At 69.5% G+C, this 208,165-nt stretch carries 206 protein-coding genes, 3 tRNA genes and 1 pseudogene (1 of these 210 running past the window's edge); 80 read left to right on the top strand and 130 right to left on the bottom strand.

Translation table 11 applies throughout. The features are described 5' to 3' along the window. The 7 genes from AAHG09_RS13450 to AAHG09_RS13420 all read left to right on the top strand — a co-directional run. On the top strand, positions 1-278 hold a 278-nt coding region (locus AAHG09_RS13450; RefSeq protein WP_342107788.1), incomplete at its 5' end, for a transposase. 90 nt (positions 279-368) lie between these two features. Beyond that, a protein-coding gene (locus AAHG09_RS13445; protein WP_342107786.1) for an IS630 family transposase occupies positions 369-1,273 on the top strand; the annotation gives its coding sequence in 2 pieces (ribosomal slippage) (positions 369-720 and positions 720-1,273; 906 coding nt in all). 348 nt (positions 1,274-1,621) lie between these two features. Beyond that, the gene (locus tag AAHG09_RS13440) at positions 1,622-3,010 is read left to right on the top strand and encodes a flagellar hook protein FlgE (RefSeq protein ID WP_342107785.1); all 1,389 of its coding nucleotides are present in this window, start codon (positions 1,622-1,624) and stop codon (positions 3,008-3,010) included. 34 nt (positions 3,011-3,044) lie between these two features. After that, positions 3,045-4,892, top strand: a complete 1,848-nt coding sequence (flgK, locus tag AAHG09_RS13435) for a flagellar hook-associated protein FlgK (RefSeq protein WP_342107784.1) — start codon at positions 3,045-3,047, stop codon at positions 4,890-4,892. A 62-nt stretch (positions 4,893-4,954) separates the two neighbouring features. Further along, complete coding sequence (locus AAHG09_RS13430; protein WP_342107783.1) at positions 4,955-6,496, top strand: flagellin; 1,542 nt, start codon at positions 4,955-4,957, stop codon at positions 6,494-6,496. Next, positions 6,496-6,816, top strand: coding sequence for a hypothetical protein (locus AAHG09_RS13425; RefSeq protein WP_342107781.1), 321 nt, complete (start codon positions 6,496-6,498; stop codon positions 6,814-6,816). The genes AAHG09_RS13430 and AAHG09_RS13425 overlap by 1 nt, the downstream gene beginning before the upstream one ends. Before the next feature lie 300 nt (positions 6,817-7,116). Next, positions 7,117-7,362, top strand: a complete 246-nt coding sequence (locus AAHG09_RS13420) for a hypothetical protein (RefSeq protein ID WP_342107780.1) — start codon at positions 7,117-7,119, stop codon at positions 7,360-7,362. 428 nt (positions 7,363-7,790) lie between these two features. Here the strand turns inward: AAHG09_RS13420 and AAHG09_RS13415 are convergent, their stop codons facing one another. Then, positions 7,791-8,195 carry a flagellar biosynthesis repressor FlbT gene (locus AAHG09_RS13415; RefSeq protein ID WP_342107779.1) on the bottom strand — a complete coding sequence of 135 codons (405 nt, stop codon included), beginning with the start codon at positions 8,193-8,195 and terminating at the stop codon, positions 7,791-7,793. Positions 8,196-8,390: 195 nt separating this feature from the next. On the opposite strand from AAHG09_RS13415, the gene AAHG09_RS13410 reads away from it, so the two are divergent. Together AAHG09_RS13410 and AAHG09_RS13405 are read left to right on the top strand one after the other, a co-directional pair. After that, positions 8,391-9,926 carry a flagellin N-terminal helical domain-containing protein gene (locus tag AAHG09_RS13410; RefSeq protein ID WP_342107778.1) on the top strand — a complete coding sequence of 512 codons (1,536 nt, stop codon included), beginning with the start codon at positions 8,391-8,393 and terminating at the stop codon, positions 9,924-9,926. A 252-nt stretch (positions 9,927-10,178) separates the two neighbouring features. Further along, positions 10,179-10,376: a hypothetical protein gene (locus AAHG09_RS13405; protein WP_342107777.1), complete on the top strand. Its 198-nt coding sequence runs from the start codon at positions 10,179-10,181 to the stop codon at positions 10,374-10,376. A gap of 435 nt (positions 10,377-10,811) precedes the next feature. On the opposite strand, the gene AAHG09_RS13400 is transcribed toward AAHG09_RS13405, so the two are convergent. The 5 genes from AAHG09_RS13400 to AAHG09_RS13380 form a co-directional block, all read right to left on the bottom strand. Next, positions 10,812-11,984, bottom strand: coding sequence for a PDDEXK-like family protein (locus tag AAHG09_RS13400; RefSeq protein ID WP_342107776.1), 1,173 nt, complete (start codon positions 11,982-11,984; stop codon positions 10,812-10,814). Positions 11,985-12,078: 94 nt separating this feature from the next. Beyond that, on the bottom strand, positions 12,079-12,627 hold the full coding sequence (locus AAHG09_RS13395) for a recombinase family protein (RefSeq protein ID WP_342107775.1): 549 nt from the start codon (positions 12,625-12,627) through the stop codon (positions 12,079-12,081). A 133-nt stretch (positions 12,628-12,760) separates the two neighbouring features. After that, positions 12,761-13,936 (bottom strand): hypothetical protein, encoded by a 1,176-nt coding sequence (locus AAHG09_RS13390; protein WP_342107774.1) that lies wholly within the window; start codon positions 13,934-13,936, stop codon positions 12,761-12,763. A 654-nt stretch (positions 13,937-14,590) separates the two neighbouring features. Next, positions 14,591-15,325 (bottom strand): ImmA/IrrE family metallo-endopeptidase, encoded by a 735-nt coding sequence (locus tag AAHG09_RS13385; RefSeq protein WP_342107773.1) that lies wholly within the window; start codon positions 15,323-15,325, stop codon positions 14,591-14,593. 344 nt (positions 15,326-15,669) lie between these two features. Beyond that, a complete protein-coding gene (locus tag AAHG09_RS13380; protein WP_342107772.1) occupies positions 15,670-15,771 on the bottom strand; it encodes a DUF3606 domain-containing protein in 102 nt (33 codons plus the stop codon). Between the two features lie 304 nt (positions 15,772-16,075). Here AAHG09_RS13380 and AAHG09_RS13375 point away from each other — a divergent pair, with 304 nt between their 5' ends. Further along, complete coding sequence (locus tag AAHG09_RS13375; RefSeq protein ID WP_342107771.1) at positions 16,076-16,744, top strand: hypothetical protein; 669 nt, start codon at positions 16,076-16,078, stop codon at positions 16,742-16,744. Next, positions 16,725-17,633, top strand: coding sequence for a Kiwa anti-phage protein KwaB-like domain-containing protein (locus tag AAHG09_RS13370; RefSeq protein ID WP_342107770.1), 909 nt, complete (start codon positions 16,725-16,727; stop codon positions 17,631-17,633). The genes AAHG09_RS13375 and AAHG09_RS13370 overlap by 20 nt, the downstream gene beginning before the upstream one ends. Here the strand turns inward: AAHG09_RS13370 and AAHG09_RS13365 are convergent. Then, a complete protein-coding gene (locus AAHG09_RS13365) occupies positions 17,630-17,875 on the bottom strand; it encodes a DUF6471 domain-containing protein (RefSeq protein WP_342107769.1) in 246 nt (81 codons plus the stop codon). The two genes, AAHG09_RS13370 and AAHG09_RS13365, sit on opposite strands and share 4 nt — an antisense overlap. Positions 17,876-17,977: 102 nt before the next feature. On the opposite strand from AAHG09_RS13365, the pseudogene AAHG09_RS13360 reads away from it, so the two are divergent. The 3 genes and pseudogenes from AAHG09_RS13360 to rhuM all read left to right on the top strand — a co-directional run bounded on the left by AAHG09_RS13360 (position 17,978) and on the right by rhuM (position 20,661). Further along, positions 17,978-18,907, top strand: a pseudogene (locus tag AAHG09_RS13360) (IS1595 family transposase). Further along, on the top strand, positions 18,907-19,425 hold the full coding sequence (locus AAHG09_RS13355) for a transposase (RefSeq protein WP_342107768.1): 519 nt from the start codon (positions 18,907-18,909) through the stop codon (positions 19,423-19,425). The pseudogene AAHG09_RS13360 and the gene AAHG09_RS13355 overlap by 1 nt, the downstream one beginning before the upstream one ends. Before the next feature lie 183 nt (positions 19,426-19,608). Then, complete coding sequence (gene rhuM, locus AAHG09_RS13350; protein WP_342107767.1) at positions 19,609-20,661, top strand: RhuM family protein; 1,053 nt, start codon at positions 19,609-19,611, stop codon at positions 20,659-20,661. Between the two features lie 710 nt (positions 20,662-21,371). Here rhuM and AAHG09_RS13345 read toward each other — a convergent pair. The 7 genes from AAHG09_RS13345 to AAHG09_RS13315 all read right to left on the bottom strand — a co-directional run bounded on the left by AAHG09_RS13345 (position 21,372) and on the right by AAHG09_RS13315 (position 26,016). After that, a tRNA-Ser gene (locus AAHG09_RS13345) sits at positions 21,372-21,463 on the bottom strand. Between the two features lie 12 nt (positions 21,464-21,475). Further along, positions 21,476-22,324 (bottom strand): glycosyltransferase family 2 protein, encoded by an 849-nt coding sequence (locus AAHG09_RS13340; RefSeq protein WP_342107766.1) that lies wholly within the window; start codon positions 22,322-22,324, stop codon positions 21,476-21,478. Continuing rightward, positions 22,321-23,589 carry a diaminopimelate decarboxylase gene (gene lysA / locus AAHG09_RS13335; protein ID WP_342107764.1) on the bottom strand — a complete coding sequence of 423 codons (1,269 nt, stop codon included), beginning with the start codon at positions 23,587-23,589 and terminating at the stop codon, positions 22,321-22,323. Before lysA ends, AAHG09_RS13340 begins: the two co-directional genes overlap by 4 nt. A 92-nt stretch (positions 23,590-23,681) precedes the next feature. Beyond that, positions 23,682-24,032 (bottom strand): LPS translocon maturation chaperone LptM, encoded by a 351-nt coding sequence (lptM, locus tag AAHG09_RS13330; protein WP_342107762.1) that lies wholly within the window; start codon positions 24,030-24,032, stop codon positions 23,682-23,684. Positions 24,033-24,148: 116 nt separating this feature from the next. Beyond that, positions 24,149-24,451: a 3',5'-cyclic-nucleotide phosphodiesterase gene (locus AAHG09_RS13325; protein ID WP_342107761.1), complete on the bottom strand. Its 303-nt coding sequence runs from the start codon at positions 24,449-24,451 to the stop codon at positions 24,149-24,151. A 133-nt stretch (positions 24,452-24,584) separates the two neighbouring features. Further along, complete coding sequence (locus tag AAHG09_RS13320) at positions 24,585-25,280, bottom strand: hypothetical protein (RefSeq protein WP_342107760.1); 696 nt, start codon at positions 25,278-25,280, stop codon at positions 24,585-24,587. A 112-nt stretch (positions 25,281-25,392) separates the two neighbouring features. Then, positions 25,393-26,016, bottom strand: a complete 624-nt coding sequence (locus tag AAHG09_RS13315) for a DUF1134 domain-containing protein (protein WP_342107759.1) — start codon at positions 26,014-26,016, stop codon at positions 25,393-25,395. Between the two features lie 129 nt (positions 26,017-26,145). On the opposite strand from AAHG09_RS13315, the gene AAHG09_RS13310 reads away from it, so the two are divergent. Continuing rightward, complete coding sequence (locus AAHG09_RS13310; protein ID WP_342107757.1) at positions 26,146-26,670, top strand: YHS domain-containing (seleno)protein; 525 nt, start codon at positions 26,146-26,148, stop codon at positions 26,668-26,670. Here the strand turns inward: AAHG09_RS13310 and AAHG09_RS13305 are convergent. Together AAHG09_RS13305 and AAHG09_RS13300 are read right to left on the bottom strand one after the other, a co-directional pair. Continuing rightward, the gene (locus AAHG09_RS13305) at positions 26,654-27,535 is read right to left on the bottom strand and encodes a 3'(2'),5'-bisphosphate nucleotidase CysQ family protein (RefSeq protein ID WP_342107755.1); all 882 of its coding nucleotides are present in this window, start codon (positions 27,533-27,535) and stop codon (positions 26,654-26,656) included. The two genes, AAHG09_RS13310 and AAHG09_RS13305, sit on opposite strands and share 17 nt — an antisense overlap. Before the next feature lie 168 nt (positions 27,536-27,703). Next, complete coding sequence (locus tag AAHG09_RS13300; RefSeq protein WP_342107753.1) at positions 27,704-30,634, bottom strand: bifunctional [glutamine synthetase] adenylyltransferase/[glutamine synthetase]-adenylyl-L-tyrosine phosphorylase; 2,931 nt, start codon at positions 30,632-30,634, stop codon at positions 27,704-27,706. A gap of 346 nt (positions 30,635-30,980) precedes the next feature. Here AAHG09_RS13300 and chpT point away from each other — a divergent pair, with 346 nt between their 5' ends. From chpT to AAHG09_RS13255, 9 genes are all read left to right on the top strand, one after another. Further along, the gene (gene chpT, locus AAHG09_RS13295) at positions 30,981-31,691 is read left to right on the top strand and encodes a histidine phosphotransferase ChpT (RefSeq protein WP_342107751.1); all 711 of its coding nucleotides are present in this window, start codon (positions 30,981-30,983) and stop codon (positions 31,689-31,691) included. Between the two features lie 103 nt (positions 31,692-31,794). Then, positions 31,795-34,521 (top strand): hybrid sensor histidine kinase/response regulator, encoded by a 2,727-nt coding sequence (locus tag AAHG09_RS13290; protein ID WP_342107750.1) that lies wholly within the window; start codon positions 31,795-31,797, stop codon positions 34,519-34,521. Between the two features lie 79 nt (positions 34,522-34,600). Further along, the gene (locus tag AAHG09_RS13285; RefSeq protein WP_342107749.1) at positions 34,601-35,134 is read left to right on the top strand and encodes a chemotaxis protein CheW; all 534 of its coding nucleotides are present in this window, start codon (positions 34,601-34,603) and stop codon (positions 35,132-35,134) included. Between the two features lie 11 nt (positions 35,135-35,145). Continuing rightward, positions 35,146-35,538 carry a response regulator gene (locus AAHG09_RS13280; RefSeq protein ID WP_244042511.1) on the top strand — a complete coding sequence of 131 codons (393 nt, stop codon included), beginning with the start codon at positions 35,146-35,148 and terminating at the stop codon, positions 35,536-35,538. A gap of 58 nt (positions 35,539-35,596) precedes the next feature. Beyond that, positions 35,597-36,796, top strand: coding sequence for a protein-glutamate methylesterase/protein-glutamine glutaminase (locus tag AAHG09_RS13275; RefSeq protein ID WP_342107746.1), 1,200 nt, complete (start codon positions 35,597-35,599; stop codon positions 36,794-36,796). Then, positions 36,793-37,659, top strand: coding sequence for a CheR family methyltransferase (locus AAHG09_RS13270; protein WP_342107744.1), 867 nt, complete (start codon positions 36,793-36,795; stop codon positions 37,657-37,659). The genes AAHG09_RS13275 and AAHG09_RS13270 overlap by 4 nt, the downstream gene beginning before the upstream one ends. A 193-nt stretch (positions 37,660-37,852) precedes the next feature. After that, positions 37,853-38,455, top strand: coding sequence for a hypothetical protein (locus tag AAHG09_RS13265; RefSeq protein ID WP_342107743.1), 603 nt, complete (start codon positions 37,853-37,855; stop codon positions 38,453-38,455). A gap of 129 nt (positions 38,456-38,584) precedes the next feature. Beyond that, on the top strand, positions 38,585-39,604 hold the full coding sequence (locus AAHG09_RS13260) for an asparaginase (RefSeq protein WP_342107742.1): 1,020 nt from the start codon (positions 38,585-38,587) through the stop codon (positions 39,602-39,604). 16 nt (positions 39,605-39,620) lie between these two features. Continuing rightward, on the top strand, positions 39,621-40,154 hold the full coding sequence (locus AAHG09_RS13255; RefSeq protein ID WP_342107741.1) for an isochorismatase family protein: 534 nt from the start codon (positions 39,621-39,623) through the stop codon (positions 40,152-40,154). Positions 40,155-40,326: 172 nt separating this feature from the next. Here AAHG09_RS13255 and AAHG09_RS13250 read toward each other — a convergent pair whose 3' ends face one another. The 11 genes from AAHG09_RS13250 to AAHG09_RS13200 form a co-directional block, all read right to left on the bottom strand. Next, positions 40,327-40,923, bottom strand: a complete 597-nt coding sequence (locus AAHG09_RS13250; RefSeq protein WP_342107740.1) for a sigma-70 family RNA polymerase sigma factor — start codon at positions 40,921-40,923, stop codon at positions 40,327-40,329. Beyond that, positions 40,920-41,162 carry a NepR family anti-sigma factor gene (locus tag AAHG09_RS13245; RefSeq protein WP_342107739.1) on the bottom strand — a complete coding sequence of 81 codons (243 nt, stop codon included), beginning with the start codon at positions 41,160-41,162 and terminating at the stop codon, positions 40,920-40,922. The genes AAHG09_RS13250 and AAHG09_RS13245 overlap by 4 nt, the downstream gene beginning before the upstream one ends. A 385-nt stretch (positions 41,163-41,547) precedes the next feature. Beyond that, on the bottom strand, positions 41,548-42,087 hold the full coding sequence (locus tag AAHG09_RS13240; protein ID WP_342107738.1) for a c-type cytochrome: 540 nt from the start codon (positions 42,085-42,087) through the stop codon (positions 41,548-41,550). Beyond that, positions 42,074-43,327: a sulfite dehydrogenase gene (soxC, locus tag AAHG09_RS13235; RefSeq protein ID WP_342107737.1), complete on the bottom strand. Its 1,254-nt coding sequence runs from the start codon at positions 43,325-43,327 to the stop codon at positions 42,074-42,076. Before soxC ends, AAHG09_RS13240 begins: the two co-directional genes overlap by 14 nt. Before the next feature lie 60 nt (positions 43,328-43,387). Beyond that, positions 43,388-44,485, bottom strand: coding sequence for a YeiH family protein (locus AAHG09_RS13230; RefSeq protein WP_342107736.1), 1,098 nt, complete (start codon positions 44,483-44,485; stop codon positions 43,388-43,390). Between the two features lie 60 nt (positions 44,486-44,545). Further along, positions 44,546-45,283, bottom strand: a complete 738-nt coding sequence (locus AAHG09_RS13225) for a GntR family transcriptional regulator (RefSeq protein WP_342107735.1) — start codon at positions 45,281-45,283, stop codon at positions 44,546-44,548. A gap of 147 nt (positions 45,284-45,430) precedes the next feature. Then, complete coding sequence (locus AAHG09_RS13220) at positions 45,431-46,420, bottom strand: Ldh family oxidoreductase (protein WP_342107734.1); 990 nt, start codon at positions 46,418-46,420, stop codon at positions 45,431-45,433. A gap of 4 nt (positions 46,421-46,424) precedes the next feature. Then, entirely contained in the window at positions 46,425-47,366 is a 942-nt protein-coding gene (locus tag AAHG09_RS13215; RefSeq protein ID WP_342107733.1) for an NAD(P)-dependent oxidoreductase, read from the bottom strand. A gap of 12 nt (positions 47,367-47,378) precedes the next feature. Further along, on the bottom strand, positions 47,379-48,740 hold the full coding sequence (locus AAHG09_RS13210; RefSeq protein WP_342107731.1) for a cation:dicarboxylate symporter family transporter: 1,362 nt from the start codon (positions 48,738-48,740) through the stop codon (positions 47,379-47,381). Positions 48,741-48,885: 145 nt separating this feature from the next. Next, positions 48,886-50,166: a UxaA family hydrolase gene (locus tag AAHG09_RS13205; RefSeq protein ID WP_342107730.1), complete on the bottom strand. Its 1,281-nt coding sequence runs from the start codon at positions 50,164-50,166 to the stop codon at positions 48,886-48,888. A gap of 7 nt (positions 50,167-50,173) precedes the next feature. Continuing rightward, the gene (locus AAHG09_RS13200) at positions 50,174-50,491 is read right to left on the bottom strand and encodes a UxaA family hydrolase (RefSeq protein ID WP_243905841.1); all 318 of its coding nucleotides are present in this window, start codon (positions 50,489-50,491) and stop codon (positions 50,174-50,176) included. A gap of 473 nt (positions 50,492-50,964) precedes the next feature. On the opposite strand from AAHG09_RS13200, the gene AAHG09_RS13195 reads away from it, so the two are divergent. Next, complete coding sequence (locus AAHG09_RS13195; RefSeq protein ID WP_342107729.1) at positions 50,965-51,711, top strand: sulfite exporter TauE/SafE family protein; 747 nt, start codon at positions 50,965-50,967, stop codon at positions 51,709-51,711. Between the two features lie 18 nt (positions 51,712-51,729). On the opposite strand, the gene AAHG09_RS13190 is transcribed toward AAHG09_RS13195, so the two are convergent. The 16 genes from AAHG09_RS13190 to AAHG09_RS13115 all read right to left on the bottom strand — a co-directional run bounded on the left by AAHG09_RS13190 (position 51,730) and on the right by AAHG09_RS13115 (position 65,358). Next, positions 51,730-52,734 carry an ABC transporter substrate-binding protein gene (locus AAHG09_RS13190; protein WP_342107728.1) on the bottom strand — a complete coding sequence of 335 codons (1,005 nt, stop codon included), beginning with the start codon at positions 52,732-52,734 and terminating at the stop codon, positions 51,730-51,732. A 27-nt stretch (positions 52,735-52,761) separates the two neighbouring features. After that, positions 52,762-54,387 (bottom strand): thiamine pyrophosphate-binding protein, encoded by a 1,626-nt coding sequence (locus AAHG09_RS13185; RefSeq protein WP_342107727.1) that lies wholly within the window; start codon positions 54,385-54,387, stop codon positions 52,762-52,764. A gap of 13 nt (positions 54,388-54,400) precedes the next feature. After that, positions 54,401-56,125 (bottom strand): L-aspartate oxidase, encoded by a 1,725-nt coding sequence (locus AAHG09_RS13180; RefSeq protein ID WP_342107726.1) that lies wholly within the window; start codon positions 56,123-56,125, stop codon positions 54,401-54,403. Continuing rightward, on the bottom strand, positions 56,122-56,733 hold the full coding sequence (locus AAHG09_RS13175; protein WP_342107725.1) for a fumarate hydratase C-terminal domain-containing protein: 612 nt from the start codon (positions 56,731-56,733) through the stop codon (positions 56,122-56,124). The genes AAHG09_RS13180 and AAHG09_RS13175 overlap by 4 nt, the downstream gene beginning before the upstream one ends. Before the next feature lie 10 nt (positions 56,734-56,743). Next, positions 56,744-57,616, bottom strand: coding sequence for a fumarate hydratase (locus tag AAHG09_RS13170; RefSeq protein WP_342107723.1), 873 nt, complete (start codon positions 57,614-57,616; stop codon positions 56,744-56,746). Between the two features lie 30 nt (positions 57,617-57,646). Continuing rightward, positions 57,647-58,036 carry a succinate dehydrogenase, cytochrome b556 subunit gene (locus AAHG09_RS13165; protein ID WP_342107722.1) on the bottom strand — a complete coding sequence of 130 codons (390 nt, stop codon included), beginning with the start codon at positions 58,034-58,036 and terminating at the stop codon, positions 57,647-57,649. After that, positions 58,033-58,362 (bottom strand): succinate dehydrogenase/fumarate reductase transmembrane subunit, encoded by a 330-nt coding sequence (locus tag AAHG09_RS13160; RefSeq protein ID WP_342107720.1) that lies wholly within the window; start codon positions 58,360-58,362, stop codon positions 58,033-58,035. Before AAHG09_RS13160 ends, AAHG09_RS13165 begins: the two co-directional genes overlap by 4 nt. Further along, a complete protein-coding gene (locus AAHG09_RS13155; RefSeq protein WP_342107718.1) occupies positions 58,359-59,114 on the bottom strand; it encodes a succinate dehydrogenase/fumarate reductase iron-sulfur subunit in 756 nt (251 codons plus the stop codon). Before AAHG09_RS13155 ends, AAHG09_RS13160 begins: the two co-directional genes overlap by 4 nt. After that, positions 59,111-60,130, bottom strand: a complete 1,020-nt coding sequence (locus AAHG09_RS13150; protein ID WP_342107717.1) for an ABC transporter substrate-binding protein — start codon at positions 60,128-60,130, stop codon at positions 59,111-59,113. The genes AAHG09_RS13155 and AAHG09_RS13150 overlap by 4 nt, the downstream gene beginning before the upstream one ends. A 408-nt stretch (positions 60,131-60,538) precedes the next feature. Next, positions 60,539-60,613: transfer RNA gene (locus AAHG09_RS13145), tRNA-Thr, on the bottom strand. Positions 60,614-61,776: 1,163 nt separating this feature from the next. Further along, entirely contained in the window at positions 61,777-62,031 is a 255-nt protein-coding gene (locus AAHG09_RS13140) for a PilZ domain-containing protein (protein ID WP_342107716.1), read from the bottom strand. 182 nt (positions 62,032-62,213) lie between these two features. Then, a complete protein-coding gene (locus tag AAHG09_RS13135; protein WP_342107715.1) occupies positions 62,214-62,456 on the bottom strand; it encodes a hypothetical protein in 243 nt (80 codons plus the stop codon). A 136-nt stretch (positions 62,457-62,592) separates the two neighbouring features. Then, positions 62,593-63,750 (bottom strand): helix-turn-helix transcriptional regulator, encoded by a 1,158-nt coding sequence (locus AAHG09_RS13130; RefSeq protein ID WP_342107714.1) that lies wholly within the window; start codon positions 63,748-63,750, stop codon positions 62,593-62,595. Positions 63,751-63,982: 232 nt separating this feature from the next. After that, positions 63,983-64,348: a response regulator gene (locus AAHG09_RS13125; protein WP_010687322.1), complete on the bottom strand. Its 366-nt coding sequence runs from the start codon at positions 64,346-64,348 to the stop codon at positions 63,983-63,985. A 164-nt stretch (positions 64,349-64,512) separates the two neighbouring features. Beyond that, positions 64,513-65,079 carry a hypoxanthine phosphoribosyltransferase gene (hpt, locus tag AAHG09_RS13120; RefSeq protein ID WP_342107712.1) on the bottom strand — a complete coding sequence of 189 codons (567 nt, stop codon included), beginning with the start codon at positions 65,077-65,079 and terminating at the stop codon, positions 64,513-64,515. Positions 65,080-65,281: 202 nt separating this feature from the next. Next, positions 65,282-65,358: transfer RNA gene (locus AAHG09_RS13115), tRNA-His, on the bottom strand. Positions 65,359-65,835: 477 nt separating this feature from the next. Between AAHG09_RS13115 and AAHG09_RS13110 the strand changes: the two genes are divergently transcribed. Both AAHG09_RS13110 and AAHG09_RS13105 read left to right on the top strand, forming a co-directional pair. Further along, on the top strand, positions 65,836-67,530 hold the full coding sequence (locus tag AAHG09_RS13110) for a chloride channel protein (protein WP_342107803.1): 1,695 nt from the start codon (positions 65,836-65,838) through the stop codon (positions 67,528-67,530). 104 nt (positions 67,531-67,634) lie between these two features. Continuing rightward, positions 67,635-68,726, top strand: a complete 1,092-nt coding sequence (locus tag AAHG09_RS13105) for a tartrate dehydrogenase (RefSeq protein WP_342107711.1) — start codon at positions 67,635-67,637, stop codon at positions 68,724-68,726. A gap of 176 nt (positions 68,727-68,902) precedes the next feature. On the opposite strand, the gene dxs is transcribed toward AAHG09_RS13105, so the two are convergent. From dxs to AAHG09_RS13050, 11 genes are all read right to left on the bottom strand, one after another. Continuing rightward, positions 68,903-70,897, bottom strand: coding sequence for a 1-deoxy-D-xylulose-5-phosphate synthase (dxs, locus tag AAHG09_RS13100; protein ID WP_342107710.1), 1,995 nt, complete (start codon positions 70,895-70,897; stop codon positions 68,903-68,905). A gap of 43 nt (positions 70,898-70,940) precedes the next feature. Further along, positions 70,941-71,201 (bottom strand): exodeoxyribonuclease VII small subunit, encoded by a 261-nt coding sequence (locus AAHG09_RS13095; RefSeq protein ID WP_012320922.1) that lies wholly within the window; start codon positions 71,199-71,201, stop codon positions 70,941-70,943. 130 nt (positions 71,202-71,331) lie between these two features. After that, on the bottom strand, positions 71,332-71,844 hold the full coding sequence (locus AAHG09_RS13090) for a tyrosine phosphatase family protein (RefSeq protein ID WP_342107707.1): 513 nt from the start codon (positions 71,842-71,844) through the stop codon (positions 71,332-71,334). A gap of 47 nt (positions 71,845-71,891) precedes the next feature. After that, entirely contained in the window at positions 71,892-72,452 is a 561-nt protein-coding gene (locus AAHG09_RS13085; protein WP_342107802.1) for an HD domain-containing protein, read from the bottom strand. Between the two features lie 29 nt (positions 72,453-72,481). Then, positions 72,482-73,096: a DNA-3-methyladenine glycosylase I gene (locus AAHG09_RS13080; protein WP_342107706.1), complete on the bottom strand. Its 615-nt coding sequence runs from the start codon at positions 73,094-73,096 to the stop codon at positions 72,482-72,484. A 234-nt stretch (positions 73,097-73,330) separates the two neighbouring features. Continuing rightward, positions 73,331-74,182 carry a CAF17-like 4Fe-4S cluster assembly/insertion protein YgfZ gene (gene ygfZ, locus AAHG09_RS13075; protein WP_342107705.1) on the bottom strand — a complete coding sequence of 284 codons (852 nt, stop codon included), beginning with the start codon at positions 74,180-74,182 and terminating at the stop codon, positions 73,331-73,333. Positions 74,183-74,374: 192 nt separating this feature from the next. Then, complete coding sequence (locus AAHG09_RS13070; protein ID WP_091720156.1) at positions 74,375-74,629, bottom strand: hypothetical protein; 255 nt, start codon at positions 74,627-74,629, stop codon at positions 74,375-74,377. Positions 74,630-74,800: 171 nt separating this feature from the next. Continuing rightward, the gene (locus AAHG09_RS13065) at positions 74,801-75,259 is read right to left on the bottom strand and encodes a TIGR02301 family protein (protein ID WP_342107704.1); all 459 of its coding nucleotides are present in this window, start codon (positions 75,257-75,259) and stop codon (positions 74,801-74,803) included. Continuing rightward, positions 75,256-75,723, bottom strand: a complete 468-nt coding sequence (locus AAHG09_RS13060) for an NUDIX hydrolase (protein ID WP_342107703.1) — start codon at positions 75,721-75,723, stop codon at positions 75,256-75,258. The genes AAHG09_RS13065 and AAHG09_RS13060 overlap by 4 nt, the downstream gene beginning before the upstream one ends. Further along, complete coding sequence (locus AAHG09_RS13055; RefSeq protein WP_342107702.1) at positions 75,720-76,844, bottom strand: hypothetical protein; 1,125 nt, start codon at positions 76,842-76,844, stop codon at positions 75,720-75,722. The genes AAHG09_RS13060 and AAHG09_RS13055 overlap by 4 nt, the downstream gene beginning before the upstream one ends. A gap of 17 nt (positions 76,845-76,861) precedes the next feature. Further along, positions 76,862-77,662 (bottom strand): SDR family NAD(P)-dependent oxidoreductase, encoded by an 801-nt coding sequence (locus AAHG09_RS13050; protein WP_342107801.1) that lies wholly within the window; start codon positions 77,660-77,662, stop codon positions 76,862-76,864. A gap of 83 nt (positions 77,663-77,745) precedes the next feature. On the opposite strand from AAHG09_RS13050, the gene AAHG09_RS13045 reads away from it, so the two are divergent. Continuing rightward, positions 77,746-78,327, top strand: a complete 582-nt coding sequence (locus AAHG09_RS13045) for a carboxymuconolactone decarboxylase family protein (protein ID WP_342107701.1) — start codon at positions 77,746-77,748, stop codon at positions 78,325-78,327. A 304-nt stretch (positions 78,328-78,631) separates the two neighbouring features. On the opposite strand, the gene AAHG09_RS13040 is transcribed toward AAHG09_RS13045, so the two are convergent. The 5 genes from AAHG09_RS13040 to AAHG09_RS13020 form a co-directional block, all read right to left on the bottom strand. Beyond that, positions 78,632-78,955 (bottom strand): integration host factor subunit alpha, encoded by a 324-nt coding sequence (locus AAHG09_RS13040; RefSeq protein WP_244003550.1) that lies wholly within the window; start codon positions 78,953-78,955, stop codon positions 78,632-78,634. A 156-nt stretch (positions 78,956-79,111) separates the two neighbouring features. Continuing rightward, positions 79,112-80,119, bottom strand: coding sequence for a beta-ketoacyl-ACP synthase III (locus tag AAHG09_RS13035; protein ID WP_342107700.1), 1,008 nt, complete (start codon positions 80,117-80,119; stop codon positions 79,112-79,114). Positions 80,120-80,200: 81 nt separating this feature from the next. Beyond that, a complete protein-coding gene (plsX, locus tag AAHG09_RS13030) occupies positions 80,201-81,235 on the bottom strand; it encodes a phosphate acyltransferase PlsX (protein ID WP_342107699.1) in 1,035 nt (344 codons plus the stop codon). 123 nt (positions 81,236-81,358) lie between these two features. Continuing rightward, positions 81,359-81,886: a YceD family protein gene (locus AAHG09_RS13025; protein WP_342107698.1), complete on the bottom strand. Its 528-nt coding sequence runs from the start codon at positions 81,884-81,886 to the stop codon at positions 81,359-81,361. Next, positions 81,883-82,446, bottom strand: coding sequence for a ubiquinol-cytochrome C chaperone family protein (locus tag AAHG09_RS13020; protein ID WP_342107800.1), 564 nt, complete (start codon positions 82,444-82,446; stop codon positions 81,883-81,885). The genes AAHG09_RS13025 and AAHG09_RS13020 overlap by 4 nt, the downstream gene beginning before the upstream one ends. 185 nt (positions 82,447-82,631) lie before the next feature. Here AAHG09_RS13020 and AAHG09_RS13015 point away from each other — a divergent pair, with 185 nt between their 5' ends. Further along, positions 82,632-83,129, top strand: coding sequence for an outer membrane protein assembly factor BamE (locus AAHG09_RS13015; RefSeq protein ID WP_342107697.1), 498 nt, complete (start codon positions 82,632-82,634; stop codon positions 83,127-83,129). Here AAHG09_RS13015 and AAHG09_RS13010 read toward each other — a convergent pair. From AAHG09_RS13010 to AAHG09_RS13000, 3 genes are all read right to left on the bottom strand, one after another. After that, a complete protein-coding gene (locus AAHG09_RS13010; protein WP_342107696.1) occupies positions 83,066-83,785 on the bottom strand; it encodes an HAD hydrolase-like protein in 720 nt (239 codons plus the stop codon). The genes AAHG09_RS13015 and AAHG09_RS13010 overlap by 64 nt on opposite strands. Position 83,786: 1 nt before the next feature. Next, positions 83,787-85,700, bottom strand: a complete 1,914-nt coding sequence (locus tag AAHG09_RS13005; RefSeq protein WP_342107695.1) for a PAS domain S-box protein — start codon at positions 85,698-85,700, stop codon at positions 83,787-83,789. A 187-nt stretch (positions 85,701-85,887) separates the two neighbouring features. Next, positions 85,888-86,979 (bottom strand): alkene reductase, encoded by a 1,092-nt coding sequence (locus AAHG09_RS13000; RefSeq protein WP_342107694.1) that lies wholly within the window; start codon positions 86,977-86,979, stop codon positions 85,888-85,890. Positions 86,980-87,207: 228 nt separating this feature from the next. Here AAHG09_RS13000 and AAHG09_RS12995 point away from each other — a divergent pair, with 228 nt between their 5' ends. Beyond that, positions 87,208-87,477: a type II toxin-antitoxin system ParD family antitoxin gene (locus AAHG09_RS12995; protein WP_342107693.1), complete on the top strand. Its 270-nt coding sequence runs from the start codon at positions 87,208-87,210 to the stop codon at positions 87,475-87,477. Further along, positions 87,467-87,859: a type II toxin-antitoxin system RelE/ParE family toxin gene (locus AAHG09_RS12990; RefSeq protein ID WP_342107692.1), complete on the top strand. Its 393-nt coding sequence runs from the start codon at positions 87,467-87,469 to the stop codon at positions 87,857-87,859. The genes AAHG09_RS12995 and AAHG09_RS12990 overlap by 11 nt, the downstream gene beginning before the upstream one ends. A 54-nt stretch (positions 87,860-87,913) precedes the next feature. On the opposite strand, the gene AAHG09_RS12985 is transcribed toward AAHG09_RS12990, so the two are convergent. The 4 genes from AAHG09_RS12985 to ribH form a co-directional block, all read right to left on the bottom strand. Next, positions 87,914-90,058, bottom strand: a complete 2,145-nt coding sequence (locus AAHG09_RS12985) for a sodium-translocating pyrophosphatase (RefSeq protein WP_342107691.1) — start codon at positions 90,056-90,058, stop codon at positions 87,914-87,916. A 282-nt stretch (positions 90,059-90,340) separates the two neighbouring features. Further along, the gene (gene thiL / locus AAHG09_RS12980; RefSeq protein WP_342107690.1) at positions 90,341-91,336 is read right to left on the bottom strand and encodes a thiamine-phosphate kinase; all 996 of its coding nucleotides are present in this window, start codon (positions 91,334-91,336) and stop codon (positions 90,341-90,343) included. A 3-nt stretch (positions 91,337-91,339) separates the two neighbouring features. Then, complete coding sequence (gene nusB / locus AAHG09_RS12975) at positions 91,340-91,900, bottom strand: transcription antitermination factor NusB (protein ID WP_342107689.1); 561 nt, start codon at positions 91,898-91,900, stop codon at positions 91,340-91,342. 11 nt (positions 91,901-91,911) lie between these two features. Beyond that, positions 91,912-92,421, bottom strand: coding sequence for a 6,7-dimethyl-8-ribityllumazine synthase (gene ribH, locus AAHG09_RS12970; RefSeq protein WP_342107688.1), 510 nt, complete (start codon positions 92,419-92,421; stop codon positions 91,912-91,914). Positions 92,422-92,605: 184 nt separating this feature from the next. Here ribH and AAHG09_RS12965 point away from each other — a divergent pair, with 184 nt between their 5' ends. The 7 genes from AAHG09_RS12965 to AAHG09_RS12935 all read left to right on the top strand — a co-directional run bounded on the left by AAHG09_RS12965 (position 92,606) and on the right by AAHG09_RS12935 (position 100,236). After that, a complete protein-coding gene (locus AAHG09_RS12965; RefSeq protein WP_342107687.1) occupies positions 92,606-93,067 on the top strand; it encodes a MerR family transcriptional regulator in 462 nt (153 codons plus the stop codon). Between the two features lie 89 nt (positions 93,068-93,156). Next, positions 93,157-93,576: a hypothetical protein gene (locus AAHG09_RS12960; protein WP_342107685.1), complete on the top strand. Its 420-nt coding sequence runs from the start codon at positions 93,157-93,159 to the stop codon at positions 93,574-93,576. 130 nt (positions 93,577-93,706) lie between these two features. Beyond that, on the top strand, positions 93,707-94,150 hold the full coding sequence (locus AAHG09_RS12955; RefSeq protein ID WP_342107684.1) for an Ig-like domain-containing protein: 444 nt from the start codon (positions 93,707-93,709) through the stop codon (positions 94,148-94,150). A 219-nt stretch (positions 94,151-94,369) separates the two neighbouring features. Beyond that, positions 94,370-96,322, top strand: a complete 1,953-nt coding sequence (locus AAHG09_RS12950; protein WP_342107682.1) for a PrkA family serine protein kinase — start codon at positions 94,370-94,372, stop codon at positions 96,320-96,322. A gap of 182 nt (positions 96,323-96,504) precedes the next feature. Continuing rightward, positions 96,505-97,806, top strand: a complete 1,302-nt coding sequence (locus AAHG09_RS12945; protein WP_342107681.1) for a YeaH/YhbH family protein — start codon at positions 96,505-96,507, stop codon at positions 97,804-97,806. Between the two features lie 238 nt (positions 97,807-98,044). Then, positions 98,045-99,616, top strand: a complete 1,572-nt coding sequence (locus AAHG09_RS12940; RefSeq protein WP_342107679.1) for a SpoVR family protein — start codon at positions 98,045-98,047, stop codon at positions 99,614-99,616. A gap of 191 nt (positions 99,617-99,807) precedes the next feature. Beyond that, positions 99,808-100,236, top strand: coding sequence for a PaaI family thioesterase (locus AAHG09_RS12935; RefSeq protein WP_342107678.1), 429 nt, complete (start codon positions 99,808-99,810; stop codon positions 100,234-100,236). A gap of 84 nt (positions 100,237-100,320) precedes the next feature. Here the strand turns inward: AAHG09_RS12935 and AAHG09_RS12930 are convergent, their stop codons facing one another. From AAHG09_RS12930 to AAHG09_RS12890, 9 genes are all read right to left on the bottom strand, one after another. Further along, positions 100,321-100,941 carry a riboflavin synthase gene (locus tag AAHG09_RS12930; protein ID WP_342107677.1) on the bottom strand — a complete coding sequence of 207 codons (621 nt, stop codon included), beginning with the start codon at positions 100,939-100,941 and terminating at the stop codon, positions 100,321-100,323. Between the two features lie 3 nt (positions 100,942-100,944). Further along, complete coding sequence (gene ribD / locus AAHG09_RS12925; RefSeq protein ID WP_342107676.1) at positions 100,945-102,054, bottom strand: bifunctional diaminohydroxyphosphoribosylaminopyrimidine deaminase/5-amino-6-(5-phosphoribosylamino)uracil reductase RibD; 1,110 nt, start codon at positions 102,052-102,054, stop codon at positions 100,945-100,947. Beyond that, complete coding sequence (gene nrdR / locus AAHG09_RS12920) at positions 102,051-102,587, bottom strand: transcriptional regulator NrdR (RefSeq protein ID WP_342107675.1); 537 nt, start codon at positions 102,585-102,587, stop codon at positions 102,051-102,053. Before nrdR ends, ribD begins: the two co-directional genes overlap by 4 nt. Before the next feature lie 97 nt (positions 102,588-102,684). Beyond that, complete coding sequence (gene glyA, locus AAHG09_RS12915; protein WP_342107673.1) at positions 102,685-103,989, bottom strand: serine hydroxymethyltransferase; 1,305 nt, start codon at positions 103,987-103,989, stop codon at positions 102,685-102,687. A 299-nt stretch (positions 103,990-104,288) separates the two neighbouring features. Then, on the bottom strand, positions 104,289-104,600 hold the full coding sequence (locus AAHG09_RS12910; protein ID WP_342107672.1) for a cupin domain-containing protein: 312 nt from the start codon (positions 104,598-104,600) through the stop codon (positions 104,289-104,291). Positions 104,601-104,700: 100 nt separating this feature from the next. Then, positions 104,701-105,450 (bottom strand): DUF937 domain-containing protein, encoded by a 750-nt coding sequence (locus tag AAHG09_RS12905; protein WP_342107671.1) that lies wholly within the window; start codon positions 105,448-105,450, stop codon positions 104,701-104,703. A gap of 116 nt (positions 105,451-105,566) precedes the next feature. Beyond that, positions 105,567-107,003: an MATE family efflux transporter gene (locus AAHG09_RS12900; protein ID WP_342107670.1), complete on the bottom strand. Its 1,437-nt coding sequence runs from the start codon at positions 107,001-107,003 to the stop codon at positions 105,567-105,569. A 24-nt stretch (positions 107,004-107,027) separates the two neighbouring features. Further along, positions 107,028-109,004 carry a monovalent cation:proton antiporter-2 (CPA2) family protein gene (locus AAHG09_RS12895; RefSeq protein WP_342107669.1) on the bottom strand — a complete coding sequence of 659 codons (1,977 nt, stop codon included), beginning with the start codon at positions 109,002-109,004 and terminating at the stop codon, positions 107,028-107,030. Between the two features lie 122 nt (positions 109,005-109,126). Then, positions 109,127-110,749 carry a glucosamine inositolphosphorylceramide transferase family protein gene (locus tag AAHG09_RS12890; RefSeq protein WP_342107668.1) on the bottom strand — a complete coding sequence of 541 codons (1,623 nt, stop codon included), beginning with the start codon at positions 110,747-110,749 and terminating at the stop codon, positions 109,127-109,129. 339 nt (positions 110,750-111,088) lie between these two features. Here AAHG09_RS12890 and AAHG09_RS12885 point away from each other — a divergent pair, with 339 nt between their 5' ends. Further along, complete coding sequence (locus tag AAHG09_RS12885) at positions 111,089-111,385, top strand: hypothetical protein (RefSeq protein WP_342107667.1); 297 nt, start codon at positions 111,089-111,091, stop codon at positions 111,383-111,385. Here the strand turns inward: AAHG09_RS12885 and AAHG09_RS12880 are convergent. Continuing rightward, positions 111,379-111,915 (bottom strand): RT0821/Lpp0805 family surface protein, encoded by a 537-nt coding sequence (locus AAHG09_RS12880; protein ID WP_342107666.1) that lies wholly within the window; start codon positions 111,913-111,915, stop codon positions 111,379-111,381. The genes AAHG09_RS12885 and AAHG09_RS12880 overlap by 7 nt on opposite strands. A 93-nt stretch (positions 111,916-112,008) precedes the next feature. Between AAHG09_RS12880 and pdxH the strand changes: the two genes are divergently transcribed. Further along, complete coding sequence (gene pdxH, locus AAHG09_RS12875; RefSeq protein WP_342107665.1) at positions 112,009-112,632, top strand: pyridoxamine 5'-phosphate oxidase; 624 nt, start codon at positions 112,009-112,011, stop codon at positions 112,630-112,632. A 73-nt stretch (positions 112,633-112,705) separates the two neighbouring features. On the opposite strand, the gene AAHG09_RS12870 is transcribed toward pdxH, so the two are convergent. From AAHG09_RS12870 to AAHG09_RS12860, 3 genes are all read right to left on the bottom strand, one after another. Beyond that, positions 112,706-113,398, bottom strand: coding sequence for a 50S ribosomal protein L25/general stress protein Ctc (locus AAHG09_RS12870; RefSeq protein WP_342107664.1), 693 nt, complete (start codon positions 113,396-113,398; stop codon positions 112,706-112,708). 159 nt (positions 113,399-113,557) lie between these two features. Further along, positions 113,558-113,839 (bottom strand): hypothetical protein, encoded by a 282-nt coding sequence (locus AAHG09_RS12865; protein ID WP_342107663.1) that lies wholly within the window; start codon positions 113,837-113,839, stop codon positions 113,558-113,560. A gap of 58 nt (positions 113,840-113,897) precedes the next feature. Next, entirely contained in the window at positions 113,898-114,218 is a 321-nt protein-coding gene (locus tag AAHG09_RS12860; protein ID WP_342107662.1) for a hypothetical protein, read from the bottom strand. A gap of 103 nt (positions 114,219-114,321) precedes the next feature. On the opposite strand from AAHG09_RS12860, the gene AAHG09_RS12855 reads away from it, so the two are divergent. Further along, positions 114,322-114,525, top strand: a complete 204-nt coding sequence (locus AAHG09_RS12855; protein ID WP_342107660.1) for an antitoxin PaaA2 family protein — start codon at positions 114,322-114,324, stop codon at positions 114,523-114,525. A 26-nt stretch (positions 114,526-114,551) separates the two neighbouring features. Here the strand turns inward: AAHG09_RS12855 and AAHG09_RS12850 are convergent, their stop codons facing one another. The 7 genes from AAHG09_RS12850 to AAHG09_RS12820 all read right to left on the bottom strand — a co-directional run bounded on the left by AAHG09_RS12850 (position 114,552) and on the right by AAHG09_RS12820 (position 122,442). Continuing rightward, positions 114,552-115,439 carry an ABC transporter permease gene (locus tag AAHG09_RS12850; RefSeq protein ID WP_342107659.1) on the bottom strand — a complete coding sequence of 296 codons (888 nt, stop codon included), beginning with the start codon at positions 115,437-115,439 and terminating at the stop codon, positions 114,552-114,554. Between the two features lie 2 nt (positions 115,440-115,441). Next, positions 115,442-116,377 carry an ABC transporter permease gene (locus AAHG09_RS12845; protein WP_342107658.1) on the bottom strand — a complete coding sequence of 312 codons (936 nt, stop codon included), beginning with the start codon at positions 116,375-116,377 and terminating at the stop codon, positions 115,442-115,444. Between the two features lie 274 nt (positions 116,378-116,651). After that, positions 116,652-117,908: an ABC transporter substrate-binding protein gene (locus tag AAHG09_RS12840; protein WP_342107656.1), complete on the bottom strand. Its 1,257-nt coding sequence runs from the start codon at positions 117,906-117,908 to the stop codon at positions 116,652-116,654. Between the two features lie 16 nt (positions 117,909-117,924). After that, positions 117,925-118,920: an ABC transporter ATP-binding protein gene (locus tag AAHG09_RS12835; RefSeq protein ID WP_342107654.1), complete on the bottom strand. Its 996-nt coding sequence runs from the start codon at positions 118,918-118,920 to the stop codon at positions 117,925-117,927. A 310-nt stretch (positions 118,921-119,230) separates the two neighbouring features. Then, a complete protein-coding gene (hydA, locus tag AAHG09_RS12830) occupies positions 119,231-120,658 on the bottom strand; it encodes a dihydropyrimidinase (RefSeq protein WP_342107653.1) in 1,428 nt (475 codons plus the stop codon). Positions 120,659-120,826: 168 nt separating this feature from the next. Continuing rightward, positions 120,827-121,885 (bottom strand): GlxA family transcriptional regulator, encoded by a 1,059-nt coding sequence (locus tag AAHG09_RS12825; RefSeq protein WP_342107651.1) that lies wholly within the window; start codon positions 121,883-121,885, stop codon positions 120,827-120,829. Then, positions 121,882-122,442 carry an isochorismatase family protein gene (locus tag AAHG09_RS12820; protein WP_342107649.1) on the bottom strand — a complete coding sequence of 187 codons (561 nt, stop codon included), beginning with the start codon at positions 122,440-122,442 and terminating at the stop codon, positions 121,882-121,884. The genes AAHG09_RS12825 and AAHG09_RS12820 overlap by 4 nt, the downstream gene beginning before the upstream one ends. A gap of 123 nt (positions 122,443-122,565) precedes the next feature. On the opposite strand from AAHG09_RS12820, the gene AAHG09_RS12815 reads away from it, so the two are divergent. From AAHG09_RS12815 to AAHG09_RS12805, 3 genes are all read left to right on the top strand, one after another. Further along, positions 122,566-123,279, top strand: coding sequence for an SIR2 family NAD-dependent protein deacylase (locus tag AAHG09_RS12815; protein WP_342107646.1), 714 nt, complete (start codon positions 122,566-122,568; stop codon positions 123,277-123,279). 217 nt (positions 123,280-123,496) lie between these two features. Next, positions 123,497-123,721 (top strand): hypothetical protein, encoded by a 225-nt coding sequence (locus AAHG09_RS12810; RefSeq protein ID WP_091720005.1) that lies wholly within the window; start codon positions 123,497-123,499, stop codon positions 123,719-123,721. A gap of 235 nt (positions 123,722-123,956) precedes the next feature. Beyond that, complete coding sequence (locus AAHG09_RS12805; protein WP_342107799.1) at positions 123,957-124,730, top strand: DUF1194 domain-containing protein; 774 nt, start codon at positions 123,957-123,959, stop codon at positions 124,728-124,730. A gap of 131 nt (positions 124,731-124,861) precedes the next feature. Here AAHG09_RS12805 and AAHG09_RS12800 read toward each other — a convergent pair whose 3' ends face one another. The 3 genes from AAHG09_RS12800 to AAHG09_RS12790 all read right to left on the bottom strand — a co-directional run bounded on the left by AAHG09_RS12800 (position 124,862) and on the right by AAHG09_RS12790 (position 128,121). Then, a complete protein-coding gene (locus tag AAHG09_RS12800) occupies positions 124,862-125,239 on the bottom strand; it encodes a hypothetical protein (protein ID WP_342107644.1) in 378 nt (125 codons plus the stop codon). 75 nt (positions 125,240-125,314) lie between these two features. Continuing rightward, positions 125,315-127,645 (bottom strand): xanthine dehydrogenase family protein molybdopterin-binding subunit, encoded by a 2,331-nt coding sequence (locus AAHG09_RS12795; protein WP_342107642.1) that lies wholly within the window; start codon positions 127,643-127,645, stop codon positions 125,315-125,317. Continuing rightward, positions 127,642-128,121 (bottom strand): (2Fe-2S)-binding protein, encoded by a 480-nt coding sequence (locus AAHG09_RS12790; protein WP_342107641.1) that lies wholly within the window; start codon positions 128,119-128,121, stop codon positions 127,642-127,644. The genes AAHG09_RS12795 and AAHG09_RS12790 overlap by 4 nt, the downstream gene beginning before the upstream one ends. 364 nt (positions 128,122-128,485) lie before the next feature. On the opposite strand from AAHG09_RS12790, the gene AAHG09_RS12785 reads away from it, so the two are divergent. After that, positions 128,486-128,719 (top strand): type II toxin-antitoxin system Phd/YefM family antitoxin, encoded by a 234-nt coding sequence (locus AAHG09_RS12785; protein WP_342107798.1) that lies wholly within the window; start codon positions 128,486-128,488, stop codon positions 128,717-128,719. A 217-nt stretch (positions 128,720-128,936) separates the two neighbouring features. Here AAHG09_RS12785 and AAHG09_RS12780 read toward each other — a convergent pair whose 3' ends face one another. The 3 genes from AAHG09_RS12780 to ispG all read right to left on the bottom strand — a co-directional run bounded on the left by AAHG09_RS12780 (position 128,937) and on the right by ispG (position 132,919). After that, positions 128,937-129,272, bottom strand: coding sequence for a DUF6968 family protein (locus AAHG09_RS12780; RefSeq protein WP_342107639.1), 336 nt, complete (start codon positions 129,270-129,272; stop codon positions 128,937-128,939). Positions 129,273-129,285: 13 nt separating this feature from the next. After that, the gene (locus AAHG09_RS12775; protein WP_342107636.1) at positions 129,286-131,295 is read right to left on the bottom strand and encodes a potassium transporter Kup; all 2,010 of its coding nucleotides are present in this window, start codon (positions 131,293-131,295) and stop codon (positions 129,286-129,288) included. A gap of 295 nt (positions 131,296-131,590) precedes the next feature. Further along, the gene (gene ispG, locus AAHG09_RS12770; protein ID WP_342107634.1) at positions 131,591-132,919 is read right to left on the bottom strand and encodes a flavodoxin-dependent (E)-4-hydroxy-3-methylbut-2-enyl-diphosphate synthase; all 1,329 of its coding nucleotides are present in this window, start codon (positions 132,917-132,919) and stop codon (positions 131,591-131,593) included. A 355-nt stretch (positions 132,920-133,274) separates the two neighbouring features. On the opposite strand from ispG, the gene AAHG09_RS12765 reads away from it, so the two are divergent. The 5 genes from AAHG09_RS12765 (at position 133,275) to AAHG09_RS12745 (ending at position 138,673) form a co-directional block, all read left to right on the top strand. After that, positions 133,275-134,402 (top strand): patatin-like phospholipase family protein, encoded by a 1,128-nt coding sequence (locus tag AAHG09_RS12765; RefSeq protein ID WP_342107632.1) that lies wholly within the window; start codon positions 133,275-133,277, stop codon positions 134,400-134,402. Between the two features lie 230 nt (positions 134,403-134,632). Next, the gene (locus AAHG09_RS12760) at positions 134,633-136,324 is read left to right on the top strand and encodes a methyl-accepting chemotaxis protein (protein ID WP_342107631.1); all 1,692 of its coding nucleotides are present in this window, start codon (positions 134,633-134,635) and stop codon (positions 136,322-136,324) included. 136 nt (positions 136,325-136,460) lie between these two features. After that, complete coding sequence (locus tag AAHG09_RS12755) at positions 136,461-137,015, top strand: glutathione peroxidase (RefSeq protein ID WP_342107630.1); 555 nt, start codon at positions 136,461-136,463, stop codon at positions 137,013-137,015. A 55-nt stretch (positions 137,016-137,070) separates the two neighbouring features. Continuing rightward, on the top strand, positions 137,071-137,715 hold the full coding sequence (locus AAHG09_RS12750) for a sigma-70 family RNA polymerase sigma factor (protein WP_342107629.1): 645 nt from the start codon (positions 137,071-137,073) through the stop codon (positions 137,713-137,715). A gap of 193 nt (positions 137,716-137,908) precedes the next feature. After that, positions 137,909-138,673 carry an anti-sigma factor family protein gene (locus AAHG09_RS12745; protein ID WP_342107628.1) on the top strand — a complete coding sequence of 255 codons (765 nt, stop codon included), beginning with the start codon at positions 137,909-137,911 and terminating at the stop codon, positions 138,671-138,673. A 10-nt stretch (positions 138,674-138,683) separates the two neighbouring features. On the opposite strand, the gene AAHG09_RS12740 is transcribed toward AAHG09_RS12745, so the two are convergent. Beyond that, on the bottom strand, positions 138,684-139,034 hold the full coding sequence (locus AAHG09_RS12740; protein WP_412760032.1) for a Txe/YoeB family addiction module toxin: 351 nt from the start codon (positions 139,032-139,034) through the stop codon (positions 138,684-138,686). Between the two features lie 54 nt (positions 139,035-139,088). Here AAHG09_RS12740 and cdd point away from each other — a divergent pair, with 54 nt between their 5' ends. The 5 genes from cdd to AAHG09_RS12715 all read left to right on the top strand — a co-directional run bounded on the left by cdd (position 139,089) and on the right by AAHG09_RS12715 (position 143,575). Further along, positions 139,089-139,514, top strand: a complete 426-nt coding sequence (gene cdd, locus AAHG09_RS12735) for a cytidine deaminase (RefSeq protein WP_342107626.1) — start codon at positions 139,089-139,091, stop codon at positions 139,512-139,514. Then, the gene (locus AAHG09_RS12730; RefSeq protein WP_342107624.1) at positions 139,507-140,325 is read left to right on the top strand and encodes a purine-nucleoside phosphorylase; all 819 of its coding nucleotides are present in this window, start codon (positions 139,507-139,509) and stop codon (positions 140,323-140,325) included. Before cdd ends, AAHG09_RS12730 begins: the two co-directional genes overlap by 8 nt. Further along, the gene (deoC, locus tag AAHG09_RS12725; protein ID WP_342107623.1) at positions 140,322-141,053 is read left to right on the top strand and encodes a deoxyribose-phosphate aldolase; all 732 of its coding nucleotides are present in this window, start codon (positions 140,322-140,324) and stop codon (positions 141,051-141,053) included. The genes AAHG09_RS12730 and deoC overlap by 4 nt, the downstream gene beginning before the upstream one ends. Positions 141,054-141,055: 2 nt before the next feature. Continuing rightward, positions 141,056-142,369: a thymidine phosphorylase gene (gene deoA / locus AAHG09_RS12720; RefSeq protein WP_342107622.1), complete on the top strand. Its 1,314-nt coding sequence runs from the start codon at positions 141,056-141,058 to the stop codon at positions 142,367-142,369. 138 nt (positions 142,370-142,507) lie between these two features. Further along, entirely contained in the window at positions 142,508-143,575 is a 1,068-nt protein-coding gene (locus AAHG09_RS12715; RefSeq protein ID WP_342107620.1) for a phytanoyl-CoA dioxygenase family protein, read from the top strand. A 55-nt stretch (positions 143,576-143,630) separates the two neighbouring features. Here the strand turns inward: AAHG09_RS12715 and AAHG09_RS12710 are convergent, their stop codons facing one another. The 4 genes from AAHG09_RS12710 to dnaK form a co-directional block, all read right to left on the bottom strand. Then, entirely contained in the window at positions 143,631-143,948 is a 318-nt protein-coding gene (locus AAHG09_RS12710) for a hypothetical protein (RefSeq protein WP_342107619.1), read from the bottom strand. Positions 143,949-144,057: 109 nt separating this feature from the next. Continuing rightward, positions 144,058-144,696, bottom strand: a complete 639-nt coding sequence (locus AAHG09_RS12705) for a class I SAM-dependent methyltransferase (RefSeq protein ID WP_342107616.1) — start codon at positions 144,694-144,696, stop codon at positions 144,058-144,060. Between the two features lie 237 nt (positions 144,697-144,933). After that, positions 144,934-146,082, bottom strand: coding sequence for a molecular chaperone DnaJ (gene dnaJ, locus AAHG09_RS12700; protein ID WP_342107614.1), 1,149 nt, complete (start codon positions 146,080-146,082; stop codon positions 144,934-144,936). Between the two features lie 224 nt (positions 146,083-146,306). Continuing rightward, positions 146,307-148,223 (bottom strand): molecular chaperone DnaK, encoded by a 1,917-nt coding sequence (dnaK, locus tag AAHG09_RS12695; RefSeq protein WP_342107613.1) that lies wholly within the window; start codon positions 148,221-148,223, stop codon positions 146,307-146,309. Between the two features lie 393 nt (positions 148,224-148,616). Between dnaK and AAHG09_RS12690 the strand changes: the two genes are divergently transcribed. Continuing rightward, positions 148,617-149,609, top strand: a complete 993-nt coding sequence (locus tag AAHG09_RS12690; protein ID WP_342107610.1) for a hypothetical protein — start codon at positions 148,617-148,619, stop codon at positions 149,607-149,609. 18 nt (positions 149,610-149,627) lie between these two features. On the opposite strand, the gene AAHG09_RS12685 is transcribed toward AAHG09_RS12690, so the two are convergent. Next, a complete protein-coding gene (locus AAHG09_RS12685; protein WP_342107609.1) occupies positions 149,628-150,320 on the bottom strand; it encodes a YqgE/AlgH family protein in 693 nt (230 codons plus the stop codon). Positions 150,321-150,593: 273 nt separating this feature from the next. Here AAHG09_RS12685 and AAHG09_RS12680 point away from each other — a divergent pair, with 273 nt between their 5' ends. Beyond that, positions 150,594-151,073: a peroxiredoxin gene (locus AAHG09_RS12680; RefSeq protein WP_342107608.1), complete on the top strand. Its 480-nt coding sequence runs from the start codon at positions 150,594-150,596 to the stop codon at positions 151,071-151,073. Positions 151,074-151,121: 48 nt separating this feature from the next. Here the strand turns inward: AAHG09_RS12680 and AAHG09_RS12675 are convergent, their stop codons facing one another. Beyond that, positions 151,122-151,871: a restriction endonuclease gene (locus AAHG09_RS12675; RefSeq protein ID WP_342107607.1), complete on the bottom strand. Its 750-nt coding sequence runs from the start codon at positions 151,869-151,871 to the stop codon at positions 151,122-151,124. A 96-nt stretch (positions 151,872-151,967) separates the two neighbouring features. Beyond that, entirely contained in the window at positions 151,968-152,381 is a 414-nt protein-coding gene (locus AAHG09_RS12670) for a Ros/MucR family transcriptional regulator (RefSeq protein ID WP_342107606.1), read from the bottom strand. A gap of 444 nt (positions 152,382-152,825) precedes the next feature. Between AAHG09_RS12670 and AAHG09_RS12665 the strand changes: the two genes are divergently transcribed. Further along, positions 152,826-155,516, top strand: coding sequence for a bifunctional acetate--CoA ligase family protein/GNAT family N-acetyltransferase (locus AAHG09_RS12665; protein WP_342107604.1), 2,691 nt, complete (start codon positions 152,826-152,828; stop codon positions 155,514-155,516). A gap of 28 nt (positions 155,517-155,544) precedes the next feature. Here the strand turns inward: AAHG09_RS12665 and AAHG09_RS12660 are convergent, their stop codons facing one another. Beyond that, positions 155,545-156,006 carry a hypothetical protein gene (locus AAHG09_RS12660; RefSeq protein ID WP_342107602.1) on the bottom strand — a complete coding sequence of 154 codons (462 nt, stop codon included), beginning with the start codon at positions 156,004-156,006 and terminating at the stop codon, positions 155,545-155,547. Continuing rightward, the gene (locus AAHG09_RS12655; RefSeq protein ID WP_342107601.1) at positions 156,007-156,849 is read right to left on the bottom strand and encodes an SDR family NAD(P)-dependent oxidoreductase; all 843 of its coding nucleotides are present in this window, start codon (positions 156,847-156,849) and stop codon (positions 156,007-156,009) included. It lies immediately after the preceding gene. A gap of 160 nt (positions 156,850-157,009) precedes the next feature. On the opposite strand from AAHG09_RS12655, the gene AAHG09_RS12650 reads away from it, so the two are divergent. Then, complete coding sequence (locus tag AAHG09_RS12650; protein WP_342107600.1) at positions 157,010-158,191, top strand: endo-1,4-beta-xylanase; 1,182 nt, start codon at positions 157,010-157,012, stop codon at positions 158,189-158,191. Here the strand turns inward: AAHG09_RS12650 and AAHG09_RS12645 are convergent. Beyond that, positions 158,178-159,296, bottom strand: coding sequence for an acyltransferase family protein (locus tag AAHG09_RS12645; protein ID WP_342107599.1), 1,119 nt, complete (start codon positions 159,294-159,296; stop codon positions 158,178-158,180). The genes AAHG09_RS12650 and AAHG09_RS12645 overlap by 14 nt on opposite strands. 223 nt (positions 159,297-159,519) lie before the next feature. Between AAHG09_RS12645 and AAHG09_RS12640 the strand changes: the two genes are divergently transcribed. Further along, a complete protein-coding gene (locus AAHG09_RS12640) occupies positions 159,520-161,199 on the top strand; it encodes a L,D-transpeptidase family protein (RefSeq protein WP_342107598.1) in 1,680 nt (559 codons plus the stop codon). Positions 161,200-161,286: 87 nt separating this feature from the next. Then, complete coding sequence (locus AAHG09_RS12635) at positions 161,287-161,607, top strand: cupin domain-containing protein (protein ID WP_342107596.1); 321 nt, start codon at positions 161,287-161,289, stop codon at positions 161,605-161,607. Between the two features lie 54 nt (positions 161,608-161,661). Here AAHG09_RS12635 and AAHG09_RS12630 read toward each other — a convergent pair whose 3' ends face one another. Together AAHG09_RS12630 and mdoH are read right to left on the bottom strand one after the other, a co-directional pair. Next, the gene (locus AAHG09_RS12630; RefSeq protein WP_342107594.1) at positions 161,662-162,327 is read right to left on the bottom strand and encodes a L,D-transpeptidase; all 666 of its coding nucleotides are present in this window, start codon (positions 162,325-162,327) and stop codon (positions 161,662-161,664) included. 210 nt (positions 162,328-162,537) lie between these two features. Further along, positions 162,538-164,517, bottom strand: a complete 1,980-nt coding sequence (gene mdoH / locus AAHG09_RS12625; protein WP_342107592.1) for a glucans biosynthesis glucosyltransferase MdoH — start codon at positions 164,515-164,517, stop codon at positions 162,538-162,540. A gap of 283 nt (positions 164,518-164,800) precedes the next feature. On the opposite strand from mdoH, the gene AAHG09_RS12620 reads away from it, so the two are divergent. Further along, positions 164,801-166,315 (top strand): OpgD/OpgG family glucan biosynthesis protein, encoded by a 1,515-nt coding sequence (locus AAHG09_RS12620; RefSeq protein ID WP_342107590.1) that lies wholly within the window; start codon positions 164,801-164,803, stop codon positions 166,313-166,315. A gap of 116 nt (positions 166,316-166,431) precedes the next feature. Here the strand turns inward: AAHG09_RS12620 and AAHG09_RS12615 are convergent, their stop codons facing one another. From AAHG09_RS12615 to moaA, 3 genes are all read right to left on the bottom strand, one after another. Next, positions 166,432-166,632, bottom strand: coding sequence for a hypothetical protein (locus AAHG09_RS12615; RefSeq protein ID WP_342107589.1), 201 nt, complete (start codon positions 166,630-166,632; stop codon positions 166,432-166,434). A 123-nt stretch (positions 166,633-166,755) separates the two neighbouring features. Beyond that, entirely contained in the window at positions 166,756-168,228 is a 1,473-nt protein-coding gene (gene zwf, locus AAHG09_RS12610; protein ID WP_342107588.1) for a glucose-6-phosphate dehydrogenase, read from the bottom strand. A gap of 359 nt (positions 168,229-168,587) precedes the next feature. Then, positions 168,588-169,640, bottom strand: coding sequence for a GTP 3',8-cyclase MoaA (gene moaA / locus AAHG09_RS12605; RefSeq protein WP_342107587.1), 1,053 nt, complete (start codon positions 169,638-169,640; stop codon positions 168,588-168,590). An 82-nt stretch (positions 169,641-169,722) separates the two neighbouring features. Here moaA and AAHG09_RS12600 point away from each other — a divergent pair, with 82 nt between their 5' ends. After that, the gene (locus AAHG09_RS12600; RefSeq protein ID WP_342107586.1) at positions 169,723-170,154 is read left to right on the top strand and encodes a gamma-butyrobetaine hydroxylase family protein; all 432 of its coding nucleotides are present in this window, start codon (positions 169,723-169,725) and stop codon (positions 170,152-170,154) included. 21 nt (positions 170,155-170,175) lie between these two features. On the opposite strand, the gene radA is transcribed toward AAHG09_RS12600, so the two are convergent. After that, positions 170,176-171,612 carry a DNA repair protein RadA gene (gene radA / locus AAHG09_RS12595; protein WP_342107585.1) on the bottom strand — a complete coding sequence of 479 codons (1,437 nt, stop codon included), beginning with the start codon at positions 171,610-171,612 and terminating at the stop codon, positions 170,176-170,178. A gap of 40 nt (positions 171,613-171,652) precedes the next feature. After that, the gene (gene alr / locus AAHG09_RS12590; protein ID WP_342107583.1) at positions 171,653-172,747 is read right to left on the bottom strand and encodes an alanine racemase; all 1,095 of its coding nucleotides are present in this window, start codon (positions 172,745-172,747) and stop codon (positions 171,653-171,655) included. Positions 172,748-173,025: 278 nt separating this feature from the next. Between alr and AAHG09_RS12585 the strand changes: the two genes are divergently transcribed. From AAHG09_RS12585 to AAHG09_RS12565, 5 genes are all read left to right on the top strand, one after another. Continuing rightward, a complete protein-coding gene (locus AAHG09_RS12585) occupies positions 173,026-173,634 on the top strand; it encodes a CvpA family protein (RefSeq protein WP_342107582.1) in 609 nt (202 codons plus the stop codon). Positions 173,635-173,765: 131 nt separating this feature from the next. Further along, complete coding sequence (purF, locus tag AAHG09_RS12580; protein ID WP_342107581.1) at positions 173,766-175,235, top strand: amidophosphoribosyltransferase; 1,470 nt, start codon at positions 173,766-173,768, stop codon at positions 175,233-175,235. A gap of 155 nt (positions 175,236-175,390) precedes the next feature. Next, positions 175,391-176,140, top strand: coding sequence for an SDR family NAD(P)-dependent oxidoreductase (locus tag AAHG09_RS12575; protein ID WP_342107580.1), 750 nt, complete (start codon positions 175,391-175,393; stop codon positions 176,138-176,140). A 204-nt stretch (positions 176,141-176,344) separates the two neighbouring features. Beyond that, positions 176,345-176,755, top strand: a complete 411-nt coding sequence (locus tag AAHG09_RS12570) for a dihydrofolate reductase (protein ID WP_342107578.1) — start codon at positions 176,345-176,347, stop codon at positions 176,753-176,755. Between the two features lie 57 nt (positions 176,756-176,812). Further along, complete coding sequence (locus tag AAHG09_RS12565) at positions 176,813-177,931, top strand: carboxylate-amine ligase (RefSeq protein WP_342107577.1); 1,119 nt, start codon at positions 176,813-176,815, stop codon at positions 177,929-177,931. A gap of 92 nt (positions 177,932-178,023) precedes the next feature. Here AAHG09_RS12565 and der read toward each other — a convergent pair whose 3' ends face one another. The 3 genes from der to AAHG09_RS12550 all read right to left on the bottom strand — a co-directional run bounded on the left by der (position 178,024) and on the right by AAHG09_RS12550 (position 180,812). Then, entirely contained in the window at positions 178,024-179,373 is a 1,350-nt protein-coding gene (der, locus tag AAHG09_RS12560) for a ribosome biogenesis GTPase Der (RefSeq protein WP_342107576.1), read from the bottom strand. A 30-nt stretch (positions 179,374-179,403) separates the two neighbouring features. Beyond that, positions 179,404-180,114, bottom strand: a complete 711-nt coding sequence (locus tag AAHG09_RS12555; RefSeq protein ID WP_342107575.1) for a tetratricopeptide repeat protein — start codon at positions 180,112-180,114, stop codon at positions 179,404-179,406. Between the two features lie 86 nt (positions 180,115-180,200). Then, on the bottom strand, positions 180,201-180,812 hold the full coding sequence (locus AAHG09_RS12550; protein ID WP_342107574.1) for an NnrU family protein: 612 nt from the start codon (positions 180,810-180,812) through the stop codon (positions 180,201-180,203). 392 nt (positions 180,813-181,204) lie between these two features. On the opposite strand from AAHG09_RS12550, the gene AAHG09_RS12545 reads away from it, so the two are divergent. Next, positions 181,205-182,353 (top strand): hypothetical protein, encoded by a 1,149-nt coding sequence (locus tag AAHG09_RS12545; RefSeq protein WP_342107573.1) that lies wholly within the window; start codon positions 181,205-181,207, stop codon positions 182,351-182,353. A gap of 50 nt (positions 182,354-182,403) precedes the next feature. After that, the gene (locus AAHG09_RS12540) at positions 182,404-183,036 is read left to right on the top strand and encodes a pyridoxamine 5'-phosphate oxidase family protein (RefSeq protein WP_342107572.1); all 633 of its coding nucleotides are present in this window, start codon (positions 182,404-182,406) and stop codon (positions 183,034-183,036) included. Here the strand turns inward: AAHG09_RS12540 and AAHG09_RS12535 are convergent. After that, on the bottom strand, positions 183,030-183,191 hold the full coding sequence (locus AAHG09_RS12535; RefSeq protein WP_342107571.1) for a hypothetical protein: 162 nt from the start codon (positions 183,189-183,191) through the stop codon (positions 183,030-183,032). The two genes, AAHG09_RS12540 and AAHG09_RS12535, sit on opposite strands and share 7 nt — an antisense overlap. 124 nt (positions 183,192-183,315) lie before the next feature. On the opposite strand from AAHG09_RS12535, the gene AAHG09_RS12530 reads away from it, so the two are divergent. Both AAHG09_RS12530 and AAHG09_RS12525 read left to right on the top strand, forming a co-directional pair. Next, complete coding sequence (locus AAHG09_RS12530; protein ID WP_342107570.1) at positions 183,316-183,639, top strand: hypothetical protein; 324 nt, start codon at positions 183,316-183,318, stop codon at positions 183,637-183,639. Then, positions 183,639-183,899, top strand: coding sequence for a hypothetical protein (locus tag AAHG09_RS12525; protein WP_342107569.1), 261 nt, complete (start codon positions 183,639-183,641; stop codon positions 183,897-183,899). The genes AAHG09_RS12530 and AAHG09_RS12525 overlap by 1 nt, the downstream gene beginning before the upstream one ends. 22 nt (positions 183,900-183,921) lie before the next feature. Here the strand turns inward: AAHG09_RS12525 and AAHG09_RS12520 are convergent, their stop codons facing one another. The 3 genes from AAHG09_RS12520 to AAHG09_RS12510 form a co-directional block, all read right to left on the bottom strand. After that, the gene (locus AAHG09_RS12520; protein ID WP_342107796.1) at positions 183,922-184,590 is read right to left on the bottom strand and encodes an SOS response-associated peptidase; all 669 of its coding nucleotides are present in this window, start codon (positions 184,588-184,590) and stop codon (positions 183,922-183,924) included. Between the two features lie 97 nt (positions 184,591-184,687). Continuing rightward, positions 184,688-186,142: a methyl-accepting chemotaxis protein gene (locus AAHG09_RS12515; protein WP_342107568.1), complete on the bottom strand. Its 1,455-nt coding sequence runs from the start codon at positions 186,140-186,142 to the stop codon at positions 184,688-184,690. Positions 186,143-186,733: 591 nt separating this feature from the next. Beyond that, on the bottom strand, positions 186,734-187,906 hold the full coding sequence (locus AAHG09_RS12510; RefSeq protein ID WP_342107567.1) for a zinc-dependent alcohol dehydrogenase: 1,173 nt from the start codon (positions 187,904-187,906) through the stop codon (positions 186,734-186,736). 251 nt (positions 187,907-188,157) lie between these two features. On the opposite strand from AAHG09_RS12510, the gene AAHG09_RS12505 reads away from it, so the two are divergent. Further along, on the top strand, positions 188,158-189,270 hold the full coding sequence (locus AAHG09_RS12505) for an alkene reductase (RefSeq protein ID WP_342107566.1): 1,113 nt from the start codon (positions 188,158-188,160) through the stop codon (positions 189,268-189,270). A 288-nt stretch (positions 189,271-189,558) separates the two neighbouring features. Here AAHG09_RS12505 and AAHG09_RS12500 read toward each other — a convergent pair whose 3' ends face one another. From AAHG09_RS12500 to AAHG09_RS12490, 3 genes are all read right to left on the bottom strand, one after another. Next, entirely contained in the window at positions 189,559-189,858 is a 300-nt protein-coding gene (locus tag AAHG09_RS12500; protein WP_342107565.1) for a hypothetical protein, read from the bottom strand. Next, a complete protein-coding gene (locus tag AAHG09_RS12495; protein ID WP_342107564.1) occupies positions 189,855-190,166 on the bottom strand; it encodes an EthD family reductase in 312 nt (103 codons plus the stop codon). The genes AAHG09_RS12500 and AAHG09_RS12495 overlap by 4 nt, the downstream gene beginning before the upstream one ends. Positions 190,167-190,461: 295 nt before the next feature. Beyond that, positions 190,462-191,577: an NHL repeat-containing protein gene (locus AAHG09_RS12490; RefSeq protein WP_342107563.1), complete on the bottom strand. Its 1,116-nt coding sequence runs from the start codon at positions 191,575-191,577 to the stop codon at positions 190,462-190,464. A gap of 539 nt (positions 191,578-192,116) precedes the next feature. Between AAHG09_RS12490 and AAHG09_RS12485 the strand changes: the two genes are divergently transcribed. The 4 genes from AAHG09_RS12485 (at position 192,117) to AAHG09_RS12470 (ending at position 196,231) form a co-directional block, all read left to right on the top strand. Further along, a complete protein-coding gene (locus tag AAHG09_RS12485; RefSeq protein ID WP_342107561.1) occupies positions 192,117-193,505 on the top strand; it encodes a deoxyribodipyrimidine photo-lyase in 1,389 nt (462 codons plus the stop codon). Between the two features lie 190 nt (positions 193,506-193,695). Beyond that, entirely contained in the window at positions 193,696-195,075 is a 1,380-nt protein-coding gene (locus AAHG09_RS12480; RefSeq protein WP_342107559.1) for a chloride channel protein, read from the top strand. Positions 195,076-195,186: 111 nt separating this feature from the next. After that, a complete protein-coding gene (locus AAHG09_RS12475; protein WP_010685332.1) occupies positions 195,187-195,366 on the top strand; it encodes a DUF1328 domain-containing protein in 180 nt (59 codons plus the stop codon). Between the two features lie 10 nt (positions 195,367-195,376). After that, positions 195,377-196,231: an SDR family oxidoreductase gene (locus AAHG09_RS12470; RefSeq protein ID WP_342107558.1), complete on the top strand. Its 855-nt coding sequence runs from the start codon at positions 195,377-195,379 to the stop codon at positions 196,229-196,231. A gap of 12 nt (positions 196,232-196,243) precedes the next feature. Here the strand turns inward: AAHG09_RS12470 and AAHG09_RS12465 are convergent, their stop codons facing one another. The 3 genes from AAHG09_RS12465 to AAHG09_RS12455 form a co-directional block, all read right to left on the bottom strand. Then, complete coding sequence (locus AAHG09_RS12465; protein ID WP_342107557.1) at positions 196,244-196,648, bottom strand: type II toxin-antitoxin system VapC family toxin; 405 nt, start codon at positions 196,646-196,648, stop codon at positions 196,244-196,246. After that, a complete protein-coding gene (locus tag AAHG09_RS12460) occupies positions 196,648-196,890 on the bottom strand; it encodes a type II toxin-antitoxin system VapB family antitoxin (protein ID WP_342107556.1) in 243 nt (80 codons plus the stop codon). Before AAHG09_RS12460 ends, AAHG09_RS12465 begins: the two co-directional genes overlap by 1 nt. 102 nt (positions 196,891-196,992) lie before the next feature. After that, complete coding sequence (locus AAHG09_RS12455) at positions 196,993-197,952, bottom strand: cation diffusion facilitator family transporter (RefSeq protein ID WP_342107555.1); 960 nt, start codon at positions 197,950-197,952, stop codon at positions 196,993-196,995. A 148-nt stretch (positions 197,953-198,100) separates the two neighbouring features. Between AAHG09_RS12455 and AAHG09_RS12450 the strand changes: the two genes are divergently transcribed. Next, positions 198,101-198,538 (top strand): HIT family protein, encoded by a 438-nt coding sequence (locus AAHG09_RS12450; RefSeq protein ID WP_342107554.1) that lies wholly within the window; start codon positions 198,101-198,103, stop codon positions 198,536-198,538. Positions 198,539-198,541: 3 nt separating this feature from the next. On the opposite strand, the gene AAHG09_RS12445 is transcribed toward AAHG09_RS12450, so the two are convergent. The 6 genes from AAHG09_RS12445 to AAHG09_RS12420 form a co-directional block, all read right to left on the bottom strand. Next, positions 198,542-198,949 carry a PilZ domain-containing protein gene (locus AAHG09_RS12445; RefSeq protein ID WP_342107553.1) on the bottom strand — a complete coding sequence of 136 codons (408 nt, stop codon included), beginning with the start codon at positions 198,947-198,949 and terminating at the stop codon, positions 198,542-198,544. 256 nt (positions 198,950-199,205) lie between these two features. Then, positions 199,206-199,436 (bottom strand): hypothetical protein, encoded by a 231-nt coding sequence (locus AAHG09_RS12440; RefSeq protein ID WP_342107551.1) that lies wholly within the window; start codon positions 199,434-199,436, stop codon positions 199,206-199,208. A 116-nt stretch (positions 199,437-199,552) separates the two neighbouring features. Next, a complete protein-coding gene (locus AAHG09_RS12435; RefSeq protein ID WP_342107550.1) occupies positions 199,553-201,640 on the bottom strand; it encodes an NAD(+) synthase in 2,088 nt (695 codons plus the stop codon). 148 nt (positions 201,641-201,788) lie between these two features. Then, a complete protein-coding gene (locus AAHG09_RS12430) occupies positions 201,789-202,034 on the bottom strand; it encodes a hypothetical protein (RefSeq protein WP_342107548.1) in 246 nt (81 codons plus the stop codon). Between the two features lie 101 nt (positions 202,035-202,135). Continuing rightward, entirely contained in the window at positions 202,136-202,543 is a 408-nt protein-coding gene (locus AAHG09_RS12425) for an HVO_A0114 family putative DNA-binding protein (protein ID WP_342107547.1), read from the bottom strand. Continuing rightward, complete coding sequence (locus AAHG09_RS12420) at positions 202,540-202,833, bottom strand: toxin-antitoxin system TumE family protein (RefSeq protein ID WP_342107545.1); 294 nt, start codon at positions 202,831-202,833, stop codon at positions 202,540-202,542. The genes AAHG09_RS12425 and AAHG09_RS12420 overlap by 4 nt, the downstream gene beginning before the upstream one ends. Positions 202,834-203,193: 360 nt before the next feature. Here AAHG09_RS12420 and AAHG09_RS12415 point away from each other — a divergent pair, with 360 nt between their 5' ends. Continuing rightward, positions 203,194-206,508 (top strand): DNA translocase FtsK, encoded by a 3,315-nt coding sequence (locus tag AAHG09_RS12415; protein WP_342107795.1) that lies wholly within the window; start codon positions 203,194-203,196, stop codon positions 206,506-206,508. A 131-nt stretch (positions 206,509-206,639) separates the two neighbouring features. Beyond that, positions 206,640-207,527 (top strand): LolA family protein, encoded by an 888-nt coding sequence (locus tag AAHG09_RS12410; RefSeq protein WP_342107544.1) that lies wholly within the window; start codon positions 206,640-206,642, stop codon positions 207,525-207,527. A 10-nt stretch (positions 207,528-207,537) separates the two neighbouring features. On the opposite strand, the gene AAHG09_RS12405 is transcribed toward AAHG09_RS12410, so the two are convergent. Beyond that, positions 207,538-208,165, bottom strand: partial view of a lysophospholipid acyltransferase family protein gene (locus AAHG09_RS12405; RefSeq protein ID WP_342107543.1) — the 3' portion only. It continues 104 nt past the right edge of the window; the window shows 628 of its 732 coding nt (coding positions 105-732); its start codon lies off the right edge, out of view; its stop codon occupies positions 207,538-207,540.

The raw sequence follows: 208,165 nt of genomic DNA, 5'->3' as shown, positions 1-208,165 counted from the left end.
CGGGGCAGATCCTGCTGGGGGATCGAGCCTACGACAGCGACGCGCTTCGCACCCGGATGGCGGAGCAGGGGGCGTGGGCGAACGTGAAGCCGATGCCCAACCGCAAGCAGGTACTGGCCTTCAGCCCGTTCCTGTACAAGTACCGCAATCTGGTCGAGCGCTTCTTCAGCAAGATCAAGCACTTCCGCGCCGTCGCCACCCGCTACGACAAGGATCCCGACAACTTCCTGGCCAGCGTTAAGCTCGCAGCCCTGCGTGTCTGGTTGCGAGCTTTATGAGTCCACGACCTAAAGTCGTACCTTAGAGCTGTTCCCGCGGGCGTTGCGACGGAGCAGCGTTTGCCGCGTTGACGGATGAAGGAGCCGGCGATGCCATCACCTTTGTCTGTCGATCTGCGCGAGCGGGTCGTCGCGGCCGTGACCGAGGGCGCCTCCTTCGGTCGGGCGGCGGCCCGGTTCGGTGTGAGCGTATCGAGCGCCAGCCGCTGGTCGGCCCGGTTCGCGCAGGAAGGCCACGTCGCGCCCGACCCGACGCACAGGGATGATCGCCTCCCAGCCATCGAGGCGCAGGCCGATCTGATCCTGTCCGCCTACGAGGCCCGGCCCGAGATCTTCCTGCGCGAGTTGCGCGACGTCCTGGCCGTGCGGGGCGTGCAGACCAGCACGAGCGGGCTTTCGCGGTTCTTCGCCCGCCACGGCATCACCCGTAAAAAGGGGCTCTGTACGCGGCTGAGCAGGAGCGCGCGGATGTGACAGCTGAGCGCCAAGCCTGGTTCGACGCCATGCCTGACCTCGACCCCGACACGCTGGTGTTCCTCGACGAGACTGCGGCCGCCACCAACATGGCCCGCCGCTACGGACGCGCCCCGCGTGGGTCCCGCTGCCGGCTGCTCGTGCCGCAGGGCCACTACAAGACCACGACTATCACCGCCGCCCTGCGCACCACCGGCCTGTGCGCGCTCAGCCTCATGGATGGCGCCACGAACGGCGCCCGCTTCCGCAGCTACGTCGCCGACAGCCTCGTCCCGGTGCTGCAAGCCGGCGACACCGTGATCCTCGACAACCTGCAGGCCCACAAGGTCGCCGGCGTGCGTGAGGCGATCGAGGCGGCGGGCGCGCGGATTCTCTACTTTCCGCCCTACAGCCCCGAGTTCAATCCGATCGAGCAGATCTTTTCCAAGCTGAAGCACCTGCTCCGAACTGCAGCCGCCCGCACCATCCCCGACCTCTGGGCCGCCATCCGCGATGCCTTCACCGGCTTCACCCCAGACTAATGCCGCAACTGCCTCACAGCTGCCGGTTACGAAGATGACTTGGCCGTCGCTACGTAGGCGGGAACAGCTCTAGGAAGGGCCATTTTTTATGGTGTAGGCCGACGGCATGATGGTTTGAGCTGATTTCGACCACTGTCGTCAGATGCCTGGGTTCTGGCGAACCGTACAGCGCTGAGCCAAAGCTTTCGGCCAAATCGATACAAGGCAGGAATTGCCGACACCGGCAAGAATTGCCGACAGACAGGTGGGTGTATCGAATGCCCGCGGTGCTAACTCGCTGGCGCAAAATGAGATTTGTTTGGACCCGGATTTGCGAGAGCCTCGATCGCTTATGCGTCGAGGTTGATCATGGATCTGTTCTCTGCCCTTCAAACTTCGGTATCTGGGCTGCAAGCACAGTCCTATGCCATCAGCAACATCTCCGGTAACATCGCAAACTCGCAGACGACCGGTTTCAAGCGCGTCGATACGAGCTTCGTTGACCTGATGTCTGACGCTCCTCCAAAGCGGGAGGTTGCGGGATCGGTCCTGGCACAGGCGCAACTCACCAATACCCTAGCGGGTAACGTCATCTCGACAAGCGTGCCGACCAACATGGCCATCAGCGGCTCCGGTTTCTTCACTGTGGTACAGAAGACCGGCGATGCCAACGGCGCGACGACCTTCAGTGGCGCGAATCTCTATACGCGCCGTGGCGATTTCTCTCAGGACAAAGATGGGTACCTAGTCAACGGTGCGGGCGGGTATCTCACCGGCACCAATTTAGACCCGATCACAGGGCAGACGACTAACACTGGTTTGATCAAGGTGGGAAACGCGTCGCTGCCGGCCAATGCTAGCACGAGTATCTCCTATGCCGCCAACTTACCGGCGACGCCAACTACCACAGCATCGGCCACGTCGAAGAAGGACGTTTACAACCAGAACTCGGCCGCGGTCGTGATCGACGGCGCCAACCAGACAGGTGTCAAGGTCGACTCGACAGTCGCGGGCGCCGCATCGACGTTCGTCGATAACAGCATCGCGGGTCCATCGATTACAGCTTATACGACAACTGGCGCACCGCTGACATTGAGCACCCGTTGGGCGAAAGTTCAGGATGCCGGGACGAACCCGAAACAGGATGCGCAGTGGAACCTGTACTACGCATCAGATCCCACTGCTGCACCCAGCGCCACGGACTGGAATAACGTCGGCACATCCTTCGTTTTCGACTCGACCGGAAAGATGACCGCGCCGACGGACAATCCGATCAAGCTCGGGGATGTGAAGATCGGTGACTACACCTTCCCGGGTATGACGATGAGTGTCGGGTCCAGTGGCCTGACGCAGTACGCCGACGCGTCTGGGGCGGTGACGACCAACACGCTTAGCATCAATGGCAACAGCGCCGGCACGCTGACGAGTGTGTCCGTCGGAACGGACGGAAAGATCAACGGCACGTTCTCGAACGGCACCGTGAAACCATTGGCGACCGTCGGCATCGCGCAATTCGCCAATCCGGACGGATTGAAGGCCGATACGAACGGAAACTATCAGCAGAGTGCCGACTCCGGCCCGCCCTTAGTCGGCCTGAACGGTAGCACTCTCGCCGGATCGAGTATCGAGCAGTCGAATACGGATATAGCCACAGAATTTTCGAAGATGATTGTGACGCAACAAGCCTACTCGGCGAACACACGTGTCATGTCGACGGCCCAGACGATGATGTCTGATCTTCTCAACGTGATCCGCTAGTCCGAAAGACGGTTTGTAAACGGGAGGTCGCTCCATGTCGCTCAACGCGCTCACGAACGCGACGGCCGGCCTCGCCGCGACGCAGGCAGCCATCGGTATCGTCTCGCAGAACGTCGCCAACGCCGGTGTGGCAGGTTACGTCAAGCGGACGATCTCCTCAGTCGCCACGGGAACGAACAACCTAGGTGTCTTGTCGGGTGCCGTCACGCGCAACTTCGATGCCGCAGCGCTTAAGCAACTGCGGCTCGAAACCTCGGGGGCGGCTTATACGGCGACGAAGGCCGATGTCGTCGGGCAGTTGGACAAGCTGTATGGTACACCTGGGAGTTCGACCGCGCTCGACGGGACGCTAAACACGTTCACGGAGGCCCTACAGGAGCTGTCTGCCAATCCGACGTCGGCGGCGGCGCGAACCACGGTTCTCGGCAACGCCTCGGCTCTGGCCGGCCAGATCAATAGCGCAGCCTCGACGGTGCAGCAGTTGCGGACCGGCGTCGAGGCTCAGCTCGGCGCCGATACCAAAACCGCCTCCGGCCTGCTCGCTAGCATCGGGACGCTCAACGCGAAGATCCAGAACACCTCTGATAGCGCGTCCCTAGCCGGCCTCCAAGACCAGCGCGACCAAGCCGTCAATAGCCTCTCGAACTACATGGATGTCCAGACCGTTGCGCAGAGCGATGGGACGGTCTCGATATTGACCCAGTCCGGCGTCACTTTGGTGGATCGCAGCAACGCCGCCTCCCTGAGTTTCGATGGGCAAGGCTCGTTGGGTGTGAACTCGATATACACGTCCGACCCTAAGACCAGAACCGTGGGCACGATCACGGCCACGCTTGCGGGAGGTGGCAAGATCGACCTGGGCGCGCCGGGCGCAATCCGCTCCGGAAGCCTAGCTGCGGGATTTGAGTTGCGGGATCAGATCCTGCCTCAAGCCCAGCGTCAGCTCGACGACCTCGCCGGTGGTCTCGCCAGTGCTCTGACCGATAAGACGATGACCGGAACGGTGACTGGCGGATCGGCTGCGATAGACCTGTCGGGAATCCAGGCTGGCAACACCCTGACGATCTCCGTCAAATCGGGAGCTACTACCCAGAACGTGATCCTGATCGCATCTGCAAACGCATCCACCTCCGTACCCGCGAGCCAGACGAACGACGCCACCGCGCTGGTCCAGACGTTCCAGATTCCCATTGATCCGACCAAATATGCCGATGCAGTTGCGGCGGCGTTGAGCGCCATCGCGCCGAACCTGACCGCCACGGGCTCGAGTTCGAACATCACGATCGGACCGAAGATGGGCAGTACCGACGCGGTGGTGTCCGCCACGGCTGGGATCACGGTACCGAGTTCGCCGGACCCTAAAACGGCGTGGCCGCAGATTGCACTCTTCACCGATGGTTCGAAGAATGCGCTGTTCACCGGGTCCTTCGACGGCGGGTCTCAGCTAACGGGCTTTGCCCAACGCATACAGGTCAATACGGCACTATCCGGGAATACCGCGAGCTTGACCGCCGCGGGTGCGAACGACAATACCGCGTCCGGTGCGCGCGCGCAGGCGATCTTCACAGCGCTGACGTCGACGCAACAAACGTTCTCGTCGTCTAGCGGTATCGGCGGCATCGCCGCGCCATTCAGCGCGACCGTCGCCGGCTTTGCGCAAAACGTAATCGCCTCCCAGGGCGCGGCCTCGGCGAACGCTGCGACGCTCAACGACACGCAGCAGACCGCGCTGTCCACCGCACAAGCGCGGTTCTCGTCGGGAGCCGGGGTTAACATCGATGAGGAGATGTCGAACTTGATTGCGCTCCAGAACGCCTACGGTGCCAACGCGCGGGTGCTGACGGCGGCCCGCGACATGCTCAATCAGTTGCTGCAGATCTGACCATGACAACAATTTCGCCCTACGCGGCCGGCTCCTATACGGCGACGCGGAACACGTCTCAGTTGCTGGCGCTGAAGAATCAGCTCAACGGACTCACAGGCCAACTCTCGACGGGTCAGGTCGCGCAGACCTACGGTGGGCTCGGTACCGGTCGATCGACGGCGCTCGGCGCGCAGGCGACGTTGAGCGCACTGACGGGCTACGCGGCCGGCATCACTGCCGCCAAGACCCGAACCGATCTCGCCGTGACGAGCCTCACACAGGTCGCATCACTGGGCACCAGCACCAGGACAGTCCTAGACAACGGCTTGCAGAGTACGCCGATCAACACGACCGCGAGCACGTCCACGGCCGTCGCAAACCTTTCCGCCGCGCTCGACGCCCTGACCCAATCGGCCGCGGGCAACTATCTGTTTGGTGGGAAAAATGTCGCCACTCAGCCGGTCTTGGGCTCGGACGCTATTCTGAACGGCACAACGGACGGCACGGGGCAAGCCCTGGCCGGTCTAAAGACCCTAATCGGCGAACAAGTTCAGGCCGACGTCGGTAGCAAAGGGCTCGGGCGTCTGACCCAGACGTCGCCCGGTCAGACGACCCCCGCCGCAGCCAAGCTCGGCACGAATCAGATTTCGCTGACAGACGACACCTACGCAGGGTCGACTGCTCAGTTCGGCTATGCCCTGACGGGCGCCGCTACGGGAACGGGCTCGTTCCTGACACCGGCCTACGTATCGGCCACCGCGAACACACCATCGTCTACGACCCTGTCGTTGACGTCTCAGCCGAATGTTGGCGACAGCGTGACGCTCAATCTCCGGCTTCCCGATGGAACGTCGACGACCTTGACGTTGACGGCGGCGACTAGCGCGGATGCCGCGTCGACGACGAGCTTCACGATAGGTTCGGATCTTCCGACGACGACGAACAACCTCTCCCAGGCCCTGACGCGCGCGCTGACCACTTCTGCCGGCAGCACACTAACCGCGAACGCGACCGCTCGGGCATCTCAAAACTTCTTCGCCGCCTCCGCCTCTGCGGGCACGACGCCGAACCGTATCACCACAGATCCGACGACTGGTCGTCCGACGGGTTATGTCACCGGCGCGGCGAGCAAAACCATAGTCTGGTATCAGGGCGAGAGCGACCCGAGCGGCACCAGTGACCCACGCGCCACGCAATCCGTTCAAGTCAGCGCGACGAGCACGATCAAGGTCGGCGCGCGTGCGAACGAACTCCCGATCCAGAATGTTCTCGCCGGTCTCGCCACCGCGGCATTCGGCATGTCTTCGACGTCGAACGTCAACGCAGGGACGACGTATCAAGCGGTTGCGAGCAAGTCTAACAGCCTGCTCGCGTCCGCTGATACGTCTCCGAGCGTCCAAGACATCGTGACCACACTCAGCCTTGCATCCGCGGGGCTGGCAAATGCCGCAACGACCAACACTGCCACACAGAATACGATACAGAATACGTTGGACGGTATAGAGCAAGCGCCCACGGAAGAGGTCGCTGCAAAACTTCTCGAATTGCAGACGCGCCTCCAGGCGAGCTATCAAATTACTTCGTCCCTGTCGAAGCTGTCCCTTGTGAATTATATCTCGTAATGGCTATTCTCGTTTTGAGCATAGACATCGGCCCAGGAGACCATCGCCCGGTACGCTCTATTTATTCCGAGTTCGTCAAAGAGGCGCGCCGAGGACGTCGTCCAGATCAGATCAGCCTAAACGGATCGCTGATCGTGCTTCAGACACCGGAAACCTCACACGCGGTGGCCAGCCGAATCGTCGGTTCCGTTCGGCTGGATCCGAAATTCGATCGCTTGTCTGTGATCGATCTCGCTACCAAGACGGTGTTGCTTTGGGGCCTCTCGGATGATGCGGCATCCGACAAATTCCCGCTCCTGATCCGGCGTTTCATCCCTTGATTCCGAATTTTATGGGACTTCTAGGGGCGAGCGACAGTTTGAGGCGTGGTCCGCATCTCGCTGTATGACTACAAGTTCATCAGATCTGAGACCACCAAGGCGTCGGCGATTGGATAACAAATAGCCCTGCCCAAACATAACACCATCTTAGGAAAATTTTAATATATCGCGCGGGCGCTGAAGCGTAAATTAATTTTATTCAGACTACGATTCGTTGTGACGGCCTACTAGGGGCGCTTGTCGAAGCCTCGAGACTCGCCAATAGGGTCGATCGATGAAAGCGGGCCGGAAAGAGATGTTATGATGAATAAGGAAACGCTCAGCCGCGATCAGCAAAATGCGGAGCCTATCAAGTATGAACTCATGGTCGGCTTAATCGCATCAATGCTCGTCGGGGCCCTCGTTTCGATCAAAACGTCGCTATTTGGCGTGTTGAACCGGAACGTTGCTGCGATCGGCCACTCGGCCGGCTCATCTGCAGCCTCCGATGCGCCGACGATCGCGAACGCGTCGACGGCGGATGGGCAGCTGGGTGGCCCAGCTTGATTATGCGAGCAAAGGCTTGTGCGTAAGGGAGATCGTCTATTCGAGCTGCGATTTGGGCCATTGCGGCATGCCCAACACGACGTAATATCGCCTCGCCGTTAGCTTAACCATCACTTACCAGCCGACTGGCAGGGGCACCGTCGCAAATTACGCTTTCGTGGACACGACGGGATCGACGACGAAGGCTTACTATTTTCCAGCTTGAACTAGAACGGCGCGATTAGCGATGCCCTGACGGTCGATAGTGTCATCGCGGGAGCGAATTATGACAATGCATTGAATTTTAAAGGCGGATGGATCCATTACTGTAAGTCGCGACGACGCCGTCAACAGCAGGGATAAGACCTTACCCGCACCGACGACCCAACGATCGGATTACGACAACCTGTATGCAGCTGCAGCGTTCGCACGAATGCTGCGGTGATTAATTAAGCCACGTCGGAGGCTGGCGCGCGCTGCTGAAGCACGTCCGCTTCATGCGCGATCAGGATGCGGGTAGCTTTGATCGCCTTGTATGTATCACCGCTTGCCAACAATTTGTTGATGGCGATCAAATGCTTTGCCGATCCCGGAAGCGTATCCATGATGTCGCTTGCCTGGGTGCAAAACAGGATCCTCGCGGCGGCAGTATCCTCAGTGAGGTGAATGACCTGAAGCGTGAAGCAGAGTCGCTTGCAGGGCGTATCCGCCTCTTCTTCGAAAATGCTCTCACTTTCCCGAAGGAAGCGGCACTGCGTCTCAATGATGAAGCTCGAACGGCGATCGCCGTTACGGATCGCCGCCCCATTGATGATCAAGCGCTCGAATGGTTTGAGATCGATCCGCAGCGGCATGTCAGGCCCTCTTTTTGAGTTACCTTGTCCTATCAATGAAATCTTAACGGAAGCTTTAAAGCAAGGCGTCGTTCACCATACGGACACTAGAGAAAATTTAACGGCATATTTTTAACATTTTGCAACAAGTCCAATGCCTAGATGGCCTCGCCGCAAAACAGTGCGAGCTGATGATCTAAAATAAGGATCACCCCGATGTCGACGATCAATCTTTCCGCAAACGTCCGCCAGGGCCTGCTGTCGCTGCAGGACACGTCGTCGCTTCAGGCGACCACGACGCAGCACCTCTCAACGGGCAAGAAGGTTTCGAGCGCGCTCGACAACCCGGTCAACTTTTTCACCGCCGCTGGCCTCGACAGCCGCTCGTCGCAGCTTTCGAGCCTCCTGGACGGCATGTCTAATGGCATTCAGGTCATCCAAGCGGCGAACAAGGGGCTCACCTCCATCACCAGCGTCCTGCAGCAGTTGCAGTCGACCGTGAAATCGGCGCGCCAGGACTCATCATCGGCGATCGCCGGAGCTGCCCTGACCATCCCCGCGGCCACCACACCCGTCACTAGCGGTCAGCTAACGTTCAAGCTTGGCAATGGCACTGGTGTCGGTGTCAATGTTGCCGCTGCGAGCGCGAAGGCGACCACTGGCGCGAACGATTTGACCACGACGGCGCTAGCCACCGGCAAGGGTGGAACGTTTCAGATCCAGAGCGGCAGCCTGAGCGGCGGCAGCGTCTCGGTTACCGTGGCGGATGGCGATAAAACCGCCGATATTGTGAAAAAAATCAACACCGCACTCGCCACCGATGCGAACGGCGCACAAGTCCAGGCATCAGTTGGTACTGGCGGCAAGGTCGTGCTGACCGATTTCAACGGAAACAACATCACTTATCAAGACGCGAGCAACAACACCGCCGGTACGTCGACGGCGATCTTCGGCGCTGCGACCGCGAACGTTACGACTCCTACGGCCCTGACGACGGATCTGCTGGTCAAGTCGATCAATAGCAACGCGCAGCTGTCGGGTCAGGTCAAGGCATCGAAGGACTCGAATGGCAATCTTCAGGTCCAGAACCTGACAGGTCAGGCCATGGAAATCGACGGCATCGGCACCGACGGTAAGATCAGCGGCGCGATTGCTGACAATACGATCAAGGCCAGTGCCGGCACGAACTACCTTAGCGCAACCCGTCAGAATGCTGCCAATCAGTTCAATACCCTGCTCGATCAGGTGAACTCGATGGCCAAGGATGCCGGCTACAATGGCACCAACTTGCTTGGCGGCGATAAGCTGAAGCTGACGTTCAACGAGAAAACCGGCACAAATGCCAGCACCATGTCGGTGCAGACGGCGAACCCGGACGGTACCGCGTTCGGCGCTCTGAACTACACCTCTCTTGGCCTATCGCAGGCCGCGACCACCGCGGACGGCTCCGCCAACGACTTCTCGAACAACAACAGCCTCGATGCGATCTCGGATACGCTGACCAAGGCTCTCAGCTCGATCCAGACGCAATCGTCCCAGCTGGGTTCGGCCCTGGCGCTCACGCAGACACGCCAGGACTTCACCAAGCAAATCATCGATGTGTTGACGACCGGTTCGGGCAATCTGACCAACGCCGACATGAACGAGGAGGCGGCGAACTCGCAGGCGCTGTCCACCCGCCAGTCGCTCGGCATCTCGGCGCTGTCCCTGGCTAACACCGCCAACCAGGGCATCCTGCAGCTCCTCCGCTAGTTGGCGTCTAGGGGCGACGCAACGGTCGGGGGCAACCCCGGCCGTTTCTTCGTTCACGCTTCGCAAACGGTATTCGGCTTCGATCTCAAAGCGCACTCGTCACCCAAGATCGAGCCTTGAACAACTGGCATTTCGATGAACCTAAAGACCGCCGAACCCAATCGGGAGCCACAGGTCAATACCGTTTGTCGGGCAATCTATGCCTTGATCGATCGGTCCTACCAAGACGGCAGTCATCAACGATACGAAGACATGATCTTACGCCTCGCGAACATCGCAATGCATGCGACGGATGCGTTCAATCCGTTCATCCTGGCGCTCGATGAGCGGTTGGATCAATGTGATTATGCTGGAGCTCTTTTGATAGCCCGCGCGATGGTCCAGCAGGAAGATGTCCTACTAGGGGCCGCACAGGGCATATCGAAGATGTCGAGCAACAAGCTTCAGTGACGGCGGTTCAAACATGTCTCAGTGTCCAGCCGCAGTCCCCACAAGCGCGAACGTCCCGCCGCCGCGAGGGGTAATCGAGGTTGAATACGACGTGCCCGCGAACTTCCAGCCCGCGCGCGAGACGGCGAAGGTTGACTGACGTCCGGCCTAACCCATGCAGCAGCACAACTGGGGTGGTCGACGAGGGCATGCGGTTAGCGCTCCTCCAGCACGATGTACGCAATCGCCGTTAGCACGATCGCCAGACAGGTGGCGGCTGTCGCCCCGTGTCGAATTTGCCTGAACACCGACGTATGACTGCTTTGGGTATGTCCCGACAGAGGCTCGGACGGCTGGGTTGGGTCGCAAGCGGAACGTCCGCTTGCAGGCCACGGTAAAAATCCGAAACTCACCTATCATGGGCGGAATTGGCGTGACTAATTTAGGGAGGAGTTCTCAGGACTGTGGGTCGTCCCTAGCAGCATCCAGCGCCACCTTCGCCTCAAGCGCACGGCTCACGAAGGCTGCGGCTAAACTGTCATCACCGTCGTCGGCTGCCCAGGCCCAATAATCTGTAGGACTGATGCCGCGACTGCCGCTGGCGTCGAGAGCCTGCAAGTGGTCCCACCAAAGCCACCACCCATCGACAATGCCTTGTCCGGGCCCCAGAGCGGTGCTCAAACGAGCGATCTCTTCGGCGTATACACCGGCCATTGCACGCCGCTCCTTCCGCAAGCAGACACCGAGCGCAACGTTTCGGAAGAAAGTCGCTTCGGCTGAAAGTGCAAAATCAAAGCGCGGGTCGCCGATGTCGAGCCGCAGCATGCCATTACGCTGGGGCGAGAAGAGAGCTGCTTCGTCCGCAACCGGACGGATCGCGCCGAGCCCTGCCGCGCGGGCACGCGTCTGAACGGCGTCAATGAAGCGGTCGTTGATCGTCGCGGCCAGCGCCTCGCGTGCATCCATGATGGCGATGGAAGCAGCGACGGTTTCGGGGGTTGCGGTGAGGAGGTCGATGATCTGCTGCACAGCGTGAGCGTCCTTTCCCGCGAAGCGCATGTCCAAAGATTCTTCGAGGTCGAGAAGAAACGCGGCGACTTTCGCTTCGGTCGTAGCTAACCGGCACGCTGCTACCCAGTCGCGCACGTGAGTACCGAGTTTCAGCGCACGCGTCCCGGCCTGCTCGATGGCCCCGATAACCGCTGCATCCCATCCAGCCCCGAGAAGGGTGATGACGCGCGCCTGCCTTCCAAGATCACGCGGCAGTGTACGGGCGTAACGCTCCAACTGTTGGTCGCCGAAGCGGGCGGTCGGCTTGTTTTCGATGAGGAGAAGAAAGGTGGGGTGAACGACCTCGATGTCGATGCGCCCCATCAATCGTCCTAAAGCGTAGCGGGGTACCTCTCTGCGAACCTTTGCTGACCGACAATCGTCTGGTGCCGCGATCCCGCAGAGATCTAGAAAGCTACGGAGATAGCGGTCGCCTTGACCATGCGTGCCCGCCGGATCCAGCATCCAGCCGATCACACGCGAGAGATCCATCTCGTCCACCAACAGCAGGGTTGCCGAGTTGAAATTTTTGCGCGCATCGCTGGCCTGTGCTCGCTGAGAAGCGACGGCCTCGACCAAATATTGAATCGCGTATGGAGGCATCCGTACAGCCAGCCACTCGACCACTGTTCGCGCAACGGCAGACGTCGCGGCTTACCCCAGGTGCCCGACATCATTCAGGCTCACGCAGCACCCGGTAGACCTGCATGCGCGAGCAGCCAAGCGTTCTCGCGATGAGGGTTGCCCCATGCCCCTCAGCTGCCATGCGCCGAATACCGGCATGATCAAGCCGCGCTTTGCCGCCGAGGTAAACGCCCGCCGCCTGCGCCCTCGTGATGCCCTCGCGCTGCCGATCCTTGATAAACCGCCGTTCCATCTGGGCAACCATACCGAGCACAGTCAGTACGACGTGGCCCATCTCCCCACGCGTTGAGACGTGAGGGTCGAGCACAGTGACGCTGGCGCCTCTTTGTTCAGCCTCGTGGATCAGGTTGAGCACGTCACGGGTATCACGCCCGAGGCGGTCAAGTCGCGTGACGACGATTTCGTCATCGGGGCGCAAGAAAGCGAGGATAGTAGCGAGCTCACCCCGACCCTCACGCGAGGCGCCTGAGGCCTTCTCAGCACGAATGACGCCGCAGCCTTCGGCCGTGAGGCGGGCGACTTGACCCTCGAGATCCTGATCGATGGTGCTGACGCGGGCGTAACCGATGCGGGCCATGTGTCACCTCAGGCTGTAGGCCCGAGGCTACCGCGTCACAAATAGTCGCCGTCAACCCAGATGTTACGATACGCAGCGGCGCCGACGTTACGTCACGTTGGGGTATACCCTATTGTGCCGACAAAGTGCTGGGCTAGGGCCGACAGACGAACAAAATTTCAGCTCTATCCTCACCCACCAGGGTGATAAGGTTTTTGTACCATTTGGCTGTCGGATAACCGCGCACAGAGAAAATCGCTTGGTCATACAACGCGGACCATCTTCCGCCTGAAAGCACAACAACCGCATCGTCTAATTCCGCGATAATTCCCATCGGACAAGTCGTGAGTGAGAGTACATCTGACGAGGTTGCGGGGAAAATTGCTCCGGCCTTGGGTGACGACAGTCGATTATTCTCTACGAGTCGTATGCTATGAATACGAAGATTGTCGTCTTGAGCAAACCCTCCTCTGCGGGTTAGAAACAACCGCTTGAAGCTGGTTTTTTTCAAATCAGCTATGAGATCGATACCGCCAGTGAGAGAGGAAGACTCAATCACTTCCTCTAATTCAGAAATAATATAGTCCGCCCGCTCTTCATCGACGGAAGAGGAATCATCATTGCTCGACGATTCAGTTTTTCTCGTTGAATACAATTCTAGATCCGTACCGGTCTTTACGTTTGCCACGGTATCTGACAGAAACTCTGTTGCCCGCGACTGCGATGCGAATCGCCTGAATGTCGCTTTCCATGCAGCGTCTGCGCTATTCGCCCCTGCGGCATAGAAGCCTCCATCCCTACCGCAAGCGGCACTGACAACTCCATGCTGGGCGCGAAACTGAAGGCATCGACTGTCGTGGACCGTCGCCCCACCTAGTCGGCCGTTTCCTTTGTATCCTGGCTTTAGATGGGCAAGATCCGAACGTCCAAAAGCACTAAATTGTAGAATCTGTTTTTCTGTAGAAATGTATGTTCGGCCGTAGTAACATCTCATGTCTAAGATTGATTTGGATTGTATTCTTGTGTCGAATAATATCGAGTAGCGCTCGACATCGCGAGCCATGACGTCGAGAGTATCGGATTGTACAAATCTTTGGATGGACTGATTTTGCTGACCGACCGAAGCATTCCCAAAGTTCGGCTGATCTAGGAGATCATTACGAGCGAAAACGGTACGTGCAGCTTGGAATTCATCTCCAGTTACCGCGCATAGATAAGCTTCGATATCGAAAGCTGCGACTTCGCCACTGGCGTGGACGAGCCAGAGGTAGTCGAAGTATAGAAAAGCCTCGACAAAATTCCCTTCTATGCGGAGTCGTTTAACGATCACAGCTTGGCACTCCTTATGCGCTTAGCTGTGATTTTTGTGATCACGTTGTTTTTCTCCCATATATCTAGCACATCTTCCGGAACCACGTAGTCTAACGATGTAGTTGACACGGGATAGCCATGCCAAGGATCATGAGCGTTGTGTTTGCTCGGGCAGAAAGAGATCCTTTGCCCCTTCGTCCCAAGTTTTCGCCTTCCGTCGTCTAGAATACCCCACTTATGGCCCTCTGAGCAACTCCAGTTTTCAATATCGGCGAGATTAAACAATTCATATTCTTCGTTCACTACGAACGTAGGGTCCCATAGATCCTTGTTCGGATTGCGTGTCGCGCGATGATAATACATCGCGATGTAATAATTACTATTTGAATTAGGGCCGTATACTAGTCCGTGTGTTGTTGCGGTCGGCAAAGCGAGAAACTTCAAAACAAGCGTAGCGGAGAGAACACAACCTTAGCCCATATGTCAGCGCGGTGCCAGCCGCCATGTCCAGATGCTGACCGCAGTCGATCTACTTGCTCGACATCTGCGGCCCTCGTTGTCCTCTGGCAGCCTTGTATGCACCGGATTAACCACGTGAAGACGGTGCAGCCCCAACTCTGGCAATAGGTCGAGCTATAGCCGTTAGGTCTATTCCGTCAGAGCCGGATCTTGCCTACCGTCGCCCCGAGTGGAAGCGGTGACGCCAGCCCTCATTGAGCCTGCGCTCCTCCGCGCTCTCCTCTGGGACAGCGTCCAGCCGCAGCAGGATCATCCCAAAGCCGTTCTGCTGAAGGTACACCTGCTCGTAGAGGTCCGGCGCGCGGAGGTCGCGCTTCATATCTATCCACAGATCGGGACTGCAGGCGGCGGTGTCACTCGCTGTGCTCGGCCGATGTTGACTGCTGTGAGTGAGCGAGCCTGTCGGAACCGGGCTGCCGACCCCGCAGACGACATCCGGAAAGGAGAGGCTGCGGTAGCACCGCTGTATCCGGCCGTTGCCTGCCACGACGACGGCGATCCGCTCGGCATGGTATTGCACGTAGGCCCGAGCCGCCGCCTCCTTGCCGACCGCGAAGTCGCGCGCGAGCACAAGAACGTGCTGCAGATTGGGCTCCCGAAAGGCCGCCATAGCTCCCCGCAGCAGATACGGAGGCATCAGCATGGGAGCGGCGAAGCGGTTAACCTCGACTTCCCTGCGCTGCCGCTGATCGCCCGCCTTCGCTGTGACGCGCAGCAGGTCAGAGCCCTTGCAGAGGAACCGGCCGGGCTGATCCGGGACGTGGTGCGCCATCAGGAAGTGGCCGAGTTTATGCGCGATGGTGAAGCGGCGACGCGGTTCGCCCCTGCGTTTGGCGAGTATTGCCTTCAGACCGCTTCGCGTCGATAACGAGGCCGCCCTCAAACTCATCGGTGTCTAGGTCCTCGATCCGGAGGGTGCCGAGCCGCGCGCACAGCTCGTGGATCGGCACGGGCCCCGAAAGGTTCGGCTCGGCCTGTAGGATGCGTCTGACGAGCGCCTCGGCGAACTTGCGCCCACGAGATCCATCCTGCTGACCGTCATTTGCCCGGCTGCTTCGCGTCCCTGAGCTGATCCGTCAGGCCGCCACACACCCTCGATCCAGGGACCGGCCTGCGGAGAGTTTGTGAAACAGCAACGAGCCTTGGGTTCAGCATCGCGGTTAGCTAGAGTTTGGGCGGCTTCACTATCGACAACGTCTCTTCACGAGCTGCCCCGTCGTGGCGGGCACATGCCTAACGCTTCTTACCCAATTCGGCGGCGATGTCCTTCGCCATTCGACCAACCTTCCGATGCGCCGCCGTCAGTTGGTCCTGCGTGACGCCCCAGCGCTTCATCTAGGACTCGACCGCTTTGCGTTCTGAAGATCGAGCCGGTCCTTATCGATGAAGCCACGCTTGTCCTTAAGGCCGGCGATGAGTGATCCTATGGGTCTGGTGACAGATGATATGGGAAAAATCGCAGCCTTATGGAGCAAATGCATCGAGGCGATGGCGGATACCATCGTTTGTGATGGCGCATGCTGCGCGGGTGGGGGCATCATCTCACACCGCTTGTCGCTACAATGTTCACTAAATGTTCTGGTGACAAAAGCCCGTGATGGGCGGTCGCTCGCTACTCTCAAGATGCAGGGACGCTCCTATGATTGCCCATGCCTCACCGTCTATACCGTTCGCTCACGAAGCGGAGTCGGGCCGCGGATCAATGTCCTCAGATCATATGCCTAAAGTAAAGCACGGGCTCGGCTTCGCGCGCTTTGTCCTTGTTGTATCAAGTTTGAGCCCGCTGTTTTTACTTTGGGCAATCCGTGGGACGGCCAGCTTAAGTGATGCATACTGGGTGCCGGTCTGCGTCGTTTTATTCTTGCTGCCTAATTTCTTTCTGTGGCTTCTTGTTCGTCGCGCTCGCCAGTCGGATAATAGGCAGACCTTCAAAATACGCTCTGCTCGCGACCAGCGCGAGCATCTATTAGTGTATCTGTTTGCAATGCTAATACCGCTTTATGATGCGAACATGGGAAGCCCGCGCGATCTCTGTGCCGTAGCAGCGGCCTTCCTCTTCGTTGCATTTCTATTTTGGCATCTAAAATTGCATTACATGAATATATTGTTTGCGATCAGGGGCTACCACATTTTCACGTGTGATGTGCAGACCGGTTCGGCTGCGGGCGAAGGTGACTCGCCAATCTACACAACCTATGCTGTTATCTCGCAACGTCAGCGCCTCGAAGAGGGCATGACGGTTTCCGGGCTAAGACTCGGCGGCAATGTGGTGTTGGACTCTGGCAAAAATGATCGAGGAAGAGTTTGATAGTTCATCGATTTCTTCCATTCAGCTCGGAGTGAGCCTATTCGACGGGAGCAAATATCTCGTCCCCATAGACAAATCAGTCGATAAAACATTTAAGGACATGCTGGCTAGAACCAGCGCAGATATAACCGTTCGATCAGGAGAGTGGGAAGAATATTCCCTTTCTCAGGATTACGGCAAAGTCGAGCGAGTTTTTGCCCCGAGATCTGATGGAATATTCAACGACATTTCTGATCTGTACGAAATCGAAGCCTATGACCATATGGCAAATCTCGTAACCAATTCTGGTCAGGTCGATTTTTATTTTGTCATATATCACGATAAAAAGGGACGAAAGATCGTCGGCGTTCGCAAGGCTGCTCAGCTGAAGAGCATGCTTGGCGCACGCAACAGGCTGGTTCAGCTAATCGACGATACTATGGTTCTCGTTGAGCATCCGGTTTTTCGACTGGATATAGATTTCGATGGGCTTGTTTGCTCGAACAACATATACTTCTCAAATTTTTTAAACATGGAATATATTGCCAAGATTACAAATAAAGTTGCTCAGGCGGCTGCGCAGCGAATTCCTGTTCTTGCGGCAAAGATTGACTTTATAGATTTCAAGATCTTTGAGGCGGATCTTGATAAGCACCCCCGAACTGCTCGCCTGCTAGTTGCCATCAGCAAGCGCGCAAACCTCGATAAATACAATCAAGATGAAATTATGCTACAAGCCGCAGCGCAGGGCGTTAAGTTCACGAACATCGGAGCATCCTGCTTGAAGTGCAGGACGACCGATAAGCACAAACTCCTTGAAGTTCTCGATGATAGACGGTGGATATCCCGCAACACTACTGACGAAGCGGTTCCTTACCGAGCTAGCAGCAGACAGAGAGCCAAGCCTTAATCAATTCGCAAATTTGTTGCCCCCACGGCCGTCAAAACTTGTATCATGAAGACGGCCGTGAATTTGCCGCGCGCCAATTTATTGCGGATGTTAGGCTCAGTTTCCTTTACGCCGACTGCGGCGAGCTTGTCCACGAGCTGCGCGTAGGTCACGCTCTTCCGCTTCAGCTCAGCCTTCAGGATCGCCTTCACCTTGGCGTCCCACGCCTCGTCCGGCGCGTGGATCGTGTCATCAGCCGTCATGCATCCCTCGCAATGGCCCTTGTCATCATACGCGGTGCTTCTGCCCTGGCTACGGTGCAGTTATGGCATCATAAGCGGTGCATAAGCACCGGACGCGATGGCATGTCCTCCCACTTCCTCCTCTCGGCTCAGGCCCGCACCCTCTCGCTGAAGGCGATCTACAAGGGCGGCGAGGACAAGGCTTACATGACTTTCCGGCGCCTTCGTTGACCCGAGACGGACGGTGTGCCCGTTTGCCCGAAGTGCGGCTGCCTGAACCACTACAACATCGCCACGCGCCGCCGCTTCAAGTGCGCCGGTTGCAGGTCGCAGTTCAGCGTCACCAATGGGACCATCTTCGCCTCGCGCAAGCTGAGCTTCAAGGACCTGTGCGCCGGTATCGCGATCTTCGTGAACGCGGTGAAGGGCCTGTCTGCGCTTCAACTCGGCCGCGAACTGGACGTGTCCTACAAAACGGCGTTCGTCCTGGCGCACAAGCTGCGCGAGGCGCTGTCGGCTGAGCACAAGGGCGCCACGCTGGCTAGCCAAGTCGAGACCGACGGCGCCTACTTCGGCGGCACCATGCGCTCTGAGAACCGCGAGGAAGACCGCAGCGACCAGCGCCGCAAGGAGCACCAGTGCACCGAGCGCCGCGTCGTCATCGTCATCGTCATGCGCGAGCGCCTTGGCCGCACCCTCACGTTCGCTGCCAAGCGCGAGGCCGAGGGCGTGAAGCTGGCCGAGACGCATGTCGCTAAGGGCACGAAGGTGTACGCCGATGAGGCGCCGCATTGGGACGAACTTGAAGCTTCCTTCCCCGACCCTGGCCGTGTGAACCACTCCGAAGCCTACTCGGCTGACGGCGCCAACACGAACCAAGCCGAGAGCTACTTCGCCCGCCACCGTCGCATGGTGAACGGACAGCACCACTTTTCAACCGCCCGCTACCTTCACCAGAACGCGGCCGAAGCGGCTTGGAAGGAGGACTTCCGCCGACTAGGGCGTCTCTGCAAAGGGTTCACAGGCGGGCTGTTGGCCCCCATGTGGGCGTGATGCGACGCTTTGAACTGACTGACGCGCAGTGGGATCAGATTGCCCCATTGCTGCCTCCGCAGAAGCCGCGCACAGGCCGGCCCGCAGAGGATCACCGCCAAGTCCTCGATGGCATGCTCTGGATCCTGCGTACGGGCGCCCCTTGGGAGGACTTGCCAGCGCGCTATGGCCCTGTCGGCAGGGTGTCGAGCAGGTTCTACCGCTGGCGCAAAGCGGGTGTGTTCGACCGAGTGCTGAAGCGCCTGCGACCGCGCCGGACGGCAGGGGATCGGGGCTATTCCAGCCCATCGGCTCGCCGCCGCCTCAGGCAACGCCGGATCGAACCGGTCAACCCAACCCGCAGGGATCAGCCACGCCAGCCCGACTTCGACAAAGCCGCATACCGCGAGCGCAACAAGGTCGAGCGGCTGATCGGCCGGCTCAAGCAGTACCGCCGTATCGCCACCCGCTACGAGAAGCGGGCCGCCAACTATCTCGCCATGGTCACGCTTGGCATGACCATGCTCTGGCTCAAATGACTTTGCAGAGACGCCCTAGACAACGGCCGGGCGGTCAACCGCGTTATCCGGCTGGCGATGGCGTCGAGCGTCAGCCGGACTTGGAAGGGCTACTAGCAGCGCCATGAGGCATAATGGCTCGGCCTGGTTTCAAAACTCAAAGTTGCGCTATCCTGCCTCTGCGACTCACTAGGCGGGGCAGAAATGTCGGCGGATGACGATAAAAGACCCGGCATATTGCGCCGCGCAGGCCAGAAGGTTGCAGATCTGGCAAGGAAAGTAGTCAAGGAAACTGCCCAACTAGACTTTTTTGCTCGCTTCAAGCCGTCCGATGCGGGTCAAGAGATTGATTTTCCGATTGACGTTGGTCACGATACTATCTGGGCTACTCAACATCAGATGGCCGCACTCTTCGGAGTTGATCAGTCTGTCGTCGCTAGGCATATCAAAAACATATTTGACAACAATGAGTTAGATGAAAGCGAGGCAACTCATGCAAAAATTGCATTAGTTCAAAGCGAGGGTAGTCGCCAAGTAACGCGCCAGATTAGCCACTACAGCCTCGACGTTATCTTCACGGTCGGCTATCGGGTGAATGGCACCAAAGCGGGCGAGTTCCGCCGTTGGGCAAACGGCGTTCTCCGTGGGTATGTTGAGGAAGGATACGCACTTAACGGCGCACGGCTCCGCTCGGACCCAGGTGCGTTGCAGCGCCTTGTCGAGGAAGTGCGCTCAATACGGACTTCTGAGAAGCACATGTGGCAGAAGGTGCGGGATACCTTCGTCGCTTGCGCTATCGATTACGACCCAAAATCCGAAGATGCGCGCAAATTCTTTTACTACAGTCAGGATGCCTTTCATTACGCCGTAACAGAAGCAACGGCAGCGCAGATAATCATGAGCCGTGCGGACGGCACAAAAACGAACATGGGCATGACGGCCCTCGGAAACAAAGAGCCAACACTGACTGATGCCCAAATTGCAAAAAATTATATGACCTCTGAGGAATTGCGATCACTGGAACTGCTTGGAGAGGCATGGCTCATCTATGCGGAAGGTATAACGCATAGAGGAATGCAAGTGTCTATGGCTCGTTTGCTGTCGAAGATCAATGAATTGATCGTCGTAAACGAATATAGCTCATTTCCAGGATACAGCGGGGTAAGCTGCAATCGGACGCAAGCCAACGAACATGCCAAACGCCAGCTTGAGATTTACCGGACAACTTCGCTACCGCATCGCAAGCGAACCGCCTAGCGCCCTTCTGCCGCTCGCCATACCTGCCCTGCCTGTGTCCGCTGCCCCTCAATCATTCAGCTCGCGCGCATCCTCCTAAGCGCAGAGCCGACGTTGTGGATCACGTCCGTGATGAGGCGCCGGTCGTTGCTGTCCTTGCCCTCCGTCTGACAGACGAGACAGGCCAGCTGCCAGGCCGTCAGGGGCTCAGGCGACTTCCGCAGTTCGGGCGTTCTCTCGGTTCGGTTCCTCGCGCTCGGCGAGCACCTTGCGCTCACCTATCAGCGTAACCTTCGGCAGTCGCGAGCCGAGGTTCACCGAGGTCGGCTTCGACCGCTAACTTGACTACGCGGCGCCGGCCTAGCCGATCTCGCGGAGCGGTACCCGGCGTTCTTCTGGGGCAAGATCGAGCCGGTGGTCGGGGATGTGATTCGCTCTCTCGATCTAACGGTTGAGGGGCGGAGCTGGGTTGCCAACCTCTATAGTCATGTCTTCGCCATCGAGCATGACCGCCGCCGCATGGACCCTCAACCCGGCTGCGCCATCAGAATGTCTCTCGACGCTATCGGCGTTGGCGATGATAGCGACCGGTGAGGTTCGCCCTCGCGCGCGCGAGGCCATCGTCCGAGATAGTCCGGTACAAGCCGCTTCGAAATGTGGGGCGCAACGTGGGCTGGCTACTTCAGCCGTTCCAATTTTGAGAGTTGCAACAGTAGCTTAGGCCACTTGAGTGGCGGAGACGGAGGGATTCGAACCCTCGATACCCATTTCTGGGTATGCTCATTTAGCAAACGAGTGCCTTCAGCCGCTCGGCCACGTCTCCGGCGCTCTGGCTCTAGAAGGTCGAGCCGGGCGGGTCAACCCGATCCCGGCGGGCCGCCGCCACGCGGCGGCGCTCGACGTGCTTGGCGATGCGCAGATGGCGCGAGATCGCGTAGTTCATCGCCGTCAGGAAGCCGTAGGTGCCGCGTACGAAATGGCGGCGGCCGAGATACGCCTTCAGGAAATTGCCCGGCAGCTCGACGAAGACGCGCCAGTCCGGGATCGTCACCCCCCGGGCCTCCAGGTCGTCCGCCTGCTGGTCGGAATAGCGGTTGAGCTTGTCGAGCTGGTCGCCGAGCGAGCGCACCGAGAAATGGTGGATCACGCCCTTGAGCCGTCCCGCCGTCACCCCGGGCTCCAGCGCCACCCGGTCGTGGACCGGCGAAGCCGCGTAACGGCCCCGGTCCTTCCGGTAGAGCCGCACCGGTGTCAGCCTATAGGCGAGCGGGTGCGGGCGCGTCTCGCCCGGAAAGATCTCCGCGATGCCGATCCGCCAGGCCGGCCGGCGCGGCTCGCCCTGCGCGAACAGGGCGCGGATCTCCCGGGCGAGGGTTTCGGGCACCACCTCGTCGGCGTCGAGGTTCAGGAGCCAGACGTGGCGGCACTGCTCCTCGGCGAAGCGCTTCTGCGGCCCATAACCCGGCCACGGATTGTGGATCACCCGCGCGCCGAGCGATTCGGCCAGCGCCTGCGTGCCGTCGGTCGAGCCCGAATCGACCACCACGAGGTCGTCGGTCAGGGCGCGCACCGCCCGGATCGTCGCGCCGATCCGGTCCGCCTCGTTGTGGGCGATGAGGAAGATCGACAGGGGGAGGGGACCCGCGGCCCCCGCCGCAGACCGACCGGCCGGCGTCCCGCTCACGCCAGCCAGTCCGGCACCCGGTCGAGGGCGACGAGCGCCTCGACCGAAACGCGCGGACGCACGGTCGCCGCCCGGTCGCCCCGCACCAGAACCTCCGGCACCAGCGGCCGCGTGTTGTAGGTGCAGGCCTGGACCGCCCCGTAGGCGCCCGCGCTCATCACAGCGATCAGGTCGCCGGCCTTCACCGCGGGCATCTCGCGGTTGAGCGCGAGGTAGTCGCCGCTCTCGCAGACCGGGCCGACCACGTCGGCGACGAGGCGCGGCGTGTCGGGTCCGGGCTCGGCCACGGGGCGCAGGCCGTGATAGGCCTCGTAGAGCGTCGGGCGGATCAGGTCGTTCATCGCCCCGTCGACGATCACGAAGGTGCGCCCTTCGCTGTGCTTCACGTAGAGCACCCGGGTCACCAGGATCCCGGCATTGCCGGCGATCATCCGGCCGATCTCGAAAACCGGGCGCAGGCCGAGCGGCGCGAAATGCGGCCGCAGGGTCGCGGCCAGAGCCGCTGGGTCGGGGGGCGGGGCGTTGTCGTCGCGGTACGGGATGCCGAGGCCGCCGCCGAAATCGATGTGGCGCAGGGGATGGCCCGCCGCCATCAGCGCCCGGGCGAGACCGGCCAGCAGCCGCGCCGCATCCGCGAAGGGGGCGAGATCGGTGATCTGGCTGCCGATATGCATGTCGACGCCGTGCACCGCGAGCCCCGGCAGGGCGGCCGCCGCGGCATAGACGGCCGGCGCCCGGGTGATCGGGATGCCGAACTTGTTCTCGTACTTGCCGGTGGAGATCTTGGCATGGGTGCCGGCATCGACGTCCGGGTTCACCCGGATCGAGACCGGCGCCGTGCGGCCGAGGGCGGTCGCGGTCTCGGACAGGGCCGCGAGTTCCGGCTCGCTCTCCACGTTGAAGCAGAAGATGCCGGCGGTGAGCGCGGCCTCCATCTCGGCCCGGGTCTTTCCGACTCCGGAGAAGACGATCTTGCCCGGATCGACGCCGGCCGCCAGCGCCCGGTGCAGCTCGCCGCCCGAGACGATGTCCATCCCGGCGCCCTGGGCCGCCAGGGTGCGCAGCACCGCCTGGTTGGAATTCGCCTTCATGGCGAAGCACACCAGGGCGTCGTCCCCCGCGAAGGCCTCGGCGAAGACGCGGTAGTGCCGTTCCAGCGTGGCGCTGCTGTAGCAGTAGAACGGGGTGCCGACCTCCGCGGCGAGGTCCGTCAGGTCGACGTCCTCGGCGTGCAGCTGGCCATCGCGGTAGTGGAAATGGTGCATCTCGGCCGTGTCTCGTCTGGCGCCGGGCAGGGGGATGTTTCCCGTGAAACATCCGGACTCGGACGGCGGTCCGGAGTCCCGGCCCCCGCCTCCTACAACAGCGGATCCAGAATGAAAGGCTCCGTCGGCACGCGGTAGCCCCTCCGGGCGCCGCGGCTGGTCTGGACCGGCGCTTCGGTGCCCCCCGGCGGCACCGCCGCTGTCGACAGCTCGTCCCCGGCGCGGACCGCGGCGGGGTCCGGCTCCGGCGCACCGCCGCCGAGGCCGACCGAGACCGGCAGGGTCCGGCGGCCGTTGACCGTGTCGGAGCCCGCCTGCGGGGCGACGGCAGCCGGGGCGGAGGTCTGGGGCGGTTCCAGGGCGCCGCGCCGCCCGCAGGCGGAGAGCGCCAGGGCGGCCAGGCCGGCCGCGGCGAGGAGCTTCAGGGCGGGGTTCGACAGCATCGCGCGCGGGTCCGGCGGTCTCGGCACCGGCACGCGGGCGCCGGCGGAAGCCCGAGCTTAGCGGTTACGGCGCGCCGGCGCGAGCGCGCGGCCGCAACAGGGGCGACCGGCTGGCCTCAGCCGCGCCGGGCCTTGCTGTCCTGCGCGCCCTGCCGGCCCTTGGACGGGGCGTTCTGGCCCTGCTCGGCCTCGTAGGCATCGATCGCGCGGCGGCAATTCTCGCTGAGCTTCTTCCAGTTCTTCTGGAAGCAGGCATCGGTGGCCGGATCGTCGGGAGCCAGATTGCCGCAGTAGGTCAGGTAGTCGCCGGTGCAGTACTTCTTCAGGGTCTCGTTGCCGCGCTTCGACTGCTGCGCCGCGGCCGGCAGCGTCAGGGCAGTGGCCGCCGCGACGGCGAGGACGATTGGCTTCAGGCGCATGGGTATCCGTACCATCTTGGGAACTGGAGACGTGCAGAAGGCGTCCGCGCTGCGATGGGGCCTTTGCATGGTCGAAACAAGGCGAGTGGCGCAGGTTTCCGCCCGCGGTCGCGGTGGGATCGATCGGGTCCGGTCAGACGCGTTCCGGCTGCGCAGCCGGATAGGCCGCCCGCGGCAGGCGGCCCTGGCTCGTCACGGCATCGGCCACCTCGGCGATTCGCCGGCGCAGATCCGCGTTCTCCCGCTCGATGCCGGCCTGGCGATCCCCCTGCCGGTCGGCCAGCGTCAGCGCCAGGGCCTCCTCGGCCGCCTTGAGGCTCGCCCGCAGGTCGTCGCGCTCGGCCGCCACGGCTGCGGCATCCGGGTCGGTCACCCGGCTGCCCGCCTGCCGCAGGCTCAGGAGCGTGTCGAGGAGGTCGGCATGGGCCTCTTCGAGGGCCTGGAGCGTGGCGAGGCTCGCCGTGCCGTCCTCGCGGGCCAGGACGAGTTCGGTTTCCAGTTCCCGGGTCTTGGCCTGGACCTGGGCGATCTCGGCATCCCGGGCCGCGACGTCGCGGGTGAGCGCGGCGACCCGCATGGTCCCGGCCCCGAGCGCCGCCATCTCGGCTTGGCGCTTGGCCTCCGCGGTCTCGACCCGGCGCTCCAGGCGGCGCTGCTGGACGGCGGATTGCGCCCGCAGGAAATCGCGCTCGGCCGCGATCTCGGCCGGCGACAGGGGCAGGCGCGCCTCGGCCCGCCGCCGGGCCAGCCGGGCGGCGCGGGCGTTGAGGGCTGGCAGCAGCAGCAGGCCGCACAGGCTCGCCGCCAGGAAGCCCAGCGCGAAGATCATCACCGCTTCGATCACGAGGGAACAACCCGCGCCTTCGGCCGGACGACCCGGCCCGTCTTCACTCTAGCCCAGGTTGATCGGAAGGGTGAAATCCGATCGTCCCGCCGCGTCCTCAGAAGGGGTTCCAGGTCGGCTCCCGGGTGAACTTCAGATAGCCGACATTGATCCCCAACCGCGCGCCCACGCCGCTGCGGATCGGCACCACGATGATCCGGTCGTTGACCACCGCGGTCATGCCGAAGCCGCCGACGAGATAGGCCGAGCCGTCGACGCCGGCGAAGCGACGATACAGGTCGCGCACGTTCGGCAGGTTGTAGACGAGCATCATGGTGCGAGCCCCATCGCCGCCGACGTCGAAGCCGACCGACGGACCCTGCCAGTAGATGCGCCGCTGGCCGGCGTTGCGGGTGTAGAGCGTGCCCTCGCCGTAGCGGACGCCCGCCACAATGGCGCCGCCGCCCTCCTGGCCCAGGATGTAGCCGTTCGGCTCGCCCCAGCGCCGGCCCGCCTCCTCGACGGTCAGCGCGAGGCCGCGGGAGACCGAGCCGAAGAACCGGTGGCCCGATTCCACGATCTCGCCGGGGCGGAAGGTCTCGGGCGTGTCGCCATCCTCGCCACGCGCCAGGGCGATGCCCGGGATGCCGAAGGCGGTCCCGAGGGGGGCGCCGAGCGCCAGGGCGAGGCCCGTGCGCAGGAGGCGGCGCCGGTCGGGGCCGCGATCGTCTCGTGCCGTCATCGTTGTCTCCTCGCCCGGTTCGATTAACGGTTCGTGCGATGGATCTGTGTCGCTCGCGTCCCGCCGGGTCCGCGGTCCTGCGGGTGTCCGATCGGATGAGTCGGACCAGCTTCCGGGGGAATTCGCAAGATGTGGTTAACGCGTCCTGACCCCGCAGCCCGTGCCCCGCGCTATGCCTCGCGCTATGCCCCGCGCCGTGCCCGCGCCGCCGCCGTCTGCGCCGTCCTGATGCTGGCCCGGCCCGCGATGGGCGAGCCGATCGGGGCGCCGATCGCGTTGCTGACGCTCAACGGGTTCGATCCGGTCAGTTATTTCCTGCCGGGCGGGCCGCTGCCCGGGACGGGCCGGTTCGAGCTGACCTGGGGGGGACGGGTCTGGCGCTTCGCCGGCAGCGCCAACCGGGAGGCGTTCCGGGACGATCCGACCACCTACGCCCCGCGGTTGGGGGGCTACGATGCCGCCGGGATCCTGGAGGGCCGGCTGGTCGACGCCGATCCCCTGGTCTTCGCGGTGATCGGCGACCGGCTCTACCTGTTCCGGGATGCGGGGCGCCGCGCCCGGTTCCTGGCCGATCCCGGGCTCGCCGGGCAGGCCGAGTCCGCGTGGCCCGGTCTGCGCGACCAAGCGGACGTGCCGGTTACGGCACCGCGCTGAGCGTCGGCCGGCCGACGCTGGTGCCGCAGGTGGCGGGCAGCGTGAGGCGCGGAGCCAGGGACGGGTCGCCGAGCGCCGCGAACGGCCCGTTGCGGTGGTCGGGGCCGTGCTGCCCGTAGCGGATCGGGCCGCCCCCCGGCACCACCACGCAGCCCCCGGCGGCCTCCACGATATGGTCGCCGGCCGCCGTGTCCCATTCCATGGTCGGGCCGCAGCGGACGTAGAGATCGGCCTCGCCGGCCGCGATCAGGCCGAACTTGAGCGCGGAGCCGACCTGGCGCGTCTCCATCACGGGGAGGGCGGCGAGGCAGGTCTCGGTCTGGGCATCGCCATGCCGGCGGCTGCCGAGCGCCAGGAGGCCCGCCTCCGGCACGGACCGCGCGTGGACCGGACGCCCGGCGCCGGGGCGGCCCGCGGTCACGGGGGCCTCGACGGCCTTCGTCCCCGCCCACCAGACCCGTTCGAGGCCCGGCGCCGCCAGGGCCGCCGCCACCGGGCGCTCGCCCGCCACCAGGGCGATGTTGACCGAATAGTCCGGCGTTCCGGCCAGGAAGTCGCGGGTGCCGTCCAGGGGGTCGACCAGGAAGAAGGTGTCGGCCGGCGCCACCGTGGCGCCCTGCGCCCGCGCGGTGCGCTCCTCGGCCACGACCGCGATGCCGGGGAAGCGCTCGGCCAGCGCGGCGACGATCAGATCCTCGGCCTCGATGTCGGCGGCGCTCCAGGGGGTGCCGTCCGGCTTCAGGGCGTGGGGGCAGGGGGCCCGGTGATAGCGGCGCAAAATCTCGCCCGCCGCGCAGGCAATCTCGGCGAGCGCCGCGGCAATCCGCTCACGCTCAGGCCCCGAGATCGTCACCGCGCCCGTCATGGTCCCTCCCAAGGCTTCTTTGAATGCCCGAGCCGGCGCGCGATGTCGACGGTGCGCCGTACGAATCGGACAGCGACCGCACTCGTGCCTCCGATCCCCGGCGAAGGTCCGGTCCCGGTGCCGCCGCCGACCGGAGCGACAGCCATTGGCGTCCGCACGGAATGCGGCTCAAGGGCAGGCCGGCAGCCTCACCGACCGCCGGATCCGCGCCATCAGGGCCTGGCTCCGGCGCCGGTGGCGGCGCAGCTCCGCCGCGAGGCTGCGGGCGTCCGGCAGGCCCAGGGCCTTGGCGATCTGCCGGGCGGCCGTCTCGGACGGCGCCCCGGCGGGGTCGGCCATCACCAGCCGCTGCCATTGATAGACCGCGTCGAGGAACCCGTAGGTCTCGGCCAGCGCCTCGGCCGCCGCGTCCGGCAGCAGGCCCCGCGCCGCCGCCCCGCGGAAGATGGCCTCCGCGCCGAGCCCGATGCCGTCCGGCCAGTCGCAGGCGTGGCTCAGCACGATGGCCTGGGCCAGGAAGTCGAGGTCGAACAGGGCGCCGGGGGCGAGCTTCAGGTCGTAGGGGCCGGCATGGCCGCGCTCCCGGGCGACGAGCGCCCGCATCGCCCCCGCCTCGGCGCAGACCGTGGCCGGCGCGCGCGGTCGGGACAGAATCGCGGCGATCTCGGCCATGACGGCCGCCCCCAGGGTGGCGTCGCCCGCCACGATCCGGGCCCGGGCCAGGGCCATGTGCTCCCACGGCTCCGCCGCCTCGCGGTGATAGGTCGCAAAGCCGCTGACCTGTACGGCCGGCGGGCTGTGGCTGCCGTAGGGCCGCAGCCGCAGGTCGACCGCGTAGAGCCGGCCGCGCCGGGTCGCCGTGGTGAGCGCCGCGGTGAGGCGCTGCGCCAGACGGTTGTAGGCCACGACCGCATCGAGGGGGCGCCGCCCGTCGCTGGTCCGGTCCGCGGGATCGAAATCGTACAGGAACACGAGGTCAAGGTCGGAGTCGGCGCTGAGCTGGCGCGATCCCAGCCGTCCGAGCGCCAGGACGCAGCACCGCCCCTGCGGCACCGCGCCGTGATCCTGCGCGAAGCGGGCCGCCTCCGCCTCCAGGCTCAGCGCCACCGTGGCGTCGGCGACCACCGCGTAGGCCTCCCCGGCCTGCCGGGGCGTCAGGATGCCCGAGAGCAGGCGCGCGCCGGTCACGAAATTCATCTGCCGGGTGGCGTCCCGGCAGCGGTCCAGAAACTCCTCGTGGCTCGCCGGCTGGCTGACCAGGGCCCGGTACTGGGCGCGCACCGCGTCGGGATCGGGATTCGGCGCGACGAAATCCGGATCCAGCACCGTGTCGAGGACGTGCGGGCTCAGCCCCACCGTATCGGCAAGCCGCGGCGCCGTGCCCAGGATGTCGGCGAAGAGCAGGCGCAGGCGCTCGTGGGCGCGCAGGATCGCCAGCAGCTCCGCCACGGCCGGCATCCGCGCGAAGGCCCGGTCGAGGGCGAGCAGGGCCGCGTCCGGATCGGCGGTGCCGCCGAGCGCCCGCAGCAGGGCCGGCAGCATCTCGGCGAGGATCTCCCGGGCCCGGGCGGTGCGCAGGGCCGGGCGGCGGCCGCGGTGCCAGCCCTGCACGGTCTCCCAGGCGCGCTCCGGCTCGCGGAAGCCGAAGGCGGCGAGCCGCGCCAGGGTCTCGGGCTCCGGCGTCTCGCCCGCCCCGAACACGAGCCCCACCTCGGCGTCGGGGTCCTCCGCCTCGAACAGCAGGGCGTAATGGGCCTGGACCCGGCCGGCCTGGTGCAGGAACGCCGCCTCGAAGGCCGCGAGATCCGGGAAGCCCGCGAACAGGGCGAGCCCGGTCAGCGCCTCGGTGCCGGTCGGCAGGCGCTGAGTCTGCTCGTCGCGGACCATCTGGATGCGGTGCTCCAGGGTGCGCAGGAAGCCGTAGGCCTCGGTCAGCTCGTCCCGGGCGCGTCCGTCGATCCAGCCCGCCGCCGCCAAGCCGTCGAGCATCGCCACGGTGGAGCGACCCCGCAGGGCGGGCTTGCGGCCGCCGAAGACCAGTTGCTGCGTCTGGACGAAGAACTCGATCTCCCGGATGCCGCCGCGGCCGATCTTGATGTCGTGGCCGGCGACCGCGATGGTCTCGTGGCCGCGGACCATGTGGATCTGCCGCTTGAGGGCGTGGATCTCGGCGATCGCCGGAAAGTCGAAGTGCCGCCGCCAGATGAACGGCGCCAGTTCGGCCAGGAACGCCGCCCCGGCCGGGATGTCGCCCGCGACCGGCCGGGCCTTAATGAAGGCGGCGCGTTCCCAGTTCTGGCCCAGCGTCTGGTAGTAGTCGAAGGCGAAGCCCGTCGAGAGGGCGACCGCGGTGGAGCCCGGGTCCGGCCGCAACCGGTAGTCGATGCGGTGGACGTAGCCCTCCGGGGTCCGGTCCGACAGGAGCTTCACCAGCCCCTGTGCCAGCTTGACGAAGAACGGTTTCGGATCGCCCCCGGTCGCGGCCGAAGCGGCGGTCGTCTCGTAGAAGACCACGAGGTCGATATCGCTCGAATAGTTCAGCTCTTGGCCGCCGTGCTTGCCGAGCCCGAGGACGATCAGCCCCGATCCGGCCTGTGGCGCCTCCGGATCCGGCGGCCGGAAGCGGCCGGCCGCCATCCCCTGCCGCAGCAGCGCCTCGGTGGCCGCGCTCACCGACGCGTCGGCGAAGTCGGACAGCGCCCGGGTGACGGCCGCGACATCCCAGCAGCCGCCGAGGTCGGCGAGCGCCACGAGGAGCGCGTGCGTCTCCCGATTGACGCGCAGCTGCCGGCCGACCGCCGCGAGATCGGGATTGGCCCCGCAGGCCGCCCCGACCGCGCGCTGGCGGGCGATGATGTCCCGGCTCGCCGCGTCCGGCGGCTGGTCCAGCAGGGCGACGAGGCGCTCCGGCGCCCGCCGGCAGGTCTGCCAGAGGAACGGGGAATGGTCGGCGAGGCCCAGGAGCAGGTCGCGACAGGCGGGCGTCAGGAAGCCCGCGGCGAAGGCGGGCGCGATCTCGGCGAGCCGGGCCTCGGCGGTGTCCCGGTCCGCGACGCGGAGGCGGGGGTGGAGCGTGTCGCGCAGGGAAGCGGTCGGCATGGGGCGGGTTCAGGACGTTGGCGATCCGCCGCGGCCGGACCCGCGGACCATGGGCATGGGGCTAACCCGTAGGCCGACGACGCGTTTCATGCCGCACCCTCCCTGGCGCGGCCTCGAATCGCGTTGTCGAGTCGAGGCTTTGATCACCGATCCGTCAATCCCGGTAACGCTTTTCAAAGGCCGGCGTGGCGTTTATCCGTGCGGACCGGCCGTCGCCCCCGGTCCGGCCCGCCGCGCGCGCGGACTCCTCTGGGCGACGTGTACGCCGGATGCGGCGGCCGACGAACGGCCGCCCGTCGGGGCCCCGGCCCGCAGACGCCCGAACCAGATCCCCCCGGAGCGCACCATGTCGTCCCCGAACTCGCCGACCCTGACCCTCGACGGCCTCGATCTCGCGGCCCTGCTCTGCTCCCGCGTCTGCCACGACGTGATCAGCCCCGTCGGCGCAATCGTGAACGGGCTCGAAGTCCTGGAGGACGACCAGGACGAATCGATGCGCGTCTTCGCGCTGGAACTGATCGGCAAGAGCGCCCGGCAGGCCTCGGCGCGGCTGAAATTCGCCCGGATCGCCTTCGGGGCCGCGGGATCGGCCGGCGCCTCGATCGACCTCGCCGATGCCGAGGGTGTGGCCAAGGGGATGTTCTCCGACGACAAGACCAAGCTGACCTGGAGCGCCCCGCAGGCGCTGTTCCCCAAGAACAAGGTCAAGCTGCTGCTCAACCTCGTGATGATCGCCACGACCGCGATTCCGCGGGGCGGCGCCATCGATGCCGTCGTCTCCGGCGACGGCGAGGCGCCGACCTTCGTGCTGAAGGCCAAGGGCTCGCACGCCCGCATTCCCCCCCACGTGGAGGAGCTGATGGCTGGCAGCCCCGAGAGCGGCACGGTCGACGCCCACGGCATCCTGCCGTTCTACGCCGGCCTCGTGGCGCGGGCCGCCGCCATGGATGTTCGATTCGCCATTCAGGATGATGAAGTGACGATCACGGCCGCGCCGACAGTGATCGAAGCATCCGATGAGGCCTCCGGTGAGGGTTCAGACACCGCACAGGCGTGAAATTCTGAAAAACTCCGGCGCGGGGCGGGAACTGAAACGCTTCCCTAACCGCGCCTGAGTAAGTACGGTGCGCGAGACCTTCTCTCCGTAACGAGTAGCCCCTATGGACGACCTGCTTCGCGAGTTCCTGACTGAGAGCGGCGAGCATCTCGATACGGTCGATGCAGAGCTCGTCCGGTTCGAGCAGGATCCCAATAACGAGACGATCCTGCGGAACATCTTCCGTCTGGTTCACACGATCAAAGGAACATGCGGGTTTCTCGGTCTTCCGCGCCTCGAAGCCTTGGCGCATGCCGCCGAAACCTTGATGGGCCGATTCCGGGACGGGCTGCCCGCCACGTCCGCCTCGGTGACCCTGATCCTGCTGACCCTGGACCGGCTGAAGGAGATCCTGGCCGATCTGGAGGCGACCGGCACAGAGCCGGCGGGGTCGGATGACGACCTCATCTCCGCCCTGGAGCGCATGGCCGAGGGCTCGGCCGAGGCATCGGCTCCGCCGCCGCCGCCGCCCCCGCCGGAGCCGGTGCTGCCCGAGCCGGTGGCCCGCGAACTGAAGCCCGGCGAGGTCTCCCTCGACGATCTGGAGGCCGCCTTCCTGGCGGCGCCGGGGCCGGACGAATCGGATTTCGCGGCGCCTGCGCCCGTGGCGGCCGCTGCCCCTGTGGCCGCTCCCAAGGCGAGCGCGCCGAAGGCCGAGCCGGCGCCCGTCGAGGTTGCCGAGGCCGAGCCGGCGCGCGCCGAGAAGGCCGAGGGTGGCGGCGCCGAGGGCGAGACCACCGCGGCGGCCAAGAACAATCAGACCATCCGGGTGAGCGTCGACACGCTCGAGCACCTGATGACGATGGTGTCCGAGCTGGTGCTGACCCGCAACCAGCTCCTCGAGATCGCCCGCCGGCACGAGGATTCGAGCTACAAGGTCCCGCTGCAGCGCCTGTCCCACGTCACGGCCGAGCTGCAGGACGGCGTGATGAAGACGCGCATGCAGCCGATCGGCAATGCATGGCAGAAGCTGCCGCGCGTGGTCCGCGACCTCTCGGCGGAACTCGGCAAGCAGATCGACCTCGTGATGGTCGGTGCCGAGACCGAGCTCGACCGGCAGGTCCTTGAGGTCATCAAGGACCCGCTGACCCACATGGTCCGCAACTCGGCCGATCACGGCCTCGAATCGACCGCCGAGCGCGTGGCGGCGGGCAAGCCCGCCCGCGGCACGATCCGGCTCGCCGCCTACCACGAGGGCGGCACGATCACGATCGAGATCGCCGACGACGGCAAGGGCCTGAACCTCGCGGCGATCCGCCAGAAGGCGGTGCAGCGCGGGCTCGCCTCCCAGGCCGATGTCGACCGGATGACCGACGCGCAGGTCGCCAAGTTCATCTTCGACGCGGGCTTCTCCACGGCGGCGGCGGTCACCTCGGTGTCGGGTCGCGGCGTCGGCATGGACGTGGTCAAGACCAACATCGAGACCATCGGCGGCCTGATCGACATCGCCACCACGGCGGGTCGCGGGACGACCTTCACCATCAAGATCCCGCTCACGCTGGCCATCGTGGCGGCGCTGATCGTGCGGGCCGGCGAGCACCGCTTCGCCCTACCGCAGGTGGCGGTGCTGGAGCTGGTGCGGGTCGATGCGGGCGCGCAGCGGGTCGAGCGGATCAACGGCGCGCCGGTGCTGCGCCTGCGCGAGCGGCTGCTGCCGATCGTCTCGCTCACCGGCCTGCTCGGGCAGACCCCGGCCGGCAGCGACACGGAGCAGGCCGGCTTCGTGGTGGTCGCCCAGGTCGGGCGGGAGCGCTTCGGCATCCTCGTCGACGAGGTCTTCCACACGGAGGAAATCGTCGTGAAGCCGATGTCGGTGAAGCTGCGCCACATCCCGATGTTTGCCGGCAATACGATCCTGGGCGACGGCGCCGTGGTGCTGATCGTCGATCCGAACGGCGTCGCCCGGCAGGTGGCGCAGGGCGTCCAGGGCAGCGGCGGCCACGCCGATGCCGACGACGACGCGGCGAACGAGGTGGCCGATTCCAAGACCACGCTCCTGGTGTTCAAGGGCGGCCAGGGCAGCTTCAAGGCGGTGCCGCTCTCGCTGGTCACCCGCCTCGAGGAGATCGAGTGCGCGAAGGTCGAGTGGCTCGGCGGCCGTGCGCTGATCCAGTACCGCGGGCGCCTGATGCCGCTGGTGCCGGCCGATCCGGGCATCGCCATCAAGTCGGAGGGGACCCAGGCCCTGGTGGTGTTCTCGGACGGCGAGCGCGCCATGGGCCTCGTGGTCGACGAGATCGTCGATATCGTCGAGGAGCGCCTCGACATCGAGATCGCGGCCGACCGTTCGGACCTGATCGGCTCGGCGGTGCTGCGGGGCCGGGCGACCGACATCATCAACATCGCCCACTTCCTGCCGCTGGCCTACGACGACTGGGCGCGCGGCCTGAAGCGGCCCGAGCAGCTCTCCACGATCCTGCTGGTCGACGACTCGGCCTTCTTCCGCGACATGCTGACCCCGGTGCTGAAGGCGGCGGGCTATCACGTGGTCACGGCGGCGAGTGCGGAGGCGGCGCTCGACATGCTCCAGTCCGATCCGGCGATCGAGGTGGTGGTCACCGACCTCGAGATGCCGGGCCGCAGCGGCTTCGACCTCGTGGCGGCGATGCGCCGGGGCGAGGCGCGGCTCGCCGCGCTCCCGGTGATCGGCCTCACCGGGGCGATCGGCGCCGACGCGGTGGAGCGGGCCCGGACCCTGGCGATCGCCGATCTCGTGGCGAAGTTCGATCGGGCCGGCCTGATCTCCGCCCTGGCCGAGATCGGCGCCGAGACGGTCTCGAAGGCGGCCTGATCCCGGCGCCGCCCGTCCCACCGCGATCGAAACGCACACGTCGATCGAAACGATCGAGACGATCATCCGGAGAGTTCCGATGCAGGCTGCCAATGCCAACGCCACCGGCGCGCCAGCGAGTGGCGCCACCACCAACGGCGTCGAGACCGGTGCCACCGACGATTTCGTGACGGTCTTCGTCGGCGAGACCCTGTTCGGGCTCGCGATCGAGCGGGTCCACGACGTGTTCGTGCCCTCGGGCGTGACGCCGGTGCCGCTCGCGCCGGCCGAGATCGTCGGCCTGCTGAACCTGCGCGGCCGCGTGGTCACCGCCATGAGCCTGCGCCGGCGCCTCGGCCTGCCCGACGCGGCGGACGAGGCGGACGGCTCGAAGGCCTCGCCGAAGATGGCGATCGGCCTGGAGCAGGCGGGCGAGACTTTCGCCCTCGTGGTGGACGGCGTCGGCGAGGTGCTGAAGCTCGGTGCCGACAGCCGGGAGGCGGTGCCGATCAACCTCGATCCGCGCTTCCGCAACCTCGCCACCTGCGTCCACCGGCTCGACGGGCGCCTGTTGGTGATCCTCGACGTGGATGCGCTCCTCGGCTTCACGCCTGCCGGCGCCAAGGCGGCTTGAGGGAGAGGGCCATGAAGGCGCCGCACGAGACCAACTGCCTGGTCGTGGACGATTCCGCGGTGATCCGGAAGGTCGCCCGCCGGATCATCGAGGATCTCGGCATGAACGTCAGCGAGGCCGAGGACGGCAACGCCGCGCTGGAAGCCTGCGCGGCGCACATGCCGGACGCGATCCTGCTCGATTGGAACATGCCGAACATGGACGGCTACGCCTTCCTGCAGGCCCTGCGCCGGAGCGAGGGGGGCGAGGTGCCCAAGGTCCTGTTCTGCACCACCGAGAACGATATCGGCGCCATCGCCCGGGCGCTGCGGGCGGGGGCGGACGAGTACATCATGAAGCCCTTCGACCGCGACATCCTGACCGCCAAGCTCGAGCAAGTCGGCCTCGTGGCCGACGCGGCCTGATCCTTTCGACCACCGCACCCGTTTCCGCATCCGCGGCCCCGTATCCGAGGCAAGCATCATGGCCCTGAGCCCCGCGGCCGCCCCGCTGCGCACGCCGCCGAACCAGAGCACGACCGGGTCCGCGGCTACGATCCGGGTGCTTGTGGCCGACGATTCCGCCGTCGTGCGCGGGCTCGTGGCCCGCTGGATCGGCGAGGCGGGCTTCGAACTCGTCGGCACCGCCTCGAACGGCCGGATCGCCATCGAGATGATCGCCAAGCACGACCCGGACGTGGTCCTGCTCGACATCGAGATGCCGGAACTCGACGGCACCACGGCGCTGCCGCGCATGCTCGCCATGAGCCCGAGCGTGCAGGTCGTGATGATGTCGACGCTGACCACGCGCAACGCCGACATCTCCCTCAAATGCCTCGCCCTCGGGGCGGTGGACTACATCGCCAAGCCCGAGAGCAGCCGCGGCGTCACCACCTCGGACGTCTTCCGGGCGGAGCTGATCGAGCGCGTGCGCGTCTTCGGCGCGGCCCGGGCCCGGACGCGGCGCCCCGTCTCCGCCCCGGCCGCCCATCCGGCGCCGGCCGCACCGGCGCCTGCGCCGGTTGCCCCCACGGCACCGGCCGCGCCGCGCCCGGCGACGCCCTTCACCCTGCGGCCGAAGGTTCGCACCCGCACGGCGCCCCGTGCCCTGCTGATCGGCTCCTCCACGGGCGGGCCGCGGGCGGTGGGCGAGATGCTGGAAGGGATCGGCGCGGCGGCGCTCCGCCGGCTCCCGGTGCTGATCGTGCAGCACATGCCGCCGATCTTCACCGCGGTGTTCGCCGAGCATCTCACCACCCGCACCGGGATCCAAGCGGCCGAGGGCAAGCCCGACGAGCGGATCGAGGCCGGCCGGATCTACGTGGCCCCGGGCGGCCGCCACATGGGCCTCGCCGCGGGCCCGAACGGCCCGGCCATCAAGCTCACCGACGGGCCGCCGGTGAATTTCTGCCGGCCCGCGGTCGACGTGCTGTTCAAGGACGCGGCGGTCGTGTTCGGCGCCGCCACCGCGACCGTGATCCTCACCGGCATGGGGTCGGACGGCACCAACGGCGCCCGGGCGCTCACGGAGGCCGGCGGCCCGGTGCTCGCCCAGGACGAGGCCACCAGCACGGTCTGGGGGATGCCGGGCAGCGTCGCGCGCGCCGGCCTCGCCGAGGCGGTGCTGCCGCTGTCCGAACTCGCGACGGCTTTGCGCGCCATGATCACGGGGCACGCGGCATGACCGAGCTCGAATTCGAATTCCTGCGCGGCTTCCTCAAGCAGCGCTCCGGCCTCGCGCTGACCGCCGAGAAGCGCTACCTCGTGGAGAGCCGGCTGACTCCGATCTGCCGCCGCTACGGGCTCGGGAGCCTCGGCGAGCTGATCAGCGCGCTCAAGCTCGGCCGGGACGGCGCGATGGAGCGGGACGTGGTCGAGGCGATGACCACGAACGAGACCTTCTTCTTCCGCGACCGGATCCCGTTCGACCTGTTCCGCGACACGCTGCTGCCGGAGGCGCTGATGCGCAACGCCAGCCGGCGCAAGCTGCGGATCTGGTGCGCGGCCTCCTCGACGGGCCAGGAGCCGTACTCGCTCGCCATGCTGCTGCAGGAGGCGGCGCCCCGGATGCCGGGCTGGCAGGTCGAGATCGTGGCCACCGACATCTCCACCGAGGTGATCGAGAAGGCCAAGGCCGGGCTCTACAGCCATTTCGAGGTCCAGCGCGGCCTGCCGGTGCAATGGCTGATCAAGTACTTCACCCAGGTCGGCGAGCAGTGGCAGATCGCCCAGAGCCTGCGCGGCATGGTGGATTACCGCCAGCTCAACCTGCTGCACAGCTTCACGATGCTCGGCCAGTTCGACATCATCTACTGCCGCAACGTGCTGATCTACTTCGATGCCCCGACGAAGTCGGACGTGCTGGCGCGGCTCGCCGCTCAGCTCGCCCCGGAGGGCGCGCTGCTCCTGGGCGCCGCCGAGACGGTGATCGGCCTGACCGACCGGCTCGCGCCCCATCCGAAGCATCGCGGCCTCTACACGCATGCCGCACCGGCGGTGCGCCTGGGCGAGACGGCGCTGCCGCTGCGGGTGGCGGCCGGCGTCTGAGCCGGCGCCGTCGCGCGGCCTCTGGTGCCCACCGCGCGACGACACACCCATGTCCCCGAGCCGGATTTCGGATGTCCTCCGGGCGTCCTGCATTGACGGTACCCAGGAAACGCGGCCTTAATAACCGCGTGGGTAATTTGCACACGGACCCGCCGCCGGGCGATTCCGGCAGTTCCGTGCCCCGAGCGTTTCCATGAGTAGCATCACGTCAACCACCGCGTCGCAGCTCTACGCGCCGCGCTGGTCCAGCCAGGACAGCCCGCAGACGCGGATGGCCGCCACGATCAGCAGCGAATTGTCGGCGGGCACGCTCAGCAGCACCGACGCCACCGCCCTGACCAGCGCCCTGTCGTCGATCGATTCGAGCCTGTCGGCGGACCGGACGAACGCGAGCAGCGGCAGCCAAGCCAAGCTCGACCCGTCCTCCATGAAGGACCGGATCGACAGCCTGATCGCCGATCAGGTGAGCAGCGGCAGCCTGACCAGCGATCAGGCCACCGAGCTGAAGACCCTGTTCGCCAGCCACGGCCAGAGCACCCAGACGGCCGACGCGGCGGATGGGGGCGTCTCCGGTGCCGGCGGCCCGCCCCCCGGGCCCCCGCCCGGCCCGCCGCCGGGCGACGCCGCCTCCGACGGCAGCCCGTCGAGCAGCTCCGACACCGCGTCGGCGAGCGATCTGCTGGCCAGCTTCCTCCAGCAGCTCCAGAGCAGCCAGTCCTCCGGCGCCGGCTATGGGGCGAGCGGCAGCAGCACCGGCAGCTCCATCTCGGCCCTCCTGGTCGACTTTCGAAGCTGACGCCGCCGCGTCCCGGCGATGCGCCCATCGTCCGGCGCATCGCCCGCCTGCGCCCGGTGGGGTCGACCCCGGCCTTCCGCCGCGGCATCGTCCGCACACGCGGGGCCGGAAGCGGCCGGGAGACTCGGCATGACGGCAGGGACGATGGGGCGGGCGCTGCCCAAGGTGGCGTTCATCGGAACGGGCGGGACGATCGCATCCCTCGGGAGCGATGCCCTCGACATCCTCGACTACGGCGCCACGGACCGGCGCCTCGACGCCCCCGGCCTGCTGAAGGCGGTCCCGGAACTCGCGGGGGTGGCCACGATGGTGCCGGTCCCGTTCCGGGCCGTGCCGAGCCCGGCGATCGGCTTCGCCGAGTGGCGCGACCTCGTCGGCCTGTGCGCGCGCCTCGCGGCGGAGCATCCGGACCTCGCCGGCATCGTGATCGGCCACGGCACCGCCACCCTGGAGGAGACCGCCTACGCGTTGAGCCTCACCCTGACGGTGGATCTGCCGGTGGTGCTGGTCGGCGCGCAGCGCCCGATGAGCGCGCTGTCCACCGACGCGAAGCTCAACCTCGTGGCGGCGGTGCGTACCGCGGCGGCGCCCGAATCGCGCGGGCGCGGCGTCCTCGTGGTGCTCAACGACGAGATCCAGGCGGCCCGCGAGGTGACCAAGACCTCGGTAGCCCGGCTCCAGACCTTCCGGACTCCGGATTTCGGAGTGCTCGGCCAGGTCGACGGCGCGCATGTCCGGTACTACCGGCGCTCGGAGCGGGCGCACGCGCCGGGCACGCCCTTCGATCTCCGGAGCCTGTCCGCGCTGCCGCGGGTCGACATCGCCTATGGCTACGCCGATGCCGACGGCACCGCCGTGCGGGCGTTCCAGGCCGCGGGGGCGCGTGGCCTCGTGGCGGCGGGGCTCGCGCCCGGCATGGTGCCGTCCGGTGAGGCGGAGGCCCTCGGGGCGGCGGTCGCCGCCGGGATCGTGGTGGTGATGTCGACCCGCGCCGGGAGTGGCGTGGTGCCGCTCACCACCGGCCTGCGCAGCCGCGGCATCCTCAGCGCCGACAATCTCACCCCGCAGAAGGCCCGGATCCTCCTCGCCCTGGCGCTGACCGTCACGGCGGAGCCGGAGGCGGTGGCGCGCCTGTTCGCGACCTATTGAGCCCGTGCCGCGCCCGATGCCGCTGATCGACCCCGCCCGATCGTTGCTCCTCGTTATCGACGTGCAGGTCCGGCTGATGCCGGCCATCGCCGGGGGCGAGGCGGTGATCGCCAACACGGGCCGCCTCAAGGCCGCCGCCGGGCTCCTCGACGTGCCGGTGTTGGTCACCGAGCAGAATGCCGGCGGCCTCGGGCCGACCGTGCCGGAGCTCGCCCCCGCGCCCGGGGCGGCCTTCCCGAAGATGAGTTTCGGCGCCACCCGGGCGCCGGGCTTCCTCGAGCGCCTGCCGGAGGGGCGCGACTGCGTGGTGACCGGCTGCGAGGCGCATATCTGCGTGCTGCAGACGGTGCTCGGCCTGCTGGAGGCCGGGCGGCGCGTCACCGTGGTCGCCGACGCGGTGGGCTCGCGGAAGACCGAGAACCGGGACGCGGCGCTCGCCCGGATGGCGGCCCACGGCGCCGAGATCGTCACCACCGAGATGGTGGTGTTCGAATGGCTCGGCACCGCCCGGCACCCGCGCTTCCGCGAGGTCGTCCGGCTGATCAAGTGAGGCCACGTCCCGAACGGGGATCCCAAAGGGCTCAGCCCTTTGGTGGGGTGTCGGGGTGAAACCCCGACGAACGGATCTCCGGCCCCCGGAAGGGGGTCGGAGATCCGTCAGCAGGGCTCTGCCCTGCACCCGCCAAAGGACCCGTCCTTTGGCATCCCATGACGGGGCTTGATCAGCCCCCGTCGAGCGCCGCCCGGGTCTGGGCGTCGGGGCCGATATCGTCGGTCCCCTCCATGCCCAGCACCTCGATCAGCCGGACCCGGGCGCGGCTCACCCGGCTCTTGATCGTGCCGACCGCGACGCCGCAGATCGCCGCGGCCTCCTCGTAGGTGAAGCTCTGGGCGCCGACCAGGACCAGGGCCTCGCGCTGGGCGGCCGGGAGCTGGTTCAGGGCGCTCTGGAACTGCGCCATCTCCATCCGGACCTCCTGCTCGGGCAGGCTGGTCAGGCGGCCGGCATGGACCCCGTCGGCGTCCTCGACCTCGCGCTTGCGCTTGCGCTGCTCCGAGTAGAACAGGTTGCGCAGGATCGTGAACAGCCACGCCGTGAGGTTGGTGCCCCGGCGGAAGCTCGCGGCGTTGATCCAGGCCCGGACCAGGGTGTCCTGCACGAGGTCGTCCGACCGGTCGAGATCGTAGGTCAACGAGAACGCGAAGGCCCGCAGGGCCGGGATCGCCCCCAGCAGCAGATCGCGCATCTCGGGATCGGTCCCCGCCGGAGCCGGGCCGGAGCCGCTCCCCGCGGGGGCGGCTTGGAGCATCAGGGTCATGGCTGGGCCTCCGTCTCGGCGAGGGCGTCGAGGAGCGTCAGGAGCCGATCCGGGACCGGCTGGGCCAGGACCTCCGCGTAGTGCAGGCGCAGGCCGCGCCCGATCCGCTCCTGGACCGCCGCATCGATCGCGCGGCGTGGCGTGTGGGGGTGCCGCGCTGCCGGGAACGGGACGACCGTGTCGGCCGCATCCGCCCGCGGGGCGGTGGAGACCGCCCGCTCGTTCTTGCTCCCCGACATGGTTGCGCCCCGTACCGTGCGCGATGGCCCCGCGGGGTCCTGCGATCCGCCGCTTCGGTCCGTCGCCGGGCCGTGGCGGAAACGCGTCTCATCGCCTTCCGGCGGCGCTGTTAGGCCTTACGGATTTAATCGGTTCTGAATTGCGCATTCAGGTAATTTTAATCTTGAAATGGCCCAGCTTGTCTAAGTTTTTGCAAAATATATCTTCAGTTACAATCCAGAAATACTTATTTATAGCTTGGCTGTAGGGAATATCGGTCGCGCTGCCTGAACGGCGGATGACCGGCGGGAACGATCCCGATTTCGCGTCCCCCATCACGGCAGAGGGGGGAGGGGGGACGCGTGGGGTGCCGACTGACGCTCCGGGCGATCAGAACGCCGCCGGTCAGCGCACGTCCGGGCGCGGATCCGGGACGAAGCCGTCGCGGTTCGGCATCCGCACCGCCGCCAGGGACTGGGCGTCGAGCACCGCCCCGTCCGGCACGAGCCCGTTCAGGTTCAGGATGTAGGCCGAGACCGCGTAGACCTCGTCGGCGCTGAGCGATTCCGGGGCGGTCATCGGCATGGCCCGGCGGATGTAGTCGAACAGCGTCGGCGCGTAGGGCCAGAAGCTGCCGACCGTCTTGAGCGGCTTGGCCGAGGCCAGGCTGCCCCGGCCGCCGACCAGCGGATCGCCGACCCCGCCTTCCCCGCGGGCCCCGTGGCAGGCGGCGCACTGCGCCTCGAACACCGCGTGGCCCTGCGCGACGCTGCCGCTGCCCGGCGGCAGCTTCCGGCCCTCGCGGTCGATGTCGATGTTCCAGGCCGCGATCTCGGCCTCGGTGGCGGCCCGGCCGATCCCGTAGCGCTCCGCGGCCCGCGCCGCGCCGGCGAGGCCGACGAGGAGGAGGGCGGCCGCGAGCGCGCGGGCGTTACGCGTAGCCATTGGTCACCTCGCCGCTCTCCGCGATGCGCCAGGGCACGGTCGCGTTGTTGTGGTAGAAGGACTTGAGCCCCCGCACCGCCGTGAGATCGGACAAACTCGGCTGCACGTAGCCGGTCTCGTCGATCGCCCGGCTCATGAGGGTGGTCGGCTGGCCGTCCCAGATCCAGGGCAGGCGGAAGCGGGTCAGCGCCCGGGTCAGGACCGGTTCCTGCAGGGCCGCCTCCTGCCAGCTCTTGCCCCCGTCGGTCGTGACCTGCACGCCCCGGATCTTGCCACGCCCGCTCCAGGCGATGCCGGTGATCTCGTGGAAGCCGGGGGCGATCCGCTGGGTGCCGGAGGGCCGGGTGATGATCGACTTCGCCTCCATCACGAAGGTGAATTGCCGGGCCGTGCCGTCCGGCATGGAATCCGTGTACTTGGACGTCTCCTCGCGGGAATAGGCCGGCTCCGCCGTCACGTTGAGGCGGCGCAGCCACTTCACGTTCATGTTGCCCTCGAAGCCGGGCAGGAGCACCCGCAGCGGGTAGCCCTGTTGCGGGCGCAGGCGCTCGCCGTTCTGGCTGTAGACCAGCAGCGCGTCGTCCAGGCACTTCGCGATCGGGATGCTCCGGGTGAGGGCGGCGGCGTCGGCGCCCTCCGCGACGACCCATTGCGCCTCCGGCTTGAGCCCGGCCTCGCGCAGCACCGTGGCGAGGCGCACGCCGGTCCATTCGGCGCAGCTCACGAGGCCGACGAGGTCCGAGGCCGTCTTGCCCTTGATCGCCTCGAAGCCCGGATTGCCGGAGCATTCGAGGAAGTGGATGTGCGATTCCGACGGGAAGCGGCGGATGTCGTCCATCGTCAGGATCAGCGGCGTCTCGACGAGCCCGTGGATCATCAGACGGTGTTGGGCGGGGTCGATGTCGGGGATACCGCCGTGGTGGCGTTCGTAGAACAGGCCGTTGGGCGTCAGGATGCCGTCGAGATCCTGGAGCGGCGTGCGGCTCGACGCGGAGGTGTACTGCTTCAGGCCCTTGGGCACGTTGCGGATCACGTCCGCCTCGAAGCGCGACGGCGTGCCGTAGGTCTGGCTGCCGACATCGGCGCCGGGGGTCTTCATCCACGCCGGGATCGCGGGGGGCGCGGCCTCCTCCGGGTGACCGTCCGCCTGGGCACGTCCGCCCACGAGGGCGGCCGCCGCGGCCGCGCCCTGGACGAGGAAGCGCCGCCGGGCCGGCGGATCGTCGGGATCGCGCGTCATCGCTTGTCTCTCCAGTCGATCAGCCCCCCGGGGGAGGATACCGGGTGAGCCCGCCGGCGCCTACCGGATCCCGAGCCCTGTGATGAGGCACAGGCTCACCGCGACGAGGACGGCGAGCGAGGCGGTGACCGCCAGGGTGACGCGGCCGCCGACCCGGGCCAGGACGCGGACATCGACGCCGAGGCCGAGCGCCGCCATGGACAGGATCGTGAGCACCCCCGCGAGCTGCGTCAGCGGCTTCACGGCGGCGTCCGGCACGAGGCCCAGCGAGCGGAACGTCGCGAGCGCCAGGAAGCCGAGGATGAACCACGGCACCAGCTTGGCCAGCCCGGGACGGGCCGGGGCGGGCCGGGACGCGGCGGAGTCCGTCGTCGCCTGCGGTAGCCGGGGGGCGATCAGCGAGAAGGCCACCACCACGGGGCCGAGCATCAGCACGCGCACGAGCTTCACCAGGGTGCCGACCTGCGTCGAGAGCAGGCTCACCGGCACGGTGGCGGCCAGCACCTGCGGCACCGCGTAGACCGTGAGGCCCGCGAGCACGCCGTACTGGTTGTCGCTGAGGCCCGCGAAGGGCACGAACAGCGGCAGGCCGAGCACCATCAGCACGCCCAGCACGGCGGTGAACGCGATGGCGGCGGCGATGTCCTTCGGCTCGGCGCCGATCACCGGGGCCACCGCCGCGATGGCCGAGTTGCCGCAGATGGCGTTGCCGCAGGCCACCAGGATCGCCATCCGGGCCGGCAGCCCGAGTGCCCGGCAGATCGCGACGCTCGCCGCGATGCCGATCACCACGGTGCCGACGATGCCGGCGAGCAAGGCCGGGCCGGAGGCGAGGATCGCCCCGAGGCTCAACGAGGCGCCGAGCAGCACCACGGCGACTTCGAGGAGCTGCTTCGCCGAGAAGGCGATGCCGGCGCGGAAGCGCGCGTCCGGCGTCCAGGCGGTGCGCACCGCGATGCCGATCAGGATCGCCAGCACCAGGGCCTCGACGTAGGGGTGGCCGGTGGCGCGCTCCTCCAGCGCCTGGGCGGCCATCGCCACGGCGGTGATCGCCGCGCACAGGCCGATGCCGGGCAGGAGCGAAAAGCCGACGCCGGTCCCGGCGGTGGCGCGGGAGGCGGTGCCCGGGGCGGGCTTCGAGGAGGCGTCAGCCTTCATGACGGTCGCTTCGCGCTCGAGGTTTCGGACCCATCCCTGCCGTGCCGGTGACGCCCCCGGTCAACGCAGGACCGACAGGTAGTGGACCTCCTGCGTCAGGCAGGTCGAGAGGCGCCATTCCACCGGCCGCTCCTCCAGATCGATGGCGATGCGGTCGATCTCCAGGGCGGGCGTGCCGGCCGGGGCCTGGAGCAGGTCCGCCTCGCGGGCACCCAAAGCCACCGCCTTCAACCGCTCGTTGGCGGTCGCGATCGTGATGCCGTAGCGGGTCGCGTAGAGGCTGTAGAGGGTGTTGGGCAATTCGAGTGTGGCGATGCCCGGGAACAGGCTCGCCGGAACGCTGATCGTCTCGGCCACGCAGAGCCGCGCATCGACGGCGCGCACGCGCTCGATCCGCACCACCCGGGCGGCGCGCACGAGGTCGAGCCGCCCGCGCTCGTCGGCGCTGGCGGCGGCCTCCGCGATCCCGGTGACGCGGCTCGTCGGCATGCCGACGCCGTCGTTGTCCGGGCGCAGCTTCAGGAAGCGGAAGACGCTCTGCTTGTCGTCGTGGTCGGCCACGAAGGTGCCGCGGCCCTGGCGGCGCACCACCAGGCTGTCGGCGGTCAGCGCATCGAGGGCCTTGCGCACCGTGCCCTGGCTCACGCCGAGTTCGACGGCGAGCTGCCCCTCGCTCGGCAGCATCTGGCCGGGCTGCCAGACCGCATCGGCGAGGCGCTTCAGCAGCATGTCGTAGACCTGCCGGTACAGCGGCCGGAAGCCGACGCCGCCGGGGCGTCCCGCACCTGCCTGCCCCACACCTGCCTGCCCTTGGCTTGACCGTTCCATCGCGTGACGACGCCGAGCCCCATCTGCGGGCAGAGCGTCGAAGGTTGTATCCAGCACCGCGCCCTCCTCTCGCTTACGTCGGCCCGCGGAGCGCGGCAATACGCATCACCGCTCGCATCACAGCGCCCGGATCTCGGCCACCAGCGCGTCGGCCACGTCGAGCCCCGCCTCGGCGGCCCGGCGGCGCAGCCCCAGCCGGCGGCTGCCGGGCAGCCGGGCCCCGTCCTGCCCCTCGATCGCCCCGGCCAGCGCGGCGAAGCGCTCCGGCGCGTCCGGGCTGAGCGCCGCCGCATCGAGGGCGATGATTAGCTGGCCGGTGCCCGGCGGGTCCCCGGCGGCGTCGAGGAACGAGGAGGCCTCCCCTGCAAAGCGCGCGCCGACGAGCCCGGCGGCGAGCAGCTCGACCATCAGGGCGAGCGCCGTGCCCTTGGCGTCACCGAGGGGCACCATCGTGCCGTCGAGGGCAGCCTTCGCGTCCGTGGTCGGGCGCCCCTCGGAATCGAGGGCCCAGCCCTCGGGGATCGGCGCGCCGTTCTTGGCCGCCCCGACGATGTTGGCCCGTGCGACCTTCGACAGGGCGAGGTCGACCACGATCGGCGCCCGGCCCGGCAGCGGGCAGGCGAAGGCCAGCGGGTTGGTGCCGAACACGGCCTGACGCCCGCCCCAGGGCGCCATGGCGGCCGGCGTGTTGGCGAAGAGGAGCGCGACGCAGCCCTGCTCGGCCAGGGCCTCCACCGGCCGCCCCGCGGCGCCGCAATGGTGCGAGCGGCGGATGCCGGCCGCCGCGATCCCCTGGTGGCGGGCCAGCCCCGGCAGCGCCTCCAGGGCGAGGTCGAGGGCCGGATAGGCGAAGCCGTGGGCGGCATCGATGGCGAGCAGGCCCGGCCGCGGGTGCTCCGCCCGGGGAACCGCATCGCCCGCGACCTTGCCGGCGCGGACCTGCGCGCCGTAGGGCGCGACCCGCGACAGACCGTGGCCCTTCAGGCCGTCGGCTTCCGCGCCGACCAGCGCCCGGGCGACGCTCTTCGCCGCCGCTTCGGCGGTGCCGCAGCGGATGAGGGCCTGGGCGGCGAGGTCCTCGGCGTCCGGCAGGGTCAGGATCGGCATCGGCTCAGCGTTCCGTGAGGTGGCGGCGCACGGCCCGGGCCGTGACGGACGAGACGCGCACGTTCGATTCCTGGGTCACCCCGGCGATGTGCGGCGTCAGGATCAGGTTCGGCACGTCGGCGAAGACCGCGCCGGCCTCCGCGTCGAGGGGTTCGCGGTCGAACACGTCGAGCGCCGCGCCGCCGAGATGGCCGGCGCGCAGGGCGGACGCCACCGCGGCCTCGTCCACGATCCCGCCCCGGGCGGCGTTGATCAGCACGGCGCCCTTCGGCATCCGGGCGAGGACAGCCGCGTCGATCAGGCCGCGGGTCTGGTCGGTGAGCGGCACGTGCAGGGAGAGGACGTCGCTCTCCGCGATCAGCGCGTCGCGGTCGAGGCGGCGCACCGGGCCGTGATCCGGCGTCCAGGCGGGATCCCCGGCCTCCACGAACGGGTCGTGGGCGGCGACCGCCATGCCCAGGGCCGCGGCCCGGCGGGCCGTCTCCCGGGCGATCGAGCCGAAGCCCAGCAGGCCCAGCCGCTTGCCGCCGATCTCGCGGCCCATCAGGGCGTTGCGCGGCCACGTGCCGGCGGCGACGCGGGCCGTCGCCCCGTAGGCGCCGCGCAGCAGCAGCATCGCGGTGGCCACCACGTATTCGGCCACCGCCCCGTCATTGGCGCCGGTCGCCGGGTAGACCGCGATGCCCCGTTCCCGGCAGGCCGCACCGTCGATGTTGTCGAGCCCGACCCCGAGGCGGCCCACCACCTTGAGGTCCCGCGCGGCCTCCAGCAGGGCGCCCCGCACCTGGGTCCGGTTGCGCACGATCAGGGCGTCCGCCCCCGCGAGCGCCGCCGCCAGCGCGTCAGGCCGGTCGACGAGGCCGGGATCGTACAGGGTGTCGAAGCCCGCGAGCTCCGCGGCGATCGCCGCCTCGTCCATGAACTCGCTGATGACGACTTTGGGCATGACCATTCCTTCTCAGGTCGTCGGCACGGCGGCCAGCAGGGGCCGGCGGAAGGCCGCGGCCGGCTCGCCGACGGGGCGCGCATCCGCGGGCTCCTCGTCGTCGAGCAGGTCGAGATCCGGGGTGATGCGGCCGTCGAGCACCGCCCGGGCCTGGGCGAGGTCGATCTTGCCCTCCCAGCGGGCGATCACGAGGGTCGCCACCATGTTGCCCACCGTATTGGTGATGCAGCGCAGCTCGTTCAGGATGCGGTCGATCCCGATGATCAGCGCGATGCCCGCCACCGGCAGGAGCTGCGAGGCCTGGAGCGTCGCGGCCAGCACGAACAGGATGGCGCCCGCCACCCCCGCCACGCCCTTCGAGGTGACGAGGGCGATCGCCAGGATGCCGAGTTCCTGCTCCCAGGTCAGCGGGATGTTGAGGGCCTGGGCGATGAAGCCGACCGCCATGGTCAGGTAGATGCACGAGCCGTCCATGTTGAACGAGAGCCCGGCCGGCATCACGAGGCCGGTGACGCTCTTGTCGACGCCGAGCCCGTTGAGCTTGGCCATGATCGGCGGCAGCACCGATTCCGAGCTGGTCGTGCCGAGCAGGATGAACAGCTCCTCGCGGCTGTAGCGGAACAGCTTCCACAGGCTGAGGCCCACGTAGAACCGCATCACGCCGCCGAGGAAGACCGCGATGAACACGAAGAACGTCAGGTAGAGCGAGACGACCAGCAGCCCATACTGGGCCAGGATGCCGAGGCCGAACTTGCCGATGGTGAAGGCCATCGCCCCGAAGGCGCCGACCGGCGCCACGTGCATGATCAGGCCCACGACCTTCATCAGCACGTCCCCGAAGGCGTGGACCACCTTCAGGGGGAACTCGCCCTTCTTGCCCAGCATCGCCAGGCCCATGCCGACGAGCACCGAGAAGAACATCACCTGGATCAGGTCGCCCTTGGCGAAGGCGTCGACCGCGCTGTGCGGGATGATGTTGGCGATGATCTCCATCGGCGATTGCGCGTGGGCCTTGCCGGCGATGCCGGCCACCAGCTTGGCATCGAGGCTCTCCACGGTGGCGTTCACGCCGTCGCCGGGGCGCAGCAGGTTGACGAACAGCAGGCCGGCGCCGAGCGCCACCGTGGTGGCGGCCTCGAAATACACGATCGTCTTCAGGCCCATCCGCCCGACGCTCTTCATGTCGCCGACATGCGCGATGCCGACCACGACCGTGCAGAAGATGACGGGGGCGACGATCATCTTGATCAGGTTGATGAACATGTCGCCGAAGATCTTGCAGCCCACGGCGATGTCGGGGGCGACCACGCCGAGCGCGATGCCGAGGGCAATGCCGAGCAGAACCTGGCCGTAGATCGACCGCAGCAGCCTCATGCGTTCCTCCAATGTGACGTGACGGAAGAACGCCGCGACGTGCCCCGCGGTCGCGCTCCCCTCGTGGTCCGGACCCCGTGGCGTCGGGGCGGCGTCCCCGGACCGTGATCCGAGGACGCCGGACTTGATCGTCCGCGACGGCGCGTCAGGCGCTGCGGTAGAGCTTCGTCATCACGAATTCCCGGTGGCCGAGGGATTCGGCCGCCGTGAGCCGGCCGTTGGCGGTGCGCACCACCATGTCGATGAGCGCGTCGCCGGCCTGCGGGATCGTCATCTCGCGGCTGAGCACGCCCGAGACGTCGACATCGATGTGCTCGCCCATGGTGCGCACGGTGCGGGGATTGCCGGTGATCTTGATCACCGGGACGATCGGGTTGCCGATCACGTTGCCCTGTCCCGTGGGGAAGGTGTGCACCACGTAGCCGGCCGCCGCCATCAGGGTCACGCACTCGGCCGCCGCCGAGGACGTGTCCATGAAGTAGAGGCCGGGCCCCTTGGCGGGGGCCTCGGCGGGCTGGAGCGCGTCGATGAACCGGCACTCGTGGCCGATCTTCTCGAGGTTGCCGAGGGCCTTCTCCTCGATCGTCGTCAGGCCGCCCGCGATGTTGCCCTTGGTGGGCTGCGAGTCGGACAGGTCGTCGGTCTTGTGGGCCTCGATCACGTCGTCCTGGTAGGCCTTCCACATCGTGTACCACTTGTCGGCGATGTCCGGGCTGGCCGCCCGCTCGCGACAGAGATGCTCGGCGCCGGTGATCTCCGAGGTCTCGCCGAACACCCCGTAGATCCCGTGCGGGATCAGCTTGTCGTACATGTTGCCGACGGTCGGGCAGGAGGCGAGGCCGGTGGTGGTGTCGGACTCGCCGCACTTGGTCGAGACCCAGAGGTCGGCGATCGGGCATTCCTCGCGCTGGAGCTCGGTCGCCCATTGCACGAAGCGCTTGGCCTGGTAGCTCGCCTTGGCGACGATCGCGATGTCGCCGTGGCCCTCGATGCCGAAGCCGCAGACCGGCTTGCCGGTCTTGGCGATGCCCTCGACGACGCGGTTGGTCCACTGGTCCTCGATGCCGATCACCACGACGGCGGCGACGTTCGGATTCGAGCCGATGCCGATCAGGGTGCGGAAGTGGAGGTCCAGATCCTCGCCGAACTGCAGCCGGCCGTAGGCGTGGGGCAGGGCCATCGTGCCCTTCACATTGTTGGCGACCGCCTCGCAGGCGGCGTTGGACAGATCGTCCAGCGGCAGGAGCACGACGTGGTTGCGCACGCCGACCCGGCCGTTCTCCCGGCGCCAGCCCATGAAGGTGGCGGCCGTGTAGTCCTGCGAGGCGCGCTTGGTCGCGAGCGCCTGCGTGGCGAACTGATCGGGGGCACCGCCGACGAAGGGGGTGGCGATCTCGTGATCGAGCTGAGCGGCTTCCTTGAACATCGTCACCTCACCAGCGCTTCGTCTTGACGTTGTGGACGTGGACGTGCTCGCCCTTGGCGACGTCCTTGATGACCTTGCCGATGTCCTGGCCGTACTTGATGGCCGTATCGCCGGCCTTCAGGTCGGTGAGCGCGACCTTGTGGCCGATCGGGATGTCGTGGCGGACATGGACCGCGAAGGTGGTGTCGTTCTCGGTGATCACCCCGAAGGCGTCGGTGTTCGCGCTCAGGCCCTCGATCACCGCGACGGCGACGTTGTCCTGGGGGGAATGGGCGAGAAGATGCGGCTTGCGGTGCCCCTCGCCGGACGCGGCGTGGCTGCTCATGCGGTCCTCCTGATGGTGGTCGTCGGCTTCCTGGCGGCGACTGGTCTTATATAAGACCTATGAGATGGTGGGCGTCAACGGGTGATTGTGCGACGGCGGTGATTTCATGGATTCGGGGGTTGAGGCAGCCGGCCCTGCAGCGCGCGACGTGCTCTCTCCCGTGCGGGAGAGGGGACCCGCGCCGTATTCTGCAACCGTATCGCGGCCCACACTGTGTGGGTCTGACAGCTCCAAAAGACGGGGCGGGCGCGCGGCAGATCCGGGCAGCCTGTCCAGCAAGCGACTGACGCCACTCGCGCGAGTCGGTCGGGGTACTTCCCCAGAAACCGGGCATGACGCCCGCAGCTTGTCTCGCATGGCAAGTCTTATATAAGATACATTCAGAGGAGAGCCCGCCCCGGCGGGACGCGGGCCGGGAGGACCAGGATGGCGGGTGCGCGCGCGGATGGGATCGGCCGGGCCGGGCGCGCCCGGTGAGCGACACGCTCCTCCTCGTCCTCTGCGTCGGCTGTGCCGGTCTGGTCTCCGGGCTGACGGGCTTCGCCTTCGCGCTGATCGCCTCCGGGACGCTGCTGTCGATCCGCTCGCCCGTGGAGGCGACCGCCCTGGTGCTCGTCTGCAGCATCCTCTCGCAGGTGATCTCGATCCTGCGGCTGCGGATGTGGCCGCCGCGGGGCACCGCCTTCGCGATGATCCTGCCGGGCCTCGTCGGGGCGCCGATCGGCATCCATCTGCTGCACGATCTCGATCCCCGCTTCATCAAGGTCGCGATCGGCGCCTTCCTGGTCGTCTACAGCGGCGGCATCGCGTTGCTGCGCGCCGATTACCGGGTGGGATTCGGCAATCGCTGGAGCGACGGCGCGGTCGGTTTCCTCGGCGGCGTGCTGGGCGGCATCGCGGGCCTGTCCGGGGCCCTGCCGACGGCCTGGAGCCTCGTGCGCGGCTGGGAGCCCCGCACCCAGCGGGCGGTCTACCAGTCCTTCACCCTGGTGATGCAGATCTGGGCGCTGACGATGCTCGTGTACCTCGATCCGCGGCCGCCCGAACTCGTCGGCGACCTCGCCCTGGCGCTGCCGGTGGTGCTGGTGAGCGTGCTCGCCGGGCTCGCGCTGTTCGCCCGGATCGACCAGCGGCGCTTCCGGACCCTGGTCCTGGCGCTGCTCGCCGCGATCGGGCTGACCACGACGGCCCTGGCGCTCCCCGGCCTGCTGCACGGCTGAGGCGGCCGACGCGACGGGTCAGCTCCCGTCCCGGGCATGGGCGCTCGCGAAGAAGAGATCCTTCCAGCTCTCCGGCCGGCGGCGGATCGTGCCGGTGCGCGCCATGAAGTCGGCGACCTTGCCGATCGCCCGGGGCGTCGCCGTAAAGGAGACCTGCGGGTCGTTCAGGATCTCGGTGATCAGCCCGACGTCGCTCCCGTCCCGGGCGAGCCGCACGTAGGCGCGCGCCGCCTCCGCGGGATCGGCCGTGATCGCGGCGAGCGCCGCGTCCAGGGCGGCGCCGAACGCCGCGAACACCCGGGGGTTGGCGTTCGCGAAGGCCGCGGAGGCCCAGACCACGTTGAAGGTCGAGGGCTCGCCCAGCACGTCGAAGCTGTTCAGCACCGTGCGGATGCCGGGTCGGCGCAGTTCCAGCTCTTGGATCGGGGCGGCGGTGAAATGCGCCGTCACCTCGGTTCCCCCGAGGAGCGCCGCCATCCCGTCGGGGTGCGAGAGCGTGACGGTGAGCCGGTCGAGGTCGTGGCGGTGGGCTGCGCCGAGTTCCTTCTCGGCGGCCATCTGCAGGAACATCGCCTGGACCGAGACCTTCACGGCGGGGAGCGCGATCTTGTCCCGGTCGGTGAAGTCCGCGAGGGTGCGCACCTTCGGGTTGCTGGTGTTCATCAGGAGCGGCATGCTGTTCATCGCCGCCACGCCCTTCACCGCCATGGCGGTGCCGTCGGTCTTCGACCAGAGCAGCACGAGGGGCGGCACGCCGCCGGCCGCGAACTGGATCGTCCCGGACAGCAGGGCGTCGTTCATGGCGGCGCCGCCCGCGAGGGTGAGGTAGCGGGCCTGGAGCCCCGCCACGCCGCGGTCGGCCGCCGCCTTCTGGAGCAGGCCCTGCTCCTCCATCAGCATCAGGGGCAGATGGCCGAGGCTCGGCTGACGGGCGATCGCCACCGCGCCGACCTCCTCCGCCCGCCCCGGGACGGGGCTCGCCAGGAGCGCCGCGGCCCCGGCCAGAACGTCGCGTCTGCGCATGATCCCCTCCCGAAAGGCGTCGTCCCCTCAGCCGGGCCGGCGGATCGCCGGTGCCGGCACGCTCTCGATCATCACGTTGATGCAGGCCGGCAGGCCGCTGGCCTGGGCCGCCTCCAGGGCCGCCGGGAGGGCGGCGGCCTCGGTCACCAGCGCCCCGAAGCCGCCGAGCGCCTGCACCACCGCGTCGTAGCGGGTCGGGAGCAGGTCGCAGTGGCGGGTCCGGTCGGGACCATAGCTGCGCAGCTGGATCTGGTGCTCGGCGTTCCAGCGCGCGTCGTTGCCGACCACCGCGATGAACGGGACGCCGTAGCGCACGGCCGTGTCGAACTCGGCCATGTGGAAGCCGAAGGTGCCGTCGCCGAGCACCGCGACGACGGGGGCGCCGGGGCGCTCCAGCGCGGCGGCGAGCGCGAAGGGGATCGAGGCGCCGATCGTGCCCGAGACGCCGTTGATCAGCCGGCGCCCGGCCCGGACCAGGGCCTGCGGCCATTGCCCGATCTCGCCGCCGTCGCAGATCAGCGTGCCGTCCGGATGGCGTTCCAGGAAGGCGTCGACCGCCCGGCACAGCTCCACCGGGTGCAGGCGCCCTTCGGTCCCGCGCAGATCCGCCCAGCCGGGCGGCCGGTGGGCGAGGGCGGCCTGGGCCTCGCGATGCCAAGCGTCCCGGCGGGGGAGGGCGGTCGCCCGCGCGGTCAGCGCCGCCACGACCGGTCGCGGATCGGCGAGCCCCGAGACGGCGAGGCGGGCGGCCGGGGCGCGGGCCAGCAGCGTCGGATCCGGGTCGACGATGGCGAAGCGACAATCCGGAGCGAGGGCGGGCGCCGCGCCGAAGCGCAGGGTGAAGTCGAGGGGCTTGCCGAGGAGGACGAGGAGGTCGGTCCGCGCCAGGATCTCCGCGAAGGCACCGAGCGCCGGGTCGTTGATCCCGCGCGGGCTCTCCATGCCGACGACCGGCAGGCCGATCGTCTCCTCCAAAGCCGCCAGGGCGGCCCGGCCGGAGGTGTCGCACAGGGCCGGGCCGCAGGCGATCAGCGGCCGCTCCGCCGCGGCGAGGGCGGCGAGCAGGTCGGCCACGAGATCGGGCGCCGGCTCGGCGGCCCGGATCGCGGCCGCCGCCCGGTCCGGGATCCGCACCGAGGCGGCGGGGACGGCCGTCTCCAGCAGGTCGACCGGCAGGCTGAGATGGACCGGGCCGGGCCGCCCCTCCCGGGCGATCCGGAAGGCTCGGGCGAGGTCCGGCCCGAGGGCGGCGACCGAGCCGGCGGTCCAGGCGGCCTTGGTCATCGGCCGGGCGATGTCGGCCTGGGCCAGCTCCTGGAAGGCGCCGCGCCCGAGTTCGGACAGGCCGGCATGGCCGGAGAGCAGCAGCACCGGGGATTCCGCCGCCAGCGCGGTGGTGAGCGCCGCCGCGCCGTTGGTGTGGCCCTGGCCGCCCGTGACCAGCGCGACGCCGACCTCGCCGGTCAGCCGGCCCCAGGCGTCGGCCATGTGGACGCAGGCCGCCTCGTGGCGGGTGTGGACGAGGCTGATCCCGGTCTCCAGCAGGGCGTCGAAGACCGGCATGATGTGGTTGCCCGACAGGGTGAAGATCCGGGTGACGCCGAGCGCCTCCAGGGTCCGGGCCACGATGTCGGCGCCGCGCAGGGTCTGCATGGACGGGCTCTCCTCAGGCGGCGGCGTCGAGGAGCGAGCCGCCGGGCCGCACATGCGTGAAGTGCACCGGCTCCATCGCGAGGTCGAGGGCCCCGCCGCGCTGGCGGACCACCGTGTAGTGCGAGGTCGCGAGGTCCGAGGCCTCCGGGAAATCCTCGCGGAAATGGGCGCCGCGGCTGTCGGTGCGGGCCAGCGCCGCCCGGGCGACCGCCTGCGAGACCAGGACGAGGTTCTCGAGGTTCAGCCGGTCCATCCAGGTCAGTGCGTAGCGGCGGTCGCCGTCCGGCGCGCCGGACCGGGCGACCGCGTCGGAGAGCCCGTCGAGGGTGGCGAGCGCCCGGGTCAGGCCGGCCGCGTCCCGCAGGATGCCGACATCGGCCCACATCGTCGCGTAGAGCGCCTCGCGGATCTCCGGCAGCGACTCCGCCGGCCGGCCGAGCGGGCCGTAGGCGCGGGCGAGGCCCGCCTCGATGGCGGCGGGATCGGGCTCGGCGAGGCGGCCCTCGCGCCGCACGGCCCGCGCCATGGACTGGCCGGCCAGCCCCCCGAACACCGTGGAATTCGCCACCCCGTTGCCGCCCAGCCGGTTCGCCCCGTGGACGCCGCCGGTATCCTCGCCGGCCGCGAAGAGGCGGGGCAGCGCGGTGGTGCAATCGACCGCGAACTGGAGGCCGCCCATCATGTAGTGGGCGGTGGGGATGACCTCGACGAGCCCGCCCGCGAGATCGAAGCCGCAATCGGCGCAGCGCTCGACCATGCCCTTGAACCGGCGGCGCACGTCCTCGGGCCCGAGATGGCTCATCTGGATGTGGACGCCCCCGCTCGGGGTGGCGAAGCCGTCGCGCAGCCGCCGCATGATCGAGCGGCTGACCACGTCCCGGGTCGCGCGCTCGCCCCGCGGGTCGTAGGCCGCCATGAAGCGCTGGCCGGTGGAATCGAGGAGCCAGCCGCCGGCCCCGCGCAGGCCCTCCTCCAGCACCGTCCCGGTCATGCGGGTTCCGGCACCGGCGAGCAGCCCGGTCGGGTGGAACTGCACCATCTCCATGTCGCGCAACGGCAGCCCGGCGCGCAGCGCCATGGCGAGCCCGTCGCAGGACTTGTCGCCCGACGGCGTATGGTACTTGTACATGGTCGGCCCGCCGCCGGTGGCGAGCAGCACGGCCTTGGCCCGCACCAGCTTCGGTTCGCCGGTGCGCATGTCGAGCATCAGCACGCCGGCGAGCCCCGAGCCGTCCCGGGCCGGGATCAGCTCCAGGGCGCGGTGATCCTCCAGGCGGCGCACGTCCCGGCGCCAGACCTGCTCGGACAGGCGGTTGATGATCTCGATGCCGGTGAGGTCGCCCTTATGCACCGTCCGGTCGAAGGTCTGGCCAGCAAACGCCTTCTGGTGGACGCTGCCGTCCGGGTTGCGGTCGAAGAAGCAGCCGAGCTCGGTCTCCAGCTCGCGGATCCGCACCTGCGCCTCGGTGACGAGCGTCCAGGCGAGCCCCTGGTCGTTCAGCCACTTGCCGCCCTCGATCGTGTCCATGAAGTGCCGCTCGACCGAGTCGCCCGGCGCCAGCGCCACGTTGTAGCCGCCCTGGACCATGCGGGTGCAGCCGCACTTGCCGAGGAGCCCCTTCACCGCGACGGTGACGTCGAGCTCGGGCGCGACCTTCTTGGCGTGGAGCGCGGCGAACAGCCCGGCCCCGCCGGAGCCGAGGATCAGGATGTCGGTCTCGACCCGTTCGGGGCTCATCGGGCGTCCTCCAGGGAGGCGATGACGGCATCGCGCCGGGCCGCCACGTCGCGCTGAACGTCGGCGAAGAGCGAGCCCCCGTGCGAATCCATGCCGACCAGCAGCGGGCCGAAATTGCGGATCGCGAACTGCCACAGGCTCTCGGGGTGGAGGTCGTCGAGGTCGACGTCCACGATCGTCTCGATCCAGGTGGTCTCCAGCGCCGCCGCGCCGCCGACGATCGCCAGATAGGCGCCCCCGCGTCGCGCGAAGGCGTCGAGGGTCGCGGGACCCATACCGCCCTTGCCGACGATGAGGCGCACGCCCTCCCGCTCCATCAGGGCGTCGGTGAAGCGCTCCATCCGCATCGACGTGGTGGTGCCGATGCAGAACGGCGCGAAGCCGACCGGCGCCTCGTTGGAGATCGGGACGCGGTGGACGTTCGGCGCGGTGTGGATCACCGCGTGGCCGTCGAGGTCGAGCCGGGTGCGGCGGCCCCGGTCGAACATGTGGATCAGGGTCGCGTCGCGGATGCCGAACAGCCAGCGCCGCAGGGTGACGGTGTCGCCGATCCGGAGGGCCCGGATCTCGGGCTCAGTGGCCGGCATGTCGAGGACGTGATGGGCCACGGTCTGCTCCTCAATCGAACGCGATGCCGCCCGGCGTGATCGTCGCGCGGGCACGGCGGGCCGAGTGGCACTGGATGTTCACGGCGACCGGGTTCTGGGTGATGTGGGTCGCGGCGAGCTCGACATGGACGGCGAAGCTCGTGGAGCGCCCGCCGAGGCCCTGCGGGCCGATGCCGAGCTCGTTCACGGCGCGGGACAGCTCGGCCTCGATCCGGGCGCCCTCCGGGTCGGAACAGACGGAGCGCAGCGGCCGGGTCGCCGCCACCTTGGCGAGGTGCATGCACAGGTCCGAGGTGCCGCCGAGCCCGACGCCCACGATGGTCGGCGGGCAGACCCGGCCGCCCAGTTCGATCACCCGGTCGATGACGAAGCGCTTGGCCGCGCCGATCCCGTCGGAGGGCAGCAGCATCTGCAGGAACGAGCCGTTCTCGGAACCGGAGCCCTTCGGGATCATCTCGACCGCCACGGTCTCGGGCCGGTCGTCGAAGTCGATGTGGATGATCGGCACCCGGATGCCGCAGGAGGTCTGCTCGTTCGTGCGGGTGATCGGGTGGACCACCGAGGAGCGCAGGGAGAAATCCTTGGTCGCCCGCTCGCAGCCGCGCCGGATCGCGGCCTTGAGCGCGGCCCCGTCGTAGCGGACGTCGGCGCCGATGACGATGTTGTAGATCGGGATGCCGGTATCCTGGCAGAGGATGTTCCGGGTCCGCTCGGCGACCGCGACGTTCTCCACCATCGTGTCGAGGATGGCGCGGCCGGTGGCGCTGGTCTCGCTCCGCTGCAGATCGGCGAAGCCCGCCTTGATGTCGGGGGGCAGGATCTTCAGGGCGCGGACGTAGAGGTCGCGGCAGACGGCCTCGAATTCGCGGATGTCGAGATCCATGGCGGGGCTCCGCTGGCGAGGGGCGGGGGATCAGGCCCCGCTGAGGAGGAACAGGAGGCCGACCGCGAAGGCGGTGGCGAGGCAGCCCGAGACGACGAGGGCGGTGCGCTCGCGGTAGCGCAGCCACTCGATGGCGAGCACCCGCAGGCCGAGCGCCATGTGGACGGCGAGCGCGCAGACGAGGCCCCACTCGGCGGTGCGGACGAAGCCGTTATGGGTGAGGCCGAGGAAGCTCTCGAGCCGGTCGGCGCCCTGGAGCGCGGTGCCCAGCGCGATGAAGTGCATCGGCAGGAACAGCGCCAGGGCGATCCCCGAGAGGCGATGGATCAGGGCGGCGGCGAAGCCCGGCCGGCGCAGGGACGCGCGGGTCAGGCCGGTCCGCCCGGCGGGGCTCTCGGACGTGTTCGTGGCCACCCTCATGCCCAGTACACCGCCAGGGCCGCCCGCAGGCCCAGCCCCGCCAGCAGGGCCGAGAGGCCGATCATCGTGAGGTCCAGGGAGCGGCCGCGCCAGCCGGTCCACTCGCGCAGGATGCTGCGCAGGCCGATCGGCGCGTGGATCGCGGCGGCCAGCACGAACACCGCGTAGAACAGCAGGAAGGCGAGGTTGCCCTGCGTCCGGCCCAGGATCTCCCCGGCCGTGAGCCCGCCGCGCACCGCGTACAGGATCGTGCCGAGATGGACCGCGACCGTGACCGCCAGGATCGCGGCCGTGCCGCGCTGGGCGAGGTACAGGAGCGGGTTCATCGGCGCCTCCAGAACCGGCGCAGCGCCGCCTTGCCGGTCTCGCGCTTCAGGCCGGCGATCGAGAAGGTCGGGCTCAGGCCCTTCGGGCAGTGCTCGGTGCAGCTCATGTGGCTGTGGCAGGAATGGCAGCCGGCATCACCCGCCACCGCGGCGAGCCGCCCGTCGCGGTCCTGGTCGCGCACGTCGTTGACCAGCGTCCAGGCCCGGTTGAGGGCCGCGGGGCCGAGATAGTTGGGGTTCCACGTCACCAGATCGCAGGCGGCGTAGCAGACGCCGCAATTGATGCACTCGATGCCGGCATCGACCTCCTGGCGCGCGGGCGAGTCCGGCGCGACCGTCGCGAAGTCGTCCGGCGGATTCGCGCCCGGCTCGAAGAAGCCGTGGGCCCGGCGCCACTTCTCGAAGAAGGGCTCCATGTCGACCGCGAGGTCCTTCACCACCGGCAGGTTGCGCAGGGGCTCCAGCAGAAGCTCTCCGTCGGGCGCCACGGCGGCGACCCGGGTCCGGCAGGTCCAGCGCGGGCGCCCGTTCACCGTCATGCCGCAGGAGCCGCACATGCCGACCCGGCAGGCGAAGCGGTAGGCGAGGGTGGGATCCTGATCGCGCTGGATCTCGGTGACGACGTCGAGCACCGTCTGGTTGGCCCGGCGCGGCACCGCGTAGTCCGCGACGGCCGCGCCGCGCCGCACCCGTACACGCAGCGTATCGCCGGCACCCGGGTCGACGGTCGCGAGATCGACGGAAGCCGTCACCGGTTGGCCTCCTTCGGGGCGCCGGCGCTCTGATCGGGGAAGAACAGCTCGCTCTCGCTGGAGGCTGTGGCGGAGACCAGTCCGGCGCGGTTCATGTAGGCGAGGTAGGCCAGCATCCGCTCGGGCTTGGTGGTCCAGGCGTTCTGCGGCGCGCGGATGATCGCCACGGCCTCCGCGTTCGAGATCTTCGCCCCCTCGGCCTTGATCCACAGGGCGGCGGCCCGGGCCGGGTCGTCGCGGATCAGCGCGAGGCTCTCCTCCAGCGCCGCCCGGAAGGCCGCCGTGACCTTGGGGTTGTCGGTGACGAAGCGGCTGGTCGCCCAGACGAGGTTGAAGGTATGGGGACCGCCCATCACGTCGTAGCTGTCGAGCACCTTGCGGGCGCGCGGGTCCTTCAGCTCCATCTCCTGGAAGGGCGGCGAGCCGAAATGGGCCGTGATCTCGGAGCGGCCGCCCATCATGGCGGTCTGCGCGTCCGGGTGGCCCATCGAGACGGTGAGCGGGTCGAGCTTGCCCTGCTGGCCGGGCCCGAAGGCCTTCTCGGCGGCCATCTGCAGGGTGATCGCCTGGATCGAGGTCTTGGCGGTCGGCAGGGCGATCTTGTCCTGGGGGCCGAAATCCTTGATCGACGTCACCGCCGGGTTGACGGTGACCAGCCAGAGCGGCATCGCGTTCAGCGCCGCCACGCCCTTGACCTTGAGATTGCCCTGCGTCCGGCCCCAGATCGTCAGGAACGGGCCGACGCCCCCGGAGGCGAGATCGAGGTTGCCGGACAGCAGGGCCTCGTTCATCCCCGAGCCGCCGGTGAAGCGCAGCCACTCGGCCTTGAGCTCGAGGCCGCGCTGCTTGGCCTGCTTCTCCAGCAGGCCCTCCTCCTCCATCACCGTCAGCGGCAGGTAGGAGATTCCGAACTGCTTGGCGAGCCGCACGGTCGCGACCTCGGCCTGGGCGGCGCCGAGCGCCCCCCACAGGACCGCGACCGTCCCGACGAGCCGGATGATGCCCCGTACCGTCATGGCGTTCCTACCCGTTCGTGCGCCAATCTTGGCAAGGCCGTCAGCGTCGGTTCGAGGATACGCCCCGGGGAGGGTCTGTCAACACTCCTATATCATATATATGACTTGCCGCGCGGAGTGGCTCTGCGGTGTGGGCTGCTCGATAAGCTATCATTTATAGGACTGGCTCAGCCTGACGTCCCGCGCCGCGCGCGTTCGCATCTCATCCGCGCCCGCGTCGGAATCCCCGACCGCTGGGAACCCGAAGTTCTGTCTCGAAGTCCGGGCGAAGCCTCCGGGCCGTCAGGCGGTGGGGACGCAGATCGCCCGAACGGATCTTCGCCGACGTGCGATCACCGCATGACAAGGTCGGGCGACGGGCGCGATCTTCGCGCATCCGCGCGTGCCGGCGCCCCGCCGGGAACTCATTGGTGCCGGTGGAGAGGATCGAACTCCCGACCTTCGGTTTACAAAACCGCTGCACTACCGCTGTGCTACACCGGCAGGCGCTCTGAAGCCGTTGAGGAAACTGGCGGTTTCGGAGCGTCAGGAGTGCGTTTGACTACGTTTGGCGGCTTCGTCAAGGCGCCGCCGGCCGCGTCCCATCAGGCAAGGCGCTTCCCCCTCCGGCCAGCGAATGGTGGCGGCCAGGGCGGTGGCCAGGGCGGTCTGGCGGCACCGGCACGCCGTGACCGTCCCGGGCCGATTCCGCACGACAGGGCCGAACAGACCCTAGCTCGTGCGGCGGGCCGTCCATGGGCCCGAGCACGCACCGAGCCCGGACAGCGACCAACGGCCACTCCCGCGGGATCCGCGGAGACGGCCCGAGACCGTCACGCTGGCGAGTCCCTTCCGGATCGTGCCGCTGATCCGGCCATCGGACGTGGCGCGGCCGGACGCGTCGACGCCGTTCCCTCCGACATCGTCCACAGCCCCATCCCGGATGACGATCGGATAGCGGTACGGTCCGGTACAGGTCCCGTTGTCGGTCGTTGCGACGACCGACCAAGCTCCGTCGAAGCGACCGGCCGCGCTGGACGCGGTCGATGCCCCGCCGAGAGCCAGGAGCAGGGTGGACGAAAACACGGCGGTACGAAGTCGGATCATGGTCTCCTCTATCGATGGAATGAGCGGGGGAATCGTTTCGGGCCGGGCGATCGGGTCCGGCCGCCCTCCTGCCGGAACGGCCGGTCGCGCGTGGCACCGGCGACCTTCGGTCAAATCGTGAGTCGATACCGGATGGATCGCAGGACGGCACGGCCGGGGCGTGGCCCGCGCGGCGGGCGTTCGGGCGGCGCCCTAGAGATCCTCAGGGTCCCTGGAGAACCGATCCGGAGACAGCCGGAACATGAGCAGGAACCCAGGATGGGGATTCAGGATGGGAGGGCCGAACTGGGCCATTCAGAAGTCTCTTGTCTGACACGGGCACCCGGCCTCAGCCCCCGATCGGGACAGGGGGACCTTTGGCCGGCACACCCTTGAACCGATGACTGGACTGCGCGAGGCGCAGCCTTGCGCCGTCCCGGGATCATCGAGATGGGTGTGAATCAGCTCAATTCCTTGAGAGGGAAATACCAGTAAACAAAAATTTTTCATCTGCCCGATCGGCGACCGGTCCAGCTCAACCTGTCCCGCACCGGCCGGCGACCGCCCCGCTCCAGCGCGGCTCAAGCGTCCGCGAAGACGACGCCGAACCGGGCGCCGGTGCGCCGGACGACCCGGCAGCGGCGCGATGTCTGATCGATCGCGGTCAGAAGGGTGAAGGTCTCGGGCACGGCGTCCTCGTCGCCGGCCTCCAGCAGCGCGCCGGTATCCGACATGTTCCAGACGAGGCAGCGCAGTCTCCGGCCCGTATCGGCGACCATGATATGCCCTGCACTGAAGCAATCCGTCCGGCCGGCCAGGCGCTGTTCACCCGTCATGTCTGCCCTCGACGCGTTCCCAGATGAACAGATAGGCGTCGCGGCTTACTTCCGCGCGACAGCAACGCCCGAATCCTCGCGTTGCTGTCGTCATGCTTACCACCGCGACAACGCGGCGGCATCATTTGATCGCTTCAGGCCGCTGGACCGGGCCGAGCCGAAGTGCCCGTCGGAGGCTGGGCTCAGGGTTGAGCCTCACCGGGATCGTCCCCGCCGGTGGCTCCGACCGCGGGTCCCGGCCGATAGGCATCGAGCGTCGCGTAGGCATCCGTCGCGGTGAGGCCGAGCCGCTCCATGTCGTTGAGCAGCGCCAGGATGTCTGGGTCGACCGGCTCACCGGCCTCCTTGCGCTCGATCAGGGTGTTGACCAGCTCCAGATCGTCGATCGTGGTCGCGCTGGGTTCGTTCGGATCGGGCAAAGCCATGGCTGGTCTCTCGCGGGATGGCTCCGGGACCTAGGTCGCCCGCTTCGTTCGGCCATGGGCCACTTGCACGATGCGCACGACGGAGGTCGCCGAGCCAGCCCCGCCGTCGCCGCTCAAAGTCCGTGACGGGCTGCCCTCAGCGCGTGCGCCCGCCCTCGATGAGCACAAGCCGGGTCAGTTCGGCCTGCCGCGAGACGCCGGTCTTGCGGAACACCGCGCGCAGCTGGGAGCGCGCCGTATCGATCGTGATACCGTAGCGCTCGGCGGCCTCCTTCAGGCTCGCCGTGCCGTCGAGGGCCGCGGCGAGCCGGGCCTCGGCGGCCGTAAGCCCGTAGGTCTTCATCAGGGCGCCCTGGACGTCGGCGGGCTTTCGGGGTGCCTCGCACCGGCGCAGCACCAGCAGAGCCAGCTTGAGCGGCAGCACCAGCAGACCGAAGCGCCCGGCGCTCAGGAACTTCGGATCGACCGGCATCGTGCAGGCCGCGAACGTCCCCCAGGGCGTCGCAACGGCCGGGGCCATCGAGAACGGACCGACCAGCGTGCCCGGGGCGCAGGCGGCGGTCACCGCGTCGCGGATGCGGGTGCGCAGGTCGGGATCGCGCACATCCAGGACGTTCAATCGCCCGCACCGCACGACCTTGCCGTCCCGCAGGAGATCCTCCGCCGCGTCGTTCGCCCCGTAGATCCGCATGTCCGGCGCGATCAGAAGCGCCGGTTCGACCAGGGCGTCGAGGAGGGAGCCGCCCAGCCGTCCCGATCCCGCGTGGCGGCTGGCATCGAGCGTCCGGCGGATGCGGGGTCCGAGGACCTTCAGGAGGGGCTCGTAGACGGCGTTGGCGGATTCGGCGCGGCGCAGATCGTAATGCAGCGAGATGAAGCCGAGCCGGCCACCGCTCTCGGCGAAGCGCATGCCGCTCGACGCGTCGGCACCCCCGGCCCGGGAGAGCCAGTCGGTATAGAATTCCGTCTTGGCGAATTCCGAGGCGGGCAGGAGCCTCTCGCTGAAGATCGGTTGCATCGCCGGTGCGGACAGCATCACCGGCATCCAGGGATTGATGGCGTTGTAGTATTCGGCGTAGCGCTCCACGACGCCGTCCGGCCAGCCCGACGCCGTCAGCGGCACCGCGCTCTGGCCGAGGACATCGACCACCTGGATCCCCGTCTTCCCGCCCGGAACGGCGGCCGCGAAGGCCGTCATGACGTCTTCCCACGCCTCGGGATCGAAGGCCGCCCGATCGATCCGTGCTCCGATCTCGTCCGCGAGCGCGACGATCTTGGGACTGTAATCGAGCACCGGCCGGACTCCCGAATACCGATCTGACTCGCGTCAAGACGGTACAGGCATGATGCCGATGCCGGAATCTGTTTTCAAGACAACGTCAAAGTCGGAAGCGGAAGGTCCATTGTCCGATCCGGCCGGGCGCGGCCGGATCGCGCGGCGCGCGCCTTTTTGAATAGGCCGCCGCGCGCCTTCAGCGCTGCCGGTGATGGGCGTGCGCCGCGAACCCCTGAAGGGCGACCGGCGGTCAGGCCGCGAGCGCGCGCTTCACCGTCGCCCGCAGATCCGCCAGCGAGAAGGGTTTCGTCAGCACGTCGGTGACGATGGCGTCGAGCCCGCGCGCGCGCTCGCGCTGATCCGCGAAGCCGGTCATCAGCAGGATGGTCAGGTCCGGAAAGTCGCGCTTGGCTGCCAGCGCCAGGGCAATGCCATCCATGAGCGGCATGCGGATGTCGGTGAGCATCAGATCGAAGCCGCCATCGGCCTCGTTGAGGCGGTCCAGCCCGTCGCTTCCATCGTTGGCGGTGACGACCGCGTGCCCGTCGATCTCGAGCCCCCGCTTGAGGAAGCCCCGGACAGTCTCCTCGTCATCCACCAAAAGGATGCGCGCCATGTGGTCCCGTGAACGTCCCCGATCCGCGGGGCCCTTCGCGATGACGACGGGCCCTCGATAGCCGACAGACGCAGACCGATCCGCCGCCTGTCAAGATGGCATGCATCGAATACAGGCATATCGCCGCCGGCTGCGGCGAAAATGCCGCGCTGCGGGACGGGGCGTTACGAATCGAACAGATCGGGATCGCCGCTGCCGTAATCGACCACGCCCACGAAGGGCAGCTGCCGGTAGGCGTGGGCGGCGTCCATCCCGTAGCCGACGACGAACACGTCGGGGCAGAGGAAGCCGACGAAATCCGCGTCGATCGTCACGGCGCGCTTGCCGGGCTTTTCCAGGAGCACCGCGGTGAGCACCCGCCGGGCGCCGCGCGCCATCAGCAGGTCCTTGGCGAAGACGACGGTCCGGCCGGATTCGAGGATGTCGTCGACGAGCAGCACGTCGCGTCCGCGCACCTCGCTCTGCACGTCCCGCAGGATCTCGACCTGCCCGCTGGAGACCGTCGCGGTGCGGTAGCTCGACAGATGGACGAACTCGACCTGCGGGGCGAGCCCGACCCGGTGCAGCGCCCGCAGCAGGTCGGCCGCGAACATGAAGCTGCCCTTGAGCACCGCCACGACCAGAAGGTTCTCCGGCCGCGCGGCCAGGATCTCCTGGGCGAGTTCGTCGTTGCGCTTGGCGATGGCCGCCTCGTCGAAGAGGGTTCGCACGCGCCGTTCGGGGATGCTCATCTCACGTGTCCCGGTATCCCGGTTGCGGGGCGGGATCCGCCGCCGCGTCCGGCCTTGGTCTTAGCGTCACCGGGGTGCGGGGGAAACCGTGGATGCGCCGGGCACATGCACACGGAGTGCCGCAGCGTCACCCAGGAGACGCCCCCCGAACGCAAAAGGGGCCGGCGATCCGCCAACCCCCTGCGCTATCATACGAAATCAATGGTACCACCGCCCCGGCTCGAACGGGGGACCCCCAGATCCACAATCTGGTGCTCTAACCAACTGAGCTACGGCGGCACTGGCGGGGGGTGTATCGTGGGCCGCGGCAGTTTTCAAGCGACGTGCGCGGTCTTGTGCAGGGTCGAGACGATTGCGGCCGGTCGGGGTGGCCGGCGTGGGGCGACCCGCGCCGAACCGGCGGCCCGTTCGACACGCAGCGCCCGATAGTGCACTTACCGCGTCGAACCGTCGATGCGGCGACCGGGCCGGACCGGGGTGAACGAACGGACCGTGAGCGCACGACAGCCAGCGGCGGCCAAGGGCTCGGCCAAGAACTCGGCCAAGAGCTCGGCCAAGAGTACCGACCCGAGCTGGAACCGGCGTTCCGGCGACCGGCCGGCGGCCGGGTCGCAGGCGCGTGCCCGGCGCCGCTGGACCGGCTTTGGGCTCGTCCAAGCGCCGGGGCAGCTGCGCAGCCTCGTGCGCCGCAGCGAGGGCGGCCTCGTCGCCCTGGCGACCCTGGTGGGCTGCGTCGCCGGGGTCGCGGTCTCCGCCATGAACTGGGCCACGCAGAGCCTGCGCGAGCTGCTCTTCCTCCTGCCGTCCGGGATACGGCTCAGCGCCGCCGATGCGGTGTCGCCGGTGCTTCTGCTGGTCGGGCCGTGCCTCGGCGGCGCGCTGCTCGGGCTGGTGATCGTCGCGGCGGGCGTCATCCGCGGCCCGCGCAAGCGCCCCGCGATCGATCCGATCGAGGCCAATGCCCTGCACGGCGGCCGGATGTCCTTGCGCGACAGCCTCTACCTCGCCCTCCAGAACGTCGTCTCGAACGGGTGCGGCGCCTCGGTGGGGCTGGAGGCCGGCTACACGCAGCTCGCCTCCGGCCTCGCCTCCCGGCTCGGCATCGCCTTCGAGGTCCGCCGGAGCGACCTGCGGACCCTGGTCGGCTGCGGGGCCGCCGGGGCGATCGCGGCCGGGTTCGGCGCGCCGCTGGCCGGCGCCTTCTACGCCTTCGAGCTGATCATCGGGACCTACTCGATCGCCACGCTGACGCCCGTGGTGGTCGCCGCGCTGTGCGGCAACCTGGTCGCGCAGCAGCTGATCGCGACGCAGCCCCTGGTCGATTTCGGTGACGTTCAGGCGATCACCACCTCGCACGTCACCAGCATGGAGATCCTGCCGAGCCTCGCCCTGGGGCTGGTCTGCGCGGGTCTCGGCATCCTGATCATGCGCGGGGTCACCCTGGTGGAGCGGCTGGTCCAGGCCTCGCGGGTGCCGCGGGTGGCCGCGCCGGCCGTCGGGGGGCTGTGCGTCGGGGCGCTGGCGCTGATCGCGACGCCGCAGGTGCTCTCGGGGGGGCACGGCGCCCTGCACATGCACTTCGCCACCGAGGGGCAGGGGCACGGGATCGCGGCGCTGGCCTTGCTGTTCGCCGCCAAGGCCACGGCCTCGGCGATCTCGATCGGCTCCGGCTTCCGGGGCGGCCTGTTCTTCGCCTCGCTGTTCCTCGGCGCTATCGCGGGCAAGCTGTTCGCCGCCGCGGCGCCGCTGCTGGTGCCCGCGCTCGCGGGCTTCGGCCTGACCCCGCTCGCCTACGCGGTGATCGGCATGAGCGCGCTCGCCGTGGCGGTGATCGGCGGGCCGCTGACCATGACGTTCCTCACGCTCGAGATCACCGGCAGCCTGCCGATCACCGGGCTGGTGCTCGCCGCGGTGATCGCGTCCTCGCTGACGGTCCGGAAAACCTTCGGCTACTCCTTCGCGACCTGGCGCTTCCATCTGCGCGGCGAGAGCATCCGCAGCCCGCACGATATCGGCTGGATCCGCTCGCTCACCGTGGGGCGGCTGATGCGCCGGGATCCCGGTACCGTGGCGGTCGATACGCCGCTGGCCACCTTCCTGCGCGCCCATCCCCTCGGCTCCCCCTCCCGGGTGATCGCCGTCGACGGGGCCGGGCGCTATGCGGGCATCGTGAACGTCCCCGAGGCGCACGCGGCCGTACGGGATGCCGGGGCGGCGGCGCAGCCCGTGCTGGCCGACCTGCTGCTGCATGCCGACGCATTCCTCACGCCGGGCATGAACGCCAAGGACGCCGCCGCCGCCTTCGACCGCACCGAGAGCGAGGCGCTCGCGGTGGTCGACGGGCCCGAGACCCGCAGGGTCCTGGGCCTGCTCACCGAGAGCCACACGCTCAAGCGTTACAGCGAGGAGCTCGACCGCCAGCGCCGGGCCATGGCGGGGGAAATCGACTGATTGTCAGGCCGGGGTGTTGACCCGATCCCGGCGCGGACCAATCACCTGACGCCGACGACCCGGGCCCCGCGCGGGCCCGCTGTCCCAGAACGCGTGGAGGATTCATGCCCGGTCCAGAGACCAGCCAGCAGCGCCGCTACCGCATCGCGGTGATCCCGGGCGACGGTATCGGCAAGGAGGTGGTGCCCGAGGGCGTGCGCGTGCTGGAGCAGGCGGCCAAGCGCCACGGCTTCTCGCTCCAGCTCGACTGGTTCGATTTCGCGAGCTGCGACTACTACGAGCAGCACGGCCGGATGATGCCGGAGGACTGGAAGGCGCAGATCGAGACGCACGACGCGATCTATTTCGGCGCCGTCGGCATGCCCGAACGCGTGCCGGACCACATCTCCCTCTGGGGTTCGCTGATCCTGTTCCGGCGGGAATTCGACCAGTACGCCAACCTGCGGCCGGTGCGGCTGATGCCGGGGGTGAAGTGCCCGCTCGCCGACCGGAAGCCCGGCGACATCGACTTCTGGGTGGTCCGGGAGAACACCGAGGGCGAGTACTCGAACGCGGGCGGGCGGATGTTCGCCGGCACCGACCGGGAATTCGCCCTGCAGGAGACGATCATGACCCGTCACGGGACGGACCGGATCCTGAAGTTCGCCTTCGAGCTCGCCCAGAAGCGCCCGAAGAAGCACCTGACCTCGGCCACGAAGTCGAACGGCATCTCGATCACCATGCCGTACTGGGACGAGCGGGTGAAGGCGGTGGCCGAGTCCTATCCGGACGTGCGGTGGGACCAGTACCACATCGACATCCTGACCGCGCATTTCGTCCTGAACCCGGACCGGTTCGACGTGGTGGTGGCCTCCAACCTGTTCGGCGACATCCTGTCGGATCTGGGTCCCGCCTGCACGGGCACGATCGGTCTCGCGCCGTCGGGCAACATCAACCCGGAGCGGGTGCATCCGTCGGTGTTCGAGCCGGTCCACGGCTCGGCGCCCGACATCGCGGGCCAGGGGATCGCCAACCCGATCGGCCAGATCTGGTCGGGGGCGATGATGCTGGAGCATCTCGGCGAGCACGCCGCGGCGGCCGAGATCGTCAGCGGGATCGAGCGGGTGCTGTCCGAGCGGACGCTGCGCACCCGCGACCTCGGCGGGAATGCCGACACGCAGGCCTGCGGCAAGGCGGTCGAGCAGGCGCTGGGGTAGGCTAATCGCCCCGAGCCTCCCTTCCACACCCTCATCCTGAGGTGCCCGCGCCAGCGGGCCTCGAAGGAGCCCTCCAGGGATCGCGAGACCGCTGGAGGGCTCCTTCGAGGGCTACGCTCCGCTCCGCCGCCTCAGGATGAGGCGGAGGGTTGGGAGAGTCGTTGCAGAACGTGCCGTCAGCGCGGGCGACGGCGGACGCTCACGACGTTGCTCGCGGGCTCGGCCTTGCCGGCCTCGGCCGGCAGGGTATCGAGCGCCATCTTGACGATGCTGTCGGCGTCGAGCCCGGCCTCGGCGTACATCTTCTCCGGGCTGTCGTGGTCCTGGTAGGCGTCCGGCAGCGTCATCGTCCGCACCCGGACCCCGCCCGCATCCAGCGCGCCCTTCTCGGCCAGCAGGTGCAGCACCATCGCCCCGAACCCGCCCCGCGAGCCCTCCTCGATCGTGATCAGCACCGCGTGGTCCCGCGCCAGATCCAGCACCAGCGCCTCGTCCAGCGGCTTGGCGAACCGCGCATCCGCGACCGTCACGGCCACGCCCTGCTCGGCCAGCGCGTCCGCCGCCTTCAGCGCCTCCGCCAGTCGCGTGCCGAGCGACAGGATCGCCACCCGCGCCTCCGCGTCCCGCCGCACCACCCGGCCCTTGCCGATCGGCAGCACCTCGCCCCGCTCCGGCAGCTCGACGCCCACGCCCTCGCCGCGCGGGTAGCGCAGCGCGATCGGGCCCGTGTCATGGGCATGCGCGGTCGCCACCATGTGGACCAGCTCGGCCTCGTCCGCCGCCGCCATCACCGTCATGTTGGGCAGGCAGCACAGGTAGGCGAGGTCGAACGCGCCGGCATGCGTCGCGCCGTCGGCGCCGACCAGACCGGCCCGGTCCATGCAGAACCGCACGGGCAGGTTCTGCAGCGCCACGTCGTGCACCACCTGGTCGTAGGCCCGCTGCAGGAAGGTCGAGTAGATCGCCACGAACGGCCGGTAGCCCTCGGTCGCCAGCCCGCCCGCGAAGGTCACCGCGTGCTGCTCGGCGATGCCCACGTCGAAGGTCTTGTCCGGGTGTGCCTTGCCGAACAGGTCGATGCCGGTGCCGCCCGGCATCGCCGCGGTGATCGCCACGACCTTGTCGTCGGCATCCGCCGCCTTGATCAGGCTCTCGCCGAACACCCGGGTGTAGGCCGGCGCGTTCGGCTTGGCCTTGGCCTGCACGCCCGAGACCACGTCGAACTTGACCACCCCGTGGTAGCGGTCGGCGCTGGCCTCGGCGGGGGCGTAGCCCTTGCCCTTGCGGGTCACCACGTGCAGCAGGATCGGGCCGTGCTCGGCGTCGCGCACGTTCTTGAGCACCGGCAGCAGGTGGTCGAGGTTGTGCCCGTCGACCGGGCCGACATAGTGGAAGCCCATCTCCTCGAACATCGTGCCGCCGCCCACCACCAGCGAGCGGGCGTATTCCTCGGCCGCGGCGGCGCGCTGGTAGATCGCCTTCGGCAGGAGCTTGCCGAGCTGCTTGGCGGTCTCGCGCAGGGACTGGTAGGCGCCGCCCGACGCCAGCCGGGCGAGGTAGGCCGACATGGCGCCCACGGGCGGGGCGATCGACATGTCGTTGTCGTTGAGGATGACGATCAGGCGCGAGTGCAGGGCGCCGGCGTTGTTGAGCGCCTCGTAGGCCATGCCGGCCGACATCGAGCCGTCGCCGATCACCGCGATGGCGTTGCGGCGCTTTTGCGCGCCGCCGGTCTGCTTGGCGGTAGCGTTGTCGAGGTCGCGGGCGACCGCCATGCCGAGCGCGGCGGAGATCGAGGTCGAGGAATGGGCCGCGCCGAAGGGATCGTAGACGCTCTCGGAGCGCTTGGTGAAGCCCGACAGGCCGCCGCCCTGGCGCAGGGTGCGGATGCGGTCGCGGCGCTCGGTGAGGATCTTGTGCGGGTAGCACTGGTGTCCGACGTCCCAGACGATGCGGTCGTCGGGGGTGTCGAACACGTGGTGCAGGGCGACGGTCAGCTCGACGACGCCGAGCCCGGATCCGAGATGGCCGCCGGTGATCGAGACGGCGTCGATCATCTCGGCGCGCACGGCCTCGGCCACCGCCGGCAGCTCCGATTCGGGCAGGCGGCGCAGGGCGGCGGGGTTCGGGACACGGTCGAGAAGTGCGCTCTGCTCTGGGGTAATCGCCACGGCATCAACCTCTATCGGACAGGATCGGTTTGATGGCCGAGCCTCAGGACATATCGAGCGGGGCCACGCCCTCGGGCCGCCCGTCGGAGCCCAGCGTGATCCGTTGGATCCGCGCCTCGGCCCGCTTGAGAAGCGCTTCGCAGTGCTTCTTCAGCACCTCGCCGCGCTCGTAGATCGCCACCGACTCGTCGAGCGGCACGTCGCCCCGTTCGAGCCGGCGCACGATTTCCTCGAGTTGCTCCAGGGCCTTCTCGAAGGGCAGGTCGCCGGCGGCGGGGGCCACCTCGGGTCTGCTCGCACTCATTCCAGATCCGTCCTTTGAACCGGTTCTACGGTGCCAGCCCCCGGGGCCACAACCCAGGGGACCAGAACGCCGGGCCACGCCGGGCCGTTTTGAAGCGGTGCGGCGGCCTTTCCGCCACACCCGAATGGCCTCACGGCAGCGCGAGGCTGAACGGCACCCCCTCGAAGGCCTCCGCACCGCGGCCGATCCGCGCGATCGCCGCGACCATGCGGCCGTCGCGTCCGAGCATCCGGTCGGCGATGGCCACGAACAGGGGGTTGGGGGTCGCCGAGGGGGAGGCCGCCCGCAGGGTATCGGCGAGCGCGCCCTCGTCGCGCTCCGGCGCCAGCGCGCAGGCCGCGATATAGGCCGCCGCGGTCGAGCGGCTGATCCCGGCATAGCAATGGATGACCAGCGGCTTCTCCCGGGGCCAGGCCCGGATGAAGGCCAGGATGCCGGCGACGTGTTCCTCAGCCGGCAAAACGTGGCCGTCCCGGGGCTCCGCGATGTCGCTGACCCCGATGATGGCGTGGTTGTCGGCCTCGATCAATGCGGGCCGTTCGAGAGGCGTCCCGACATTGATCAGCGTGAGCACATGGCTCGCGCCGGTGGCGGCGACGGTCTCGGGCAGGCGCGAGAGGGGGCAGACATGCAGGCTGGGCATCGTGACGGCGCCTCTGCCGTGCGATCGTGACGGATCGAGGGCGGCCGTCAGTTCGGGTGCAGCGCGCGGAACCGCGCCAGGAACCGCGCCTCGGCTTCGGCGGTGGGCCAGGGCTCGGTGAGGGCCACGACAGCCCCCGGCAGGTCCGCGGGGGGCCCGAAATAAAGCTCGGCCTCCTCCGGTGCGAAGCCGGCGAGCCGCACGGCCTCCAGATGGGCGGCGGCCCGGTCGGCCTGTTTCACGAGGCCGGCCAGGGCGGGGGAGGGGGCGGGCAGGGCGAAACGGCGGCGCATGGCGTCGAGCAGGCGCAGTTCGACGCCCCGATAGGCATCGCCGATCGCGGCCTTCAGGGGGGAGATGATGTCGCCGACGACATATTCCGGCGCGTCGTGGAGCATCAGCTCCAGGCTGTCGGGCTCGGTGCAGCCGGGGGCGAGATGGCAACCGACCGCCTCGACCAGTAGGCTGTGCTGGGCCACCGAGAAGACGTGAGGCCCCCGGGTCTGGCCGTTCCAGCGGGCGACCCGGGCGAGGCCGTGGGCGATGTCGGCGATCTCGATGTCGCCGGGGGCGGGATCGAGCAGGTCGAGGCGGCGGCCGGAGAGCATCCGCTGCCACGCGCGCGGGGCCGGGGCGTTCACCGCGGCCCTCCCAGTTCGGCGCAGGGTCCGTGCCGGTGGCAGCCGACGAGGTGGTCGTTGACGAGGCCGACCGCCTGCATGAAGGCGTGCACGATGGTCGGCCCGCAGAAGGAAAACCCCTCCGCCTTGAGGGCTTTGCCGATCGCCCGCGAGACCGGCGTCTCGGTCCGGATCTCGGCCCGGGTCCGGGCGCTGCCCTGGATCGGCTGCCCGTCCACGAAGTCCCAGAGGAAGCGCGCGAAGCCGGGGCCACGCTCCTCGATCCGCAGCCAGGCCCGGGCGCCCGCGATCGTCCCGACGATCTTGGCGCGGTTGCGGATGATGCGGGTGTCCTGCATCAGCCGGGCCACGTCGTCCTCCGTGAAGCGGGCGATCTGAGCGGGATCGAAGCCCGCGAAGGCCTCGCGAAAGCCTTCGCGGCGGCGTAGGATAGTGATCCACGAGAGCCCGGCCTGGAATCCATCGAGGATCAGCTTCTCGTAGAGCGCCCGGCCGTCCCGCTCGGGCACGCCCCATTCGGTGTCGTGATAGGCGACGTAGAGCGGGTCGAGGCCCGCCCACCAGCAGCGGGGGCAGCCATCGGGATGCGCGATCAGGCCGGTCTCGGACATGCGACCGGTTTAACGAGAACAGGAGCGGAACGCCATCGCCGGAATCAGGCTGAGCCGCTGCGCGGCATATTGTTGTGCTGGATCCCGGATCAGGTTCCGCTACGCTACACCTGTCCAGGAAAGGGGCCGTGGAGGATAGAACACGCAGCCCCTTTCCCGGGCGCATGCAGCGAAAGCGGAATGCGACCCGGGACCCAGCGCAAGACTCGCCGCGCGAGCGGCGACTTTATGAACTCACCCAGCCGCGCTCGCCGCACCCTCCGGCATCGCGAAGGTCGCGTAGTGCGGCCGCTCAAGCCGGACCGGATGCGCGCCCGCAAGCGGCGTTTCGCCGGCGGCCAGTGCATCGCCCAGACGGTCGATCCGCACCAGGGCGAGACCGCGTAAACCGGCGACGCTGCCGGTGGTGCCCAGCGCCTTGCCGCCGGCGGCGATCTCGGTGCCCGGGGCGGGGGCGCCATCCGGGTAGGTGGCCGCCAGGATGCGGGTCCGGGCCGTGCCCCGGTGCTGCATCCGCGAGACCACCTCCTGGCCGACATAGCAGCCCTTCCTGAAGTCGACGCCGCCGAGCTGATCCATCAGCGCCTCGTGCGGGAAGGCGTCGCCGAAGGCGTAATCGCGCCCGCCCTCGGGGATGCCGAGCGCGATCCGATGCGCGTGGTAATCCGCCTCCGCGGCGTCGGCCGAGAAGGCGCCTTCTTCGGCGTAGAGCCGGGCGCCGAGGTCCGGATGGCGGGCATCCGCGACCGCCTCGGCCGCGGGCGGGGCGGCCCCGTCCCAGGCGGCTGCGACCGCCACGGTCGGATCGGCCGCGATCGTCGCCTGCGCGCGCAGGCGGTAGAGCGTCAGGCGCTTGGCGAGATCGGCTGCGCGATCCGCCTGCACGTCGAACCGGAAGCCATCCGGCACCCGCGAGACGAGAAAATCGAACAGGATCTTGCCCTGCGGCGTCAGCAGGGCGCCGAGACGCGCCTCCGAATCCTGGAGCGTCTCGACATTGCAGGTCAGCACGCCCTGGAGCAGCGCGGCAGCATCCGGCCCGGTGACGGTGACGAGGGCGCGGTCCGGCAGCAGGGCGACGGGCATGGCAGGCGATTCCTCGCGCGACGGGGTGGGGCTAAGCAGGTTTCGCAAAAGTGGCCGCCGGTTTTGCGGCGAAAACCTGCGATCAACCAAGAACCTAAGCGGATGAAGCGTTGGCGAGCCAACGCGAATCTGCTTAGCGAGCCGGGAGGTAGTCGCTCCCAGCCCGCGCCTCAACCATGCGCGATCAGGACCTCAATGCTGGAGCGTCGTGGTGAAGGCACCCCCGCGGATGCGCTCGGGGAATCCTTCCGCGTAGCGGGCCGTGGCTTCCTCACCGTAGGTCATCACCAGTTCCTGGAAGGCCGCGAACAGGGCGGCCTGGGCCATACAATCTCCGTCGAGCCCGTCCAGACAGCCTTCCGCGAAGGCTTCCGAGACGTAACTCAGCGCGACGCGCTTCTCCTCGACATCGACCTCGAGAGGAGCGGTCTGAGAGATGTGCTGCATGACCCGATACTTCCGTTGCGCCGGGCCGAGGACCCGGTGGACCAACGGATGATAGGCGGGTCCCGGCGGCTCGGCCAGCCGGGAATTTCGGATCGGTTAACGCGAGGGCTCAAATCCGATGCTTCGCCGGCATCGCGGCGGGGTGTGTCGCGGGTGCATCACCCTTCGGCGTCACCCCCCGAAGCGACCGGCCAGGGCATGCGACAGCCTGTCGCCCTCCGCCACGTAGCGGGCGGCGGCCTCGTGGGCGGCCGGGGTGCAGACCCGGTAGGTCAAGGCGTAGCCGCGGTAGCCCCGGTTGTAGGCGCCGGCCAGCCGGTCGCGGCGGGCCGGCGTCACGCCCTCGGACTCGATCAGCGCCTTCATGCGGGCCGGCCAGTCCGCGGCGTCCGGCGCCGCGCAGAGGCCGCGCAGGAAGGCGAGCGCCCCGATGATCTCGGACATGCGCATCAGGTCGCGGTCGTAGGGGGCGGGGCTATCGGCCGGGGCGTTCGCGTCCTTGGGGGCTTCTTTCGCGGTCTCCTTGGCGGGCGCGGGCGCCCGTCCGGAGCGCTGCTGCGCCAAAGCCGGCGCGGTAGCCGCCCCGGCCAGGAGCGCGAGCAGGCACAGGATCGCGGCCGGTCGCCTCACGCCGTCGCCTCCCCGTCCCGTGCGGCGATCCGCGCAAACGCCTCGCGCAGGGTGCCGATCAGGCCCGGTGTGGTCGGCAGGGTGGCGACCTCATCGAGCGTCGCCCAGCGGGTGCCGAGCGCCTCCGGGCCGGCCACCGGCTCGCCGCCGCGCCAGAGGGCGGCGTGCGGATGGACCACGTAATGGTGCCGGGCGCGGCCGGCCTCGTCGCGCACGATGATCTCGGTGGGCGAGAGCACGCCGACCACCTCGGCGCCCAGGCCGACCTCTTCCGACAATTCGCGCAGCGCCGCCTCGGCCAGGGATTCGCCGGCCTCCACGAGGCCGCCCGGCAGGGTCCAGACGCCGCGCATCGGCTCGTTGGCCCGGGCCGCCAGCAGGACCCTTTCGTCCCGGATCACCGCGATCGAGGCCCCCACGAAGGGCCGCGCCGGGAACAGGCGGCTGTCGGCTTCCGCGCTCACGGCGTCCCCCCGTCCGGTGCGATGACCGCCACATGTCCGTCGGCGAGGCCGACCAGCAGCCGCGCCGCATTCCCCTCGCCGAGGACCACGATGCCGGTCGTGACGGGTGCCGGCAGCGTCACGCGCAGGCGCTCGTGCAGGGTGCCCTTCGCGGACACCAGGGCGATCTCAGGCCGACCCGCCACCGGCAGCACCAGCTCGGGCGGCGCGCCGCCCGCCGGATTTGTGACCGCAAGATCCGCATCACCCGCGCCGGCCGCATAGCCTGCGGCGTCCCCGGCGGCCTCGATCGTGTCGGGTCGCAGCGTCCAGAGCTGCAGCCGGCCTTTCGCGCTGACCGTCGCGGCCTGAAGCGCCCCGGATCCGGAAAAATCGGCGATGCCGGCGATCTTGAGGGGCGGGCCGGGCTGCGGCGGCGTGCGCGCCGCGACGCTCCAGCTTCCCCCGCCGCTCGGATGCGTGATCAGCGCGAGCCCGCCCGAATCAGTGCCCGACAGGGTCGCCGCCAGCAGGGCCGGGCGACCGGCGAGGCGCAGCAGGCGCGGCCGCAGGGGCGCGTACACCGCCTCGCCCCCCGCCGGCACCGTCGCGGTGGCCACCGGGACCGGCTTCGGATCGGTGCTGACCGCCATCGGCTGGCGCTCGCGGATCGTCAGGACGGCGGCGGCCTCGCCGCCGTCGGGGGTGCGGGTGCGGCCGGTGAGATAGGCGCTCACGGGTCCCGACAGGGCCCGCCGCGTGCCCGGCAGGGCACCCCGCGGCGTCTCGGCGGCGCTCAGGCCCTCCACGGCCTCGCGCCCGATCGGCTTCACCGTGATGGTGCCGTCCGCCAGCGTCAGCACGGCGCCGCCCTCGTCGCCCCAGGCCACGGCGACCGGCGCGCTCTCCTCATCGCCCGCCTCATGGCCGGTCTTCGCGCCGGCGATCGGCAGCAGGCCGGAGGTCGCGACCGAGACCGCGACCTCGCTGCGGGGGCCGCGCAGCGCCCGCACCGTGAAGGGCAGATCGAGGATCCGGACCGCGGGCTCCGCCCGCGCACCCGCGGGGGCCGCGCAGAGCAGCAGGAGCAGGAGGAGCGCCCGGCTCCGCCCGCCCGATCGCGCAGCGTGATCCGCGTCCAAGGAGAGACGGGCTCCGGTCAAACGTGCTGGCCGCCGTTGATGTGGAGTTCGGCCCCGTTCACGTAGGAGGAGGCCTCGGTGCACAGGAAGTAGATCGCCTTGGCGACCTCGTCGGGCGTGCCGAGCCGGCGCTGCGGGATCTGCTCCACGAGCTTCTCGGTGCCGGGCGACAGGATCGAGGTGTCGATCTCGCCGGGCGAGATCGCGTTCACCCGCACCCCGAGGGGGCCGAAATCGGCGGCCATCTCCCGGGTCAGGCCGGCCAGCGCGGCCTTGGAGGTGCCGTAGGCCGCCCCCGCGAAGGGATGGACCCGCGAGCCCGCGATCGACGTCACGTTGACGACCGAGCCCTTGGCCCGGGCGAGTTCCTCGCGCAGGCCCCGGGCCAGCAGGATCGTGGCGAAGAGGTTGACCTGGAACACCCGCTGCCACGTGTCGAATTCGGTGGCCAGGGCGCCCAGGCGCTCGCCCTCGGAACCCTTGGGCGAGATCCCGGCATTGTTGACGAGCGCGTGCAGCACCCCGCCCTCGGCGGCGAGCCGGCCCCGGACCTCCTCGACGGCGCGCATCGTATCCTGCGCGTCCGCGAGATCGACTTGGAGATGGTCCTCGGGTCCCATCTCCCAGGGGCAATTCTCCGGGAAGGCGTGGCGCGAGCAGGTGATCACGCGCCAGCCCGCGGCCGAGAAGCGCTTCACGGTGGCGTGGCCGATGCCCCGGCTCGCGCCCGTGAGCAGCATGATGCGCCGGCGATCGTTGACGGGGAGGGCCAAAGCCGTAAGCCTCGCTGGCGTGTCGGAATCGCGATCGGGTCGCAGGTCGTGCCGGTGAGCCTGAATGGTCTAGGCGCAGTGCGGTCGGAAATCCAGAGCGTGCTGCGGCGCGGAAAGGGAAGGCGGCGATGACTGGGGAACGCGACACCACGGACCGCTTGCCGGCGATCCCGTCCGACAGGCTGACCCCGGCTCAAGTCCAGGCCGCCGCGGCCTTCGAGGCCGAGCGCGGCGTCCCGGTCTTCGGCCCGTTCGTGCCGCTCCTGCGCAGCCCCGAGTTGATGCAGTGTGCGAGCCGGATGGGGCTCTACCTGCGCTACGGCAGCGCCCTGCCGCTTCGCCTCAGCGAATTCACAATCCTGATCGTCGCCCGGGCCTGGAGCCAGCCGGTGGAGTGGGCGATCCATCATCCGATCGCCCTGAAGGCCGGGGTCGCCCCCGAGACCGCGCAGGCCCTGGCCGAGGGGCGCCGCCCCGACACGATGAGCGCCGACGAGGCGCTGGCCTACGATTTTTCGATGGAGCTTACGCAGAACCGCGCGGTGAGCGACGCCACCTACGTGGCCGCCGTGGCGCGCTTCGGCGAGCAGGGCGTGATCGATCTCACCGGGATCAACGGCTACTACGCGCTGCTGGCCATGACGATGAATGTCGCCCGCACGGCGGTGCCGAAGGGAGAATCCGCGCCGCTGCCGCCGCTGGTGGGATAGGTTTCGCGGATCCTGCGGCCGACGATGGCCGCAATTCCCCCTCGCCCCGCTTGCGAGGAGAGGGGCGTGTCTCCCCCTCGTCGGGGAGCACGGCGAGGCGGCAGCCGAAGGTGAGGGGGCGGCTCAGGAGAGTCTCGTTCGGAATCGCCCCCTCACCGCCGCTGCGGCTTCGCCTCCGCTTCCCGCACGGACGACGAGGTCCGTGCGGGCCTCTCCCCGCACGCGGGGCGAGGGGATACGCGCCTCATTGGGAGAAGGCATCGCTGTCGCAGGACATGGCACCATGCCGGTCCGCGCAGAAACCTCACTCGTCGTCGTCGTGGCCGTCCGCGCCGTTGAGGCCGTTGATCTTGGCCTTGAGCACGTTCGAGGGCTTGAACACCATCACCTGACGCGGCTCGATCGCCACCTCGACGCCGGTCTTGGGGTTGCGGCCGACGCGCTTGCCCTTGCTGCGCACCACGAAGGAGCCGAACGAGGACAGCTTCACCGTCTCTCCGCTCGCCAGGCAGCTGCAGATCTCAGACAGAACCGTCTCAACCAGGGCGGCCGACTCGGTCCGTGACAGGCCCACCTGATGGTAGACGGCCTCGCTCAAGTCGGCGCGCGTCACCGTCTTGCCTGCCATGCCGTCTCCCCTCGCCCGCGTCTCTCGTCCCATGGCGCCGGGTGCGGCGAAACGCAGCCGCACCGAACGCTGAAGACGTATCCCTATGATCCGGCACGCTAATCGGCGCTCCGCCCCCGGTCAACCGCGCGGGCGCAACGAATTGTTTCAGGTCTGTCACCAGCGGATCAGCGCCGCCCCCCAGCTGAAGCCGCCGCCGATCGCCTCGATCATCACCAGATCGCCCGCCTGGATGCGTCCGTCGCGCCGGGCCACGTCGAGGGCCAGCGGGATCGAGGCCGCCGAGGTGTTGCCGTGGCGATCCACCGTCAGCACGATCTTCTCGCGGGCGATCCCGAGCTTGTCGGCCGAGGCCTCGATGATCCGCCGGTTGGCCTGATGGGGCACGAACCACGTCAGGTCGTCGGCCGCGAGGCCGGCCTGCGCGAAGGCCTCGACGATCACGTCGGTGACCTGGCCCACGGCGAAGCGGAACACGTCGCGCCCCTCCATGCGCAGGTGGCCCACGGTGCCGGTCGAGCCCGGACCGCCGTTGACGTAGAGCTTCTCGCGGTGCCGCCCGTCCGAGCGCAGGCTGCTGCTGAGCACGCCCCGGCCCTCCGCGTCGTCCCGCGCCTCCAGCACGATGGCGCCGGCCCCGTCGCCGAACAGCACGCAGGTGGTGCGGTCCTCCCAGTCGAGGATCCGCGAGAAGGTCTCGGCGCCGATCACCAGCGCCCGGCGGGCCGCCCCGGTGGTCAGGAACTTGTCGGCGGTCGAGACTCCGAACACGAAGCCGGCACAGACCGCCTGCAGGTCGAAGGCCGCCCCCTGGTGGATGCCCAGAGCCGCCTGGATCTGGGTAGCGGTCGCCGGGAAGGTGTGATCCGGCGTCGAGGTCGCGCAGATCACGAGATCGATGTCGTCGGCCGTCAGCCCGGCATCGTCGAGCGCCGCCCGGGCGGCGCGGGCCCCGAGCACCGAGGTGGTCTCGTCGGCTGACGCGATGTGCCGCTGGCGGATCCCGGTGCGCTGGACGATCCATTCGTCGGAGGTATCGACCCGCTCGGCGAGATCGGCGTTGGTCACCACGCGTTCGGGCAGGCACGAGCCGGTCCCGACCACCACCGAGCGCAGGGCGGGGGTCCGCCGGCTCTGATCGGGGTCTGTGCGGAGGGTTGCCATCTCTGTCCTTCCCGGACTGCTTCCGACGCCACAACCGTCAGGCGTGACACCGGAGCAGTCCGCTTTCCATTCCGCCCGGCGTCAGGCCGGCGCCAGGGCCGCCGTCTGATCGAGCATCTCGCGGATCGTGCGGATCATGTCGTGGCGGGCCATGTCGTGCGCCAGATCGATCGCCGCCGCGAAGCCCTGCGCGTTCTCCGAGCCGTGGCTCTTGATGACGATGCCCTCCAGCCCGAGGAACACGCCGCCATTGGCCCGGCTCGGGTTCATCTTGTCCTTGAGCGCCCGGAAGGCGTGCCGGGCGAAGAACGCGCCGATCTTGGCCGACAGGGTCCGGGTCATGGCGGCACGCAGATACGTGCCGATCTGCTTGGCGGTGCCCTCGGCGGTCTTGAGGGCGATGTTGCCCGTGAAACCCTCGGTCACCACCACGTCGACCGTGCCGCGGCCGAGATCCGTGCCCTCGACGAAGCCGTGATAGGCGAGCCCCGGGTTCTCCATCTCGCGCAGCATCCGGGCGGCCTCCTTGACCGCCTCGTTGCCCTTCATCTCCTCGGTGCCGACGTTGAGCAGGCCGACGGTCGGCCGGTCGAGGTCGAACACGATCCGCGCCATGGCGGAGCCCATCACGGCCATCTCGACGAGGTGCTCGGCATCGGTGCCGATGGTGGCGCCGACGTCGAGCACGATGCTCTCGCCGCGCACGGTCGGCCACAGGCAGGCGATGGCCGGGCGCTCGATGCCCGACATGGTCTTCAGGCAGATCTTCGACATGGCCATCAGGGCGCCGGTGTTGCCGGCCGACACGCAGGCCTGGGCCTGCCCGTCGCGCACCGCCTGGATGGCCTGCCACATGGAGGACTTGCCCCGCCCCTGGCGCACCGCCTGGCTCGGCTTGTCGTCCATGGCGATGGCCACGCTGGTGTGGCGGATCTCCACGCAATCCTTGAGCCGGGGCTCCTTGGCGACGAGCGGGGCGATCACCGCCTCGTCGCCGAACATCAGGAAGGTGGTGTCGGGATGGCGCTCGCGAGCCAGGGCGGCGCCGGGCACGACCGTGGAGGGCCCGTGGTCGCCGCCCATGGCGTCGAGCGAGATGCACACGCGTTGGGACATGTCGGTAGCGGGTCGCGGATCTCGGCGGGGGGACAAGGCGGGCGAGGCCCCGCCGGGCGCGGCGGACCATAGCGATACCGGCCCGGCGGGCAAATGAAATCGGCCGCCGGACGGTTCCCGCTGTCAGGCTTCTCCGTCGCGCAGCTTGGCCAGGCCGGCGAGCGGACCCGCATCCTCCCCCACCACCACCGGCTCGAAGGCGAGGCCGGGCTTGCGCGGATACGGATCGAGGCCGAGCGCCAGGAACTCGGCGGTGAGCGCGCCGAAATCGATGCGCCCGCCGACCAGCGGATCGGGGATGTCGGCATCCTCCGCGTCGGTGCCGGCGAGCTGATCGGTGTCGGTGAACACCACCTCCACCGGCTCGCGGACCGGCGCCTCGAACGGTTCGAGGCTGACGGTGCAGACCTGCGTCACCAGCGCCTCCACGGTGCCGGTCACGGTGAGGCGGCTGGTGGGGCCCGAGATGGCGAAGTGCCCGACGAGGTCGCGGATGCCCGGGATCTTGAAGTCGGCGGCCAACGCCGCGCATTCGGCCGGGCTCGCCTCCACGGTGACGGCGCCGCGCCCCTGGGGCAGGCGCTCGACATTGACCCAGCGCGCGAGCGGAAAGCTGTCCTGGCCGTTCTCCCGGCGGCTGTCCCGGCTCATGCGATGGCTCCTTCTGCTTTCCGGTCCGGCGCGAAGCCGTCCGGCTCCGGGAAAGGCGGCCCGGCCCCGAGCAGGGTGTCGAGATCCGCGCCGGTCAGCGTTTCGTCGGCGGCCTGCACGTAGGCCGCCAGCCCCGCCCCGTCGCCTTCGCCGCCGAGCACGTTGCGGACGAGCACCGCGCGCAGGGCCTGCGTGTCGCCCGCGTCCAGGGCCGCGTCGTAGCCCGTGGCCCGGCCGTAGAAGGCGGCGCCGAGCTTCTTCATCCGCTTCCCCACGCCCATGTCGCCGACGCCGAGCTCGCGCAGGGACGCGTCGAGCTGGGTGAAGACGGAATTCACGAGATCCTGCGCCACCTCGGCGGCCGGGGCCGGCAGACGGTTCAGCCGGCGCAGCACCAGGATGGCGTGCAGGCACAGGGCCTCGAATCGGCCCTCCACGGTGTCGGGCACGCCGAGGCCCGTGTAGAGGCCCGGGCGGCGGGCCGCCATGCTGAGCGCCACGTGCAGGCCCTCGACGGCCTGCCGCCGCGCATTCGCCCGTCGGAACAGTCCCGCGATCATCGGTGCCACGCCCCTCGGTGCCAAGCTGCCGGGAAGTGTGGCCAAGCTTGCCTTGTCAAAGCCATAACCCCGCGGTACGGCAACCCACGCCCAGGGCGCAAGCGTCGCCGGAATTCCGTGCCGGCGGCATCGGTTGCGCCCCGTCCGTGCACACGTTGTTCGTCCACATGCTTCATGGGGGCCCGATGCGGCGCCGTCTCGTCCAGTCCTTCGCGCGCCTCGCCCTGGTCGGGCTCGCGGGAGCCGGCCTGTCCGGCTGCATCGGCGAGGAGCTGCGCCACGGCTACCAGGTCGATCAGGCGGCGCTCGCCACGATCAAGCCCGGCATGAGCCCCGAGCAGGTGCTGCAGATCCTCGGCACGCCCTCCACGGTGTCCACGGTGGGCAACAAGTCCTGGTACTACATCTCCCAGAACACCCGCCGCACGATCATGTTCTTGGGCGAGCAGGTCGAGGACCAGAAGGTCACGGCCGTCTACTTCACCCCCGCCTTCAAGGTCGAGCGCGTCGCGCTCTACGGCCTGCAGGACGGGCGTATCTTCGACTTCATCGAGCGCACCACGCCGACGAGCGGCGCCGACCGGGCCTTCCTCAGCCAGCTGTTCCGCGGCCTGACCCGCTACGAGCCGTTCGGCAGCGGCAAGGGCACCAGCGTCGTGCCGGGCGCCAACCGCGGCATGTGACCCGGGGCGCCCGCCAGCAGGCGGGCGATCTCGCCGGGCTCCGAGAACAGGTGGTCGGGGCCCTGCGCCGCGAGCGCCTGCGGATCCGTGTAGCCCCACGCCACCGCGCCGAACGGGCAGCCGACGGCCCGGGCCGCTTCCAGATCGCGGATCTCGTCGCCGATGCACAGGGCCTGCGCGGGTGCCACGCCCCGGCGCGCCAGAAGCTTCCGTAGGCGCCGCGCCTTGCCGAACAGCGAAGCCCCGCAGGCATAGGCGTCGATCCGGGCGGCATTGTCCGGCCCGAGCACGCGCCGCACCGTATCGGCCCGATTCGACGACAGGACCGCCATCGGTACGCCGGCCTGCCCGAGGCCGGCCAGCATCTCGGGCACACCCGGAAACAGCGCGATCTGCGCCGCGTCGCGGGCCGCGAGATGGTGCATGTGGCGGGCGATCAGCGGCAGCTTCCAGCGCGGGATGCCGAGATAGCCCACGATGGCGCGGGCGCCCTGGAGGCGTAGGCCTTCGACCTCGTGCGCCTCGACCTGCCGGAAGCGGTAGCGCGCGGCGACGCCGTTCATCACCGAGCAGAACCAGTCGAAGCTGTCGGCCAGGGTCCCGTCGAAATCGAGCACGACGAGGCGCGGCGGAGCGCCGTCCGGCCGACGGGCCATCTCAGGCCCGGAGATTCTCGATCGGCACGCTGAGCCGCATCAGGAGGCCGCCGGGCGTCCAATCGTGCTCCAGCACGCCGTCGAGCTGGCCGGCGACGCTGCGTTCAGCCAGCACCGTGCCGAATCCCTTCCGGGAGGGCGTACCGGTGACCGGGGGACCGCCGGCCTCCCGCCAGATCAGGGTGTAGCGCCCCGCTTCCCGCAGCCCGCTCAGGGAGACGCCGCCCTCCTTGGTGGAGAGGCCGCCGTATTTCATCGCGTTGGTGGCCTGCTCGTGCATGATCAGCGCCAGGGCGGTCGCGGTGCGCTCGCCGATCTCGGCATCGTCCCCGGAGATCGCGACCCGGGCCTGTCCGCCCTCCTCGTAGGCGGCCATGATCAGGCGCATCAGGCCGAGCACGGTCTGGCCCGCCACCGCGGGGGCGCTGTCGGGGGAATGCGGCCGGACATATTCGTGGGCCCGCGCCAGGGCGCCGAGCCGTTCGCGGAACGCCTTGGCGAAGGGCTGGGCCGCGGGGTCGCTCCGGGCGGTGAGCGCGGCCAAACCGCCGACCACCGCGAAGATGTTCTTGATCCGGTGCGACAGCTCGCGGATCAGCAGGTCGCGGGCCTCCTCGGCGCGCTTGGCCTCGCGCAGGTCGCGGGTGACGGTGGCGTAGCCGACCTCGGCCCCGGTCGGATCGCGCACCGGGAAGATGTTGTAGAGCACCGCCACGGGGTCGCCCGTGCCGAAATGCCGGAAGGCCAATTCGCCCTCCCAGAACCCGTCCCGGCGCATCGCCGGCATCGCGGTCCCGTCCAGGATGCGGCGGCTGTCCTCGGTGAAGAAGTCGCGCATCCGGTGGCGGCGGGCGGCGGCGAGATCGGGCAGGCCGACGAGGGCGAGCGCGGCCTCGTTGAGATGGGTGACCGCGCCGTCCAGGGTGCACAGGCCGATGAAGTCCTTCGAGGTCTCCACGATGGCGGCGAGCTTGCGCGCCTCGGCCTCGGCCCGCTTCAGGTCGTCGATATCGGTGCAGGTGCCGAACCAGCGCTCGATCCGCCCCGCCGCGTCGCGGATCGGCATGGCGCGGCCGAGCGTCCAGCGGTACGCGCCGCTGTGGTGGCGCAGGCGATATTCGATCTCGTAGGGCTCGCCGGTGGCCAGCGAGTGGCGCCAGCGCGCCCAGGCCCGCTCCTGATCGTCGCGATGGAACACGTCGTTCCAGCCCTCGCCGTCGGTGGTGCCGTGGGGCACGCCGGTGAACTCGTACCAGCGGTCGTTGTAGTAATCGTGGAATCCGTCCGGCCGGGTGGTCCAGACCATCTGGGGCATCGCCGAGGTCATCACCCGGAAGCGGCGCTCGCTGGCGGCGAGTTCCGCCTCCCGGCTCGCCACATGGGCCAGGGTCCGGCGGTGCTCCAGCAGGCTGGAGATCTGCCGTGCCAGGGCGGCGAGGGTCGCCGTCTGCTCCGAATCGAGCCCCCCGGGCCGCGGCGCCCGGTCCAGCACACAGAGGGCGCCGAGGGGGATACCCTGGCCGCCCTGGATCACCGCGCCGGCGTAGAAGCGGAACCCCTCGGGCCCGGTGACCAGCGGATTCTCGACGGTCCGCGGATCGGCGGTCAGATCGGGGATGACGAGCAGGCTGCCGGACGCGATCGTGTGGGCACAGACGGAGCAATTGATCGGCAATTCGCGCTTGCCGAGCCCGACCTCCGACTTGAACCATTGCCGCTCGGCATCCACGAGGCTGACGAGGGCGACCGGCACGCGGCAGACATGGGCGGCGACCCGGACGAGATCGTCGTAGAGCGGCTCGGGCTCCGTATCGAGGATCGCGAGGTCGCGCAGTTCCGCGATCCGGTGCGCGGTGCTCCAGGCGCCACCGGTCGGTTGGGGAGCCGCAAGCGCGTGAGGTGACGGCACATCCATGGTTCCGCCGTCACATAGGCCTGTTGGGTTCCTCTGCCTAGGGCGCGCAGTGCGGACGGAGACACCGATCCGGTCCCGGAGCAGGCGGAATCTGAAAACTTAGGGTTGCTTCCGGAAGCGATCCGGGACCGGTCAATCCCTTATGGCCGCGCCCGTGAGGGGCGCGGCAGCCGATCGCGGCGGCGCCTTACGCGGCGCGGGACTCCCCGAGGGTCGGATAGTCGATGTAGCCCTTCGGCCCCTGGCTGTACCAGGTGGCGGCCTCGTCCGTGTTGAGCGGCGCGCCCTTGGCGATTCGCTCGACGAGATCGGGATTGGCGATGAAGGTCCGCCCGAACGCGATCGCGTCGGCCTCGCCGGCATCCAGCGCCTTCTGGCCGCTGATGCCGTCATAATCGGCGTTGAGGATCATCGGGTTGCGGAACACGCGCCGCATCGCCGGGGCGATCGGCGGATGATCGGCCTTGCCGAAGGTGCCGTCCGGACCCGGCTCGCGCATCTCCAGGAAGGCGATGTCGAGATCGGCCAGCGCCTGGGCGGCGGCCACGAACAGCGGCTCGGGGTTCGAATCGTTGCAGCCCTGGATCGCGCCGTTCGGCGACAGGCGCACGCCGGTGCGCTCGGACCCCGCGACCTTGGACACCGCCTCGGTCACCTCGCGCAGCAGCCGCACCCGGTTCTCGATCGAACCGCCGTACGAGTCGCTGCGGTGGTTGGTGCCGTCGCGCAGGAATTCGTCGATCAGGTAGCCGTTCGCCGCGTGGATCTGCACGCCGTCGAAGCCGGCGGCCAGGGCGTTGGCGGTGGCGCGCTCGTAATCGGCGAGCAGGCGCGGAATCTCATCAACTTCGAGGGCCCGGGCCTCGGCGTAGGGCTTCTTGCCTTCGTAGGTGTGGGCCTGATCCGGCGCCGTGGTGGCGGAGGACGAGACCGGCTTCGCGCCGCCGAGGAAGTCCGGATGGACCATCCGACCCATGTGCCAGATCTGGCAGACGATCTTGCCGCCCTTGTCGTGGACCGCCTTCACGATCGGCCGCCACGCATCGACCTGCGCGTCCGACCAGATGCCCGGCGCGTAGGGCCAGCCGAGGCCCTCCTGGGAGATGCCGGTGGCCTCGGTGAGGATCAGGCCGGCGCCGGCGCGCTGGGCGTAGTACTCGGCCATGATCGGGGTCGGCACGTGCTCGCGGGTGCCGCGGCCGCGGGTGAGCGGGGCCATGAAGATCCGGTTCTTCGCCTCGATGGCGCCAATGCGGATCGGGTCGAGCAGGGACGGCATGGGATACCTCGTGCTGGTGCGGCCGCGCCGCATCCGGTTCGTTCACGCGCCGAGGTGGCGCTGCGGCGCGGCGATGCCAAGGTGCAGCGCACCCGGGACGGCGGCGTCGTGCGGAGGCGCACATGGCGAATCGGCTACAGCGCTTGGTCCAGACGTGTCGCCTCCGGGTCCGTGCTCGCGTTGACAAGACCTGGCGATCCCGCCTCTGATGCCGTGAGGAGATGCACGATGGCCACCGTGAACGTAAGCCTCTCGCCGCAGATGCTGGCCTTCGTGGATGCGCTCGTGAAATCCGGACGTTACGCCTCGGCCAGCGAGGTGGTTCAGGACAGCCTGCGCCTGCTCGAACAGGAGCGTGCCGTCGAGATCGAGAAACGCGACATCCTGAAACGCGCGATCGAGGCCGGCTTGGCCGACGCGCAAGCGGAGCGCTTCAGCAGCCGGACGGCCATCGATATCGCACACGACGTGATCCGGGCATCCGGGCATGCGTCATAGGCTCACGCAACGGGCCGACGACGACCTCAAGCATCTTCTCCAGGAGACGCTTCGCGCGTTCGGCCCGCGCCAAGTGCGGATCTACGCTGCGTTGATCGATCGGGCGATCGGTCTGATTGCCGATGAGCCGGAGCGCCCGTCATCCAAGGACCGGTCGGACCTCGTGGCCGGCGTGCGCTCCTTTCATATCGCCCTGGCGAGCGACCGGAAGCGGAGCGCATCCCATGTTCTGTATTTCACGATCGTGGACCGCGTGGAGTTCGGGAGCGAGGTCGTGATCCTCCGGGTTCTGCACGAGCGGATGGAGCCGCGCCCCAGGCTCATCTCCGAGCGCCATCCGGACGATTCGTGCGGGAATGATCCCAGCTCGCCCGAGGGCTAAGGCCTCACCGCATGGCCGCGGCGGGACCCAAAGATCCTGCCGCGGCCGGCACCCTCAGCTATGCGCCAGCACCGCCAGCAACAGCAGGGCGATGATGTTGGTGATCTTGATCGCCGGGTTCACGGCGGGGCCCGCCGTGTCCTTGTAGGGATCGCCCACCGTGTCGCCGGTCACCGCCGCCTTGTGGGCGTCCGAGCCCTTGCCGCCGTGGTGGCCATCCTCGATGTACTTCTTGGCGTTGTCCCAGGCGCCACCGCCCGAGGTCATCGAGATCGCCACGTAGAGGCCGGTCAGGATCACCCCGAGCAGGCTCGCCCCCACCGTGGCGAAGGCCTGGCTCTTGCCGGCGATGAGCTGGATCACGAAGAACAGCACCACCGGCGAGAGCACCGGCAGCAACGAGGGGACGATCATCTCCTTGATGGCCGCGCGGGTCAGCATATCCACGGCCCGGCCGTAGTCGGGCCGGTCGGTGCCCTGCATGATCCCGGGCTTCTCCCGGAACTGGCGCCGGACCTCCTCCACCACCGCGCCCGCCGCGCGCCCTACCGCCGTCATGGCGATGCCGGCGAACAGGAACGGGATCAGGCCGCCGAGGAGCAAGCCCACCACCACGTACGGGTTGGACAGCGAGAAATCGACGCTGACCCCCTGGAAGAAGCGGTACTGCGTCGGGCTCGCATTGGCGATGAAGTAGTTCAGGTCCGACGTGTAGGCGGCAAACAGCACCAGCGCGCCGAGGCCCGCCGAGCCGATCGCGTAGCCCTTGGTCACCGCCTTGGTGGTGTTGCCGACCGCGTCGAGGGCGTCGGTCGACTTGCGCACCTCTGAGGGCAGGCCCGCCATCTCGGCGATGCCGCCCGCGTTGTCGGTGACCGGCCCGAAGGCGTCGAGCGCCACGATGAAGCCCGCGAGCGCCAGCATGGCGGTGACCGCGATGGCGATGCCGAACAGGCCGGCGAGCGCGTAGGTGCTGATGATGCCGGCCACGATCACGATGGCGGGCAACGCCGTCGATTCGAGCGAGATCGCCAGCCCCTGAATCACGTTGGTGCCGTGGCCGGTCACCGACGCGTCGGCGATCGACTTCACCGGGCGGAAGTTGGTGCCCGTGTAGTACTCGGTGATCACCACGATCAGCGCCGTGATGGCGAGCCCGATCACCGCGCAGCCGAACAGGCCGGCCGAGGTGAAGGTGACGCCGGTCGAGGTGGTGAAGGTGGTCGAGAAGCCGCCGAGCAGCGTCATGTTGACGATGGCGATCGCCGCGATCGAGAGCACGCCCGCAGTGATCAGACCCTTGTACAGCGCCCCCATGATCGACTGATTGGCGCCGAGCCGCACCGCGTAGGTGCCGGCGATCGAGGTGACGATGCAGGCCGCCCCGATGGCGAGCGGATAGAGCATCATCGGTTCCAGCACGTCCCGGCCGCTGCCGGTGGGGCCGGAGAAGAAGATCGCGGCCAGCACCATGGTGGCGACGATCGTCACCGCGTAGGTCTCGAACAGGTCGGCCGCCATGCCGGCGCAGTCGCCGACATTGTCGCCCACGTTGTCGGCGATGGTGGCGGGGTTGCGCGGATCGTCCTCCGGGATGCCGGCCTCGACCTTGCCGACGAGGTCGCCGCCGACATCCGCGCCCTTGGTGAAGATGCCGCCGCCGAGGCGGGCGAAGATCGAGATCAGCGAGGCGCCGAAGCCGAGCGCCACCAGCGCGTCGATCACCTCGCGGCTCGACGGGTCGAGATGGGCGCCGCGGGTGAGGAACAGGTAGTAGAGGGCGACGCCGAGCAGCGCGAGGCCGGCGACCAGCATCCCGGTCACGGCCCCCGACCGGAAGGCCACGTCGAGGCCGCCGCCCAGCGAGGTCGAGGCGGCCTGGGCGGTGCGCACGTTGGCCCGCACCGAGACGTTCATGCCGATGAAGCCCGCCGCGCCCGACAGCACGGCGCCGATCAGGAAGCCGATGGCGACCTTGATCCCGAGGAACACGGCGAGCAGCACGAACAGCACCACGCCGACGAGGCCGATGGTCGTGTATTGCCGCCGGAGATAGGCCTGTGCGCCCTCCGCGATGGCGGCGGCGATCTCCTGCATGCGCTGTGTGCCGGCGTCACGCCGCATCACGTCGAGAATCGTCACGATGCCGTAGGCGACGGCGCAGAGCCCGCCCACGATGATCAGAAGCAAGGGAATCATTCGACCGTCCTTGTCATTATCGTGCCTGGCGTGGGCTTATGATTGCCGAGCTTGGCCGCCGGACGACGGCCATGGGACGTGTCGCTCGGATTCGGGGCTTTCCTTCCCAGAACAACACCTTGATTGCCAAACTTCGCCGGGGAGCGCAAACGCCGAGTTTCGGTCGCAGGCGACGCAACCGACCGATCGGCATCGGACTCAGCGGCACTTCAATAATTATAATGCCTATTGCGGGGCGTGCCCGCTGGATGCGCGTGCGTCCCGCAACCATGAGAAGCCGATTTAGAAGTGGCTGAAGGCCCCGGCGGCGAAGATCTGCACCCTGCCGTGTGCCGACTCGAAGCCCGGCGGCTCGTCGCCTGCGGTGACGCGACCGATGGCGGTCAGCGGCACCCCGGCCGCCTCGGACTCGGCCCGGAGCGCCTCAAACCCCTCCGGCGCGACCGTGCAGAGGATCTCGTAATCGTCGCCCCCGGTGAGCGCGGCCTCGATCAAGTCCGGCTCCGCCGCACAGGCACGCCGCGCCGCCTCCGAGAGCGGTACGGCGGCGATGGCGATCCGGGCGGAGCGGCCATCGCCCAGCATCTTGGCGAGGTCGCCCGCGAGCCCGTCGGACACATCCATGGAGGCGGTCGCGTGGCGGCGGATCGCGGCGGCCGCGGCGAGGCGCGGGCGTGGATGCAGGTAGCGGTCGGCCAGCACCGCCCGCAGCGCCGGATCGAGGCCGGACGCCCAGGGCGCCGCTGGGTCGAGGCGCAGCCGCAGGCCGAGCGCCGCGTCGCCGATCGTGCCGGTGACGCAGATCCGGTCGCCGATCCGCGCGGTGTTGCGCCGGACGATCGTGCCGGCCGGCACCTCGCCCATCAGGGTCACGCCGATCAGCGCCGGCCCGCCGGAGCGCACCGTGTCGCCGCCGAGCAATGGGCAGCCCGCCTCCGCGGCGGCCGCGCCGAGCCCGGCCGAGAAACCGGCGAGCCAGTCCTCGGTCCAGTCGTCGGGCAGCGCCAATGTCAGAAGAAAGCCGCGCGGCACCGCGCCCTTGGCGGCGATGTCGGACAGATTCACGCCGAGCGCCTTGCGGGCGATCGAGGCCGGCGGATCGTCCGGGAAATAGTGGATCCCCGCCACGATGGCGTCCGTGGTGAGGACGAGGTCGTGACCGGGCGATGGGGTGAGGGTCGCGGCATCGTCCCGGAGCCCGTCGGCGCCGGGACCGGCGAGCGGCGCGAAGTAGCGGGCGATCAGCCCCTCCTCGGAGGCGCGGACCGGCCCGGCCACGGGTCAGGCCTTCCCGGGGGCCGGCTTCGCAGGCAGCGGCTTGGACGAGCCCGGCTTGCTCGAACCCTTGGCGGGTCCGACCTCGCCGGGGCGGACCTCCCGGGCGACCCGGTCGAGCACCGCGTTGACGAGGCCCGGCTCGTCGCCCGGATAGAAGCTGTGGGCCACGTCGACATATTCGGAGATCGCGGCCGCCGCCGGCACGTCGGGGCGGAACATCAGCTCGTAGGCACCCGCCCGCAGGATCGCCCGCAGCACGATCTCGATCCGCCGGAGCGGCCAGCCCTGGGCCAAAGCCTGGTCGAGCTTGGGGTCGATCGCCCGCTGCTCCTCGACGGTGCCGCGCAGCAGGTCGCGGAAGAAGGCGGTCTCGGCCTGGGGATGCGCGATCCCGTCGACCTCCTGGCCGATCCAGAACGCCTCGAACTCGGCGAGCGCGTCGAGGACGCCCTTGCCGGACACGTCCATCTCGTAGAGCGCCTGCACGACGGCGAGGCGCGCTCCGGTGCGCAGGCTGATCGCCTTCGCGGCCGGCTCGGGCTTCGTATCGGTGGTCCCGGTCATCGTGGTATCCGTCATCGCGAACGCGCGGCTTCCGCGGCGCGCTTCAGGGCGAGCACGCCGAGCGCCGCCTCGGCCGCGCCGCCGCCCTTGTTCATCTCGGCCACCCGGGCGCGGGCGAGCGCCTGCGCCTCGGTCTCGACGGTGAGGATGCCGTTGCCGAGGGGAATCCGGCGGTCGACCGAGAGGTCCATCAGCGCCCGGGCGCTCTCGCCGGCCACGATGTCGTAATGGCCGGTCTCGCCCCGGATCACGCAGCCCAACGCCACCACGGCGTCGAAGGCGTGCGCGTCGAGCAGGATCGCCACGGTGGCGGGGATCTCCAGGGCACCCGCCACCGTCACCACGGTCGCGTGTGCGCCGGCCGCCGCGATCGCCGCGCGGGCGCCGGCCAGCAGCTCGTCGGCGAGGGCATCGTAGTAGCGCGCCTCGACCACGAGGACGCGGGCGCCGGCGAGGGCCGGGTCCTTGAGCGCCGGGTTCTGGGGCTTGGGCGCCGCATCGGCGCGGGTATGGGCGACCATGGCTCTCGTCCGGCCGGGTTGTCGGGGGTTGGCGGGCGGCATGGGCGCCCGCGAGGGGAGGACGGTTAGACCGAAGCGGCCGGCGCCACAAGCGGCGCGATCCGCGTGTGGCGCCGAACAGGCTTGAGCTTGGCCTCATGAGCCGGCAAGATCGCCCGATCCGTCGGACCGCCGCCGAATCGCCATGTCGCCAGCCCTCGCTGCCCAGCACGCCCCCGAACCCGGCGAGAAGAGCGCCCACGCGTTCCGCACGATCAGCGAGGTCGCCGAGGAGCTCGACGTGCCCCAGCACGTGCTGCGCTTCTGGGAAACGCGCTTCGGCCAGATCCGCCCCGTCAAGCGGGCGGGCGGGCGGCGCTACTACCGGCCCCAGGATGTCGAACTCGTCGCCGGCATCCGCCAGCTCCTCCATGTGCAGCGCTACACCATCGCGGGGGCGCAGCGGGTGCTCAAGGAGAACGGCGTCCGCTTCGTCCAGGCGGTGGGCCGCGGCGATGCCGTGGCGGCCGAGCCCCTGGTCCAGGATGTCGAATCGGAGACCGGCACCTTCGCGGATCCGGACCGCGCGGCCCTGGCGGCCGCCCTGGAGGAACTGCGCGCCTGCCGCGCCCTGCTCGACCGGCTGAACACGCCCCCGGAGGCCTGACGCCCCGGTCGCGGGCACGCGGCCAAGCCACGGCAGGGACCTTGCAAGGGCCGGGCGAACTTTCCCCCGGACCCCGCGTTGTCGCCCGCATGGCCACATCCCGATCCAAGCTGTCGCCCAGCCAGGAACTGATGGCCCGTATCATGCGGATCGTCCGGACCTGCCCGGAGGCGGCCGGCGAGATGCTGGAACTCATGTTCCTCGTCAGCCAGATCGTGGCCGCCACCAGCGTCGACCGGGAGTACCGCGACGCCAAGCGGGTGATCAGCCGCCTGCGCAACCCGCTCTGGGAGATGGGCCCGGCCGACCGGGAGAAGCTGCTCACGGCCGCGGAGGCGATCCGCCGCGTCTGCCGCCTCGCCGAGGATGAGATTCCGTCCGTGCCGCTCGCCGATGCCGGCGAGCGCGCCCGCGTGGAGGCCCGCCTCCAGGCCGCCCTAGCGGATGAGTTCGATGCCGGGCAGATCGCCCGCGTCACCGGGATCGTGGCGGCGGTGCTTCAGAATTAAGCGGCGCCCATCGGCCCCCCGCGCCCTCGACGCCTGGGCAGAACGTCCCCACATGCTCCCCACCGAGGACAGGGGCACCCGGAAATCACTCCGGAGATGGCGCCCGGCTCGGCACCGGAGAGACGCTGCCATGATCGCCCTTCGTCCGCTCGCCGCGCTGCTCGCAGGGAGTCTGGCCCTGGCCGGACCGGCGCTGGCCGAAAGTCCGACGAACCGATCCAAGACGGTCGCCCCCGGCAAGACGGTGCGGCTCGAGATCGCCCCCAACCTCAAGAAGGATTGCTCGCCCGGCCCGATGCCGGAGTTCAAGGTCTCGGGGCCGCCCAAGAACGGCTCGGTGATCACCAAGGTCGGCAAGCTCAAGACGCCGGCGAGCTACCGCTGCCCCAACAAGGAGGCCGCGGTTCAGGCCCTGTTCTACCAGCCCAACGCGGGCTTTACCGGTACCGACGAAGTCACCTTCGAGGTGAAAGCCTCCGACGGGCAAGTCCAGACGCAGACCGTGAAAATCACGGTTGGTGGAAACGGCGCCAAATCCGGAGACGATGCCAAGAAAGAGGGCACGGACTTGTGAGTTGCGGCCAACATCTGCGGCTTCTGCGCAGTTTTGCAGCTCTCGACACGCGCCTTGAGGCGGCCCAGACTCTCGTTTGCGCCGTCCTCAGAGACGAGGAGTGTTGCATGCAATCGACATGCCGGGCGACACGCTCGCCGCACTGCGACAAAAGCGGGCCTGTCGGTTGCATCCGAGCCGAGACAGGATGAAGCTGTCACGGTCTGAGAGGGTTATCGAATGCCGATGCATGCGACGAACGACCTTTTCCAGAGCTTCGCCCGAGGCTACGAGGCCCGCCGCGACACGGAGATGACGCTCTCCGAGTATCTCGAGGCCTGTCGCGACGAGCCGCTGATGTACGCCTCGGCCGCCGAGCGCATCCTGGCGGCGATCGGCGAGCCGGAATTCGTGGATACCGCCAAGGATTCGCGCCTCGGCCGGATCTTCATGAACCGGACGATCCGGACCTATCCGGCGTTCCGTGAATTCTACGGCATGGAGGAGACGATCGAGCGGATCGTCTCGTTCTTCCGCCACGCCGCGCAGGGGTTGGAGGAGCGCAAGCAGATCCTCTACCTGCTCGGGCCCGTCGGCGGCGGTAAGTCGTCGCTCGCCGAGCGGCTGAAGCTCCTGATGGAGGTCCACCCCGTCTACGTCCTGAAGGCCGGGGACGAGGTGTCGCCGGTCTTCGAGAGCCCGCTGGGCCTGTTCGACCCCGACACGATGGGCGAGGAGATCCAGAAGCGCTACGGCATCCCGCGCCGGCGGCTGACCGGCCTGATGAGCCCCTGGGCGCTCAAGCGCCTCGACGAGTTCAACGGCGACATCTCGCGCTTCAAGGTGATCAAGGTCCGGCCTTCCCGGCTGCGCCAGATCGCCATCGCCAAGACCGAGCCGGGGGACGAGAACAACCAGGACATCTCCTCGCTCGTCGGCAAGGTCGACATCCGGCGCCTGGAGACCCTGTCGCAGGCCGATCCCGACGCCTACTCGTATTCGGGCGGCCTGAACCGGGCGAACCAGGGCATCCTCGAGTTCGTCGAGATGTTCAAGGCGCCGATCAAGATGCTGCACCCGCTGCTCACGGCGACGCAGGAGGGCAACTACGTCGGTACCGAGAATATCGGCGCGATTCCCTTCACCGGCGTGATCCTGGCCCACTCGAACGAGGCCGAGTGGCAGACCTTCAAGACCAACAAGAACAACGAGGCCTTCATCGACCGGATCTACGTGATCAAGGTCCCGTACTGCCTGCGCGTCACCGAGGAGCAGCGGATCTACGAGAAGCTGATCTCCGGCTCGGAGCTGTCGGATGCGGCCTGCGCGCCCGGCACGCTGGAGATGCTGGCGCGGTTCTCGGTGCTGTCCCGCCTGCGCGAGCACGCCAATTCCAACGTGTTCTCGAAGATGCGGGTCTACGACGGCGAGTCGCTCCGCGAGGTCGATCCCCGCGCCCGCTCGATGCAGGAATACAAGGACACGGCCGGCGTCGACGAGGGCATGGACGGGATCTCGACCCGCTTCGCCTTCAAGGTGCTCGCCGCGACCTTCAACCACGACACCACCGAGGTCTCGGCCGACCCGGTGCACCTGATGTACGTGCTGGAGCAGTCGCTGCGCCGCGAGCAGCTCCCGCCCGAGACCGAGAAGAAGTACCTGGAATTCATCAAGACCGAATTGGCCCCGCGCTACGCGGAGTTCATCGGCCACGAGATCCAGAAGGCCTATCTCGAATCGTACCACGATTACGGGCAGAACCTGTTCGACCGGTACATCGATTACGCCGATGCCTGGATCGAGGACCAGGACTTCAAGGACGCCGAGACCGGCCAGCTCATGAACCGGGAGCTCCTGAACCAGGAGCTGACCAAGATCGAGAAGCCGGCGGGCATCGCCAACCCGAAGGACTTCCGCAACGAGGTGGTGAAGTTCGCCCTGCGCTCCCGGGCGCAGCACGGCGGCCGCAACCCGAGCTGGACCAGCTACGAGAAGCTGCGCGAGGTGATCGAGCGGCGGATGTTCTCCCAGGTGGAGGAATTGCTGCCGGTGATCTCCTTCGGCTCCAAGAAGGATGGCGACACCGAGAAGAAGCATGGCGAGTTCGTCGAGCGCATGGTGGCGCGCGGCTACACCGAGCGGCAGGTCCGCCGTCTGGTGGAATGGTACATGCGGGTGAAGCAGGCCGGCTGAGGGACGACGGGGCCCGGTTCGGCCGGGCTCCGTTCCGACCCTCCGCCGCCACAGTTTCGGACGACCGGCCGGTGAGGATGTCGGCCTTGCTGCGAGGGAGGGGATCCGTCCCTTCCGCAACAGCATGAGACGACAAGGGTCGGGACCCGGCCGGCACACGCGGACGAGGGTTTTCGCAGCGGATGCACATCGTCGACCGACGTTTGAACCCGGGCGGCAAGAGCCTCCCGAACCGCCAGCGCTTCCTGCGCCGCGTCAAGGACGTGGCCCAGCGGGCGGTGCGCGAATCCGCCCGCGAGAAGGACATCAAGGATCTGGGCAAGGACGGCCGGGTGACCGTGCCGGCCGACGGCGTGCGCGAGCCGCGCTTCTCCCGCCAGCCCGGCACCGGCCTGCAGGACCACATCTTGCCCGGCAACAAGACCTACGTGGAGGGCGACACGATCGAGCGCCCGCCGGGTGGCGGCGGTGGGCGCGGCTCCGGCGAGGGCGGGGAGGGCGGCGAGAACAGCGAGGACGCGTTCCGCTTCGTGCTCACCCGCGAGGAGTTCCTGGAGCTGTTCCTTGAAGATCTGGAGCTTCCGGACCTGGCCAAGCGCCGACTCGCCATCGTGGAGACGGAGGGCCTGCGCCGCGCCGGCTACACGGTGACGGGCTCGCCCGCGAACCTCGCGCTGACCCGCACCCTGCGCAACTCGATGTCCCGCCGGATCGCCCTCAAGCGGCCGAAGCCCGACGAGGTCGCGGCCCTGGCGGCCAAGCTCGACGCGCTGCCCGCAGGCGACCCGGACCGTGCGGAGCTGGAGCAGGCCCTGTTCAAGCTGCGCGAGCGGTCGAAGCGCATTCCCTACGTCGACCCGATCGATCTGCGCTTCCGCCGGTTCGAGCCCTATCCGCGGCCGATCGCGCAGGCCGTGATGTTCTGCCTGATGGACGTGTCCGGCTCGATGACCGAGCACATGAAGGACCTCGCCAAGCGGTTCTACATCCTGCTGCACATCTTCCTGACGCGCCGCTACCGGCACGTGGAGATCGTGTTCATCCGCCACACCGACCGGGCGACCGAGGTGGACGAGGAGACCTTCTTCGGCTCCCGGGAGACCGGCGGCACGCTGGTGTCGTCGGCGCTGGTGGAGATGAAGCGCATCATCGCCGAGCGCTACGACCCCAACGACTGGAACATCTACGCCGCCCAGGCCTCGGACGGCGACAACGTCTCCTCCGACGGGCCGACCTCGACGGAGCTGCTGCGGGCCCACATCCTGCCGGCCTGCCAGCACTTCGCCTATCTGGAGGTCGGCGACGAGAACGGCCCCCGCGCCGGCTTCGTGGAGCACCGCACCACCCTGTGGCGGACCTACGAGGCGATCGCCAAGGCGGGCGGGCCGATCGCGATGCGCAAGGTCAACCACCGCCGGGAGATCTACCCGGTGTTCCGCGAGCTGTTCGGCCGCAAGGAAGGCCGCGCCGAGGCGGAGGCGTGACGATGCCCCGCGCCGCGTCTCCCTCCCCCCTCTGCGGGGGAGGGTACCCTGCGCAGCAGGGGGGGAGAGGGGAACCCGGCTTCCGGCAGTGGCGCGGCCTTCATGAAGGCCGGTGTGCCTTCCTGCACTGTCGCTCCCCTCTCCCGACCCCTGCTGACGCAGGGGCCACCCTCCCCCGCAAAGGGGGGAGGGGGAGAAGCGGAGCCGACCGAATTTACACAGTCGATCGGGAGGCCGCATGACGCTCGTCAAGGCACGGACGCCCCAGACTATCTCCGGGGGTCAGAAACCCCTGTTCATCGGCAACGACTGGGATTTCGACACGATCCGGCGCATCCACGACGCCTGCGAGGCGGTGGCCGGGCCGCAGCTCGGCCTGTCGTGGTACCCGAACCAGATCGAGATCATCACGGCCGAGCAGATGCTCGACGCCTACGCGTCGATCGGCATGCCGCTGTTCTACAAGCACTGGTCGTTCGGCAAGCACTTCGCCCAGCATGAGGCCGGCTATCGCCGCGGCCTGATGGGGCTCGCCTACGAGATCGTCATCAACTCCGACCCGTGCATCTCCTACGTGATGGAGGAGAACACGGCGACCATGCAGACGCTGGTCATCGCGCACGCCGCCTTCGGCCACAACCACTTCTTCAAGAACAACTATCTGTTCCGGCAGTGGACCGATGCCGAGGGCATCCTCGACTATCTCGATTTCGCCAAGGGCTTCATCGCCCGCTGCGAGGAGCGCTACGGCCATCAGGCGGTGGAGCAGGTGCTCGACGCCGCCCACGCGCTGATGAGCCAGGGCGTCCACCGCTACCCGCGCAAGAAGCGACCGGACCTCGCCTCCGAGCAGCGCCGCGAGCGCGAGCGGATCGAGCACGGCGAGCAGATCTACAACGATCTCTGGCGCACCCTGCCGCAGAAGATCGGCACCGTGCGGCCGGACGTGGCGGCGGAACGGCGCAAGGCGCTGCTCGAACTGCCGCAGGAGAACATTCTCTATTTTCTGGAGAAGGTCGCGCCCCGGCTCCGCCCCTGGCAGCGGGAGATCCTGCGGATCGTGCGTCTGGTCGCCCAATACTTCTATCCGCAGCGCCAGACCAAGGTGATGAACGAGGGCTGCGCCACCTATTGCCACTACCGGATCATGAACGCCCTGTCGGAATCCGGGCAGATCACCGAGGCGGCCTACCTCGAATTCCTGCAATCGCACACCAACGTCATCCGGCAGCCGACCTACGATGATCGCTCCTACGGTGGTCACAACCCCTACGCGATCGGCTTCGCGATGATGCAGGACATCGCCCGCATCACCGAGCAGCCGACCGAGGAGGACCGGGACTGGTTCCCCGACATCGCCGGCACCGGCGACGCCATGGCGGTACTGCGCGACTGCTGGGAAAATTACCGCGACGAGAGCTTCATCCAGCAGTTCCTGTCGCCCAAGCTGATGCGCGACCTGCGCCTGTTCCATGTGGTCGACGACCCCGAGGAGCCGGAACTGCGGGTGGAGGCGATCCACGATGAGCGCGGCTACCGCAAGCTGCGCCGGTCCTTCGCCCGCCAGTACGATGTGGCGTGGCTCGACCCCGACATCGAGGTTGTGGACGTGGATCTCGAAGGCGACCGGCGCTTGATCCTGCACCACAAGGCGATCAACAAGATCACGCTGCAGAAGGACGACGCCAAGCGGGTGCTCCAGCACCTCGCCGATCTGTGGGGCTACGACGTGGTGCTCAAGGAGATCGAGCCGGCCACCGGCACGGTTCTGGGCGAGATCACCGCCAGCGCACGGCCGATCTTTTTTTAGCGGGTCGTCCTATCCATCCCCCCTCATCCTAAGGTGCCCGCGCCGGCGGGCCTCGAAGGAGGGCTCCCGCACGCCGCCTGATCCCTGGAGGCCTCCTTCGAGGCCTACGGTGCGCTTCGGCGCCTCAGGATGAGGTGGTTGGCTGGGAGGCCCGCGACGGCCCGGCACCTCAACCCACGCGGCAGACACGCATGACCGCCACGATCCTGACCCTCGCCGAAACCCAGGACTTCCTCGACCGGGAATTCCCGCAGATGCAGGCGGGCGGCCGCGCCTATCATCTCGAGGATGTCGGCCCGCTCACGGCGCGGATGCGGCTGGAGGCGCATGAGCGCTTCCTGCGCCCCGGCGCGACCGTGTCGGGCCCAGCCATGATGGCGCTGGCCGATTACGCCCTCTATGCGGCGATCCTCGCCAATATCGGCCCGGTGGCGCTGGCCGTGACCACGAGCCTGACCTTCAACTTCCTGCGCAAGCCCGCCTCGGGCGATCTCCTGGCGGCCTGCCGGCTGCTCAAGCTCGGCCGGCGCCTCGCGGTGGGCGAGGTGCTGATCACCGCCGCGGGCAACCCCGATCTCGTCTGCCACGCCACCGGGACCTACTCGATCCCGCCGCGCTGAGCGCACGGTGTTCGCGCATCGCGAGTCCTGGTTTCGGAAGGGCGCGCCCTTTCGCGGGTCCAGGGCGGAGCCCTGGTGGATCTCTCAGGCCCGCGCCTCGGCGAGCCGCGCCGCGTAGCGGGCGATCAGATCGACCTCCAAGTTGAGCCGGTCCCCCTGCCGACGCTCGCCCCAGGTGGTGACCTGAAGGGTGTGGGGGATCAGCAGCACCGAGAACAGATCGTCGGCGACCGAATTCACAGTGAGCGAGGTGCCGTCGAGGCAGACCGAACCCTTCTCGGCGATGAACTTTTTCAGTGCGGCCGGCGCCCGCAGGGTGAAGCGCTCGCTGGCCCCCCAGGCATCCGCCGTGACGCTCGTGCGCTCCACGATCTCGGCGAGGCCATCGACATGGCCGGTCACCAGATGGCCGCCGAGCTCGTCGCCGATCCTAAGCGAGCGTTCGAGGTTGATCCGCGTGCCCGCGGTCCAGGATCCCACGGTGGTGCGCGCCAGGGTCTCGGCGGCGGCGTCCACCGCGAAGACGCAGCCGCCCTCGGCCGGCTCGACCGAGACCGCCGTGAGGCACGGGCCGGAACACGCGATCGAGGCGCCGAGCGCGATGCCGGCGGGATCGTAGGAGGCCTGGATGGCGATCCGGCGCAGGTCGCCTTCGCCCGCGACCGAGAGCACCGTGCCGACGTCGCTGACCAAGCCCGTGAACATCGCTCAGATCCCGTTGCGTTCGTAGGTTACGGCCTCGTCGGAGCCGAGCTGCAACCGCTCGGCTTCGCGGAAGCGGTCGCCCGCCAGGGCTTCCACCAGGGTCGGACCCAGCGCCGGCAGGCCACCCGCCGGTCCCAGCGCGACCGGTCCGGTGACCAGCGTGCAGATGTCGATCAGATCGGCCCGCACCAGCGCCTCCGCAAGGCGGGGGCCGCCCTCACTGCACAGGCGGGTCAGGCCACGCTCACCGAGATAGGCCAGCGCCGCCGGCAGATCGAGCCCGCCGACCGGGTCGGCCGGGACGGTCGCGACCTCGACGCCCAGGGCCTCCAGGGCACGCTTGGCATGGGCCGGGGCCGAGCGGGTGGTGAGCACCAGGGTCGGCGTGTCGCGGGCGGTCCGCGCCAGCACGCTGGCCGGCGAGAGCCGCCCCTGCGTATCGAGGACGATCCGCAGGGGCGAGCGGCCGGACAGTCCCGGCAGCCGCACCGTCAGAGACGGATCGTCCGCCCGGGCGGTGCCGATGCCCACCAGGATCGCGTCGGCATGGGCGCGCCAGAGGTGGACCGCGCCATCCGCCACCGGCCCGGTGATCCGCAGGCGCTCGGGCCCGGCGGAAGCGCAGAAGCCGTCGCGGGTGCGGGCGAGCTTGAGGTGCAGGGCCGGGCGGCCCCGGGTCACCCGGGTGACGTGGCCGAGATGGTCGCGCGCGGCCTCGTCCCGCATCAGCCCGGTCTCGACCGCCACGCCCCCCTGGCGCAGCAGGGCGTGGCCGCGCCCGGCGACGCGCGGGTCGGGATCCTCCAGGGCGCTGACCACCCGGGCGATTCCGGCCGCCAGGATCGCGTCCGTGCAGGGCGGCGTCCGGCCGTGATGCGAGCAGGGTTCGAGGGTCACGTAGAGGGTGGCGCCCCGGGCGGCTTCCCCGGCGGCGGCGAGCGCCAGGGGCTCCCCGTGCGGCCGCCCGCCCGGCGCCGTCGCCCCGGTCCCGAGGATACGCCCCGTCCCGGGCTCGACCACGACGGCGCCCACCGAGGGGTTCGGCCACGTGGTGCCGAGGCCCCGCCGGCCCAGCGCCAGGGCGAGGCGCATGAAGTGCGTGTCGTCGCTCATGTCCGCCCAGCGCGGCGGCGCGGCGGCTCGGGCTCGGGCTCGGGCTCGACCTCCGGATCCGGCGTGGCCGCCGTCGGCAGGGGGCCGTCGCCGAGGGTGCCGAGCAGATCCTCGAAATCCTTGGCCTCGCGGAAGTTCTTGTAGACCGAGGCGAAGCGCACGTAGGCCACGTCGTCGAGCCCCTTCAGCCCCGCCATCACCAATTCGCCGATCGCCTCGGAGGTCACCTCCGGCTCACCCGCGCTCTCAATCTGCCGGGTTATGCCGCTGACCAGCCGCTCGATCCGCTCCGGATCGACGGCGCGCTTGCGCAGGGCCACCCCGATGGAGCGCTGGAGCTTGTCCCGGTCGAAGGGCACGCGCTTGCCCGAGCGCTTGAGCACCACGACCTCGCGCAGCTGCACGCGCTCGAAGGTGGTGAAGCGGCCGGCGCAGTCCGGGCAGACCCGGCGGCGCCGGATCGCGGCGCCGTCCTCCGAGGGCCGCGAGTCCTTCACCTGGGTCTCGGAGCCGCCGCAATAGGGACACCGCATGGATGGGATACTCAGACATGGAAACGGCCGCGGATCGATCCGCGGCCGTGTCCTAGACTACCTATGGCCGACCCGGAAGGCCGGCCCGGCTCACGCCTCAGCCGTAGATCGGGAACCGGTCGGTCAGCGCGTGGACGCGGGTCTTCACGTCGGCCTCGACCGCGCTGTCGCCCGCCTCGCCCTTGGCGACGAGCCCGTCCAGCACCTCGACGATGAAGCCGCCGATCTGCTTGAACTCGGCGACGCCGAAGCCGCGCGACGTGCCGGCCGGGGTGCCGAGGCGGATGCCCGAGGTGATGGTCGGCTTCTGCGGGTCGAACGGCACGCCGTTCTTGTTGCAGGTGATGTCGGCTCGCGACAGGGCGGCCTCCGCGGCCTTGCCGGTGAGGCCCTTCTTCTGGAGGTCGACCAGCATCAGGTGGTTGTCGGTGCCACCCGAGGTGATGTCGTAGCCGCCCGACATCAGCGTGTCGGCGAGCGCCTTGGCGTTCTCCACGACCTGACGGGCGTAGATCTTGAACTCGGGCTTCAGCGCCTCGCCGAAGGCCACCGCCTTGCCGGCGATCACGTGCATCAGCGGGCCGCCCTGGAGGCCGGGGAAGATCGCCGAGTTGAACTTCTTGGCGAGCGCCTCGTCGTTCGTGAGGATCATGCCGCCGCGCGGGCCGCGCAGGGTCTTGTGCGTGGTGGTGGTCACGACGTGGGCGTGCGGGAACGGCGACGGATGCACGCCGGCCGCGATCAGCCCGGCGAAGTGGGCGGCATCGACCATGAAGTAGGCGCCGACCGAATCCGCGATCTCGCGGAACTTCGCGAAGTCCCAATGGCGCGGGTAGCCCGAGCCGCCGGCGATGATCACCTTCGGCTTATGCTCCTGCGCGAGCTGGGCGACCTGATCCATGTCGATCCGCTGGTCGTCGCGGCGCACCGTGTAGGAGACCGGCTTGAACCACTTGCCCGAGACGTTCGGCGGGGCGCCGTGCGTCAGGTGGCCGCCGGCCGCGAGGTCGAGGCCGAGGAAGGTGTCGCCGGGCTGCATCAGGGCCAGGAATACGCCCTGGTTGGCCTGGGAGCCTGAATTCGGCTGCACGTTGGCGAAGCCGCAATCGAACAGGCGCTTGGCGCGCTCGATGGCGAGGTCTTCGGCGATGTCCACGAACTGGCAGCCGCCGTAGTAGCGCCGGCCCGGATAGCCCTCGGCGTACTTGTTGGTCAGCACCGAGCCCTGCGCTTCCAGCACGGCGCGGGAGACGATGTTCTCCGAGGCGATCAGCTCGATCTCGTGCTGTTGCCGACCGAGTTCCTTGGCCACCGCCTCGGCGATCTCGGGATCGGCTTCCGTGAGGGGGGCGGCGAAGAAGCTGTTGGAGAAGTGCTTGTCGGCGGCGGTACCGGCGCTCATGGTCTGCCTCTGTTCTGGTAGGGGCGATGCCCGGCCTTTCGTCGGCGTGCACGGGCGGGCGTTCGAACGCGGATTTCTACACGCGCGCGGCCTTCTGGCCAAGCACAGGCATTTTTCGGGATGGCTGAAAGAAATTGAACACCGGGAGCCTGTTCGGCCGGGATTTCCGATGAGGCCATGACAACAGGAAGGTTCGGATCGGCTGTCCAGTCTACCACCTCATCCGGGGCGCCGGAGTGCAGCGCAGGCACCTCAGGATGAGGGGTTGGATGGGATCACCGTCGCCCAGACCCGGCTCCTCAAGGGGCCAGGTTGGTCTCGATCAGCACCGTCTCAGTCTCGAATGCGGCCGCATGCCACGCCCCGGCGGGGAAGTGAAACACGCTGCCGGCGCCGAACGGCCTGCGGCCCTGCTCGGTCTCCAGGATCCCGGAGCCCGAGACGACCTGCACGAACTGCTCGTGATCGTGGCTGTGGCGCGGCGCGGAGACGCCCGCCGGCACCACCACGCGCACGAGGCTCGCGCCGGCGCCCGGGATCGCGCGTTTGGCCACACCGTTGCCCGCGACGCTCTCCGTCCGGTCGTCCCAGGCGGTCAGGTGGTCGGTCATTGCTGCATCTCCCCGCCGACCGGATCGAGTCGGTTTCCAGTGATGAGAGATGCCCCGCGGATCGGCCCGGTCAACAGCCGCTCCGGGCCTGCCGCCTGCGTCAACCGTTGCCACCCTGGGGTGTACGCCCGCGCTTGGCCTTGGGGGCCTGCGGCTCGGACGGTGCGGCCGCCCGTGCGTCCCGGGGGGCATCGGCCGGCGTTCCTTTGGAGGGCCAGAAGGTCTCGAACAGGTCCTGCATCGCCCGGATGTTGTTGCCCTGCACCTCGGCCCCGGTGCGCAGCATCTGCTGGATCATGTCCGAGCCGGCCTCGCCCGGCTTCGCCTCCGGCGGTTTGGGGGTCGGTTTGGGCGCCGGGGCCTCGGCGGGCAGGAAGGCCCGCGCCATGTCGGCCCAGGCCGGGCCGAAGGGGAACGGCACGGGCGGAGGCGGCGCGCTCGTCCGTGCCTGGGCGGGCGCGGCCTGCGGCTGGTTCAGCAGCACGTGGACGATGCTGGCCACCACGGCGCCCGCCATCATCGGCAGCATCTGGCGCAGCACCTGCGCGCCGACGCCGCTCGTGGCCGAGGCCTGCTGCAGCACCCCCTGCAGCAGCTGGGCCGAGCCGAACATCTGGCTCAGGGCATCGAGCCCCTGCGGCGCCGCAGGGCGCGACGCATCGGGCAGGCCGAACATCCGGGTGAGGCCGCTCGGATCCATGCCAACGCTGCGCTGGAGGCCGAGGGTCAGGGCCGGCATCAGGGCCTCGAAGGCGCGGGCCGTCTGCTCGGTCGTCAGGCCGAATTGCTGCCCCAGGGCCTGGAACCCGGCCTCGCCCTGGGCCTGGAACATCTCGAGCGGGTTGAACATGACGCCTGGATCCTGGCCCGGTCGGACCGCCCGGGGAGAGCATCGTGACCCGTTGCGCGGGGAAATACCAGTTCCCACCCGTTTTACTTGTGCTCAGTGCGGCCCGACCGTCGCCCTCAGCCCACCGGGCCGGGATGGGCATGGCCCACCGGCAGGGGTGCGGCCCGGTGGGGCGTCTCCGGCGTGCCGATGGTCGGCAGGCGGTTCGGCCCGGCACCCTCCAGCCGGTCGACGGTGCGGCGCGCGAGCAGGAAGCCCAGCACCCCGAAGAGCAGCGAGCCGAGCCCCATGCCGGCCACCACCCCCCGGGGACCGTAGAGCGACGCCCCGATCAGGCCGGGCGGGATCGTGCCCAGCGTCGCCCGCCCCCAGTTCAGCAGCGTCGAGCGGAGGGGGAAGCCGAGGTTGTTGAAGGCCGCGTTGCCCAGGAACAGGAGGCCGTTGAAGAACCAGATCGCGCCGCCGACCTGGCAGAAGAAGCCGAACAGATCGGCCGCGACCCCGTGCAGCCCGAACAGGGCCGCGATCGGGCCGCGGGCGAGCGCCAGGACCAGCCAGACCAAGCTCACGTAGGCGAGCGTCACCCCGGCGGCATCGCGCAGGACGCCGCGCATCCGGTCGAACCGGCCCGCCCCCCAGTTCTGCGCGAGGATCGGCCCGATCGCCCCCGAGAGGGCGAACAGGCCGCAGAACGCCACCGGCGTCAGGCGGTCGATCACCGAGGCGGCGGCCACCGCCTCGGCTCCGTAGCCGGCGAAAAGCCGCGCCAGGAAGGCGCTCGCCGCCGAGGGCGCGAGGTTGGTGAGGATGGCGGGGCCTGCGACGACCGCCAGGGCGAGCGCGTCGGCCCGGAGGTCGGCGGCCCGGGGCCGGCCCAGGAGCCCATGCCGGGCGACGCCGCGCAGGCCCACCGCCACGAAGGTCAAGCGCGCCACGCAGACGGTGATCGCCGCCCCCTCCACGCCGAGGCCGGCAGCGAAGATCAGCAGCGGGTCGAGGATCGCGGTGACCACGGCGCCGGCCAGCGTGACCAGCATCGCCTGCCCCGCCGCGCCGACCGCCCGGAGCAGGCCGGTGAACAGCATGCCGGCGGCGAGCAGCGGGTTCGACAGCAGGGTGATGTGCAGGAACAGGGTGGCGACCCGCAGGGCCTCGCCACGGGCGCCGATCAGGGTGAGGAGCGGCTCGGCCGAGAGGGCGATCAGAACCGCGATCAGGGTGGAGGCGAGGGTGCCCAGCGCCAGCGCCGAGGTCGCGAGGCGGCGGGCCGCGGCCGGATCGTGCGCGCCCACGGCCTTGCCCACCAGGGCGCCGGCGGCGATCATCAGGCCGATATTCACCGCGGTGGCGGAAAACTGCACGATGCCGGCGAAGCCGACCGCCGCGGTGAGGTTCGGATCGCCGAGCGTCGAGATGTAGAGCAGCGACAGCAGGTCGACGGCGAAGATCGCCATCAGCCCCACCGAGCCGGTGGCGCCCATCACCACCACGTGCCGGAGGATCGAACCCGTGACGAAACGGCCCGTCTCCGGTGGGGGCAGGCCGTCAGACATCCTGCGGGTCAGGCATCGGGGCGATCACGCATCCCGGATGCTTCCTTCCGTCTCCAGTTCCGCCTCCGGATCGCCCTCGGCCTCGGCAGCCTCCACCTCCTGCGGGGCGAGCGCCGGCTTCTCGAGCACGCGCTCGGCCGCCTCGCGCCGGTCGCTGCCCACGAGGTCGCGGGTCTCGGTGCTGAGCGCCCGGGCGGGCCGGACGGGCACGGTCAGCGGCTCGGGCTTCAGCTCCGCGGCGGCGCCGCGCATCCAGCTGGACCCGTCCGGCAGGGCGCCCGCCTGCTGCAGGACGAGGCGGGCGATGTCGCGCTTGCGCACGTCGTCGGTCCGGGCGGCCGCCGCCTCGGGCGACAGGCCGAGCGCCTCCAGCGCCGCGCGCCCGAAGGCGAGCGCCGATTCCGCGGTTTCGCGGATCTGGTAGTCGACGTCCCGGTTCATCAGCTCCACCGCATGGAGGCGGTCGTAGGCCCGCACATAGGTGCGCACGTCGGAGAATTCCTCGTGCACGATGTCGACGATCTTCAAGGCGCCTTCCCGATCGTCGACGCAGATGCAGACCAGCTCGACCCGGCCGATGCCCGCGGCGCGCAGCACGTCGAGCCGCGTGCCGTCGCCGTAATAGATGCGAAAGCCGAAACGCGAGGCCGCGCGGAGCTGTTCCACGTCCTTGTCGATGACGGTGGCGTTGATGCCCTCGGCGAGCAGCACCTGCGTCAGCAGCTGCCCGAACCGGCCGAAGCCGATCACCAGGACCCGGGCATCGCCGCTCTCGGTGAGTTCGGTCGAGGGCGCCTCCAGCGCCTGGGTGCTGCGCGCGTTGCGCCGCTCGACGAACTTGTCGAGCCCCTTCGCGGCGATCGGCCCGATCAGCATGGTCAGCGCGGCGAGCGCCACCGCGAAGCGCGTCGCGGTGGCGCCGGTCAGGCCGAGATCCGCCGCCTGCGGCAGCAGCACGAAGGCGAACTCGCCCGCCGGCGCCAGGACGGCCGCGCCGCGCAGGGCTCCCAGCGTGTCCGAGCCGAACAGCCGGAACAGGCCCGCCACCAGGGCGACCTTCACCAGGATGGCGCCGAGCGTCGCCCCGAACAAAGCCGGCCAGACCTCGCGCACGAGGTTGCCGTCGATCGACATGCCCACGCTCATGAAGAACAGGCCGAGCAGCATGCCGCGGAACGGCTCGATATCGGCTTCGAGCTGATGGCGGAAATTCGACTCGGCGAGCAGGATCCCGGCGAGGAACGCGCCCATCGCCATCGAGAGGCCGACCTGCTCCATCAGCAGGGCGGTGCCGAGCACCACCAGCAGGGCGGCGGCCGTCATCACCTCGCGGGCGCCGCTCGCCGCGAGCAGCCGGAAGAACGGGTTTAGGCCGTAGCGGCCGACGAGGACCACCGTCAGGATCGCCCCGAGCGCCTTGCCGGTGGACAGCGCGGCGTCCCCCAGCCAGGACGCGTCGCTCCCCCCGCCCGCCGAGGCGAGCAGCGGCATCAGGGCCAGGATGCCCACCACCGAGAGGTCCTGGAACAGCAGCACCGCGAAGGCGCGGGCGCCATAGGCGCTGTTCAGGTCGCCGCGTTCCTCGAGGAGCTGCAGCGCCACCGCGGTGGCCGAGAGGGCCAGCGCGAGGCCGATCACCGCGGCCGCGCCGAAGCTCAGGCCCGCCAGCATGCCGGCGCCGCCGAGCACCAGGGCGCAGACGACGAGCTGCGCGGTGCCCAGGCCGAAGATGTCCCGCCGCATCGAGACGAGCTGCGACAGGTGCAGCTCCAGCCCGACGATGAACAGCAGCAGCACCACGCCGATCTCGGCGACGCTGGCGGCGGTCTCGGGCTCGGCGATCAGCGACAGGCCGGACGGCCCGATCAGCACGCCGGCCACGAGGTAGCCCAGCACGGCGCTCTGGCCGATCAGCCGGAAGATCGGCACCCCGATCACCGCCGCCGACAGGAAGGTCAGGACCGGCGGCAGGAAGCTCGCATGTTCGACGGGGCTCGCCATGAAGATCGTCCCGGCGCTTCGTCTGGGGTTCGCACGTGCAGCATCGGCTTAGCGCGAGCGGCGCCGGGATGCGAGCCGGAAGCGGGTGCCGTTCGGCACCGACGGGTCCCCGCCGGGCCGGATCAGCGCGGCAGCCGGGGCCGGGCGGGGCGCGAGCCGTCGATGAACTCCAGCCCCCCGGCCGCGCTCAGCATGTGCAGGCGCGAGCCCGGCCAGGCCGCCCCGGGGCCGAGGCGGGTCTCGACCCGCTGGGCGTAGCCCTCCTCGTCGAGGCGCAGGATCCGGGCGAGGCCGAGGGCCGCGCCGTAGCCGCCGCGGCAATCCTGCACCGGCCGGATCAGGGCGCCGCCCCGCGCCACGACCGGCCCGGCGGCCCGGGCCGAGCCGACATCGATCAGCACCGGGTTGCGCCGGTGCGGCGTCCAGGGGCCGCGGAAATGCGGCGCGTGCCAGAGGTGCAGGGTGTCGGAATAGCTGCCGCCGCCGGTCCGGACCGTGGCGAACAGCCACCAGCGTCCGCCATGCTGCAGCAGGGTCGCGTCGCTCGCCACGACGCCGTCGACCAGCACCGCCTCGTGGACCCAGCCCCGCGGGAAGGCGGTGGCGCGGTACAGGTCGATGGTCCCGGAGGCGTGGGATTCCGGGATCATCCAGGCCTGCCCGTCCGCCTCGAACACGAACGGGTAGGAGAGGTGGGTCTCGAGCTCCAGCACCGGTTCCGGCCGGCCCCGGGGGCCGCCGGCCTCGAATCCGACCGCCGAGATCACGCCCTTGCCCCGGCGATAGTCGAATTCCTCGACGAACAGGGTCACGGCCCCGTCCCGGGCGATGGCGAAGGGATCGGCGTAGAAGCGGCGCCCGTCGTCCGGCAGGTCGTTCCAACCGCCCTCCGGGTGGCGGCGCAGGTCGATCAGGTCGGGGCCGACGACCTGCCGCCAGCCCACCCGCCATCGCGGCCCCTGGAAGCACAGGGCGTAGAGCCGGCGGGCGATCTGCCGGGCGAGGCCCCCGGCGGCGCGCCGCCCGGCCCCGAGCCCGTCGAGGTCGAAGGCCCGGCCCGGCTGCAGCGGCGCCTCGGCGCCGTCGGGCAGGGTCGGCGATCCGGCGCCGTCGAGGGCGGCGGCGATCAGCGTGATCGTCCGGGCGAGGTAATCCTCGAAGGCGGCCAGCATCACGGTGTGGGATTCCGCGCCGAGGCGGCCCACCGCCACCGGGGCGCCGTCCGGTCCGCGCAGGGCCGCCACCGGTGCCCGGCGGGCGAACAGGGCGGCGAGCAGACCGGCTTCCCCGGGCAGCCCGTCGAAGTCGAGCCGCCAGACCGGCGCGGCGGTCGGTGTGGCGGGCGCGCCCGAGAGGTCGAGGACGATCTCGTCCCCGGGACTCACAGCCTCGTCCGGCCCGATCTCGTAGGGCGCGAGGGCGACCGGCTCGGCCGCGGTGGCGAGTCCGGGGCGGGGCAGCCCATGGATCGCCGCCTCCAGGCGGAACAGCAGCTCCGCATTGGCGGGCAGGCCACCGCCTTGCGTGACCCAGGCGATCCGGACGCGCCGGTCGGGGCGCTGACCCAGCTGATCGAGGAGGCGGATGTGCCAGCCGCGCAGGCACCGACGATCCAGGCGCACGATGAGGGATCGCGCGGCGGTCCCCGGGCCAGACCCCCGGGGGGCGGACGGCAGGGGGCCGGGACAGGCCGGAGCCCGCCCGCCGGCCATCGGTCGGTCCGAGCCGCCGATCGGGCGCTCCATCAGCCGAGCGGCCTCGCGCTCGACCACTCGTATTGCGACACGACGCGCACGGTCAGGGGCCCTGAAAAGCGCCCCCAGACGGCCGTCAATACGGTCGATGCGGGCCTGGAAGCAGTTGCTTGGCGGCACGATCCAGCAAGACCGGTCGATTGTCCACCAGAACGGGCCGGCCATGCCGTGCGATTCCCGCCGACGTCATCGAAAATTGATGCGTTTCGTCCAGCATCGTGAATCTCGCTGATACCGCCGTGATACCGTGTCGCGCGGCTGGTCCGGGCCGTCCGGGAACTCCCCGTTCGGCTGAGCCGTTCGTGCAATCAGAGGTTTTGGAGACAGGACATGACGCGCAAGACGCTGACGCTACCTCTGGCCGCGATGCTCGTCGTCGCGGCTCCGGCTGCGGCCTTCGCCTGGGGCGGCGGTGGTGGTGGCGGTGACAGCGGGAGCGGACTCTCGCCCTACGCGGCACTCAGCGGCAATGACCGCTCAGCCGGCGTGAACAACGGCAATTACCGCGACCCGGCGCTCGATCCCTACATCCGGACCTACGATCCGGAGGCTGCGGCCCGCTACGTTGCTCCGCCGGCCGCCCAGCCGCGGCTGCGCATGCGGCCCTATTACGGCCATCCCTACTGAGCCGTTCCGCCGGCGCCGGCTCCCGCAGGGGGCCGGCCATCGTCAGAGGCGCCCGGAGCCTTCGCGGTCCGGACGCGCGTGAGCGTCCAGGCGCCGCCCGAGGGCTTGCAGCCGGTGCCGCGCACGAAGCGGCTCCGCTGCGGTCCGACCACGGAGGCCAGGAAGTTGCGGCAGATCTGGTCGTCGGCCACGTAAGGCAGGCCGGTGGGGTTGATCGCGCCGTGCAGGCCCGTATCGGGATTGTCCCACTTCACCGGACGTCCGTTGCCCTGCGGATCCAGCGCGACCGTCAGGGCCGCCCGGGCCCGCCGCCAATCCTCCTCGGCAAGGTCGTTCCCGAAGCTCAACGGCCGCTTCTCGATGCTGCCCGTAACGGTGGGCTCCGCGACGATCGGCGGTGCCTCCGATTCGCCTCGGAACACGAGCAGCGGCTGGCTGCAGCCGCCGAGAATCAGCATCATCGACAGGGACAGCACGGACGCACCGAAGCTTGGCCGCCGCCGTGACCCTTTACATGCGCATCGCCGCATTACACCTGACTCACGACGGGCTTTCCGCTCGACCGAACATGCCGATGTCGGTGCCCCCTCAGGCCCCTGGACGCGGCAGGCAGGAGTCTTGGCGTGGATCAGTTAAGGACCGATGACCCGCAGGCTGCGGACTTCACCCGGAGCGACGACCCCTTCGCGTTGTTCGCCGCCTGGATGAAGGAGGCGGAGGCCGCCGAGCCCGAGGACCCGAACGCGATGGCGCTGGCCACCGCCGGGTCCGACGGGCTGCCCGATGTCCGCGTGGTGCTCCTGAAGGGTTTTGACGCGCGCGGCTTCGTTTTTTACACCAACGCCCAGTCGGCCAAGGGCGAGGAGCTTGCCCAGAATCCACAGGCGGCGCTCGTGCTGCACTGGAAGAGCCTGCGGCGTCAGGTGCGCGCCCGGGGCCAGGTCTCCCAGGTGAGCCCGGAGGAGGCGGATGCCTATTTCGCAAGCCGCCACCCGGAAAGCCGCCTCGGCGCCATCGCCAGCCAGCAATCCCGCCCGCTTGCCGACCGCGCCACCCTAATGGGTGCGGTGGCGGAACTCGCCGAGCGCTACGGGGACGGGCCGATTCCCCGGCCGGAGCACTGGACCGGCTTCCGCATCGCGCCGACCAGCATCGAGTTCTGGCAGAACGGCGATTACCGCCTGCACGACCGGGTCCGCTTCACCCGGGCGGATGACGGCTGGAGCCGCGCGCGCCTTTATCCGTGAGCTTCCGCCCCTGAAACGAAGAGAGCCCCGGCGGGGCCGGGGCTCTCGATCGCGCGGAACGGTCCGACGAGGCTCAGGCCTCCTCGTCGTCCTTCTTCTCGTCCTCGGCGGCCTCGGCCTCGGCTTCCGCCTTCTCCTCGGCGGCCTCGGCCGACTGCGCCTCGGCGATGGCGGCCTCCTCGGCCTCCACCTCGGCGCCCAGCACGGTCGGCGGCACGATGTTGGCCACCGGGTCGGTCTGTTCGCCGGTGTAGGTGCCAGCCGGGATCTTGATGTCGGAGACGTGGATCACGTCGCCGATGGCGCGGCCGGTCAGGTCGACCTCGATCGCGTCGGGGATCTGGTCGGGGGCGACGTCGAGGCTCAGGGTGTGGGCCACGATGTTGAGGGTGCCGCCGAGCTTCTTGATGCCGGGGGCCTCGTCCTCGTTGATGAAGTGCACCGGCACCTCGACCGTGACGGTCTGGCCCGAGACGACGCGCAGGAAGTCGACGTGCAGCGGCACGCCGGTCACCGGGTCGAGCTGGAAGTCGCGCGGGATCGCGCGGACCTTCTTGCCGCCGGCGTTGATCTCGAACAGCGTGGTCTTGAAGCCGCCGGCGTAGATCAGGGTGCGGGTGCGGATGAGGTCGACCGCGATGGATTGCGGCGGCTGGCCGCCCCCATAGATGACGGCGGGAACGTGGCCCTGGCGACGAACGGCCCGGGCGGCCCCCTTGCCGACCCGGTCGCGTGCCACGGCCTCAAGCGTCTTCACAGCGCTCATGGCGTGATCCTTCTGATGGCTGGAGCCGGAACGCGAAAAAGCCGCCCGCTACGGACGGCTGATAACCTTCCCGGCGCGCCCCTGCCTCCAAGGGTGTCTCGGGGGCGCGGGGTGCGCTTACACGGATGGGGGTGGATTGGCAACGTTCGGGTGGCGCCGCTACGCGGCTGCGAGCCCTCTCCGGATAATCATGCCGATGGCTTCCTCCCGGCTCGGCCGCTCCGGCCGCGACAGGCGCCATGCATCGATCGCGCCCAGGACATCGCCGGGGATTGTCGAGGCCTCGACCGGCTGGGGCGCGGACACAGCCAGACCGAACTGGCTCAGGGCAAAAGGCGAGTTGCCACTCGGCGTCAGGTGCAGGGTCACGGAGATTCGCTCGCCGCTCGCGAGGCGATCGACGGTGTCGTGCGCGTCTCGCAAATCCAGACCGAACTCCATCAGGGCTCGCACGAGGCTGACGGGTTGCTCGATCGGGCTCGAGGCCTGGAGCACGAGTTCAACGGGGATACCGGAAGGGCGGTGGTCGGCGCCCGCGCTTCGGTCCCGCTCCCGTCGTTCGAGCGCCTCCTTCAATGACGATCGCATCGACTTCAGCCTCTCTCAAGATCGCCGCACCGATCGCGTTGAGACCAACTCGCCCGAGGGCACCCCTGTGCAGCCCCTGAATATGGGCGCGGCGAAAATACAATGTTTGGCCGATCTGCTCCAGTTCGCCGACTGCCTGCAGCCGCCCGACCGGCGTTTCGATCTCGATCAGGACCGTATTTCCCCGGCCGTAATCGAGGATCGTGATCGCAACGGAATCGGCCAGCCACACAAGCGAACCTCATCGACTCGCATGCGGGCATGGTGAGAAGATTGGTGCCTCGCCGCAACCCTGTTGGGCAACGGCGGACCCCATCCACCGCGGACATCCGGCTATGCGCGCGAGCAAACCCATCACGGCCGTCCTCGGCGAGCCGCGAGCCCTCAACCGCGAGAAGGCTGCGCTGGAGGCCATTCTGCGGCAGCGTGTTCAGGAAGCGCTGGACGATCCGCGCCCTACGATACCTGCAGATCAGGTTTTCGCGGATCTGCATGCCCATCATGCTCAGCGCATGAGCGCGGCCAAGCGTGGCGCATAGCGTAACGATTTTCTTCGCGCCTACGTCTACAACCCCGCCAGCGCCCGCCGCGCCCGGCGCTTCTGCAGCCACAGGGTCAAACCGAGCGCGGTCCCGATCACCAGGGCCGACACCGCCGTGGTCACCGTACCCAGCGCGTAGATCTCCGGCGTCGTCACCGTGGTGGTCAGGCCCTGCAATTCCAGCGGCAGGGTGTTGCGGCCGCCGATCGCCTGGCTGGTGCGGGCGAGTTCGTCGAACGACAGGGTGAAGCCGAACAGGGCGACGCCGACGAGGGCGGGCGCGAGGATCGGCACCACCACGTGCCGCAGCGTCTGGGGCCCGCTGGCGCCGAGGTCGCGGGCGGCCTCCTCGTAGGCCGGGTCGAACCGGTTGAACACCGCGAACATGATCAGCAGGCCGAAGGGCAGCGTCCAGGTGAGGTGCGCGCCCAGCGCCGAGCTGTAGAGGCCCATCAGGGTGCCGTGATCCTGCAGGACCCCCCAGCCGGTGGCGGCGGCGAGCGCCTTGATGGCGTCGTCGAGGAGCCGGAATTCCAGGCCGATGCCCAGCGAGACCACGATCGAGGGCACGATCAGGCTCGACACCGCCAGGGCGAAGACGAGGCCCGCCCCCCGGAACCCCTTCCGGAAGGCGAGGCCGGCGTAGAACGCGAGTCCCACGGTGAGCGCCATCACCACGAGGCCGAGGGCCAGGGATCGCCGCAGCGCCGCCCAGATGTCGACCACGCCGACGCCCTCCCACAGCTTGGCGAACCAATGGGTCGAGACGCCGTTCATCGGGAAGGTCAGGCCGCCGGACGGGCCCTGGAAGCTGAGCGCCAGGATGGTCAGCGTCGGCCCATAGAGGAACAGGACGTAGAGGGCGAAGACCGCCGCCAGCAGGTAGAAGGCGCGGCCGCGGGGCTGGTCCATCGCTACAGCTCCCGCCGGAGATCGATCATCCGGGTGAGTCCCAGGATCATCAGCAGCACGGCGGCCAGCAGCACCACGGCGTTGGCGGCGGCGGCCGGAAATTGCAGGTAGGCCATCTGCACCTGGATCACCTTGCCGACGCTGGCGATCTGCTGGCCGCCCATCACGCCCACGGTGACGAAGTCGCCCATCACCAGGGTGGTCACGAAGATGGTGCCGATGGCGATGCCGGGCTTGGCGAGCGGCAGGATCACGGTCCAGAGGATCTGCGCGCCCGACGCGCCACCGTCGCGCGCCGCCTCGATCAGCCGCCGGTCGATCCGGGCGAGGCTGTTGAAGATCGGCACGATCATGAACACCGTGTCGAGGTGCACGAAGGCCAGCACCACCGCGAAGTCGGAGTAGAGCAGGCCCTCGATCGGCTGACGGATCAGCCCGAGGGCGCGGAGCGTGTCGTTGATCAGGCCGTTGCGGCCGAGCAGCGGGATCCACGAGATCATGCGGATCACGTTCGAGGTCCAGAACGGGATCGTGCAGAGCAGGAACAGCCCCATCCGCACCGTGCCGGAGCGGATGTGGAAGGCCAGGAAGTACGCGATGGCAAAGCCCAGCGGCAGGGTGATCGCCAGCGTCAGGGCGACGAACTTCACCGTCGAGAGATAGGTGCGCAAAGTCGTGCAGAGGTCGGCCGACAGGCAGCCGTCGAACACGTCGATGTAGTTCTGGAGGGTGAGCGCCGGGATGATCTCGTACTCGTTGTACTCCCAGAGCGAGACGATCCCGGTGAGCACAAGCGGGATCACGAGGAAGATCAGGAAGACCAGGGCCAGCGGGGCGGCCTGGAGATAGGCGAGGGTGCGGCGGCGCGGGCGGGGCGCGACGGCGGGCGCGACGGCCCGCTCGGCGGTCGCGGCGGTGGGCAGAGCGAGATCGGTCATCGGGTTCGCCCCACGCTTGCCGCTGCGGCCGTTCCCCTCCGCGGATCGCGATGCTGACACATCCGCCTCTGCGAGGCGCGACGCGCCCCCTCTCCCGTGCGGGAGAGGGTTGGGGTGAGGGAGGCGACCTCTCCGGACAGGGCACGCCCCTCACCCTGTCCCTCTCCCGCATGGGAGAGGGGACCCGCGTTCCATCCGGCGGCCGCGTCGCTGCGCAGGATCGGCGTCTCTAGATGCCCGCAGAGGGGGGAGGGAGAGGCTGCGCCCACCGCACTCACGCCGCGATGAACTCGTTCCACTTGCGCACCATGTAGGTGTTCTCGTCCATCACGGCGTTCCAGCAGGCGACCGCGCCCATCCGGGCGTCGAAGGAGCCGCCGTCTCGGGTGGCGCCGGCCTTCTCGATCAGCGTGCCGTCGGGGCCCAGAATGTCCTTCTCGGCGGGCTTGCCCTCCATCCAGAAGGCCCACTCGTAGGGCTGCATGTTCGCCTGGGCGGTCTCCAGCACCGCGGAATAGTAGCCCTGCCGGTTGAGGTAGGCCCCGGCCCAGCCCGACAGGAACCAGTTGATGAAGTCGTAGGCGGCGTCGAGCTTCCTGCCGCTCAGGGTCTTGGGGATGCCGAAGCCCGAGGCCCAGGCCCGGTAGCCCTCCTTCAGCGGCTGGTAGGTGCAGGGCACGCCCTGGGCCCGCACCTTGGTGACGGCGGGCGACCACATCGACTGGATCACCGTCTCGCCCGAGGCCATCAGGTTCACGGATTCGTTGAAGTCCTGCCAGAAGGCCCGGAACTGGCCGGCGCGCTTGGCCTCGATCAGCACCTTGATGGTGCGGTCGATCTCGGGCTTCGTCATGTTGCCCTTGTCGCCATAGGTGTAGTCGCCGGTCGCCTCCACCACCATGGCGGCGTCCATGATGCCGATCGACGGGATGTTGAGGATCGCGGCTTTGCCCTTGAAGGCGGGGTTCAGGAGTTCCTTCCAGCTCGTCACCGGCGTTTTGATCAGGTCGGGCCGGATGCCCAGCGTGTCGGCGTTGTAGACGGTCGGGATCAGGGAGATCCACTCAGTCTGTTCGCCGGCAAATTTCTTGGAGTCGATGCCTTCCAGATAGAAGACCTTGCGGGGCGCCGTGCCCTGGTCGCCGATCCGCTTACCCGCCACCTCACCCTTGGTGAAAACGGAAGAGATCTTGTCGGCGAGCTTGATCCGCTTGGCGTCCATGCCCTGCAGGTTGCCCGAGGGCAGGATCTTCTTGAGGCTGAAATACTCGGTGTCGATCAGGTCGAAGGAGTTCGGCTGGGTGACCGCGCGCTTGGTCACCTCGTCGGTCACCACCGGAATGTATTCGAGGGTGATACCGAGATCCTCCTTCACCTTCCTGGCGATGTCGGCGGATTGGTTCACCGCGGTGCCGAGGTAGCGCAGCGTCACGGGCTCGGCGGCGTGGACCGCCGGGAAGCCGGTCACCGGTGCGGCGGCCAAGGCGGCGGCGCCCTTCAGGAGCGTGCGGCGGCTCGGGGAAAGGTCCATCGTCGTCTCCATACGGTTACGCGTCGAGGCGGTGGGCGGCGGCAGCGTCCCAGCCGACCGGGATCGTGTCGCCCAGGCAGAGCGGGCGGGCGGCGAAATCCGCGTCGCTGAGGATCGCCGTGAGGGCGGCGGGGCTCTCGGGCGCGCGCTCCAGCCCCTCGGCGTCGAGGCCGACATGGACGCTGGTGCCCTGATACTCGACCGCCACCACCCGGGCCGGCCGCGCGGCGGGGCCAGCCTCGGCGCCGAGCCGCATCCGGTCGGCCCGCACGGCGACGAGGCCCTCGGGTAGACGGATCACGTTGTGGCCGCCGATGAACCGGGCCACGAAGGCGGTGGCCGGGCGCTCGAACACGGTGCGCGGGTCGGCGGCCTGCTCGATCCGGCCGGCATTCATCACCACCACGAGGTCGGAGAGCGCCATCGCCTCCTCCTGGCTGTGGGTGACGTGGATGAAGGTGAGGCCGAGTTCGGTCTGGATCCGCTTCAGCTCCACCCGCATCCGCACCCGCAGGAACGGGTCGAGGGCCGAGAGCGGCTCGTCGAGGAGCAGCACCTTCGGGCCGGTGACGAGGGCGCGGGCCAGCGCCACGCGCTGCTGCTGGCCCCCGGAGAGCTGGGCCGGCAGGCGCCCAGCGAGGTGGCTCATCTGCACGAGATCGAGCATCGCCATCGCCTTGGCGCGGCGCTCCGCCTTGCCGATGCCGCGCATCTTCAGGCTGAAGGCGACGTTGTCGCGCGCGTCCAGATGCGGAAACAGCGCGTAGCTCTGGAACATCATGGCGGTGCCGCGCTCCACCGGGGGCGCATCGCCGACGGCCTTCGGGCCGATCACCACGTCGCCCGCGCTGGCACGCTCGTGGCCGCCGATCATCCGGAGCGTCGTGGTCTTGCCGCAGCCGGAGGGGCCGAGCAGGCAGCAATAGGCCCCGGACGGCACCTTCAGGTCGATGGCATCGACCGCGATGGCCGCGCCGTAGCGCTTGGTCAGGCCGATCAGCTCGACATTCATGTGAGGCTCGCCTGCTTCCGGCGATGTGCAAGATACAAGAGTGGCACGATCACTCTTGAAGGCCGCGACACGCCCCCTCTCCCGTGCGGGAGAGGGTAGGGGTGAGGGACGAGAACGTTCAGGACGGGGCACACCCTTGCCGTGCGCGCCCTATCCGGAAGCCGCACGCCCCTCACCCTGTCCCTCTCCCTGTCCCTCTCCCGCACGGGAGAGGGGACCCGCGCTCGATCCGGTCGACGCCACGGCCGCGTCATCGATGCTCCCTGTGTCGCCCGCCATCCGACACCGGGGAGCAAGCGGCGGGCCAAGGCTACACCTCCCGCCGCTCAGCCGGATCGACCGCCCGGTCGAGCACCCGCCCGCGGCCCGGCTCGGACAGGACCCGGCCATCCTCGGCGATGACCTGCCCGCCCGCGATGGTCATCACCGGCCAGCCGGTGACCTCAAACCCTTCCCACGGCGTGTAGTCGGAGCCGTGGTGGAGGATCTCCTGGCGGATGGTCTCGCGCCGCTTCGGGTCCCAGAGGGTCAGGTCGGCGTCGAAGCCCGGGGCGATCGAGCCTTTGCGCGGGTAGAGCCCGTACAGCTTGGCGTGGTTCGTGGCGGTGAGCGCGGCGAACTGGTTGAGGCTGATCCGCCCCTTCGAGACACCTTCGGAAAAAAACACCGGCAGCCGCGTCTCGATGCCGGGAATGCCGTTCGGGATCCAGCGGAAGGAGGTCTTGCCGCGCGGGTTCAGCTTGCCCTGCGGGTCGTCGTAGCGGAACGGGCAATGGTCGGACGAGACCACGTCGAAGATCCCGCGTCGGATCCCCGACCACACCGCCTCCTGGCTCGCGACGTCCCGCGTCGGCGGCGAGCAGACGTATTTCGAGCCCGCCATGGGGTCGTCATGACCGAGCCCCTTCATGTCCTCGGCGGTCAGGGTCAGGTATTGCGGGCAGGTCTCGGCCCGGATCTTCAGGCCCCGTCCCTGAGCCCAGGCGATCTGCTCGGTGGCCTCGCGGCCCGAGACGTGGACGATCACGATCGGCAGGTCGATCAGCTCGGCGTGGCTGATCGCCCGGTGGGCCGCCTCCCGCTCGACCACTTCGGGGCGCGACAGGGCGTGGCCGTAGGGCCTGGTCTCGCCCGCCCGCTCCAACTTTTCGCTGAGGTAGCGGATCGCGTCGTAGCCCTCGGCGTGGACCATCACCCGGGCGCCCTGCTGCCGCGCCACGTGGAACACGTCCAGCAGCTGGCGGTCGTTCAGGACGAGGTCGTCGTAGGTCATGAAGACCTTGAACGAGGTGTAGCCGTCGGCGACCAAGGCCGGCAGCTCCTGGCCGAGCACCGCCTCGGTCGGGTCCGAGATGATCATGTGGATCGCCACGTCGACGTGGCACTGGCCCTCGGCCTTGGCCCGGTAGGCATCGACCGTCTCGCGCAGCGAGGCGCCCCGGGGCTGGAGCGCGAAGGGCATCACGCAGGTGTTGCCACCGGCCGCCGCCGCCCGGGTGGCGCTGGCGAAATCGTCCGCCATGACGATGCCGGGGCCCGAATCCTGGGCGATGTGGACGTGGCTGTCGATGCCGCCGGGCAGGACCAGCAGGCCGGAGGCGTCGATCACCCGGGCGGCATCCGCGATGCCCTCCGCCACCGCGACGATGCGGCCGCCGCGCACGCCGATATCGGCCCGCACCGTATCGCTCGCCGTGACGACGGTGCCGCCGCGGATCGCCAGATCGTATTCGGGCATGCCGGTCGCTCCTCCACGCCACGGGGCGATGCATGGTCCGCGCCGATTCGGGTGCCGCCAGGAGGTCACAGCCGATCGTCCGGGTCCAGCGTCTCCCCGTCATGGGTTTCCAAAGGGCTCAGCCCTTTGGCGGGGAAGTGGGACAGAGCCCCGAGTACTTTGGCCCCGTTATCGGGCTTTGCCCGAACCCATCAGGGCGATGCCCTGAACCCGCGAAAGGGCACGCCCTTTCGAAACCGGGTTCTTGGCGCGGAGCATCGACGGCGCCGTCGCGTGGAACTGGGCCCAGACCCGCCGCATGTGACGGGCCGAGGCGAAGCCCGCCCGTTCGGCGACCTGTTCGAGGCCGAGATCGGTCTGCGCGATCAGATCCCGGGCGCGGGCGATCCGGGCGCGGTTCACCGCCTCCGTCACGGTCATCCCGGCATGGAGCCGGAACAGCCGCGCGAGGTTGCGCGGGCTCGCCCCCGCCAGCTTGCCCAGCGTGGCGGGCGACCAGTCCCGCACCGGGTCGGCCGCGATCGCGTCCTGCGCCCGGTGGACCACCGGATGCAGGTGGCTGCGGCCCTCCAACCAGGGGGAGAGCTGCGGGTCGTCCGGGCCGCGGCGCATGTAGACGACCAGCGTGCGGGCCACCGCGACGGCCGTCGCCGGGCCGGCCCATTCGGCCACGAGGTGCAGCATCAGGTCGATGCCGGCGGTGACGCCGGCGCTGCTGAACCGGTCGCGATCCTGCACGAACAGCCGGTTCTCCAGCACGTTCGCCCGGGGCGCCGCCGCCCGGAGGCGGGCGCAGCTGCCGTGATGGGTGGTGCAGGCGTAGCCGTCGAGCAGGCCGGCCCGCGCCGCCAGCAGCGCGCCCTCACAGACCGTCACGACCGTGTGGCCCGGCCGGATCGCCGCGCGCAGCCACGCCACGATCTGCGCCTCCGCGGCGGCCTCGGCGGCCCGGTCCCGGTCGGGGCCGAGGGGGTGCTCGGTCGCGCCGGGCAGGAGCACCACCGTCCCGGGCGCGATCTCCGGCGGCAGCGGGCCGGCCCCGCCGAGATCGAGCCCGATCGAGCTGCGGGTCGATCCCTGCGGTGCCGCGTAGCGCAGGTCGAAGGCGATCCGGTCCTGCACCGCCCCGGCGATCCGCAGCACCTCCATCGGCCCGGCCAGATCGAGCAGCAGGGCCCGGGGCGGCAGCACCACGAGGATCGGGATGCGGCGCCCCGGCCCGGTCATGCGGCGGCGGCCAGCGCCCGGCCGGCCAGGGCCTGCTCCACCGTGGCGATGCGGGCGAAGCGCTCGGTCAGGACCAGCTCGGTCCGGGCCTTGATGGCGTCGGCCTCGAAGCGGCGGCCATCCGGATGGGTCATGGCGAAGGTCAGGGTCGCCTCGGTGACGAAATCCACCTGCCAACCGCTGTCGGAGGCGTGGCGCGTGGTGGTCTCGCAGCACTGCTCGGTCCGGATCCCCGACACGATCAGGCGGCGGATGCCGTGCTGCGTCAGCCAGCCCGCGAGACCGCTATCGACCAGGGCGCTGTGCCGGCGCTTGTGGAACACGGCTGTCGGCGCGATCACGATGGGAGCGAGGGTGCGGACATGGCCCGATTCCGGGGAGAACGGCCCGGTCTCCGTCACGTGGAACACCTGCAGCACCGGGATGCCGCGCGCCACGGCGCCGTCGATGAGCGCCTGCTGACGCTCCGTGAAGCGCGGGAGATCGGCCTCGGTCCAGAACGGCCTGTGCCGGAAGGATTCCTGGACATCGATGACCAGCAGCGCAACATCGGACATTTCCTGCCTCCGCAAGGGTGGGTGCAGGGCCAGCATCCCGCTCGCGGGCTCCGTGCGAAAGCAACGCTGCCGCCAACGAGCGGACATTTCCGGCCATCCCACGCGGCCCCCCGGAGTACACGCATGACGGGATATCCCAAAAAGATCTTCATGCTGACCGGCGCCGGCGTCTCGGCCGAGAGCGGGCTCGGCACGTTCCGGGACCGCGGCGGGATCTGGGCGCGGTTCGACCCGATGAAGCTCGCCACCCCGGAGGCCTACGCGGCCGACCCCGACACGGTGCTCGACTTCTACGACCATCGCCGCCGGGGCGTGATCGCGGCCGAGCCGAACGCCGCGCATGGCGCCCTGGCGCAGGCCGAGGCGCGGCTCGCCGCGCGGGGCGGGCGGCTGTTCCTGTGCACGCAGAACGTCGACGACCTGCACGAGCGGGCGGGCTCCCGGGCGGTCACCCACATGCACGGCGAGCTGCTCAAGGCCCGCTGCTGCGCCTGCGGGACGGTCACGCCCTGGCGTGCCGACCTGACGCGTGCGGAGGCCTGCCCGGCCTGCGGGGCCGAGGGCCGGATGCGGCCGGACGTGGTCTGGTTCGGCGAGATGCCGATGCACCTCGACGCGATCGAGGCGGCGCTGGCGGAGGCCGATCTGTTCGTGGCGGTGGGCACGTCGGGGGCGGTCTACCCGGCGGCCGGCTACGTGCGGCAGGCCCGGGCGCTCGGAATTCCGACCTGCGAGATCAACCTCGAACCCTCCGACAATGCCGACGCGTTCGACGCGGCGCGGTACGGACCGGCCAGCGAGGCGCTGCCGCGTTATCTCGCGGATCTGGGTCTGTGACCGTACCTAAGCCGGCAACACACTGAGATAACTGTGTATTTCGGCATAAAACGCATTGCGGTTATCGAGGATCATGATCCTAATTTCCGCGAATCACTTCGTTGCGAGCTGTCAAGAACTGTTCGGATAGTTGCCGACCGGTTACAACGGCCAAGCTCGGGCTCGGCGTCGCGGCCCTCCCGAGCGTTCGTTGAAGCCATAGGGGAAGCTACGACCCATGCAGCACTTCACCGTAACCGACCGCGAGCGTGACACCGTCCTGGCGGCGCTGCGCTATTATCAATTCTACCGGATGCAGGGACATCCCTTCGACCCGCGCCAGGACCACCTGATCGACACGATCGCCGGACAGACCGGCGAGGCCCTGAACCTGACGGAGATCGACGATCTCTGCGCCGGCCTGAACGGCCACCGCCATGCCCTGGCTGCCGCCGCAGCCTGAGGCCGCAATGCGGGGCGGCTCAACCGCCCCGGGTATCCCGCGCGCGGGATAAGCGCTGGACGATTCCCTCCGAGATGAGCGCAAGCGCCGCCGGACGCGAATCCGTCCCGGTTCGGGAGGCTTCCGATGCCTCCCGTCTCCCCCGAAAGGCCGGTTTCACCGGGCCGGGAAACATGCCCTAACGATCCCGCGGGGCCCTCCGGCTCCGTGAGGTCCGGGGACACCCATGCCGAGCATGCGGACGGGTTCGGGATGGCTGTGCCGCGGCGCGCTGCGGGCGGCCGCCCTGATCCTCGGTCTGAGCCCCGCCGTCGCGGCCGAGGGCGTCGCCACCGCGCTGGTGGTCTCCGTCGATGTCTCGCAATCCGTCGACGACACCCGGTTCCGGCTGCAGATGGAGGGCATCGCCGAAGCCCTGGAGGATCCCTCAGTCGTCGGCGCCATCACCGGCAACCCGGGCGGCATCCTGTTCGCGATGGTCACCTGGGCGGACCGGGCGAACCTCGCGGTCGGCTGGCGGCGGATCGCCAGCCGGGCCGACGCCGCTGCCACCGCAGCCTTGGTCCGCGCGACCCCTCGACAGGCGGGCGAGTTCACCTGCCTCGGCCAGATGTTCCGCACGGTCACCGCGGGGGTGCTGCCGGCGCTGCCGATGCCGGCCGAGCGGGTGGTGATCGACGTCTCGGGCGACGGCATCGACAACTGCACCGACGCCGACAGCCTCGCGGACGCGCACCAGGCGCTGCTCGACACCGGCGCGACGGTCAACGGCCTGCCGATCCTGGTTCCGGGCGAGAACGACGTGGTCGGGGCCGGCGCCTACCGGGCCCCGGGCTACGGGTTGCGGGCGACCCCGTTGCCCCAGGAGCGCACGAGCCTGGAGCAATGGTACCGCGCCCACGTCATCGGCGGCCCGGGCGCGTTCCTGCTGGCGGCGGCCGGCTACGGCGACTTCTCGCGGGCCCTGCGGCGGAAATTCGTGATCGAGATCAGCGCGCTGAACCGATGAACCGCTGGCCCGATCGGGTTTCCGAAGGGCCTGCCCTTTGGCAGGGTCCAGGGGCGGAGCCCCTAGGTTTACCGCAGGGCTCTGCCCTGCACCCGCAAAAGGGCTCGCCCTTTTGAAACCCTGACTTCGAATCAGGGGGCCTTCTTGAGCTGCTGCTCGGCCCGCGAGACCGCCGCCTCGCAGCCCTTGGCGTCGTCCTTCGAGTCCGCCGTGCGCGCCTCGTCCAGGGCGACCTTCGCCTGCTGGGCGGCGTCCGCACCCTGGCCGGCCTGGGCCGACTTCTCCGGCGGGGCCTCCGGCGATTCCTTGGCCCGCTGGCCCTCCGTGCCGGTGACGCCTTCGCCGGCGCGCTTGGCGGCATTGCCCTGTCCGCTGGTATTGGCCGAGATCGACTGGCTGACCTCGGACTGGACGCGCTTCGAGAGGCTGTCGATCCGGTCGCCGCACGGTGAGGCGAGGGCGGGGGCCGCCGTCAGGATCAGGCAGGCGGTCAGGGCACAACGCATCATCGGATCGGGTCACTTTCCAAAAAGAAGGGGCCGCGGGTTCCCCCACGGCCCCAACGTCTCGCGACAGGAGACGGTTCAGGCGCTCAGCTGATCGCGGATCGGCAGTTGCCGGACCCGGCGGCCGGTGGCCGCGAAGATCGCGTTGGCGATGGCCGGCGCCACCGGGGGCACGCCGGGCTCGCCGACGCCGCCGAGCGGTCCGTCCCAGTTGCCGCTGGGCACGAGGTGCACGCGAACCACCTTCGGGGCGGCGTCGATCCGAAGGACCTCGTAGCCGTCGAAGTTGTTCTGCACCGCGCGGCCCTGCTTGAAGGTGATCTCGGAGGTCAGGGCGAGCCCCATCCCCATGACCACGGCGCCCTCCATCTGCGAGCGGATGCGCTCCGGGTTCACCTGCGGCCCGCAATCGACCGCGATGTCGATCGCCTTCACCTTCACCTGGCCCTTGTCGTCGACCTCCACCTCGGCCGCCACCGCCGTGTAGGTGACGAAGCTGTAGTGGCCGGCGACGCCGAGGCCGCTGCCCTTGGGCATCTCGCGGCCCCAGCCCGCGCCCTTGGCGGCCGCTTCGATCACGCCGCGCAGGCGGCCGGTCTCGATCGGGTAGCGCTTCGGGTCCTCGCCGTAGTTCCAGACGTCGCCGATCTCGGTCGGGCTGATCTTGCGATCGGGGCCGATGAGGTCGAGCAGGTACTCCTTCGGCTCGCGGCCGGCGGCGTGCGCCAGCTCCGACACGAAGGACTGGATCGCGAAGGCGTGCGGGATGTTCGACACCGAGCGGAACCAGCCGACCCGGACATGGGCGGCGGCCTCGGGGTTCTCCAGCCGCATGTTCGGGATGTTGAGCGGCGTGTTGACCAGCCCCATCCCGAGCTCGAACGGCAGCTCGTGCTTCGGATCGGGCGCGAAGATCGATCCGATCGTCGGCGCCACCGAGCGGTGCAGCCATGCCACCGGCATGCCCTTCTCGTCGAGGCCGGCCTCCAGATGCTCCACCGAGATCGTGTGGTAGAAGCCGTGGTGGAGGTCGTCCTCGCGGGTCCAGGCGAGCTTCACCGGCGCGCCGCCGACGGCCTGCGAGCAGAGCGCCGCCTCGACCACGTAGTCGGGCTTGGACTTGCGGCCGAAGCCGCCGCCTAGCAGCGTGACGTTAACCTTCACCTTGTCGTCGGGCAGCTTGAGCGCCTTCATCAGGCGGTCGTTGGCCGCCTGCGGACCCTGGACGCAGGCCCAGGCCTCGCAGAACCCGTCCTTGACCCGGGCCACCGCCGCCGGGGGCTCCATCGGCGCCTGGGCGAGGTGAGGCACGAAGTACTCGGCCTGCATCTTGGTCTTCGCCTTGGCGAGCGCGCCGTCGACGTCGCCCTGGGTGCGCACGACCTTGCCGGGCTTGCGCGCGGCGGCCTCCAGCTCCTTGCGGAACGCGTCCGTGTCGTAGCCGGCGTTCGGGCCGTCATCCCAGGTGATCTTGAGGGCGTCCCGCGCCTTCAGGGCCGCCCAGGTGTTCTTGGCGACCACCGCCACGCCGCCGAGCGGCATGAACTCCGTGGGGATCGGGGTAGCGTCGATCTTGAAGATCTTCACGACGCCCGGGACCTTCTTGGCCTCGCTGTCGTCGAAGGACTTCACCGTGCCGCCATAGACGGCCGGCCGCGCGACGACCGCGTACAGCATCCCGTCGAGCTTGGTGTCGAGGCCGTAGATCGCCTTGCCGGTGGTGATGTCGAAGTTGTCGATCAGCCCGATCTTGCCGGTGCCGATGTAGCGGAAGTCCTTGGGATCCTTCAGCTTGACGTCCGTGGGCACCGGCAATTCGGCCGCCGCCTGCGCGACCGCGCCGTAGCCGAGGGTGCGGCCCGACTTGGCGTGGGTCAGCGTGTGGTTGACGGCCGTCACCTCGGCCACCGGCACGCCCCACTGCTTGGCGGCGGCCTGGATCAGCATCAGCCGGGCGGCGGCGCCGGCGTGGCGGAAATGCTGGAAGAAGTGGCGGGTCGAGCGCGAGCCGTCGGTGTCCTGGTTGCCGAAGCGGGTCTCGTCGCCCCAGGCCTGGACCACCTTCACCTTCGACCAATCGGCCTCCAGCTCGTCGGCGACCGTGAAGGCCACCGAGGTGCGGATGCCCTGGCCCATGTCGGAGCGGTGGTTGGTCACCGTGACGGTGCCGTCCGGCGCGATCGCGACGAAGACCTTCGGGTCATCGCGCCAGCCGTGCGGCATGCCGTCGGCGCCGAACTTCTGCTCCTTCTGCTCCTTGGTCTGGGTCTCGTCCGCACGGGCGGGGCGCACCGAGAGGGCCAGCACCAGGGCGCCGGCGCCGCCGAGGATGCCGCGGCGGCTGACATTGTCGAGGGCCGGCTTGGTGCCGGCGGCGAGCTCAGCGCTCAGCTTGGCGTCGTGGATCACAGGCGCTCTCCCTTGGTGGCGGGCGCCGTCTGGCCGGCGGCCTGGTGGATCGCGGTGCGGATGCGCGGGTAGGTGCCGCAGCGGCAGATGTTGCCGCTCATCGTGGTGTCGATGTCCTCGTCGGTCGGCTTCGGCGTGTCCTTCAGGAGGGCGGCGGCCTGCATGATCTGGCCGCACTGGCAGAACCCGCACTGGGCGACGTTCTGGTCGCGCCACGCGACCTGCACGGGGTGGTTGCCGTCCGGCGACAGCCCCTCGATGGTGACGACCTCCTGGCCGGCCGCCGCCGAGACCGGGGTGATGCAGGCGCGGGTCGCCGCGCCGCCGAGATGGATGGTGCAGGCCCCGCAGAGCGAGACGCCGCAGCCGAACTTGGTGCCGGTGAGCCCGAGTTCGTCCCGCAGGTACCACAGCAGCGGCATGTCGGGGTCGCCGTCGAAGCTGCGCGCAGCTCCGTTCACGGTGAGTTTGATCATCGTTGCGTCCTGTCTGGCGGCGCCGGAGCGGCGTTCAGTCGGGTCCGAGCCGGGCCTTGGGGCCGAGGCCGGCTGTGCCGGCTCAGGTTCGCCGATGCGGGTATGCCGGCGGGCGAACGCTCAAGCTCAGAATAATAAGTATTCTAAGTCAGGCCTCGGGCCAGGTGCAACGCAGGGATGGGGCGGGTCATCCCGGCGTGGTTGCGTTCCGGACATGCCGCGTGCGGTGGCGCACATGAATCGAGCAGGTAAGCGACGCTCGGTAATCGTGCTCTGGCTGACGGCGCCCGCTGGCCCACCGCGCCGCGACGCGGTATAAAACGAGCCCCGTGGGTATAACCGCGGATCTCGACGGAGGGACACGATCAGCCTCGCGGATGCGGAGACACAGCTCGGCGCTCTGATCGAGCGCGTCGCGATCGGCGATTCGGTCGCGATCACCCGTGACGGTCGTCCGGTTGCGCTTCTGACCCGCACCGACAGCCCGCTGCAGCCCATCAGTCTCGACGTCCTTCGCGCGGTGACTGCCGCCATGCCGGAGCAGGGTGAGAGCGCTGGGTCCTTCATCCGCACAATGCGGGATGAAGACCGCTATTGAGATCCTATGTCGACACCTCGGTCTTGGTCTCGGCGCTGACCACCTTGCCATCGCGTTCGAGGCCGGATTGAGTATCGCGACCCTCGATCGCAAGCTCGCCGAGGCCGGTAGTACTCTGGGTGTGTCCACCGAACTCCTGTGACCCTGCGCATGTCGCTCAGGGCGGATCGTACCCGGTCCGAACGTGCGGCAGGTGAATCTCGAGACCGCTCTCGGCTTACCCCTCGAAAACCTTGTCCATGCCGATCAGCAGATCACGGCCGTTCTTCGGGATGGGGAAGCCGTATCCATCGCCGGGCTTGTCCCACATCAGAGTGCCGGCCTTGTGGGCTTCGCTGACGTAGAGGTCGATGCCGATCTTCTGCATCGTCAGATGAAGCGCCTGCAGCGCGTCGACGCCGGCTCCGAAGCTGTCCCGCGGCTCTCCGGGCCAATCGATCGTGTAGCGGCAGATCCAGTGCCCATCCGCGTATTCCGGCGCGCAGAGCCGGACCGGGACGGAAATATCCGCGTCCGGGCTCCGGATCGTCAGGACGCGCGTGCCGATGACCAAGGCGGCGTGATCCTCACACCGTCACCTGCGTCCCAACCTCCACCACCCGCCCCGTGGGGATCTGGAAGAAGTCCGTCGCATCGTTGGCGTTCTTGGCGAGCGTGATGAAGATCCGGTCCTGCCAGAGCGGCATGCCCGAATGCGCCGCCGGCCGGATCGAGCGGCGGGACAGGAAGAACGACGTCGCCATGATGTCGAACTTGAAGCCCTGGCGGCGCAACAGGACTAGCGTCTTCGGGATGTTCGGCGTCTCCATGTAGCCGAACTTCATCACGACCTTGTAGAAATGCGGGCCCACCGGCTCGATCCGCACCTTGTCGGCCTCGTTCGAGCGGGGCGTGTCCACCGTCTCGACGGTGAGGATCACGTTCTTCTCGTGCAGCACCTTGTTGTGCTTGAGGTTGTGCAGCAGCGCGGCCGGGGCGATCTCGGGATCGCTCGTCAGGAACACCGCCGTGCCGCGCACGTGGTGGGGCGGGCTCTTCTCCAGCATGCCGACCAGTTCCACGAGGGGCACGTCGGTCTTGCGGGTCTTGTTGAACAGGATCGTGACCCCGCGCACCCAGGTCCACATCACGATGATTAGGGCACCGGCCAGCAGCAGCGGCACGTAGCCCCCCTCCACCACCTTGATCAGGTTGGAGAGCAGGAACAGGAATTCGAGAATGATGAAGGGCAGCATCACGGCGGCGGCCGCCACCGGCGACCAACCCCACATCCGCCAGATCACCAGGAACGTCATGGAGGCGGTGAGCAGCATCGTACCGGTCACCGCGATGCCGTAGGCCGAGGCGAGCGACGAGGAGCTCTTGAACAGCACCGCCAGCAACACGACGCCGACCATCAGGAGCCCGTTGATCTGCGGCAGGTAGATCTGGCCGGCATGCGATTCGGAGGTGTGGCGGATCTCAAGCCGCGGCAGCAGGCCGAGCTGGATCGCCTGCCGGGACAGGGAGAAGGCGCCGGTGATCACCGCTTGGCTCGCCACAACGGTGGCGAGCGTCGCCAGCACCACCATCGGCAGCAGGCCCCAGGCCGGGACGAGCTGGAAGAACGGATCGGCCGTGTCGGGCTTCTCCAGCACCAGAGCCGCCTGTCCGAGATAGTTGAGGGCGAGCGCCGGGAAGACGAGGCAGACCCACGCCACCTGGATCGGCTTGCGGCCGAAATGCCCGAGATCGGCGAACAGCGCCTCGGCGCCGGTCACCGCCAGGAACACCGCACCCAGCGCCACCAGCGCGCCGGTGCCGTGACCCAGCAGGTACATCACGGCGTGCGCCGGGTTGACCGCGCGAAAGACCTCCGGATGGAGGGCGATATGCGGCAGCGCGGCGAGCGCCATGGCGAGGAACCACACGATCGTCATCGGCCCGAAGAAGGCCGCGACCTTGGCGGTGCCGCGGTTCTGCACGAGGAACAGGGCGACGATGATCACCACGGTGATCGGCAGGACGTAATCGTCGAGGGCGGGGGTGACGAGCTTCAGGCCCTCCACCGCCGAGAGCACCGAGATCGCCGGTGTGATCACGGCGTCGCCGTAGAACAGGGAGGCGCCGAGCAGCCCCAGCATGAACACGATGCGCGAGCCGCCGAGCGCCTTCCGGGCCAGCGCCATCAGCGAGAGGATGCCGCCCTCGCCGTTGTTGTCCATGCGCAGCAGGATCGCGACGTACTTCACCGTCACGATCATGAACAGCGCCCAGAGGATCAGCGAGACGGTGCCGATCACCTCCTCGGGCAGCAGGATGCCGTCGGTCCGGGCTGGGACCAGCGCCTCACGGAACGCGTAGAGCGGGCTGGTGCCGATGTCGCCGTAGACCACGCCGACGGAGCCGACGAGCAGCGTCCAGAAGCCCGCATGCCCATGACGGGTCTCGGCCTTCTCGGGGGCGTCGAGGGTGCCGGAGGTCGCGGGCCCCTGAAGAGGGCTCTCGCCCTCGGCCGCCGGGGCGGTCTCGCGCGCGGTGTCGGACGCCGCGGGCGTGGGCTGGGCTGCTACGCCGGGTGCGAAGGTGTGGCTCATGCGATTGTCGGAAGCTCAGGCGTGGCCGGCGCTTCGCGGTTCGGCTCAGGGGCCAGTCGGGGCCGGGCAGAAAACGCGAAGACTCCGCCGAACCGCGCGGGCCGGCCACCGGGCCGACCGCTCACGGGATCGTGCCGCGTTGCTACCACGGCCGCGGGCAGGCGGAAACCGCGTGCAGATGCGAAGAGCGCGGAGCTGGGTCTCGGCGCGGGGAGGTCGATCGACGCGGGTGGGTGAGACGCGCGGTCTCCCGCCCCCGCAAAGGGGGAGGGGGCGAAGCGGTCCCGACCGTGCCCTACTCCGCGGCGGTGCGCGTCCCGCCCTGGCCGAATCGGCGCTGGATGTAGTCGATCACGATGCCCTCGAAATCCTTCGCGAGGGTCGGGCCGCGCAGCGTCATCGCCTTCTTGCCGTCGATGAAGACCGGCGCGGTCGGGGTCTCGCCGGTGCCGGGCAGGGAGATGCCGATATCGGCGTGCTTCGATTCGCCCGGGCCGTTCACGATGCAGCCCATCACGGCGACGTTCAGCCCCTCGACGCCCGGATAGGTCTTCTTCCACTCCGGCATGGAGGTGACGATCCAGTTCTGGATGTCGCGGGCGAGTTCCTGGAAGGTGGTCGAGGTCGTGCGACCGCAGCCCGGGCAGGCCGCCACCATCGGCACGAAGGTGCGGAACCCCATGGTCTGCAGGAGTTCCTGGCTCGCCTTCACCTCGACGCTCCGGTCGCCGCCGGGCTCGGGCGTCAACGAGTAGCGGATCGTGTCGCCGATGCCCTCCTGGAGCAGCACGCCGATGGCGGCCGAGGCGGCGACGAGGCCCTTCGAGCCCATGCCGGCCTCGGTCAGGCCCAGATGGATCGCGTAGTCCGAGCGGCGCGCCACCTCGCGGTAGACGGCGATCAGATCCTGCACCGCCGAGACCTTGGCCGACAGGATGATCTTGTTCTGCGGCAGGCCGAGTTCGACCGCGCGGTCGGCCGAGCTGATCGCCGAGCGAACCATCGCCTCGCGCATCACCGCCCGGGCATCGATCGGCCGCGGCGCCTTGGCGTTCTCGTCCATCAGGTGGGTGAGCAGCTCGCCGTCGAGGGAGCCCCAGTTGGCACCGATCCGCACGGTCTTGTTGTGCTTGATCGCCTGCTCGATGATCGCCGAGAACTGCGTGTCCTTCTTGTCCTTGAAGCCGACGTTGCCGGGGTTGATCCGGTACTTGGCCAGCGCCTCGGCGCAGGCGGGATGGTCGGCGAGCAGCTTGTGGCCGATATAGTGGAAGTCGCCCACCAGCGGGACGTTGACGCCGATCCGATCGAGGCGCTCGCGGATCTTCGGCACCGCGGCGGCCGCCTCGTCGCGGTCGACCGTGATGCGCACCAGCTCCGAGCCGACCCGGGCGAGCTGGGCGACCTGCGCCACCGTGGCGTCGATGTCGGCGGTGTCGGTGTTGGTCATCGACTGCACGACGATCGGCGCGCCGCCGCCGACCGTGACCGCGCCCGCACCCTCGCCGACCGTGACGCCGACCGTGCGGTGGCGCGGGGCGGGGCCGGCGATCTCCGGTCCGCCGCTGGCCAGCGGGTTCTCGGCGGGGATGTCGGAGCGGGTGGTGGCTTCCATGACTTCCATCGTGGACCTTCGGTGCGCGCCTCGCGAGGCGCCGGCGCCCGTCAGGGCCGTCCGGCCTGTCCCGGGGACACGCCGCACCGGAACTTCGGGGCTGCCGCGGGTGAGTTGCGGACGACCCGGGGCGGCGTCAAGCCGGCGCCACGCGGGCCAGCATCGCGCTGGACAGCATACGCGGCTGTCATGTCGTATCTGCGGGCAGATGTCGAGTTTGCCGTGCGGCCAGCAGGGTTTTCGTCCGCGGCTGTTGCCGATCCGCCCGGCCGATCGGCGATGCGGCGCGCGATCACAGGGACGCCGTCCCGTTGATGTTGCGTTGCAACATGCCCATCTTGTCGGCCCGACACAGGAGGCCGAGATGAGCGAGCAGTTCGGTGGCGCTGAGCCGCACAATCCCGTCACCGCGGTGCCGGAGACCCCCGTCTCCGACGCGATCGAGCCGCAGCCCGCTCAGGTGCCGGGCCCTATGCTGGCCGGCCCGCAGGCCGAGAAGCCGGTGGCGCTCGCGCTCCAGGGCGGCGGCGCGCACGGGGCCTTCACCTGGGGCGTGCTCGACGCGCTGATCGAGGACGGGCGGCTCGGCTTCGAGGCGGTCACCGGGGCGAGTGCCGGGGCGATGAACGCCGTCGTGCTGGTGGATGGCTGGCTCAAGGGCGGCCCGGACGGGGCCCGGGAAGGGCTCGAGCGGTTCTGGCGGGAGGTCAGCCTCGACGGCGACCTCGGCCCGACCCAGCGCCACGTCGTCAGCGGGCTGTTCAGCCTGTGGAAGGGTAATCCGGTGGCCGAGTTCTGGGCCAAGATGCTGTCGCCGAGCCCCTACGTGTCGAACCCGCTCAACATCAACCCGCTGCGCCGGGCGCTGGCCGACCAGGTCGATTTCGAGCGCCTGCGCGAGGCCGACACGGCGGGCCTGTTCGTCTCGGCCACCAATGTCTGGACCGGCAAGCTCGCGGTGTTCGAGCGCGAGCGCCTGACCGTCGACCACCTGATGGCCTCGGCCTGCCTGCCCACCGTGTTCCAGGCGGTGGAGATCGACGGCGTGCCCTATTGGGACGGCGGCTATCTCGGCAACCCGCCCCTCTACCCCCTGCACCGGGGGGCCCAGACGCGCGACATCCTGCTGGTGCAGATCAACCCCGTGGAGCGGCGCGAGACCCCGCGCACGGAGGCGGAGATCCGGGACCGGCTCAACGAGATCACCTTCAACGCCAACCTGATGCGGGAACTGCGCGCCATCGACTTCCTGGACGGGCTGATCGAGGAGGGGACGCTGGGCCAGGGGCAGTACCGCCGGGTGCTGGTGCACCGGATCGACGGCACCGACGCCCTGGAGGATTACAACGCCGCCTCCAAGCTCGACGCGCGCTGGACCGTGTTCAAGCGCCTGCGCGACAAGGGCCGCGCCGCTGCGCAGGCTTGGCTCGCGGAGAATTACGAGCGCGTCGGCCGGGATTGCACGGTCGATCTGCAGCAGGCGTATCAATAGGTCCTGATCCCAAGATTGCATCGCGGTTTGATGATGGTCGCCGGCTTATAAAAAAGAATGTCGGCGCACATCTCTGGTCATGAATTGGCGACAGATCGAAAAATGTTGTTGGGTTATGTCCGGGATGTAAGTTTTTTATTGCGTTGAATCGCGTCTCGATCGCTTTCTTCTGCTTGCCGCTGGTGGCATGGGCCCCATGCGGGCGCCGTCGTTCGCGAGCGGGGCGGTTCATGACGATTCGGTTGGTCGACCTGAGAATTAGCACGAAGATCGCGCTGATCATGGCGGTGATGCTGGCGATCACGGTCAGCGTTTCGGCGATCTCGCTGCGGAATATTGGCGTGATCGAGGATTCGGAGGCCTGGACCGTCCACACCCACGAGGTCCTGTCCGAGATCGACCGGATGATCGCCGCGATGATCGATCGGGAGACGGGGTTGCGCGGCTACCTGATCTCTGCCGATCCCGCCTTCCTCGAACCCGAGCAGATTGGCCGCAAGACCTTCGCGCAAGCCTGGGAGGCCGCGCGAAGCCTGACGCGCACCAACGCCACCCAGCAGGCGCGGCTCACGGCGCTGAAGGGTTTGGCCGAGGACTGGAGCCGGACCATCGCGGATCGCGAGATCGCCCTGATGCAGGACCCCGCGACCCGGGATGAGGCGCGCCGCCTCGCCGGTTCGGTGGCCGGCAAGACGGCGATGGACGGCCTGCGTGCCAAGGCGGCCGAGCTGACGCAGACGGAGCAGGATCTCCTGAAGACCCGCGGGGCACGGTCCACGGCGGCCGTCGCGTCGTCGCGCTCGGCCAGCTACGCCGGGCTTGGGTCGGTGGCGCTGGCGGCGCTAGGCGGGCTGGCCCTCCTCCAGATCGGCATCGCGCGGCCGATCCACGCCATAACGGGCACGATGACCCGGCTCGCCGCCGACGACCTGTCGGTCGCGGTGCCGGGCGTGGGGCGCCGCGACGAGATCGGGGCCATGGCCGACGCCGTGCAGGTCTTCCGGGACAAGCTCGCGCGGAATCAAGTGCTGGAAGCGGAGGCGGCGGAGGCCCGGGCGGCGGTCGAGACACAGCGGAGGGCCGCCATGCACGACTTGGCCGATCGCTTCGAGGCGGCGGTCGGCGGCGTCGTGCGCGCCGTCGCGGCGGCGGCGGCGGAGCTGCAATCCGCCGCCGAGAGCATGAGCGCGGCCGCTACGCAGACCGCGCAGCAATCGGTCACCGTGGCCTCGGCGGCCGAGCAGGCGGCCGCGAACGTCGGCACGGTGGCGGCGGCGGCCGAGCAGCTCGGCACCTCCGTCTCGGAGATCGGCCGGCAGGTGCAGGGCTCGGCGGGCTTCGCCACCGCGGCCGTCGCGGACGCCGAAAAGTCCGCCACCCTGATGCAGACCCTGCGCGCGGGCGCGGCCCGGATCGGCGACGTGGTCAGCCTCATCGCGGGCATCGCGGCGCAGACCAATCTGCTGGCGCTCAACGCCACGATCGAGGCGGCGCGCGCCGGCGAGGCGGGCCGCAGCTTCGCGGTGGTGGCGACCGAGGTCAAGGATCTGGCCAGCCAGACCGCCAAAGCCACCGAGGAGGTCGCGCGGCAGATCGGGGAGATCCGATCCTGGACCGGGGATGCGTCGGATGCGATCACCGTGGTCGTCAGCCGCATCGGCGAGATCAGCGTTCTGGCCGGCGGGATCGCGGCGGCGGTCGAGGAGCAGGGCGCGGCCACCCAGGAAATCGTGCGCAACGTCGGGCAGGCGGCGCAAGGCACGGGCGCGGTCACGAACAACATCGTGGGCGTCGCGCAGGCGGCTGAGGAAGCCGGCGCCGCCGCCGAGCAGGTCCTGGGTTCGGCCGCCGACCTGTCGAGCCAAGCTCAGCGGCTCGACGCGGAGGTCCGTCGCTTCCTCACGTCGGTCCGCGCGGCCTAGGGAAGCCCTGCGGGACGCGGCTTCGGGTCGGAACCGAGGTGCCGCACGGCCCTGCGGCGAATCGACCGACCCGGTGGGCGAAACGTCCGGCCGCCCGCCGCGTTTCGCGAACTACGTCCGGGGCGAGGCTGACGTCATGACATTGCTGCGCCGCGAGGCCCTGATCCTGATCGGCGCCGGTCTGGCCAGCGGCGCCCGCGCCGCCGAGGCCGCGCGGGCCACCGACTTCGCCTTCGAGACGCCGGAGGGCGGCCGGATGCCGCTCTCGGCCTATGCGGGCAAGCCGATCCTCGTGGTCAACACCGCCACGGCCTGCGGCTATGCCGGACAGCTCACCGGCCTCCAGGCCCTCTGGACCCGCTTCGGCGACCGGGGCCTGACGGTGATCGGCGTGCCGTCCCCCGATTTCGGCAATCAGGAGCCGCTCGACGGACCCGCCATCGCGGAGGCGGCCCGGAAGAACCACGGCGTCACCTTCCCGCTCACGGCCAAGACCCACGTGAGGATGCCGAACGCCCATCCGTTCTACCGGTGGGCGGCCGCCGAGCGCCCGGCCGAGACGCCGCGCTGGAACTTCCACAAGTATCTGATCGCCCGGGACGGCACGCTCGCGGCTTCCTTCGCCACGCAGGTCGAGCCGACCGACCCACGGGTGATCTCGGGGATCGCCGCAAGCCTCGACCAGGCCTGAAACCGGCACGACAGGCCCGCGGGATTAAAGCCGTGCGCCGCCCCGTTCACGTCTCATGGCATCAGACAAGCAGAAGCGCGCTGACCTCCTCGACCTGCTGGTGCCTCTGAGGCGCTACGCCCGGTCGCTCACCCGCGATGCGCTGCGGGCCGACGATCTCGTGCACGACACGCTGGTGCGCGCCCTGGAGATGCAGGGCACGCTCCGCCCGAACACCAATCTGCGCACCTGGATGATGACGGTGCTGCACAACGCCTTCATCGACGAGCAGCGCCGCCGGCAGGTCGAGGCGCGCCATGCCGATACGCTGGTGCGGATGGCCGAGGACATGGCGCCCCCCGCCCAGGAAGGGCAGGTGCGCCTCGCCCAGATCCGGAAGGCGTTCCTCACCCTGCCCGAAGAGCAGCGCGCCGCCCTGCACCTCGTGACCCTGGAGGGCATGGCCTACGCCGACGCGGCGGCCGTGCTCGGCATTCCGATCGGGACGCTGATGTCCCGCCTCGGCCGCGGCCGGGCCGCCCTGCGCGCCTTCGAGGAGGGCGCGCGGATGGATCAGAATGTGGGCTCGGAGGCGGGCAAGCCATCCGACCGGACCGGAGAGACCCGGCGCGGGCCGCCCTCCGCGCTCAGGCTCGTCGTGTCCGACACGCCGCCGAGCCGATCCGTCTGGCCGCTCCGGCGCGCCGCCGGGGAGAACTGAGGGCGGCTTGTGACAACCGTCAGTCCCCGGCGCCGGCGCGGACTGACGACAGCGACCGGCGGATCGCTCTGCGGCATGGTGCGGGAACGCGGCATCCGGCTTTTCCAAATCCACCATGCGGGACCACAGGCCCGGGACCACCGCCGTTGAAGGGCGGGGCGCTCCGGGGCACGCTGGCACTGAGGACTTCACGATGATTGATCCGATCACAGACGACGATCTCATCGCCTTCGTCGACGGGCAGATCGACCCGATGCGCCGCCTGGACGTCGAGGCCCATCTGGCGGCCGACCCCGCGGCGGCCGCCCGGGTGATGGCCGAGATGCACGATCGCGATGCCCTGCGGGCCTGCTTCGAGCGGGTCCCAGGCCCCGGGCCCGACCGGACCGTCGCGCTCGCCCGCCGCTTCGACCGGAACCTGCGCTGGCGCCGGGTGGCCTCGCGCCTCAAGCGGGCCGCCGCCATCGCGGTTCTCGTCGGCGCGGGCTGGCTCGCCCATGACGAGATCGGCCGCTTCGGCGTGCCCGACACCCTGGCGGCGACGCCCGATCCCGCGCTGATCGCCGATGCCCGGCAGGCCCGCGCCGTGGCGCAGCTGCGCAAGAGCATCAGCGGCGAGGCCGATGGGCCGGTCTACGACCGGGCGCGCCTGCGCTCCGTGACCGGCATCGACCTGCCGGCGCTGCCCGCGGGCTGGCGGGTGCGCGACATCCAGATCTTCCCGGCCCGTCACGGCACCGGCATCGAGGTCGCCCTCGAGGCCGGGGATTACGGTGAGGCCTCGCTGTTCGCCACCCGCGGCATCCGCGGCGGCCCGGCGACGCTCACCGGTTCCGAGGATGGCGACATCGTCGCCTGGAACGCGGGCGACACCGCCTACGCGTTGATCGGCCCGCGGGACGATGCGGCTCTGCAGCAGGTGGCGGGTCTCCTCGGCGCGGGGCCGGCGGCGCGCTGAGGCGGCTGCCTCAGGTGTCGTAGTGCCATCGACACTGGGCGATTTCGAGGACTTGGTCGTCTCCGACGCCCCTCGCGCGGTCGACGAGGCGGTGTTCCGCCGCGATCCGGCGTGACGACCACCCTTCGAGATGGCCCCTCAGGGGCTCGACCTTTCCGATGCCCGCGAACGGCGTTCGCATGCTGGCCTTGATGAGGTCATTGATGCGGGCCAGCGTATCGTGGTCGGTCGCCTGCCAATGCAGGTAATCCTCCCAGGCGTTCGCCGACCAGACGAGCTTCACGGCTCGATGAGGCCATACATCTTGTCCGGCCGAGCGTCCGACAAGGCTGGGACGCGTGCTCGTCGCGAGGCCGTGCACCGGGGCTCCTCATGACCCTCGACATCCCGCCCCGGCGGGTGCCAAAGATCGGCCATGCAGGCTGCGGATTCGGCACGGGCGGATGAGGGAGCGGCGCTTTTGGCGGCCGCCCGGATGGTCCGCGAGCGGGCGCATGCGCCCTATTCCCGCTTCCGGGTGGGGGCGGCGCTCCGGGACGAGCGCGGCGCCATCCATGCCGGCTGCAACGTCGAGAACGCGGCCTATCCGGTCGGGACCTGCGCGGAGGCCGGGGCGATCGCCGCCATGGTGGCGGCCGGGGGACGGCGGATCGCCGAAATCCTCGTCTGCGGGGACGGCGCCGGCCTTGTGACGCCCTGCGGCGCCTGCCGCCAGCGCATCCGGGAATTCGCGCGCCCCGACACGCCGATCCACGCCGCCACCCCGGAGGGTATCGCGAAGAGCTTCACGCTCGCCGAACTGCTGCCGGACTCCTTCGGGCCGGAGACGCTCGGTGAGTGAGGCCGCCGCCCTCGACGCGCTGCGCGGCGCCGGCTTCGCGGGCTCCTACGCCTGCGCCCTCGTGACCGGCACCGGCCTCGGCGGGATCGCGGAGGGCCTGGAGGAGGCCGTCTCCATCCCCTACGCGGCGGTTCCGGGCTTCCCGGGGGCGGGGGTCAGCGGCCATGCCGGGCGGCTGCATCGCGGGACCCTGGCAGGACGCCCGGTCCTGGTCTTCGAGGGGCGGGCGCATGCCTACGAGCGGGGCGATGCGGCCGTGATGCGCGTGCCGCTCGCCTGCGCCCGGCAGCTCGGGGCCCGGCGCCTGCTGCTCACCAACGCCTCCGGCTCGCTGCGGCCGGAGGTGGGCCCCGGCAGGCTCGTCCTGCTCGCCGACCACATCAACCTGTCCGGCCTCAACCCGCTGATCGGCGAGGCGAGCGACGCCCGGTTCGTGCCGATGACCGACGCCTACGACCCGGATCTGCGCGCGCGTTTGCACGCGGCGGCCACCGCCTGCGGCATCCCTCTGGGGGAGGGGGTCTATGCGTGGTTCTCCGGCCCGAGCTTCGAGACGCCCGCGGAGGTCCGGATGGCCGGCATCCTGGGGGCGGATCTCGTCGGCATGTCGACGGTGCCCGAGGTGATCCTCGCCCGCTTCCTCGGCCTGCCGGTGGCGGCCGTCTCGGTGGTGACCAACCTCGCCGCCGGAATCGCCGGGGGCGCCCCGCACCACGCGGAGACCAAGGCGGTGGCGGCCCGGGCCGCGGAGGAACTCGGCCGCCTGATCCGGGCCTTCGTGGCCGGGCTGCCCGAAGGAGATGCGCCATGACGGATTCCGAGACCGGCGCAGTCGCCCGCCGGGCGCTGCCGCTCCTCGACCTCACCGACCTCGGCGAGACCTGCACCGAGACGAAGATCGACGCCCTGTGCCGGGACGCGAAGGCCGGGTCCGTCGCGGCGATCTGCGTCTGGCCGCGCTTCATCACGCAGGGCGCCCGGGCACTCGCCGGCACCGGCATCCGGATCGCCACGGTGATCAATTTTCCGGCCGGCGGCGACGATTGCGCCCGGGCCACCGACGACACCGCCGAGGCCCTGCGCGACGGGGCGGACGAGATCGATCTCGTCCTGCCCTACCGCGCCCTGATGCGGGGCGACGCGGCTTTGGCCCGCGATATGGTCGAGGCCGTGCGCGACGTCTGTGGTGCCGCGACCCTCAAGGTGATCCTGGAGACGGGCGAGCTGGGCGATCCCGAACGGATCCGGGTGGCGAGCCGGCTCGCTCTGGAGGCGGGCGCCGATTTCCTGAAGACCTCCACGGGCAAGAGCCCGGTCTCGGCGACCCCGGAGGCCGCCGAGGCGATGCTGACCGAGATTCGTGCGGGCGGCCGCCCCGCCGGCCTGAAGGTGTCGGGCGGCCTGCGCGGCGTTGCCGACGCCGCCACCTATCTGGCGCTCGCCGACCGGATCATGGGGCCGGACTGGGTGACTCCAAAGACCTTCCGCCTCGGGGCGAGCAGCCTGTACGGCGCCCTGATGCAGGCGCGGGGACTCTGAGCATGCGGCTTCCGCAAGAGATCATCCGGGCCAAGCGCGACGGCCTGCCGCTCGAACCCGAGGCGATCGGGGATTTCGTCCGCGGCCTCACGGACGGCACCGTGGGGGAGGGGCAGGCGGCGGCCTTCGCGATGGCGGTGTTCTTCCGCGGCCTCGCGCTGCCCGAGCGGGTGGCGCTGACCCGGGCCATGGCGGATTCGGGCACGGTGCTGACCTGGGCGCTGCCCGGCCCGGTGCTCGACAAGCACTCCACCGGCGGCATCGGCGACACGGTGAGCCTCGTGCTGGCCCCGATGGTCGCGGCCTGCGGCGGCTACGTGCCGATGATCTCCGGCCGTGGCCTCGGCCATACCGGCGGGACCCTCGACAAGCTCGGCAGCATCCCGGGCTACGACGCGACCCCGGGGCTCGACGCGTTCCGGCAGGTCGTGCGCCGCGTCGGCTGCGCGATCATCGGCCAGACCGCCGATCTCGCCCCGGCCGACCGGCGCCTCTACGCGATCCGCGATGTCACCGGCACGGTCGAATCGCTCGATCTGATCACCGCCTCGATCCTGTCGAAAAAGCTCGCCGCGGGGCTCGACGGGCTCGTCATGGACGTCAAGCAGGGCTCCGGCGCCTTCATGGCGACCCTGCCCGAGGCGCGGGCGCTGGCCGAGAGCATCGTCACGGTGGCGGAGGGCGCGGGCTTGCGCACGTCGGCGCTCATCACCGACATGGACGCGCCGCTGGCGAGCGCCGCCGGCAACGCCGTCGAGGTCGCGTACGCGATCGACTACCTGAAGGGCCTGCGCCGGGAGCCGCGCTTCCACGCGGTCACGCTGGCGCTGGCCGCCGAGATGCTCGTGGCCGGCGGCCTCGCCCGGCACGCCGCCGGCGCCGCCGAGCGGCTCGAAGCCGCCCTGGCCTCGGGCCGGGCGGCCGAGATTTTTGCGGAGATGGTGGCGGCGCTCGGTGGGCCGGCCGATCTCCTGAACGAGCCCGAGACGCATCTGCCCACCGCGCCGGTGCGGCGAGCGGTCCGTCAGGCCGGGACGGTCGCGGCCATCGCCACCCGGGATATCGGCCTCGCGGTGATCGGACTCGGCGGCGGCCGCACCCGGCCCGAGGATGCCATCGACCCCCGGGTCGGCTTCACGGACCTCGCCGGACCGGGATCCTCCGGCGGCCTGCTCGGGATCGTCCACGCGGCCGACGAGGCCGCCGCCGATCGCGCGGAGGCGGCCCTGCGGGCGGCCTACCGGATGGGCGACGCCCCCGCAGAACGGCCGGCGATCCTCGAATCCGTGCGGGGCGCGGGGGCGGCCGCGGCCTGAAGGCGTCGGCCGGAGCGATTTTTGCGCAATCGGTCTCACGATCGCCGCGAAGCGCTGCAAGGTCCCTTCGTAAGCCGCACGCGCTGCGCAGATCCCGCGCGGCGGACGCAGCGGCACAGCCCTCGGGCGGAGGATGTGATGGCTCAACCGTTCCGCCGTGTCGCGAACCTTGCGCGTGCGCTGACGCGATCGAACCGGGATCCCGGACACGATCGGAACGCGCCGCCCCCGCCCGCCCCCTTCGTGGTCAAGGCCGACGTTCCGGTCGATATCGGCTGCATCAAGGTCTTCCGGGCCGAGAACTTCCCGGAATCCGGGCCGAGCCCGTGGCTCGACCAGCCGGACGCGCAGGCGATCATCGACCGGCGGGTCGCGCGGCGGGAGATCACCCCGCGGCAGGCCGAGATCTGCCGATCCTGGGAGGAGCACGGCTACTATGTCTTGCGCGGCGCCATCGATCCTGAGACGATCGACGAGGCCTGGGAGGCCTACGAGGCCGCGATCGCCAGCGGTGACGTGACCCTCGCCCCCGAAAAGGCCGCCGAGGATGACCCGCATCCCGGCCGCTACCTCAACCCGCACCTGAAGGTCGAGGCGATCGAGCGGCTCCTGAAGCATCCGGTGCTGGTGAACTTCAGCAGCATGGTGCTGGGCCGCCCGGCGATTCCGTTCCAGACCATCGCGTCCCACAAGGGCAGCCAGCAGGCCGAGCATTCGGACTCGATCCACATGACGACCTATCCGGTCGGCTACCTCGCCGCCTGCTGGATCGCCATGGAGGACATTCACGCGGATTCAGGGCCGCTGGTCTACTATCCCGGCACGCACCGCCTGCCGTACCTGTTCAGCCACGATGTCGGCATCTCGCCGGAAGACTTCAAGCAGCGCGGCTACGGCGCCTATGTCGATCACTACGAGCCCGCGATCCAGCAGGAGATCCGGGACCACGGGGCGAAGCCCGAATACTTCACGGCCCGCAAGGGCGACGTGCTGTTCTGGCACGCGAACCTGCTGCATGGCGGCTCGGCCCGGGCCGATATCCAGCGGTCCCGCAAGGCGCTCGTGCATCACTACTTCGCCGAGGGCTGCGTCTGCTACCACGACCTGTCGGCGACGACCTCGGCGGTTCACGGCCCGGTCGAGAGCCTGCCGACCTGCGGGGCGTCGAATCCTGACATCCAGATCCGGGATCGGATCGCTTCGTAGTGCGGGCCGGGCCGGCCGCGGAGGCGACCCGCCCGACACGCACGACGGTAAGAACTTACCAGCGGCCGTAGCCGTGGCGGTGACCCCAGCCGCCGTGATGATGGTGGCGCGGGCCGAAGTCGCGATGGCCCCAACCGTAATGATGGCCGCGGCCCCAGCCGTGATGGCGCGGGGGGCCGTAGCCGCCATGGCCGCGCCAGCCGTGATGACGCGGGCCATAGCCGTAGCCGTACTGAACGGTCACGACATCACCGGCGCCCTGATGCAATCCGGCGTCGAGCCCGAGGGGTGCCGCCATGGCCGGGGCGGCGAGGGCCAGTCCCCCGACGGCCAGGGCGGTGGCCAAACCCATGCGGGCGGTCTTGATGAACATCGGCGTCCTCCTGATCCAGGCCGGCCGCGGGGCTGCGTCCGGCGATGTCTCAGGTGTGACACCTGGCAGTTGACGTGAATGTGAGCTGCTCGCTCAGGCCGTGTTCAGCTCAGGGCCGGCGATAGACCCAGACCCGGGCCGGCGGCAGGTTCAGCCAGACCCGGTTGGAGCGGTCGGCGGTGTAGCTGCCGGCCTCGCACCGGGCGGGGATCGGCGGCACCACCGCGTAGGTGAACTGCACGAACGGCGCGCTCGGCTGCATCAGGTCGTGGGCGGTGTTGAGCAGGTCGAGCCGTTGCTCGAGCGGCTTGGTAAACAGCGGCAGGCTGGAGATCGTGGCCGCGGCGGGCTGGGTCAGCACGTCCTGCAGGCTCGCTCGCATGTTGTAGGCGTCGCCCCGGATCACCGTGACGCCGGGGAAGCGGCGGGTCAGGAGCTTGCAGAAATCGGGGTTGAACTCGACGAGGATCAGTCGCTCGGGCGCGATGCCGCGCCGGATCAGCGCCTCGGTGACCGGACCCGTGCCGGGGCCGAGCTCGACCACCGGGCCCTCGCGGCGCGGGTCGACATAGGACGCCATCGTGCGGGCGAGCATCTTGCCGGACGGCGTCACCGCGCCGGTGACGAGCGGACGCTCCAGCCAGGAGCGCAGGAACCGCGCCTCGTCCTCCAGGGGGTCGCGCCGCGGCCCGAATATCGCGCTCCGGGTGTCAGGAGCCTTCGCGGTGGGACGGCGCAGCGGCGGCAAGTCTCGAATTCCTTGATGCCGAATGAGAATGAAAGGCTAGGGGAACGCGCTGTCTTACAGCCAAGCCACGGCGACGCATAGGGTACGCGTGCCACGCCGGGGCCGGATGCATAACGGGCCGCCGGGGTTTCGGATCCGGCCCCGGAGCGCGCACCGCCGAAATGCATCTGGTTCGGCGGTGCGCGCGTCGAAACAACGGCTTAGGGCCCTGCTCGATCGCCGTGATCGGGCAGGGCCCTAGGGACGGACCGCCCCACCGAAGAAGTCCCGCACCTTCGAAAAGAAGCCCGCGGATTCCGGATGGTTCTCCGGTGAGGCCGACTGATCGAACTCCTGGAGCAGCTCGCGCTGGCGCTTCGTCAGGTTCTGCGGGGTCTCGACGAAGACCTGGATGTAGAGGTCGCCGACCTCCCGCGAGCGGAGCACCGGCATGCCCTTGCCCTTGATGCGGAACTGCTTGGCGGTCTGCGTGCCGGCGGGGATGCGCACCTGCGTCTGCGAGCCGTCGATCACCGGCACGGTGATCTCGCCCGCGAGCGCCGCGGTGACCATCGAGATCGGCACCCGGCAGAACAGGTCGGCGCCGTCCCGCTGGAAGAACTCGTGCTGCTTGATCGACAGGAAGACGTAGAGGTCCCCCGGCGGGCCGCCGCGCAGCCCGCTCTCGCCCTCGCCGGCGAGCCGGATCCGCAGCCCGTCATCGACGCCGGCCGGCACGTTGATCGAGAGGGTGCGCTCGCGGTTGACCCGACCCGCGCCCTGGCAGGCGGTGCAGGGATCGTCCACGATCTCGCCGCGGCCGTGGCAGTTCGGGCAGGTGCGCTCGATCGCAAAGAAGCCCTGGGCGGCCCGGACCCGTCCGTAGCCCGCGCAGGTCTGGCAGGTCCGGGGCTTCGAGCCCGGCTTGGCGCCGGAGCCGTCGCAGGCCTCGCAGGTCACCGAGGTCGGGATCCGGATGGTCTCGGCCTTGCCGTTGAAGGCCTCCTCCAGCGTGATCTCCAGGTTGTAGCGCAGGTCGGCCCCGCGCTCCCGTCCCGGCGCGCCACCCCGGCCCCGGGCCGGTCCGCCGCCGCCGCGGCCGTCGCCGAAGAAATTGTCGAAGATGTCCGACATGAAGTCGCCGAACTCGTTGCCGAATCCGGGTCCGCCGCCGCCGCCCTGGCTGAAGGCCGCATGGCCGAACCGGTCGTAGGCGGCGCGCTTCTGGCCGTCCGAGAGGCACTGATAGGCTTCGTTGATTTCCTTGAACTTGATCTCGGCGTCCTTGTCGCCGGGATTGCGGTCGGGATGATAGGTCATCGCGAGCTTGCGGAAGGCGACCTTCATCTCGCTTTCCGTGGCGGTCTTGGTGACCCCCAGGATCTCGTAATAGTCCCGCTTCGACATCCGACCCCGTCTCCGGACAACCCGACCCGCGCGTCATTCGGGTTTCCAAAGGGCTGAGCCCTTCGGTGGGGTGCCGGGGTGAAACCCCGACGTATCGGGCTTGGCCCGACAGCAGGGCTCTGCCCTGCACCCGCGAAAGGGATGTGTCCCTTTCGAAACCCGTGACCGCACGACAGCGAGCGAGGCCGGATCGCTCCGGCCTCGCTCCCGAACCCTGCGTGCCCTTATGCGCGCTTCTTCTGGTCCTTGTCGTCGACTTCCTGGAAGTCGGCGTCGATGACGTCGTCCTTCTTCTCGCCGGCCTGCGCCTCGGCACCGGCGTCGGGGCCCGCCGCCTGGTTGGCGGCGTACATCGCCTCGCCGAGCTTCATCGAGGCCTGCATCAGGTCCGTGGTGCGGGCCTTGATGGCTTCGACATCCTCGCCCTCGAGCGCGGTCTTGAGCGCGGTCATCGCGGTCTCGATGGCGCCCTTGTCGGCGGCCGGGACCTTGTCGCCGTACTCGGTCACCGACTTCTCGGTGGCGTGGATCAGGCTCTCGCCCTGGTTCTTCACCTCGACGAGCTCGCGGCGCTTCTTGTCGGCCTCGGCATTGGCCTCGGCGTCCTTCACCATCCGGTCGATGTCGGCGTCCGAGAGGCCGCCCGAGGCCTGGATGCGGATCTGGTGCTCCTTGTTGGTCGCCTTGTCCTTGGCGGTCACGTTCACGATGCCGTTGGCGTCGATGTCGAAGGTCACCTCGATCTGCGGCATGCCGCGGGGCGCCGGCGGGATGCCGACGAGGTCGAACTGGCCGAGCAGCTTGTTGTCAGCCGCCATCTCGCGCTCGCCCTGGAAGACCCGGATCGTGACGGCGTTCTGGTTGTCCTCGGCCGTCGAGAAGGTCTGGGACTTCTTGGTCGGGATCGTGGTGTTGCGGTCGATGAGCCGGGTGAACACGCCGCCCAGGGTCTCGATGCCCAGCGACAGCGGGGTCACGTCGAGGAGCAGCACGTCCTTGACGTCGCCCTGGAGCACGCCCGCCTGCACGGCGGCGCCGATGGCCACGACCTCGTCGGGGTTCACGCCCTTATGCGGCTCCTTGCCGAAGAAGGACTTCACCACCTCCTGGATCTTGGGCATGCGGATCATGCCGCCGACCAGCACCACCTCGTCGATCTCGGAGGCCGAGACGCCGGCATCCTTGAGCGCCTTGCGGCAGGGCTCGATCGTCCGCTGCACCAGATCGTCGACGAGCGACTCGAACTTGGCCCGCGAGAGCTTCAGCGCGAGGTGCTTCGGGCCGGTCTGGTCGGCGGTGATGTAGGGCAGGTTGATCTCGGTCTGGGTCGCCGAGGACAGCTCGATCTTCGCCTTCTCGGCGGCCTCCTTGAGGCGCTGGAGGGCGAGCTTGTCCTTGGTCAGGTCGATGCCCTGCTCCTTCTTGAACTCCGAGGTCAGGTACTCGACGATCCGGTTGTCGAAATCCTCACCGCCCAGGAAGGTGTCGCCGTTCGTCGACTTCACCTCGAACACGCCGTCGCCGATCTCGAGGATCGAGACGTCGAAGGTGCCGCCGCCGAGGTCGTAGACCGCGATCGTGCCAGCCTTCTTCTTGTCGAGGCCGTAGGCGAGCGCGGCCGCGGTCGGCTCGTTGATGATGCGCAGCACCTCGAGGCCGGCGATCTTGCCGGCATCCTTGGTGGCCTGACGCTGGGCGTCGTTGAAGTAGGCGGGGACGGTGATGACGGCCTGCGTCACGGGCTGGCCGAGATGGGCCTCCGCGGTCTCCTTCATCTTCTGCAGCGTGAAGGCGGAGATCTGCGAGGGCGAATACTTCTTGCCGTCCGCCTCGACCCAGGCGTCGCCGTTGTCGCCGCGGGCGATCTTGTAGGGGACGAGGTTCTTGTCCTTCTGGGTCAGCGGATCGTCGTAGGTCCGGCCGATCAGCCGCTTGATGGCGAAGAACGTGCGCTCGGGGTTCGTGACCGCCTGGCGCTTGGCCGGCTGGCCGACGAGCCGCTCGCCGTCATCCGTGAAGGCGACGATCGACGGCGTGGTGCGGGCGCCTTCCGAATTCTCGATGACCTTGGGCTGCGTGCCATCCATCACGGCCACGCAGGAATTGGTGGTGCCGAGGTCGATACCGATAACTTTACCCATGGTGGGATCCCTCTTTGTGTCGCGTTCAAGCAGACCGCCGAGCCCCGAAGCAGCTCGGCCCATGGCGGTGTACGAAGGTGATGTGAGTATGGGACCCGGGCCGGATCAAGGGCCGTGAACGGCTGAAATCCAGCGCGCAATCCCGCGTCGAGGGCGATATAAGAAGCCCCGGACGGGCTCGCAAGGCGAAGCCTGCGCGTCGGGGCAGAGGGCGCGCTTTGGCGCTAACGCGTTCGACGGCTTGGATAATCCTTCCGCAGCCCGCGGGTGGGCCGGATGGCGTGGTTGCATTTTGTTGCTCCGCTGCCACGTCGGCGCCATCGACGGCGTGTTAACACTTCGACAAGGGGTTGCACGTGGCCCCGCCACTTCGTGTCCCCGTCGTAGAGCCCGATGCGCCCGACCCGCAGCCTCCTGCTATCCGCCCTGGCGCTGGCCGTCGCGGCTCCCGCCCTGCTCGCCGCCCCGCCGGCGCAGGCGCAGAACTTCTTCGAGCGCCTGTTCGGCATCAAGCCCGAGCGGCCTCCGGTGCCGCCCCGGGGCCTGCCCGAGGCGCCGCCGGCCCCGCCGCCGGGGGCGCCCGGCGAGCCGGGGCAGGCGCCGGCCCCCGAGGCGCCCCGTGCGCCGCCGGCCCCGGCCCGTCCGGTGGTGCTCAAGACCCCCTCGGAGGAGGGCCTGCTCGGGCAGGACCTCCAGCTCAACGGGACCTCGGGGTCCCTGAAGCTCGAACGGTCCGGCAATGCCATGACGGCCCGGATCACCCTGCCGGGGACCAAGATCTCGCAGCCCACGGATTCCTGCACGGTGCCGCTCGGCGGCGGCACGCCCGTCACGCTGAGTTCCGAGGGCAAGCCCGAGGGTGTGCCGCGCTACGAGGCGGCCGGGGCGGAATGCCCGCTGCGCCTCGACGTGACCGAGGGCGGCGTCCTCGTCTCGACGCTGGGCTCGGGCCCGGTCTGCACCTTCTCGGCCGCGGATTGCGCCACGACGCCGACCGGCCTGTGGGGGCCGGCCCCCGCGACCCTGCTCCCGCGGGCCGGCGAGTTCGACACGGCCCGGGGCGTGGCCGACAAGGCGGTGCGCGACAATTACAAGCTGATGACCCAGCGGGCCCGGCGCGAGGACGTGCGGCCGATCGTGACCGAGCAGGCGGCCTTCTCGTCGGACCGGGAGCAGTTCTGCCGCAGCTACGCCCGCGAGGGCACGCACGGCTTCTGCCATCTGCGCTTCAGCGAGAACCGGGCGCTCGCCCTGGCGACCCGGCTCGGCGCCAACACGGCGGTGCCCACCGCGGCGGTGGCGCCGCGCAGCCGGCCCCGGCCGAAGCCGGCGGTGGAGGGCCTGAACCCCGACGCGGCCGGCGGCGGCGACGTCGTTCCCGAGTAGCCGCTGGAGCGGGCTCGGTCAGGCCCGGCCGGCCGTCATGGACAGCATGGCGGGGTCGATGCCGTTGGCCCGGAGCGCCCGCTCGTACTTGGCGTCGAGATCGGTGTTGAAGATCAGTTCGGGATCGGCCGGGCAGTTGAGCCAGCCATTGGCCATGATCTCGCTCTCGAGCTGGCCCGCCTGCCAGCCCGCGTAGCCGAGCGCCAGCACGGCGCTCGCCGGGCCCTCGCCGCTGGCGATGGCGCGCAGGATCTCGACGGTCGCGGTCAGGCAGATGCCGTCGTCGATGATCAGCGTCGATTGCTGGATATGGAAGTCGTCGGTGTGCAGCACGAAGCCGCGCCGACCCTCCACGGGACCGCCCATCAGGACCGGCATGTGCCCGACCCGCTCGCGCAGGCGAATCGCATCCGCCTCGGGGGCGACGTCGAGCTGGACCAGCAGGTCCGGCATGCTGATGTCGCTGGCCGCCTTGTTGACGATGATGCCCATCGCCCCGTCGGCGGAATGGGCACAGATATAGATCACCGAGCGGGCGAAGCGCTCGTCGGCCATGCCGGGCATCGCCACGAGGAACTGCCCGTCGAGGAAGTCTGGGCCCAGGAGCGATGAGCGCCGCGGCGACGCCTGTCCGGGATCCTCGGATGAGGCGGACTCCCGCCGGGGAGCCGAAGGCGAAGGATCCGATTTGCGATGCGGAGGAGACGCCATGGCGCCATGCTACGCCGCCCCCTCCCATTGTCCAGCGGGCAATAGGGACGCAGCAAGCTTCCGCCCAGCTTGTGCGCATCGCACCGAGGCGATCGCGCGTCCCGGGATGTCGGCCGAAGCGGACGGACCAAGGCGTGTCCCGCAACGTCGGCCATGGATCGCCGGTTGTCCCTTGGACATCATCCGCGTCGGGAGGCCGCTTGCTCGACAGGCCCAACCGACCACGCTAGGTCAGGCGCGCAAACGCATCTGCGCAGCAATGAGGGACCCGCGATGATCCAGGTCGGCGACCATCTGCCCCAGGCCACGTTCCGGGTGAGCGGCCCGGAGGGCCCCATCGCCCGCACCACCGACGACGTGTTCAAGGGCCGCCGCGTGGTGCTGATCGGCGTCCCGGGCGCCTTCACGCCGAGCTGCCACCGCAACCACCTCCCGGGCTTCGTCACCCACAAGGACGAGATCCTCGGCCGCGGGGTCGACGCCATCGCGGTCACGAGCGTCAACGACGTGTTCGTGCTCGATGCGTGGTCGAAGGCGAGCGGCGCAGAAGGCCTGCAATTCCTGGCCGACGGCAACGCCGATTTCGCCAAGGCGATCGGCCTGGAGATGGACGGCACGGGCTTCGGTCTCGGGATCCGCTCGAAGCGCTACTCCATGCTGGTCGATGACGGGGTCGTGAAGATCCTGAACGTCGAGGAGACGCCCTCCAAGGCGGAGGCTTCGGGGGCCGAGGCGCTGCTGAAGGTCCTCTGAGCACGGTTCCGGCCGCGCCCCGGGGCGCGGCCGTCCGCCGGACCGTCATCACACCTGCGCGAGGTCGAGGGCCTCGAGCCCGTCGTGGTGCAGCAGGAGCACGCCGGTCGCCGCCGCGAGCCTTCGGGCCGCCGGCGTGAACCCGGCATTGGACACCACCGCGGCGCGGTCGCCCGCCCAGTAGCGCTGGGCCGCGGCCGCCTCCTGCACCGCGGCGTTGCCCACGGGCTTGGTCAGGCGCTTGCACTGGACGACGAGGCGCAGGCCGTCGCGGTCCGCCACGATGTCGGCGCCCTGGTCGCCGCTCGCCGGGGTCCGGTGCGCCCGCCACCCCGCCCGGGCGAGACGCTCGGCGCAGTAGCGCTCGTAGTCGAGCCCGTCCTCCGGGGCGTCCTCCTCGTCGGGCAGGTCGATCGCAGCCGCCTCGGCCTCGACGATGTCGAGCATCCGGTCCCGCTCCGTGGCGAACAGGTCGGCGTCGCGCGGGCCGATCTGCGGCAGCACGGTGCGGTCGAGGAAATACTCGCGCTCGCGCAGCCAGCCGTCCTCGATCCAGTTGCCGTAGGCATCGCGGAAACTTTCCTGCCGCCGCCGCAGGGCCAGCGTCTCGCCATGCGCCCGGGCGATGCGGCGGATCCGGGCGCGGAACCGGCGCGGTCGCCCGAGATGGCGCAGCCACACGCACACGAGCGCGAGCCCCGTGGCCGCCAGGGCGGGCGGACCGTACCAGAGCGCGAACGGGCCGCCGATCACGGCCGTCCAGAACAGGCGGGCGACGGGGTTGGGCTTGCCGGGCATCGGGTCTCGAGGGCGCGGACGGGCCTCGAGACCTTCGCAAGCGCCCCTTGCCCGATGCCTAAGAGCGGCGGGAAACCTGTGGACGCGGGGGCGCCCTCAGCCCTTCCGGCGCTGGTGGCCGAGGCCCATGCTCTTGGCGAGGCTCGACCGGGCCGCCGCGTAGTTCGGCGCCACCATCGGGTAGTCGGGCGGCAGGCTCCACTTCTGGCGGTACTCGTCCGGCGTCAGATTGTAGTGCGTGCGCAGGTGGCGCTTGAGGGATTTGAACTTCTTCCCGTCCTCCAGGCAGACGATGAAGTCGGGCTGGACCGAGCGCCGGACCGAGACGGCGGGCCGCAGATCCTCGGCCGGCGCGGATGTGGGCTGGCTGAGCTCGGACAGGGTTGCGTGAACCTTGGCGATCAGTCCGGGCAGCTCCGGTGGCGGGACCGGATTGTTGCTCACGAAGGCCGACACGATGTCGACCGAGAGCGCGAGAAAGTCCGGTTGCCCTTCGACCGTGGAATCCATCCCTCAACCTCCTGGCGATCCCGGGCTCTCGCCGTCACTCGGCAGGATGATCGGAATCTGTTTCCGGGCCGCCCGATACAGGCAGATGTGGCGCAGTTACTATTGTGGTGTGAATTTTAAGGCAAGAACAAATTACAGATGGCCATAGCGGCCGTTTTCGAGAGGACAAAGGTCGCCGGATATTTGATCTGAAGGGTGCCTGCAAGCCCCCCGAACAATGGCTGATCGCACTGTGATAAGCCTGCGCGGAGGCCTGGACCATCCGGCGTTGCCTGCGCGGCCGATCGCGCCATCTGTCAGAGCGCTGTGGCAGGCCCATGTGATATGGCCGTGGAATCGGATTTCAGGCACCTGGATACGCGCCTGATCCCGACGTGAGCGAGGGACACCCCATGCACGCCGGCACGACTGGCCCGCGGGACCGGATCCCGTGATGGCGGCCCCGTGAGCACCTATCGGTTCGACAAGCTGCTGGCACCGCAGTCGGTCGCGCTGGTCGGAGCGGTGGCGCGCGAGGGCTCGGTGGCGCGCAGCGTGCTGGACGGGCTGCGGGCATCCGGCTTCCCCGGCGCGATCCTGCCGGTGCAGCCCGACCACGCGGAGGTGGACGGCCTCGCCTGCGTCCCCCAGATCGCCGACCTGGCCACCACGCCCGACCTCGTCCTGATCGCGGTGCCGCCCCCGCGCGTGCCCGAGGTCGTCGCCCAGGCGGCGGCGTCCGGCGCCGGGGCGGCCGTGATCCTGACGGCCCGGCTCGGTTCCGGCCCGGACGATCCGGGCCCGACCGCCCACCGGATCGCCCGCGCGCACGGCCTGCGCCTGCTCGGCCCCGACAGCGCCGGCCTCGCCGTGCCGGGGGCCAAGCTCAACGCCAGCCTGTTCGCCCACGCGCCCGCCGCGGGCGACCTCGCCCTCGTGTCGCAATCCGGCACGGTGGCGGCCGCCATCGTCGAGTGGGGCGCCCGCCACGGGACGGGGTTCTCGGCGGTGCTCTCCCTCGGCAGCGTGCTCGATATCGGCGTGGCCGACTGTCTCGACCATTTCGCCGCCGATTACCGCACCCGGGCGATCCTGCTGTGCCTCGACCGGGTCTCGGATGCCCGGCGCTTCATGTCGGCAGCCCGCGCGGCGGCCCGCGCCAAGCCCGTGGTGGTCCTGCGCGCCGGGCGGCACCGGCCCGACACCCGCGCGCCCGAGACCCACACGGGGGCGCTCGCCCGGCCGGACGCGGTCTACGCGGCGGCCTTCCGGCGGGCCGGCCTGCTGGCCGTGCAGGATCTCGACGAGATGTTTTCCGCCGTCGAGACCCTGGGGCGCCAGCGCCCGTTTCCCGGCGACCGGCTGGCGATCCTGTCGAACGGCCGCGGCATCGGCCTGCTGGCGGCCGATCGGCTGATCGAGCGGGCGGGAACCATGGCGGAGGCCGCCGAGGCGGAGGGGCGCCCGGCCGGCAACCCCCTCGATCTCGGCATCGACGCGGCGGGCCCGGCCTTCGCGGCCGCCCTGGAGCCGATCCTCACCGACCGCGTCAGCGACGCCGTGCTGGCGATCCACGTCCCCACCGTCCGCTCGGATGCGGGCGAGGTCGCCAACGCGATCGCCGACACGGTCAAGCGCGTCCGCGCCGGCCAGACGCGCAAGAAGCCGCTCTTCGCGGTCTCCCTGGGGGATGCCGAGGCGGCGCGGGCGGCCTTCGCCCGGGCCGGCCTGCCGCATTTCGCCACCGATTCCGAGGCGATCGAAGGCTTCCTGCACCTCGTGCGCTACCGCGAGGCTCAGGACGACCTGATGCGCACGCCGGACTCGCTGCCGCGCGACTTCTCCCCCGACACGGCCCGCGCCCGCACGATCATCGCGGGCGCCCTGCGCCACGGGGCGGCGTGGCTCGATCCGATCGCGGTGAACGGCCTGCTCGAAGCCTACGGGATCCCGACCGTTCCGATCACCCTCGCCTCCGACAAGGACGCCGCGGCGGCGGCCGCTTGGCCGATCATCGCGGCCGGGGGCACGGTGGCGCTCAAGGTCGTCTCCCCCGACATCGTGCACAAGTCCGACATCGGCGGGGTCCATCTGGACCTCACCAGCGAGGCCGATGTCCGCGAGGCCGCGCGCAGCATCCTGGCCCGGGCGCGCCGGGAGCGGCCGGACGCCCGCGTCACCGGTTTCGCGGTGCAGCCCATGGTGCGAAGGGGCCAGCGCCGGGAGCTGATCGCGGGCCTCGCGGAGGATCCGGTGTTCGGCCCGGTGGTGGTGTTCGGGCGGGGCGGCACGGCCGTCGAGGTGATCGACGACCGGGCGCTCGGCCTGCCGCCCCTCGACCTGATCCTCGCCCGCGACCTGATCGGCCGGACCCGGGTCGCCCGGCGGCTCGAAGCCTATCGGGACGTGCCGGCGGCCGACATCCCGGCGATCGCGCTGACCCTGGTGAAGCTGTCCCAGCTCGCCGCCGACCTGCCTCAGGTCCGCGAACTCGACATCAACCCCCTGCTCGCCGACGAGACCGGGGTGCTGGCCCTCGACGCCCGGGTTCGGATCGGCCGGTCGGAGCGGAGCGGGCACGGGCGAGGCCATCCGCGCTTCGCGATCCGGCCCTATCCGGCGGAATGGGTGCGGACCCTCAACCTGAAGGACCGCACCATCCGCGTCCGGCCGGTGCGCCCGGAGGACGAGGGGCTGTTCCTCACGTTCTTCCAGGGACTCGACCCGGAGGACCTGCGCCTGCGCTTCTTCGGGCCGGTGCGCGCCTTCAGCCACGCCTTCCTGGCCCGCCTGACGCAGCTCGACTACGCCCGCGCCATCGCGTTCGTGGCCACCGAAGTGGACGCGGGCGGCGGCGAGCGCATGCTCGGCGCGGTCCGGCTGCACGCCGACGCCAACCAGGAGAGCGGCGAATACGCCATCGCGGTGGGGCGCGACGTCCGGGGCACCGGGCTCGCCTTCGCGCTGATGCGCCTGATGATCGACTGGGCCCGCTCCGAGGGGATCGGCCGGGTCGAGGGCTCGGTGCTGGCCGAGAACCGGCCGATGCTGGCGGTCTGCCGGCGCCTCGGCTTCACGCAGGGGCGCGACCCGGAGGATCCGGGCTTGGTGAAGGTGCAACTGCCGCTGGCAGCCGGATCACCGGCCGGACGTTAGGCCGGCGCTCCGTCCGGCAAGATCCCCTTCAGCCAGATCCGCCACGCCGCTGCGCCTGCCGCGTCGTCGGGTCCGGTTGGAACCGGGGCGGGCTCGCCGGCCAGGCATGGGGATCGATCCGGTCCCGCACGGTGAGGAGGAAGCTCAGGAACCCGTCCGGGCCGTCCCACGCGATCCGCATCGTGTCGTTTTCCGTCTCTCGCCAGATCGCCTTCGCCTGGGCGAAAGTGACGGTCCCGTCGGTCAATTCGGCGATGAACGCCGCGACGAGGCGATGCTCGGCCTTTTTCAGCCGTTTGAGCGCGGCTTCGAGGAGCGCCCGTTCATCGTTCCCGACCTGACCCATGGTGGGTCCGAGGCCGACAGACGCGAAATAGGCCTGCCAGTGCAGGGCGTTGCCGAAGCGGATGAAGGCTGCCCGCGCCGTCGTGGCCGGAGGGCCGAAGATGGGCTCCTTGATCCGCGCCGGTGGGCGCGCCCGCCGGGCCATTCATCCCTCCATGGACCGCTTGAACGCCTCGGCGAAATCCGGATGCCAGCGCGAGAGCGCCGGCCGGTTCTCGATGATGTCGCCCGCCGCCCAGGCGATCCGCTTCTCGTCCTGCGCCCGGGTGGTCTCGTTGTCGGGGCAGAGGATGTAGAAATCGCCCGCCGCCAGCCGCTCCAGCAGGAACGACACGGTCTCCTCCGGCGTCCAGGCGCCGGCCGGCTTCTCGGCGACGCCGCGGGCCTTGGTCAGCCCCGTGTAGACGAAGCCGGGAATCAGGAGATGCGCGGTGGTCTGGCAGCCCGCGCGGTTGCGCAGCTCATGGGCCAGCGCCTCGGTGACCGCCTTCACCCCCGCCTTCGAGACGTTGTAGGGCGCGTTGCCGGGCGGCGTGGTGATGCCCTGCTTCGAGCCGGTCACGATCACGGCGCCGGGCTTCGCCCCGTCGATCATGCCGGGCGCGAAGGCGTGGATGCCGTTGACCACGCCCCAGAGGTTGGTGCCCAGGATCCGCTGCCAGGTCTCGGCATCCGAGAACAGCTTGCCGCCGGCCTCGATCCCGGCGTTCAGCATGACGATCGCGGGCGGACCGCCCCGCGCGACGGCCCCCGCCAGGGCCTCCACGGCGCCCCGGTCGGAGACGTCGGTCGGCACCGCGCGGACCTCGACGGCGGCGAGTTCGGCCACGGCGGCGCGGGCGGCGTCGAGGGCCGGCCCGGGCAGGTCGGCGAGCCAGACATGCATGCCGGCCCGCGCGAAGGCCTGCGCGGCGGCGAGCCCGATGCCGCTCGCGGCCCCGGTGACGACGGCGCTGCGGCCGGGGCTGATGGCGGGATGCTGGCTCATGACGGGTCCTCGGCTGGATGGCGCCCTTCAGATGGGGCGAGCCCGGATGAAGGCGAGTTGGTGCACCGGATCGGACGAAAGGCCCGCAGACTCAGCGGATCGTAACCTCCGCCACCGCATGCTCTGATGGCGGTGATCCCACCGAACCCGAGGATGCGGCATGCCGATCCGTCCGAGCCGCCGGTCCCTTCTCGCCGGGATGGCCTGCGCGGGGCTCGCGCCGGCTGCGCGGGGGGCCGTCCCCACCACCGGGTTCGGGCCGCTCGGCCGCCCGTCCTGGTCGAGCGACAGCCTCCAGGCCGCGGCCGCCGCGAAGGGCCTGCTCTACGGCTGCGAGGTGCCGTTCCACCGGTTCGACTCCACACCCGCCTACCGGCAGGCGGTGGCGCGGGAATGCGGCATCCTGGTCTGCGGCACCGAGATGAAGATGGAGGAGGTGCTGCCCGCCCCGGGCAAGACCGACTTCGCCCGGGGCGATGCGATCCTGCGCTTCGCCAAAAGCAACGGCCAGAAGATGCGCGGCCATACGCTCGTCTGGCACGCGGCGCTCCCGCCCTGGGTCGGCCCCTTGCTCGGGCGGGCGAGCGCCGCGCAGGGCGAGGATTTCATGCGCCGCTGGATCGAGACCGTGGCGGGCCATTACCGGGGCCAGATCGTCGCCTGGGACGTGGTCAACGAGATTCTGGGCAACGAGGCCGATCCCGACCGCGGCGGGGGCCTGCGCGACTCGCCCTGGCTCGCCTCGATCGGCCCCGGCTACGTCGACCTCGCCTTTCGGATCCTGCACGAGACCGATCCGGCCGCCGCCGGCACGTGGAACGAGGATGCGGTCGAACAGGGCGCGCCCTGGATGGAGGCCAAGCGCACCAAGGTCCTGCGCCGGCTGGAGGCGATGCGCGCCCGCGGCGTGCCGATCCGGCGCTTCGGCCTGCAATCGCACCTCACCAGCACGATCCCGATCGATCAGGGCCAGCTGCGGCGCTTCCTGCGCGAGATCGGCCAGATGGGCATCGGGATCGCGATCACCGAACTCGACATCGACGACCGGGTCTTTCCCTCCGACGTACCGACCCGCGACCGGATGGTGGCCGATTTCGCGCGGCGCTACCTCGACGTGGTGCTGGACGAGCCGGCGCTCCTCGACGTGCTGACCTGGGACATCTACGACCCGGACACGTGGCTGAACGACCATCCCTACCGCAAGCGGCCGGACGGCCTGCCCCAGCGGGCCCTGCCGCTGGACTCGCAGTTCCGGCGCAAGCCCCTGTGGCACGCCCTGAAGGCCGCCTTCGCGGCGGCGCCGGACCATACAGCCGCCCGGGACAAGCTCAGGCGGGCGTGATCCCGGCCTGACGGCCCCCGTCGGCGAGGATCGGCTCGGGTGGGCGATCCGCCAGGAGCCGGCGGCGCAGGCGCGCGCAGGGGCGCTCGACGAGATTGTACATCCCCCAGCACCAGAGCAGCGCCGGCGGGAAGGCCGCGAGCATCAGCGGCAGGCCGTGCAGGCTGGGCCTCAGGTGCAGCACCAGCGCCACCACGGCCATGTGGGCGAGGTAGAAGCTGTACGACCACAGGCCGAGCTGGCGCATCGGCCGGCTGGCCAGCAGCCGCACCACGGGTCCCTCCCCGTGCAGCAGGTAGGCGAAGGGCACGACCAGGGCCGCGCTCTGGAGGGTGTAGCGCAGGGTCTCGCGGAAGGCGTTGTCCCGCACCGCCAGGGTGCCGAGGATCACCGCGAGGCTGAAGCCCACGTGCCACGCCTTCGGCCGCCAAGCCCGATCGGCCGGGATCACCGGGTTGTTCCACAGGGCGAGGCAGCAGCCGAACAGGATCGCGTCGATGCGGGTATGGGTCCAGCTGTAGTTCAGGCTGTAATCGGCGAGCCGCCAGACGTTGACGCAGCGGATCACCAGGACCGCGGCGCAGATCCCCAGACAGGCGAGCGCGGCCCGGCGCGGCTGCAGGCGGCCCAGCCACAGGACGTAGACCAGGGGGAAGACGAGGTAAAAATGCTCCTCGATGGCGAGGCTCCAGAGCGGCACGGGCAGCACCGCCTCGGTGCCGAACAGGCCGGGATAGTTCGTCAGGAACGTCGCCTGCCCCAGGATCGCCGCCGGATCGACCGGCATCCAGTCGAGCAGCCCCAGCGCGTAGAGCCCGCCCGCGGCGAGCAGGGTGAGGTACATCGGCGGCAGGATGCGCAAGCTCCGCCGCAGGTAGAAGGCCGGGAGCGAGACCGCGCCGGTCCGCGCCCGCTCGATCCGCAGCAGGGTGGTGATCAGGTAGCCGCTGAGGAAGAAGAAGACCGTGACCCCGAATCCCCCGGGGACGATGTGGCTGTAGCCGCAATGGGCCGCGAACACGATCAGGATGGCGAGCGCCCGCACCCCATCGAGCTGCGGCAGGTACGGCATCACCGCGGGGACCTGTTTCCCGGGATCCGGCATGACGGGTCGGCTCTTCCATCCTGGCAGGGACAACCCTGAGAAGAACAAGCTGCGGCACTTTCTGTCACGCCGACATCCGTAGACGCCGCGGTGCTTCGAAAGACGTCGCGGGATGGTGAATCTGCACCTCGAGCGCCCCTTCCGACAGGAGGGGATTGGTAACCACGCCGCCCCATCATGCCGCCGATCCGCGCCACGTCGGGCGCCGTCGGGAGTGTTGCGTATGGGCCCGGTCCGTTCCCGCCGTCATGCCCGCCCGGGGGCCGCGCTCGGCGCCAGCCTGTCGCTGCTGACGCTGCTCGGTGCCACCGTCGATGCCGCCGCGCAGGGGGTTCCGGCGACCGCCGCGCCGGTCAGCGCGGCACCCGTTCCGCCTGCCACGCCCGCGGTCGCACCGGAGGGGGCGGCCGCGAAGGCGCAGGAGGTGAAGGCTTCGGAGCTCAAGCCGGCCGAGAAGGCCGCCGACGCGAAGGCCGTCGAGCTCAAGCCCACGGCCTCGGGGTCCGGCGAGTCGAAGCCGAGCGACCCCAAGCCCGTCGAGGCTGCGGCGCCGGACGCCACGCCGGGCAAGCCGGCGGAGGCCGCCAAGCGGTCGCGCGAGCCGGCGCCCCTGGTCTACGCCAAGGTCTCGGCCGATCCGAACCCGGCTCTGACCCCGCGCACCTTCCTGGACACGCTGCGGGCCGCCGAGCGCTACGCGGCCTTCGCGGAGGCCGGCGGCTGGGAGCGGCTGCCCGACGACCTCGCCCGGCTGAAGCCCGGCGAGCGCAGCCCGGCGATCCCGGCCCTGCGCCACCACCTGACGCTCACCGGCGATCTGCCGGCGGATGCGCCGCCGAACGACCGGCTCGACCCGCCGCTGGTCGCGGCGATCGCGGCCTTCCAGGGCCGCCACGGGCTGCCCGACAGCGGCATCCTGGGCCGGCTTACCCTCAACGCGCTCAACGTGCCGGCTTCGGTGCGCCAGAAGCAGCTCGCGGCGTCGGCGGCCCGGCTGATGGGTTCCAAGTTCCCGTTCGGCGAGCGCTACATCGTGGTCAACATCCCCTCGGCCGCCGTCGAAGCGGTGGAGAACGGCACGGTGGTGCGCCGCTACGTCGCCGTCGTCGGCTCGCCCGACAAGGCGACGCCGACCGTGGAGACCCGGATCACCGACATCAACTTCAACCCGACCTGGACGGTGCCGGCCTCGGTGGTGAAGAACGAGATCATCCCGCAGATGCGGAAGAATCCGGGCTATCTCGCCAAGAACCACATCCGCATCCTCGGGCCGTCCGGCGAGGTCGACCCGACCAAGATCGACTGGGCGGGCCAGAAGGCGGTCGCCTACACGCTGCGCCAGGATTCCGGCTTCGACAATTCGCTCGGCCAAGTGCGGATCGACATGCCGAACCGCTTTGCCGTCTACATGCATGACACGCCGGCAAAATCGCTGTTCGCCGCGAGCGTGCGCTTCCACAGCCATGGCTGCGTCCGGGTCGGTCAGGTGAAGGAACTGGTCGGCTGGCTGCTGCAGGGCACGGACGGGCCGAACGGGCCGGGCAGCACCTGGGGACCGATCGAGATCGAGACCGGCATCGCCGACGGCGAGCGCCGCGACATCAAGCTGCCCAAGCCCGTGCCGGTGACGTTCGTGTATCTCACGGGCTACGCCACCCCGGACGGCAAGGCGCATTTCCGCGACGACATCTACAAGCTCGACACGCCGGCCCCCGAGCCTGCCGCAACGGGGGCGATCCCGCCGGCCGGCGCCGCGACCGCACCGCCGGCGGCGATGCCGGCGAGCGCCAAGCCCCCGGCCCGGAAGGCCGCCGCGCCCGCCCTCGCGAAGCCGGCGGGCGAGGCGCATCCGGTCAAGAAGGTGGAGCGCCGGCAGCCGGAACAGGCGGTCCACGTCGACTGACCTCGGCTCCGTCGGGCGGGCGGCGGCCGAAGGCTTGCATTGCGGCGGCGCGGGCGCCATCCGGTTGCCCGTGATCCCGGAGCCGCCATGGCCTTTGCCTGCACGATCCCCGCAACGCCCACCGTCCAGCAGGACGACGCCACCGTGCGCATCACCCGCTGGGATTTCCCGCCGGGCGGCGTGACCGGCTGGCACGAGCACGGCTGGCCGTATTTCGTGGTGATGCTGGTGGACGGCGTGCTGCGCGTCCATGACGGCGCGGCGGTCAGCGAGACGGCCCTCGCGGCCGGCCAGTCCTACATGCGCCCGGCGGGCATCCGGCACGACGTGATGAACGGGTCCGAGCACCCGATCGCGTTCATCGAGATCGAGGTGAAGCGCCCGGACGCGCTGGTGACGCTCCCCTGAAACGCGAAAAGGGCCGACCTCGCGGCCGACCCTTCCGCACAAGTCCCAAAAAAGTCAGCGCTGGACGACGACCTTCGTGCCGACCTTGGCGTGGGTGTAGAGGTCCATCACGTCCTCGTTGGTCATGCGGATGCAGCCCGACGAGACGGCGGTGCCGATGGTCTCCGGCTCGTTCGAGCCGTGGATCCGGTAGATCGAGCCGCCGAGATACATGGCGCGGGCGCCGAGGGGGTTCTCGAGGCCGCCCTTCATGTAGCGCGGCAGGTCGGGCCGGCGCTTCAGCATGGTCGCCGGCGGGCGCCAATCCGGCCACTCGCGCTTCATCGTGATGGTCTGCACGCCGCCCCAGGTGAAGCCCGGGCGGCCGACGCCGACGCCGTAGCGCAGGGCCTGGCCGTTGCCGAGCACGTAGTAGAGCCGCCGCTCGGCGGTGGAGACCACGATCGTGCCGGCGCCGTAGGGACCGTTATAGGCCACCGTCTCGCGCGGGATCGCCGACATCTGCGGCACCGCCGCATCGGCGTTCAGCGGGTCGGCGGGGTTGAGGGAGGCGTTGGCCACCGGCACCGCGACGGTCTCGACGGCCTGCGGGCGCACGCGCACGGAGAGCGCGTCGTTCAGCGGCTGGCGGGTCAGCGGGTCGATCTCGTAGGACAGGGCCGGGGCGGCGCAGGCGGCCGCGCCCAGAAGCCCGATCAGGGCGGGAACAATACGACGCATCAAAGCCTCTCGGGCAGGCGCGGACTTGGTGGGAACGCGGCGAATACCGCGGCACGATGCCGTGCCGATCCTCGCCAAGGGGTAAACGCTCACGCCCCAAAGCCAAGTCTGAAACCGGCCCCTCAGGCCGTTCCCGACCGCCCGTGACTCGATGGCAACACTGTGGCAGCTTGGCCGTAACGCCCGGGATGACGGGCGCCCCGTGCCGCGTCAGGCCTCGTCGGCGGCGAGCCAGATGGCGGGTTCCCGGGACGCCGGGCGGACCGGGGCATGGTGCGCGCCGGGGATCGTCCCATGCGGCACCGGCAGGCCGCGGATCTGGGCGAGTTCGGTCAGTTCCGGGGCCTGCGCGGTGTCGTCGGCGTTCAGGAACAGGCCGCGGGCCCGGGCCAGGCGTCCGAGATCGGCCCGGCTCGTCCAGACGCTCTGGGCCGGGCTGGTGACGAGCGCGAGCGCCAGCGGCGCCAGCCACAGGGCGAGCCACACATTGCCGACGAGCACCAGCGCCAGGGCGATCAGCGCGCCCACCACCACGGCGTCGGCCTGGAGCCGGAACGCCTCGCCCCAGGAGACCTGCCGGTCGTCGCGGTCCTGCGTCTCCCAGCGCACCACCCGGCCGAAGAAGGTCGCCATCACGGCGCCGGCGGTGAACAGGGTCAGGACCGGCCAGAGGATGACCCAGATCGCCTGTTCCAGGACGGCGCTCGCCAGCAGCGACCGGGTTCCGCCGAAGGAGGCGCGCCGCTCCGGCGAGGCCAGGACGTAGCCGAGGCTCAGGAGCTTCGGCAGGGCCAGCACGGTGACGCTGAGGGCGGCGAGCCCATGGGCGGCGAGGCCCGACCCGGTCAAGCCGTAGGCCAGGAGGCCGAGATCGCCGGTCCGAGCCGCCTGCCAGGCGGCGAGCCCGAGGAAGGCGACCCACAGGGGCAGCACCCCGTAGGAGAGGATGCCGACCAGGAAATGCCAGCGGCTGGCGGCGTGCAGGCCGGTCCAGGGCAGCACACGCAGGTGCTGGAGGTTGCCCTGGCACCAGCGGCGCTCGCGGCCGAGGAGGTCGACGAGGTTGGTTGGCATCTCCTCCCAGGTGCCGCCGAGCTCCGGCAGCAGCCGCACCTCCCAGCCGGCGCGCACCATCAGCGCGCCCTCGACGATGTCGTGGCACAGGATCTCGCCGCCGAGCGGCTCCCGCCCCGGCAGCCGGGGGAGCTGCGCATGCTCCGCGAAGGCCTCGACCCGCAGGATCGCGTTGTGGCCCCAGTAGCTGCCCTCCGGCCCCTGCCAGGTCTCCAGGCAGCGCAGCGCGAGCGGCGCATAGAGCCGCACGGCGAATTGCTGGATGCGGGCGAACAGGGTGTCCCGGCCCGCCGCGTACGAGACGGTCTGGATCAGGCCGGTGCGCGGGCTCTCGTGCATCAGCCGCACGAGGCGGGCCATGGTGGCGCCGGTCATGAGGCTGTCGGCGTCCAGCACGATCATGAAGGCGTACTCGCCCCCATAGGTCCGGCAGAACTCGCCGATGTTGCCGGCCTTGCGGCCGATATTCTCGGTCCGGCGCCGGTAGCGGATCCGCGGCAGGGCCGGGTCGCTGGACGCCCAGGCCTGGATCCGGGCGTATTCGTGCTCCTCGACGGCGGCGATGGCGCCGTCCCGTGTGTCGGAGAGGACGAAAATGTCGATCTCGTCGGTCCCGACTTGCGCCAGCGAGCGGGCCATGACCCGCAGGCGGGCGAAAACCGCCACCGCGTCCTCGGCGTGGATCGCCATCACGGCGGCGGTTCGGCCCGCGCCGGCGGGCACGGCCTCCGCCGCGCCGGTCCCGGCCTCGGATCTCCGTTCCAGCAACGACTTCGCCCGGTCCCCCACCAGAGTGGCGATGAGCCCGTAGGCGTACTGGCAAGCCGTGAAGGCCTGCCACGCCATCACGAGGCCGAACAGGCAGAGCACCGCCCAGGCGAGCGGGCTGACGCCCGCGGGGTAGGCAAGCGCGGCAAGCCACGCGATACCGCCCGCCGTGACGAGGCTCGGGATCGCCAGGGCGAGGCGCCGCGCGCGCAGGCCGCGCCAGACCTCGCGATGGGCGGTCGGTTCCGACGGATCGGGCAGGGCCGGACACGCGTTCCGATGCGTCGGCTCGGCGGGGGCGGCGATCCCCGGGGATGTGGCGCGAGGAGGAAGAGCGCGTGACGACATGGTGCGAGGAACTCGACCGTGGAAGGCTGCCGGCCGCCCCGCCGCCTGAGGCCGGGAGCCGATGACCGTGGACACCGATATGCGGGGCAAGGACACGGAGCCGGCCCGGCCCGATGGGCAGCCGGAAGCCGAACGGATCAATCCCCCCTCCCGGCGCCGCGTTCTTCGAACTGTCCTGACCGCGGCTGCCGGCACGGTTCTACCTAGTGTAGCTGAGCTGAATGGGTCCAGAACGTGGGCCGGCCCGGCTCTTCCGTCGCAGGGCGTACAATCGGGGGTACGGATGACCTTCGCGGCGCTCTCGGAGGAGGCCGCGCGCCGGGCCGCCCAGCCCTACGCGGCCCCGCCCGAGGATCTGCCCGCCGCCCTCGCCGGGCTCGATTATGACGGCTACCGGGCCATCACGTTCCGGGCCGCCGAGAGCGTGCGCCTCGGGCCGCTGTTCAGCGCGCAGCTCTTTCACCGCGGCTTCCTGCAGCGCAAGCGCGTGGCCCTTTACCTGCAGCCGCTCGACGGTCCGACCCGCCCGATCCCCTACGAGAAAAGTCTGTTCGATCTCGGGCCACGGCTCGCCGGCCAGAGCTTCGCGCCGGATCTCGGCTTCGCGGGTTTCCGCCTGCACTATGCCTTCCCCGATACGCCCGCCTGGCGCCCGAAGGGGTTCCAGGAGGAGTTTCTGGTGTTCCTCGGCGCGTCGTATTTCCGCCTGCGGGCCGCCAACCAGGAATACGGGCTCTCGGCGCGGGGCCTCGCCATCGGCACGGGTGCGCCGGAAGGCGAGGAATTTCCGGATTTCGTCGCCCACTGGCTCTGCGAGCCCGAGCCTGGGGCGCGGACCCTGACGGTGCTCTCGCTCCTCGATAGCCCGAGCGTGGCCGGCGCCTACCGGTTCGCCATCAGCCCCGGGGATCCCGCCCGGATCGCGGTCACCGCCGCGCTCCATCCGCGGGTGCCGATCGGCCGGCTGGGGCTCGCGCCGCTGACCAGCATGTTCCTGTACGGCGAGAACGGGCCGGGCGCCCGGGGCGCCAAGCCGTTCGACGATTTCCGCCCGCAGGTCCACGATTCCGACGGGCTCAGCGTCGCCTCCGGGGGCGATCCCGCGCGGCGCGACCGGCTCTGGCGTCCGCTGGTCAACGGCCGGAAGCAGCCGCAGATCTCGGCCTTCGCGAGCAAGCCGCTGGCGGGGTTCGGGCTGCTGCAGCGGGAGCGAAAGTTTGCCGCCTATCTCGACGTCGAGGCCCGGCAGGAGGCGCGACCCGGCCTGTGGGTGAGCCCGGATCCGGCCGGGGGCACCTTCGCGGACGGCGCGGTGCAGCTCTACGAGATCCCCTCGGCCGAAGAGTACATGGACAACATCGTGGCGGCCTTCGTGCCGGCCGCGGCGGCGCAGCCGGGTACGGCTCTGAACCTCGCCTACGGGCTGACCACCGTGGGGGCCGAGCCGGTGCCGGCGATCCCCGAGGCGTCGCTCGCCCGGGTCATTTCGACCCGCTTCGGTTCGGCGGAACGCCTGCGCCCGATGACACCGCCGCGCCCGGAGCGGCGGCTCTGCGTGATCGATTTCGCGGGGCCGGGCCTGCCGGGCGGACCGGACGAATCAGTGACCGCGGAGGTGTCAGCCAGTGCCGGTACGATGCACGAGCCGGTCACCAATTTCGTGCCGCAGACCGGCGGCTGGCGGATCTACGTGGAGTGGCGCCCGCCGGAGCCGATGCGGGCCGCCGACGTCGTGCTCCGCGCCCGCCTCGTCCGAGGCGGGGTGCCGCTCAGCGAGACCTGGGACGCTGCCGTCTAGAGTCAGGGTTTCGAAAGGGCGTGCCCTTTCGCGGGTCCAGGGCGGAGCCCTGGCCAAGCTCACAGGGCTCCGCCCCGAGACCCTGCCAAAGGGATGATCCCTTTGGAATCCCAGAATTACGCCGTGCGCTGCGCCTGTTCGCGACGCCGGGCGAGGCGGGTGGCGCCGTAGATTTCGCTCAGGCGGCGGCGGGCGGCCGAGACCGGCGGGGCCTGCCGCTCGTCATGGGCGGCCGCGATGATGCGGAGCGTCGCGGCGACCGAGCGCTCCAGGCGGCGCTCGGCCAGGGCGGCCGCGTCCCGATAGGTGTCGAGCATGCGATGATCCCTTGTGCATGGCCGTGTCCGCCCTCTGGTGGGGCGGTGACCGGCGGCATCGGCAGAGTTCATCTCGGGCTTGACGGTATGATGGCAGCTTGGCCGTAAGCGGGGGATGGCGCTTCAGCGCAGCTCCTCGTGCCAAGTCCGGCCGTCGCGCTCGATCAGCGCGATGGCGGCGGTCGGGCCCCAGCTGCCGGCCGGGTAGGGCCGGGGCGCCTCCGGCCGGTCGGCCCAGGCCTTCAGCACGCCGTCCGCCCAGGCCCAGGCGGCCTCGACCTCGTCGCGGCGCATGAACAGGGTGGCGTTGCCGCGGACCACATCCATCAGCAGGCGCTCGTAGGCATCTGGATAGCGCTGCTTGAAGGTCTCCTCGAAGGAGATGTCGAGGTCGGTCGGGCGCAGGCGCAGGCCGCCGGGGCCGGGATCCTTGGTCATCACCTCGAGCTTCATGCCCTCCTGCGGCTGCAGGCGGATCACGAGGCGGTTCGGTTCACGGCCGAAGGCCTCCTCGGGGAAGATCGAGAACGGCGAGGCGCGGAACTGCACCACGATCTCCGAGAGCTTCTGGGGCAGCCGCTTGCCGGTGCGCAGGTAGAACGGCACCCCGGCCCAGCGCCCCGACTGGATCTCGACCTTCATGGCCACGAAGGTCTCGGTCCGGCTGTCGTGGCCGAGCTCGGCGAGGTAGCCCGCGACGGGTTTTCCATCGACGGCGCCCGCCACGTACTGACCGCGGACAGTGGCGAACTGGATGTCGTGGGCGGTGATCGGCTTGAGGGCGCGCAGCACCTTCAGCTTCTCGTCGCGGACCGAATTGGCTTCGAGGTTGAGCGGGCTCTCCATCGCGGTGAGGCAGAGGAGCTGCAGGATGTGGTTCTGCAGCATGTCGCGCATGGCGCCCGACGTGTCGTAATAGCCGGCCCGACCCTCGACCCCGACCGTCTCGGCGACCGTGATCTGGACGTGGTCGATCACGTCCGAGGTCCAGAGCCGTTCGAAGATCGTGTTGGCGAAGCGCAAGCTGAGCAGGTTCTGGACCGTCTCCTTGCCGAGGTAGTGGTCGATCCGGAAGATCTGCGATTCGGGGAAGACCTCGCCGACCGCGTCGTTGATCGCCTTGGCGGATTTCAGATCCTTGCCGATCGGCTTCTCCAGCACGACCCGGGACTTCTCGCCGACGAGCCCGTGGGCCGCGAGGTTGCGGCAGATCGAGCCGTAGAGGTCGGGGGAGGTGGCGAGGTAGTAGGGGCGCACCTGATCGGGCCGCTCGTCGAGCTTGGCCACGAGGTCGTCCCAGCCGCTGTCGCCGGCACCGTCGACCGCCACGTAATCGACGTGGTCGAGGAAGCGCTGGAGCATGTCCTCGGTCAGGTCGGAGGCCGGTACGAAACGCTTGAGGGCGTCGCGGGCATGCTCGTGGAAGGCGTCCCGCGACAGGTCCGAGCGCGAGGCGCCGATGATCCGGCTGGTCTCCGGGATCTGGCCGTCGCGGAAGCGGTAGAACAGGGCCGGCAGAAGCTTTCGTGCGGTCAGATCGCCGGTCGCGCCGAAGACGACGCAGTCGAAGGAAGCGACGGGGATGATCGTGGCCAAGTGCGGCTCCCGGTTGTCGTGCGCTGATCCCGCGCGGCGTGTGCGCCGCACACACCTAACCTGGGAGCGGGAGCTTCGCCAGACGAGGGGCACCTTGCACGGTTCGGGCCGCGCATTCTGCGCCTCATCCGATCGCACAGTGCCACGGCAGGCGACCGCTTTGGACGCCGATCATCCGACCCATCGTCCTCATCCTGAGGTGCCCGCGGCAGCGGGCCTCGAAGGAGGGCTCCAGGGATCGCAGTGGCCGCTGGAGGGCTCCTTCGAGGTCTCCGCTACGCTCCGGCACCTCAGCGATAAGGGTCTGGACGGGATCACGCGGGGTATTGGCCGCCGTGTCGCGTGACGCAACGCGCCGGCTACCCCCCCGTGACGCTCATGTGGCGCGGCACCGCGGCCGGGCGCTGGCGCTCGATGACGAAGTCGTGCCCCTTGGGCTTGCGGGTGATCGCCTCGACGACGGCCGCCGCCAGCACGGCATCGTCCGGCGAGGCGCGCAGCACCGCCCGGAGATCGGCGGAATCCTCCTGGCCGAGGCACATATAGAGCTGGCCGGTGCAGGTCAGGCGGACGCGGTTGCAGCTCTCGCAGAAATTATGCGTCAGCGGCGTGATGAAGCCGAGGCGCCCGCCCGTCTCCTCGACGCGCACGTAGCGGGCCGGCCCGCCGGTCCGGTCGGGCAGGGGGGTGAGCGTGTAGCGGGTCTCCAGGCGCTGCCGGGCGACCGACAGGGGCAGGAACTGGTCGGTCCGGTCCGCCTCGATCTCGCCGAGGGGCATCACCTCGATCAGCGTCATGTCCATGCCGAGGCCGTGGGCCCAGGCGATCATGTCGGGGATCTCGTCGGCGTTGAGGTCGCGCAGCGCCACCGCGTTGATTTTGACCTTCATCCCGGCGGCCCGGGCGGCCGCGATGCCGTCGAGCACCACCTTGAGGTCGCCCCGGCGGGTGATCTCACGAAACTTCTGCGGGTCGAGCGTATCGAGCGAGACGTTGATCCGGCGCACGCCGAGGCTCGCCAGCTCGTCGGCATAGCGGGTGAGCTGCGTGCCGTTGGTGGTCAGCGTCAGCTCCTCTAGCGCCCCCGAATCGAGGTGGCGGGAGAGGCGGCGGAACAGGTGCATGATGTCCCGGCGCACCAGCGGCTCGCCGCCGGTGATCCGGAGCTTGCGCACGCCACGGGCGATGAACACGCCGCAGAGCCGGTCGAGCTCTTCCAGGGTCAGCAGATCGCGCTTGGGCAGGAATTCCATGTGCTCGGACATGCAGTAGGCGCAGCGCAAATCGCAGCGATCCGTCACCGAGATGCGCAGATAGGAGATCGCCCGCTGGAACGGGTCGATCAGGGGCGCCGGTCGGGCGGGCGTGCCGTCCGCGACGGACTGCGGCGTCAGGGAGCTGTCATCGAGCATTGTCCGGCATATGATGCCCCAAAGGGTTGCGGGCAAGCACGCCGCTGGCCGCAGCCTTCGGATTGCGTGAGGAGTGTGACCCGTGAGCGAGGATCTGTGGCCGACCGAGATTCGCCTGTCGGCTGACCGGCGCAGTCTCAACGTCGCCTTCGAGGACGGGGCGCGCTACGCCCTGCCGGCCGAGTACCTGCGGGTGTCGAGCCCCTCCGCCGAGGTGCAGGGGCACTCGCCGCTCGAGCGCAAGGTGATCGGCGGCAAGCGGTCCGTGGCGATCCTGGCGGTGGAACCGATCGGCAACTACGCGGTCAAGCTCGGCTTCGACGACATGCACGACACCGGCATCTACGGCTGGGGCTATCTGCACGCGCTGGGCCGGGACTACGAGTCGCGCTGGAACACCTACCTCACCGAACTCGCCGAGCGCGGCCTCGACCGCGATACGGCGCGGCAAGCACCGGTCAAGGGCGGCGGCAGCGGCGGGGGTTGCGGCTCGGGCTCGTGCGGGTGCCATTGAGCACCGGCGTCAGCAACGCGCCTAGACCTCTTCGTCGGCGTAACGCGCCTGCTGCCGCCCGCGGCCGCCGGATCCCCGGCGCGGCGCCCCCGCGCTGATCCCCGCCACGAGGTCCGCGATATGGCGCAGCGTCTCCACGGACAGCGCCTTCTCGCCCTCGCCGCGGCCCTGCGGGATCAGCGCCTTGGCGAAGCCGAGCTTTTGCGCTTCCTTCAAACGCGATCCCGCCTGCGCGACGGGCCGGATCGCCCCCGACAGGCCGATCTCGCCGAAATAGACCGTTTCCGGCGGCAGTACCGCCCCCGACAGCGACGAGACGAGCGCCGCCGCCACCGCCAGATCCGCTGCCGGCTCGGTGATGCGCAGGCCGCCGGCGACATTCAGATAAACGTCGTGGCTTCCGAGCCGGATGCCGCCATGGGCCTCCAGCACGGCCAGCACCATCGACAGCCGGTTCGGGTCCCAGCCCACCACGGCACGGCGCGGCATGCCGAGGGAGGAGGGGGCTACGAGCGCCTGGATCTCCACCAGCAGCGGCCGGGTGCCCTCCATGCCGGCGAAGACCGCGGTGCCCGCCGCCTGCTGGTCGCGCCCCGCCAGGAACAGGGCTGAGGGGTTCGGTACCTCGCTCAGGCCCGCATCGGTCATCTCGAACACGCCGATCTCGTCGGTCGGCCCGAACCGGTTCTTCACCGCGCGCAGGATGCGGAAATGGTGGCCCTGGTCGCCCTCGAAGGAGGCGACCGCGTCGACCATGTGCTCCACCACCCGGGGACCGGCGATCTGCCCGTCCTTGGTGACGTGGCCCACCAGGATCACCGCCGTGCCGGTGGTCTTGGCGAAGCGGATCAGCGCCTGCGCCGAGGAGCGCACCTGCGTGACCGTGCCGGGGGCCGATTCCACCGTCTCGGTCCACATGGTCTGGATCGAGTCGATGATGGCGAGCGCGGGCGGTCGGCCCTGGCTCAGGGTCTCGACGATGTCCTCGACATTGGTCTCGGCGGCGAGCTGGACCGGGCGGTCGCTCAGGCCCAGCCGCTCGGCGCGCAGGCGCACCTGCCCCACCGCCTCCTCGCCCGAGATGTAGGCGACCCGCTCGCCCGTGCCGGCCATGGCGGCGGAGGCCTGCATCAGCAGAGTCGACTTGCCGATGCCGGGATCGCCGCCGAGCAGAATCACCGAGCCGCGCACGAAGCCCCCGCCGGTCACCCGGTCGAGCTCGCCGATCCCCGATGGCAGGCGCGGTGCCTCCTTGGCCTCGCCGGTCAGGCCTTCGAGGGGAAAGACCCGGCCGCGGTTGCGCGACGGCCGCGTCGCGGCGGGGCCCGACTGGCCGGGGGCGGAGGGCGCCTCCTCGACGATCGTGTTCCAGCCGTTGCAGGCCTCGCAGCGCCCGCGCCAGCGGTTGTAGACCGCCCCGCAGGACTGACACACGAAGGTCTGATGGATCTTGGCCATACGGGTCCGGGCGCCGACCGGCGGTTCAGGGGGAATCGGGTCAGTCTACATAGGTTCGAACATAACGAGAACCCAGCCCGGTCAGGATCTCGTAGCCGATCGTGCCGGCGGATCGCCCGACCGTATCGATGTCGAGGCCGTTGCCGATCAGGACCGCCCCGGCGCCGCGCCGGGCCGCGGGGGCGTCGGTCACGTCGAGGATGATCAGGTCCATCGAGACGAGGCCGAGGATCGGGCAGGGCACGCCGCCGACGAGCGCTTGGCCCCGCCCGCTGATCGCCCGCGGGAACCCGTCGGCGTAGCCGAGGGAGAGGGTCGCCAGCCGGCTTGGCCGGGCCGCGGTCCAGCGGCCGTTATAGCCCGCGGTGGCCCCGGCCTCGACGTCGCGCACCTGCGCGATCAGCGCCTCCAGCCGCACCACCGGGCGCATGGGGTTGGCAGCCCCCGGGGTCGGGTTGCCGCCGAACAGGGCGTAGCCCGGCCGCAGGAGGTCGTGTTGGGCGCCGTCGAGGAAGACGCCCGACGAGTTCGCCAGCGAGGCCCGGATCCCGGGGTAGGCCGCCCGGACGCGGGCGAAATCGGCGATCTGCCGGGCGTTGACCGGATCCTCCGGCTTCTCGGCGCTGACGAAGTGGCTCAGCAGCAAATCGATCCCGGCCGCCGCGATCCGTAGGTCGCCCGCGAGATCGAGCGCGTCCGGCACGGGCAGGCCCAGCCGGTTCATGCCGGTATCGGCGTGGAGCGCCGCGGGTAGGCGGCCGGCCGAGAGGGTCGCCCATTCCGACAGCTCCTCGACGCTGCCGAGCACGGGGCGCAAGCCATGCGCCGCGAAGGCTTCGGCGGCACCCGGGGGCAGGCCGTTCAGGATGTAGATCTCCGCGTCGGGCAGGGCGGCGCGGGCCGCGATCCCCTCCGACAGATGGGCGACGAAGAAGGTCCGGCATCCGGCCGCCCGAAGGGCCGGCCCGACCCGGCCGATGCCGCAGCCATAGGCGTCGGCCTTCACCACGGCGGCGCAGGCGGATCCCGGAGCACGGGCGGCCAGCGAACGCCAGTTCGCCGCGATCGCCCCGAGGTCGATCGTCAGCCGGGCGCCGTGGGCGCCGATCTCCGTCGCTGGTCTGGCCTCGGCCACGCAGACCGTCTCCGTCCGTTCGCCACCGGGCTTCCGGAAGCACAAGCCGGACCCATAGCACCGGGACGGGTTCCGCGTGGAGCCGCGCCACCTGTGGGCTGACCTGCATGCAGGATCGGGCAGGCCCGACGACCGCCGCTGATGCACGGACGGCACAGGCCCCGGATGAGACGGGCGCCCCAGGGTGACGGCCGAGGTCGGGCTTGGTATAAATCCACCGCGGTCCGGGGGAGCCGCACGGCCGACGCGCCATCCCCTCGGGTACCAGAAGCATCACGATGCCGTTTACCGTCCTGGATCTCGTCGTGCTCGGCATCGTCGCGGTTTCCGCGCTTCTGGCGGCCGTGCGCGGCGTCACGCGCGAGGTGCTGGCGATCGTCGCCTGGGTGGCCGCCGCCGCGGTCGCCTGGACGCTCTATCCGATGCTCCTGCCCACCGTGAAGCAGCACGTGAGCAGCGATACCGTGGCGCTGGTCGCCTCGATCGCGGCGATCTTCCTCGGCACGCTGATCATCGTCTCGCTGATCACGGTGAAGATCTCGGACGTCGTGCTCGATTCGCGCATCGGCGCGGTCGACCGCTCGCTCGGCTTCCTGTTCGGGGCGGCCCGCGGCTTCCTGATATGCGTGATCGGCTGGGTGTTCCTGTCCTGGCTGGTCCAGGGCAAGGTGCCGGACTGGGCCGCGCAGGCGCGCTCGCGGCCGATGCTGGAGAAGTCCGGCGACGCCCTGGTGGCGCAGCTTCCCGAGAACCCGGAAGGCTTCCTGAAGCAGTTCAAGAAGCCGAAGGCCGCCACGCCGCCCAACGAGGCGGCCGACGCCCCCGCCGAGACCGATCCGGCGCCCCAGCGCCGTACCGAGACCGCGCCGACCCCGACGCGACGCTGATCTGCGGTATTCGCCGTAGGTTCTGTCGCGCGGAACGCCTAGATAGCGGGTCCGGACGTGAACGGATTGCATCCGCGACAACCGGCGCGCCGGCCCGTCGCCGCCGGGACTCGTGAGTGATCGACCGCCGCATGTCACACGCCACCAATCCCAGCGCCGATTTCGATCTCGACGGCGACACGCTCCGCGAGGAATGCGGCGTCTTCGGCATCTTCGGGCACCCGGAGGCCTCCGCCATCGTGGCGCTCGGCCTGCACGCCCTGCAGCACCGGGGCCAGGAGGCGGCCGGCATCGTCTCCTTCGACGGCTCGGTGTTCCACTCCGAGCGGCGCCCCGGCCTCGTGGGCGATTCCTTCTCGGACGGCGAGACCATCGCCCGGTTGAAGGGCCGCGCCGCCATCGGCCACGTGCGCTACTCGACCACCGGCGGGACGATCCTGCGCAATGTGCAGCCGCTGTTTGCGGAACTCGCCAGCGGCGGGCTGGCGGTCGCCCATAACGGCAACCTGACCAACGCCCTCTCGATCCGCCGCGACCTCGTGCGCGACGGCGCGATCACGCAGTCGACCTCCGACACCGAGGTGATCCTGCACCTCGCGGCCCGCTCGCGGAAGCCGCGGATCATCGAGCGCTTCATCGACGCGCTGCAGGCGATCGAAGGCGCCTACGCGATCGTGGCGCTCACCAACAAGAAGCTGATCGGCGCCCGCGACCCGATGGGCATCCGCCCGCTGGTGCTGGGCGAGCTCGACGGCCGCTACATGCTGGCCTCCGAGACCTGCGCGCTCGATATCATCGGCGCCCGGTTCGTGCGCGACATCGAGAACGGCGAGATCGTGGTGATCTCCGAGGAGGGGATCGAGTCGATCCGCTTCGCCGATGCCGTGCCGATGCGGCCCTGCATCTTCGAATACATCTACTTCGCCCGGCCGGATTCCGTGGTGAACGGCAAGAGCGTCTACGGCGTGCGCAAGGCGATCGGCCGGGAACTCGCCCGCGAGGCTCCGGTCGCCGCCGACATCGTGGTGCCGGTGCCGGATTCGGGCGTGCCGGCGGCCTTGGGCTTCGCGCAGGAGACCGGCCTGCCCTTCGAGATGGGGATCATCCGCAACCACTATGTCGGCCGGACCTTCATCCAGCCGACCCAGTCGGTGCGGGAGCTCGGCGTGCGGATGAAGCACTCGGCCAACCGCGCGGCGATCGAGGGCAAGAGCATCGTCCTCGTCGACGACAGCCTCGTGCGCGGCACGACCTCGGTGAAGATCGTCCGGATGATGCGCGAGGCCGGCGCCGCGGAGGTGCATTTCCGGATCGCCTCGCCGCCGATCACCTACCCGGACTTCTACGGGATCGACACGCCGGAGCGTGAGAAGCTGCTCGCCGCGACCCACGACCTCGAGGGCATGCGCAAGTATATCGGCGCGGATTCCCTGGCCTTCCTGTCGATCCCCGGCCTCTACCGGGCGATGGGCGAGGAAGAGCGGAACGCCGCCTGCCCGCAATACACCGACCATTGCTTCACGGGCGAGTACCCGACCGGCCTGACCGACCTCTCCATCGCCGGCCCGAAGCGCTTCGCCATGCTGGCCGAGGCGGACTGAGGTTTGGGGTTCCCAAAGGGCGAGTCCTTTGGCGGGGTCCAGGGGCGGTGCCCCTGTGTCTCTCGCAGGGCTCTGCCCTGCACCCGCAAAAGGTCACAGACCTTTTGAAACCGGATTCCTCGACCCTTCCGGTCGGAATGCGCTAGGTCCTGCGCATGGCTGAGTCTCAGAGATCCCTCGAAGGCCGCGTCGCGGTCGTCACTGGCGCATCCCGTGGTATCGGGCGGGCCGCCGCCCTGGCATTGGCGGAGGCCGGTGCCCACGTGATCGCGGTGGCGCGAACCGTCGGCGCGCTGGAGGAACTCGACGACGCGATCCGCGCGGCGGGGTCCAGCGCGACCCTCGTGCCGTTCGATCTCGCCGATTACGAGGCGATCGACCGGTTGGGCGCCGCGATCAACGAGCGCTGGAAGCGCCTCGACATCCTGATCGCCAATGCCGGCATCCTCGGCGCGCTCATGCCGATCGGCCACATCACCCCGAAGATCTGGGGGCAGGTGATGGACGTGAACGTCACCGCCAACTGGCGCCTGATCCGCTCCCTCGACCCGCTGCTGCGCATGTCGGATGCCGGGCGGGCGATCTTCGTCTCGTCGGGGGCCGCCTCCAAGTGCCGGCCCTACTGGGGGCCGTATTCGGTCTCCAAGGCGGCCCTGGAGGCCCTGGTGCGCACCTACGCGGCCGAGAACGAGAGCACGGCCATCCGGGCGATGCTCGTCAACCCAGGCCCCCTGCGCACGGGGATGCGCCGCTCGGCCATGCCGGGCGAGGACCCGGAGACGCTGCGGACCCCGGAGGACCTCGCGCCTCATTTCGTGCGCCTCGCCAGCCCGGCTTGGACCGAGACCGGCGCGCTCTACGATTTCCCCACCGACCGGGTGCTGCGCTTCCGCGCACCTGAATGATTTGACACGTGGTTCTTTGAACAGGGATCGTCCCATCCACGCCCTCATCCTGAGGTGCCCGCGCCAGCGGGCCTCGAAGGAGCCCTCCAGAAGGCGCGCGACCCCTGGAACCCTCCTTCGAGGCATCCGCTGCGCGGCTGCACCTCAGGATGAGGTGGTGGGTGGGACGGACCGGGTCAGAGCCATTTCTCAAGATAGGTCACGATGATCGACGTCCGCTGCATCTGCGCGATCGGCCTGCGGGGCCAGCTCGGCCTGAACGGCCACCTCCCCTGGGAGGGCAACCCTGATCCGCTGTTCGTGGAGGACGTGACGCGCTTCTTCGCGCTGACCATGGGCCACGTGCTGATCGCCGGGCCGAAGACCGTGGCCTCGGTCCCCGAATTCGCCTTCAAGGACCGCACCATCGACGTGATCCGCAGCCACGAGGACCCCGAAGAGGTGCTCAAGCGCTATCCGGGCCGGCGGATCTTCGTGGGCGGCGGGATCGCGGTGTGGAACGTCTACGCCAAGTACATCCAGAACTGGGACATCACGCGCCTGCCCTATGACGGCGAGGCGGATCGCTGGTTCGACCCGGCTTGGCTGGTGGGCGGGGCGCTGCGGGCGGGCTGAGGGCACCTTCGCCCGGGCCGGCGCGTTGGCGCACGCGTCGCGTTTGCGGAGACCACGATGAGCGCCCACAGCTACCGGTTCGGCATCGAGGAGGAGTATTTCCTCGCCGATGCCGAGACCCGCGGCACGCCGCGCGGCGATCTCGCGGCCTTCCACGCACGGGTGGAGGCCGAGCTGCCCGAGACCGGGCGCGAGCTGGTCGCCGCACAGGTCGAACTCTGCACGCCGCCCCTCGACGACGCGGCCGCCGCGCGAAAAAACCTCGGCGGTCAACGGGCGCAGCTCGCCGGCATCGCGGCGGAGAACGGGTTGAGCCTGCTCGCCTGCGGCACCCATCCCCTGGCGCGCTGGTCGCGCCAGACCGCCACGGACGGTGAGCGCTACCAGGGCATCCTGTCGGATGTCGGGATCGCGGCCCGGCGGGCGCTGATCTGCGGCATGCATGTCCATGTCGAGGTGCCGGACCCGGACGCCCGCATCGACCTGATGAACCGGCTGCTGCCGTTCCAGCCGCTGCTGCTCGCGCTGTCGGCCTCCTCGCCGTTCTGGCAGGGGGAGGCGACGGGCCTGCGGGCCTACCGGCTCAGCGTGTTCGGCGAATTGCCCCGCACCGGCCTGCCGGAGATTTTTTCGGACGCCGCCGCCCATGCGCGGCTCGTCGACATCATGACCCGTTCGGGCGCCATCGCGGATGCGAGCTTCCTGTGGTGGTCCCTGCGCCCCTCGATCAAATTCCCGACCCTGGAGCTGCGCATCGCCGATGCCTGCACGCGGCTCGATGATTCGCTCTGCATCGCCGCCCTGTTCCGCTGCCTCGTGCGCCTGTGCGTGCGCCGACCGGACCTCCATGCCGGGCTCGACGGCGTCTCCCGGGCCCTGGCCTCGGAGAACCTCTGGCGCGCCCAGCACAGCGGCGTGCAGGCGACGCTGATCGACGAGGCCCGGGGCGCGGCGGTGCCGTTCGCCGAGGCGCTGGAGGCGGTGCTCGCCCTGGTCGAGGAGGATGCCGACGCCCTCGGCTGCGCGGCCGATGTCGCCCGTGCCCGGGCGATCGTCGCGGAGGGGACCAGCGCGGATGGCCAGCTGGCAGCTTACGAAGGCGCGCTGGCCGAGGGGAAGGACGAGCGCGCCGCGCTGGCGGCGGCGGTGGACTGGATCGCCGGGACGGCGCAATAGAGCGAGCCCCGCCCACCCGGTCGGGCCGGCGGGCGTTGCTCCTCCGGATGAGGGCGCGGATTGGATGGCTTGCCTGACTGGCGTAGGCGGGCTCAGCCCTTGTCGAACGGGTTCTGCGAGGTCCGCAAGCTGAGACGGATCGGCGTGCCCGGCAGGTCGAAGGCCTCGCGCAGGCCGTTCACGAGGTAGCGGGTGTAGGATTTCGGCAGGGCGTTGAGCTGGTTGCCGAACAGCGCGAAATGCGGCGGCCGGCTCTTCACCTGCGTGGCGTAGCGGATCTTGATCCGACGGCCCGACACCGCCGGGGGCGGGTTGCGTGAGGTCGCCTCGTTCAGCCAGTCGTTGATGCGCGAGGTCGAGATACGGGTGTCCCAGACCTCCGAGGCCTGGACCACCGCCTGCATCAGCTTGTCGATGCCGTCGCCGGCGAGGCCAGAGAGGGGCACCACCGCGACGCCGCGCACCTGCGGCAGCAGCCGGGTGCAATCCTCGCGCAGCTGCTTGAGCAGGCCCGGCTGGTCGGCCACGAGATCCCACTTGTTGAGGCCGATCACCAGGGCGCGGCCCTCGCTCTCCACGAGGTCGACGATGGTGAGATCCTGCTTCTCGAACGGGATCGTGGCGTCGAGGAGCACCACCACCACCTCGGCGAAGCGCACGGCGCGCAACCCGTCCGAGACCGCGAGCTTTTCCAGCTTGTCGTCGATCCGGGCGCGGCGGCGCATGCCGGCGGTGTCGTGCAGCTTGATCCGCCGCCCGCGCCACTCCCAATCCAGGGAGATCGAGTCGCGGGTGATGCCCGCCTCGGGGCCGACGAGCAGCCGATCCTCGCCGAGCATGTTGTTGATCAGGGTCGACTTGCCGGCATTCGGCCGGCCGACGATCGCGACCTTGAGGGAACGGCCGCCGGGGGCGTCGGCGTCGTCGTCCTCCTCGTCGTCGCGCTGGGGCAGGGCGGCGACCAGCGCCTCGTGCAGCTCGCCCAGGCCCTCGCCGTGCTCGGCCGAGAACGGGATCGGGTCGCCGAGCCCCAGGGTGAAAGCCTCATAGGCCCCGGCGAGCCCAGCGCCGCCCTCGGCCTTGTTGGCGATCAGGATCACCGGGCAGCCGGCCCGGCGCACCAGCTCGGCGAAGGGCTGGTCGGCCGGGAGCACGCCGGCGCGGGCATCGATCACGAACAGCACCACGTCGGCGGCCAGGATCGCCGCCTCGGTCTGCATCCGCATCCGGCCCGTGAGGGTCTTCTCGTCCGCCTCTTCCAGCCCCGCGGTGTCGATCACCCGGAACTGGAGGCCGCCGAAGGTGACGTCGCCCTCGCGCCGGTCGCGGGTGACGCCCGGGCGGTCGTCGACCAGCGCGAGCTTCTTGCCCACGAGGCGGTTGAACAGGGTCGACTTGCCGACGTTCGGCCGTCCGACGATCGCGACGGTCGGCATGTCCATGGTTGGTTCTCTAAGCGGTTCGTGCGGGAATTAACGCGTGATCGGCGGGGGCGGTGCGGCGGGCTCGGGCTTGGCCTCGGTCACCGTGACGGGGCCGCCCGCCACGAGGGCCGCGTAGACCTCGATCCGGTCGCGCAGGGCGCGCGGGGTCTCGGGATCGGCCACGATCTGGTCGAACCAGCGGCCGGCCTCCTCGTAGTCGCCCTTCTTCAGGGCGGCCAGACCCAGCATCTCGCGGGCGGTGTGGCGGAACGGCGTGCCGGCGGCCAGGCCCTGGAGGTTGGCGAGCGCCGGATCCGGGTTCGGCCCGTCGAGGCGCAGGAGCGCCGCGCGGAGGCGCGCGAGGTCGCGCAGGCCGTCGCCGAGGCCGGTATCGTCGGCGAGCTTGTCGAACTCGGCCGCGCCCGCCGCCGGGTCGCGCTTGCCGGTCTCGGCCGCCGCGCGGAAGCGGGCCAGCAGCCGGTAGCCGGCGGGCGCCTGCGCCTCGATGGCGTCGAACGCCTTGTCGGCCTCCGCGACCTTGCCGTCCTTGGCGAGGCGGTTGGCATCGTCGAACTGGACGGACGCCGTCTCGGCGGCGGCGCGCTGCTGGGCCTGCCAGTAGCGCCAGCCCGCGACCCCCGCCACGAGGAGCACGGCGAGCGCGATGATCACGCCGCTGTAGCGCTTCCAGATCTGGAGGATCCGGTCGCGGCGGTAATCCTCGTCGACTTCGCGAAGAAACTCGTTGTTCTCGGCCATTCAATCCCGGGCCGCCTGTGCCGGCGGCCCACCTCGTAGCGCGATCGGGCCCCGCGCCTAACACACGGGCGCCGGGTTGGCGACAGTCAGGCCATCGTGCCCGGCCAGACCGGCACGCCGATCACCGGGTAGTGCAGGTAGCGGGCGAAGATGAACCACGCGGCCGTGCCGATCACCACCGCCAGGATGTCGTTGCGCCAGCCATGGGGTGCGGCTGCGGGCCCGCCATGCTGGGCCGCGACGGCGCCGGGGGCCAGCGCCCGGCGCTTGGCGCTGATCCGCGCCGTGACCGCCCAGGCCAGGAAGCCGCCGAACAGCAGCATCGAGCCGAGGTCGCCGTTGGCCAGCAGATGCGCCGTGGCCCAGATCTTCACGGCGAGCAGCATCGGATGCTTGGCCTTGGCGCGGATATGGCCGGGCAGGTAGGCGGCGGCGAGGCAGATGAAGGCGAGCAGCACCAGCGTCAGCGCGAGGTGACGCGTCCAGACCGGCGGATCCCAGACCTGGATGTAGCCGTTCAGCCGGTAATCGTGGAAGCCGATTCCGATCAGCACGAGACCCAGCAGCGACAGGGCGGTGTAGCCGAGCTTGTATCGGTTCTCGCCGATCCGCCCGACGATCGCGGCCCGCCGGGTGCGGGCCATCGAGAAGGCGTGCGTGCCGAGGAACAGCACGAGCCCGAGGATCAGGAGAACCATGGGAGACTCTTGGACGGGCCAGTGGAGTGCAAGCACTCTGTAATGGTTCTCAAGCGAATCTCAGCCTGTTTGTCCAGGCGTGGCCGGGACGCAGCCGGATCGTTGCCATGGGCTTGCCGGATCGGTTTCTTGGGATGGGGCGCGGCGCCAAGCTCCGATCAAGCAGAGTCGAGCGGACAGCGCCGTGCATCCTCCCTCCCCCCTTTGCGGGGGAGGGTGGCCCCTGCGTCAGCAGGGGTCGGGAGAGGGGAGCGCGGCTTCCGGAAGAGGCACAGCCTTCAAGGAGGGCAATGCCTTATTCTAGGCCGTGGCTCCCCTCTCCCCCCCTGCTTCGCAGGGTACCCTCCCCCGCAGAGGGGGGAGGGTGGGCGTCGCGCTTCACGGCCGCGGTGATGCTTCTGAGCCTGATCCCCCTCCCGGCAGGCGCCGCATCCGATCCCCCGCTCTCGGCCCTGACCCTGGTCGGCCCGCCGTCGATCGTCTTCAAGGCCGGCCGCGATGCCTGCGACGGCGCCGATGTGCCGGACGCCCCGGCCCGCGCCTTCCGCGACGCGTCGGGCGCGGTGGCGCTCTACGGCATGCACTACCGCAACCGGGCGCTCCGGGGCCCGGATCTCGGCCATCTCAAGCTCGACTGCACGGTGGTGCTCGACTCGGGCGAGAAGTCCGATCCGGCCGCCTACGACGACCGTTCCTGGATCACCGCCACCTGGACGGAGGACGGCACCCGGGTGGCGGCGCTCCTCCACCACGAATATCAGGCCAACGAGCATCCCGGCCGCTGCCCGGCGGGGACCTACATGGCCTGCTGGTACAACACGATCACGGCCGCCGCCTCCGTGGATGGGGGCCGCAGCTTCACGCGGAAAAGCCCGCCCGTGGTGGTGGCCGGCGCGCCGTTCCGGCAGGAGATCGATCAGGGGCACCATCGGGGCTTCTTCAACCCGTCGAACATCGTGGCGGACGGGCGCTGGCGCTATTTCCTGGCCTCGACCACCGGCTGGACCCGGCCGGGCAGCGATCAGGAGGCGGGAATCTGCCTCTTCCGCAGCGACGATCCCGCCGACCCGACCCGCTGGCGGGCCTGGACCGGCGCCGGCTTCACCGCCGCCTTCCCGGATCCCTACCGGACGCCCGCCCCGAAACCCGCCACCTGCCGGACGGTCGGACCGTTTCCGGGACCGGTCGGGGCCGTGGTCCGGCACCGCGGCTCGGGCGCCTGGATCGCGGTGTTCATGGCCAAGGCCGGCGACGGCTTTGCGCGGTCGGGCTTCTACTGGACCAGCTCCCGCGACCTGATCACCTGGGACCAGCCCCGCCTGCTCGTCGAAGGCGCGACCCTCTACGACGATCCCTGCACGGCGACCGGACCGCTGATCGCCTATCCGTCGCTGCTCGATCCGGACGCGAAGGGGCGCAATTTCGACGATGTCGGCGACACCGCGCTCCTGACCTACGCCAGCCTGCGGAGAGAGGGCTGCAGCATTACGTCGGACCGGGACCTCCTGCGCCGCCCGGTGGCGATCCGGGTCTGGCCTTGACGTTGCGTCCGCCACCGCGTGAGTTCGTGGCCCCGCGCGACGAGGTACCGATGGACGCTGCAACGCAAGTTTCCCCCGCGTCTGATGAGGAAGCGGATCTGCGCGCGCAGTTCGGCGCCGTGGGACCGCTCGCCGCCCACAAGGTGCTGGACCACCTCGACGCCTACGCCCGGCGGTTCATCGCCCTCTCGCCGTTCCTGGTGGTGGCGAGCGCGGATGCATCCGGCAATGTCGATGCCAGCCCCCGCGGCGACGCCCCCGGCTTCGTGGCGACGCCGGACGACCGCACCCTGGTGATCCCGGACCGGCGCGGCAACAACCGGATCGACACGTTCGTCAACCTGCTCGACAACCCGGGGCTCGGGCTGATCTTCCTCGTGCCGGGGATCAACGAGACCCTGCGGGTGAACGGCACGGCCGCCCTGACGCGGGATCCGGCCCTGCTCGAACCCCTGGTGGCCGAAGGGAAGGTCCCGGCGGCCGGGCTGGTGGTGCGGGTGCGGGAGGCGTTCTTCCATTGCGGCAAGGCGATGATCCGCTCGAAGCTCTGGGATCCGGCGCGGCACGTTCCGCGCGACACCTTCCCGAGCCTGGGCCGCATCCTCGCCGACCAGACCGCGGCCGCGACGGTCGTGGAGGCGGAGGCCTCGATCGCCGACGCCTACCGGACGCGGCTTTACTGACCGATCCGCTGGCAGAGCACGGTGCCGAGCGTCACGCTCAGCGTCAGGGCGGTGGCCGAGAGCAGCATCGTTGTGGCGCGGGCATAGGCGCGGCCCGCGTGGATCAGCAGGCAGCCGCAGGCGAAGATCGCGAGGGGCTGAAGCAGGTGCGACACGGGCAGCGTCCTCCCGGGCCGCGCGGATGCGCGGTCGAACAGGTGTCAGCCTCGGCCGGAGCGCGTGAAAACCCGGTTAACAGCCGCTATATGGACCCTCCGACCGACCGCGAGAGGGTCCCGCATGCGCGCATCCAGGATGCCCCGGGAGAGACGTGAGGCGACGCGCGGCCACGCGGTCGTGCCTCCCGCCGCGGATACGGCTCTGCTTGGGGCGGGCGCCGTCGGAGCCGGGGCGATGGGCGCCTCGGCTTTGGGCGCGCTCGCGCTCGGAGCCGCAGCCTTCGGCGCGGTGGCGATCGGGGCCTTCGTGATCGGCCGCCTCTCGGTAGGCCGTGCCCGCGTGGGCGCGCTCGAGGTCGGGTCGCTGGAGATCGACACGTTGACGGTCCGGTCGCTGCGCCTGCCGGCCCGGAACCACCGACAGGATCATGAGGGAGAGCCCTGATGACCGATGCGAAGCCCCCCTTCCGCCCCTCGGACGCCTTGGATGTCCTCGGCGAGACGGAGGGCGATTTCGTGCTGCCGCTCTGCCTGCCGCAGCCCAGCCTGCTGATCGGCGAGGATCTCGCCATGGTGGTGCTCGACACGATCCACGGCCAGCGGGTCGGCCTGCCGCTCAGCTCGCAGGGCGCGGCGGATCTGCACGCGGTCCTGGGCGAGGCGATCCGCCTGCTGCACACGCGCGACGGCGGCCCGGTTCAATAGCGGCATCCGGGCGCCCCTCGATTCAGGCGTCCTCAGCCTCCGGTTCGGCCCCGTCGGAGCGCGGGCCGCGGGCGACCTCCCGCATCGCCGAATCCGGGAGCGGGCGCTGCAGGCGCAACGCCTCCGCGGTCGGGGCCTCCAGCCAGGTCGCCCATTCCTCCGGCTTGGTCAGCAGCACCGGCATCGCCTTCGGATGGACCGGCCCGACGATGCCGTTCGCCTCCGTGGTCAGGAAGGCGAACAGCATGTGCTCGGCCTCCGTGCGGTCCGGGTTCTCGCGCTTCGTCCCGCGCACGCCCGTCCAGGGTCGCCAGATCCCCGCGAAGGCGAAGAGCGGCCTGTCCTCGGTCAGGGCGAACCAGACCGGCGTCTTGCGCGGCTTCGTGTCGGCGTATTCGCTGAACGCGGTGGCCGGCACGAGGCAGCGATGGGCCGGCCCCAGCCAGGGCCGCCAATGCGGGCTCGCGACGTTGCGCACGTTGGTGATGGGGTGCTCGCCGAACGCCTTCGGGCCGGGCATGCCCCAGCGCAGCATCGCGTCCCGGCCGTCCGCGCCGTTGCGCACCACCGGGGCCATCTGATCGGGGAAGATCGCCGGCAAGGGCGGCAGGTTGCCGGTGCGGTCGTCGGCGATCCCGAAGGCGCGGCGCAGATCTGCCGGGCCGGTGCGCAGGCTGTAGAGGTTGCACATCGCGCGGTCCCGCCCGTCCCGGTCCCGCATCCGGGACCTCGCGCCTTCTCGGCGCGGGGCGCAGGGCCGTCAACACCGGCGGTTGCGGGGCCGGCGGCTACGCGAGGCTCTGGGCGGCGCCGCGCAGCTTCTGCGTGGCTTGGTCCGCCTCCACGGCCGACTGGGCGATGAGGCCGAGGCCGCTGGTGATCGCGCCGACCCCCTGCGCGGCCGTCTGCATGTTGGCCGACATCTCGCGCGTGACGGCGGATTGCTGTTCGACCGCCGTGGAGATCGCACTGGCGACCTCGTTGAGCCGCACGATCGTGGCCTGGATCGCGCCGATCGCCCCCACGGCCTCCCGGGTGGCCTCCTGGGTTCCGGAGATCTGCGAGCCGATCTGCTCGGTCGCCCGGGCCGTCTGGTTGGCCAGTTCCTTCACCTCGGCAGCGACCACCGCGAAGCCCCGGCCCGCCTCGCCGGCGCGGGCCGCCTCGATGGTGGCGTTGAGCGCGAGCAGGTTCGTCTGCGCCGCGATGCTCTGAATCAACGCCACGACCTCGCCGATCTGCGTCGCCGCCTCGCTGAGGCCGCCGATGATCGTCTGCGTCGCCTTGGCCTGATCGACCGCCTGCCCGGAAATCTCCGAAGCCTGCTGCACCTGACCGCCGATCTCCGTGACCGAGGCGGCGAGCTCCTCGGCCCCGGAGGCGACCGCCTGGATTTCGGTGGAGACCCGGGTCGAGGAATCCGCCGCCTGCCCGGCCTGCTGCGAGACGTTCGACGAGGCGTCCGCGATGGCGTTCAAATCGCGGACGATCGCGCCCTGCAACTCTGCCCGATGCTCGCGGTCCCGCGCCTGGGCGGTGACGTCGGTGGCGAACTTGACGATCTTCAGGAGGCGTCCGTCGCGGTCGAAGACAGGATTGTACGATCCCTGGATGTGGACGATGTGGCCGTCCTTGGCGACGCGCCGGAATTCGGCCAGTTCGTACTGGCCGGCGGACAGGCGGCTCCAGAAGGTTCGGTACGCATCACCGTCGCGGGCCCCGGCCTCGATGAACAGGCTGTGGTGCCGGCCTGCGATCTCCGCCAGCCGGTAGCCCATCACGGCGAGGAAGTTCTCGTTGGCGGTGAGGATCGTTCCGTCGACCCCGAACTCGATCACGGCCTGCGAGCGGGTGATGGCCTTGATCTGGCCCTCATAGGCAATCGTGCGCTGCACCTGCTCGGTGACGTCGCTGGCGAACTTGACGATCCGGATCGGCTTGCCGCCGCGTCCGAGGATCGGATTGTAGGTCGCCTGAAACCAGACCTCGCGGCCGCCCTTGCCGATACGCTTGAATTCGCCCGCCTGAAACGCACCGCCGCGCAAAGCCGCCCAGAAGTCCCGATAGGCCGTGCTGTCGCGATAGGTTGGATCGACGAGTTGGGCGTGCAACTGGCCGCGGACCTCATCGAGCCGATAGCCGAGCGCATCGCAGAAATTTTTGTTGGCCGTCAGGATCGTGCCGTCGAGATTAAACTCGATGACGGCTTGGGAACGGTCCAAAGCATCGAGTTTAGATGTCATACTCCGATCGAACACGATGGCCATTTAAGTTGATCCCCCTTTGACGGCGCTGATTTTTCCAATGATCGCGCCGGATCTGTGCAGCCGGGATCCTCATACGATCCGCGATCAAAATATGTGAGTCACATTCTGGTGGTCTCAAAGTTAGAGTGCCGCCCGCGGGCGCAAATTGATTTACATCAATCTTGCAAGAAGGCATCAATCATTGAAGGCGGGTAAAAAATATAATTTAAACAGCATCTTTTAGCCAATGTAACTTAAATTAAACACGGTTTTACGTTGTAAGGGCGACGCCTTCATCATCGGCGTACGTTTGGCGAGTGAGATGCAGGCATGTGCTGGACGCCTTTCGCGGATGGCGCCTGAATGACTGTGCCCGACGGAACGGCCACGCCTGTTCGCGTCGCGTCGCGTCGATCCGGATCTCCGCAAAAGGACAGCAGGCATGCGCTCACCGCCCCGGAAACGTTCCGGCTGACGGAGCTGCGGAGGGCGGTCGGGCAAAGAAGCGCCAGCCTGAAAGGCCGGGCAACGCATCGCCGCCCGGCTCGCACACAGCATCTCCGATCGATCGATGTCTTCCGCGTCAGATCAGAGGTGGAACACCACCTTCACGCAGCCGTCCTTCTTGTCCCGGAAGGCCTCGTAGAGGTCCGGCCCGTCCGCGAGGTTCTGCGAGCGGTGGGTAATCAGGGAGGTCATGTCGATCTTGCCCTCCTGAATCAGTTTGGTCAGCGGCTCGAGGTAGCGCTTCACGTGGGTCTGGCCGCTCTTCAGGGTCAGGCCCTTCTGCACGATCGAGCCCATGTTGATCGGGATCGGGCCGCCATAGACGCCCGGCACCGAGACGATGCCGCAGGGTCGGACCGCCTTGATCGCCTCGGCGAGTGCGTAGGGCCGCTCCGTGGCGGTGAGCTTCTCCTGCACCGCGGAGAGCACACCGGTGATGCCGCCGTGTCCGGCGCTCGCCTCCATGCCGACGCAGTCGATCACGCCGTCGGCACCCTGGCCCTTGGTGATCTCCTTGATGCGCTCGAATACGTCCTCGTTCATGAAGTCGATGACGTCGGTGGCACCCGCCTTCCGGGCGAGGGCGATGCGCTCGGGCACCGTCTCGATGGCGATGATGCGCTCGGCGCCCATGATCTTGGCCGACTGGATGGCGAAGATGCCGACCGGCCCCGCGCCCCAGATCGCGATGGTCTCGCCGCCCTGGATCTCGCAATGCTCCGCGCCCTGCCAGCCGGTGGGCAGGATGTCGGTGAGGAACAGGACCGACTCGTCGTCCATCCCGTCCGGTACCTTCATGGGCGCGACGTCGGCCATGGGCACGCGCACATACTCCGCCTGCCCACCCGCGTAGCCGCCTGTGAGGTGCGAGTAGCCGAACAGCCCGGCGGTCGTGTAGCCGAACTGCGCCGCCGCCATCTCGGCGTTGCGGTTCGAACGCTCGCACACGGAGTAGTTGCCGAGCTTGCACTGCCGGCAGGACCCGCAATTGATGTTGAACGGGACGACGATCCGGTCGCCCTTCTTGAACTTGGTGAAGCCCTGACCGACCTCGACGACTTCGCCCATGAATTCGTGGCCGAGGACGTCGCCGCTCTCCATGGTCGGCATCAGGCCGTCCATCAGGTGCAGGTCCGAGCCGCAGATCGCGCAGCTCGTGACCTTGATGATCATGTCGCGGGAATCCTCGATCTTCGGGTCCGGGACCGTGTCGCATCGGATGTCGTTACGGCCGTGCCAGCACAGTGCCTTCATGACGGGGATCTCCACAGTCTTGGAAGTGAGGGCCGAGCGCGGCCGTCTGAGGGTTCAAGCCCGGCACGGTACGGCCAAGTTCCGACCCGGCGGGATTTCGCCGTAGGGTGCACCGGAGATGCACGCTCTGTGTGGAACCCTGACCCGGCCGTGTGGGGTTGTTGGCTCGATGGGGTGCTCCGGCGCCCTGTGAGGACGTGACGTCGCGAGCCCCGGCGCCTGTCCGCTTGCAGCCCGAAGCGGGAGCCCCGATGCCGAACAGCCCGATCCTTCAGCCCGTCACGATCAAAGGCCTGAGCCTCAAGAACCGCGTCGTGATGGCGCCGCTCACCCGCAGCCGCTCGGACAATGACGGCGTGCCGCCGGATTTCGCGGCCGACTATTACGGCCAGCGGGCGAGCGCCGGCCTGATCATCGCGGAGGCGACCAACATCTCACCCCAGGCCGTGGGCTATGCCTACACGCCGGGGATCTGGTCCGACGCGCAGGTGGACAGCTGGTCCCGGATCGTCCGGACCGTCCACGCCAATGACGGGCTGATCTTCCTTCAGCTCTGGCACACCGGCCGGATCTCGCATCCCGACCTCCAGCCGGGCGGGGCGCTGCCGGTCTCGGCCTCAGCGATCAAGCCGGAGGGAACCGCCTTCACGCGTGAGGGCATGAAGCCCCACGTGACGCCCCGCGCTTTGGAGACGGACGAGATCCCGGGCATCGTTGCCGATTACCGGCGTGCCGCGGAGAACGCCAAGCGGGCGGGGTTCGATGGGGTCGAGATCCACTCGGCCAACAATTACCTGCTGGAGCAATTCGTCCGCGATTCGACCAATCGGCGGACCGATCGCTATGGCGGCTCCGTTGAGAACCGCCTGCGCTTCCCGCTGGAGGTGGTCCGGGCGGTGACGGAGGTTTGGGGCGGCGGCGACCGGGTCGGCATCCGGATCTCCCCCGCCACCACGCAGCCGGGGGAGACCCCCTTGGACTCCGACCCGAACGCGACCTACGGGGCCTATGTCGATGCGCTCAACGGGTTCGGGCTTCTCTACGTCCATGCGATTGAAGGGGTGACGCAACAGACGCGCGATGCGCCGGAGGGCGTCGATCTCGCCGCGCTACGCCATCGGTTCAAGGGCGCCTACATCGGCAATAACGGGTTGACCCTGGATCTCGCCGAGAACGAGCTGTCCGAAGGCCGGGCTGATCTCTTCAGCTTTGGTCGGCCCTACCTCGCCAATCCCGATCTCGTGGAACGGTTCGCCGTCGGTGCGCCGGTGGCCGAGGCGCCGAAGGTTTACTGGTACGGCGGTGGCGCCAACGGCTACTCCGACTGGCCAGGCCTGAACGGGCCGGTTCCCGTTCGCCGGTGAGCGCGTAAAGGCCGGTGAGGTTTGGACGGGACCGTTGGTTTAGAAATGTTTCACGTGAAACACCGGTCTTAACCGAAGCTTCACAGTTGAGCGATGGCGACGGAACGGCGTCTGTACGCGCATCGATATCGGTCCGGCACCGCTTTCGTATCGAGGCGCGCGTCGGGCGCGGGGTCGACGACCACCGGCCACGAAGCACGGCGTAAGCTTTGCAGCTGTCCAAACCTCAGACTGCGCCTCAGGGTCGGACAGCTGAAACGTTGCCAGCACGCCGGCGGCGTGGGGGCATCACGCCTCGTCCGGCAGCGGATCGCCGGTCCAAGTCGTCGCGAAGGCGGCGAGCTCCCGTCCCTCCGCGAAGGCCATGACGCTCACCTCCCGCTCGGTGGGTGCCGCCCCCGGATAGGGCGCAAGATGGATCTTCACCCGTGCGAGGCGGCCACCGGGCGCATGGGCCGACAGCCAAGCCTGGACCTCCGGCGTCAGGCGCTCCGGCCCGTCGAGGACGCGCGAGTCGCCCCGCAGGACGACGACGTAGGTGCCGAGGCCGGGATCGGCCTGTTGCACCGCCTTGACGATATCGATCACGGGCTCTCCGCGAAGTCGTTAATCTGAACCTGCGCCTGGGCCTGGGTGAAGTTCGGGATGTCGGCGAAGATCTCGTTGCCGTGGGCCGCTACGGCCTTCTGGAAGGCATCCGCCGACTCGAAGGTCGGCAACGCCATGACCTGGAACGGCGCAGCGCCGCCATCCGGCGTCCCGACGCCCTTGACCACCTTGGCGTCGTGCAAGCCCAGCGCCGACCAGCGCTCCCGCACCAGCGGCATGTGATGGCCGAGATAGTAGCCCATGTCGAAGCTCGCGCCGGTCGGGTACATCACGCTGACCAGGATCATGTCGTTCCTTCTCCCTCTGCGGGGTTCGATCCGCCCACCATGGGGCAGGCCGCGGGTGTTCGCAAAGCGTCCCGGCGGTTGCGCGCGGCGAGACGAGGAGCGCGCCGGTCATTCGCAAGGACACGCTGCGTCGATCGGGCCGATCTAGGGCAATCGCGCCCGGAAGCGAGGGCTTCCGAGGCGTCGTCCCGGGGTTCAAACGGGGCATGTCCCGGCTGGTGGGACATCCCTGATTCGAGCGCTCGGCCGTCTCGACCGTCCAGCGCCCGGTCCACCGGTCAGCCGTGACCGCGCCTCAAGGCGCGCGGTTCGGCAGACCCACATCCCCCACCGGCACGAACTTCTGCGCGCGCTTGCCGGTATCGACCTCGGTGGTGAAGACGTCCCCGTGCGAGTCGACCGCGAGGTTGTGGACCCAGTGGAACTGGCCCGCCATGCGCCCGTTCCGGCCGAAGGCGCCCACCACCGCGCCGGTGGCGCGCTCCAGGGTGCGGACCTCGTTGTTGGCGCCATCGGCGTTGAGCAGGTAGGTCTGGTTCGCGTCAGGCCACAGGGCCAGCTCCCAGACCGAGCCGTTGGCCCGGGTGTTCTTCTCCACGAAGAACTCCGTCACGAAGCTCCCATCCTTCTTGAACACCTGGATCCGGTCGTTGGTCCGGTCGCAGACATAGACCAGCCCGTCCTTGGCGATGCGCACGCAGTGGACCGGGTTGGCGAATTGCCGAGCCGGAGCGGCTGCGGGATCGTAGGGGCCGAGCTTCTCGTCGGTCGGCGGCTTTCCGTAGGCCCCCCACATCCGCTTGAACGCGCCGGTATCCCGGTCGAACACGATGATGCGGTGGTTGTAGTAGCCGTCCGCCACGTAGACCTCGTTGGCCGCCATGTCGAAATCGACGTTGGCGGGCTTGCCGAGCCGGCTGGTGTCGCGGGAGTCGGTCTGCGGTCCGGCCTTGCCGATCTGCAGCACGAACTTGCCCTCGGGGGTGAACTTCAGCAGTTGCCCGTCCTGGTCGCCGTTGCCGGCGATCCAGACGAAGCCCTGGCCGTCGATCTGGATGCCGTGCTCGTTGGCCGGCCAGTCGTAGCCCGTGCCGGGGCCGCCCCAGCTTCGCAGCAAAGTCCCGGCCTGATCGAATTCCAGCACCGGCGGGGCCGGCTTGCAGCACTTGGTCCGGGGCGGATCGAGGCTCGCGGCCTTCTCGTCGTCGGTGAGCGTGCGCGGGCGCTGGATCACCCAGACATGATCCTGCGCGTCCACGGCGACGCCCGCGGCCTGACCCAGGATCCAGTCGTTCGGCAGCGGCTTCGGCCAGTTCGGATCGACCTGGAAGCGCGGCGGCTCCGCGGCCGGTGCGGGGCCCGAGAAGGCGAGCAGGCAGGCGAGCGCCGGCAGCGCGGCAGAGATCCTCATGGCGTATCCTCCCGCGCCTGTTCCGGCGCTCGGCGCCAGCATGACGTCAGGACGGGTCGGGATCCAGGGGGCGGAGGGCGGATCGGTGACAGCGCCCCGCGACCATCCGGACAGAAAAAAGGCCACCCCACGAAGGGGCGGCCCGAAGTCTAGGGAGGAAACGCCCAAGAAGGGCTGCAGGACCGCGACGCCATCGCCGTCCCGCGCTGCACAATCTGCGCCCCTGGCCAAAAAATTCAAGACCGACAGGACAGCAGGGCTGTCCCTTTGTGCGGCTGCACACGTGTCTCCCGACCTCTGTGTTGAAAATGCCGCAGGCGCCCATTCGACCGTCGATGTCAGATTTCCCGCGTCCAGGGGGCGTCGATCGGTGCGTAAGTCGCTGACACGATGCACGTTTGGGCTGTCGATCCCGGCACACGCTCCGCCGTTCGATTGCCCGTGTGCCTGTCTGCATCCCGGAGAGACGCCGGCGCGGCCCGCTCTAGCTTTCCCGCCAAGTGTTCAGCACGTGGTGCACAGCGGGGATCAGGGTCAGCATGGCGATCCAGAATGAGCGGATCCGGGTTCTCAACGACGTCGAGCCGCGCGAAGACGGGAGCTACGTCCTGTATCTTCTGCAGCAGGCCAATCGGGCGACGTTCAACCCAGCCCTCGAATTCGCGATCGAGGAGGCGAACCGGCTGGATCTGCCGGTGGTCGCCTGCTTCGGGTTGCTCGACGGCGCCAGCGGCTTCCCCGAGGCCAATGCCCGGCACTATGCCTTCCTGCTTCAGGGGCTCGCGGACGCGAAGGCCGGACTGGAGAAGCGGGGCATCGGCTTCGTGATGCGCAAGGCCTCGCCCGCCAAGGTCGCCATCGACCTTGCCAAGGACGCGGCCCTCCTCGTCCTCGACCGCGGCTACCTCGCCATCCAGAAGGGCTGGTACGCGGAGATCACCAAGGCGGTGAAGACCCGGATCGTCCAGGTCGAGGGCGACGTCGTGGTGCCGGTCGAGACCGCCTCCCAGAAGCACGAATACGCCGCCCGCACCCTGCGGCCGAAGCTGAACCGGCTCTGGGACCCGTTCATCGCCGCATTGAAGCCGCGCAAGCCGAAGCATGCGGCCGGCAAGCTCAAGCTGAAGAGCGCCATCGATGTCTCGGATCCCGAGACGGTGCTCGCCGGCATGACGCTCGATCGGGACGTGGGGCCGGTGAAGCGGTTCGTCGGCGGCGAGACGGAGGCCCGCAGGCGCCTGAAGGCCTTCCTGAAGGACGGGTTCGCGGGCTACGGCGCCGACCGCAACATGCCGGAGGCGGCCGCCGCCTCGCACATGAGCCCCTACCTGCATTTCGGTCAGATCTCGCCCGTTGAGATCGCCCTGGCGGTGCGCGAGGCCAAGACGGGCGACGACGACGACCGTGGCGCCTACCTGGAGGAGGTGATCGTCCGGCGCGAACTCGCCATGAACCACGTCTTCTACACGGAGGACTACGATTCCTACGCGGCGGCGGTGCCCGAATGGGCCCGCAAGACGCTGGCCGAACACGCGAAGGACGAGCGCCCGCATGCCTATTCGGAGACGCAGCTGGCGGCCGGCGAGACCCACGACCGCTACTGGAACGCCGCGATGCAGGAGATGCGCGAGACCGGCTACATGCACAACCAGCTGCGGATGTACTGGGGCAAGAAGATCCTCGAGTGGTCCCCCTCGCCCGAGGAGGGGTTCGCCCGCACGCTCCGGCTCAACAACCGCTACTTCCTCGACGGGCGCGATCCGAATTCCTTCACCAACGTCGCCTGGGTCTACGGCCTGCACGACCGCCCCTGGCAGAAGCGCAAGGTCTTCGGGACCGTCCGCTACCAGAGCGAGAACTCGCTGAAGAAGTTCGACGCCAAGGCGTATGTGAAGGCGGTGGAAAAGCTCTGCGCCGCGGAGGCGTGAGGCGGAAAGCCCGAAAGGCGACGCGGAGGCGGATCGATCGGGTCCCCCAGACCGGGGCCCGGCGGCGCGCCCGGGCGGTCCACAGACCCGGCGGCCCCCTATCGTGGCCTGGTATATGCCATGACCTGGGCCATTGCCCGCCGCTTGCGCTATAGCGTCCCTTTCGGCGGCGCGGGTACAGTGCTCGATCATGGTGGACACACGGGACGACGTGCGGGAAACGACCACTTCTCCCCGCCCGCGGCGCTCCCGCTACCGCCGCTCGATCATGCGCCTGCGCTCGGCCTCGCTGGAGGCCTATCCGCTCTGGCGCGGGCGGATGCTGTTCCTGGCGGGGGGCATCTGTGTCGGCCTCGCCGCCGTGCTGATGGCCAAGGGGGCGGACCTCGCGCAGGACGGGTTCCGGCGGCTCATCGGAATCTCCCCCTATATCGCCCTGGTGCTGACGCCGGCCGGCTTCGCGCTGGCTGCGCTCCTCGCCCGCACGGTGTTCCCGAACTCGCAAGGGTCGGGCATCCCGCAGGTGATCGCCGCCCGGCACGCCCGGGACGCGCGCTTCCGGTTCTCGCTGATCTCCCCACGCGTCGCCATCGGCAAGGTGCTGGTGCTGTTCCTGGGGCTCCTGTGCGGCGCCTCCGCGGGGCGCGAGGGGCCGACCGTGCAGGTCGGCGCCGCCATCATGGCGGCCTTCGGCCGGCTGACGCCGGACCGCCTGCCGGGCCTGCTGCTGGCCGGCGGGGCGGCCGGCGCCGCGGCCGCCTTCAACACGCCGCTCGCCGGCATCGTGTTCGGCATCGAGGAGCTGGGCCGGGCCTACGAGGCGCGCTCCTCCGGGCTGATCGTGGCCGGGATCGTGGCGGCGGGCCTGACCTCCCTGTGGCTCCTGGGCAATTACACCTATTTCGGCACCACCCAGGCCGAGCTGCCCTTCGCCGTCAGCTGGATCGTGCTGCTGATTGCCGTGATCGGCGGGCTCGCGGGCGGGCTATTCAGCCGGATCGTGATCCTGTTCGCCCGGGGCCTGCCCGGACGGGTCGGCCGCCTGATCCGGACGCGGCCGGTGGTGTTCGCGGCCCTGTGCGGCGTGTGCGTCGCCCTGTGCGGCCTCGCCTCCGGGGGAGCCGCCTACGGCACCGGCTACGAGGAGGCCCGGAACATCCTGCACGGCGACGCGGCGGCGGGCTGGGGCTACGCGCCGCTGAAATTCGCCGCCACGGTGCTGAGTTCGATCAGCGGCATCCCGGGCGGGTTGTTCGCGCCCTCGCTGGCGGTCGGGGCCGGCCTCGGCGGCGCGGTCCACGGTCTCCTCCCGGAGGTGCCGGTGGGCGCCCTCGTGCTGATCGGCATGGTGGCCTACCTCACCGGCGTGCTCCAGGCGCCGATCACCAGCTTCGTCATCGTCACCGAGATGACCCAGAACCACGCGATGATGATCCCGCTGATGGTGGCCGCCCTGATCTCCGACGCCGCCTCGAAGGCCGTCTGCCGGGGCGGGCTCTACCACACGCTCGCGGAGATCATGCTGGAGCGGGCCGACGTGCCGGCGCAGCCGGTGGCCAAGACCGGCTGACCGATGTTAAGAAAATAAGCGGCTCGCGGTGGAATCGGCGGAACGGTCTCGCTTGGCGTCGGTTGAGGCAACGAAACCGGCCCGGTCATCGGGCGCCTGCGGAGTGACGCCATGACCCTCCTGAAATGGGCCCTCATCTGCTTCGTGATCTCGCTGATTGCCGGCGGCCTCGGCTTCACCGGCATCGCCTCGGGCGCGGGCTCGCTCGCCCGGATCCTGTTCGGCCTGTTCCTGCTGATCGCCATCGTGATCGTGGTCATCGCCTTCGCGGTCGGCCAAGCCGTGTTCTGAGGCGGGCGTGATGCGCGGCAAGGTCTGCCTCGTCACCGGGGCGACCAACGGGATCGGTTACGAGACCGCCCTCGGATTCGCGCGCCTGGGCGCGCGCGTCGGCCTCGTCGGGCGCGATCCCGGCAAGACCCAGGCCAGCGCCGAGCGGATCCGCGCGGCGGTGCCGGGCGCGGCGGTGGATCCCCACATCGCCGACCTGTCGTCCCAGGCCGAGATCCGGCGGCTCGCCGCGACCCTGCGCGACGCCTATCCGCGGCTCGACGTCTTGGTCAACAATGCCGGCGCGATCTTCGACCACCGGACGCTCACCGTCGACGGGATCGAGCGCACCTGGGCGCTGGACCACCTGGGCTACGTGCTGCTGACGCTGGAACTCCTCGACACGCTCAAGGCCTCGGCTGCGGCCGGCGGCAAGCCGCGGATCGTCAACGTCGCCTCCGCGGCCCATTACCGGGGGCACATCGATGTCGACGACCTCGAGGGTGCCCGGCGCTACGGAGCCATGCGGGCCTACGCGCAGGCCAAGCTCGGCAACGTGCTGTTCACCTACGCCCTGGCCCGGCGGCTGCGGGGCGACGGCATCACCGTGAACGCCCTGCATCCGGGGGTGATCAACACGGGCTTCGCCAAGAACACCGGCGGCCTGTTCGGCACCGCGTGGTCGCTGATGCGGCCGTTCCTGACCACGCCCGAGAAGGGCGCGCAGACCTCGCTCCACGTGGCGAGCGCCCCAGAGCTCGATGGCGTCACCGGCCGCTACTTCTCGCATTCGAAGCCCAAGACGTCCTCGGCGGAGAGCCGCGACGAGGCCGTGCAGGAGCGGGTCTGGGCGCTGAGCCTTCAGCAGGTGGGGCGGAGCGGGTGAGGTGCAATCGGCTCAGGTGAGGGCCGATGCGAGGTCCGTCTTGGAAAAATCGCGGCCTTTGAAGAGGATCGTATCGCAGTTTTTGGCCGCACAGGCATAGGACAGGCAGTCGCCGAAGTTGAGCTGTGCCGGGTGACCGCGTCCCTTGCCGTAGGCGGCGAAAGCCTGCACGGCCCGACGTGAAACGGCGTCCGTGATCGGAATGACGGTAATTCCTGCTTCGGCGAGGAAGTCGTCGTAGGCCTCGTGAGCCTCTGCCGTTTCGAGACCGAGGATACGCACGAGGTTGATCGTCACCTCCAGGCGAACATGTGCGCCCGTTCTGCGACGCGGAGCGTTTTCGATCTGTGCGAGGAAGGCGGCGGCTTCCGGCTCGTCAGCGAGGATTGCGATCAGCGCCGATGTCTCAATGAACATTACGGACCCCAGAGAGCGTCGCGTTCGGCGTCGGTCAGTTTAGGCTGGGGCGGATTTTTCGCCTTTGCCAAGGCCCTGGATCGAATCGCCGCGATGCGCTCCGCTAGGGGGATTGCCGCGTCTGCACGCCGGATCTCGTTCTGCAGAGCAAGCTTGATCGCGGCTGTGAGATTTGGTGCCCCACACTTGCTCATGACCGTTTCAGCGAGGGTGCGGACTTCTTCATCCCGGATGCTCAGCATCGTGCCGTCCTCGCCTGCTATGCCGTGTATGGACGGTGACATAGTGCCTGTCCATACGATGTCCAAGGGATACGGCACCGAACCGACGTTCGGTCCGCCCCGTCACGCCGCCCGCCGCACCCCGTGGTCCCCCTGCTGCTGGATCTCGATGAACACCCGGGTCACGTCCGGATTGCGTTCCTTCAGCGCCCGGTCGAGGCGGGTCACGAGGCCCTCGACATCGCCCGCGCTCACATCGTCGGCCATGTCGATGCTGAGATTGACCAGGATGTCGGACGGGCCGAAATGCTGGGTCAGCACCTCGTTGACGTGGAGCACCCCCGGCTCGGCCCGGGCCAGCTCATGGATCGCCGCGACGACCTCGGGATCGGCGGCCTCGCCGATCAGCAGGCCGTGGGTCTCGATCATCAGGAAGCCGGCCATCCCGATCAGCACGAGGCCGATCCCCACGGAGGCCCAGCCGTCGAGGCTCGGCATGTCGAGCAGGTGGCTGGCCGCGACGCCCGCGAGGGCGATCACGAGGCCGATCAGCGCGGCGGAATCCTCGGCCAGGACCGTGAACAGGGTCGGATCCTTGCTGCGCCGGATCGCCCGCACCGCCGAGTGCTTGCCCTTCTCGGCCCAGAACTGACGCATCGCCACGAAGAACGAGGTGCCCTCGGCCGCGATCGCGAACCCCAAGATCGCGACGTTCACCCAGATCCCGGGCAGCCGGTAGCCGAAGAGTTCGGCATCCGAGTCCGGTTCGGGGTGGCGGACCCGCTCGATCCCCTCGTAGACCGCGAAGAGGCCGCCGCCGAGGAAGATCATCAGCGCGACCACGAAGGCGTAGAAGTAGATCTCGCGCCCGTAGCCGAACGGGTGGCGGTCGTCGGCCGGCCGCTCGGAGCGCTTCATGCCGACGAGCAGCAGCACCTGATTGGCCGTGTCGACCACCGAGTGCACGCCCTCGGCGAGCATCGCGGTCGAGCCGGTCAGCGCCCCGCCGACGAACTTCGCCGCCGCGATGGCGAGGTTGGCGCCCGCCGCCGCGTAGATCGCCCCCGTGCTCTCATGCGCCATCCGGTCATCCTCTGCACCGCGATCCGCGCCGCCCACCGCCACGCTCCGACCGCGGCGGTGCAAGCATCTCGGGGGCGGTGGGTTCCCATGTGGACGCGGCCGGGCGGCCCGTGCAACCTGTCGCTGCCCAAGGTTTTCCGGAGGCGGCATGGCCGACGCGCACTACGACCCCGACAACATCTTCGCCAAGATCCTGCGCGGCGAGATCCCCTGCCACCGCGTCTACGAGGATGAACAGACGCTGGCCTTCATGGACGTGATGCCCCAGGGCGAGGGCCATACCCTGGTGATCCCGAAGGCGCAGGCCCGCGGCCTGCTCGATGCCGAGCCCGAATCGCTCGCGGCCCTGATGGCAAGCGTCCAGCGCGTCGCCCGGGCCGTGAAGGCAGCGTTCCAGGCGGACGGGCTGACCCTGTTCCAGTTCAACGAGCCGGCCGGCGGCCAGACCGTGTTCCACCTGCACATCCACGTCATCCCGCGGCGCGAGGGCGTGCCCTTGAAGCGCCACGAGGGCGGCATGGCCGACAACGCGGTTCTGGCCGAGCACGCGGCCCGCATTCGCACCGCGCTCGAAGCGCAGGGATAAGCGTCAGGCGGCGCTCGCGGAATCGCCCTGGGCCATGCTGGCGAGCAGCCGGCGCAGGGCGGCGTTCTCGGTCTCCAGCTCGCTGACGCGCCGCAGCAGCATGGTCACGGAGGCGTCGGTCGCGATCGGATCAGGCGTCGGCGCCACGGCCGGAGCCCGGGCGGGATCCTCGAAGATGACGCCGATCCCGTCCTCCCGCCGCCAGCGCAGGGTGGCACGGTAGGTGCGATCCTTCTGCGGGATATAGAGGTCGAACGCCTCCGGCAGCGTCGCGGCGTCGCTCATGACGAGGCGCGCGCCGGACGAGGACATGTCGCGGACGAGGCAGTCGAAGCTGGACGATCCGTTGTTGAAGACGATGCGGCCCTTGAGGAAGACCCTCTGGCGCGTCTCTCGGCGGTGCTCCGACATCGGGCGGCTCCGGAAGGCTGGCGATTTGACCGAATCTGCACGCCAGCCCTTAAGGAATCTTCGCCGGGATACCGGACTCGGGGCCTAATCCACCGGTGGATACCGGTAGAGATGTGGGCAGGGACAAGTTCTTGTCGGGGGGGCTGGTGGGGCGATTAACGGCCCGCGCGTCTCCCTCCCCCGCAGAGGGGGAGGGGGAGTTGCGGACAGGCTCATCCTCAATCTTGAAACGGTAATATGCGAACCAGCCGCCCGCTTACGTCATGAAGCGCCGGTCCATGGTCTGGAACAGGTAGAAGCCGTTGAACCGCACCGCGGTGTCGGCGGCCCGGTCGTCGAAATCGCGGGGCTGTCGGCTGCCGTCGCAGAGCTTGCCGCCGAAGATCCAGCGGCCCGCACCGATGAAGGGCGGCACCGTGCTCGCCTCCGGCACCGCGCAGCAGAGGCCCTCCTCGCCCTTGAGCTGGAACAGGTTGTAGCTTCGCATTCGAAGTCCTCCGCCTGGCCGCCCTCGAAGCCGACGATCCCCAGTTCACACGCGTGCACTGCGAAGAATCGGCTTGACCGTGCTTATAATGGCACAATCCGTCGAGTTTGTGACGGTCAAGTTTCAGGGACGTTTCGGGCGAGTTCGTCGAGCCAGATCCGCGCCGACCCGTCCGAGGGCGCACGCCAGTCCCCCCGGGGCGACAGGGAGCCGCCGGCCGAGACCTTCGGGCCGTTCGGCAGCGCCGAGCGCTTGAACTGGCTGAAGCCGAAATAGCGGTTGAGGAACACGCCGAGCCAGCGGCGGATCTCGGGGAGGTCGTAGGCGACCCGCTTGGCCTCGGGGAAGTCCGGCGCCCAGGAGCCGCGCGCCTTGTCGCCCCAGGCGTGCAGCGCCAGGAAGGCGATCTTCGAGGGCCGGAACCCGTGGCGCAGCGTGTAGAACAGGTTGAAATCCTGCAGCGCGTAGGGGCCGATCGTTCCTTCCGTGCTCTGCGGGCTGTCGTCCTGGTCCATCGGCACCAGCTCGGGGGAGATCTCGGTGTCGAGGATCGCCTGGAGGGTGCGGGCCTCCTCGGGGCCGACCTCGCCGTTGCCGATCACCCAGCGGATCAGGTGCTGGATCAGGGTCTTGGGCACCCCGGCATTGACCGCGTAGTGGCTCATCTGGTCGCCAACCCCGTAGGTGCACCAGCCGAGCGCCAGCTCCGACAGGTCGCCGGTGCCGACCACGAGGCCGTCCGCATGGTTGGCGAGCCGGAACAGGTAGTCGGTGCGCAGGCCCGCCTGCACGTTCTCGAAGGTCACGTCGTAGACCGCCTCGCCCCTGGCGAAGGGGTGGTTCATGTCGGCGAGCATCTGCTTGGCGGCCGGGCGGATGTCGATCTCGGCGGCCGTGCAGCCGAGCGCCTTCATGAGCGCGTGGGCGTTGGTCTTGGTGGCGTTCGAGGTGGCGAAGCCCGGCAGCGTATAGGCCAGGATGTCGGAGCGCGGGTAACCCAGCCGGTCGAACGCCTTGGCGATCACGATCAGCGCGTGGGTCGAGTCGAGGCCCCCCGAGACGCCGATGATGGCCTTGCGGGTCCCCGTCGCCTCCAGCCGCTGGGCGAGGCCGGCGACCTGGATGTTGTAGGCCTCGTAGCAATCCTGCGCGAGACGCGACGGGTCGGCCGGCACGAAGGGGAAGCGCTCGATCCGGCGGATCAGGCCGAGATCCGCCTCCGGCGGGTCGAGCCAGAACGGCACCCGACGATACGCGAGGGCGTGGCGGCGCGCGTCGTCGTCGAAGCTGCCGGCCTGGAGGCGGTCCTGGGCGATCAGGTCGAGGTCGATATCGGCCATCGTGGCGACCGGCGCTTGCGGGAAGCGCTCGCCCTCGGCGAGGCGCACGCCGAGCTCGTCGATGCTGGTCTGGCCGTCCCAGGACAGGTCGGTGGTCGATTCGCCCTGGCCGGCGGCGGCGTAGACATACGCGCAGATGCCGCGCATCGCGGCGGCGCGGGACAGGAGCGCCCGCGACTCCGCCCGGCCGACCGTGATCGGGCTCCCCGACAGGTTCGCCAGCACCGTGGCGCCGGCCAGCGCCGCGCGCATGCCCGGGGGCTCGGGCACCCACAGGTCCTCGCAGATCTCGACGCCGACCACGAGGCCCGGCAGGTCCTCGGCCGGGAACAGCAGGTCGGTGCCGAACGGCGCCTCGTGGCCGGCGACCCGGATGGTCTCGCCGGTGATTCCGGCGCCGGACGCGAAATGGCGCTTCTCGTAGAATTCCCGGTAGTTCGGCAGGAAGGTCTTCGGCACGACGCCGAGCAGGCGGCCGCCCTGGATCGCCAGCGCGCAGTTGTAGATCCGATGGCGCCAGCGCAGCGGCGCGCCGACGAGCAGCAGCGGCCGCAGGGACGCCGACTCGGCGATCACCCGGGCGGCTTCCGCCTCGACGGCATCGAGCAGGGTCTGCTGTAGCAGCAGGTCCTCGATCGCGTAGGCCGAGAGGCCGAGTTCGGTGAAGACCGCCAGCGCCGCCCCCGAATCGTGGCAGGTCCGGGCGAGGGCCAGCACCGCGTCGGCGTTGCGCGTGGGCTCCGCCGGATGGCTGCGGCCGGTGCAGGCCGCGACCCGGGCGAAGCCGTGGCGGTAGAGGGAGCGGAAGCCGGCCGGTCCGAGGCCCCGGGGATCGGCGGGAGAGGGGGAAGGCGGCTGGGTCACGGGCACCTGTCCGGGGGAGGGGGCTCTCAAGCCTATATGTGGCTCGACCGTGGGACACGACATCATGTTCCGCGGAATATCCAGCCGCGCGGCAGATGCCGGTCCCGATTCGTCCGATGAGGCCAAGCGACCCGTGAGGCGGCGCCGGTCAGTGCCGGTCGAACCGCCGCGCCGAGCGTGCGTCGCGCTGGGCGTTCACGCGGGCGTTCTCTTCGCGCCAGGCCCGCGCGCTGTCGCGCTGGGCTTGCTGGCGCAGGATCTCGGTCTGCTGTCGCTGGCTGGCCGCGATATCCTTCAGTGCGTTGAGTTCGCGCTGCCGGGCGAAGTCCTGGGCGAGGACCGGGGCCGATACCGAGAACAACGCGGCGAGAGCGAGGAATGTGAGGGCACGCATGATGGATCCAGCTGGCCAGTGCGGGATCACCTTCGACAGAGACGCTTTGAACACAGGCACGACGATGGCGCAGGGGCCGTTGATGTCATTTGTACCCACCGCTATTTCGTAGGTTCGGTCGCCAGCTCTGCATCCCGGCTGCCGGCTCCAGATCTGCCAAATTTCACCGTCACGGTCGCTTCTGAAGCAGCCAAGGTGAGTTGCCGACCGGTTCTGCGGATGGCACCGGTCTTGGTGAGCGCGGCCACGTCGTCGTGAACGCGCCTGTAGGGCCGCCCGACGCGACCGGCGAGTGCTGTGATCGACGGTGCCGGCGCTTCCGCAAGTGCGTCGAGGATCTCGATCCGCGAATTGGAAAACGCGGCTTTGAAGCCGCTCAGGCTCTCGAACACCAGAACAGGCCGCTCGGGCGTGAGATCACCAGCCTCGGCGCGGTGCCAAGCCGTGATGAAGGCCTCACCCATGTCCTCAGCCGATCCGCCAATCTGAATGAGGGGGCCCTTGTTCATACCGATCCTCCGCGAAGCAGGCGGACTTCGCTGAGGAAATCCGCGACCAACTGTTCGACCGTGGTGAACATGTAGCGGGTCTCCAAGTCTCCGCGATGGATGTGATCGCCTTTCCCCGCCTCGTTGTCGTAGGCGAGAATGCGCTCGCCGGCGCGTCCATAGAACAGCGAGTATTTCAGGCTATGCGCCGATCCGCGCACCGGTGTCGGCACGACCACGATCCTCATCTGCAAGATTGCGCCGTCGTCATAGTCGATTCGGCGGCTGAAGAGGGGCGTCGCCTTGGCCATGCGCCATATCTGACAGCGAAAGTATGACATCAAGTGTCATATTTTCAAGTGCGCTGGCTTCTGGTTGAGCATGTCGTGGTCGATCGCACGGGAGGCGAGTATCCCCTGCTCGAAGCATCGCTGAGCTTCACCGCGGGCCCACATGGTTGCCGCCCGATGGGCCCGCGGCAAGCCTCCATTAACGACGAATGGCCTAACTCAAGACAGCCCGCCGCGCGTCGGCGGATCCCTGTTTCGAGTATCGTTCGAGAACCCATGCGCGCATCGGGACGGCCTCCGTACTCCCACCGTGACCCCGCCCGCCCGGTGCGCGGCGGCGACCGCTCGGGCCTCTCCCTGGGAGCCCTGGCACACCGGCTGATGGCGCTCCGCGCCAGCCTCACCCGCCGCCTGTCCGGCTCCCCGGCCGGGCTGCCCGCGCGGCCTGCCTACGGCGCCCCCGGGCGCCGGCCGGAGCCGAGCTGGCTGACCGCGCCGGCCGCGATGGTCGGCCGCGATATGCCGGAGCGTACCGTGCGCCCGCGTTCCGCCCCGCCCGAGCATGTCTGGCCGGACGAGGTCTTCGACGATCGGGCGAGCCTCGATGCGCCGGAGGCCCCGGTGTTCGAGAGCCGAATCGACCGCAGCGCCTCGACGCCGGGCGTGCTGGTGCGCCAGCCGCGCCGGCCCGCCGCCATCGCGCCTGATCACGCCCCGGCCGGCGCGCCGACGAGCGCCCCGGCCGCCGCGCCGCACGCGGCCATGCCGCCCTCGGCGGTGCGCTGGACCCGCACGCCCGATTCCGTGCTGCAGGAGCGCCGGCAGCGCGCCCTGGAGGCCGAGCGCGTCGCCCTGGAGCGGGCCCGCGCCGAGGCGCAGGCCGCAGCCCTCGCCCTGGAGACTGAGCGGGCCGCCCGCGAGCAGGCGGAGCAGGAACAGGCCGAGCGCGACCGGATCGCCGGGGCGCAGGCCGAGCAGGCGGTCGCCGCGTCCATCCCGGCCGGCCCGGAGGCTGAGATCGTGCCGCTGTGGCGCCAGCCCTTCGTCGCCCCGCCGGGCGTCCGCTTCTTCCGCACGCCGGATCGTCGCCCGGTCCGGCCCGCCGTCGAGCTGGCCGCGTCGACCGCCATGATCGCCCCGGTCACCGTCGACTCCATCGCTCTTGAGCCGGCTATCCAGGAGGCCGTGGCCCAGGCTGCCGAAGTCGAGGCGGCTGAGCCGGCGACCGTGACGGCACCCGCCGAGGCGCCGGCTCAGGATTGGTCCGACCTGCCCGACTGGTCCGAGGTCCAGCCCTGGTTCGGCGGTGGCGACTGGTCGTCCGTCGAGGCCTGGGCGGCGCTGGAGCCGCAGGCCGACGCGGTCGAACCGGCCCTGGCCGCCCCCGAGGCCGCGGCGACGCCCCTCGACACCGCACCCGCGCTGCCGCCGCGCCCGGTCTACGTGCTCGACCGGCTCGTGCGGTTCGATCAGCCGCCCCGTCCCGCCGACGGGCAGGATAACGGCCGGGCGCCCGCACCCGAGTCCGCGCAACAGGACGACGCGAACGCGGCGATCCGCAGCGCATTCCTGCCGCCCGTCCCGGGGGCGGCTCCGGTGCCGGCCGGCCTGTCGCTGGTCTTCGGCCCGGGCAGCGCCACGGCCGAGCCGCCGGCCACCCCCGAGGGGCCGCGCCGCGCGCCCATGCTCAACGCCATGGCGGCCCGGGCGGCGATCCGCGCGGCCGGCCAGCCGAGCCCTGCGCCGGCCGCTCCGCCGGTTCAGCCCGAGGCTGCGCCCGCACCGGCGGCACCGATCGCCTCCGGCCCGGAGCGCGCCGAGGCCGAGCGGGTGGTGATCCCGATGACGCCGCGTCCGGTCCTTCTCCGGGGCAAGCTGGCGCCGCAGCCCGAGCCGGCTCCGGTCCAGATCGAGGCTGAGGTCGAGGTCGAAGCTGAGGCTGAGATCGAGTCTGCCCCTGTCGCGGCTGTGCCCGAGCCGGTCGCCGCGGCGCCGGTGGCTCTCCCCCTGGTGGCGCCCCGGGCGCACCTGATCCCGGCCGGCCGCCATCTCGAGATCGCGTCGATCGAGAATGCCGATTACGAGCTGCCCTCGCTCGGGCTTCTCGCCCTGCCGGCTCCGGGCGGCCGTGAAGAGGTCGATGCCGACGTGCTGGAGCAGAACGCCCTCAACCTGCAGCAGACGGTCCAGGATTTCGGCGTGCGCGGCGACATCCTGGCGGTGCGGCCCGGCCCGGTCGTCACCCTCTACGAGCTGGAGCCCGCGCCCGGCACCAAGTCCAGCCGCGTGATCGGCCTGTCGGACGACATCGCCCGGTCGATGTCGGCGGTCTCGGCCCGTGTCGCGGTCGTGCCCGGCCGGAACGTCATCGGCATCGAGCTGCCGAACGAGACCCGCGAGACCGTCTACCTGCGGGAACTCCTGGCCTCGGCCGACTTCGCGGAGAGCAAGCACAAGCTCGCCCTGTGCCTGGGCAAGAACATCGGCGGCGAGCCGATCATCGCCGACCTCGCCCGCATGCCGCACCTGCTGGTGGCCGGCACCACCGGCTCGGGCAAGTCGGTGGCGATCAACACCATGATCCTCAGCCTGCTCTACCGGCTGAAGCCGGAGGAGTGCCGCCTGATCATGGTCGATCCCAAGATGCTGGAGCTGTCGGTCTATGACGGCATCCCGCACCTGCTCTCCCCAGTCGTCATCGACCCCAAGAAGGCGGTGATCGCCCTCAAGTGGGCGGTGCGCGAGATGGAGGAGCGCTACAAGAAGATGGCCAAGATCGCCGTCCGGAACATCGACGGCTACAACGCCCGCATGAAGGAGGCCCGCGAGAAGGGCGAGACCATCACGCGCACGATCCAGACCGGCTTCGATCGTCACACCGGCGAGGCGGTGTTCGAAGAGGAGGCGATGGATCTGACGCCGCTGCCCTACATCGTGATCGTGGTCGACGAGATGGCCGACCTGATGATGGTGGCCGGCAAGGACATCGAGGGCGCGATCCAGCGTCTGGCCCAGATGGCGCGGGCGGCGGGCATCCACCTGATCATGGCGACGCAGCGCCCGTCGGTAGACGTGATCACCGGCACCATCAAGGCGAACTTCCCGACCCGGATCAGCTTCCAGGTGACCAGCAAGATCGACTCGCGGACCATTCTCGGCGAGATGGGCGCGGAGCAGCTTCTGGGCCAGGGCGACATGCTGTTCATGGCCGGGGGCGGGCGCACGACGCGGGTGCACGGGCCGTTCTGCTCGGACAGCGAGGTCGAGACCGTCGTGGCGCACCTGAAGCGCCAGGGTCGCCCGAGCTACCTCGACGCCGTCACGGCGGACGATTCGCCCGAGGAGCCCGTGAAGGAGAGCGGCCGCGGCCGGGGCAAGGCCGCCGCCGACAAGGCCGAGCGGTCCGACGAGCCGGCCGAGGAGGCTCCGGTGTTCGATATCGGCGCCTTTGCGGCGGCGACGGGGGGTGAGTCGGACGATCTCTACAAGCAGGCCATCGAGGTGGTGCTGCGCGACGAGAAGGCCTCGACCAGCTACATCCAGCGCCGCCTGCAGATCGGCTACAACCGCGCCGCCTCGATCATGGAGCGGATGGAGATCGAGGGCATCGTCGGCCCGGCCAACCATGCCGGCAAGCGCGAGATCCTGGTCGCCGGCATGCCGCACAGCTCGGCCGGGATGTACGACGACGAGTGAGACGCTGCCCGGGCCGCCTCCCCGCGGGGCGGCCCGGGCGTCGCATCTTCGCCACAGGGCGGGGGTCTAAGCCTCGTCCCGCCCTCGTTTGCCGTCGGAGCCCGCGCGCGGGCCCCCAGGAGACACTGCCGATGATCGGCCGCCGCATCCGCACAGCCGGCTCCCTGTTCGCCGCCGGGCTGTGGCTCGCGACCGCCAACCCGGCCGAGGCGCAGGTCGGTGCCTTCATCGACAGCCTGTTCGGCCACAAGGAGGAGCCGGCCCCGCAGCCGGAAGCCGCCCCGGCGCCCGCGCAGCCCAAGAAGGCCGCGCCCAGGAAGGACGCCGCCAAGGACGTGAAGGGCGGCGGCAAATCCGCGAAGGCGGCCGAGAAGGCCGAGCACAAGGCGCCGGAATCGAAGGTCGCGGCGGTGGGCGCGCCTGCGGCCGTCGCCCCCGCCGAGCCGGCGGATGCCGCCACCGTGCTCGCCCAGGCCAACGCCTATTTCAACGGGATCACCACGCTGACCGGCAGCTTCATGCAGATCGGCGCCGATGGCCGCCGGATCGGCGGCAAGCTGACGCTCGCCAAGCCCGGCCGCCTGCGCTTCGATTACGACCAGCCCTCGCCGCTGGAGGTGGTGGCGGACGGCACCTCGGTGGCGGTGCGCGACCGCAAGCTCAACACCCAGGATCTCTACTTCATCGCCCAGACGCCGCTGAAGTTCCTGCTGCGCGAGAAGATCGACCTCGCCCGCGACCTCACCGTGACCGACGTGGCCAACGACCCGACGGGCGTGCGCATCAGCCTGGAGGACCGCGCGACCCTGGGCGGCACCTCGAAGATCCAGCTGTTCTTCGATCCCGAGGTGAAGACCCTGTCGCAGTGGCGGATCACCGATCCGCAGGGCTACATCACCACGGTGACGCTCTCGAACCTGCAGAAGGGCAAGAGCGTCGACGGCAGCCTGTTCTTCATCAATTACGGGCGCGCCGAGGACAAGGCGATGCAGCAGCAGATCCAGCAATCGCAGCAGTGAGCCGGCGCGGTCACGCCGCCGTCGCGTCGAGGCCCGCGCCGCGCCAGCGATCGAGCTCCCGGTCGATCGCCGCCTCCGTGCCGCGCAGGAACTCCGCGGCCGGCAGGCCCGGGGCCACGGCGGCGAGGTAGCTCACCACGACGGTCCCGGCCCGGGTCGCGGCGCCGCCGGGCCAGAACAGCCCGGAATTCAGCGCCACCGGCACCACCGGCAGGCCGAGCCGGCCGTAGAGCAGCTCGACCCCGCGCTTGAAGCGCAGCGGCGCGGCGATGCCGCCGCGGGTGCCCTCGGGGAAGACCAGGACCGACCGGCCGGACGCCACGGCGGCCCGCCCCTCGTCGATCATGGTGCGCAGGGCCTGGGTGCCGTTGCCGCGGTCGATCACGATCATCGGCGAGCGCCGCAGGAACCAGCCCACCACCGGGATCGCCAGAAGCTCGCGCTTGGCGACGATCGCCACGTCCGGCACCAGCACGAGGAACGCCAGCGTCTCCCAGGTCGACTGGTGATTGGCGACGATCAGGCAGGGCTCGGCCGGCAGGTGCTGGCGGCCCTCCTCGACGTAGCGAAGCCCGACGATGTGCCGAAGCCCGCCCAGGATGCCGCGCGCCCAGAGCCGCGTCGCCCGGCGGATCGGC

The sequence above is a fragment of the Methylobacterium guangdongense genome (assembly GCF_038442355.1).
Classification (GTDB): domain Bacteria; phylum Pseudomonadota; class Alphaproteobacteria; order Rhizobiales; family Beijerinckiaceae; genus Methylobacterium; species Methylobacterium guangdongense.
This window is presented reverse-complemented; position numbering and strand designations above follow the sequence as displayed.

Coding starts and splice junctions, on each gene's coding strand:
- AAHG09_RS13005 (WP_342107695.1), bottom strand. CDS start 85,700: ATGGATGTGCCGTCACCTCACGCGCTTGCGGCTCCCCAACCGACCGGT.
- AAHG09_RS13355 (WP_342107768.1), top strand. CDS start 18,907: ATGCGACGCTTTGAACTGACTGACGCGCAGTGGGATCAGATTGCCCCA.
- AAHG09_RS13135 (WP_342107715.1), bottom strand. CDS start 62,456: ATGGCTTTGCCCGATCCGAACGAACCCAGCGCGACCACGATCGACGAT.
- AAHG09_RS12540 (WP_342107572.1), top strand. CDS start 182,404: ATGGACGCTGCAACGCAAGTTTCCCCCGCGTCTGATGAGGAAGCGGAT.
- AAHG09_RS12420 (WP_342107545.1), bottom strand. CDS start 202,833: ATGGCCAAGGCGACGCCCCTCTTCAGCCGCCGAATCGACTATGACGAC.
- AAHG09_RS13380 (WP_342107772.1), bottom strand. CDS start 15,771: ATGAAGCGCTGGGGCGTCACGCAGGACCAACTGACGGCGGCGCATCGG.
- mdoH (WP_342107592.1), bottom strand. CDS start 164,517: ATGTCGTCACGCGCTCTTCCTCCTCGCGCCACATCCCCGGGGATCGCC.
- rhuM (WP_342107767.1), top strand. CDS start 19,609: ATGTCGGCGGATGACGATAAAAGACCCGGCATATTGCGCCGCGCAGGC.
- AAHG09_RS12655 (WP_342107601.1), bottom strand. CDS start 156,849: ATGAGCCAGCATCCCGCCATCAGCCCCGGCCGCAGCGCCGTCGTCACC.
- AAHG09_RS12545 (WP_342107573.1), top strand. CDS start 181,205: ATGCTTCTGAGCCTGATCCCCCTCCCGGCAGGCGCCGCATCCGATCCC.
- AAHG09_RS13090 (WP_342107707.1), bottom strand. CDS start 71,844: ATGCCCAGCCTGCATGTCTGCCCCCTCTCGCGCCTGCCCGAGACCGTC.
- moaA (WP_342107587.1), bottom strand. CDS start 169,640: ATGCTCGATGACAGCTCCCTGACGCCGCAGTCCGTCGCGGACGGCACG.
- AAHG09_RS12515 (WP_342107568.1), bottom strand. CDS start 186,142: ATGACATCTAAACTCGATGCTTTGGACCGTTCCCAAGCCGTCATCGAG.
- AAHG09_RS13085 (WP_342107802.1), bottom strand. CDS start 72,452: ATGCTCTCCGGCCGCCGCCTCGACCTGCTCGATCCCGCCCCCGGCGAC.
- glyA (WP_342107673.1), bottom strand. CDS start 103,989: ATGAGCGCCGGTACCGCCGCCGACAAGCACTTCTCCAACAGCTTCTTC.
- nusB (WP_342107689.1), bottom strand. CDS start 91,900: ATGACCGGGACCACCGATACGAAGCCCGAGCCGGCCGCGAAGGCGATC.
- AAHG09_RS12630 (WP_342107594.1), bottom strand. CDS start 162,327: ATGCGTCGTATTGTTCCCGCCCTGATCGGGCTTCTGGGCGCGGCCGCC.
- AAHG09_RS12940 (WP_342107679.1), top strand. CDS start 98,045: ATGACGCTCGTCAAGGCACGGACGCCCCAGACTATCTCCGGGGGTCAG.
- ribH (WP_342107688.1), bottom strand. CDS start 92,421: ATGGTCGCCCATACCCGCGCCGATGCGGCGCCCAAGCCCCAGAACCCG.
- AAHG09_RS12440 (WP_342107551.1), bottom strand. CDS start 199,436: ATGCGAAGCTACAACCTGTTCCAGCTCAAGGGCGAGGAGGGCCTCTGC.
- AAHG09_RS12620 (WP_342107590.1), top strand. CDS start 164,801: ATGACCTTCGCGGCGCTCTCGGAGGAGGCCGCGCGCCGGGCCGCCCAG.
- dnaJ (WP_342107614.1), bottom strand. CDS start 146,082: ATGTCGAAGCGGGACTATTACGAGATCCTGGGGGTCACCAAGACCGCC.
- AAHG09_RS12805 (WP_342107799.1), top strand. CDS start 123,957: ATGCGGACGGGTTCGGGATGGCTGTGCCGCGGCGCGCTGCGGGCGGCC.
- AAHG09_RS12555 (WP_342107575.1), bottom strand. CDS start 180,114: ATGGCCGAGAACAACGAGTTTCTTCGCGAAGTCGACGAGGATTACCGC.
- AAHG09_RS13125 (WP_010687322.1), bottom strand. CDS start 64,348: ATGGCGCGCATCCTTTTGGTGGATGACGAGGAGACTGTCCGGGGCTTC.
- deoA (WP_342107622.1), top strand. CDS start 141,056: ATGCGGCTTCCGCAAGAGATCATCCGGGCCAAGCGCGACGGCCTGCCG.
- AAHG09_RS12480 (WP_342107559.1), top strand. CDS start 193,696: ATGGTGGACACACGGGACGACGTGCGGGAAACGACCACTTCTCCCCGC.
- AAHG09_RS12475 (WP_010685332.1), top strand. CDS start 195,187: ATGACCCTCCTGAAATGGGCCCTCATCTGCTTCGTGATCTCGCTGATT.
- AAHG09_RS12680 (WP_342107608.1), top strand. CDS start 150,594: ATGATCCAGGTCGGCGACCATCTGCCCCAGGCCACGTTCCGGGTGAGC.
- AAHG09_RS12690 (WP_342107610.1), top strand. CDS start 148,617: ATGCGCCCGACCCGCAGCCTCCTGCTATCCGCCCTGGCGCTGGCCGTC.
- AAHG09_RS12510 (WP_342107567.1), bottom strand. CDS start 187,906: ATGAAGGCACTGTGCTGGCACGGCCGTAACGACATCCGATGCGACACG.
- AAHG09_RS12835 (WP_342107654.1), bottom strand. CDS start 118,920: ATGAATGTCGAGCTGATCGGCCTGACCAAGCGCTACGGCGCGGCCATC.
- deoC (WP_342107623.1), top strand. CDS start 140,322: ATGACGGATTCCGAGACCGGCGCAGTCGCCCGCCGGGCGCTGCCGCTC.
- cdd (WP_342107626.1), top strand. CDS start 139,089: ATGCAGGCTGCGGATTCGGCACGGGCGGATGAGGGAGCGGCGCTTTTG.
- AAHG09_RS13405 (WP_342107777.1), top strand. CDS start 10,179: ATGATCTTACGCCTCGCGAACATCGCAATGCATGCGACGGATGCGTTC.
- AAHG09_RS12960 (WP_342107685.1), top strand. CDS start 93,157: ATGGCCACATCCCGATCCAAGCTGTCGCCCAGCCAGGAACTGATGGCC.
- AAHG09_RS13260 (WP_342107742.1), top strand. CDS start 38,585: ATGACGGCAGGGACGATGGGGCGGGCGCTGCCCAAGGTGGCGTTCATC.
- AAHG09_RS12640 (WP_342107598.1), top strand. CDS start 159,520: ATGGGCCCGGTCCGTTCCCGCCGTCATGCCCGCCCGGGGGCCGCGCTC.
- lysA (WP_342107764.1), bottom strand. CDS start 23,589: ATGCACCATTTCCACTACCGCGATGGCCAGCTGCACGCCGAGGACGTC.
- AAHG09_RS13160 (WP_342107720.1), bottom strand. CDS start 58,362: ATGAACCCGCTCCTGTACCTCGCCCAGCGCGGCACGGCCGCGATCCTG.
- AAHG09_RS13200 (WP_243905841.1), bottom strand. CDS start 50,491: ATGAGCAGCCACGCCGCGTCCGGCGAGGGGCACCGCAAGCCGCATCTT.
- AAHG09_RS12760 (WP_342107631.1), top strand. CDS start 134,633: ATGACGATTCGGTTGGTCGACCTGAGAATTAGCACGAAGATCGCGCTG.
- AAHG09_RS13215 (WP_342107733.1), bottom strand. CDS start 47,366: ATGCCCAAAGTCGTCATCAGCGAGTTCATGGACGAGGCGGCGATCGCC.
- AAHG09_RS12855 (WP_342107660.1), top strand. CDS start 114,322: ATGCGCGCGAGCAAACCCATCACGGCCGTCCTCGGCGAGCCGCGAGCC.
- AAHG09_RS12750 (WP_342107629.1), top strand. CDS start 137,071: ATGGCATCAGACAAGCAGAAGCGCGCTGACCTCCTCGACCTGCTGGTG.
- AAHG09_RS13000 (WP_342107694.1), bottom strand. CDS start 86,979: ATGCCGTCCCTGCTCGACCCGATCCGCATTGGCGCCATCGAGGCGAAG.
- purF (WP_342107581.1), top strand. CDS start 173,766: ATGTCACACGCCACCAATCCCAGCGCCGATTTCGATCTCGACGGCGAC.
- AAHG09_RS12930 (WP_342107677.1), bottom strand. CDS start 100,941: ATGTTCACGGGCTTGGTCAGCGACGTCGGCACGGTGCTCTCGGTCGCG.
- AAHG09_RS13305 (WP_342107755.1), bottom strand. CDS start 27,535: ATGACGGGCGCGGTGACGATCTCGGGGCCTGAGCGTGAGCGGATTGCC.
- AAHG09_RS12425 (WP_342107547.1), bottom strand. CDS start 202,543: ATGAACAAGGGCCCCCTCATTCAGATTGGCGGATCGGCTGAGGACATG.
- AAHG09_RS12670 (WP_342107606.1), bottom strand. CDS start 152,381: ATGGATTCCACGGTCGAAGGGCAACCGGACTTTCTCGCGCTCTCGGTC.
- AAHG09_RS12570 (WP_342107578.1), top strand. CDS start 176,345: ATGATCGACGTCCGCTGCATCTGCGCGATCGGCCTGCGGGGCCAGCTC.
- AAHG09_RS13275 (WP_342107746.1), top strand. CDS start 35,597: ATGGCCCTGAGCCCCGCGGCCGCCCCGCTGCGCACGCCGCCGAACCAG.
- AAHG09_RS12995 (WP_342107693.1), top strand. CDS start 87,208: ATGGCCACCGTGAACGTAAGCCTCTCGCCGCAGATGCTGGCCTTCGTG.
- AAHG09_RS12935 (WP_342107678.1), top strand. CDS start 99,808: ATGACCGCCACGATCCTGACCCTCGCCGAAACCCAGGACTTCCTCGAC.
- AAHG09_RS12550 (WP_342107574.1), bottom strand. CDS start 180,812: ATGGTTCTCCTGATCCTCGGGCTCGTGCTGTTCCTCGGCACGCACGCC.
- AAHG09_RS12565 (WP_342107577.1), top strand. CDS start 176,813: ATGAGCGCCCACAGCTACCGGTTCGGCATCGAGGAGGAGTATTTCCTC.
- chpT (WP_342107751.1), top strand. CDS start 30,981: ATGTCGTCCCCGAACTCGCCGACCCTGACCCTCGACGGCCTCGATCTC.
- AAHG09_RS12465 (WP_342107557.1), bottom strand. CDS start 196,648: ATGTTCATTGAGACATCGGCGCTGATCGCAATCCTCGCTGACGAGCCG.
- AAHG09_RS13395 (WP_342107775.1), bottom strand. CDS start 12,627: ATGGCCCGCATCGGTTACGCCCGCGTCAGCACCATCGATCAGGATCTC.
- AAHG09_RS12650 (WP_342107600.1), top strand. CDS start 157,010: ATGCCGATCCGTCCGAGCCGCCGGTCCCTTCTCGCCGGGATGGCCTGC.
- AAHG09_RS12715 (WP_342107620.1), top strand. CDS start 142,508: ATGGCTCAACCGTTCCGCCGTGTCGCGAACCTTGCGCGTGCGCTGACG.
- AAHG09_RS12965 (WP_342107687.1), top strand. CDS start 92,606: ATGTCGCCAGCCCTCGCTGCCCAGCACGCCCCCGAACCCGGCGAGAAG.
- AAHG09_RS12410 (WP_342107544.1), top strand. CDS start 206,640: ATGATCGGCCGCCGCATCCGCACAGCCGGCTCCCTGTTCGCCGCCGGG.
- dnaK (WP_342107613.1), bottom strand. CDS start 148,223: ATGGGTAAAGTTATCGGTATCGACCTCGGCACCACCAATTCCTGCGTG.
- AAHG09_RS12710 (WP_342107619.1), bottom strand. CDS start 143,948: ATGTTCATCAAGACCGCCCGCATGGGTTTGGCCACCGCCCTGGCCGTC.
- AAHG09_RS12530 (WP_342107570.1), top strand. CDS start 183,316: ATGCGCGCATCCAGGATGCCCCGGGAGAGACGTGAGGCGACGCGCGGC.
- AAHG09_RS12635 (WP_342107596.1), top strand. CDS start 161,287: ATGGCCTTTGCCTGCACGATCCCCGCAACGCCCACCGTCCAGCAGGAC.
- AAHG09_RS12490 (WP_342107563.1), bottom strand. CDS start 191,577: ATGAGGATCTCTGCCGCGCTGCCGGCGCTCGCCTGCCTGCTCGCCTTC.
- hpt (WP_342107712.1), bottom strand. CDS start 65,079: ATGAGCATCCCCGAACGGCGCGTGCGAACCCTCTTCGACGAGGCGGCC.
- soxC (WP_342107737.1), bottom strand. CDS start 43,327: ATGACGCGCGATCCCGACGATCCGCCGGCCCGGCGGCGCTTCCTCGTC.
- AAHG09_RS12870 (WP_342107664.1), bottom strand. CDS start 113,398: ATGAGCGCTGTGAAGACGCTTGAGGCCGTGGCACGCGACCGGGTCGGC.
- AAHG09_RS13315 (WP_342107759.1), bottom strand. CDS start 26,016: ATGACGGCACGAGACGATCGCGGCCCCGACCGGCGCCGCCTCCTGCGC.
- AAHG09_RS12800 (WP_342107644.1), bottom strand. CDS start 125,239: ATGATGCGTTGTGCCCTGACCGCCTGCCTGATCCTGACGGCGGCCCCC.
- AAHG09_RS13010 (WP_342107696.1), bottom strand. CDS start 83,785: ATGGCCCGTCGGCCGGACGGCGCTCCGCCGCGCCTCGTCGTGCTCGAT.
- AAHG09_RS13185 (WP_342107727.1), bottom strand. CDS start 54,387: ATGCAGACCCTGCGCGGCGCCGACATCGTGGCCCGGACCCTGGAGGCG.
- AAHG09_RS13385 (WP_342107773.1), bottom strand. CDS start 15,325: ATGAGTTTGAGGGCGGCCTCGTTATCGACGCGAAGCGGTCTGAAGGCA.
- AAHG09_RS13150 (WP_342107717.1), bottom strand. CDS start 60,130: ATGACGGTACGGGGCATCATCCGGCTCGTCGGGACGGTCGCGGTCCTG.
- AAHG09_RS12895 (WP_342107669.1), bottom strand. CDS start 109,004: ATGGCGAGCCCCGTCGAACATGCGAGCTTCCTGCCGCCGGTCCTGACC.
- AAHG09_RS12820 (WP_342107649.1), bottom strand. CDS start 122,442: ATGTCCGATGTTGCGCTGCTGGTCATCGATGTCCAGGAATCCTTCCGG.
- AAHG09_RS12505 (WP_342107566.1), top strand. CDS start 188,158: ATGCCGAACAGCCCGATCCTTCAGCCCGTCACGATCAAAGGCCTGAGC.
- AAHG09_RS12450 (WP_342107554.1), top strand. CDS start 198,101: ATGGCCGACGCGCACTACGACCCCGACAACATCTTCGCCAAGATCCTG.
- flgK (WP_342107784.1), top strand. CDS start 3,045: ATGTCGCTCAACGCGCTCACGAACGCGACGGCCGGCCTCGCCGCGACG.
- AAHG09_RS12890 (WP_342107668.1), bottom strand. CDS start 110,749: ATGGAGCGCCCGATCGGCGGCTCGGACCGACCGATGGCCGGCGGGCGG.
- AAHG09_RS13015 (WP_342107697.1), top strand. CDS start 82,632: ATGCGGCGCCGTCTCGTCCAGTCCTTCGCGCGCCTCGCCCTGGTCGGG.
- AAHG09_RS13210 (WP_342107731.1), bottom strand. CDS start 48,740: ATGAGGCTGCTGCGGTCGATCTACGGCCAGGTTCTGCTCGGCATTGCC.
- AAHG09_RS13420 (WP_342107780.1), top strand. CDS start 7,117: ATGATGAATAAGGAAACGCTCAGCCGCGATCAGCAAAATGCGGAGCCT.
- AAHG09_RS13250 (WP_342107740.1), bottom strand. CDS start 40,923: ATGACCCTGATGCTCCAAGCCGCCCCCGCGGGGAGCGGCTCCGGCCCG.
- AAHG09_RS12880 (WP_342107666.1), bottom strand. CDS start 111,915: ATGCGGCGATGCGCATGTAAAGGGTCACGGCGGCGGCCAAGCTTCGGT.
- AAHG09_RS12950 (WP_342107682.1), top strand. CDS start 94,370: ATGCCGATGCATGCGACGAACGACCTTTTCCAGAGCTTCGCCCGAGGC.
- AAHG09_RS13425 (WP_342107781.1), top strand. CDS start 6,496: ATGGCTATTCTCGTTTTGAGCATAGACATCGGCCCAGGAGACCATCGC.
- AAHG09_RS13310 (WP_342107757.1), top strand. CDS start 26,146: ATGTGGTTAACGCGTCCTGACCCCGCAGCCCGTGCCCCGCGCTATGCC.
- AAHG09_RS12945 (WP_342107681.1), top strand. CDS start 96,505: ATGCACATCGTCGACCGACGTTTGAACCCGGGCGGCAAGAGCCTCCCG.
- AAHG09_RS13440 (WP_342107785.1), top strand. CDS start 1,622: ATGGATCTGTTCTCTGCCCTTCAAACTTCGGTATCTGGGCTGCAAGCA.
- AAHG09_RS13265 (WP_342107743.1), top strand. CDS start 37,853: ATGAGTAGCATCACGTCAACCACCGCGTCGCAGCTCTACGCGCCGCGC.
- der (WP_342107576.1), bottom strand. CDS start 179,373: ATGGACATGCCGACCGTCGCGATCGTCGGACGGCCGAACGTCGGCAAG.
- AAHG09_RS13110 (WP_342107803.1), top strand. CDS start 65,836: ATGAACTGGGCCACGCAGAGCCTGCGCGAGCTGCTCTTCCTCCTGCCG.
- AAHG09_RS12775 (WP_342107636.1), bottom strand. CDS start 131,295: ATGAGCCACACCTTCGCACCCGGCGTAGCAGCCCAGCCCACGCCCGCG.
- AAHG09_RS12585 (WP_342107582.1), top strand. CDS start 173,026: ATGCCGTTTACCGTCCTGGATCTCGTCGTGCTCGGCATCGTCGCGGTT.
- radA (WP_342107585.1), bottom strand. CDS start 171,612: ATGGCCAAGATCCATCAGACCTTCGTGTGTCAGTCCTGCGGGGCGGTC.
- AAHG09_RS13140 (WP_342107716.1), bottom strand. CDS start 62,031: ATGACGGGTGAACAGCGCCTGGCCGGCCGGACGGATTGCTTCAGTGCA.
- AAHG09_RS13375 (WP_342107771.1), top strand. CDS start 16,076: ATGATTGCCCATGCCTCACCGTCTATACCGTTCGCTCACGAAGCGGAG.
- AAHG09_RS12840 (WP_342107656.1), bottom strand. CDS start 117,908: ATGGACCTTTCCCCGAGCCGCCGCACGCTCCTGAAGGGCGCCGCCGCC.
- ispG (WP_342107634.1), bottom strand. CDS start 132,919: ATGGAAGTCATGGAAGCCACCACCCGCTCCGACATCCCCGCCGAGAAC.
- plsX (WP_342107699.1), bottom strand. CDS start 81,235: ATGTCCCAACGCGTGTGCATCTCGCTCGACGCCATGGGCGGCGACCAC.
- lptM (WP_342107762.1), bottom strand. CDS start 24,032: ATGCTGTCGAACCCCGCCCTGAAGCTCCTCGCCGCGGCCGGCCTGGCC.
- AAHG09_RS13190 (WP_342107728.1), bottom strand. CDS start 52,734: ATGCGCAGACGCGACGTTCTGGCCGGGGCCGCGGCGCTCCTGGCGAGC.
- AAHG09_RS13245 (WP_342107739.1), bottom strand. CDS start 41,162: ATGTCGGGGAGCAAGAACGAGCGGGCGGTCTCCACCGCCCCGCGGGCG.
- AAHG09_RS13280 (WP_244042511.1), top strand. CDS start 35,146: ATGAAGGCGCCGCACGAGACCAACTGCCTGGTCGTGGACGATTCCGCG.
- AAHG09_RS13165 (WP_342107722.1), bottom strand. CDS start 58,036: ATGAGGGTGGCCACGAACACGTCCGAGAGCCCCGCCGGGCGGACCGGC.
- hydA (WP_342107653.1), bottom strand. CDS start 120,658: ATGCCCGAATACGATCTGGCGATCCGCGGCGGCACCGTCGTCACGGCG.
- AAHG09_RS12910 (WP_342107672.1), bottom strand. CDS start 104,600: ATGACCGACCACCTGACCGCCTGGGACGACCGGACGGAGAGCGTCGCG.
- AAHG09_RS13370 (WP_342107770.1), top strand. CDS start 16,725: ATGATCGAGGAAGAGTTTGATAGTTCATCGATTTCTTCCATTCAGCTC.
- AAHG09_RS13230 (WP_342107736.1), bottom strand. CDS start 44,485: ATGAAGGCTGACGCCTCCTCGAAGCCCGCCCCGGGCACCGCCTCCCGC.
- AAHG09_RS13035 (WP_342107700.1), bottom strand. CDS start 80,119: ATGGCAACCCTCCGCACAGACCCCGATCAGAGCCGGCGGACCCCCGCC.
- AAHG09_RS13170 (WP_342107723.1), bottom strand. CDS start 57,616: ATGGATCTCGACATCCGCGAATTCGAGGCCGTCTGCCGCGACCTCTAC.
- AAHG09_RS12415 (WP_342107795.1), top strand. CDS start 203,194: ATGGCGCTCCGCGCCAGCCTCACCCGCCGCCTGTCCGGCTCCCCGGCC.
- AAHG09_RS13285 (WP_342107749.1), top strand. CDS start 34,601: ATGCAGGCTGCCAATGCCAACGCCACCGGCGCGCCAGCGAGTGGCGCC.
- AAHG09_RS12755 (WP_342107630.1), top strand. CDS start 136,461: ATGACATTGCTGCGCCGCGAGGCCCTGATCCTGATCGGCGCCGGTCTG.
- AAHG09_RS12675 (WP_342107607.1), bottom strand. CDS start 151,871: ATGCCCGGCAAGCCCAACCCCGTCGCCCGCCTGTTCTGGACGGCCGTG.
- AAHG09_RS13080 (WP_342107706.1), bottom strand. CDS start 73,096: ATGTCCGAGACCGGCCTGATCGCGCATCCCGATGGCTGCCCCCGCTGC.
- AAHG09_RS12905 (WP_342107671.1), bottom strand. CDS start 105,450: ATGTTCAACCCGCTCGAGATGTTCCAGGCCCAGGGCGAGGCCGGGTTC.
- AAHG09_RS12900 (WP_342107670.1), bottom strand. CDS start 107,003: ATGTCTGACGGCCTGCCCCCACCGGAGACGGGCCGTTTCGTCACGGGT.
- AAHG09_RS13180 (WP_342107726.1), bottom strand. CDS start 56,125: ATGAGCCCCGAACGGGTCGAGACCGACATCCTGATCCTCGGCTCCGGC.
- AAHG09_RS12885 (WP_342107667.1), top strand. CDS start 111,089: ATGACGCGCAAGACGCTGACGCTACCTCTGGCCGCGATGCTCGTCGTC.
- AAHG09_RS12455 (WP_342107555.1), bottom strand. CDS start 197,952: ATGGCGCATGAGAGCACGGGGGCGATCTACGCGGCGGCGGGCGCCAAC.
- AAHG09_RS12470 (WP_342107558.1), top strand. CDS start 195,377: ATGCGCGGCAAGGTCTGCCTCGTCACCGGGGCGACCAACGGGATCGGT.
- AAHG09_RS12615 (WP_342107589.1), bottom strand. CDS start 166,632: ATGCTCGACACCTATCGGGACGCGGCCGCCCTGGCCGAGCGCCGCCTG.
- AAHG09_RS12790 (WP_342107641.1), bottom strand. CDS start 128,121: ATGATCAAACTCACCGTGAACGGAGCTGCGCGCAGCTTCGACGGCGAC.
- AAHG09_RS13415 (WP_342107779.1), bottom strand. CDS start 8,195: ATGCCGCTGCGGATCGATCTCAAACCATTCGAGCGCTTGATCATCAAT.
- AAHG09_RS13270 (WP_342107744.1), top strand. CDS start 36,793: ATGACCGAGCTCGAATTCGAATTCCTGCGCGGCTTCCTCAAGCAGCGC.
- AAHG09_RS12845 (WP_342107658.1), bottom strand. CDS start 116,377: ATGACCGATCTCGCTCTGCCCACCGCCGCGACCGCCGAGCGGGCCGTC.
- AAHG09_RS13020 (WP_342107800.1), bottom strand. CDS start 82,446: ATGATCGCGGGACTGTTCCGACGGGCGAATGCGCGGCGGCAGGCCGTC.
- AAHG09_RS13365 (WP_342107769.1), bottom strand. CDS start 17,875: ATGACGGCTGATGACACGATCCACGCGCCGGACGAGGCGTGGGACGCC.
- AAHG09_RS13290 (WP_342107750.1), top strand. CDS start 31,795: ATGGACGACCTGCTTCGCGAGTTCCTGACTGAGAGCGGCGAGCATCTC.
- AAHG09_RS12765 (WP_342107632.1), top strand. CDS start 133,275: ATGAGCGAGCAGTTCGGTGGCGCTGAGCCGCACAATCCCGTCACCGCG.
- AAHG09_RS13320 (WP_342107760.1), bottom strand. CDS start 25,280: ATGATCTTCGCGCTGGGCTTCCTGGCGGCGAGCCTGTGCGGCCTGCTG.
- AAHG09_RS13325 (WP_342107761.1), bottom strand. CDS start 24,451: ATGCGCCTGAAGCCAATCGTCCTCGCCGTCGCGGCGGCCACTGCCCTG.
- AAHG09_RS12685 (WP_342107609.1), bottom strand. CDS start 150,320: ATGGCGTCTCCTCCGCATCGCAAATCGGATCCTTCGCCTTCGGCTCCC.
- AAHG09_RS12990 (WP_342107692.1), top strand. CDS start 87,467: ATGCGTCATAGGCTCACGCAACGGGCCGACGACGACCTCAAGCATCTT.
- AAHG09_RS12430 (WP_342107548.1), bottom strand. CDS start 202,034: ATGCGTGCCCTCACATTCCTCGCTCTCGCCGCGTTGTTCTCGGTATCG.
- AAHG09_RS13220 (WP_342107734.1), bottom strand. CDS start 46,420: ATGCCGATCCTGACCCTGCCGGACGCCGAGGACCTCGCCGCCCAGGCC.
- AAHG09_RS12445 (WP_342107553.1), bottom strand. CDS start 198,949: ATGTCGGAGCACCGCCGAGAGACGCGCCAGAGGGTCTTCCTCAAGGGC.
- AAHG09_RS13105 (WP_342107711.1), top strand. CDS start 67,635: ATGCCCGGTCCAGAGACCAGCCAGCAGCGCCGCTACCGCATCGCGGTG.
- AAHG09_RS12825 (WP_342107651.1), bottom strand. CDS start 121,885: ATGACCGGGCCGGGGCGCCGCATCCCGATCCTCGTGGTGCTGCCGCCC.
- AAHG09_RS13070 (WP_091720156.1), bottom strand. CDS start 74,629: ATGCAGCACATCTCTCAGACCGCTCCTCTCGAGGTCGATGTCGAGGAG.
- AAHG09_RS13045 (WP_342107701.1), top strand. CDS start 77,746: ATGACTGGGGAACGCGACACCACGGACCGCTTGCCGGCGATCCCGTCC.
- AAHG09_RS12745 (WP_342107628.1), top strand. CDS start 137,909: ATGATTGATCCGATCACAGACGACGATCTCATCGCCTTCGTCGACGGG.
- AAHG09_RS12955 (WP_342107684.1), top strand. CDS start 93,707: ATGATCGCCCTTCGTCCGCTCGCCGCGCTGCTCGCAGGGAGTCTGGCC.
- AAHG09_RS12815 (WP_342107646.1), top strand. CDS start 122,566: ATGACGGGATATCCCAAAAAGATCTTCATGCTGACCGGCGCCGGCGTC.
- AAHG09_RS12495 (WP_342107564.1), bottom strand. CDS start 190,166: ATGATCCTGGTCAGCGTGATGTACCCGACCGGCGCGAGCTTCGACATG.
- AAHG09_RS12660 (WP_342107602.1), bottom strand. CDS start 156,006: ATGGCCCGGCGGGCGCGCCCACCGGCGCGGATCAAGGAGCCCATCTTC.
- AAHG09_RS12645 (WP_342107599.1), bottom strand. CDS start 159,296: ATGCCGGATCCCGGGAAACAGGTCCCCGCGGTGATGCCGTACCTGCCG.
- AAHG09_RS12520 (WP_342107796.1), bottom strand. CDS start 184,590: ATGTGCAACCTCTACAGCCTGCGCACCGGCCCGGCAGATCTGCGCCGC.
- ygfZ (WP_342107705.1), bottom strand. CDS start 74,182: ATGCCCGTCGCCCTGCTGCCGGACCGCGCCCTCGTCACCGTCACCGGG.
- AAHG09_RS12850 (WP_342107659.1), bottom strand. CDS start 115,439: ATGGACCAGCCCCGCGGCCGCGCCTTCTACCTGCTGGCGGCGGTCTTC.
- AAHG09_RS12525 (WP_342107569.1), top strand. CDS start 183,639: ATGACCGATGCGAAGCCCCCCTTCCGCCCCTCGGACGCCTTGGATGTC.
- AAHG09_RS12460 (WP_342107556.1), bottom strand. CDS start 196,890: ATGCTGAGCATCCGGGATGAAGAAGTCCGCACCCTCGCTGAAACGGTC.
- AAHG09_RS13410 (WP_342107778.1), top strand. CDS start 8,391: ATGTCGACGATCAATCTTTCCGCAAACGTCCGCCAGGGCCTGCTGTCG.
- nrdR (WP_342107675.1), bottom strand. CDS start 102,587: ATGCGGTGTCCCTATTGCGGCGGCTCCGAGACCCAGGTGAAGGACTCG.
- AAHG09_RS12485 (WP_342107561.1), top strand. CDS start 192,117: ATGGCGATCCAGAATGAGCGGATCCGGGTTCTCAACGACGTCGAGCCG.
- AAHG09_RS13205 (WP_342107730.1), bottom strand. CDS start 50,166: ATGTTCAAGGAAGCCGCTCAGCTCGATCACGAGATCGCCACCCCCTTC.
- AAHG09_RS12810 (WP_091720005.1), top strand. CDS start 123,497: ATGCAGCACTTCACCGTAACCGACCGCGAGCGTGACACCGTCCTGGCG.
- AAHG09_RS13300 (WP_342107753.1), bottom strand. CDS start 30,634: ATGCCGACCGCTTCCCTGCGCGACACGCTCCACCCCCGCCTCCGCGTC.
- ribD (WP_342107676.1), bottom strand. CDS start 102,054: ATGAGCGACGACACGCACTTCATGCGCCTCGCCCTGGCGCTGGGCCGG.
- AAHG09_RS13240 (WP_342107738.1), bottom strand. CDS start 42,087: ATGGCTACGCGTAACGCCCGCGCGCTCGCGGCCGCCCTCCTCCTCGTC.
- AAHG09_RS12575 (WP_342107580.1), top strand. CDS start 175,391: ATGGCTGAGTCTCAGAGATCCCTCGAAGGCCGCGTCGCGGTCGTCACT.
- AAHG09_RS13025 (WP_342107698.1), bottom strand. CDS start 81,886: ATGAGCCGGGACAGCCGCCGGGAGAACGGCCAGGACAGCTTTCCGCTC.
- AAHG09_RS12865 (WP_342107663.1), bottom strand. CDS start 113,839: ATGGAGTTCGGTCTGGATTTGCGAGACGCGCACGACACCGTCGATCGC.
- AAHG09_RS13095 (WP_012320922.1), bottom strand. CDS start 71,201: ATGAGTGCGAGCAGACCCGAGGTGGCCCCCGCCGCCGGCGACCTGCCC.
- AAHG09_RS13040 (WP_244003550.1), bottom strand. CDS start 78,955: ATGGCAGGCAAGACGGTGACGCGCGCCGACTTGAGCGAGGCCGTCTAC.
- AAHG09_RS12985 (WP_342107691.1), bottom strand. CDS start 90,058: ATGATTCCCTTGCTTCTGATCATCGTGGGCGGGCTCTGCGCCGTCGCC.
- AAHG09_RS13255 (WP_342107741.1), top strand. CDS start 39,621: ATGCCGCTGATCGACCCCGCCCGATCGTTGCTCCTCGTTATCGACGTG.